208 protein-coding genes, 8 tRNA genes and 3 pseudogenes (2 of these 219 only partly in view) are annotated in these 221,041 nt (G+C 66.8%); 117 read left to right on the top strand and 102 right to left on the bottom strand.

The window, feature by feature from the left end; genetic code table 11:
- The 3 genes from ACUZUJ_RS14020 to ACUZUJ_RS14010 form a co-directional block, all read left to right on the top strand.
- Positions 1–149, top strand: partial view of a hypothetical protein gene (locus ACUZUJ_RS14020; RefSeq protein WP_049443219.1) — the 3' end only. It extends 181 nt beyond the left edge of the window; only the last 149 of its 330 coding nucleotides appear in the window; its start codon lies beyond the left edge, outside the window; it ends in the stop codon at positions 147–149.
- Positions 150–317: 168 nt separating this feature from the next.
- Complete coding sequence (locus ACUZUJ_RS14015) at positions 318–2,780, top strand: S9 family peptidase (protein ID WP_458219920.1); 2,463 nt, start codon at positions 318–320, stop codon at positions 2,778–2,780.
- A 215-nt stretch (positions 2,781–2,995) separates the two neighbouring features.
- Positions 2,996–3,316 carry a hypothetical protein gene (locus tag ACUZUJ_RS14010; RefSeq protein WP_458219919.1) on the top strand — a complete coding sequence of 107 codons (321 nt, stop codon included), beginning with the start codon at positions 2,996–2,998 and terminating at the stop codon, positions 3,314–3,316.
- A 10-nt stretch (positions 3,317–3,326) separates the two neighbouring features.
- On the opposite strand, the gene ACUZUJ_RS14005 is transcribed toward ACUZUJ_RS14010, so the two are convergent.
- Complete coding sequence (locus tag ACUZUJ_RS14005) at positions 3,327–4,310, bottom strand: hypothetical protein (protein WP_049443317.1); 984 nt, start codon at positions 4,308–4,310, stop codon at positions 3,327–3,329.
- A 138-nt stretch (positions 4,311–4,448) separates the two neighbouring features.
- Here ACUZUJ_RS14005 and ACUZUJ_RS14000 point away from each other — a divergent pair, with 138 nt between their 5' ends.
- Together ACUZUJ_RS14000 and ACUZUJ_RS13995 are read left to right on the top strand one after the other, a co-directional pair.
- Positions 4,449–5,414, top strand: a complete 966-nt coding sequence (locus ACUZUJ_RS14000) for a DUF2268 domain-containing putative Zn-dependent protease (RefSeq protein ID WP_458219918.1) — start codon at positions 4,449–4,451, stop codon at positions 5,412–5,414.
- Between the two features lie 49 nt (positions 5,415–5,463).
- The gene (locus tag ACUZUJ_RS13995; RefSeq protein ID WP_101765747.1) at positions 5,464–6,246 is read left to right on the top strand and encodes an SGNH/GDSL hydrolase family protein; all 783 of its coding nucleotides are present in this window, start codon (positions 5,464–5,466) and stop codon (positions 6,244–6,246) included.
- Here the strand turns inward: ACUZUJ_RS13995 and ACUZUJ_RS13990 are convergent.
- Positions 6,221–7,105: a LysR family transcriptional regulator gene (locus ACUZUJ_RS13990; protein ID WP_101765746.1), complete on the bottom strand. Its 885-nt coding sequence runs from the start codon at positions 7,103–7,105 to the stop codon at positions 6,221–6,223. The two genes, ACUZUJ_RS13995 and ACUZUJ_RS13990, sit on opposite strands and share 26 nt — an antisense overlap.
- A gap of 104 nt (positions 7,106–7,209) precedes the next feature.
- Here ACUZUJ_RS13990 and ACUZUJ_RS13985 point away from each other — a divergent pair, with 104 nt between their 5' ends.
- Together ACUZUJ_RS13985 and ACUZUJ_RS13980 are read left to right on the top strand one after the other, a co-directional pair.
- On the top strand, positions 7,210–8,340 hold the full coding sequence (locus ACUZUJ_RS13985; protein WP_458219917.1) for an agmatine deiminase family protein: 1,131 nt from the start codon (positions 7,210–7,212) through the stop codon (positions 8,338–8,340).
- 67 nt (positions 8,341–8,407) lie between these two features.
- Positions 8,408–9,130 carry a hypothetical protein gene (locus ACUZUJ_RS13980; RefSeq protein WP_458219916.1) on the top strand — a complete coding sequence of 241 codons (723 nt, stop codon included), beginning with the start codon at positions 8,408–8,410 and terminating at the stop codon, positions 9,128–9,130.
- A 3-nt stretch (positions 9,131–9,133) separates the two neighbouring features.
- On the opposite strand, the gene ACUZUJ_RS13975 is transcribed toward ACUZUJ_RS13980, so the two are convergent.
- Positions 9,134–9,679, bottom strand: a complete 546-nt coding sequence (locus ACUZUJ_RS13975) for a thioesterase family protein (protein ID WP_012511531.1) — start codon at positions 9,677–9,679, stop codon at positions 9,134–9,136.
- A 69-nt stretch (positions 9,680–9,748) separates the two neighbouring features.
- On the opposite strand from ACUZUJ_RS13975, the gene ACUZUJ_RS13970 reads away from it, so the two are divergent.
- The 4 genes from ACUZUJ_RS13970 (at position 9,749) to ACUZUJ_RS13955 (ending at position 12,407) form a co-directional block, all read left to right on the top strand.
- Positions 9,749–10,324: a TetR/AcrR family transcriptional regulator gene (locus ACUZUJ_RS13970; RefSeq protein ID WP_458219915.1), complete on the top strand. Its 576-nt coding sequence runs from the start codon at positions 9,749–9,751 to the stop codon at positions 10,322–10,324.
- Between the two features lie 53 nt (positions 10,325–10,377).
- A complete protein-coding gene (locus ACUZUJ_RS13965; protein WP_458219914.1) occupies positions 10,378–10,761 on the top strand; it encodes a nuclear transport factor 2 family protein in 384 nt (127 codons plus the stop codon).
- A gap of 153 nt (positions 10,762–10,914) precedes the next feature.
- A complete protein-coding gene (locus tag ACUZUJ_RS13960) occupies positions 10,915–11,694 on the top strand; it encodes a hypothetical protein (protein ID WP_458219913.1) in 780 nt (259 codons plus the stop codon).
- 194 nt (positions 11,695–11,888) lie between these two features.
- Positions 11,889–12,407, top strand: coding sequence for a hypothetical protein (locus ACUZUJ_RS13955; RefSeq protein WP_135966995.1), 519 nt, complete (start codon positions 11,889–11,891; stop codon positions 12,405–12,407).
- A 46-nt stretch (positions 12,408–12,453) separates the two neighbouring features.
- Here ACUZUJ_RS13955 and ACUZUJ_RS13950 read toward each other — a convergent pair whose 3' ends face one another.
- From ACUZUJ_RS13950 to hutI, 8 genes are all read right to left on the bottom strand, one after another.
- The gene (locus tag ACUZUJ_RS13950) at positions 12,454–14,562 is read right to left on the bottom strand and encodes a TonB-dependent receptor family protein (RefSeq protein WP_458219912.1); all 2,109 of its coding nucleotides are present in this window, start codon (positions 14,560–14,562) and stop codon (positions 12,454–12,456) included.
- 133 nt (positions 14,563–14,695) lie between these two features.
- Complete coding sequence (locus ACUZUJ_RS13945; RefSeq protein ID WP_458219911.1) at positions 14,696–16,132, bottom strand: serine hydrolase; 1,437 nt, start codon at positions 16,130–16,132, stop codon at positions 14,696–14,698.
- Positions 16,133–16,405: 273 nt separating this feature from the next.
- Complete coding sequence (locus ACUZUJ_RS13940) at positions 16,406–17,062, bottom strand: hypothetical protein (protein WP_049443230.1); 657 nt, start codon at positions 17,060–17,062, stop codon at positions 16,406–16,408.
- Between the two features lie 93 nt (positions 17,063–17,155).
- Positions 17,156–17,377, bottom strand: a complete 222-nt coding sequence (locus ACUZUJ_RS13935) for a hypothetical protein (protein WP_049443231.1) — start codon at positions 17,375–17,377, stop codon at positions 17,156–17,158.
- 252 nt (positions 17,378–17,629) lie between these two features.
- Positions 17,630–19,297, bottom strand: a complete 1,668-nt coding sequence (gene hutU / locus ACUZUJ_RS13930; protein WP_458219910.1) for a urocanate hydratase — start codon at positions 19,295–19,297, stop codon at positions 17,630–17,632.
- Entirely contained in the window at positions 19,294–20,148 is an 855-nt protein-coding gene (gene hutG / locus ACUZUJ_RS13925) for an N-formylglutamate deformylase (protein ID WP_458219909.1), read from the bottom strand. The genes hutU and hutG overlap by 4 nt, the downstream gene beginning before the upstream one ends.
- Complete coding sequence (gene hutH, locus ACUZUJ_RS13920; RefSeq protein ID WP_458219908.1) at positions 20,145–21,686, bottom strand: histidine ammonia-lyase; 1,542 nt, start codon at positions 21,684–21,686, stop codon at positions 20,145–20,147. The genes hutG and hutH overlap by 4 nt, the downstream gene beginning before the upstream one ends.
- Complete coding sequence (hutI, locus tag ACUZUJ_RS13915; RefSeq protein WP_458219907.1) at positions 21,683–22,906, bottom strand: imidazolonepropionase; 1,224 nt, start codon at positions 22,904–22,906, stop codon at positions 21,683–21,685. Before hutI ends, hutH begins: the two co-directional genes overlap by 4 nt.
- Before the next feature lie 67 nt (positions 22,907–22,973).
- Here hutI and ACUZUJ_RS13910 point away from each other — a divergent pair, with 67 nt between their 5' ends.
- Both ACUZUJ_RS13910 and hutC read left to right on the top strand, forming a co-directional pair.
- Positions 22,974–24,344, top strand: coding sequence for a formimidoylglutamate deiminase (locus ACUZUJ_RS13910; protein ID WP_458219906.1), 1,371 nt, complete (start codon positions 22,974–22,976; stop codon positions 24,342–24,344).
- 28 nt (positions 24,345–24,372) lie between these two features.
- A complete protein-coding gene (gene hutC / locus ACUZUJ_RS13905; protein ID WP_458219905.1) occupies positions 24,373–25,101 on the top strand; it encodes a histidine utilization transcriptional repressor HutC in 729 nt (242 codons plus the stop codon).
- A gap of 35 nt (positions 25,102–25,136) precedes the next feature.
- On the opposite strand, the gene ACUZUJ_RS13900 is transcribed toward hutC, so the two are convergent.
- From ACUZUJ_RS13900 to ACUZUJ_RS13890, 3 genes are all read right to left on the bottom strand, one after another.
- Entirely contained in the window at positions 25,137–26,141 is a 1,005-nt protein-coding gene (locus tag ACUZUJ_RS13900; RefSeq protein WP_049443238.1) for a restriction endonuclease, read from the bottom strand.
- Positions 26,142–26,377: 236 nt separating this feature from the next.
- A complete protein-coding gene (locus ACUZUJ_RS13895; protein ID WP_014037692.1) occupies positions 26,378–26,869 on the bottom strand; it encodes a phasin family protein in 492 nt (163 codons plus the stop codon).
- Positions 26,870–26,949: 80 nt separating this feature from the next.
- Positions 26,950–27,225: a polyhydroxyalkanoic acid system family protein gene (locus ACUZUJ_RS13890; protein WP_005417302.1), complete on the bottom strand. Its 276-nt coding sequence runs from the start codon at positions 27,223–27,225 to the stop codon at positions 26,950–26,952.
- Positions 27,226–27,350: 125 nt separating this feature from the next.
- Here ACUZUJ_RS13890 and ACUZUJ_RS13885 point away from each other — a divergent pair, with 125 nt between their 5' ends.
- The 4 genes from ACUZUJ_RS13885 to aroA all read left to right on the top strand — a co-directional run bounded on the left by ACUZUJ_RS13885 (position 27,351) and on the right by aroA (position 32,072).
- The gene (locus tag ACUZUJ_RS13885; protein ID WP_049443239.1) at positions 27,351–28,157 is read left to right on the top strand and encodes an FHA domain-containing protein; all 807 of its coding nucleotides are present in this window, start codon (positions 27,351–27,353) and stop codon (positions 28,155–28,157) included.
- 194 nt (positions 28,158–28,351) lie between these two features.
- Entirely contained in the window at positions 28,352–29,437 is a 1,086-nt protein-coding gene (gene serC / locus ACUZUJ_RS13880; protein ID WP_049443240.1) for a 3-phosphoserine/phosphohydroxythreonine transaminase, read from the top strand.
- 51 nt (positions 29,438–29,488) lie between these two features.
- On the top strand, positions 29,489–30,688 hold the full coding sequence (gene pheA, locus ACUZUJ_RS13875) for a prephenate dehydratase (RefSeq protein WP_014037689.1): 1,200 nt from the start codon (positions 29,489–29,491) through the stop codon (positions 30,686–30,688).
- Between the two features lie 76 nt (positions 30,689–30,764).
- The gene (aroA, locus tag ACUZUJ_RS13870) at positions 30,765–32,072 is read left to right on the top strand and encodes a 3-phosphoshikimate 1-carboxyvinyltransferase (RefSeq protein ID WP_049443242.1); all 1,308 of its coding nucleotides are present in this window, start codon (positions 30,765–30,767) and stop codon (positions 32,070–32,072) included.
- A 120-nt stretch (positions 32,073–32,192) separates the two neighbouring features.
- Here the strand turns inward: aroA and ACUZUJ_RS13865 are convergent, their stop codons facing one another.
- Positions 32,193–32,765, bottom strand: coding sequence for an energy transducer TonB (locus ACUZUJ_RS13865; RefSeq protein WP_049443243.1), 573 nt, complete (start codon positions 32,763–32,765; stop codon positions 32,193–32,195).
- Positions 32,766–32,884: 119 nt separating this feature from the next.
- A complete protein-coding gene (locus tag ACUZUJ_RS13860; RefSeq protein ID WP_042359252.1) occupies positions 32,885–33,523 on the bottom strand; it encodes an energy transducer TonB in 639 nt (212 codons plus the stop codon).
- A 113-nt stretch (positions 33,524–33,636) separates the two neighbouring features.
- Between ACUZUJ_RS13860 and serS the strand changes: the two genes are divergently transcribed.
- Positions 33,637–34,917, top strand: a complete 1,281-nt coding sequence (gene serS, locus ACUZUJ_RS13855) for a serine--tRNA ligase (RefSeq protein ID WP_049443244.1) — start codon at positions 33,637–33,639, stop codon at positions 34,915–34,917.
- Positions 34,918–35,126: 209 nt separating this feature from the next.
- Here serS and ACUZUJ_RS13850 read toward each other — a convergent pair whose 3' ends face one another.
- A complete protein-coding gene (locus ACUZUJ_RS13850; protein WP_458219904.1) occupies positions 35,127–35,477 on the bottom strand; it encodes an SH3 domain-containing protein in 351 nt (116 codons plus the stop codon).
- A gap of 136 nt (positions 35,478–35,613) precedes the next feature.
- Complete coding sequence (locus tag ACUZUJ_RS13845; RefSeq protein WP_458219903.1) at positions 35,614–36,201, bottom strand: FMN-dependent NADH-azoreductase; 588 nt, start codon at positions 36,199–36,201, stop codon at positions 35,614–35,616.
- A gap of 126 nt (positions 36,202–36,327) precedes the next feature.
- Between ACUZUJ_RS13845 and ACUZUJ_RS13840 the strand changes: the two genes are divergently transcribed.
- Positions 36,328–37,320, top strand: coding sequence for a LysR family transcriptional regulator (locus tag ACUZUJ_RS13840; protein WP_005410175.1), 993 nt, complete (start codon positions 36,328–36,330; stop codon positions 37,318–37,320).
- Positions 37,321–37,375: 55 nt separating this feature from the next.
- On the opposite strand, the gene ACUZUJ_RS13835 is transcribed toward ACUZUJ_RS13840, so the two are convergent.
- Positions 37,376–38,449, bottom strand: a complete 1,074-nt coding sequence (locus tag ACUZUJ_RS13835; protein WP_458219962.1) for a DUF4241 domain-containing protein — start codon at positions 38,447–38,449, stop codon at positions 37,376–37,378.
- 124 nt (positions 38,450–38,573) lie between these two features.
- On the opposite strand from ACUZUJ_RS13835, the gene ACUZUJ_RS13830 reads away from it, so the two are divergent.
- Positions 38,574–38,663 (top strand) — tRNA-Ser (locus ACUZUJ_RS13830).
- A gap of 137 nt (positions 38,664–38,800) precedes the next feature.
- Here ACUZUJ_RS13830 and ACUZUJ_RS13825 read toward each other — a convergent pair.
- Positions 38,801–39,231, bottom strand: a pseudogene (locus ACUZUJ_RS13825) (IS3 family transposase); the annotation flags it as partial.
- Between the two features lie 194 nt (positions 39,232–39,425).
- Between ACUZUJ_RS13825 and ACUZUJ_RS13820 the strand changes: the two are divergent.
- On the top strand, positions 39,426–40,136 hold the full coding sequence (locus ACUZUJ_RS13820; protein ID WP_101765733.1) for a hypothetical protein: 711 nt from the start codon (positions 39,426–39,428) through the stop codon (positions 40,134–40,136).
- An 81-nt stretch (positions 40,137–40,217) separates the two neighbouring features.
- On the opposite strand, the pseudogene ACUZUJ_RS13815 reads toward ACUZUJ_RS13820, so the two are convergent.
- Together ACUZUJ_RS13815 and ACUZUJ_RS13810 are read right to left on the bottom strand one after the other, a co-directional pair.
- Positions 40,218–40,397, bottom strand: a pseudogene (locus tag ACUZUJ_RS13815) (integrase core domain-containing protein); the annotation flags it as partial.
- Positions 40,398–40,423: 26 nt separating this feature from the next.
- The gene (locus ACUZUJ_RS13810) at positions 40,424–43,174 is read right to left on the bottom strand and encodes a UvrD-helicase domain-containing protein (protein ID WP_458219961.1); all 2,751 of its coding nucleotides are present in this window, start codon (positions 43,172–43,174) and stop codon (positions 40,424–40,426) included.
- Positions 43,175–43,362: 188 nt separating this feature from the next.
- On the opposite strand from ACUZUJ_RS13810, the gene ACUZUJ_RS13805 reads away from it, so the two are divergent.
- Positions 43,363–43,572 (top strand): hypothetical protein, encoded by a 210-nt coding sequence (locus ACUZUJ_RS13805; protein ID WP_101766421.1) that lies wholly within the window; start codon positions 43,363–43,365, stop codon positions 43,570–43,572.
- A gap of 53 nt (positions 43,573–43,625) precedes the next feature.
- Here the strand turns inward: ACUZUJ_RS13805 and ACUZUJ_RS13800 are convergent, their stop codons facing one another.
- Positions 43,626–43,940 carry a hypothetical protein gene (locus tag ACUZUJ_RS13800; protein WP_246864215.1) on the bottom strand — a complete coding sequence of 105 codons (315 nt, stop codon included), beginning with the start codon at positions 43,938–43,940 and terminating at the stop codon, positions 43,626–43,628.
- Positions 43,941–44,114: 174 nt separating this feature from the next.
- Positions 44,115–45,104 (bottom strand): acrylyl-CoA reductase (NADPH), encoded by a 990-nt coding sequence (gene acuI / locus ACUZUJ_RS13795; protein ID WP_458219902.1) that lies wholly within the window; start codon positions 45,102–45,104, stop codon positions 44,115–44,117.
- Positions 45,105–45,205: 101 nt separating this feature from the next.
- On the opposite strand from acuI, the gene ACUZUJ_RS13790 reads away from it, so the two are divergent.
- From ACUZUJ_RS13790 to ACUZUJ_RS13770, 5 genes are all read left to right on the top strand, one after another.
- Entirely contained in the window at positions 45,206–45,553 is a 348-nt protein-coding gene (locus ACUZUJ_RS13790; protein ID WP_458219901.1) for a winged helix-turn-helix transcriptional regulator, read from the top strand.
- 485 nt (positions 45,554–46,038) lie between these two features.
- Complete coding sequence (locus ACUZUJ_RS13785; protein WP_430345987.1) at positions 46,039–46,446, top strand: hypothetical protein; 408 nt, start codon at positions 46,039–46,041, stop codon at positions 46,444–46,446.
- 76 nt (positions 46,447–46,522) lie between these two features.
- On the top strand, positions 46,523–47,386 hold the full coding sequence (locus tag ACUZUJ_RS13780) for a Smlt3025 familytype IV secretion system inhibitor (RefSeq protein ID WP_080347500.1): 864 nt from the start codon (positions 46,523–46,525) through the stop codon (positions 47,384–47,386).
- A 24-nt stretch (positions 47,387–47,410) separates the two neighbouring features.
- Positions 47,411–48,736 carry a Smlt3024 family type IV secretion system effector gene (locus ACUZUJ_RS13775; RefSeq protein WP_049444340.1) on the top strand — a complete coding sequence of 442 codons (1,326 nt, stop codon included), beginning with the start codon at positions 47,411–47,413 and terminating at the stop codon, positions 48,734–48,736.
- Positions 48,737–48,832: 96 nt separating this feature from the next.
- Positions 48,833–49,288 carry a hypothetical protein gene (locus ACUZUJ_RS13770; protein WP_458219900.1) on the top strand — a complete coding sequence of 152 codons (456 nt, stop codon included), beginning with the start codon at positions 48,833–48,835 and terminating at the stop codon, positions 49,286–49,288.
- 128 nt (positions 49,289–49,416) lie between these two features.
- Here the strand turns inward: ACUZUJ_RS13770 and ACUZUJ_RS13765 are convergent, their stop codons facing one another.
- The 7 genes from ACUZUJ_RS13765 to ACUZUJ_RS13735 form a co-directional block, all read right to left on the bottom strand.
- Positions 49,417–49,794, bottom strand: a complete 378-nt coding sequence (locus ACUZUJ_RS13765; RefSeq protein WP_430345984.1) for an EF-hand domain-containing protein — start codon at positions 49,792–49,794, stop codon at positions 49,417–49,419.
- A 30-nt stretch (positions 49,795–49,824) separates the two neighbouring features.
- On the bottom strand, positions 49,825–50,211 hold the full coding sequence (locus ACUZUJ_RS13760) for a hypothetical protein (RefSeq protein WP_458219899.1): 387 nt from the start codon (positions 50,209–50,211) through the stop codon (positions 49,825–49,827).
- A gap of 91 nt (positions 50,212–50,302) precedes the next feature.
- Positions 50,303–52,273: a MacB family efflux pump subunit gene (locus ACUZUJ_RS13755; RefSeq protein WP_458219898.1), complete on the bottom strand. Its 1,971-nt coding sequence runs from the start codon at positions 52,271–52,273 to the stop codon at positions 50,303–50,305.
- Positions 52,270–53,460 (bottom strand): efflux RND transporter periplasmic adaptor subunit, encoded by a 1,191-nt coding sequence (locus tag ACUZUJ_RS13750; RefSeq protein ID WP_458219897.1) that lies wholly within the window; start codon positions 53,458–53,460, stop codon positions 52,270–52,272. Before ACUZUJ_RS13750 ends, ACUZUJ_RS13755 begins: the two co-directional genes overlap by 4 nt.
- A gap of 135 nt (positions 53,461–53,595) precedes the next feature.
- On the bottom strand, positions 53,596–54,018 hold the full coding sequence (locus ACUZUJ_RS13745) for a hypothetical protein (protein ID WP_458219896.1): 423 nt from the start codon (positions 54,016–54,018) through the stop codon (positions 53,596–53,598).
- 319 nt (positions 54,019–54,337) lie between these two features.
- Entirely contained in the window at positions 54,338–55,687 is a 1,350-nt protein-coding gene (locus tag ACUZUJ_RS13740) for a sensor histidine kinase (RefSeq protein ID WP_458219895.1), read from the bottom strand.
- The gene (locus ACUZUJ_RS13735) at positions 55,687–56,361 is read right to left on the bottom strand and encodes a response regulator transcription factor (protein WP_458219894.1); all 675 of its coding nucleotides are present in this window, start codon (positions 56,359–56,361) and stop codon (positions 55,687–55,689) included. Before ACUZUJ_RS13735 ends, ACUZUJ_RS13740 begins: the two co-directional genes overlap by 1 nt.
- 210 nt (positions 56,362–56,571) lie before the next feature.
- Here ACUZUJ_RS13735 and ACUZUJ_RS13730 point away from each other — a divergent pair, with 210 nt between their 5' ends.
- A complete protein-coding gene (locus ACUZUJ_RS13730; RefSeq protein ID WP_049444324.1) occupies positions 56,572–56,853 on the top strand; it encodes a hypothetical protein in 282 nt (93 codons plus the stop codon).
- 54 nt (positions 56,854–56,907) lie between these two features.
- Here the strand turns inward: ACUZUJ_RS13730 and ACUZUJ_RS13725 are convergent, their stop codons facing one another.
- Positions 56,908–59,049 (bottom strand): TonB-dependent siderophore receptor, encoded by a 2,142-nt coding sequence (locus ACUZUJ_RS13725; protein WP_458219893.1) that lies wholly within the window; start codon positions 59,047–59,049, stop codon positions 56,908–56,910.
- A gap of 72 nt (positions 59,050–59,121) precedes the next feature.
- Entirely contained in the window at positions 59,122–59,766 is a 645-nt protein-coding gene (locus ACUZUJ_RS13720) for a TetR/AcrR family transcriptional regulator (RefSeq protein ID WP_458219892.1), read from the bottom strand.
- 82 nt (positions 59,767–59,848) lie between these two features.
- Between ACUZUJ_RS13720 and ACUZUJ_RS13715 the strand changes: the two genes are divergently transcribed.
- Positions 59,849–61,378: an FAD-dependent monooxygenase gene (locus ACUZUJ_RS13715; protein WP_458219891.1), complete on the top strand. Its 1,530-nt coding sequence runs from the start codon at positions 59,849–59,851 to the stop codon at positions 61,376–61,378.
- Positions 61,379–61,423: 45 nt separating this feature from the next.
- Here the strand turns inward: ACUZUJ_RS13715 and ACUZUJ_RS13710 are convergent, their stop codons facing one another.
- From ACUZUJ_RS13710 to ACUZUJ_RS13695, 4 genes are all read right to left on the bottom strand, one after another.
- A complete protein-coding gene (locus tag ACUZUJ_RS13710; RefSeq protein ID WP_119006462.1) occupies positions 61,424–61,669 on the bottom strand; it encodes a hypothetical protein in 246 nt (81 codons plus the stop codon).
- A gap of 124 nt (positions 61,670–61,793) precedes the next feature.
- The gene (locus tag ACUZUJ_RS13705; RefSeq protein WP_014037661.1) at positions 61,794–62,063 is read right to left on the bottom strand and encodes a hypothetical protein; all 270 of its coding nucleotides are present in this window, start codon (positions 62,061–62,063) and stop codon (positions 61,794–61,796) included.
- A 103-nt stretch (positions 62,064–62,166) separates the two neighbouring features.
- Entirely contained in the window at positions 62,167–62,643 is a 477-nt protein-coding gene (locus tag ACUZUJ_RS13700; RefSeq protein ID WP_049444314.1) for a hypothetical protein, read from the bottom strand.
- A gap of 92 nt (positions 62,644–62,735) precedes the next feature.
- A complete protein-coding gene (locus ACUZUJ_RS13695; protein WP_101765727.1) occupies positions 62,736–63,974 on the bottom strand; it encodes an NADH:flavin oxidoreductase/NADH oxidase family protein in 1,239 nt (412 codons plus the stop codon).
- An 89-nt stretch (positions 63,975–64,063) separates the two neighbouring features.
- Here ACUZUJ_RS13695 and ACUZUJ_RS13690 point away from each other — a divergent pair, with 89 nt between their 5' ends.
- Entirely contained in the window at positions 64,064–64,543 is a 480-nt protein-coding gene (locus ACUZUJ_RS13690; RefSeq protein ID WP_049444310.1) for a MerR family transcriptional regulator, read from the top strand.
- Positions 64,544–64,561: 18 nt separating this feature from the next.
- Here ACUZUJ_RS13690 and ACUZUJ_RS13685 read toward each other — a convergent pair whose 3' ends face one another.
- A complete protein-coding gene (locus ACUZUJ_RS13685; RefSeq protein WP_049444308.1) occupies positions 64,562–65,773 on the bottom strand; it encodes an MFS transporter in 1,212 nt (403 codons plus the stop codon).
- Between the two features lie 221 nt (positions 65,774–65,994).
- Here ACUZUJ_RS13685 and ACUZUJ_RS13680 point away from each other — a divergent pair, with 221 nt between their 5' ends.
- The 18 genes from ACUZUJ_RS13680 (at position 65,995) to ACUZUJ_RS13595 (ending at position 83,898) form a co-directional block, all read left to right on the top strand.
- Positions 65,995–66,252, top strand: a complete 258-nt coding sequence (locus ACUZUJ_RS13680) for a hypothetical protein (protein ID WP_049444463.1) — start codon at positions 65,995–65,997, stop codon at positions 66,250–66,252.
- A gap of 35 nt (positions 66,253–66,287) precedes the next feature.
- The gene (locus ACUZUJ_RS13675; RefSeq protein ID WP_049444307.1) at positions 66,288–67,967 is read left to right on the top strand and encodes a type IV secretory system conjugative DNA transfer family protein; all 1,680 of its coding nucleotides are present in this window, start codon (positions 66,288–66,290) and stop codon (positions 67,965–67,967) included.
- 431 nt (positions 67,968–68,398) lie between these two features.
- Positions 68,399–68,845 carry a hypothetical protein gene (locus tag ACUZUJ_RS13670; protein ID WP_049444305.1) on the top strand — a complete coding sequence of 149 codons (447 nt, stop codon included), beginning with the start codon at positions 68,399–68,401 and terminating at the stop codon, positions 68,843–68,845.
- A gap of 89 nt (positions 68,846–68,934) precedes the next feature.
- Positions 68,935–70,005 carry a VirB8 family type IV secretion system protein gene (locus ACUZUJ_RS13665; protein WP_014037653.1) on the top strand — a complete coding sequence of 357 codons (1,071 nt, stop codon included), beginning with the start codon at positions 68,935–68,937 and terminating at the stop codon, positions 70,003–70,005.
- The gene (locus tag ACUZUJ_RS13660) at positions 70,002–70,781 is read left to right on the top strand and encodes a TrbG/VirB9 family P-type conjugative transfer protein (RefSeq protein ID WP_014037652.1); all 780 of its coding nucleotides are present in this window, start codon (positions 70,002–70,004) and stop codon (positions 70,779–70,781) included. The genes ACUZUJ_RS13665 and ACUZUJ_RS13660 overlap by 4 nt, the downstream gene beginning before the upstream one ends.
- Positions 70,778–72,031, top strand: a complete 1,254-nt coding sequence (locus ACUZUJ_RS13655; RefSeq protein ID WP_101765723.1) for a TrbI/VirB10 family protein — start codon at positions 70,778–70,780, stop codon at positions 72,029–72,031. The genes ACUZUJ_RS13660 and ACUZUJ_RS13655 overlap by 4 nt, the downstream gene beginning before the upstream one ends.
- Positions 72,032–72,045: 14 nt before the next feature.
- Positions 72,046–73,089, top strand: coding sequence for a P-type DNA transfer ATPase VirB11 (gene virB11 / locus ACUZUJ_RS13650; protein ID WP_049444303.1), 1,044 nt, complete (start codon positions 72,046–72,048; stop codon positions 73,087–73,089).
- Between the two features lie 3 nt (positions 73,090–73,092).
- The gene (locus ACUZUJ_RS13645; RefSeq protein ID WP_101765722.1) at positions 73,093–74,076 is read left to right on the top strand and encodes a lytic transglycosylase domain-containing protein; all 984 of its coding nucleotides are present in this window, start codon (positions 73,093–73,095) and stop codon (positions 74,074–74,076) included.
- 73 nt (positions 74,077–74,149) lie between these two features.
- Entirely contained in the window at positions 74,150–74,557 is a 408-nt protein-coding gene (locus ACUZUJ_RS13640) for a TrbC/VirB2 family protein (protein ID WP_049444299.1), read from the top strand.
- Positions 74,550–74,858: a VirB3 family type IV secretion system protein gene (locus ACUZUJ_RS13635; RefSeq protein ID WP_080347493.1), complete on the top strand. Its 309-nt coding sequence runs from the start codon at positions 74,550–74,552 to the stop codon at positions 74,856–74,858. The genes ACUZUJ_RS13640 and ACUZUJ_RS13635 overlap by 8 nt, the downstream gene beginning before the upstream one ends.
- Positions 74,859–74,939: 81 nt before the next feature.
- Positions 74,940–77,387: a VirB4 family type IV secretion/conjugal transfer ATPase gene (locus ACUZUJ_RS13630; RefSeq protein WP_101765721.1), complete on the top strand. Its 2,448-nt coding sequence runs from the start codon at positions 74,940–74,942 to the stop codon at positions 77,385–77,387.
- Positions 77,384–78,235, top strand: a complete 852-nt coding sequence (locus tag ACUZUJ_RS13625; RefSeq protein ID WP_101765720.1) for a hypothetical protein — start codon at positions 77,384–77,386, stop codon at positions 78,233–78,235. Before ACUZUJ_RS13630 ends, ACUZUJ_RS13625 begins: the two co-directional genes overlap by 4 nt.
- Before the next feature lie 61 nt (positions 78,236–78,296).
- Positions 78,297–79,445: a TrbL/VirB6 family protein gene (locus tag ACUZUJ_RS13620; protein ID WP_101765719.1), complete on the top strand. Its 1,149-nt coding sequence runs from the start codon at positions 78,297–78,299 to the stop codon at positions 79,443–79,445.
- Positions 79,446–79,484: 39 nt separating this feature from the next.
- Complete coding sequence (locus ACUZUJ_RS13615; protein WP_101765718.1) at positions 79,485–80,027, top strand: DUF4189 domain-containing protein; 543 nt, start codon at positions 79,485–79,487, stop codon at positions 80,025–80,027.
- Between the two features lie 218 nt (positions 80,028–80,245).
- Positions 80,246–80,569 (top strand): DUF4189 domain-containing protein, encoded by a 324-nt coding sequence (locus ACUZUJ_RS13610; RefSeq protein WP_101765717.1) that lies wholly within the window; start codon positions 80,246–80,248, stop codon positions 80,567–80,569.
- A gap of 360 nt (positions 80,570–80,929) precedes the next feature.
- The gene (locus ACUZUJ_RS13605; protein WP_101765716.1) at positions 80,930–81,466 is read left to right on the top strand and encodes a hypothetical protein; all 537 of its coding nucleotides are present in this window, start codon (positions 80,930–80,932) and stop codon (positions 81,464–81,466) included.
- A 57-nt stretch (positions 81,467–81,523) separates the two neighbouring features.
- Complete coding sequence (locus ACUZUJ_RS13600; RefSeq protein WP_101765715.1) at positions 81,524–82,531, top strand: XVIPCD domain-containing protein; 1,008 nt, start codon at positions 81,524–81,526, stop codon at positions 82,529–82,531.
- 98 nt (positions 82,532–82,629) lie between these two features.
- Positions 82,630–83,898, top strand: coding sequence for a hypothetical protein (locus tag ACUZUJ_RS13595; RefSeq protein ID WP_458219890.1), 1,269 nt, complete (start codon positions 82,630–82,632; stop codon positions 83,896–83,898).
- Between the two features lie 54 nt (positions 83,899–83,952).
- On the opposite strand, the gene ACUZUJ_RS13590 is transcribed toward ACUZUJ_RS13595, so the two are convergent.
- Genes ACUZUJ_RS13590 through ACUZUJ_RS13580 form a run of 3 tightly spaced genes read right to left on the bottom strand, consistent with a single transcriptional unit; the run spans position 83,953 to position 86,625 of the window.
- Positions 83,953–85,278, bottom strand: coding sequence for an XVIPCD domain-containing protein (locus ACUZUJ_RS13590; RefSeq protein WP_458219889.1), 1,326 nt, complete (start codon positions 85,276–85,278; stop codon positions 83,953–83,955).
- A complete protein-coding gene (locus tag ACUZUJ_RS13585; protein ID WP_014037634.1) occupies positions 85,275–85,928 on the bottom strand; it encodes a hypothetical protein in 654 nt (217 codons plus the stop codon). The genes ACUZUJ_RS13590 and ACUZUJ_RS13585 overlap by 4 nt, the downstream gene beginning before the upstream one ends.
- A gap of 40 nt (positions 85,929–85,968) precedes the next feature.
- Entirely contained in the window at positions 85,969–86,625 is a 657-nt protein-coding gene (locus tag ACUZUJ_RS13580) for a hypothetical protein (protein WP_458219888.1), read from the bottom strand.
- A 261-nt stretch (positions 86,626–86,886) separates the two neighbouring features.
- Here ACUZUJ_RS13580 and ACUZUJ_RS13575 point away from each other — a divergent pair, with 261 nt between their 5' ends.
- A complete protein-coding gene (locus ACUZUJ_RS13575) occupies positions 86,887–87,393 on the top strand; it encodes a GNAT family N-acetyltransferase (protein WP_458219960.1) in 507 nt (168 codons plus the stop codon).
- A gap of 12 nt (positions 87,394–87,405) precedes the next feature.
- Here ACUZUJ_RS13575 and ACUZUJ_RS13570 read toward each other — a convergent pair whose 3' ends face one another.
- The 3 genes from ACUZUJ_RS13570 to ACUZUJ_RS13560 form a co-directional block, all read right to left on the bottom strand.
- Positions 87,406–87,612, bottom strand: a complete 207-nt coding sequence (locus ACUZUJ_RS13570; protein WP_049444278.1) for a hypothetical protein — start codon at positions 87,610–87,612, stop codon at positions 87,406–87,408.
- A gap of 57 nt (positions 87,613–87,669) precedes the next feature.
- On the bottom strand, positions 87,670–88,107 hold the full coding sequence (locus ACUZUJ_RS13565; protein WP_049444276.1) for an acetyltransferase: 438 nt from the start codon (positions 88,105–88,107) through the stop codon (positions 87,670–87,672).
- A gap of 68 nt (positions 88,108–88,175) precedes the next feature.
- Positions 88,176–88,943 (bottom strand): NAD(P)H-dependent oxidoreductase, encoded by a 768-nt coding sequence (locus tag ACUZUJ_RS13560; RefSeq protein ID WP_458219887.1) that lies wholly within the window; start codon positions 88,941–88,943, stop codon positions 88,176–88,178.
- A 78-nt stretch (positions 88,944–89,021) separates the two neighbouring features.
- Here ACUZUJ_RS13560 and ACUZUJ_RS13555 point away from each other — a divergent pair, with 78 nt between their 5' ends.
- The 5 genes from ACUZUJ_RS13555 to ACUZUJ_RS13535 all read left to right on the top strand — a co-directional run bounded on the left by ACUZUJ_RS13555 (position 89,022) and on the right by ACUZUJ_RS13535 (position 92,986).
- Positions 89,022–89,381 carry a winged helix-turn-helix transcriptional regulator gene (locus ACUZUJ_RS13555; RefSeq protein ID WP_014037629.1) on the top strand — a complete coding sequence of 120 codons (360 nt, stop codon included), beginning with the start codon at positions 89,022–89,024 and terminating at the stop codon, positions 89,379–89,381.
- 75 nt (positions 89,382–89,456) lie between these two features.
- On the top strand, positions 89,457–89,981 hold the full coding sequence (gene tadA, locus ACUZUJ_RS13550) for a tRNA adenosine(34) deaminase TadA (protein ID WP_135967047.1): 525 nt from the start codon (positions 89,457–89,459) through the stop codon (positions 89,979–89,981).
- Positions 89,982–90,055: 74 nt separating this feature from the next.
- Positions 90,056–90,628, top strand: a complete 573-nt coding sequence (orn, locus tag ACUZUJ_RS13545) for an oligoribonuclease (RefSeq protein WP_049444269.1) — start codon at positions 90,056–90,058, stop codon at positions 90,626–90,628.
- A 161-nt stretch (positions 90,629–90,789) separates the two neighbouring features.
- Entirely contained in the window at positions 90,790–91,662 is an 873-nt protein-coding gene (locus ACUZUJ_RS13540) for an EcsC family protein (protein WP_049444267.1), read from the top strand.
- Positions 91,663–91,870: 208 nt separating this feature from the next.
- Positions 91,871–92,986, top strand: a complete 1,116-nt coding sequence (locus tag ACUZUJ_RS13535) for an alkene reductase (protein ID WP_458219886.1) — start codon at positions 91,871–91,873, stop codon at positions 92,984–92,986.
- A gap of 87 nt (positions 92,987–93,073) precedes the next feature.
- Here the strand turns inward: ACUZUJ_RS13535 and ACUZUJ_RS13530 are convergent, their stop codons facing one another.
- The gene (locus tag ACUZUJ_RS13530; RefSeq protein WP_014037624.1) at positions 93,074–93,967 is read right to left on the bottom strand and encodes a mechanosensitive ion channel family protein; all 894 of its coding nucleotides are present in this window, start codon (positions 93,965–93,967) and stop codon (positions 93,074–93,076) included.
- Between the two features lie 144 nt (positions 93,968–94,111).
- Positions 94,112–96,490 carry a phosphoenolpyruvate synthase gene (gene ppsA, locus ACUZUJ_RS13525; protein WP_014037623.1) on the bottom strand — a complete coding sequence of 793 codons (2,379 nt, stop codon included), beginning with the start codon at positions 96,488–96,490 and terminating at the stop codon, positions 94,112–94,114.
- 144 nt (positions 96,491–96,634) lie between these two features.
- Between ppsA and ppsR the strand changes: the two genes are divergently transcribed.
- From ppsR to ACUZUJ_RS13500, 5 genes are all read left to right on the top strand, one after another.
- The gene (ppsR, locus tag ACUZUJ_RS13520; protein ID WP_014037622.1) at positions 96,635–97,456 is read left to right on the top strand and encodes a posphoenolpyruvate synthetase regulatory kinase/phosphorylase PpsR; all 822 of its coding nucleotides are present in this window, start codon (positions 96,635–96,637) and stop codon (positions 97,454–97,456) included.
- Positions 97,457–97,604: 148 nt separating this feature from the next.
- Complete coding sequence (locus tag ACUZUJ_RS13515; protein WP_032956108.1) at positions 97,605–98,114, top strand: DUF1249 domain-containing protein; 510 nt, start codon at positions 97,605–97,607, stop codon at positions 98,112–98,114.
- Between the two features lie 42 nt (positions 98,115–98,156).
- Positions 98,157–98,645: an NUDIX hydrolase gene (locus ACUZUJ_RS13510; RefSeq protein ID WP_101765708.1), complete on the top strand. Its 489-nt coding sequence runs from the start codon at positions 98,157–98,159 to the stop codon at positions 98,643–98,645.
- A 162-nt stretch (positions 98,646–98,807) separates the two neighbouring features.
- A complete protein-coding gene (locus tag ACUZUJ_RS13505; RefSeq protein WP_458219885.1) occupies positions 98,808–99,425 on the top strand; it encodes a DUF2239 family protein in 618 nt (205 codons plus the stop codon).
- Between the two features lie 118 nt (positions 99,426–99,543).
- On the top strand, positions 99,544–100,905 hold the full coding sequence (locus ACUZUJ_RS13500) for an MATE family efflux transporter (RefSeq protein WP_101765706.1): 1,362 nt from the start codon (positions 99,544–99,546) through the stop codon (positions 100,903–100,905).
- Between the two features lie 64 nt (positions 100,906–100,969).
- Here the strand turns inward: ACUZUJ_RS13500 and ACUZUJ_RS13495 are convergent, their stop codons facing one another.
- The gene (locus tag ACUZUJ_RS13495) at positions 100,970–101,620 is read right to left on the bottom strand and encodes a class I SAM-dependent methyltransferase (protein ID WP_458219884.1); all 651 of its coding nucleotides are present in this window, start codon (positions 101,618–101,620) and stop codon (positions 100,970–100,972) included.
- A gap of 347 nt (positions 101,621–101,967) precedes the next feature.
- On the opposite strand from ACUZUJ_RS13495, the gene ACUZUJ_RS13490 reads away from it, so the two are divergent.
- The 17 genes from ACUZUJ_RS13490 (at position 101,968) to ACUZUJ_RS13410 (ending at position 122,366) form a co-directional block, all read left to right on the top strand.
- A complete protein-coding gene (locus ACUZUJ_RS13490) occupies positions 101,968–102,582 on the top strand; it encodes a CDP-alcohol phosphatidyltransferase family protein (RefSeq protein ID WP_014037616.1) in 615 nt (204 codons plus the stop codon).
- A gap of 22 nt (positions 102,583–102,604) precedes the next feature.
- The gene (gene phaE / locus ACUZUJ_RS13485; RefSeq protein WP_458219883.1) at positions 102,605–103,669 is read left to right on the top strand and encodes a class III poly(R)-hydroxyalkanoic acid synthase subunit PhaE; all 1,065 of its coding nucleotides are present in this window, start codon (positions 102,605–102,607) and stop codon (positions 103,667–103,669) included.
- Positions 103,666–104,733 (top strand): class III poly(R)-hydroxyalkanoic acid synthase subunit PhaC, encoded by a 1,068-nt coding sequence (locus ACUZUJ_RS13480; protein ID WP_049444248.1) that lies wholly within the window; start codon positions 103,666–103,668, stop codon positions 104,731–104,733. The genes phaE and ACUZUJ_RS13480 overlap by 4 nt, the downstream gene beginning before the upstream one ends.
- A 55-nt stretch (positions 104,734–104,788) precedes the next feature.
- Positions 104,789–105,160 (top strand): YfeK family protein, encoded by a 372-nt coding sequence (locus tag ACUZUJ_RS13475; RefSeq protein WP_049444460.1) that lies wholly within the window; start codon positions 104,789–104,791, stop codon positions 105,158–105,160.
- Between the two features lie 67 nt (positions 105,161–105,227).
- Positions 105,228–105,431 carry a PspC domain-containing protein gene (locus ACUZUJ_RS13470; RefSeq protein ID WP_014037612.1) on the top strand — a complete coding sequence of 68 codons (204 nt, stop codon included), beginning with the start codon at positions 105,228–105,230 and terminating at the stop codon, positions 105,429–105,431.
- A complete protein-coding gene (locus tag ACUZUJ_RS13465) occupies positions 105,428–105,880 on the top strand; it encodes a hypothetical protein (protein ID WP_101765702.1) in 453 nt (150 codons plus the stop codon). Before ACUZUJ_RS13470 ends, ACUZUJ_RS13465 begins: the two co-directional genes overlap by 4 nt.
- A gap of 216 nt (positions 105,881–106,096) precedes the next feature.
- On the top strand, positions 106,097–107,332 hold the full coding sequence (locus ACUZUJ_RS13460) for a chymotrypsin family serine protease (protein WP_458219882.1): 1,236 nt from the start codon (positions 106,097–106,099) through the stop codon (positions 107,330–107,332).
- Positions 107,333–107,465: 133 nt separating this feature from the next.
- Positions 107,466–107,921, top strand: coding sequence for a hypothetical protein (locus ACUZUJ_RS13455; RefSeq protein ID WP_458219881.1), 456 nt, complete (start codon positions 107,466–107,468; stop codon positions 107,919–107,921).
- Between the two features lie 403 nt (positions 107,922–108,324).
- The gene (locus ACUZUJ_RS13450; protein WP_006452005.1) at positions 108,325–108,540 is read left to right on the top strand and encodes a hypothetical protein; all 216 of its coding nucleotides are present in this window, start codon (positions 108,325–108,327) and stop codon (positions 108,538–108,540) included.
- A 207-nt stretch (positions 108,541–108,747) separates the two neighbouring features.
- Entirely contained in the window at positions 108,748–111,135 is a 2,388-nt protein-coding gene (locus ACUZUJ_RS13445; RefSeq protein WP_101765700.1) for a Tex family protein, read from the top strand.
- 207 nt (positions 111,136–111,342) lie between these two features.
- A complete protein-coding gene (locus ACUZUJ_RS13440; protein WP_458219880.1) occupies positions 111,343–113,526 on the top strand; it encodes a PAS domain S-box protein in 2,184 nt (727 codons plus the stop codon).
- Between the two features lie 95 nt (positions 113,527–113,621).
- Positions 113,622–114,305 (top strand): response regulator transcription factor, encoded by a 684-nt coding sequence (locus tag ACUZUJ_RS13435; RefSeq protein ID WP_014037608.1) that lies wholly within the window; start codon positions 113,622–113,624, stop codon positions 114,303–114,305.
- On the top strand, positions 114,283–115,662 hold the full coding sequence (locus ACUZUJ_RS13430) for a sensor histidine kinase (protein ID WP_458219879.1): 1,380 nt from the start codon (positions 114,283–114,285) through the stop codon (positions 115,660–115,662). The genes ACUZUJ_RS13435 and ACUZUJ_RS13430 overlap by 23 nt, the downstream gene beginning before the upstream one ends.
- A 631-nt stretch (positions 115,663–116,293) precedes the next feature.
- Positions 116,294–119,512: an efflux RND transporter permease subunit gene (locus ACUZUJ_RS13425; protein WP_458219878.1), complete on the top strand. Its 3,219-nt coding sequence runs from the start codon at positions 116,294–116,296 to the stop codon at positions 119,510–119,512.
- Entirely contained in the window at positions 119,505–120,668 is a 1,164-nt protein-coding gene (locus tag ACUZUJ_RS13420) for an efflux RND transporter periplasmic adaptor subunit (RefSeq protein WP_458219877.1), read from the top strand. Before ACUZUJ_RS13425 ends, ACUZUJ_RS13420 begins: the two co-directional genes overlap by 8 nt.
- Positions 120,655–122,049, top strand: coding sequence for an efflux transporter outer membrane subunit (locus tag ACUZUJ_RS13415; RefSeq protein WP_458219876.1), 1,395 nt, complete (start codon positions 120,655–120,657; stop codon positions 122,047–122,049). The genes ACUZUJ_RS13420 and ACUZUJ_RS13415 overlap by 14 nt, the downstream gene beginning before the upstream one ends.
- Before the next feature lie 77 nt (positions 122,050–122,126).
- Entirely contained in the window at positions 122,127–122,366 is a 240-nt protein-coding gene (locus tag ACUZUJ_RS13410; protein WP_432592169.1) for a hypothetical protein, read from the top strand.
- A gap of 1 nt (position 122,367) precedes the next feature.
- Here the strand turns inward: ACUZUJ_RS13410 and ACUZUJ_RS13405 are convergent, their stop codons facing one another.
- Together ACUZUJ_RS13405 and ACUZUJ_RS13400 are read right to left on the bottom strand one after the other, a co-directional pair.
- Positions 122,368–122,658: a putative quinol monooxygenase gene (locus ACUZUJ_RS13405; protein ID WP_135967278.1), complete on the bottom strand. Its 291-nt coding sequence runs from the start codon at positions 122,656–122,658 to the stop codon at positions 122,368–122,370.
- Between the two features lie 62 nt (positions 122,659–122,720).
- On the bottom strand, positions 122,721–123,809 hold the full coding sequence (locus tag ACUZUJ_RS13400) for a DUF5694 domain-containing protein (RefSeq protein ID WP_101765697.1): 1,089 nt from the start codon (positions 123,807–123,809) through the stop codon (positions 122,721–122,723).
- Between the two features lie 154 nt (positions 123,810–123,963).
- On the opposite strand from ACUZUJ_RS13400, the gene ACUZUJ_RS13395 reads away from it, so the two are divergent.
- Complete coding sequence (locus tag ACUZUJ_RS13395; RefSeq protein WP_049443169.1) at positions 123,964–124,509, top strand: GNAT family N-acetyltransferase; 546 nt, start codon at positions 123,964–123,966, stop codon at positions 124,507–124,509.
- Between the two features lie 254 nt (positions 124,510–124,763).
- Positions 124,764–126,590 carry a methyl-accepting chemotaxis protein gene (locus ACUZUJ_RS13390; protein WP_458219875.1) on the top strand — a complete coding sequence of 609 codons (1,827 nt, stop codon included), beginning with the start codon at positions 124,764–124,766 and terminating at the stop codon, positions 126,588–126,590.
- Here ACUZUJ_RS13390 and ACUZUJ_RS13385 read toward each other — a convergent pair.
- The 3 genes from ACUZUJ_RS13385 to ACUZUJ_RS13375 all read right to left on the bottom strand — a co-directional run bounded on the left by ACUZUJ_RS13385 (position 126,587) and on the right by ACUZUJ_RS13375 (position 128,840).
- Positions 126,587–128,026 carry a GGDEF domain-containing protein gene (locus ACUZUJ_RS13385; protein ID WP_458219874.1) on the bottom strand — a complete coding sequence of 480 codons (1,440 nt, stop codon included), beginning with the start codon at positions 128,024–128,026 and terminating at the stop codon, positions 126,587–126,589. The genes ACUZUJ_RS13390 and ACUZUJ_RS13385 overlap by 4 nt on opposite strands.
- Positions 128,027–128,141: 115 nt before the next feature.
- A complete protein-coding gene (locus ACUZUJ_RS13380) occupies positions 128,142–128,684 on the bottom strand; it encodes a GNAT family N-acetyltransferase (protein ID WP_119006441.1) in 543 nt (180 codons plus the stop codon).
- A gap of 70 nt (positions 128,685–128,754) precedes the next feature.
- Positions 128,755–128,840 (bottom strand) — tRNA-Leu (locus ACUZUJ_RS13375).
- Positions 128,841–128,972: 132 nt separating this feature from the next.
- Here ACUZUJ_RS13375 and ACUZUJ_RS13370 point away from each other — a divergent pair.
- Positions 128,973–129,353: a response regulator gene (locus ACUZUJ_RS13370; protein WP_014037597.1), complete on the top strand. Its 381-nt coding sequence runs from the start codon at positions 128,973–128,975 to the stop codon at positions 129,351–129,353.
- Between the two features lie 124 nt (positions 129,354–129,477).
- Here the strand turns inward: ACUZUJ_RS13370 and ACUZUJ_RS13365 are convergent, their stop codons facing one another.
- The gene (locus ACUZUJ_RS13365) at positions 129,478–130,434 is read right to left on the bottom strand and encodes an SOS response-associated peptidase family protein (protein WP_458219873.1); all 957 of its coding nucleotides are present in this window, start codon (positions 130,432–130,434) and stop codon (positions 129,478–129,480) included.
- 76 nt (positions 130,435–130,510) lie between these two features.
- Between ACUZUJ_RS13365 and ACUZUJ_RS13360 the strand changes: the two genes are divergently transcribed.
- Complete coding sequence (locus tag ACUZUJ_RS13360) at positions 130,511–130,924, top strand: GNAT family N-acetyltransferase (RefSeq protein ID WP_014037595.1); 414 nt, start codon at positions 130,511–130,513, stop codon at positions 130,922–130,924.
- A gap of 140 nt (positions 130,925–131,064) precedes the next feature.
- On the opposite strand, the gene ACUZUJ_RS13355 is transcribed toward ACUZUJ_RS13360, so the two are convergent.
- The 7 genes from ACUZUJ_RS13355 to ACUZUJ_RS13325 form a co-directional block, all read right to left on the bottom strand.
- Positions 131,065–131,140 (bottom strand) — tRNA-Glu (locus ACUZUJ_RS13355).
- A 47-nt stretch (positions 131,141–131,187) separates the two neighbouring features.
- Positions 131,188–131,263 (bottom strand) — tRNA-Ala (locus ACUZUJ_RS13350).
- A 45-nt stretch (positions 131,264–131,308) separates the two neighbouring features.
- A tRNA-Glu gene (locus tag ACUZUJ_RS13345) sits at positions 131,309–131,384 on the bottom strand.
- Between the two features lie 49 nt (positions 131,385–131,433).
- Positions 131,434–131,509, bottom strand: a tRNA-Ala gene (locus ACUZUJ_RS13340).
- Between the two features lie 184 nt (positions 131,510–131,693).
- Positions 131,694–131,769 (bottom strand) — tRNA-Glu (locus ACUZUJ_RS13335).
- Between the two features lie 54 nt (positions 131,770–131,823).
- Positions 131,824–131,899 (bottom strand) — tRNA-Ala (locus ACUZUJ_RS13330).
- 103 nt (positions 131,900–132,002) lie between these two features.
- Positions 132,003–132,401: a heavy metal-responsive transcriptional regulator gene (locus tag ACUZUJ_RS13325; protein ID WP_049444459.1), complete on the bottom strand. Its 399-nt coding sequence runs from the start codon at positions 132,399–132,401 to the stop codon at positions 132,003–132,005.
- 186 nt (positions 132,402–132,587) lie between these two features.
- On the opposite strand from ACUZUJ_RS13325, the gene ACUZUJ_RS13320 reads away from it, so the two are divergent.
- The 8 genes from ACUZUJ_RS13320 to ACUZUJ_RS13285 all read left to right on the top strand — a co-directional run bounded on the left by ACUZUJ_RS13320 (position 132,588) and on the right by ACUZUJ_RS13285 (position 142,554).
- Positions 132,588–133,655 carry a GlxA family transcriptional regulator gene (locus tag ACUZUJ_RS13320; protein ID WP_458219872.1) on the top strand — a complete coding sequence of 356 codons (1,068 nt, stop codon included), beginning with the start codon at positions 132,588–132,590 and terminating at the stop codon, positions 133,653–133,655.
- A gap of 81 nt (positions 133,656–133,736) precedes the next feature.
- The gene (locus ACUZUJ_RS13315; RefSeq protein WP_458219871.1) at positions 133,737–134,540 is read left to right on the top strand and encodes a redoxin family protein; all 804 of its coding nucleotides are present in this window, start codon (positions 133,737–133,739) and stop codon (positions 134,538–134,540) included.
- Positions 134,541–134,570: 30 nt separating this feature from the next.
- Positions 134,571–135,413 (top strand): thiol:disulfide interchange protein DsbG, encoded by an 843-nt coding sequence (gene dsbG / locus ACUZUJ_RS13310; RefSeq protein ID WP_049444457.1) that lies wholly within the window; start codon positions 134,571–134,573, stop codon positions 135,411–135,413.
- A 506-nt stretch (positions 135,414–135,919) separates the two neighbouring features.
- Entirely contained in the window at positions 135,920–137,350 is a 1,431-nt protein-coding gene (locus ACUZUJ_RS13305) for a DcaP family trimeric outer membrane transporter (protein ID WP_458219870.1), read from the top strand.
- A gap of 77 nt (positions 137,351–137,427) precedes the next feature.
- Entirely contained in the window at positions 137,428–138,780 is a 1,353-nt protein-coding gene (gene adiC / locus ACUZUJ_RS13300; RefSeq protein ID WP_014037589.1) for an arginine/agmatine antiporter, read from the top strand.
- Positions 138,781–138,800: 20 nt separating this feature from the next.
- Positions 138,801–141,089, top strand: coding sequence for an Orn/Lys/Arg family decarboxylase (locus ACUZUJ_RS13295; protein ID WP_101765690.1), 2,289 nt, complete (start codon positions 138,801–138,803; stop codon positions 141,087–141,089).
- A 28-nt stretch (positions 141,090–141,117) separates the two neighbouring features.
- Positions 141,118–142,020, top strand: a complete 903-nt coding sequence (locus ACUZUJ_RS13290; protein ID WP_458219869.1) for a cation diffusion facilitator family transporter — start codon at positions 141,118–141,120, stop codon at positions 142,018–142,020.
- A 99-nt stretch (positions 142,021–142,119) separates the two neighbouring features.
- Positions 142,120–142,554, top strand: a complete 435-nt coding sequence (locus tag ACUZUJ_RS13285) for a RidA family protein (RefSeq protein ID WP_014037586.1) — start codon at positions 142,120–142,122, stop codon at positions 142,552–142,554.
- Here the strand turns inward: ACUZUJ_RS13285 and ACUZUJ_RS13280 are convergent.
- The 9 genes from ACUZUJ_RS13280 to ACUZUJ_RS13240 all read right to left on the bottom strand — a co-directional run bounded on the left by ACUZUJ_RS13280 (position 142,551) and on the right by ACUZUJ_RS13240 (position 150,442).
- Entirely contained in the window at positions 142,551–143,264 is a 714-nt protein-coding gene (locus ACUZUJ_RS13280; RefSeq protein WP_458219868.1) for an energy transducer TonB family protein, read from the bottom strand. The genes ACUZUJ_RS13285 and ACUZUJ_RS13280 overlap by 4 nt on opposite strands.
- The gene (locus ACUZUJ_RS13275) at positions 143,257–144,057 is read right to left on the bottom strand and encodes a ChaN family lipoprotein (RefSeq protein ID WP_458219867.1); all 801 of its coding nucleotides are present in this window, start codon (positions 144,055–144,057) and stop codon (positions 143,257–143,259) included. The genes ACUZUJ_RS13280 and ACUZUJ_RS13275 overlap by 8 nt, the downstream gene beginning before the upstream one ends.
- Positions 144,044–146,515, bottom strand: a complete 2,472-nt coding sequence (locus ACUZUJ_RS13270; RefSeq protein ID WP_458219866.1) for a TonB-dependent receptor — start codon at positions 146,513–146,515, stop codon at positions 144,044–144,046. The genes ACUZUJ_RS13275 and ACUZUJ_RS13270 overlap by 14 nt, the downstream gene beginning before the upstream one ends.
- Before the next feature lie 64 nt (positions 146,516–146,579).
- Positions 146,580–147,506 carry a FecR family protein gene (locus ACUZUJ_RS13265; RefSeq protein ID WP_458219865.1) on the bottom strand — a complete coding sequence of 309 codons (927 nt, stop codon included), beginning with the start codon at positions 147,504–147,506 and terminating at the stop codon, positions 146,580–146,582.
- A complete protein-coding gene (locus ACUZUJ_RS13260; RefSeq protein WP_049444443.1) occupies positions 147,503–148,012 on the bottom strand; it encodes an RNA polymerase sigma factor in 510 nt (169 codons plus the stop codon). Before ACUZUJ_RS13260 ends, ACUZUJ_RS13265 begins: the two co-directional genes overlap by 4 nt.
- Before the next feature lie 122 nt (positions 148,013–148,134).
- The gene (locus ACUZUJ_RS13255) at positions 148,135–148,641 is read right to left on the bottom strand and encodes a hypothetical protein (protein WP_458219864.1); all 507 of its coding nucleotides are present in this window, start codon (positions 148,639–148,641) and stop codon (positions 148,135–148,137) included.
- A gap of 108 nt (positions 148,642–148,749) precedes the next feature.
- Entirely contained in the window at positions 148,750–148,974 is a 225-nt protein-coding gene (locus ACUZUJ_RS13250; RefSeq protein WP_458219863.1) for a hypothetical protein, read from the bottom strand.
- A complete protein-coding gene (locus ACUZUJ_RS13245) occupies positions 148,971–149,672 on the bottom strand; it encodes a glutamine amidotransferase (protein WP_458219862.1) in 702 nt (233 codons plus the stop codon). The genes ACUZUJ_RS13250 and ACUZUJ_RS13245 overlap by 4 nt, the downstream gene beginning before the upstream one ends.
- Positions 149,669–150,442, bottom strand: coding sequence for a YggS family pyridoxal phosphate-dependent enzyme (locus ACUZUJ_RS13240; protein ID WP_014037577.1), 774 nt, complete (start codon positions 150,440–150,442; stop codon positions 149,669–149,671). Before ACUZUJ_RS13240 ends, ACUZUJ_RS13245 begins: the two co-directional genes overlap by 4 nt.
- A 76-nt stretch (positions 150,443–150,518) precedes the next feature.
- Here ACUZUJ_RS13240 and ptsJ point away from each other — a divergent pair, with 76 nt between their 5' ends.
- The gene (gene ptsJ, locus ACUZUJ_RS13235; protein ID WP_458219861.1) at positions 150,519–151,805 is read left to right on the top strand and encodes a MocR-like B6 salvage transcription factor PtsJ; all 1,287 of its coding nucleotides are present in this window, start codon (positions 150,519–150,521) and stop codon (positions 151,803–151,805) included.
- A 102-nt stretch (positions 151,806–151,907) separates the two neighbouring features.
- Here the strand turns inward: ptsJ and ACUZUJ_RS13230 are convergent, their stop codons facing one another.
- From ACUZUJ_RS13230 to ACUZUJ_RS13200, 7 genes are all read right to left on the bottom strand, one after another.
- Positions 151,908–152,414, bottom strand: a complete 507-nt coding sequence (locus ACUZUJ_RS13230) for a hypothetical protein (protein ID WP_049443333.1) — start codon at positions 152,412–152,414, stop codon at positions 151,908–151,910.
- A gap of 81 nt (positions 152,415–152,495) precedes the next feature.
- Entirely contained in the window at positions 152,496–155,606 is a 3,111-nt protein-coding gene (locus ACUZUJ_RS13225; RefSeq protein ID WP_458219860.1) for an error-prone DNA polymerase, read from the bottom strand.
- Between the two features lie 6 nt (positions 155,607–155,612).
- Positions 155,613–157,022: a Y-family DNA polymerase gene (locus ACUZUJ_RS13220; RefSeq protein ID WP_458219859.1), complete on the bottom strand. Its 1,410-nt coding sequence runs from the start codon at positions 157,020–157,022 to the stop codon at positions 155,613–155,615.
- A 9-nt stretch (positions 157,023–157,031) separates the two neighbouring features.
- Complete coding sequence (imuA, locus tag ACUZUJ_RS13215) at positions 157,032–157,646, bottom strand: translesion DNA synthesis-associated protein ImuA (RefSeq protein ID WP_014037572.1); 615 nt, start codon at positions 157,644–157,646, stop codon at positions 157,032–157,034.
- Between the two features lie 287 nt (positions 157,647–157,933).
- Positions 157,934–158,941: a cyclase family protein gene (locus ACUZUJ_RS13210; protein WP_008266828.1), complete on the bottom strand. Its 1,008-nt coding sequence runs from the start codon at positions 158,939–158,941 to the stop codon at positions 157,934–157,936.
- A gap of 35 nt (positions 158,942–158,976) precedes the next feature.
- Complete coding sequence (locus ACUZUJ_RS13205) at positions 158,977–159,627, bottom strand: DsbA family oxidoreductase (RefSeq protein WP_049443336.1); 651 nt, start codon at positions 159,625–159,627, stop codon at positions 158,977–158,979.
- Between the two features lie 92 nt (positions 159,628–159,719).
- Positions 159,720–160,670, bottom strand: coding sequence for a LysR family transcriptional regulator (locus tag ACUZUJ_RS13200; protein WP_182474386.1), 951 nt, complete (start codon positions 160,668–160,670; stop codon positions 159,720–159,722).
- A gap of 131 nt (positions 160,671–160,801) precedes the next feature.
- Between ACUZUJ_RS13200 and ACUZUJ_RS13195 the strand changes: the two genes are divergently transcribed.
- Positions 160,802–161,692 (top strand): sterol desaturase family protein, encoded by an 891-nt coding sequence (locus tag ACUZUJ_RS13195; protein ID WP_458219858.1) that lies wholly within the window; start codon positions 160,802–160,804, stop codon positions 161,690–161,692.
- Between the two features lie 9 nt (positions 161,693–161,701).
- Here ACUZUJ_RS13195 and ACUZUJ_RS13190 read toward each other — a convergent pair whose 3' ends face one another.
- A complete protein-coding gene (locus ACUZUJ_RS13190; RefSeq protein ID WP_049443338.1) occupies positions 161,702–162,406 on the bottom strand; it encodes an AraC family transcriptional regulator in 705 nt (234 codons plus the stop codon).
- A gap of 293 nt (positions 162,407–162,699) precedes the next feature.
- Entirely contained in the window at positions 162,700–163,134 is a 435-nt protein-coding gene (locus tag ACUZUJ_RS13185) for a VOC family protein (RefSeq protein WP_014037567.1), read from the bottom strand.
- Between the two features lie 338 nt (positions 163,135–163,472).
- Between ACUZUJ_RS13185 and ACUZUJ_RS13180 the strand changes: the two genes are divergently transcribed.
- Positions 163,473–166,268, top strand: a complete 2,796-nt coding sequence (locus ACUZUJ_RS13180; RefSeq protein WP_080347461.1) for a beta-glucosidase — start codon at positions 163,473–163,475, stop codon at positions 166,266–166,268.
- 100 nt (positions 166,269–166,368) lie between these two features.
- Here ACUZUJ_RS13180 and ACUZUJ_RS13175 read toward each other — a convergent pair whose 3' ends face one another.
- Entirely contained in the window at positions 166,369–167,265 is an 897-nt protein-coding gene (locus tag ACUZUJ_RS13175; protein ID WP_049443339.1) for a LysR family transcriptional regulator, read from the bottom strand.
- A gap of 105 nt (positions 167,266–167,370) precedes the next feature.
- On the opposite strand from ACUZUJ_RS13175, the gene ACUZUJ_RS13170 reads away from it, so the two are divergent.
- The 3 genes from ACUZUJ_RS13170 (at position 167,371) to ACUZUJ_RS13160 (ending at position 171,178) form a co-directional block, all read left to right on the top strand.
- On the top strand, positions 167,371–168,729 hold the full coding sequence (locus tag ACUZUJ_RS13170) for an MFS transporter (RefSeq protein ID WP_049443340.1): 1,359 nt from the start codon (positions 167,371–167,373) through the stop codon (positions 168,727–168,729).
- Positions 168,729–169,115 (top strand): DUF4440 domain-containing protein, encoded by a 387-nt coding sequence (locus tag ACUZUJ_RS13165; RefSeq protein ID WP_049443341.1) that lies wholly within the window; start codon positions 168,729–168,731, stop codon positions 169,113–169,115. The genes ACUZUJ_RS13170 and ACUZUJ_RS13165 overlap by 1 nt, the downstream gene beginning before the upstream one ends.
- A gap of 152 nt (positions 169,116–169,267) precedes the next feature.
- The gene (locus tag ACUZUJ_RS13160) at positions 169,268–171,178 is read left to right on the top strand and encodes a CocE/NonD family hydrolase (protein ID WP_101765678.1); all 1,911 of its coding nucleotides are present in this window, start codon (positions 169,268–169,270) and stop codon (positions 171,176–171,178) included.
- Between the two features lie 122 nt (positions 171,179–171,300).
- Here ACUZUJ_RS13160 and ACUZUJ_RS13155 read toward each other — a convergent pair whose 3' ends face one another.
- Complete coding sequence (locus ACUZUJ_RS13155; protein ID WP_049443343.1) at positions 171,301–172,254, bottom strand: helix-turn-helix transcriptional regulator; 954 nt, start codon at positions 172,252–172,254, stop codon at positions 171,301–171,303.
- Positions 172,255–172,650: 396 nt separating this feature from the next.
- Between ACUZUJ_RS13155 and ACUZUJ_RS13150 the strand changes: the two genes are divergently transcribed.
- The 7 genes from ACUZUJ_RS13150 to ACUZUJ_RS13120 all read left to right on the top strand — a co-directional run bounded on the left by ACUZUJ_RS13150 (position 172,651) and on the right by ACUZUJ_RS13120 (position 180,584).
- Positions 172,651–173,409, top strand: a complete 759-nt coding sequence (locus tag ACUZUJ_RS13150; protein WP_049443374.1) for an SDR family NAD(P)-dependent oxidoreductase — start codon at positions 172,651–172,653, stop codon at positions 173,407–173,409.
- Between the two features lie 129 nt (positions 173,410–173,538).
- Positions 173,539–173,991, top strand: coding sequence for an MgtC/SapB family protein (locus ACUZUJ_RS13145; RefSeq protein ID WP_005410036.1), 453 nt, complete (start codon positions 173,539–173,541; stop codon positions 173,989–173,991).
- A gap of 223 nt (positions 173,992–174,214) precedes the next feature.
- The gene (lldP, locus tag ACUZUJ_RS13140; protein WP_049443344.1) at positions 174,215–175,873 is read left to right on the top strand and encodes an L-lactate permease; all 1,659 of its coding nucleotides are present in this window, start codon (positions 174,215–174,217) and stop codon (positions 175,871–175,873) included.
- Positions 175,874–175,926: 53 nt separating this feature from the next.
- Complete coding sequence (gene lldR, locus ACUZUJ_RS13135) at positions 175,927–176,691, top strand: transcriptional regulator LldR (RefSeq protein WP_012480578.1); 765 nt, start codon at positions 175,927–175,929, stop codon at positions 176,689–176,691.
- Between the two features lie 4 nt (positions 176,692–176,695).
- Entirely contained in the window at positions 176,696–177,835 is a 1,140-nt protein-coding gene (gene lldD, locus ACUZUJ_RS13130) for an FMN-dependent L-lactate dehydrogenase LldD (RefSeq protein WP_010485059.1), read from the top strand.
- Positions 177,832–179,538 carry a D-lactate dehydrogenase gene (dld, locus tag ACUZUJ_RS13125; protein ID WP_049443345.1) on the top strand — a complete coding sequence of 569 codons (1,707 nt, stop codon included), beginning with the start codon at positions 177,832–177,834 and terminating at the stop codon, positions 179,536–179,538. Before lldD ends, dld begins: the two co-directional genes overlap by 4 nt.
- Before the next feature lie 161 nt (positions 179,539–179,699).
- The gene (locus ACUZUJ_RS13120) at positions 179,700–180,584 is read left to right on the top strand and encodes a hypothetical protein (RefSeq protein WP_049443346.1); all 885 of its coding nucleotides are present in this window, start codon (positions 179,700–179,702) and stop codon (positions 180,582–180,584) included.
- Positions 180,585–180,630: 46 nt separating this feature from the next.
- On the opposite strand, the gene ACUZUJ_RS13115 is transcribed toward ACUZUJ_RS13120, so the two are convergent.
- Complete coding sequence (locus ACUZUJ_RS13115) at positions 180,631–180,927, bottom strand: hypothetical protein (RefSeq protein ID WP_014037553.1); 297 nt, start codon at positions 180,925–180,927, stop codon at positions 180,631–180,633.
- 171 nt (positions 180,928–181,098) lie between these two features.
- Between ACUZUJ_RS13115 and ACUZUJ_RS13110 the strand changes: the two genes are divergently transcribed.
- Both ACUZUJ_RS13110 and ACUZUJ_RS13105 read left to right on the top strand, forming a co-directional pair.
- Positions 181,099–181,758, top strand: coding sequence for a hypothetical protein (locus ACUZUJ_RS13110; protein ID WP_049443347.1), 660 nt, complete (start codon positions 181,099–181,101; stop codon positions 181,756–181,758).
- Between the two features lie 68 nt (positions 181,759–181,826).
- The gene (locus ACUZUJ_RS13105; RefSeq protein ID WP_049443348.1) at positions 181,827–182,606 is read left to right on the top strand and encodes a CDP-diacylglycerol diphosphatase; all 780 of its coding nucleotides are present in this window, start codon (positions 181,827–181,829) and stop codon (positions 182,604–182,606) included.
- Here the strand turns inward: ACUZUJ_RS13105 and ACUZUJ_RS13100 are convergent.
- A complete protein-coding gene (locus ACUZUJ_RS13100) occupies positions 182,603–183,202 on the bottom strand; it encodes a GNAT family N-acetyltransferase (protein WP_049443375.1) in 600 nt (199 codons plus the stop codon). The two genes, ACUZUJ_RS13105 and ACUZUJ_RS13100, sit on opposite strands and share 4 nt — an antisense overlap.
- Before the next feature lie 216 nt (positions 183,203–183,418).
- On the opposite strand from ACUZUJ_RS13100, the gene ACUZUJ_RS13095 reads away from it, so the two are divergent.
- A complete protein-coding gene (locus ACUZUJ_RS13095) occupies positions 183,419–186,145 on the top strand; it encodes a TonB-dependent receptor plug domain-containing protein (RefSeq protein ID WP_458219857.1) in 2,727 nt (908 codons plus the stop codon).
- A 78-nt stretch (positions 186,146–186,223) separates the two neighbouring features.
- Here ACUZUJ_RS13095 and ACUZUJ_RS13090 read toward each other — a convergent pair whose 3' ends face one another.
- Entirely contained in the window at positions 186,224–186,865 is a 642-nt protein-coding gene (locus ACUZUJ_RS13090) for a hypothetical protein (RefSeq protein ID WP_014037548.1), read from the bottom strand.
- 185 nt (positions 186,866–187,050) lie between these two features.
- On the opposite strand from ACUZUJ_RS13090, the gene ACUZUJ_RS13085 reads away from it, so the two are divergent.
- Positions 187,051–188,211 carry an amidohydrolase family protein gene (locus tag ACUZUJ_RS13085; protein ID WP_049443376.1) on the top strand — a complete coding sequence of 387 codons (1,161 nt, stop codon included), beginning with the start codon at positions 187,051–187,053 and terminating at the stop codon, positions 188,209–188,211.
- A 115-nt stretch (positions 188,212–188,326) separates the two neighbouring features.
- On the opposite strand, the gene ACUZUJ_RS13080 is transcribed toward ACUZUJ_RS13085, so the two are convergent.
- Both ACUZUJ_RS13080 and ACUZUJ_RS13075 read right to left on the bottom strand, forming a co-directional pair.
- On the bottom strand, positions 188,327–188,764 hold the full coding sequence (locus ACUZUJ_RS13080; RefSeq protein WP_458219856.1) for a DUF3806 domain-containing protein: 438 nt from the start codon (positions 188,762–188,764) through the stop codon (positions 188,327–188,329).
- 137 nt (positions 188,765–188,901) lie between these two features.
- On the bottom strand, positions 188,902–189,783 hold the full coding sequence (locus ACUZUJ_RS13075; RefSeq protein ID WP_458219855.1) for a LysR substrate-binding domain-containing protein: 882 nt from the start codon (positions 189,781–189,783) through the stop codon (positions 188,902–188,904).
- 122 nt (positions 189,784–189,905) lie between these two features.
- Between ACUZUJ_RS13075 and ACUZUJ_RS13070 the strand changes: the two genes are divergently transcribed.
- Both ACUZUJ_RS13070 and ACUZUJ_RS13065 read left to right on the top strand, forming a co-directional pair.
- Positions 189,906–190,607, top strand: a complete 702-nt coding sequence (locus ACUZUJ_RS13070; RefSeq protein ID WP_049443350.1) for an ankyrin repeat domain-containing protein — start codon at positions 189,906–189,908, stop codon at positions 190,605–190,607.
- Positions 190,608–190,658: 51 nt separating this feature from the next.
- Positions 190,659–192,116, top strand: a pseudogene (locus tag ACUZUJ_RS13065) (amidohydrolase family protein).
- Between the two features lie 93 nt (positions 192,117–192,209).
- On the opposite strand, the gene ACUZUJ_RS13060 reads toward ACUZUJ_RS13065, so the two are convergent.
- The gene (locus ACUZUJ_RS13060) at positions 192,210–193,139 is read right to left on the bottom strand and encodes a LysR family transcriptional regulator (RefSeq protein WP_458219854.1); all 930 of its coding nucleotides are present in this window, start codon (positions 193,137–193,139) and stop codon (positions 192,210–192,212) included.
- A 94-nt stretch (positions 193,140–193,233) separates the two neighbouring features.
- Between ACUZUJ_RS13060 and ACUZUJ_RS13055 the strand changes: the two genes are divergently transcribed.
- Positions 193,234–194,427, top strand: a complete 1,194-nt coding sequence (locus ACUZUJ_RS13055; protein WP_458219853.1) for an MFS transporter — start codon at positions 193,234–193,236, stop codon at positions 194,425–194,427.
- A gap of 612 nt (positions 194,428–195,039) precedes the next feature.
- Here ACUZUJ_RS13055 and ACUZUJ_RS13050 read toward each other — a convergent pair.
- Entirely contained in the window at positions 195,040–195,693 is a 654-nt protein-coding gene (locus ACUZUJ_RS13050) for a response regulator (protein ID WP_049443353.1), read from the bottom strand.
- Positions 195,686–198,715 (bottom strand): sensor histidine kinase, encoded by a 3,030-nt coding sequence (locus tag ACUZUJ_RS13045; RefSeq protein WP_458220536.1) that lies wholly within the window; start codon positions 198,713–198,715, stop codon positions 195,686–195,688. The genes ACUZUJ_RS13050 and ACUZUJ_RS13045 overlap by 8 nt, the downstream gene beginning before the upstream one ends.
- Positions 198,716–198,811: 96 nt before the next feature.
- Between ACUZUJ_RS13045 and ACUZUJ_RS13040 the strand changes: the two genes are divergently transcribed.
- The 7 genes from ACUZUJ_RS13040 to ACUZUJ_RS13010 all read left to right on the top strand — a co-directional run bounded on the left by ACUZUJ_RS13040 (position 198,812) and on the right by ACUZUJ_RS13010 (position 205,591).
- Positions 198,812–199,144: a hypothetical protein gene (locus ACUZUJ_RS13040; protein WP_049443355.1), complete on the top strand. Its 333-nt coding sequence runs from the start codon at positions 198,812–198,814 to the stop codon at positions 199,142–199,144.
- Positions 199,145–199,221: 77 nt separating this feature from the next.
- Entirely contained in the window at positions 199,222–199,638 is a 417-nt protein-coding gene (locus ACUZUJ_RS13035; protein WP_049443356.1) for a helix-turn-helix domain-containing protein, read from the top strand.
- Complete coding sequence (locus ACUZUJ_RS13030; protein ID WP_014037536.1) at positions 199,635–200,291, top strand: hydrolase; 657 nt, start codon at positions 199,635–199,637, stop codon at positions 200,289–200,291. Before ACUZUJ_RS13035 ends, ACUZUJ_RS13030 begins: the two co-directional genes overlap by 4 nt.
- Before the next feature lie 2 nt (positions 200,292–200,293).
- Entirely contained in the window at positions 200,294–200,719 is a 426-nt protein-coding gene (locus ACUZUJ_RS13025) for a DoxX family protein (protein ID WP_049443357.1), read from the top strand.
- 119 nt (positions 200,720–200,838) lie between these two features.
- Complete coding sequence (locus ACUZUJ_RS13020) at positions 200,839–202,686, top strand: amidohydrolase (protein WP_201370063.1); 1,848 nt, start codon at positions 200,839–200,841, stop codon at positions 202,684–202,686.
- The gene (locus tag ACUZUJ_RS13015; RefSeq protein ID WP_049443359.1) at positions 202,665–203,948 is read left to right on the top strand and encodes an alginate export family protein; all 1,284 of its coding nucleotides are present in this window, start codon (positions 202,665–202,667) and stop codon (positions 203,946–203,948) included. Before ACUZUJ_RS13020 ends, ACUZUJ_RS13015 begins: the two co-directional genes overlap by 22 nt.
- Positions 203,942–205,591, top strand: coding sequence for an MFS transporter (locus ACUZUJ_RS13010; RefSeq protein ID WP_049443360.1), 1,650 nt, complete (start codon positions 203,942–203,944; stop codon positions 205,589–205,591). Before ACUZUJ_RS13015 ends, ACUZUJ_RS13010 begins: the two co-directional genes overlap by 7 nt.
- 103 nt (positions 205,592–205,694) lie before the next feature.
- On the opposite strand, the gene ACUZUJ_RS13005 is transcribed toward ACUZUJ_RS13010, so the two are convergent.
- Complete coding sequence (locus ACUZUJ_RS13005; RefSeq protein WP_049443361.1) at positions 205,695–206,519, bottom strand: alpha/beta fold hydrolase; 825 nt, start codon at positions 206,517–206,519, stop codon at positions 205,695–205,697.
- 186 nt (positions 206,520–206,705) lie between these two features.
- Between ACUZUJ_RS13005 and ACUZUJ_RS13000 the strand changes: the two genes are divergently transcribed.
- Complete coding sequence (locus tag ACUZUJ_RS13000; protein ID WP_049443362.1) at positions 206,706–207,092, top strand: hypothetical protein; 387 nt, start codon at positions 206,706–206,708, stop codon at positions 207,090–207,092.
- 75 nt (positions 207,093–207,167) lie between these two features.
- Here the strand turns inward: ACUZUJ_RS13000 and ACUZUJ_RS12995 are convergent, their stop codons facing one another.
- From ACUZUJ_RS12995 to ACUZUJ_RS12935, 13 genes are all read right to left on the bottom strand, one after another.
- On the bottom strand, positions 207,168–207,872 hold the full coding sequence (locus tag ACUZUJ_RS12995) for a DUF2968 domain-containing protein (protein ID WP_049443363.1): 705 nt from the start codon (positions 207,870–207,872) through the stop codon (positions 207,168–207,170).
- Positions 207,873–207,977: 105 nt separating this feature from the next.
- On the bottom strand, positions 207,978–210,131 hold the full coding sequence (locus ACUZUJ_RS12990) for a TadG family pilus assembly protein (RefSeq protein ID WP_458220537.1): 2,154 nt from the start codon (positions 210,129–210,131) through the stop codon (positions 207,978–207,980).
- A gap of 8 nt (positions 210,132–210,139) precedes the next feature.
- The gene (locus ACUZUJ_RS12985; protein ID WP_049443365.1) at positions 210,140–210,601 is read right to left on the bottom strand and encodes a DUF3613 domain-containing protein; all 462 of its coding nucleotides are present in this window, start codon (positions 210,599–210,601) and stop codon (positions 210,140–210,142) included.
- Positions 210,598–211,488 carry a tetratricopeptide repeat protein gene (locus ACUZUJ_RS12980; protein ID WP_049443366.1) on the bottom strand — a complete coding sequence of 297 codons (891 nt, stop codon included), beginning with the start codon at positions 211,486–211,488 and terminating at the stop codon, positions 210,598–210,600. The genes ACUZUJ_RS12985 and ACUZUJ_RS12980 overlap by 4 nt, the downstream gene beginning before the upstream one ends.
- Positions 211,488–212,423 carry a type II secretion system F family protein gene (locus ACUZUJ_RS12975; RefSeq protein WP_075677882.1) on the bottom strand — a complete coding sequence of 312 codons (936 nt, stop codon included), beginning with the start codon at positions 212,421–212,423 and terminating at the stop codon, positions 211,488–211,490. The genes ACUZUJ_RS12980 and ACUZUJ_RS12975 overlap by 1 nt, the downstream gene beginning before the upstream one ends.
- Positions 212,424–212,451: 28 nt before the next feature.
- Positions 212,452–213,408, bottom strand: a complete 957-nt coding sequence (locus tag ACUZUJ_RS12970) for a type II secretion system F family protein (RefSeq protein WP_049443368.1) — start codon at positions 213,406–213,408, stop codon at positions 212,452–212,454.
- 2 nt (positions 213,409–213,410) lie between these two features.
- On the bottom strand, positions 213,411–214,760 hold the full coding sequence (locus ACUZUJ_RS12965; RefSeq protein WP_049443369.1) for a TadA family conjugal transfer-associated ATPase: 1,350 nt from the start codon (positions 214,758–214,760) through the stop codon (positions 213,411–213,413).
- Positions 214,745–216,001 (bottom strand): CpaE/TadZ family protein, encoded by a 1,257-nt coding sequence (locus tag ACUZUJ_RS12960; protein ID WP_049443370.1) that lies wholly within the window; start codon positions 215,999–216,001, stop codon positions 214,745–214,747. Before ACUZUJ_RS12960 ends, ACUZUJ_RS12965 begins: the two co-directional genes overlap by 16 nt.
- A 27-nt stretch (positions 216,002–216,028) precedes the next feature.
- On the bottom strand, positions 216,029–217,387 hold the full coding sequence (locus tag ACUZUJ_RS12955) for a type II and III secretion system protein family protein (RefSeq protein ID WP_049443371.1): 1,359 nt from the start codon (positions 217,385–217,387) through the stop codon (positions 216,029–216,031).
- Positions 217,388–217,405: 18 nt separating this feature from the next.
- Positions 217,406–218,440, bottom strand: a complete 1,035-nt coding sequence (gene cpaB, locus ACUZUJ_RS12950; RefSeq protein ID WP_135967332.1) for a Flp pilus assembly protein CpaB — start codon at positions 218,438–218,440, stop codon at positions 217,406–217,408.
- A 25-nt stretch (positions 218,441–218,465) separates the two neighbouring features.
- Positions 218,466–218,942 carry a TadE/TadG family type IV pilus assembly protein gene (locus tag ACUZUJ_RS12945; RefSeq protein WP_135967333.1) on the bottom strand — a complete coding sequence of 159 codons (477 nt, stop codon included), beginning with the start codon at positions 218,940–218,942 and terminating at the stop codon, positions 218,466–218,468.
- Positions 218,939–219,484 (bottom strand): A24 family peptidase, encoded by a 546-nt coding sequence (locus ACUZUJ_RS12940; protein WP_164116709.1) that lies wholly within the window; start codon positions 219,482–219,484, stop codon positions 218,939–218,941. Before ACUZUJ_RS12940 ends, ACUZUJ_RS12945 begins: the two co-directional genes overlap by 4 nt.
- An 89-nt stretch (positions 219,485–219,573) precedes the next feature.
- Entirely contained in the window at positions 219,574–219,762 is a 189-nt protein-coding gene (locus ACUZUJ_RS12935) for a Flp family type IVb pilin (RefSeq protein ID WP_014037517.1), read from the bottom strand.
- Between the two features lie 692 nt (positions 219,763–220,454).
- Between ACUZUJ_RS12935 and ACUZUJ_RS12930 the strand changes: the two genes are divergently transcribed.
- A protein-coding gene (locus tag ACUZUJ_RS12930; RefSeq protein WP_101765650.1) for an AraC family transcriptional regulator crosses the window boundary here: on the top strand, positions 220,455–221,041 show its 5' portion. 394 nt of this gene lie beyond the right edge of the window; only the first 587 of its 981 coding nucleotides appear in the window; the start codon lies at positions 220,455–220,457; its stop codon lies off the right edge, out of view.

The raw sequence follows: 221,041 nt of genomic DNA, 5'->3' as shown, positions 1-221,041 counted from the left end.
ACGAAGACGATGGCCACGAGCGCTACCTGCCGCCCATGCTCGACCAGTACCAGCGGGCCGAGCCAGGCGAATACCGCATGCGGAACAGTGGCATGATCGTGGTCGACCCCGATTACCTGACGGCCTGGGACCTGCACGCCCAGCAGTGATGACAGACCACGCCTGGCAGATGCCGGCCCATCGCCGGCCTCTCCGGGCGTGTCCCACTTTGCCCCATCCGGCCACTAGCCCTTCCGGCCCATTCACCCCAACCCCTGCGGTGCTAGATTCGGGTCCATGCCCGATTCCGGGTACCCATTCACACCCAGGGGATAAGGATGCTGATCCGTCGAACCTCTCTGGCGGCGGCTGTTGCCGTTGCCACCGTCGGCCTGCTGGCCGCTGGCCCGGCCTTCGCTGATTACGCGAAGCCGCCGGAACACCTGCTCAAGGTGCTGAAGGCACCGCCGCCGCCGGCACCGAACGTGGCACCGGGTGGCCAGCGCCTGCTGCTGACCACCGCGCAGACCTATCCGTCGATCAGCCGCGTGGCCCAGCCCTACCTGAAGCTGGCCGGCGTGCGCCTGGAACCGAAGAACCGCAGTCGCCATGACACCCCCGGTGGCTACGGCATTCCGGCCTGCGTGGCCGACTTCACCCTGGTTGATATCGGCAGTGGCAAGGAAACCAAGGTGAACCTGCCGCAGGGCTGCGCCACCGGCGCGCTGTGGTCGGCCGATGGCAGCCACTTTGCCTTCCAGAACGCGGTCGATACCAGCGTGCAGCTGTGGGTGGGCGATGCCGCCACCGGCCAGGTGAAGCAGGTGCCGAACGTGCAGCTGAACCCGATCTTCGGCAACACCGTGCAGTGGCTGGGTGGCAGCCAGAACCTGCTGGTGAAGCTGGTGCCGGCCAACCAGGGCCCGGCGCCGTCCAATGGTGGTGTGCCGAACGGTCCGGACGCGCAGGAGTCGCTGGGCAGCAGCGGCGAAAGCAGCACCTACGAGGCCCGCGACACGCTGACCAGCGTGCATGACGAAAAGCTGTTCGCTTACTACGGTGCCTCGCAGCTGGCCGTGGTCGATACCGCCGCGGGCAGCGTGCGCCCGGTCGGGCAGCCGGCGCTGTTCAACGAGGTCAGCGCCGCGCCCGATGGCGTGCATGTGCTGACCGAATCGATCAAGGCACCGTACTCGCATGCGGTGACCTACCAGCGCTTCGCCAATGATGTGGCAGTGCTGGATATCAGCAACGGCCGCAGCACGTCGATCGCCAGTCTGCCGCTGGCCGACCGCGTGCCGGTGCACGGCGTGCCGGAAGGCCCGCGCGGTTTCGACTGGCGTGCCACCGATCCGGCTACCCTGGTCTACGCCGAAGCGCTGGACAAGGGTGACTGGAAGGTCAACGTGCCGCATCGCGATCGCGTGCTGATGCTGAAGGCCCCGTTCAACGGCAAGCCGACCGAAATCACCCGCACCGCGCAGCGCTTTGAAGGCTTCGCGTGGACCGCCGATCCGGCCGTGGCCTTCCAGTACGAGAACGACGAGAACCGTCACTGGATGCAGACCCGCATCGTCGACGTGGACCAGCCGAAGAAGGAAGGTCGCCTGCTGTGGGACATGTCCAGCGATGAGCTGTACGGCAATCCCGGCAACCTCGTGTTCACCCGCCTGCCGAATGGCGCGCAGGTCGTGCGCCGTGAGGGCAACCACGTGTTCCTCAGCGGCCGTGGCGCCTCGCCGCAGGGCGATCGTCCGTTCCTCGACCGCCTGGACCTGGGCACGCTGAAGAGCGAGCGCCTGTTCCGTAGCAGTGCCGACGCCTACGAACAGTTCCTCGGCTTCAGCAACACGCCGGGCCGCTACCTGACCTGGCACCAGTCGGTGATCGATCCGCCGAACGCCTTCATCCGCCAGCAGGGTGAGGCAGTGGCCGATGCGAAGGCCGGCGAGGCGCAGTTCGCCTCCACCACGACCGCGCTGACCAAACTGGTCGACCCGACCCCGGAAGTGCGCCAGATCAAGAAGCAGCTGGTGACCTACAAGCGTGCCGACGGCGTGGACCTGTCGTTCACCCTGTACACGCCGCCGGGCTACAAGGAAGGCCAGCGCGTGCCGGCGATCCTGTATGCCTACCCGGCCGACTTCGCCAACGCCGCGCAGGCGGGGCAGGTGTCCGGTTCGCAGCAGACCTTCACCCGCCTGCAGCCCTACCGCCTGATGCTGCTGGCCGGCTACGCGATCATCGACAATGCCTCGTTCCCGATCGTGGGTGACCCGAAGAACGCTTACGACACCTACCTGGAGCAGTTGGAAGCCGACGCCAAGGCGGCGGTGGACAAGGCCGTGGACATGGGCGTGGTCGACCGCAACCGCATCGGCGTGACCGGTCACAGCCACGGCGGCCTGATGACCGCCAACCTGATCGCGCACACCAACCTGTTCAAGGCCGGTGTGGCGACCAGCGGTTCGTACAACAAGACCTTTACCCCGTTCGGCTTCCAGAACGAGCGTCGCTCGGTATGGCAGGCGCAGGACGTGTACCTGAAGGCCTCGCCGTTCTTCTATGCCGACAAGATCAAGCTGCCGCTGCTGCTGGTCCACGGCGAGGACGACGCCAACCCGGGCACCGAACCGTTCCAGTCGCGCAAGCTGTACCAGGCGATCCGCGGCAACGGTGGTACCACGCGTCTGGTGATGCTGCCGAACGAGCCGCACTGGTACACCGCGCTGGAATCGAACGAGCAGCTGGTGTCGGAGATGCTGAACTGGTTCGACACCTACGTGAAGAACGCCAAGTAGCGTCGAGCGTGCTCGACTGCTTTGCACGAGGCCGCCTTCGGGCGGCCTTCCTGCATCCTGTAGAGCCGCGCCATGCTCGGCTGCTGTTCGCATGTAAACAGATGCACGTGCTCTGCAATCAACTGTGGAGACTCGGTAACGACGTGTTACCGGCACATTCGCATGCCACGCAAATGGTCTAGGCTGAACCTGATCGCTCGTTCCAGGTCGGTGCAATGAAAGCCATTCTCCTTGCTGCAACGTTGTCGTTGGCCCTGGTTTCAACGGCATATGCTCAGTCGTTTCCTGCTGAGCTGACGCAATTGGGCATTGTCGCCGGCATGCCTTACGCCAAGGCCAAGCGCCTGCTGGATGCTGCAGGCTGGCAGGCGAAACCTGCGCAGGGCGCGCCGGAGTCGCTGGAGGGCTTTCCGGAAGTCGGATGCCAGAAGGGCGGAAAGCAGTGCGCAACGACCTTCGAGAAGGTCGGGCAGCAGATCGCGGTGCGGCTGGGCACTACCCTGGCAGGGCAGCCGTTCGTGCAGGGCGCTGACTGAGCATCCGCCCTCACGCCAGCGGTAGGCGGTCCTGCGCGTGCGACAGGCGATCGTGCAGTTCGCGCACATGCTCCGCCTTGGCATGCACCCGGGAAGTGTCGCCGAAGCTGCGCAGATAGGCACAGGCCGCGAAGCCGGCACTCTTCTTTTCATACTCGGCAATCCAGGCCAGTCGATCCGGATTGTTGGCCTGTTCGGCTGACCACGCGGCCACCGGCGGCCGGATGCGGTACTTCAGGCCAACGCGCCACGGCTTCGGTGTCAGTCGCGCACGGAAGCAATGCTGCAGCCGGCACATGCGCGCGTACAGGGTGTCGGTGCCCAGTGCCTTGAAGAATGCCTGCAGCTGCTCGTCCTCAGGTGAGAACGTGGCATGCATCGCCAGCACGCGCAGCCCCGCCGGTGTGCGGTAGGCCCGCAGGTGCCAATCGGGATGCTGTTCGCTGAAGGCGTCCACGCGCTTCAGCGCAAGCCCTTCAGCACCACCGGCAGCTGCCAGGCGCTGCTTCCGCCGCATCAGCAGTGCCGCGTTGACCAGCAGCACTGCCGCCACGCCCAGTACCAGGCCCACCAGCCAATGCCAGAGCACGGTGCCGATGATGGCGCCGGCAAGCAGCACGGCCGCAGCGACGATGGCCGGTATCACGCATCCGGCCGGCGGCTGCGCATGGTCGATGTCGGCAAACAGCACGTCGGGGCTGTTGAGGCACAGCGCGCCATAGCTGTTGCGGGTGATGATGACATCGCCGTCGCGCTGCACGATCTGCTCGCGGATCGGTACGCCCTCCACACCGTAGTTGCTGCGCACTTCGCGACGCGGCAGCACCTGCCCGGCGATGATGGCGTTGAGGGCTTCATGGGCACGTGCGTCGGCGTGGGCCTGGGCTTGGGCAGGTCCCTCGTCGGACCAGCCGAAGCGGCGCACGACCACCGGCCGGCCACGGAAACGGGCCTGCAGGCGGGCTTCGGCCCAGTACGCGGGAACGATCATCATCGTGCGGTGCTCCATCATCCATGGCAGGTGCCTGAGTGAGTCTGGCACAGCCCCGAAGGGCCTGCATGTACCCGCTGCGGTGGCCGGGGCGGAGTGGTAGATTGCGCGCTTCGCATGCACTCCACCAAGGACGGAGCGATGTCCAGTTTCCTGCGTTGCCTGCTTGCCCTGGCCTGTGCCGGGGCGGTCGGCGTGGCGTCGGCGGGTACCCCGCCGGGGCCGCAGATCCTCACCACCGATGCCAGCCGCTTCTACGCGCTCTACGACAGTACCGGCGGCAAGCCCAGCGTCGCCCAGTTGGCCGGTTACCTGGCCGAAGGCAGTACGGGCCTGGGTGAATTGGCGAAGGCGCGACGGGTCACGCCCGAGCGTATTGCCGAGGCCATTGCCAGCCAGCCCGAAGTGTATGCGCAGGGCCGCGCTTGCCTTGCGGAGCTGCCGGCGGTGAAGCAGCGCCTGGTGCAGGTGTTCGCCAATCTGCAGGCGATCTACCCGCAGGCCACGTTTCCGCCGGTGACCATCGCGGTCGGCCGTGGCCGGCCGGTCGGGCTGACCTCGAAGAGCGGCGTGATCATCGGCCTGGAAGCGCTGTGCGCAGCCGATTTCATGAATCCCAATGTGCAGGACCGCTTCGTGCACGTGATCGCGCACGAGTACGTGCACATCCAGCAGACCGGCCTGACCGATTTCGAGCCGGGCGACCCGCATGCGACGGTGCTGCGTGTTTCGCTGGGCGAAGGCATTGCCGAGTTCATCGCCGAACTGATTTCCGGCAACGTCGGCAACGGCCGGCACGCCGCCTGGACCCGTGGCCGGGAGGTGCATATCGAAAGCGCCTTCGCGTTGGATGTGGACAGCACCGATCTGTCGCCGTGGCTGTACAACTACAAGCCGGGCTCGCAGGAGCCTTACGACCTGGGCTACTGGGTGGGCTACCGCATCGCCAAGGCCTATTACCTGCAGGCCAGGGACAAGCGCGATGCGGTACGTGCGCTGATCCAGCAGGACAATCCGAAGGTGATCCTCGCCGCCAGCGGCTGGACGCCAGGCATGTGGATGCCGGCAAAGGTGACCGGTGTGGCGGCACGGTCGGCGGCACGCTAGGCGCGGGGCCGCGCGCTAGACTGGCCCCGACATTCCAGGGAGAGACCCCATGCGTTCCTTGTCCGGCGGCGTGGCCGCGGTTGCCCTCGGTATCGCGCTGAGTGCCCATGGCGTGGCGGCCGATGTGCCCGCCATCAACCCGTTGCTGGTGGAACCTGTCGAGCGCCTGCGCCAGGACGAGGTGCGCTTCATGCAGCAGCGCCTGGCCGATTGGCCGGAACTGCAGCGTTACCGCGACGCCAACGCACGTCTGCCTGCCGCCGTACCTGGGCAACCGCGCGTGGTGTTCTTCGGTGACTCGATCACCGAAGGCTGGGGCAGGGAGGGCAGTGCGGCGTTCTTTCCCGGCAAGGGCTGGCTCAACCGCGGTATCAGTGGCCAGACCACGGCGCAGATGCTGGTGCGCTTCCCGCAGGACGTGCTGGCACTGAAGCCGCAGGTGGTGGTGATCCTGGCCGGCACCAACGACATCGCCGGCAACACCGGCCCGTCCACCCAGGCAATGATCGAAGACAACCTGCACGCGATGGTGGACCTGGCCCGCGCACACGGCATCCGTGTGGTGCTGGCATCGGTGCTGCCGGTCAGCGATTACCCGTGGCTGCCGGGCACGGCACCTGCGCCCAGGGTGCGTGCATTGAACACGGCGTTGAAGCGCTACGCCGATGCGCAGCAGCTGGTCTATCTGGACTACTACACGCCGATGGCCAATGCGGCTGGTGGGCTCGACCCGCAGTTGGCCGACGACGGCGTGCATCCCACGGCGAAGGGCTATGCGGTGATGGCGCCGCTGGCCGAGGCGGCGGTCAAGCGCGCGCTGCGGCAGAAGTAGCTCGGGCGGGCAGGTTCGCCAACAGCCACTCGCAGAAACTGATCACCAGCGGATCTGCCGCGCTGTCCTCATGCACCAGCCAGCTCCAGCGCGGGCCGCGCACGCGTGCATCATCCAGCGGTTGCAGCAGGCCTTGATCGCACGCACGCGCGCTCAGCAGTTCGCTGACCAGCGCGATGCCCAGCCCTTGGCACGCGGCATCCAGCAGCTGCCCGGGCTCGGAGAAGTTCATGCCCTCGCGGCGCTGGCCGACATCGGCGCCGCCCTGCACCTGCCATTGGCTCCAGTCCATTTCGCGCTCGCCATGCAGGGTCAGTCGTTCGTGCATCGGTGTGGCGAGCAGGGCCGGATGGCAGGCCGGAAAGAGGCGGTCCTGCAGCAGCACGCGGTGCTGGCACTGCGCCTGTGAGTCGAGGTCATCGCGTACCGCCACGTCCAGCGTCTGCGTGGTCATGTCCGGCGCTTCCTCGCTGGTCAGCAGCCACAGATCGGCGTCGGGATGCAGCCGGTGGAAGCTGGCCAGGCGTGGCACCAGCCAGTGTCGGGCGAAGGCCGGGCTGGTGTTGACGATCAGTTGATTCGGCTTGCGGTACTGATCGAGCCGGCGGATGCCGCTGGCCAGCTGGCGCAGCAGTGACTGGGTGGTTTCCAGCAGGTCGATGCCGGCGTCGGTGAGGGTGACGCTGCGGCCTTGCCGGAAGAACAGTGGTTGTTGCAGCGACGCCTCCAGCCCGCGGATCTGCTGGCTGATGGCCGACTGGGTCAGGTGCAGTTCCTCGGCCGCCCGGTGGAAGCTGCCCAGGCGGGCGGCGGCCTCGAAACCACGCAGCGCGTTCAGCGGGGGCCAATGCTTGAGCATTCTGATAAGAAAAACTGTTCAGTTGATGGCTGAATCTATCGTTTGTTCTTATGGATGGGCAAGCGCAGCATAGCGCCCATCCCACACCGGCCATGGAGCCTGTCATGACCAACCGTCGTCACTTCCTCACCCAACTGGCGGGCGCCGCCGGCCTTGGCTGCTTGGCCGCGCTCGGCCTGGCCGGGCTGCCGGGTCGCGTATCCGCAGCAGGGCCAGGTGCGGGGACTTGGCGCATGCCGGACGAGCACGGCCCGCAGGAGCGCGTGTTTCTGGCCTTCGCCGCGCAGCCGCGGGTGTGGGGCGCGCAGGCCGATGCGGTGAACGCCGCCGTGGCGCGGCTGGCGCGTACCATCGCCCGCCACCAGCCGGTCAGCGTGCTGTGCCGCCCGGCGCAGTTGAAGCAGGCGCAGGACCGCTGCGGCCGCGACAACATCGAGTTCCTCGAGGTGCCGCTGGATGACATCTGGGTGCGCGACTACGGCGGGTGCTTCGTCACCGATGGCCAGGGCGGGCTGGGCCTGGTCGACTTCAACTTCAATGGCTGGGGCGGCAAGCAGAGCGCGCGCAACGATGGCGCGGTGGCACCGTGGCTGGCGCAGGTGACCGGTGCCACGCTGCTGGAAAGCGATCTGGTCGGCGAGGGCGGCGGTATCGAAGTCGACGGCCATGGCACGGCCATCCTTACCGAAAGCTGCTGGGTCAACCGCAATCGCAATCCGGACTGGTCGCGTGCCGATATCGAGGCCGAGCTGAAACACCACCTCGGCCTGCGCAAGGTGATCTGGCTGCCCGGTATCGCCGGCAGGGACATCACCGATGCGCACGTGGACTTCTATGCCCGTTTCGTGCGGCCGGGCGTGGTGATCGCCAACCTGGACAACGATCCGGAGTCCTACGACTACGATCTGACCCGCGAACACCTGCAGATCCTGCGCGGGGCCACCGATGCCGATGGCCGTCGCCTGCAGGTGCACACCCTGCCGCCACCCCTGGACGGGCGCGACAACGTGCATACCCGCGACAACGACGATCTGGCCATGGGCTACATCAACTACCTGCCGATCAACGGCGCCGTGGTCGCGCCGCAGTTCGGTGACGATGCAGCCGACGGCTTCTGCCGTGAACTGCTGGAAGACATGTATCCGGGCCGCGTGATCGAACAGGTGGATATCGATGCGATTGCCGGCGGCGGTGGCGGCATCCATTGCGTGACCAAGAACATGCCGAAGGTCTAGTCCGTCACGGTACAGTGGCGCGGAAGCCGGCCACGCAGGGTGGCCGCCAGGGACGATGGAGTGGGTGATGCGGAAGGGAATCCAGGGCTGGCTGCGCCGCGGCGGCGCAACGATGGCAGTGCTGCTGGCCGCCGTGCCGGCGTTCAGTGCGGACACGGCGGCGCCTTCGCCGCTGACGCGTGAACCGGTGGGCGGCGTTTCGTTGGCCGAATGGACCGCCCGGTGGTGGCGGTGGGCCGATGGCCAGGGCGGCGCGCCCTATCTCGACCCGGATGGCCGCGTATGCGATGTGGGCCAGGAAGGCCCGGTCTGGAACCTGGCCGGCACCAACGGCCGTTTCCGGCCACATCGCGAATGCGTGGTGCCGGCTGGCAAATACCTGTTGCTGCCGATCATCAACATGGCGCACTTCCAAGTGGATGAGCGTGTGACCTGCAAGGAGCTGCAGGCCGGGGCAGCGGTCAACAACGATTACCTGATCAGTGCGGTGGTGCTGCTGGACGGCCAGCCACTGGGCGACATGCGCAGGCATCGGGTCCGCAGCGAAGGCTGCTTCCGCATGGATGCCGACGACAAGCACTCACGGCTGGCCGCCGCTGATGGCTACTGGGTGATGCTCAAGCCGTTGCCGCCGGGCCGGCATACCCTCAGCGTGGGCGCCAACTACGGCGTACCGGATGGTGGCGCGTACAGCCGCATGCGGCAGTCCTTCGAATACGTGCTGCACGTGGGAGGGCGTACCCAGGTCGTATCGCGCGGACAGCCCACGATGCCGATGGCGGCTCCCTGACGCTCAGGCGTCGTCCTGCTTCAACGCCGCATCGGCGGCCAGCAGCGCTTCGGCGGCCGCACTGAGCGGCGGCGACGGCGGGGCGACCACGCCGATCGCTTCCATCATCTTCGGCATGCCGAGGAACTGCCGCGCGCGGCGGTCGTAGATGCCGGTGACCAGCAGCGCGCGCGTGGCGATCTTCTGCTCGGCACCGATCAGCACCCGCTGCTCCATGATGCCGCGGGAGCCGACCCAGCCAACCAGCCGCGTCTCCAGGGTGAAGCGCTGGAACGGTTTGAGCTCGCGACGGAACTGGATGGTGCCGGCACCAACGATCGGTGCCCACTTCTCGCGCAGCGCCACCCGGCCCAGGCCCATGCGCAGTATCAGGTCCAGCCGGCCCAGGTCGAAGATGTTCCAGTAGCGGCCGTTGGTCATGTGCAGGTTGCTGTCCAGGTCATTGGGCAGTACCCGGAACTGCAGCCGCGAGACCCCGAACGGGGCCTCCAGCTTCGGCCGGAACAGGCTGCACAGCAGCAGATGGAGCAGGCGGAACCAGAGATTCATGGCTATGACGACTGTTATAGAACGGCCGGTACGCTAATCTATGACGACTGTCTTAGCAAGGAGCCTGCCGTGAGTCCGCGACCCTCTGATGCGCCTCAACGCGTGATGGATGCTGCGGCACAGATGCTGGCGCGCGTGGGCCTCAATGCCACCAGCATCCGTGAAGTGACGAAGCTGGCCGAGGCGCCGCTGGGCTCCACTTACCATCACTTTCCCGGCGGCAAGCAGGAGCTGCTGGCGCGCGCCACCCACATGGCCGGCGACAAGGTGGAGGTGCTGCTGGTGGAGCTGCTGAAGGGTGGGGCGGTACAGGGCCTGCAGCAGTTCCTGGCGCTGTGGCGCGAGCGCCTGCTGCGCACTGGTTTCCGCGCCGGCTGCCCGGTGCTGGCCGCTGCCGTGGAGGAACCGGTGGAGGCGACGCCCAGCCAAGCCCGCGCGGCGGCTGCCGAGGTGTTCGCGCGCTGGCAGGGCCACCTTGCAACGGCGTTCGTCGCCGAAGGGCATGCCCCGGCGGCGGCGGATGAACTGGCCAGCCTGGTGATCGCCAGCGTGGAAGGTGCGGTGGCGATGTGCCGCGCGCTGCAGGACATCGCCCCGTTCGATCAGGTGGCCGCGCAGCTGCTGAAGGCTGCCGCGCGGCCTTGATCGGCCGGTGCTGGCAGGCGAGACTCGCCAGCAGCCCACGACTGGATGCCGCCATGGACGAACCGCACCGCCGTCAGTTGATCGAGCACTACCTGCAGGCCTACAACCGCTTCGACATCGACGCCATGCTGGCGGTGCTGGCGCACAACGTGCGCTTCGAGAACCACAGTAATGGCCAGCTGACGATGGTCACCGAAGGCATCGATGCCTTTGGCGAACTGGCACGGCAGTCTGCGCGCCTGTTCCGGGAACGCGAACAGCGCTTGCTGGCGCTGGTGTTCGATGGTGATCGGGCGACGGCGACGATTGGCTGGCGCGGCGTGTTCGCGCAGGAAATTCCCGATGGACCGCATGCGGGCACCGAGCTGGAACTGCAGGGCCAGAGCGAGTTCGTGTTCGCTGGTGGCCGCATCGAACGGATCACCGACCGCAGCTGAGGATCGGCCGCTTGGAACCGCCGTCTGGACAGCGGACCTGCCCGCGGTAGAATCCGCCCATCACCGCTTACGCGTGCCCGGCAAGGATGTCCGCATGCAGTATCAGGTTCCCGACGTTCCCGGCCGCCATGCCTCCCGCCCGCTGGCGGCTGCATGAAGCGCTCGCGCCACTTTTCACGCAGCCCGCTGAAATTGCCCGTGAACCGCGGCGGCGAAGTCGTGCGTGCGCGCCGGCACCTGCAGCAGCGTGGTTGGCCACGCCTGCAGATGGCGCTGATCGTCGCCCTGACCGGTGCGGCCGGTTTTCTTGCCTCGCATCTGCTGCGCCTGGCCGGCATCGACGCGATGCTGCTTCGCTATCCGATGGCCGTGCTGCTGGCCTATGGCGTGTTCCTGCTGCTGATGTGGGTCTGGATCCGCTGGCGTTGGGACAACGTCCTGGATGGGCTGTCGCCGGATGTAGGCGGTAGTGGCGCATCGCCGCGCGGTAGTGCCATGGAATCCCCGTGGAGCGGCGCCGGCGGGCGTTCCGGCGGTGGTGGTGCATCGGCGTCGTGGAACGAGTCGGTGCCGGCCGGTGGCGGCGATGCCGGAGAGCTGCCGTTGACCGGGCTGGCCGAAGATGAAGCGGGCCTGCCGTTGCTGGCCATCCTCGGCCTCGTCGCGCTGGTGGCGACCGTCCTGCTGGCCAGCGTGTGGGTGGTGTGGTCGGCGCCGGTGCTGATGGCTGAACTGCTGGTGGACGCGGCCATCGCCGGAGGCCTGTACCGGCGCATGCAGGGCATGCAGCAGCAAGGGTGGTGGCGGGTATGCGTGTCGCATACGATCTGGCCGCTGCTCGGGCTGCTGCTGTTCTTCGCGATGCTGGGCTGGTTCGCGCAGGAACTCGCGCCAGGTGCGAGCCATCTGCTGCAGGCCATCCAGGCGCTGTAGTTGGGGGGCGTACTTCATATGGCCAGCCCCGGCCCGTTTTCAGCGGCAATGGACAGTGGGCTATGATCGCGGTCGCCCAGGATTCGTATCCGGGTGGTTTCACCTATCGGGAGCTTGTCGCACTGCATCTGGAACAGGGGCGCTGGATATCCGAACACCCGCTGGGACACACAACCACTGACGAGGAAGAGCGCATGGATGTCGCTGCACGCAGGAACAGGACGTTGTTTCGTTGGATCATGGTGACGCTGCTGGCGGTGTTGTTGCCGTTTGCAGCACTGGCGCAGCCCGCAGCTGGGCAGGCCGAGGGCGCCGAAGCCGCCACCGCCGCGGAAGAGGCGCAATGCCGCGCCTGTACCTATGAGCGCATTGGACCGAAGGTCGATATCGGCCTGGTGGCGCTGGTGTCGCTGCTGGTGGTCGGCCTGCTGATCGCCGCGTCGCGGGAATGGGGCACCACCTCGCAGCGCTGGACCTGCCGCACGCTGGCCCTGCTGCTGGTGGGCATCGGCGCAGCGTTGCTGTGGTGGGCCGGCAGCATCCTCTACCTGGGTTACAACCCCTGGCAGGAGCAGCTCGTACCCAGCGACGGCTCGCTCGGTTCCACGCTGCTGAGTACGTCGCCGAAGTGGCTGGCGGCACTGGTGCTGATCGGCTTCGCGCCTTCCATCTGGAAGCGCAGCGAGCGCCTGCCAGCGTGGCGTATCGGCTGACCCAGGAACGGCGGCGCCGGATCACGCCCGGCGCCGCCTGCGGCCATCAATCGAAGCGCCAGCGCACACCTGCGTAGACGCCACGACCTTCGCCCGGCGTCGAGCGGGCGACATCCCTGCTGGCATCGTCGTAGCCCGGCGTGACCGTGGCGGCGTAGTGGCGGTTGCCGATGTTGCGCATCTCCGCCCAGGCCTGCAAGCGACCGCCGGGTGCGTCGTAGCCGATGCGGCTGCCGAAGATGACATGGCTGTCGGCCCAGTAGCTGTTGGCGTAGTCGACGGCGATGCGCGAGGCGTATTCGGTATTCAGCGCAGCGTACAGGCCGGACGCATGATCGAAGCGCAGCTCGGCCTGGTAGGCGTGGCGCGGCAGGCCGGGCAGGCGGTTGCTGCCGAAACGCGCATCGCGGCGATAACGGAAGTCGCTGAAGGTGTACGCCTGGCGCAGCGAAAGGCGGCCCGGCGCTGCCTGCCACAGCGTGCTGTCCAATCCTGCTTCGATGCCGCGGTGCACGGTGGGGCTGGCGTTGTTCTCGGCGATGAACAGGTTCGGCACCGGTTGCAGCTCGACGCTCAGCAGTTCGTGGTTCACGTGTGCGTAGTAGCCGGTCAGTTCCCAGCGACCCAGCGCCGCGTCACCGCGCGCACCCAGTTCCAGCGTGGTGGCCGTCTGGTTCTGCATCGGCACCGGCGCGCGCTGGCGGCCGCTGGACGGGCCATTGCCCGGCCCGAAGTACTGGTTCGAGCCCCAGATCATCGACCACGGGTGCGGCGCCTCCACCGAACGGCTGAGGTTGCCGAACCACTGGGTCTGCGCGCTGTGCTGCCAGGTGAAGCCCAGTCGCGGCGCGTAGTCCCGGTCGTGGTCGCGCAGGCGGCCGCCGCTGCTCGGCCAGGTCACCTGGACATCGCGACGGGTGTTGATCAGTGCCAGCCCGGTCTGCATGCGCAGGCGGTCATTGAAGGCGAGGGTATTGCTGACGTGCAGCGTGCTGTCGGTGCCGTGGTGGCGGAAGTCACGTGTGCGCGTGCCGGCGGCATAGCCGTTGCTGGCAAAACGCAGCGACTCGCGCACATCGGCATCCAGGTCATGGGTGACGCGCAGGCCGACCGCGGTTTCGCTGTCCAGGCCGAACAGGCGGTGCCGGTGGCGGTAGTCCAGCGTGGCGTTGAGGTTGGCGTAGTCCAGCTGCTGGCGGTACAGGCTCTCGTTCAAGTCCATCGGGTACTTGTGATAGACCAGTCCCGCCTGCAGCGAGGAATCCTCATCGATCTGCAGCGTGGTGACGTTGCCCACCCACGTGCTGCCGGGCTGCGGGCGACGTGCATCGATGGCCAGGTTGGCCGGGTTGGCCGCATGCGGGTCGTTGCGGATCTGGTCGCGGGTCAGGCGACCGGGTGTTTCGTGATTGGTTTCGCGGTAACGCACGAAGAAGCGCGTCTGCAGGTCGGGCGTGATCTGCCAGCCGATGTTGGCCATTGCGCCCTTGCCGTCGCCGCGCGCATGGCGCTGATAGCCATCGAACTCGGTATCGGTGTAGGCCAGGAAGTAATCGACATCGCCACTGACGCCGCCCCAGCTGATGCCGCGCTTCTGGTAGCCACGGCTGCCGGCTTCGTAGTGCAGCTGCACGCCCGCCGAATCACGGCCGCTGCGGCTGACGTAGTCGATGGCACCGCCCAGCGCCAGCGCGCCACGCTCGAAACCGTTGGCGCCGCGCAGTACTTCCACGCGCGACAGCCACAGCGGTTCCAGCAGCTCGTAGGGCGTGCCGCCCGGGCCGGTCAGTGGCAGGCCGTCGATCGACACCGCAATACCCGAGGCATGCGCGCCGGGGCCCCGGTTGATGCCCGAGCCACGGATCGAAATCTTGGTGCCCTCATTACCCGGCGACTGCGCGCTGATGCCCGGTTGGTAGGCCAGCACATCGGCACTGCTGGACAAGCGGCCGTCGGCCTTGGCCACGTCGATGACGTTGCTGGCGCCGGGTACGCGCTTCAGCGCCTCGCGCGCCTGGGCGCTGGCATCGGCGGCAGTGACCCGCACCGCATCGAGGGTGGTGGCCTGCGGCGCAGCAGCGGCGGTGGTGGAGAGGCCAAGGGAAACGGCCAGGAACAACAGCGACGGGGTGGGGCGGTACGACGAGAGCGACATGCGGAAATGCTGTAAACCATGAAATTGGCGCGCAAGTTAACAGGTCGGCGGCCCCGCGTCACCCGCCGCCCGCGTATGGGCTGCCCGCAACATCCATGTAGCGCCGAGCCCATGCTTGGCTCTACAGCAATATCTATGGCGAGGGCTTCGCCAGCGCCTTGGCCTTCGCATACAGCCGATCAGCTGCTTCCTTCTCACCCAGTGCTGCATGGCATTCGGCCAGGCTGTCCCACGCGTTGGCCGAATCCGGATACAGCTCGGTGTTGAGCGCGAACACCTTCACTGCCTTGCGTGCGCCGAGACTTTCGCGGATCGCGTAACCATCGGCATTGATCGCGCGTTCCAGTTCACTGGCAGCAACCCTGTTGCTGTCGCGCAGCCAGCGATGCACTGCTTCGGCCGCGCCAGCGCTGTCATCCAGCGCATAGGCGATCAGCCGCTCGGACAGCACCGCATGCGGAAACTCCTGCGGCGCGGCGACCGCCATCGTGCTCTCCACCAGCGTGCTCGACCACACATTGCGGGCGCTGCCGTTGGTCAGGTACACGAACACCCAGTAGCCGCTGGCCAGGGTGCCCTTGTACGCCAGCCGCGCACGTACACGGGTGCCACCATCGTGGCCGACCTGGGTGTAGCCGTCGCTGCGGGTGGTGTCCCAGCCCGTGGAGAAGAAATTGCTGCCGCCGCCGGCCAGTTTCTGCGGCTGCCAGAGTTTTTCCAGGGTCGCCGTGCGCAGCAGCTTGCCGGTCGCCAGCGCCTGCAGGAAACGGTTCATGTCACCCACGGTGGTCTGCAGGTCGGCGTGGCCCCAGCCGTAGTCCGGCCAGGGGTCTTCATTGGCCGGCTGCAGCTGGCCGTCCTTGCCGATGTAAGGCACCGCTGCGCGCTGCGACGGCACGCTGGCTGCGCCCCATGAGGTGCTGGTCATCTTCAGCGGTTGCAGAATGCGTTCGCGCGCGATGGCCGGGTAGGGCTTGCGGTAGTGCGCTTGCAGCAACGCCGTCAGCACCAGGTAGTTGGCCTGCGTGTACATCACGCGGCTGCCGGTGGCGAACTGCGTCGGCGCCGCCGCAGCCACCTTCAGCGCAGCTGCAAGGTCGGGCGCCACACCGGTGTAGCCCTTGCTCATCCAGCGATTGTCCACCCGGTTGTAGTACTCGCCGATACCCGAGCTGTGGTTGAGGAAATCGCGTACGTGGATCGCCTGCCAAGCAGCCGGAAGGTCCGGAACATAACGGCTGGCCGGCGCGTCAAGATCCACCTTGCCCTGGTCCACCAATTGCATCACCAGCGTGCTGGTCAGCAGCTTGGCCATCGATTGCGCGGCGAAAATGGAATCGACGGTGGCCGGTGCATGGGTGGCCGGATCGCGCTCACCGCTGGCGCCCTGGTAGAGCACCTGGCCATTGTGCGCGACCAGCACCGCCTGGCCGGCGATGCCGTAGCGCTCGCGGTTGGCCTGCAGTTGGGTGTCGAGCTGATTGGAAAGATCGCCGGGGGACTCACGCGCCGAAGCGATCGGAACGGCGAAGAGGGCGCAGAGCAATGCGGCAGCAAGGGTGCGGTACATCGCGGTGATCCATCAGCGGTGATGGCGCATGTTGGTCACGGCTGCAGGTGGGGTCAAGCGGGCCCTGTTCGATGGACCACGCATGCATGAGCAGATGGGCCTCGTGCCGCACGGGATCATGCGGGTATACCCGGATGGAGGGTGTGGCGGCAGTCGAGTGTTGCATGCAGGTCCGCAGCGGCCATGAAAGGCGTGCTGTGCGTGGTTTCCTGTATTTCCTGATGGCGGTGATGCCGGTCGGTGGCCGGCACCCTATCGATGGTGGCGTAGGGCTTACCTGGGGTTCTTGTCCATGAGCCAGCCACGGCCATAGCAGTTACGCATGAACCCGCGGGTCGGACAGCGCTCCTCCAGGGTGTTGCTCAGCAGCTCGATGAGGCGCGGCAACGGGGTCGGGCCAATGAAGTTCATATCGCCGAGCTTGGTAACGGTCCACATCTGGTCCTTGCTGAGCTCTATCGTGCCAAGCAGCGGGCGTTCGCCGTCGCCTGGTCCGGACAGATTCATCACCAGGTAGCTTTGTTTTCTCTCGTCCACCAGTCCGTGGTAAGTCAGCACGTACCGATCGGGGTACTTTTCAATTACGCCTTGCTTCCACTCAGCGAACGCGGCGTAATACTCCTTGTAGCCGATGGGCGCATCAGGCGTGAAGGATTCCATTTTCGCGTCGAAGCCGCGGGTAATGAGTGATGCGAACAGGGCTTGTGCAAGGATGCTGCAACGCTGCCTGAGATCAGGGAAGTAGGGAGTGCGGCGACGCCCATCCGGCGAGGGCAGTGCGCAGGAACCCTCATTGTTCGCATCCAGAATAACGAGCGGGCTGATCCGGGTCTCGTTTGGGATCTTTGTGCTGATCTGGTTTGCTGCGCTCGCAGGCCCGGCGACCGCAATGCAGGCGGCGACAAGTAGCAGACGTTGAAGAACGCTCATTGGAGAGAACATCTCGATGGTGCAGAACGGGATTCAGACGAAGTCCTGGCACTGAGACTCCGTCGCAGGGCGAAGTGGCAATCCGCGATCGATCTACTTGATCTTCACATCCTTGCCCTGGTCCTGCATCAGCTCGGCGAACCTGGCCCAGCTCAGCCGCTTCTTGTTCACCGAATTGCCTGCGGGCACCCATTCGATGTTGCCTTTGCTGATCAGGGCGGTACCGAGCAGCTTTCCATCTTTCCTGACAGCAAGTTCGACGTCCTTGTGCAGGACGAACTTGGTGGCAAGATCCATGGTGATTTCGTGAGCCATACAGTGGATTCCTTTCAGCAGAAGAGTTCATCAGAAAGGAATGAGCCCATATGGGCACTGGCCCGAGTAAACAGGCCGGAGGGCAACATTCCTTGTTGACCTCCGGTATCGGCAGGGCAGCGCGCAACTTTAGGTGTGATGCCACCGAAGCTGGCGTAAGCCTCTCTCATGGCATGCGCGCCGGTGAATCGGGGACACTACCGCGCATTGCCCTGATGGCACCGGAATATGTGCGCGCTGGTCGCTGACCTGTCAGCCCAGGATTCCCGGTAGATCCAGCCCCTTTTCCTTCGCGCAATCAATCGCGATCTCATAGCCTGCATCGGCATGGCGCATCACGCCGGTGGCCGGGTCGTTCCACAGCACGCGGCCAATCCGCTTCGCCGCTGCCTCGGTGCCATCGCACACGATCACCATGCCGGCGTGCTGCGAGAAGCCCATGCCGACGCCGCCGCCGTGGTGCAGCGACACCCAGGTCGCGCCGCTGGCGGTGTTGAGCAGGGCGTTCAGCAGCGGCCAGTCGGACACGGCATCGGAACCATCGGCCATTGCCTCGGTCTCGCGGTTCGGCGACGCCACGCTGCCGCTGTCCAGGTGGTCACGGCCGATCACCACCGGTGCCTTCAGTTCACCGTTCGCCACCATTTCATTGAAGGCCAGGCCCAGGCGATCGCGGTCGCCCAGACCGACCCAACAGATGCGTGCCGGCAGGCCCTGGAACTTGATCTTCTCGGCGGCCATGTCCAGCCAGCGGTGCAGGTGCGGGTTGTCCGGAATCAGTTCCTTCACCTTGGCATCGGTCTTGGCGATGTCTTCCGGGTCGCCGCTCAGTGCGGCCCAGCGGAACGGGCCGATGCCGCGGCAGAACAGCGGGCGGATGTAGGCCGGTACGAAACCGGGGAAGTCGAACGCGTTCTCCACGCCTTCTTCCAGTGCCATCTGCCGCAGGTTGTTGCCGTAGTCCACGGTCGGCACGCCCAGCGCGTGGAAGCCGAGCATGGCGCGGATATGGTTGGCCATCGACGCGCGCGCGGCTTTCTCCACTTCCTTGGGCGCGGAGACACGTTTCTCATCCCACTGTTCGACCGTCCAGCCCTGCGGCAGGTAGCCGTTCACCGGATCGTGCGCGGAGGTCTGGTCGGTCAGCAGGTCCGGCTTCACGCCGCGCTTGAGCAGTTCAGCCAACACATCGGCAACGTTGCCGAGCAGGCCCACCGACTTCGGCGTGCCCGCTTTGCACGACTCGTCGATCAGGCGCAGCGCTTCGTCCAGGTTGTCGGTCCAGGTATCCAGGTAGCCGGTGCGCAGGCGCATGTCGATGCTGCTCTTGCGGCACTCGACGGCCAGGCAGGAGGCGCCGGCCATCACGGCGGCCAGCGGCTGCGCGCCGCCCATGCCGCCGAGGCCGCCGGTGAACAGCCACTTCCCGGTCAGGTCGCCACCGAAGTGCTGGCGTCCCATTTCCACGAAGGTCTCGTAGGTGCCCTGCACGATGCCCTGCGCACCGATGTAGATCCAGCTGCCGGCGGTCATCTGGCCATACATGGCCAGGCCCTTCTTATCCAGCTCGTTGAAGTGGTCCCAGTTGGCCCAGCGCGGCACCAGGTTGGAATTGGCGATCAGCACGCGCGGCGCATCGGCATGGGTGCGGAACACGCCCACTGGCTTGCCCGACTGCACCAGCAGGGTCTGGTCGTCGTCCAGGCGCTTGAGCGTCTCGACGATGGCATCGAAGCTCTCCCAGTCGCGCGCGGCGCGGCCGATGCCGCCGTACACCACCAGTTCCTGCGGCCGTTCGGCCACGTCCGGGTGCAGGTTGTTCATCAGCATGCGCAGCGGCGCTTCGGTCAGCCAGCTCTTGGCGTTGAGCGTGGTGCCGGTCGGCGCGGCAATGATGCGGGACGGGTCGTTGCGGGTCATGCGGCGCTCCGGTTCGTAGCGAATTCAAGGCAGGCGTTGAGCACCTGCGCCAGGGTGTGGCGCAGCGGTGCGGCGTGGTCGGGGTCGAGCGGGGTGGGCCAGCTGTGTTCGTCCACCTGGTCCGGCAGGGGTTCGTGCATGTAGCCGCGGCAGGCCAGTTCCATCTGCAGGCTGTGCACGCCACCGGCGATGTTGCTGTAGTGGCGGGTGATCCAGCCGCCCTTGAAGCGGCCGTTGCGTACCTGGCTCATGCCGCTGATCTTCAGCAGGTTCTCCACCACATCGCTCAACGCGTTGTCGCAGGAGGTATCCGGCGCACCGGAGGGACCGGCGGTACCCAGGTTGAACTGCGGCAGCTCGCCGTCGAACAGGTGCGGGATATGCGAGCGGATCGAATGCGCGTCATACACCACGACAGTGCCGAACTTAGCACGCAGGCGCGTGATCTGTGCGGCCAGCGCATCGTGGTAGGGAAGGAAATACGTGTCGCGGCGACGGGCGATTTCCGCGTCATCCGGCTCGCGCCCGGCGTGGTACAGCGGCTGGTTGTCGAAGGTGGTCAGCGGACACAGGCCGGTGGTGTTCTGGCCCGGGTACAGCGACACGCCGCTGGGATCGCGGTTGAGGTCGATCACCGAGCGCGAGATCGCCGAGCGCACCGTGGTCGCGCCCATGCCGCGCACGAAATCGTACAGTTCGTGCACCCACCAGTCGGCGTCGCGACGGGCCAGCCATGGCGAGTGGTAGTCGCCGATCAGGTCGTGTGGCAGCTCGCTGCCCGTATGCGGGAAGCTGACGATCAACGGGGCATCGCCTTCGTGCACCGTCAGCCATTCGGGATGGGTCTTCATGCCTGTGGTTCCACAGTCGGCAACAGATCGGCAAGGCCCTGCGCCAGCGCGCCACTGCGCACCAGGTTCGTGGCGGTCACCATGTCCGGATGGAAGTAGCGGTCTTCTTCCAGCGTCGGCACCTGCGCACGCAGGGTGGCGCGCACGGCTTCCAGCGCGGTGCTGGAGCGCAGCGGGGCGTGGAAGTCGCAGCCCTGCGCGGCGGCCAGCAGTTCGATGCCGATCACGTTGGCGGCGTTCTCGGCCATCTGCATCAGGCGGCGCGCACCGTGCGCGGCCATCGACACATGGTCTTCCTGGTTGGCCGAGGTCGGAATCGAATCGACACTGGCCGGGTAGGCGCGCTGCTTGTTTTCCGAGACCAGCGCGGCCGCCGTCACCTGCGGGATCATGAAGCCGGAATTCAGGCCCGGGCGCGGGGTCAGGAACGCCGGCAGGCCGGACAGCGCCGGGTCCACCAGCATCGCCAGGCGTCGCTCGCTGATCGAACCGATCTCGCACACTGCCATCGCCAGCATGTCGGCGGCGAAGGCCACCGGTTCGGCGTGGAAGTTGCCGCCGGACAGTGCTTCGCCGGTATCGGTGAACACCAGCGGATTGTCGGACACGCCATTGGCTTCGATTTCCAGCGTGGTCGCGGCCTGGCGCAGGATGTCCAGCGCTGCGCCCATCACCTGCGGCTGGCAGCGCAGGCAGTACGGGTCCTGCACGCGCACGTCGTTGTCACGATGCGATTCGCGGATGTCCGAGCCCTGCATCAACGTGCGCAGCGTGGCCGCAGTGGCGATCTGCCCGCGCTGGCCGCGGATGGCATGGATGCGCGGGTCGAACGGGGTATCCGAGCCCTTGGCCGCTTCCACCGACAGCGCACCGGTGACCAGCGCGGCCTGGAACACGGTCTCGATCTCGAACAGGCCCGCCAGCGCATAGGCGGTGGAGAACTGGGTGCCGTTGAGCAGTGCCAGGCCTTCCTTCGCGCCCAGCTCGATCGGTTGCAGGCCGGCACGTGCCAGCGCATCGACCGCCGGCAGGCGCTCGTCACCGATGAAGGCTTCACCCACGCCCAGCATCACGCTGGCCAGGTGCGAGAGCGGCGCCAGGTCACCCGAGGCACCCACCGAGCCCTGTGCGGGCACCACCGGCAGCACGCCCTTGACCAGCATCGCTTCCAGCAGCAGCAGGGTTTCCTCGCGGATGCCCGAAGCACCCTGCGCCAGGCTGACCAGCTTCAGCGCCATCATCAGGCGCACCACGCTGGCCGGCATCGGCTCGCCCACGCCGGCGGCATGCGAGAGCACGATGTTCCGCTGCAGGGTGGCCAGGTCTTCGCGCTCGATGCGCACGCTGGCCAGCTTGCCGAAGCCGGTGTTGATGCCATACACCGGCGCGCCCTTGGCGACGATGGCGGCGACGGCCGCCGCACTGGCGCGCACCACCGGCAGCGCGGCCGGGTCCAGTGCAAGCGGCGCACCGCGATAGACCTGCCGCCACTGGGCGAGAGTGACATGGCCGGGGCGAAGAACCAGGGTGTTGCTCATGTGTTGCTCCAGGAGGCAGGCAGGTCGGGCTGTCCGCGCACCACGCGCGCGTGCAGCGGGTTGAATCCAATGCGATAGACCAGGTCGGCGGGGGTGTCGATGTCCCAGATCGCCAGGTCGCAGTCCAGGCCCACGGCCAGGCGGCCGATGCGCTGGCCATGGCCCAGCGCGCGCGCCGCTTCACGGGTGAAGCCGGCGATGCACTCGTCCACGGTCAGGCGGAACAGGGTGGCGCCCATGTTCATCGCCAGCAGCGGGCTGGTCAGTGGTGAGGTGCCGGGGTTGCTGTCGGTGGCCAGCGCCAGTGGCACGCCGGCCGCGCGCAGCGCCGCAATCGGCGGCAGGGTGGTATCGCGGGTGAAATAGAAGGCACCGGGCAGCAGCACGGCGACGGTGCCGGCCGCCGCCATCGCGGCAATGCCGGCATCGTCCAGATGTTCGATATGGTCGGCCGACAGTGCACCGAAGCTGGCGGCCAGTTCGGCGCCATGCTGGTTGCTCAGCTGCTCGGCGTGGATCTTCACCGCCAGCCCGTTGGCGCGTGCCGCTTCGAAGACCTGCCGCGCCTGCGCCGGCGAGAAGGCGATGTTCTCGCAGAACACATCCACCGCTTCGGCCAGGCCTTCGGCGGCGATGGCCGGAATCATCACGTTACACACCTCGTCGGTGTATTCCTGTGCTTCGCGGCCCGGCAAAATCGCGTGTGCGCCGAGGAAGGTGGTCACCACATTGACCCGGCATTCCTCGCCCAGCGCACGCGCCACCTGCAGTTGCTTGCGCTCGTCCGGCAGGGTCAGGCCGTAGCCGGACTTGATCTCGAGGGTGGTCACGCCCTCGGCGCGCATCGCCAGCAGGCGTGGCCGGCTTTCGCGGGCCAGCTGTTCCGGTGTGGCGGCGCGGGTGGCGCGCACGGTGGAGACGATGCCGCCGCCGGCACGGGCGATCTCGGCATAGCTGACGCCCTGCAGGCGCTGCTCGAACTCGTTGGCGCGGTTGCCGGCGTAGACCAGATGGGTATGGCAATCGATCAGGCCCGGCGAGATCCAGCGGCCTTCGCCGTCGATGCGGGTGGTCGGCTGCAGGTGGGCATCGCTGCCGGCTGGGCCGACATGGACGATGCGGCCCTCGGCGCAGGCCAGTACGCCATCGCGGATGACACCCAGGTCCTCGCCATCGAGGGTGATCAGGTGAACGTTGGACCACAGGGTTTCGACGTGCATGGCATCCACAACGCGGCTGTGCTTATATGTCTATACAATATAGGCGTCCATTTCGGGTTGTCCAGCCATGTCCGATTCGCGTTCCCCGCACCGTTTCCATGCCGCCCACGCCCTGCTGGCCGGGGGCTGGGCCCGCGACGTCCGCCTGCAGGTGCAGGACGGTCGCATCACGTCGATCAGCACGGGGCAGGGCGCCCAGCACGGCGACACACGGGTCGGCATCCTGGTGCCGGGCCTGCCCAACCTGCACAGCCACGCCTTCCAGCGCGGCATGGCCGGGCTGACCGAGATCGGCGGCGGCGACGGTGACAGCTTCTGGAGCTGGCGCGAGCTGATGTATCGCTTCCTGGCCCATCTGCGCCCGGACGCGGTGCAGGCCATCGCCGCCCAGGCCTACATGGAAATGCTGGAAAGCGGCTTCACCCGCGTCGGCGAATTCCATTACCTGCACCACGACGCCGATGGACGCGCCTATGCCAACCGCGCCGAGATGAGTGCACGGATTGCCGCCGCCGCCGACCAGACCGGCATCGGCCTGACCCTGCTGCCGGTGTTCTATGCGCATGCCGACTTTGGCGGAGCGGCGCCGAATCCCGCGCAGCGTCGCTTGATCCACGATGTGGACGGCTTCGCACAACTGTTGGATGCCGCCAAGCCGGCCTTGGCCGCGCTGCCCGATGCGGTGCTCGGCATCGCACCACACAGCCTGCGTGCGGTCACCGGCGAGGAGCTGAGTGCGTTGCTGCCGCTGACCGACGGCCCGGTGCACATCCACATCGCCGAACAGGTGCGCGAAGTGGAGGCCTGCCTGGCCTGGAGCGGCCAGCGCCCGGTGCAGTGGCTGTACGACCATGCGCCGGTGGATGCGCGCTGGTGCCTGGTGCATGCCACCCATATCACCGATGACGAGCGCGCGGCCATCGTGGCCAGCCAGGCCGTGGCCGGCCTGTGCCCGATCACCGAGGCCAACCTGGGCGACGGCCTGTTCCCGATGCAGGCGTTCGCGCGCGAAGGCGGTCGCTTCGGTGTCGGTTCCGATTCCAATGTGCTGATCGATGCGGCCGAAGAACTACGCCTGCTTGAGTACGGCCAACGCCTGACCCTGCGCGGGCGCAATGTGCTGGCCCCGGATGCCACCCGCAGCACCGGCCGCTTCCTGTTCGAGGGTGCACTGCAGGGCGGTGCACAGGCCCTGGGCGTGGCCGCCGGCCTGCAGGTCGGCGCCAGTGCCGACCTGGTTGAACTGGATGCTTCGCACCCGGCGTTGCAGGCGCGACAGGACGACGCATGGCTTGACAGCTGGGTGTTCGCCGCACGTAATGGCGCGCTGCGATCGGTCTGGCGCCATGGCCGCCAGTGCGTGGCCGACGGCCGCCACCTGCAGCGCGAGGCGATCACCAGCGCCTTCGCTGCCGCCCTGCGCGGCGTGCTGGGCTGATCGCCTCCCGCCACCGAGACCCCATTACGTGAAGGCCAGCAAGTCCGCCACGCTCAACCAGCGTATCCGCAGCGATCTGGAAAGCCGCATCCTCAGCGGAGAGTGGGCGCCGGGGTTCCGTATTCCGTACGAGCACGAGCTGATGGAACAGTACGGCTGCTCGCGGATGACCGTGAACAAGGTGCTGACCGCACTGGCCGAGAGCGGCATGATCGAGCGCCGCCGTCGCGCCGGCTCGTTCGTGGCGCGGCAGCCCCCGCACCTGGAGCAGGTGGCGCTGGAGATTCCCGATATCGCGATGGAAGTCGGCTCACGCGGTCATCAGTACGCGTATCGCCTGCTGCAGCGCGACCTGCGGCTGGCCGATGCCGGCAATGCTGGCGAAGTCGAGCTGGCCGGCAGCGAAATGCTGCTGGCGATGCGCTGCCTGCACCTGGCCGACGGTCGCCCGCTGGCACTGGAGCATCGCCTGATCAGCCCGGTGGGCGTGCCCGAGGTGCTGGAGGTCGATTTCAGTACCACCGCGCCGGGCAGCTGGCTGCTGCAGAATGTCTCGTGGACCCGTGCCCAGCACCGCATCAGTGCCTGGGGTGCTGACACCGCCACCGCCAAACTGCTGGACGTGAAGCCCGGCACCGCCTGCCTGGTGATCGAGCGCCTGACCTGGCGCGGTGAGCAGCCCATCACCCGCGTGCGCCAGGTGTTCCTTGGCGACGCCTGGGACCTGTTCGCGCGCTTCGCGCCGGGCGCGCGGTAAGCGCCGTATCCACGCCATGCGTGGATGCCGCCTGATCAATACGTAGCGCACTGTCGCCAGCGTACGGGCTCATCCACGCCGGGGCGGGCGTTGAGCTGGATGCGCACGTTGCGCAGGGCGGGGTAGTGCAGCACTTCCTCGCAGACCCGCGGCCACACCGCTTCCAGTTCGCCGGTGCGGTTGATCGCCAGGGTCTGGCGGGTCAGCCAGACGCCGCTGGCGATGCCGGGCTTGCCGGCCAGTGCGCGGGCCAGATCGGCCTGGAAGCGCTCCAGCGTGGCGGCATCCGGGTTGGGATTGCTGCGCGCGTCGGCCGCCGGGGCGACGGCAGTTTCGGGAGCAGGGGCGGCCGCAGGGACGGCTTCGATCGGGGCAGGTTCGGCGGCTGGCGCGGCCGAAGGTGCTGCCACCACCGGCGCCGCAGCAACCGGCGCGGCCTCTTCCACATGCAAGCCCTGCAGGCCCAGGCCGACCAGCAGCCCCAGCGTGACCGAACCCAGTGCGGCGATGGCAATGCGGCGCAGCGCCTCATGCCGGGCGCTGGCACGCACGCGCGCTTCGATATCGCCGGGCAGGTAGGGCTGCAGCAGCGGCCACAGGCGGGGGCCGTCCAGCACCTCAACGGCCTGCTTCTCGGCGGCGCCACGGCCGTCGCGCTCGATCCGGCCTTCGGTCAGCAGCACGCCGCCCTTGGCGCCGGCCAGGCGCGCGGCCGCACCCAGCTCGTTCACTGCGGCGGTGCCGATGCGGTAGGCCAGGCCGTGCTTGCACGACACCAGCCATTGATTGGGGCCATCGCTGAGCAGGAAGTCGCTGCTCGGCTCGCGGGCATCTTCGGTCGGATCGATCAACTCACGCAGGCCGCGTTGTTCGCGCAGCATGCGCTTGACCAGTACCGAGAATTCGCGCCAATGCATGCCGGCCAGAGCCTGCAGGCCGAGTTGCATCTCCTTCTGCCGCCGCTTGATCCACCACAGATAGACAACGGCCAGGGAACAGGTAAGCAGGGCCGACAGCAGGGCCAGGATCCAAGGGAGCATGCAGGAGTAGGGCGGAAGGGGCGAAAGCGGAGAACGACAGTGTAAAGGTCGCGGTGCCCGGCTGGGTCAGGATGTTCCTGACAGGAAGCGTGATGGAGCGCGCAGATCGGCGCACGGCGGGCACGAAAAACCCGCCAATCCTGAAGCCGTGAGGGGAGGGAACAAACGGCAGCCGAAGCGATTGGCGGGTTGCTCGCGATTGTCAATCAATTTTTATTGCATTGCAACAATTGCGCTCAGGGCACGCTGTCCGGCGATTGATGGCTGCCCGGCGCAGGGGCGTCGGTGCCGGACGCGGCGCGGGTTTCCAGCTTGGCCAGGCGCGCGTGCAGGGCATCGATGCGGGCTTCCAGCGCGGTCACTTCGTCAGCGGTGGGGACATGCAGGCGCTTGAGCACGCCCTGCACCTGGTCATCAAAGGCCTTCTCGACCTTGTTCCAGGTGCCGGAGGCCTTCTCGCGGGCCTCGTCCAGCGACGTTTCGACGTTGTCACGCCAGCCCGGGCCCTGTTCGCCATTGCGCTCACGGCGGCGCGCTTCCCAGGCTTCGCCTTCCTTCACCAGGCCGTCGAAGAAGCGGCTGCCCTCGGCCTGCGCGCGGCCCAGAGCGCCCAGCCCGGCCAGCCAGACCTGCTGTGCCGAATCGCTGAGCTTGCGCGAGAAGCGCTCGGCCTGGTCACCGAAAGAGGCGTCGTCGTTGCGGCGGTCGTCGTTCTCGTAGTGGTTCATCGCACTTCCCGTGGGAGTTGGGCCTGCCCCGAGAGTAGCGCGCGTTGGCGTTGCACGGCCGTGACGGCCGCCGCCGGGGTTCAGCCCAGCTTTTCCTTCAGCACGCGCTGGATCTCGCCTTCGACCATGCCCTTCATCGCCGACAGCAGGAACCCCAGCTTGGCGGTCACGCGCACGGCGCCCGGCTGCAGTTCGATCGCACCGTCCACGCCGCTGCCGGAGAAGTTCAGGACGTCGGCGGTCCAGGACGACTTCAGGCCGAAGCGCTCGGACAGCTTGGCAGCGACCTGTTCGATCGCGGCGCGCGCCTGTGCGTCGGGCAGGGCGTGGGCGTGGCGGACATCGATGGTGGACATGCAGGCTCCTGGCGCAGGGCGGGGATGATCAAAGAGGGCGAGCATTGTGCGCATCGCGGGCCGCCGCGCCAAGCACTCATCGCAGGTTCTTCTTCGTTGGCGGCCAACCTGCTAGGCTGCGCCGCGTGCAGAACCTGCTTGTTCACTTCAGTCAACAACAACAGCCCGACCAGCCCCTGCGGCCCGGGGTGCAGCGCATCGTGCGCCAGGCCAACGGCAGCGTGCGGCTCGGCGATGCCGGCAACGGCGCCCTGTTGCTGGCCCAGTTCTGCATGGACGATCGCGGCCTCTGGCTGCAGGTCGGCAATGGCATCCGCGGCATCCACGTCAACGGTCGCCCCGTGCGCCGGATGGCCCTGCTGCGCGCGGGCGACGCGGTGTACGTGGATGGCGTGGAGATGGTGCTGCAGGGCGAAGTCGAGAGCCTGCTGCAGGCGCCTGCGCCGAAGAACGAGGATGGCAGCGACGAGCAGCAACGACTGCTGCGCGGCGTCGGCGGCCTGCACCATGGCCGTAGCTTCACCCTGTCGCGGGCCCGCCTGATCGGCCGCGGCAACGAGGCCGACATCGCCATCGATGACCCGGCCTTCGCCGAACAGCACGCCCGCGTGGAAGTGCACGGCGAGCGCGTGCTGCTGCGCGACCTGGGCAGTGCCGACGGTACCCGGGTCAACGGCGTGGCCGTGCGCCACTGCTGGCTGCAGGCCGGCGACCAGGTGGTGTTCGATGGTCAGCACCGGTTCGTGCTGGAAGTGCCGCATGATCCGCGCCGGCGGCCGCTGCCCGCCGAGGACGACGCCAGCCACGAGGCCGAGCAGGCGCCGGTGCTGCCGACCGCGCCCCGCAGGGTCCGGCGCTGGCCGTGGCTGCTGGTCAGCGCACTGCTGCTGGCCGCGCTGCTCAGCCTGCTGCTCTGGTTCGGCGCGCGCTGACGGCCGCGCGGTGATGGTAGTGCCGGCCGCTGGCCGGCAGCCGCTGCCCTGTATCGCTGAGGTTGCCGGCCAGCGGCCGGCACTCCCCCGTCGTGTCGCCGATGGATTCCAATGAAACCAAATTTCCCTTGCCGCACTAGGCCGCAAGGCTGGTGCACTGCGGCATACTAGGGGTCTTGCCCCACAGGTGTGACATGACGCGCGCGTTCAACTTCAGTGCCGGCCCTGCGACCTTGCCGGAATCGGTCCTGCGCCAGGCGCAGGCGGAAATGCTGGACTGGCACGGTACCGGCGCCTCGATCGTGGAAATGAGCCATCGCGGTGCGGAATTCATGTCCGTGGCCGCCGAGGCCGAGGCCGACCTGCGTCGCCTCCTCGACATCCCCGAAGACTATGCGGTGCTGTTCCTGTCCGGTGGTGCCACCACCCAGCAGGCGCTGATCCCGCTCAACTTCGCCGCCCCCGGCCAGCGCGCCGACTATGTGGTCAGTGGCCACTGGGGCAAGACCGCGGTCAAGCAGGCCGGTGTCTACGTGGACGTCAACATTGCCGCCAGCAGCGAAGCCAATGGCTACCGCGAGCTGCCGGCACGTGCCGACTGGCAGCTGTCACCCGATGCCGCCTACGTGCACATCACCGCCAACGAGACCATCCACGGCGTCGAGTTCCGTGATGTGCCCGACACCGGCAACGTCCCGCTGATCGCCGACTTCAGCTCGTCCATCGCCAGCGAGCCGCTGGACGTGCGCCGCTACGGTGTGATCTATGCCGGCGCGCAGAAGAACCTGGGCCCGGTCGGCATCGCGGTGATGATCATCCGCCGCGACCTGCTCGAGCGTAGTGGCCAGCCACGCGCGGACATCTTCGATTACCGCTCGCACGTCGCCCGCGATTCGATGCTCAACACCCCGCCGACCTGGAACTGGTACCTGGCCGGCCTGGTGTTCAAGTGGATGCTGGCCGAAGGCGGCGTGGCCGAATTCGCCAGGCGCAATGCCGCCAAGGCCGCGCTGGTATACGGCGCCATCGATGGTTCCGGCGGCTTCTACCGCAACGAGGTCGCACACGCGGCCCGTTCGCGGATGAACATCCCGTTCTTCCTGCCCGATGCCGAGCTTGATGCCCGCTTCGTCGCCGAAGCCAAGGCCGCCGGCCTGCTGGCGCTGAAGGGGCACAAGGTGGTCGGGGGCATCCGTGCCTCGCTGTACAACGCCATGCCGCTGGCCGGGGCCGAGGCGCTGGTCGCCTTCATGGCCGATTTCCAGCAGCGTCACGGTTGAGCAATGAACGGCGCGCACCGTCGGGTGCGGGCCCCGCAACAAGGAGTTCCGATGGCAAGCAGCAAATCCAGCAAGAAGGCGCCGAAGAAGGCCGAACCGGCCAAGGACAGCGCGCCCACCAAGGCGAAGGGCAAGGCCAAGGCCGCCTCGAACCCGGCACCCACCCTGGCGCCGCTGGCGCTGGCCGATGTGCGCTCGAAGATCGACCAGATCGACCGTGATATCCAGAGCCTGATCGCCGAGCGCGCGCGCTTCGCCCACCAGGTCGGCAAGGCCAAGGGCAAGCTCGCCGCCGCCGTCGACTATTACCGCCCCGAGCGCGAAGCGCAGGTGCTGCGCATGGTGGTGGACCGCAACGAAGGCCCGCTCAGTGATGAGCTGCTGGTGCACGTCTACCGCGAGATCATGTCGGCCTGCCTGGCCCAGCAGGAGCCGCTGAAGATCGGTTACCTCGGCCCGGAAGGCACCTTCAGCCAGCAGGCCGTGCTCAAGCATTTCGGCCGTTCGGCGCTGGGGCTGCCGATGGCCAGCATCGAGGAAGTGTTCCAGGAAGTGGAAGCGGGCAACGCCGATTTCGGCGTGGTGCCGGTGGAGAATTCGGGGCAGGGCACCATCCAGATCACCCTGGACATGTTCCTGACCTCCAACCTGAAGATCTGTGGCGAAGTGGAACTGCGCGTGCAGCAGTACCTGATGTCGCGCAGCGGCCGCATCGAGGACATCGAGCGCATCTACGCGCATCCGCAGTCGTTCATGCAGACCTCGGCGTGGCTGCGCGCCAACCTGCCGAAGGCCGAGAAGATTCCGGTCTCGAGCAATGCCGAGGGTGCACGTCGTGCGCGCAACGCCGATGACGCAGCGGCCATCGGCGGCGAGAGCGCCGGCCATGTGTACGGCCTGAAGAAGGTGGTCACCAAGCCGATCCAGAACGATGCCGACAACACCACCCGCTTCCTGGTGGTGGGCCGCAACATCTTCCCGACTTCCGGCCACGACCGCACCTCGGTGCTGGTGTTCATCCATGACAAGCCCGGTGCGCTGTTCGACGTGCTCAGCCCGTTCGCCCGCCACGGCATCAGCATGAACCGCATCGAGTCGCGGCCGTCGCACCACGGCAAGTGGGAATACGGCTTCTTCATCGATCTGGCCGGCCACATCGACGACGCGCCGATGCAGGCCGCGCTGGCAGAACTCGAAGCGCACTCGGCGCAGATCAAGGTGCTGGGCTCCTATCCGGTGGCCGTGCCCTGAGTGCTGCTGTGGCGGCCATGGCCGCCGCTCCCTGATGCATCGCCGGCGCTGCCGGCGTTTACGGAACGATCGAACGATGAGCAACGCGCAACACTGGATCGCCCGCAAGGGCCAGCCGCTGCAGGGCAGCCTGACCATTCCCGGCGACAAGTCGGTCTCTCACCGCTCGGTGATGTTCGCCGCGCTGGCCGATGGCACCTCGCATATCGAAGGCTTCCTGGAAGGCGAAGACACTCGTGCCACCGCGCGCATCTTCAGCCAGTTGGGCGTGCGCATCGAGACCCCCAGCCCGTCGCAGCGCATCGTGCATGGTGTGGGTATCGACGGCCTGAAAGCACCGGATGCACCGCTGGACTGCGGCAATGCCGGTACCGGCATGCGTCTGCTGGCCGGGTTGCTGGCGGGCCAGGCGTTCGACTGCACGCTGATCGGCGACGAGTCGCTGTCCGGCCGCCCGATGCGCCGCGTGACCGGCCCGCTGTCGCAGATGGGCGCGAAGATCGATACGGAGAGCGATGGCACGCCGCCGCTGCACGTGCATGGCGGGCAATCGTTGCACGGCATCGACTTCGCCTCGCCGGTGGCCAGCGCGCAGATCAAGTCGGCGGTGCTGCTGGCCGGCCTGTATGCGCAGGGCGAAACCAGCGTGCTGGAACCGCACCCGACCCGCGATTACACCGAACGCATGTTGTCGGCGTTCGGCGTGGACATCGAATTCTCGCCGGGCAAGGCCCGCCTGCGTGGCGGCCAGCGCCTGCGCGCCACGGATATCGTGGTGCCGGCCGACTTCTCCTCGGCTGCGTTCTACCTGGTGGCCGCCAGCATCATTCCCGGCTCCGAGCTGCGCCTGAAGCAGGTCGGCCTGAATCCGCGTCGCACCGGCCTGCTGCACGCGCTGCGCCTGATGGGGGCGGACATCACCGAAGAGAATCCGGCCGAACAGGGCGGTGAGCCGGTGGCCGACCTGGTGGTGCGCTACGCACCGCTGAAGGGCGCGCGCATTCCGGAAGCACTGGTGCCGGACATGATCGACGAGTTCCCGGCGCTGTTCGTGGCCGCCGCCGCCGCCGAAGGCCAGACCGTGGTGAGCGGTGCCGCCGAACTGCGGGTGAAGGAATCCGACCGCCTTGCGGCGATGGCCACCGGCCTGCGCGCGCTGGGCATGCAGGTGGACGAAACCGAAGACGGCGCCACCCTGCACGGCGGCGTGCGCCTGGGCAGCGGCACCATCGAAAGCCACGGTGACCATCGCATCGCCATGGCATTCGCCATCGCCGGCCAGATCAGTGACGGCGAAGTGCGCATCAACGACATCGCCAACGTCGCCACGTCCTTCCCGGACTTCGATGGCCTCGCCCGAAGCGCAGGATTCAACCTGGCCTGAAAGGCCACGCCCGGCGGATGACGCAACTCGGTAGGTGCCAACCTTGGTTGGCACGCGTCTCCGCATAAAAGGACGGAGGCCGAAGCCTCCGTCTAAACATCACGAACCCCTCGTCCGCGATCAACGCTGTTCGGTACGGAAATCCACCGGAACCCGCACCACACTGGCCACTGCACGGCCTTCATGCATCGCCGGCTGGAACTTCCAGTTCTGCACGGCGCTCAGCACCGCACGATCCAGGTCACGGCTGCGCTCGCCGCTGCGCGAAACAATCGCGGCATTGGTCACCTGGCCACGGGTATCGACATTGAGGCTGGCGATCACGCTGCCCTGCACGCCGTTGCGCAGCGCGGCAGCGGGGTAGGTCGGCTTGCTGTTGCCTGCCAGCGGGCGCGCCTCGCGATTGCGTACCGCAGGGGCGGCTTTGTGCTGGCTGCCGGCCGGTGCGGCCTGGCGGGCAGCGGGCGCCTGCACGTCGGCGACCGGCGCCTGCTCGGGGGCGGGCAGCATGCGCTCGCCGACCGGTGCCGGCGCCACGTCTTCCTGGTTGGAATGACGCAGCCAGAGCAGGGCGGCGGCAAACATCGCCACGATCAGCGCGATCCACATCCAGGGCGACGTGGGCTTGTGCTGTTCGCTGGCTTCCTGCTGCAGCTGCGGCGAATGAAGGTCTTCGTGGGTGGTGGCGGTCATCGCAAACTCCTTCCGTCAATGGACGACGGGGAGAGTGTTGCGCGGGCCAGTGGCGGGAAGTGTCAGCGTTGCGTCAACGCGACCGGCAGGGTTCAGTTTGCCTGCCGGGAAACGTTCAGTTACTGGGTCTTGAAGTCGAACGGCACTTCAATGCTGCCCGGTACGGCCTGGCCGTTGCTCTGTGCCGGGGTGAAGCGCCAGCGGCGCACGGCGTCGGTGGCGGCACGGTCGAGCTCGCGTGAGCCGCTGCGCTGGATCACGGTGGCATTGTTCGGGTAGCCGGTGGCATCCACGTCCACGCGCACCACCACGCTGCCGGTCTCGCCGGCGCGCAGCGCGGCGGCCGGGTAAGCCGGCGGCGGCGACTGGCCGGCAATCGGCATCGGCTGGCTGTTGCCGGTGGCGGCCGGTGCAGGGGTCGGCGCGGCCGGGGCCGGTTCAGCGATGGGCGCGGGCGGTGGCGGGGCGGTTTCGACCAGCTTCGGGGCGTCGTCCTCTACCGGGGCCGGCTTGGCGTCGGGCATGTCGCTGGAGCCTGCGGCTGCGGCCAGCGGTTCCGGCAGCGGTTCCACCTGCGCGGTCTCCTGCGGGGTCTGCGCGGCCGGGTCGGCACGGAAGAACTCCTTGTCGCGGCCGGTCAACCAGACCAGCACGAACAGCAGCACGCCCACGCCGAAGGCGATGCCGGCGATCTTCAGGGCGTTGCGCGGGATATGCACAGTGAACGACTTGGCGGACGACGAGCGGGGTGCAGACATGGACCGGACCAGTACGGAATAGCCCGATTCTGCCACGCCAGGAATGAACCGGGCGGCAGAAATCCGTATAACAAGCGATAATCCCATCCCTGATACCCACCACGACACCTGCCATGCTTGATCCAGCCCTGCTCCGCCACCAGCCCGCCGACCTCGCCGAACGCCTGCGCACCAGCCGCGGCTTCGAGCTCGACGTGTCTGCCCTGGAGTCCCTGGAGGCTGATCGCAAGCGCATCCAGGTGCGGACCCAGGAGCTGCAGAGCCTGCGCAACAGCCGTTCCAAGGCCATCGGCCAGGCCAAGGCCAAGGGCGAGGACGTTTCGGCCATCATGGCCGAGGTCGCTGCCTTCGCCGACGAGCTGAAGGCTTCGGAAGTGGCGCTGGACGAGCTGCGCGAGAAGATCGAAGCGATCTCGATGGGCATTCCGAACCTGCCGGCCGAAGACGTGCCGGCCGGTGCCGACGAGAACGACAACGTCGAGCAGGCGCGCTGGGGAACCCCGCGCCAGTTCGATTTCAAGGTGCTCGACCACGTTGAACTGGGCGCCCGCAACGGCTGGCTGGACGGCGAGACCGCGGCCAAGCTGTCCGGTTCGCGCTTCACCGTGCTGCGCGGCCCGATCGCGCGCCTGCACCGCGCCCTGGCCCAGTTCATGGTCGACCTGCACACCGGCGAGCACGGCTACGAGGAAACCAACGTGCCGCTGCTGGTCAACGCAGACTCGCTGCGCGGTACCAGCCAGCTGCCGAAGTTCGAGGACGACCTGTTCAAGACCGCCGTGGGTGATTCCACGCGTTACCTGATCCCGACCTCGGAAGTGCCGCTGACCAACATCGTGCGCGACGAGATCGTTGACGCCGAGCGCCTGCCGCTGCGCATGACCGCCCACTCGATGTGCTTCCGCGCCGAGGCCGGCAGCGGTGGCCGCGACGTGCGCGGCATGATCCGCCAACACCAGTTCGAGAAGGTCGAGCTGGTCTCGATCAGCCGCCCGGAAGACAGCGATGCCGAACACCAGCGCATGACCCGCTGCGCCGAAGTGGTGCTGGAAAAGCTGGGCCTGCCGTACCGCAAGGTGCTGCTGTGCACCGGCGACATGGGCTTCTCGGCCATCAAGACCTACGACCTGGAAGTCTGGCTGCCGTCGCAGGAGACCTACCGCGAGATCTCCTCGTGCTCGAACTGTGGTGACTTCCAGGCCCGCCGCATGCAGGCCCGCTGGCGCAACCCGGCCACCGGCAAGCCGGAGCTGGCGCACACGCTGAACGGCTCGGGCGTGGCCGTTGGCCGCGCGATGATCGCGGTGATGGAGAACTACCAGAACGCCGACGGCAGCATCACCGTGCCGGAGGCCCTGCGCCCGTACATGGGTGGCCTGGAAACCATCGCCTGATTCCCTGATCGGGTGGGTGCCATGCCCGCATGGCACCGCATCCACGCATGGCGTGGATCTACTGGAGGATGTTGCACGCGCCCGGCATGAATTCACCGAAGGGTGTTGCACGGGCCCGGCATGAATTCACCGAAGGGTGTTGCACGGGCCCGGCATGAATTCACCGATGACCCGGTAGATCCACGCCATGCGTGGATGAACCACCGCGATCACTCCACAGCCCGTAGCTTCTCCAACGGCACCCATCCCGGTTCGCCGGTTCCCGGCAAGCACCACGCCCAGCCATTGAGCGTGCGCACCCCGCGCACCACCTGCCCAGGATCCACATCCAGCTCCCGCGCGCAGTAATCCTCCGTGGCAAACGCGCCACCCTGCGCATCGCGGCCGATCACCGGCGCTGGCACGAAACCGGGCTGCTGCCCTTCGGCCTCGCACAGAAACCAGTCGTCCCAGCCCTCCGGGCCTTCATAACGTTCGCCCACCACCAGCGCCTGGCCGCGGCGCAGGGTGATCGGGTGTGGAAATTCGCTGCGGTGCGCAGCTGTCACGATGTAGTCCATGGCCCCAGCGTAGCGCGCCCACAAAAAAACGGCCCCGCAGAGCGGGGCCGCCAGGGTGGACCGGGATGGGGGAGGGGATCCCGGCCCGCGTTCAGCGCCCAGACGAGGAGAGAGGGGCGCCGAACGTTGGAACGCGTTACGCCGCGACGGCTTCGGCCACTTCGTGCGACGGGAGTGCCGCAAGCGCGCCGGCAATGGCGTCTTCACGGTGCTGCGGCGAGTAGGCGATGCCTTCGGCGCGCACGAACTCGACTTCGTTGACGCCCATGAAGGCGAACACCTGGCGCAGGAACGGCTCCTGGAAGTCGGCCGGCGAGTCGGTGTAGATGCCGCCGCGGCTGCTGGCGATGATCACCCGCTTGCCACCGGCCAGGCCCACCGGGCCGTTCTCGGTGTACTTGAAGGTGCGGCCGGCCACGGCCACGCGGTCGATCCAGGCCTTCAGCGTGGAAGGGATGCTGAAGTTGTACATCGGTGCGCCGATCACCACGATGTCGGCCTCCAGGAACTGCTGCATCACCTGTTCAGCATCGGTCGCCTCGGCAGCATCGGTCTTGGCCAGCGAGCTGCTGCGCAGATGCGGTACCGGATTGGCGTCAAGATCGCGATAATCGACCTGCAGGCCGTCGATCTGGCCGGTGAAGCGGGCGACCACGGCGGCCGACAGCTGGCGGGACACGGAGTTGTCGCCAAGCACGCTGGCGTCGAGATGCAGAAGCTTCATGGCAGTCACCTATGTTCTGGGAGGAAGGGGCGGGGTGCCCCGCCGACGGAGAGAACGATAGGTTGTTGCAAAGGCGGGATAAAGGTGGTTGAATGCCACGTATTGTTCTAGATATGGAACTCGGGCATGCATGACCTGAATGATCTGTACTACTTCGCGATGGTGGTCGACCACGGCGGATTCGCCGCCGCCGAGCGCGCCTTGGGCATCCCCAAGTCGCGACTGAGCCGCCGCATCAGCCAGCTGGAAACCGACCTGGGCGTGCGCCTGCTGCAGCGCTCCACGCGCCGTTTCGCGGTCACCGATGTCGGCACCAGCGTGCACCGCCATGCGCAGACGATGCTGGCCGAGGCCCAGGCCGCACGCGAAGTGGTGGACCGCCTCAGCGCCGAACCGCGCGGTGTGGTGCGCGCCAGCGTGCCGGTGTCGCTGGCACAGATGCAGCTGCCCAAGCTGCTGCCCAAGTTCCTCGAGCAGTATCCGAAGGTGCGGCTACAGCTGAACATCAGCAACCGCCGCGTGGACATCATCAATGAAGGCTACGACGTGGCCCTGCGCGTGCGTTCGCGCCTGGACGACGACGGCAGCCTGGTGATGCGCAGCTTCGGCCAGGTGCAGGAACTGCTGGTGGCCAGCCCGAAGTACCTGGATCGCGCTGGCCGCCCCAAGGACCCGGAAGAGCTGACCCAGCACGTCACCCTCAGCATCAGCGAAGACGAAGCGCGCCAGCGCTGGGAGCTGCATGGCCCGGAAGGCGAAGTGCGCCGGGTCGACCTGCAGCCGCGCGTGGCCGGCTTCGACTTCCCGCTGCTGCAGAGCATGGTGAAGGACGGCTTCGGCATCACCATGCTGCCGGAAACCGTCTGCGCCGACGCCGTGCGCAACGGCGAGCTGGAAGTGGTGCTGCCGGACTGGTCGCTGCCGCAGGGCGTGTGCCATGCCGTGTTCGCCTCGCGCCGCGGCCTGCTGCCGGCGGTACGCGTGTTCATCGACTTCCTGGCCGAGCACCTGCCGCCGCAGCTGGAGGCCTCGCGCCTGGATTGCGGTGGCGCCTGTGAAAAAGCCAAGGAGCGGATCAAGGCCAGCGCGCTGGGTGCGCTGGCCGTGGATGCCGGCTGAGAGCGCTGAAGGGCAACGCCGGGCCATGCCCGGCGTTGCTGTATTCCGGCGCCGATCAGTTCCGGCCGAACAGCCGGTCCCAGAAACTACGGCGTCGCGGCGCGGCCGGTGGCTGTTCGGCTGCAACGACGGGCACTTCCAGCACCGCCATCAGCTCCGCGCTGCGTGGCTTCTTCAGGAAGCGCGCATAGTCCAGATAGCTGGTCACCTTGCTCATGTGCAGGCGCTCGGGCATCGCCGGCAATGCGCCGCCCTGCAACAGCACACGCAATGCCTGCGGACGGTCCAGGCGGATCGCCTCGAACAGCGCGGTGCCGCCACAGTCCGGTTCGATCTGGTTGGCGCGCTGCGGCGCATCCACCAGCAGGGCTCGCAGCGCCTCCGCGTCATCGCGCTCCACGGCGGCCACCAGCCGCGCCAGCGCCTCGGCTTCCGCAGCCGGCAGGTTGTCGCGATAGGCCTGGTCGGCAATCTCGCGCTCGTCGCGCCCATCACCGCCCTCGATGCACAGGAAATCGGTGACCAGGGCGACTGGAATGCCGGACGTATCCAGCGCCCAATAGCTGGGATAGACACCGTCGCCCCAGCCGCTGGTGAATACCACCAGGCCGTGCGGCGAGTCCTCGCCCCAGGGGCGGTACTCGGCGCCTTCATCCAGGCCATCGTGGTCGATCAGTGCATCCGACCATTCACTCTCTTCGTCGCCATCAGCCTGTTCGATCAGGGCCAGCAGCGCCTGCTGGGTGTCGGTGTCCATGAAGCAACCGATACCGGCGTCGACCGGATAGCCGATGAAGCTGTCCTCGTCCAGGCCGGTCAGGTCCTGCGTGGTCCAGCGCGCCATCTGCCAGTGCAGCGCGGACGCGGTGAGCAACTGGCGCGGCTTGAACCAGACCACGGCCAGCGCCGGGCGGCCGCTATGCACGATGATCTCGACCGGGTGCCGGCCCAGCGGGGCGGTGTAGTCGGCCAGCGCGGGCGCCTCGGCCTGGACCAGCGGATCGCAGACCACCAGCTGCCCACTGCTGACCGGCAGGTGCCCGGCGAAGGTGCGGTGCAGGGCCACTGCGGCCAGCTGGGTGTCGTCCAGCAGGCAGGTGCGCAGGTTGGCCAGATCGAGATGGGCCATGGCGGCTCCGAGTGCGGTGAAGGCCCCCACCGTGCCGGATGCGGAGGGCAGGAGCAAGGTGGTCTTGGGCAAATGCCCTTCACGTGCGAGAATACGCCGCTGCCCGGGCGACCGGGACCCGATTGGAGAGATGGCCGAGCGGTTTAAGGCACCGGTCTTGAAAACCGGCGAAGGGTTAAACCTTCCGTGGGTTCGAATCCCACTCTCTCCGCCAAGACAATGTCTAAGACGCTGTTTGCAGCGGGTTTTTTGTTCCACGTTGCTCGTTCCATGTTTTCGCCCGCATTCTGTGGATTCGTTGTTTCGGCGCTGAAGCGGTCTATGTCCGCTTTCAGCCATGCCGCACGCGGTCCACTTGGTTGCCGGCTCCGGTGCGAGAACATTGCGCTCAATCAGATCACTCACGCCTGGCGGCGTCACGGCCGCACCTGCACGCCTCCCGCGACGCGGGTGCGAGGCCAGCCGTGCAGGCCGTTGGCTGTCATCAGGCGCGCCATTCGTTGGAGGCTGGCAGTCTAGCCCTCTTCAGCCAGGTCTTCGCACATGCGGCCAGCCCCCAACGTGCCGCGGCTGCCTTCGTGTAGTTCGCGTATCCGTACGAGCGGCGCTCATTGTCGACTTGCCGGGCGCTCGCAGGGTGCTTTACCCCACTCGTAGTAGCGGCTGGCCGATACCCTCACGCAGCGGCCCATCAGTCGAATCGGAAACCCATCGCGGCGTCGTTCGATTACCCGATTGCTCAGGATGCCTCCGTTGCAAAGAACGTTGCCACATCTCGAAAAAATCGCGTTCCGTTTGCTTGCGACACGAATTGATGTCTGGACGGATCTGATCTGGCAAGGAGCTGGAAAAGCCATGGAACTCAAGGACGCGGTATCAAGTTCGCTGCGACCAGGCCGACTACTGCATTTCTGGGTAGAAGTGCGATTGCTTCTCCACTTCGGTAAATAGAGCTGTCATCAGCGAGGAGTTGGGTTTGAATCTGGATCTTTCGAAGTGGTCGCTTCTGGAAAAGTTGAGCGACTTCCCATTTGTGCTCAGGATGAGCGCGTTCGCCTTGGCTTCGGACTTCGCGTCAGCGATGATTTGGCACAAGAGCATTGTTGAGCTTTCACTGCGCGAGCTGACGGAGCGCCCCGGTCTTGCCCTCGTTTTGATTGTGGTCTTCGGGCTTGCATTATCTGTCGGTGCAGTGATGGTGCAGATAGTGGTCCAGTTCGGCCTCATTCCTATCGCTCTTGCGATCCAAGAGCGGCTTCCGGTCGACGAGCGGGATGATTCGTCGCCGCCCATGGGATACGTCACGCAATTTCAGGCAATGAAGCACCTCATGGTACATCCGGACCATCAATGGTTAGCCAGACTTGAGGCCTGCTTGGCAAAGCACCGGGAGGAAGAGCGAGCTTGGTTGGTGACGGTGCGAAATAGCATTGCATGCATGGCACTGAGTGCTGCGAGTTGGTGTTGGGCGGACCAATCACTACTCTCAGTGTGGGCTGACCGTTGGATTTGGACTTATCTGGTTGTCCTCTTGCTCCTGGGGACGCCCCTGATGCTATTCATCTGGAGGGGCTTTGACAGCGAGCCACTCATGTACTGGCCTGATCTCTATGACGTCTTGCGAGCGAAGCGAGAGGAAAACACAAGAAAGCCGGCTTTTGTGAGTCGTGCTTCATCACGAAGATAGACCCCGCTCCCAACATCCGACGTTCCCCGCTTTCAGTAGCGGGGTCCTTTGGAGTCCAGATTTCTTCGTAGTGGCTTTGGCCGCCAACTGTTGGGCATAGGCCGCCGGTGTCAGGTCGCCCATGAGCTTCGCCGGTCGCTCCTCGTTGTATTTCCCTCGCCAGATCTCGAGCTCGACGTGGGCATGCAGCAGTTTGGGAAAACTGCGCTCGTTGAGGCATTCGACGTAAGGGCGGCCGCTGAACCTCACGACGTAGACGTTCGCCCTCCGGGACGAATCCGGACAAACTAACGACGCCCACCCTTCGGCTTGTTATGGCACAACGGGTAGCTCGAGCACGACCGGAAAGCCCCGTGCGGCCCATTCCGGTCCACGAACACGCCCACCTTGCACACCGGGCAGCGCTCTTCGTGGATGGCCGTGCCTGAAATCGCGGTCACTTCCACTGCCCCGTCCTTCACCAGCTCATCCAGGAACGGCGAGTGCTTGCCCTGCAGGGTGAACATCGCCACCGACCGTCGCGCACGCGTCAGCGCGACATAGAACAACCGCCGTTCTTCGCTCAGCGGATAGGTATCCCCATCCGGCATGGCCAGCGAAAGCGCCGGGTCATCCGCGCGCAGGCTCGGGAAGCTGCGGTTGATCATGCCCGGCAGGATCACGTAGTCCGCCTCGCGCCCCTTCGATCGATGTGCGGTCAGGAACTCGACGTCCATCGTGCTGCCGAAGGCCGTCTTCCAATCAGAAGGCACTGCACCGCGATCCGCGCGATACCGCCCCAGAATGAACACAGTCACGCGCCCGTTGCGGCCCTGTGGAACGGCTCCGGACAGCAGCTGCTGATGCAGCTTGGCGAGGTACTGGCGAACACCATCCTGCACCTCCTCACGCCGGTTCATCTGGAACGCCTGCAGTACTGGGCCCATTGTCGGTGCAGCAGAGCGAACTGCTTTGGCGATCTGCGCGGGGTTGCGGCTGATGAAGCGGCTGGACACATCGCACAGTGCCTGCGGGCAACGGAACGTCTGCTCCAGTTTCAGCACCTGGCCATGGCCCATCCACTCGCGGAATCCGGTCATCACCGAAACGTCGGCACCGGCGAAGCGATTGATCGATTGCCAGTCATCGCCCACCGCGAACAGATGGCGGCCCGGTTGGCTGACCAATGCACGGCAGAGGCGCGCACGGGCGCGCGATGCGTCCTGGAACTCGTCGGCCATCACCAGTTCGTAGGGTGATTCATAGTGGCCCTGTTCCAGCAGCCCGGCCGCCATGTTGAGCATGTCCTCGAAGTCGATGCTGCGCTCGTCAGCCAGCGCGCTGTCCCAGGCCTGGAAAACCGGCCCGGCGATTTCCAGGAAGCGCCGGTAGCGTTCCTTGAACTGATCCTCGGGCATCTGCCGTAGGCGCGCCGCCATATCGTCCAGCGTCAGGCAGTTGCTCTTGGCATGGGCAATGAAGGTGCGCATCAGGCCGATCAGGTCCGCATCCGGCATCGGCTTGGCGCCCTGATCAGGCAGTTCGCGGTCCGGGTTCGGGTCCAGCTCGACATCAGACGCGCCAAGCCGCTCCGCAAGGTCCTGCAGGGCATGTCCACTGCGCAGGCCAAACGACGTCGTCTCGACCAGGGCGGTGCCACGCGCCACATGCTGCTGGCGCTTCCAGTGCATGCCTTCGCTGTAGTTGGCAAAGTGCTTCGGCGGCTGGCCATCGGCATCCAGCGCAAAGTGCTCGTGATACAGCTGGGCGTCTGGATAGTAGAAGTCCGGACGATACTGGCGGTGGGTATCTGTCGCGGTATCGAACTCGTAGCGTCGTTCGTAGTCGTACGCCACGCCGTTGTAGAACAGCCAGTCGGCGATGACGCACTCTTCCAGGCTCTTCACCCGCTCACCCTGCAGGGTACGCATGTAGGGCGTGCCATCGCGGTCGTAGCCATCGGCCATCATGTCGGCACCGAACGGCGGAAGGTCGCGCCCGAACACCAGGCGGAACATGTCCCACTGGGTGCGGAAGTGGGTCGAGCGGTCCTTCAGGTCGTCCACCAGTTCGGCCAGCTTGTTGAAGCCCAGCGTCGCGTCGACCGCCCATTCCGGGATATCGGGCTTGCGCCCTGTGGCTTTGGCGATGATGGACAGGCCGAGGGCGTGGAAAGTCCGGGCCTCAACCACGGTATCGCCCATGCCGAGCCGGTCGAAGCATCGCTGTGCGCGCGCTTCCAGCTCCTTGGCGGCGTCCTTGTTGAAGGCGAGCATCACGATCCGTTCGGGTTCGACAAAGCCACGATCGATGGCATAAGCGGCCTTGGCGACCATCGTGGAGGTCTTGCCAGAGCCGGCCGCGGCCACGACCTGCACCCGGTTGTCGAAGCAGATGACGGCACGGGCCTGTTCCTCGGTCAGCGGTTTGCTCTCGACCCGGTCCAGGAAGTCCTTGGCCAGCACCCGCTCACGCGTTGCCATGGTCGCGTTGGCCTCGGCCCAGGTGGCGGGCCAGTCCAACTGCCAGTCGTGCAGGGCATCCAGCGCAGCACGATGGCTGTGCGAATGCAGGTCGCCATGCATGCTTTCATCAAGGAACAGTTGCTCCAGCTCCGCCGGCTGCAGCGGCAGGGAGGAACGTTCGGCCAGCAGCGCCTGCTGCTGTTCGTGGGTGATCCAGCGGCGGCCGGCACGGCCGCGATCGATGAGGGCGTCCGCGGCGCTCAACCACGCCTGGATCTGCGCCAGGATCGTGTCAAACAGAGCCTTGCGCCCGCGTGTGGTGCGCGCAAAGCGCACCTGCTGCAGCGCCGCCGCAAGCCGGGACGCCTGCGCGTTGGCAAGCCCGTCCACCGACAGCCTCAGTGCGCCTTCTGTCTTCAGCTCGACCCGCGACCAGAAAAGCCCTGGAATGACCTGCACGCTGTGATCGTCATCCAAGCGTTGCCGGTATTGCTGACCGGCGACGTTCAGCTCGATGCTTTCGCCATCCAGCCGCAGCCACCAGTGTGGCGAACGAGTCACACGTTGGCCCCAGATCGAGGGGCGCCATTCCATAGACATCCAGGTACTGCCTTGCAAGCGTCAACCGGGCATGTAGAGCCCCTAAGCCCGCATGATAAGGGGCCTTGACGTTGCATGTGGCCTTTCACACGCGGGCGGGGTGAGTGCGGGAGCCGTCCATTGCTGCCCGCTCAATTGCCTGGCGCATGGCATCATGGAGCGTCTGGATCCAGGAGCTGGCCATGGATATCGACTGGGACCGCGTGGGAACCTTGAAGCACATCGGTGGTGGCTACGATATCCGGACGGATCCATTGAGGATCCTGGTGACCACCGCGAAGCAAGGGCACGAGGGCGAAGTTTCCGACATGCTGATCGTGATGGATGATGGCACCGTCATTCCGCCGGATGGGATCCTGCGTTTGGCACGGGCGCCGGGCCGGATCCCTTAGGCGTTCGGAAACCGGCAGCGCCAGCGGCAGTTGCTGAATCAGCAGTTGCTGAATCACTCGTAGGCACGATCCCGCTTTGCAGGGGGGACTTCAACCGCGTCGCCACGCCGGATCAGCTCATCCAGATCCACCGCCGATGCCGCCAGTGCATCCTGTGCGTCGAAATCCCACCTGTTCCTGTAGTCCCGCGCCAGCAGGTCGCAGACCGCTTTTGCGCGCTGGTAGGCATCGTCTTTTCCCTCGGCCTGCTGCAACTCATCGCGATGGATCTGGCACAGCATGAGCTGGTGCGCGTCCTCGGCGCGCTGGCGCTCCCAGTCGATGTCGGGCAGGCCCGAAAGTGCGGCGGCAAGCGCGAATGCGGTCATTGGCATGTCGGGAGTCCAGCGGCGGTGGGAGCCTGAGCGTATGCGACCGGCGATGGCCGAAGACCACTGCCGCGCCGCATGTTTCACGGCAGGTTCACCATTCGCTGCAGCATGGAAGGCGCGTTGCAGCCCTCCATCTACACCCATCCATCGAGCCCCGTTGCGGTCATCCGCTCAGGCATTTACATCCACAACGATGCGGCCGCGCACCTGACCGGGGATGATCTTCTCGTACACGTCCAGCACGTCCGCAAGCCCGATCAATTGCACCGTGCTTTCCAGCTTCTGCGGGTCCAGGTCGGTAGCGAGGCGATCCCATGCGCGCTGGCGAACGTCCTGCGGTGCATTCACCGAATCCACGCCCGCAAGTGTCACGTTGCGCAGGATGAAAGGCAGCACCGAGCCGTGCAGCGCGTCGCTCTGCGCCAGGCCGCACGCGGCCACGGCACCGCGGTACTTGGTCTCGGCGATGGCGTTGACGAGGGTAGGGCCGCCGGCCACATCCACCACGCCGGCCCAGCGTTCGGCGCTCACCGGCCGGTCGCGCGGTTCCGAAAGCTGCGCGCGGTCGATGATTTCGCTCGCACCCAGGTTGTGCAGATACTCAGCATGCTCCGGGCGCCCGGTAGCGGCCACCACGCGATAGCCCAGCTTTGAAAGGATCGCCACTGCGATCGAGCCGACACCACCGTTGGCGCCGGTCACCAGCACATCGCCCTTGTCGGGCGTCACGCCAGCATGTTCCAGGGCCAGTACGCACAGCATGGCGGTATAGCCAGCGGTGCCGATGGCCATGGCGTCGCGGGTGCTCAGGTTGCCGGGAATCCGGTTGAGCCATTCGCCGCGTACGCGGGCGCGCTGTGCCAGGCCGCCGTGGTGGCCCATGCTCAGGTCCCAGCCATTGAGCACAACGCGGTCGCCTGGCTTGAAGTCGGCCCTGCTGGATTCCAGCACTACGCCTGCCAGATCGATGCCGGGAATGAGCGGGAACGTCCGGATGACCGGACTCTTGCCGGTGAGGGCAAGCGCATCCTTGTAGTTGAGCGTGGAGTACTCGACCTGCACCAGGACGTCACCGTCCATCAGGTTGGCTTCATCGAAATCGACCAGTTCGGTCGAAACCTGGTTGTTCGTCTTGCGGGCGAGCAGTGCTTTGAACGTCATGGAGGGGCTCACATTCACCGGATGAGGCCATGCTAGGCTCGCGCCTCTATCGCAACAAGAACGATGATTTCCCGTAGGTACTATGGTTTTCCGGAGTATGCATGCGTAGCAAGCGTTGGGATGGCAAGAGCGGTTGTGCCGTGGAAGTCACGCTGTCGGTGATCGGCGGCGTGTGGAAGCCGATCATTCTTTTTCACCTGATGACGGGCAAGCGGCGTTTCATGGAACTGACGCGGCGGGTGCCCAACGCCACCCAGTCCATGCTGACCAGCCAGCTGCGTGAACTGGAAGCCGACGGCGTGGTGATCCGCCACGTGTACGCGGAAGTACCACCGAAGGTGGAATACGAGCTGTCCGAGTTCGGGCGCACGCTGGTGCCGGTGCTGCTGGCCATGCGCGAGTGGGGTGAAACCTACCGCGGCTATCAGAGTACCCAGGGCGATAGCTGAAGGCTGAGCGGCGTTGCACATGCCGCATGCCGGATTCGCTAACGCTCACTTCCACCGATGGGTCTTTGGCGGCGGCGTGCATGTCGTATACGGCAGGATAGGGCGCCCGGGCAGTGCACGCTGGCGGGGTTCATCTGCTGGCGAAGCGCGTCAGCCGATGGACAACTCGACATCCGCTGACGCAACCAACGTAACAGCGCGATCGCTCGGGATTTTCCTGCTTTTCATCGCCGGTTCGGGGCGGTAACCATGGCCGCGCCAAGGCATTCGCCGTGGCCGGGATTGGCGTCCCGAACGTACATGATGCGCGGCGTCACGGTTGCAGCCAGAGTTGCAACCGTGACAATGCATCGCCTGCCAGTTCATGGCGGACGGTGCGTGGGGATTTCTTGATCCGCCGGCTTCTTGCATCATGTATCCGGCACGCCAACCCGCACCGTCCGCCACCTTGCATCTGCAGGTGGCCACATCGTGAGGTTGCCGTCATGCCCGAACGTCTGCCCGATCATCCCCGCCTGCATGCGCTGCTGGGCGCCGCCGTGCGCGATCTTCCCGCTGCCTTGGCCGAAACGCTGGAGGACGCGCTCCGCGAATCCGCCGAGCCCGTCACGCCATCGGCATTCTTTGCACACCTGAAAGGCCATGGCCGGAACCTGCGCGCTGATGGCGAGGCCTGGAGTGAAATGTGCCTGAGCCCCGGCCGCGCCTTCGACATGGCCCTGGCGACCCGCAGCGCGTCGGGCATCACGGCGCTGACCGCGGTGCTGCACGCCGCGCATGTGGCACGGGAGAATGACGATCCTGCCTGCTGCCCCTCCGCAGCCGTGGTCGAGGGCCTGTTCAACGCCTGCCAGGTGCTGTCGCTGCAGGTGGAACGCTGCCTGGTGCCGTGAAGGGCTGCGATGCGGTTCCTGTTCCGTTGACGCCCAGTTGCCTATAGTGGCGCCGGAACCCTGCAATGGAATGCCCATGCGCGTGATGTCCCCCGGCCGTTGCCTGACGCTCGCACTTGCCGTTGCAGTGAGTGCCGGCGCGTGCGCACGGCCACCGTCCACCGAACACGAAAGGAATCCCGCCATGTCCGGCGCAACCCAGACCGGCCGCACGATCAACGGTCACACCTATACCGATGCCCCCGTGGACGTGAAGCTGGGGCCGAACACCTTCCGCATCCCGGCCAACTATCTGGACAGCCAGATCGCACCGTGGCCCGGTGAGGGCGTGACGCTGGTCATCGAGTGGCCGGACATGACGCCGACGGCCCCGGGTGCCCGGGCGAATCCGCGTACGAATGATTTCCGCAAGGAGATTGCTGTCCGTATCAACTACATCGATCGCATTCCAATTGAGACTTCGCTTTCAAGGCTTTCCTCAAATGAAGCCATCACGGAGGAGGGCTCTGTGGAAAGGGAGGATCCCAGGGACCGTCTCGATCAACGCGTCGCACAGCCGGAGACCTTGGGCCTGACGCCCTATGCAATCGATGAAGGGAAGATGGTGGTGTACGCGAAGAAGTATGAGGCCCGGTATGGGAAGCCGCCTGTCCGCAATCCGGCATTCGAGCGCGACTGGTATGTTGCACGGGACGGTGCCGGGGGGCTGACAAGCTTCATCAAGTGCGATAGCGCAACGTTCCTGGGGGACGGAGTGCGCCTGACGCATGATGAGGTCATTGATCTGGACGATCCTGTGGCTGCCGGATGCGTTCACTACTTTGTCGATATCTCTGACAGCCTATCCATCTCCCTGCATTACAAGAGAGCTTTCTTGAAGGACTGGAAGCGCATGGAAGATGCTGTTCGCGATGTTCTTGCTGCAGCACGGACACGCTAAACGACGAGGCTCAAGGAGAAAGCAATGAGCGGCCTGACCCAGAAGGACATCAGAATCCTCATCGATTATGCGGATGCCGGTAATCGTGAGCTGTACTGGAACTACCTGTCGCAACTGCCGGGTTCGGACGGCTACGGTACGCTGGCACTAGGTGTGGTACGTAATGACAGTTTGCCTGGACGCGTGGCCAATGCCTACGCGCAAAGCCATGCCAGATCTCAGAATGACGAAGGTTCGCGCTTTCCAAATGCTGAGCTGAGCGAGCGCCAGTGGGAGGCATTCGGCCGGACACTGCTGCGGGAAGATCTGGAGCTTCGACAGGCGTGGATGGGAAACGGACGTGCGGATCTCGCGCTGAATCTGCCTGGTGCTGACGTCATGCTCGCTCATGACCGCGCTTTCGAGCAGCACAGACTGGACCCCAATTGCTGGACTCCTCGAGTGCTCCTGCAAGCCGCCTCGGACAAGAGCGGCCCCGAGAAGCTGGAGCAGATCTGGACCAACATGCTCAACAATGACTACGCCGGGGGCCCGCGCGTAGGCAACACCAGCGTCGATGCCATCAGCCAGATGGGATGGGCGAAGGGCGGGCAGTACCTGACCCGGTTGAGCGTGCTGGAAGCCACCCAGGCACTGGAGGGCCGCTCGGCGGTCGATCCGAACGTCATCGGTGGCAACAGCTACTACGCGATGTACTTCGAAGCGGACAGGAAGTGGGTCAGCGTCAGTGCAGGCGGCGGCCACATGTCGCTGCGCGAGATCACCGATCCCGCCCGTATCGCCGAACTCAACGACGCCCGCGAGGTTCGTCTGGAGCGGCAGGAGAAGCGGACCCAGTTCCACCCGGACGACCCGTACCGGACCATTACCCGCAGCCCGCTTACCGCAGCGGTGGACGCCGTGCCGGATCCCGCACAGGCACCGATCCGTCTGGCCGACATTGGTCCCGGCCATCGTGAGTACGCATTGATGCAGCAGGTGCGCGAAGGCGTGGCCGCGATCGATGCGAGTGCTGGGCGAACCCATGATGAGAACAGCGAGCGCCTCGTGGCGAGCGTCATGGCATTGGCGCGCCGCAACCAGCTCGAACGTGCCGACCATGTGCTGCTGAGTGCGCAGACCGCCGATCACCCGGCCGGCCGCAACGTGTTCGTGGTGCAGGGCGAGTTGAATGATCCGGCGCATCTGCGGGCCTCCATGCCCACGGACCGGGCAGTGCAGACACCAGTCGAGCAGTCACTGCAGGCGCTGCAGGCCGTCGGTGCGGATCGTGAACAGGCACATGCACAGCGCCATCAGCAGGAAATCGATGTGCAGGCACGCGACACCCCGGCCATGCGCATGGGCTAGGGTCCCGGCCCGCAGTAGCCCCTGCCTCACGCGGTCTTTGCAACTCTGTGCGTGGGCATTGCTAAGTTCGCTTGGCATCCCTCACAGGAACCTGCAATGACCCGGACGTCCCCGCTTGTCCTGCTGGGCCTCTGCCTGGCCCCGGCCCTGGCCTTCGCCCAATCCGACCGGCAGGTGGCCGAAGACATGGTCACCCGCGCCGCCAACGTCTGCCCTGGACACAGCACTGAGCGCACGGCGCCAACGGTGAAAAAGGTACCGGTGGGCGCGCTGCGCGTCATGCTCGACCGCGGCCTGGTGATGTGCCCGGACCGCCGCCTGGATGCCTCTGCACCCGCGGTGTTCTACGGCCGCTTGGGCGTATTTGGCTGGAATCCGGAGGTGCCCGCTGCTGCGACGGTGGTTGTCGCCAAGATCGACCAGATGACCCGCAAGGATGAGTACCCGGTGGAAACGCTGGTGTGGGATGCCAAGGGCACGGCCCTCACCCAGCAGACGGTTCCGGCGTTCGAGCCGCGCCCGGGTGCGGCGGTGCTGTACAAGGTGCGCTGAGCCCCGCGCGCTGGCGGGTACATGCCCACCTTGGTGGGCATCCTGGCCCTCGCGCGCGCTGACGGAGCCGTGCCCACCAGGGTGGGCACCTGCCAAAGCGATGCGACGTGGCATCCAGTACCGGGGTGCTACTTCGCCGGGGCATCCGCAGTCTGCGCGGCCACCATGGCCTGCTGCATCTCCTTCAGCGACAGATAGCCATCGCCATCAGTATCCAGCCCCGCGAAATACTTCGCGATTTCCGGCACCACCGCGGCTTCCTTCCTGCTGATCTTCCCGTCTTTGTCGGCATCCATTTCCTTGAACGCGGCGTCGATGGAATCGGCCTGCCTGCTGAAGCGTGCCTGCTGGTACTTCGCGTACTCGGCCTTGTCGATGTGGCCATCGCCGTTGCTGTCCATGACGGCGAAGCTGGAGTCGATATAGGCCTGCTTCGGGTCGCCGCTGGCGGCGTGGCCGATCAGCGGTGCGGCGCACAGCGCGATGATGAGCAGCGTCTTGTTCATGCGGTTGGTTCCTTTGGAATGCAGGGCAGGTCAGCGGCAGGGATGGCTGTAGCCATCCGAACCGCGGTAGGTGTCGTTGCGGCGGTCGTAGTTGCCGTAGCGGTTCATGCAGTAGTCGGCGCGCTCGCGGGTCTCGCGCTCGCGCTTGGCCGCGGCGGCGATCACGCCAGCCACCACCGCTGCGCCGACCACGCCCACCACCACGCGCTTGGCCTTGGCATCGTCGCGCCGGTCGCGCTCACGTTCGCGTTCGCGGCGCTCCCATTCGTCACGCTGGCGGTCCTGGTAGCCCTGGTCCCAGCCGGAGCGGTACCCATCGCGGTACTGTGCGTGAGCCTTGTCCGCGTAGGGCAGCAGCACCAGCAGTTGCAGTGCGGCGCCCAGCAGCAACGCTGTACGTCCTGTCTTCTGAAACATCGTTCCGCTCCTGTGCGGCTGTGTCGGTCGTGCCAGTACAGCGTGCGGACATTGCGCGAACCTGTAGTCGTCTGCGCTGGCCGCCTCTCGTTCAGCGCACCAGCGCCTCCACCGGGTCCAGCTGCGCTGCACGGCGCGCCGGCAGGAAACCAAAGGCGATGCCGATCAGGCTGCTGCAGGCGAACGCGGCCAGGATCGAGGTTGTCGAGAACACCAGCGAGAAGCCGATGTCGGCCAGTGCCAGCACTGCCCCCAGCGCCAGCGCCACGCCGATGCCGAGCACGCCACCGAGCAGGCAGACCAGTACCGACTCGATCAGGAACTGCTGCAGGATGTCGCTGCGGCGCGCGCCGACGGCCATGCGCACGCCGATCTCGCGGGTGCGCTCGGTCACCGACACCAGCATGATGTTCATCACCCCGATGCCGCCCACCACCAGCGCGATGGCGGCAATGGAACTGATCATCAGCGTCAGGATGCGGGTGGTCTGCTCGATCGACGTGCGGATCTGCGCGTTGTTGCTCATGTAGAAGTCGCGCCGCCCATGCCGGCGCTCCAGCAGCCGGTCGATGGCGGCCTCCGCGGCCTGCATGCCCACGGTGTCGGACACCCGCACGGTGATGCTGGACACATGGCTCTGCCCCAGCATGCGCGCCATGGCGGTGGTGTAGGGCACCCAGACCTGCAGCAGCGAGGCATCGCCCACGGCGCCGGCTTCCTTCTTCACCACGCCCACCACCCGCACCGGGACATTGCCCAGCAGCAGGGTCTGGCCGATCGGGTCTTCCTGCGCGGCGAAGAACCGTGCACGCGTGTTGGCATCGATCACCACCACCTGCTGGTAGCCAGCGACGGCGGGCTGGCCAAAGAAGCGGCCTTGCCCAAGCTTCAGGCCATGCACGCGGAAGTACTGCTCACTCACGCCCTGCATCTGCACGTTGGCCGAGCGGTTGCCACGCTGCGCAGTGCCGCTGCTGGCGACGCCGGGCGTGGCGCTGTCCACGAACGGTTGCCCGGCCAGCGCCGCGCTGTCGCCGGGCGTCAAGGTCTCGACTTGTGCAGCGTGCACATCGCCGAAGCCGGAGCCCGGATAGACCTCGATGGTGGTGGTGCCCAGCGAAGCGATGTTGGACAGGATGGCCTGGCGCGCGCCGGTACCCAGTGCGACCACCGAGACCACCGACGCAATGCCGATGATGATGCCGAGCATGGTCAGGAAGGTGCGCATGCGGTGCGCGTTCATCGCGCGCAGGGCCATGCGGAAGGCTTCGCCGAAGCGGTCACGCAGGGCCTGCCAGCCGGTGCCTTCGCTGCGCGGCTGCAGGGTGGCTGCGGTGAGGCCAGCGGCCGCTGTCGCCGCAGCGGTAGGGCGATCATCCACGATGCGCCCATCGCGGATCTCGATGATGCGCTGCGCGTGTTCGGCCACGGCCATGTCATGGGTGACCAGCACCACCGTATGGCCCTCCGCGTGCAGTTCGCCCAGGATCTTCATCACCTCCTTGCCGGACTGGGTGTCCAGCGCGCCGGTGGGTTCATCGGCGAAGATCACCGCACCGCCGTTCATCAGCGCGCGCGCGATCGAAACGCGCTGCTGTTGCCCACCGGACAGCTCGCCGGGCAGATGCAGCATGCGTTCGCCCAGGCCCAATCGCTGAAGCAGGGCCTGGGCGCGGGCATGGCGTTCGGCGCTGGGTTGGCCGGCGTAGATGGCCGGCACTTCCACGTTGCCCAGCGCGGTCAGGTCGGTCAGCAGGTGGTAGCGCTGGAAGATGAACCCGAAGTGCTCGCGGCGCAGCTCGGCCAGCTCGTCCGGCGACATCTGCGCGGTCTCGCGACCGGCGATCTGATACGCGCCGGACGAGGGCCGGTCCAGGCAGCCCAGAATGTTCATCAGGGTGGATTTGCCCGAGCCGGACTGGCCGACGATGGCCACCAGCTCACCGGCGCGGATATCCAGGTCGATGCCATCGAGCACGACCAGAGTCTGTTCGCCGGCTGCGAACTCGCGACGGATGCCGCGCACGCGCAGCAGCGGCGTGTCCTTCTCTGTGTCCATCATGGCTGTGCGGCGGCTGCGGCGGCAGCATCGCCGGTCTGGGCCAGTACCACCTGCTCGCCTTCCTGCAGGCCACTGCGTACTTCCACGTTGATCTGGTCGTCCAGCCCGGTGGTGATGCGTCGCGGGGCAGGGTGGCCATCCGCGCCGCGCACCTGCACGCTGTAGCTGCCGTCGGCGGCACGCGCACCCAGCGCGGCCGAGGGAATGGTCAGCACGCCCCTGGCACGCCCCAGCACGATGCGTACCTGCGCCGTCATGTAGCTGCGCAGGCGGCCATCGGCGTTGTCCACGTCGAACTGGCCGTTGTAGTACATGGCCGTACGGCTGGCGCCCGCCGAAGCGCTGCCGGGCGCGAAGCCGGAGGTGTCTTCGTTGGTGATCGACTCGGGTGCCGGTGCGATGTCGCGCAGCGTGCTGCTGTAACGTCGGTCACTGTCACCCAGGATGGTGAAGAACGCCTCCTGTCCCAGTGCGGTGTGGACCACGTCGGCCTCGGAGATCTCGGCGTAGACGGTCATCACGTCCTGGTTGCCGAGCATTACGATGGTCGGTGCGCTCTGTACCGCGTTGACGGTCTGGCCCTGGCGCGCGACCACGGCCAGCACGGTGCCGTCGGTGGGCGCGGTGATGCGGGTGTAGCCCAGGTTGGTCTGCGCCACATCCACATCGGTCTGCCGCTGCACCACCTCGCCATCGAGCGCGGCGATCTGTTCACGGGTGGCATCGACCTTGGCCTTGGCCGCATCGTAGTCTGCGCGCGCGACCAGTTGCCTTGAAACCAGCGCCTGCTGGCGTTGCAGGGTCAGCTGATACTGGCGCAGGTCGGTGGCCAGCGCGTCGCGGTTGGCGCGCGCGGTGCGTTGTGCCGCCTGCGCACTCAACAACGCGTTGCGCTGGGTGCGCGAATCGATATCGGCAATCGGATCGCCCGCCTTTACCTTGTCACCCAGCTTCACATGCAGGGTTTCGACGCGGCCGGAGACCTGCGCGCCCACGCTCACCAGCCGCGAGGGCTTCAGTGTTCCGGTGGCTTCCACGACCTGTTCGATGTTGCCGCGGGTGACCGGTGCCAACTGCAGTTGCGGTGGCGGTGCGGGCCGGAGCCACGCGAAGAGCGCCAACAGGGTGCAGAGGGCTGCGGCAGCAATGATCAGCACGCGGCGGCGATGGCGCGGTGCGACGCTCATCGGCACAGCATCCAGGAAAGACAGGGCATCGTGAGTCCTCGCGACAGATGGGATTGCACGCCGGCAGGGCAGGCGTGGATGGCCGTCGAGTCTCAGTGCGCCAGATTGCGTGAACCTTGCGGAGGTGCGGGCGTGTCAGTAGGCGGCGCCCTGCGTGAGCAGTGCCATCGCGATGAACTGGAGCATGCTGCCGAGCGCCAACAGCACGTGGCGGAGGCGTTGCGCCGGCGTGGGCAGCGTCGAAAGCTGGCACAACGCGCCGACCAGCAGCACGGCGCAGACCGCAACCGGCAGCGTTGCAGTGGCGGCGATGATCGCGATGATCATCAACGTGGCAGCAAGCATCACGGCGGCTGCATGCGTATCCAGGATCCGCAGCAGCGGGGGAACGGGGCGTGGTGCAGCCCCCCGCCACACTGCCAGCATGTGCAGTGCGGCATGCACGGCGACGAACACCACCACGGCGGTGGCCGTTGCGTGCGCGTGCCGATACGCGGAAGCCACCAGCGCAAGGCCTGGGAGCAGCAGGAACAGCGCGGCGAACAGGCGGATCAGCACGCTTGCCCGCTCGCGTTCGGGAATCATCCGCAGCCAGTGCGGCCAGTGTTGCAGCCCACGCGCGCGGCCTGCATGCGCGCGGCAGTTCCACGCTGCGGCGGTCAGGCTGGGCGCATTCCGAGGAGGCGGGGTGGGCGTGGAAGAGGGCGGTGGCGAAGCTCCCTGTGTCACATGCAGGCTTCCTGTCAGATCCGGACGCAGCACCTTCAGCGGTGCTGCTCACCTGGATGCTGGGCAGCGAACATTGCCGCAACCTTGCGCATCAATCGCGGTCGTTGCGCGTGGACAGCCGGTAGTCATCCACGGGGAAGGGAGGCGCTTATTTCGCCGGCACCGACGTGCTGGTGACGCCGGGATGCAGGGGGAACTCGACGCGGATCAGGGCGCCGCCACCAGGTGCATCCAGAATCGTGACGTGGCCGCCGTGGCGGTCGATCACCTGCCGCACCAGGTTCAAGCCCAATCCGGCGCCGGTCTGCCGGGGGCGCAGGCGCTGGAAGGGTTCGAACACGCGTTCGCGCTGGTCGACCGGAATGCCGGGGCCATCGTCTTCCACCTCAAGGCAGCTGCCCTGTACGCGCACGATGATGTGGCGTCCACCGTGCTCGGCGGCATTCAGCACCAGGTTGGACAGCACCCGTTCGATGGCGCCGGACTCGCCCAGCACCGGGAAGTTCGGTTCCACCACCACGGCGACCGTCTTGTCGGACTGGATCAGCAGGGGGGCCAGATCGGCGACGACCCGCTTGGCCACGCGCGCCAGGTTGAGGGAGTCCTTGGGCCCATCGGCTTCCATGCGATGCAGGTCCAGCAGCTGCTCGGCCAGCGTTGCCAGCCGAGCGACTTCCACGGCCAAGCTGCGCGAGGTGGAATCGTCGGTGGCATCGATCTTCACCCGCAGGATGGCGATGGGCGTACGCAACTCGTGGGCGGCGGCGGCAATGAAGCGGCGCTGCCGTTCGTGCCCTTCGTCCAGGCGGTCCAGCGCTTCGTTCACCGCGGTCACCAGGGGGGCGATCTCTACCGGTACGGCGGTCTCTGTCAGGCGGATGCCGCGACGGCTGGCGGAGATGTTGCGGGCTTCCTGTGCGATGCGTTCGACGCCGGCCAGGGCGCGACGCACGATGATCGGGGTCAGGATGATGGTGGCCAGGCCCAGCAGCAGGAAGATCGGCAGGGTGATGATGTGTGCGGCCAGCGCCATCTGCCAGGTCAGCGAATCGGTTTCGCCATGCGCCATGATGGTCAGCTTGCCGGCCGGGCCGCTGTGCTGGCGTATCACCACGGCCAGGCCATCGTTGCGGCCGCGTCCGCGCAGGTCGCCATAGGGAATGCCGTCGAGGGCGCCGACCAGCGATGCGTAGGCGGGCGGAACGTGGCCGAACGTCACATGGTGGCCCTGCTCATCTTCGGCGATGAACCACGCGTCGGGGACGATCTTCAGCAGCTCGGCCAGCTCGGGTGTGTGTTGCACATACAGCTCGCCCTTGCTGTCGCGGTGAACGGCCTCTGCCGCCACCGGAGCGAAGGTCTGGATGGTGTAATAGCCGCCGCTGTCGACACGCACCAGCACCATCAGCAATGCGAAGAACGCCACCAGCAGTGCGAGCAGCTGGTAGATCAGCGTTTTGACGATCAGCGGGCGCTTCAGTGAGGGACGACGCGCCATTACTTCGTTTCCCGCATCAGATAGCCGACACCCCGGATGGCATGGATTTCCACCCCCGCATCGGCGTCGGAGAGCTTGCGCCGCAGGCGTGAGACATGCGAGTCCAGCGTATTGGAATGGATGCCGTCGTCGAAGCCGTACACCGCCATTTCAATGGACTCGCGCAGCACGGTGCGGCCCAGCCGGCGCGCGAGGGCGGCCAGCACGCGGATCTCGCGGCGCGGAAGCTCCAGCCGCTGTCCACCCACGCTGGCCTCGCCCGAGGTGGGGTCGAACAGCAGCCGGCCGATGCTCACCGGCTCCACCTGCATGCCACCCGGCCGGCGCCCGGCTGCACGGATCCGCGCGAACAGTTCCTCCAACGCGAAGGGCTTGGCCAGGTAGTCGTCGGCGCCCTCATCCAGGCCGGCAATGCGGTCCGGCAACTGGCCCAGCGCGCTGAGCACGATGATCGGAACCCCCGGATTGCGCCCGCGAAGCACGGGAATCAGGCCCAGCCCGTCACCATCGGGCAGGGTGCGGTCCAGCAGCACCAGATCGTGCGATCCGGAGAGCGCAGCCTCGCGGGCCTGGGCCAGGGAGCTGGCAACGTCCACCACGTAGCGCTCGCGCTGCAGGGCAGACTTCAGGGTGGCAGCCAGTTCGGCTTCGTCTTCGATCAGCAGGATGTGCATCGGCGGGAATCGGGCGGGAAGGGAACTCAGGGGGCGTCTGAACGCGCCGGCACCGTATTACAGGAACATTGCGTGAACATGGCGTGCCTTCGAGCCCTGCCGGTGACGCCGCAACACCGCTGCGGCGCGGACCACCCGGCGCAAGGTTCGCGCAATCCGGGCACTCCAGCCTTGGCGCTCGTCCGCTTATCCCCAACCCCTGGAGTGCCCATGAAGTTGTTCGTCCCGCTGTTGTTCGTTGCCGCGCTGAGTGGCTGCACCACCGCCAAGATGACCGTCACCCCCGATGGACGCCGTGGCGTTTCCATCGACTGCAGCGGCTCCAGCTCCTGGAGTGGCTGCTACGAGAAGGCCGGGCAGATGTGCCCAAGCGGCTATGTGGTCTTCAGCAAGGATGGCGACGACGGCAATGCCATCGCCGTGGGCAACAAAAACGGGTTCACCTCCACCCAGATGGCCACCCGCTCGATGCTGGTGTCCTGCTCACACTGACGCGGGCAGGGGAGGTGGGTTGCACCTCCCCTTGGCGCGCTCTGCCGCGCAGCGTCAGAAGCTGTAGGCTGCCTGCACATACACCCGCCGCGGCTCACCCGGGAAATGCCCGTTGCGTTCGATGAAGCCGCTGGCCGCATATACCTTGTCGAGCAGGTTCTTGACGTTGGCCTGGAACTGCCACTGCTTCCACGTGGTTTTCCAGCTTATGTCGAACACGGTATAGGCCTTCACCGCCTGCCCATCCAGGCTGACACGCTCGCCGACATGATCGGCGCCGAAGCCGATGGCCGAGTTGATCGAAGGCAGGTCGTAGCGCGTCCACAATCCCAGCTTGTTGCGCGGCGCATTGGCGAATCGGTCGCCGGAGGCATTGGTGATGCCATTCGGTCCAGCATCCTTCACCCGTGCGTCGTTGTAGGCGTAGGTCAGATTCACCACCCAGCGCTCGGTCACGTCGGCCAGCAGGTCCAGTTCCATGCCCGTGCTGCGCACCAGGCCCAGTGCAGCGAGTTGGTTTACCCCGCCGATCACCTCGCCGGTGGCTTGCACGATGTTGCTGCGGTCGATGCGGTAGGCCGCCATGTTCAAGGTCACGCGGTCGGCCAGCAGGGATTTCATGCCGACTTCCCACTGCCTGCTGCGCTCGGCATCGAACGGTCCGCCGGCCGCGGGGTTCTGGTTGGCGGCACTCTGCGGCACGAAACCGCTGGCGACGTTGGCATACAGGTTCAGGCCGTCCCGCACGGTAAAGGTGCTGCCCAGGCGCCAGCTGAGATCGTTGCCATCCACACTGCTGCCACCCATGCGGTCCTTATCCTTGAAGCCGTCCCAGCGCAGCCCGGCCAGCACGTGCCAGCGCGTGCCCAGTGCCAGCTCATCCTGCAGATAGCCGCCGTAGCGCTTGCTGCGGGTGGAGGTGCTGCGCCAGGGCAGCGCCGCCAGGTTGTAGTCGTGCCACGTGCTTGCGCCATAGACCGGATTGAACAGGTCGATGCCGCGCACCGGGCCGGCGCCGCGTGCCAGGTCGGCGCTGTTGGCGGTCTGCGCGGTGAAGTCGGCGTCGAGCTGATACACGTCGGCACCGAACAGCACCTTGTGTTCGATACGGCCGGTGTTGATCCGCCATACGGCATTGCCGCTGGCGGTGAAGGCCTCGTTGTCACGGATCTGGTTGCGCAGCTGGCGCGTCATCCACTCGGCCACGCCATCGCGGTCACGATCAATCAGCCCCATCGGCTCGTGGTACATCTGGTGCTCGTTGTTGCTGAACCAGCGCGCGGCAAGGTCCACGTCCAGGTTGTCGCGCGGTGCGAAGCGGTACTGCGCCAGCGCCACCCTGGCGCGCATGTCGAGGAAGTCACTGGCCTCGTTGTGGTTCCAGCGGCGGTCGGCCAGGAAGCTGCCGGTGTCGTTCACCGGCACGCCGCGCAGGCGGTTGCCGCCCAGGTTCTGGGTGATGTCGGTGAACTGCAGCACCAGCTGGCCGGTCTGGCCAACGTCGAAGGCCAGCGATGCATCGCCGATCACGCTTTCGCTGTCGGCATTCCAGCGCAGGCCCTGCTCGCCGTCGGCATACAGGCCGGCGCGATAGCGAATGCTGCCGGTGGCATTCAAGGGGCCGGTGCCTTCGATCGATCCGGCGCGGAAGTCCTTGTCGCCTGCCTGCAGCTCGATGCGGCGTTCGGCGCGCGCCTTGGGCTTGCGCGTCACGTAGTTGATGACCCCGCCCGCATCACCACCGCCGTACAGCGCACCGGCCGGCCCCTTCAGCACTTCCACGCGTTCGATGTTGAACAGTTGCGGCACCGAGAAGCCTGCATAGGGGTCGCCTCGCAGGCCGTCGTAGAGCACGTTCTCCTGGCGGAAACCGCGCAGGGTGACGCCGGCATAGCTGAAGAAGCTGATGCCGCTGATGCTGCGGTACAGATCGGTGACCTGGCGCGCAGCCTGGTCGTCGATCAGTTCGCGCGGCACGACCTGGATCGACTGCGGTACCAGTTCCAGCGGGGTATCGGTGCGGGTGCCGACCCCCGCATCGTTGGCGCGGTACAGGGTCTGCGCGCGGCCGCGGACTTCGACTTTGTCCAGGTCCTTCGGGGCGTCATCGGGGGCCGCGGAGGCCAGTGCAGGCGTAGCCAGGGAAAGGGGCAGCGCCAGGCAGAGCGCGCGCTTCAGCGGGTTTGGAAGGGGCATGGGAGGTCGGGGTCGGCTGCAAATGAGAAAGATTAGCATTTGCAATACTTCGAAACCTATCCCCCGAATGCGCTATGGACGCAGGCCCGGATCGGTATACGGGGTACCGGCCAAGGCCACCAGCACGCCGGTACCGCCGCGCACGATCAGCTGCAGCATCGCCTGGCGCGGATCCTCGCCAGCCTGCTGGCTGGCCATTCCTTTCTGATAGGCCGCCACCATCGACGCCAGCAGCATCGCCGCGCCCAGGCGTGCCTCGGCGTCATCCGCCGGCCGGCCGGCGGCGTCGGCCATCAGCTGCGCCAGGTCGTCTGCCAGCAGTGCCTGCAGCCGTCGCGCGTGCGCCACCAGCACCGGGCTGTCGGCCACCGTTGACCAGAAGGCCGCCGCACCGGCATTGATCCGCAGCAGGGGATGGCCGCTGCCGAGCAGCTCCCGCACCAGCGATTGAAACGCGGCCAGCGGAGTCATGCCGCGGCGCGCCGTCATGCCCTCGCGGAGCAGGGTGCGGGCCTCCTCATCGCGGTCGAACACCAGGTCTTCCTTGCTGGCGAAGTAATTGAAGACCGTCTTGCGCGAGACCCCGGCCGCATCGGCGATCTCGGACATGGACACCGATTCGAAGCCATGACGGATGATCAACTCGGTGGCGGCGTCCGAAATGGTCTGTCGGGTCTCGGTCTTGCGCTGCTCGCGGCGGCCCGGCGGCGGGGTCATGGGCGGTTCACTTGTGGAAACGTACACCGAGTGTAACATTGGCGCCGCCAGAGCGCCGGCCCGGCGCTCACAGGGAAATCCCATGTTGTACGACGTCGTCATCGCCGGGGCCGGCCCGGTCGGCCTGTTCCTGTCCTGCGAGCTGGCCCAGGCCGGCTGTTCGGTCATGCTGCTGGAGCAGGCAGGGTCACCCGAGACACCCTTGAAGCGGCTGCCCTTTGGTCTGCGCGGCTTGAACGCGCCCACCCTGGAGGCACTGGATCGACGCGGCCTGCTGGACGCGGTGGCCTCGCTCCAGGTGCTGAAGCCGGACAAGGGCGCACCGCCGCCGGGCACCGCCCATTGGCTGGCGCAACCGCGACCGCTGGGCGGTCACTTCGCCGGCATTCCTTTCGCCCTGGACAACGTGGACAGTGCACGCTGGCGCCATCGCCTGCCGACGCCGGTGCCCATCCAGATGGCGGTGGAACTGCAGGCGCTGGAAGCCGTGTTGGTCGAGCGTGCGATCGCACTGGGTGTGCGCATCGAGCGCGGCTGTGCGGTACAGGCGGTCCACCCCGGTGAAATGGAGGTGGCCGTCGAGACTGCGGGAGCAACGGTTCGAGGACGCTGGCTGGTGGGCTGCGACGGCGGCCGCAGCACCGTGCGCAAGCAGTGCGGTTTCAGCTTCGTCGGCACTGCCCCTGAATTCACCGGGCACTCGTTGTTGGTCGAGCTGGACGATCCGACGATGCTGACGCCAGGTCGGCAATACACCGATCAAGGCATGTGCAATTTCAATCCACCGGGCGTGGTGGCACTGGCCGACTTCGACGGTGGCGCGGGCCATCGCACGCCACTCGACCAGGAGGCCGCACAGGCGCTGTTGCGGCGCGTCTCTGGTCGCGACGTAGCGATCACCGCGCTGCAGCTGTCGAGCACCTGGACCGATGGCGCGCGTCAGGCGGAGACCTATCGCATCGGCCGCGTGATGCTGGCCGGGGATGCGGCGCATGTGCACTCGCCGCTGGGCGGCCAGGGACTCAATCTTGGCATCGGCGATGCGATGAATCTTGGCTGGAAACTGGCGGCGGTGGTGCGCGGTACCGCCGATGATGGACTGCTTGACAGCTACACGGCCGAGCGGCACCCGATCGGTGCGAAAGTGCTGGACTGGTCGCGTGCACAGGTTGCGTTGATGCGGCCGGGCGCCGGCTCGCGCGCATTGGCGGCGGTGATCGCCGAACTGGCCGACACCCCTGACGGTGCCACGTATCTGGCCGAGCGGGTCTGGGGCGTTGTGCAGCAGGTGGACCTGGGCGGTGTCCATCCACTGGTCGGGCGCAGCACGCCCGAGGTCCGGCTGGCCGATGGTCGTCGCGTGGGTGAAGCACTGCGGACGGGGCAGGGCGTGTTGCTGCAGTTCGGCCTGGCCGCTTCCTTGGGGGCCGTCACCGAAGGCTGGCGACGATGCGTTGCCAGCGTAATGGCGGCCGAGGACAATCCGTTGGGCCTGGGCGCAGTGCTGGTGCGCCCGGATGGCATCGTTGCCTGGGCCTGCAATGCCGGTGACACCGAGGCTGGGCTGCGTGAGGCCCTGCAGCGATGGTTCGGTCCGGCGGCCGCGGCTTGACCCGTGTGACAGCGGCGCAGCCGACGCTGGCTGCGCCGATCCCGGTTACAGATCCTTCTTCTTGCCGCTCAGGTCGATCGGCTTGTCACTGCCCTTGCGCTCGCTCGACCACACTTCCATGCCCTTGTTGCAGCGGCTCTCGCGGGCAGCGACCTCGCGTGGCAGGTCCTTCAGCTGGGGCGACTCCTGGCAGGCCTGATGCATGTTGCTGTCGTCATAGGTGGCGCAGGCGCTGAGCGACGCCAGGGAGATGGCAATGAGAGTGGCGCGGAGTGGGAGCTGCAGGTCCATGGGGTGGTCTCGGGTGATGCCGGGATGGCCATGGAATTCAAATCCGCGACACCGGGCACGCACAATCGGACCAACTGCACTTGTTATTTTGTAACAGTTACGCGATAGTCCGGCCCTTGCCAGATCAGGCAATGCAGATCATCAGTACCGTGCACAGCACCAACATCAGCACGAACACGCGTCGGCTCAGTGCCAGGCAGGCCAGATAGGCTGCGAGCGCCCACGCCGCCAGCAGCGCGCAGGCTGCCATCCATAGCCCGATGCCCATCATCGAACCGGCTGCCAACGCAGACAATGCGATGGCCTTGAACAACGCCACGCCCAACACGCTGCCCAGCATGCCGGCCTGCAGGGCGATGGCATCATGGCGGGCAGGTGCGTGGTGGTGGTGCATTGCGGGTCCGGTGCGGGCCGAGAGCGCGGCGTCGGCTGCACTGTGCCGAAATGCACATCCACGAAATGTGTTCATCGCGCGCGAAGACCGCGATGAAGCCCGTTCAGTCGAACTCACCCTCGGCCGATTCCAGACGCTGCCGGTACGCTGCGCGATGCTGGTACAGGCGCTGGCATTCGGCCGACCTGTGGATGCGGCTGCCGGGTTCGTTGGCCACCGAGTCGCACATCCGCGCGATGTGGTTGTTCTCCGCCAGTTCGGTGACGAAGAACACGGCGGTGATGCCGGTGCCAAGCAGCACGACATACAGCAGGCGGCTGAGCCAGCGCGACAGTTTCCGCTCGAAGTGCTGCTGGATGGTCAGGTCGAAGCGGATGATGCTGAGCACGATCCAGACGATGGCGACCAGGAAGCAGAGCGTGGGCAGCAGGCCGCGCCACATTCCTGCTTCGTATACCGACTCGCTGTAATGGACCGCGGCCCCGGCGCCTGCGATGGCGATGGCCAGCGCCCAGTTGCGGCCCAGCGAAAGCAGGTCATCGAGCAGCTTTTCGCGGTTCCTGGTTGGTCCTGCTGCCACGAGGGTTCCTTCTGCCTGTTGCGACCGGCGACGGGCTGCCGCCAATCATGCAGATGGTGGAGCATCGCTTCAGCGATGAGAAGCCTGCCCGCTCAGTATCCGCCTGCGCGTGCACCGATCCAGCGCCGGTAGCGGCGGGTCCGGCATTTGCCAGCAGCCTGTGCCAACAGCAGCGCCCACACCGGTGAGACACCCGGCGCGGTGGGGCGGCGCCGGCTCAGCCGCCCCAGCTGGTACTTCACCGCTGCCATGTGTGCGCTGGCGGCCAACGGCTTGCTGCGCCAGTCGATGGTGCGCAGTGTCGGCACCGGATCGCGTCCCTGCTGCCAGTGTTGCGGCAGATCCGGCTCGATCGCCAGCGCGGTGGCGATGCCGACCATGGCCACACCGCTGTCCCGTACCTGCTCGGCCACGGCGCGACGGCGGATACCGCCGGTGACCATCAGCGGCATCGTCGCCACCGTGGCGATCTCACGCGCGAACTCCAGGAAGTAGGCCTCGCGGGCCAGGCTGCGTTGGTCACGCGCGGCACCGGTCATGGCCGGCGCTTCGTAGCTTCCACCGGACAGCTCGACCAGGTCCACGCCGAGGGGCGCCAGCATTTCCACCACTTCGCGCGCATCCTCGGGCGAGAAGCCGCCGCGCTGGAAGTCGGCGGAGTTGAGCTTCACGGCCACCGCAAACGTGGGTGACACGGTGGCGCGCACGCCCTGCACGATCTCCCGCAGCAGGCGCGCACGGTTGTGCAGGCTGCCACCCCAGCGGTCGTCGCGGCGGTTCGACAGGGGCGACAGGAACTGGCTGAGCAGGTAGCCGTGTGCGGCATGGATCTCCACGCCACTGAAGCCGGCGCGCTCGGCCAGCTCGGCGCTGCGGATGAAGCGGGCGATCACCTCTTCGATGTCCGCCTCGGTCATCGCCCGCGGCGGTGCGAACTGTCTGGACAGCGCGCCCATCTCCAGGGCGACGGCTGACGGCGCGAGTGCGGGTTGGCCGAGCGCGGCCGGCATCTGCCGCCCGGGATGGTTGATCTGCATCCACATCTGCGCGCCCCGCGAGCGCACCGTTTCTGCCCAGGCGATGAAACGGTCGAGGTGGCGATCATCTTCCAGCACCACGCCGCCGGGCCCGGTCATGGCACGGCCATCCACCATCACGTTGCCGGTGATGATCAGCCCTGCGCCGCCATCGGCCCAACGCTGGGACAGCTGCAGCAGCGCAGCGGAAGGCGCGTGGTCGGCGTCGGCCATGTTTTCCTCCATCGCCGCCTTGGCGATGCGGTTGCGGATGACGGCACCGGAGGGCAGTGCCAGGGGCGAGAACAGCGACATCGGACAGCTCCAGGACAGGGGAATGGCGCTACGCTAACCTTCAAGTTTGATTGAAGGTCAACAGGCTCCGATGTCGAAGATTCATACAGATGAAGATCGGTGAGCTGGCCCGCCTCACGGGCCTCGCGGCGTCGCGCATCCGCTTCTATGAAGACGCGGGGCTGCTGGTGGTGCAGCGCCAGGCCAATGGCTACCGTGACTACCCGGAACAGGCGGTGCTGCTGCTGGAGCTGATCACGGGCGCGCAGCGTGCAGGCTTCAGCCTGGAAGAGATCCGCGCCCTGCTGCCGCCGGACATGGGCCAGTGGCAGCACGATGCGTTGATCACGATGCTGCAGCAGAAGGTGGCCGACATCGAGGCATTGCAGCTGCGGTTGGCAGAGAGCCGGGCGCACCTGCTGGCCCTGATCGAGGACATCCAGGCACGGCCGGACGGCATCGACTGTGCAGCCAATTCGCGGCGGGTGCTGGACCGCGTGAAGCGCGGCGAGCTGGCGCGGCCGACCCTGGCGGCCGGCGATACCGCGTTGCTGCGTCCGGATCGCCGCCGCCGCTTGGGCAGCGGCTGACGACCCGGCGCGGTTTCTTCAGTGGCTGCCGGCGACGGCAGTCTTGCGCTTCTTGTCCAGCGTCACTGCCACGCACCACAGCAGCAGGCCGCCGATCGCGGTGGCTGCGCCGACATAGCCGGTACTGGCCGGGCTGAAGCCGGCGCTGATCGCCATGCCGCCCAGCCACGGGCCGAGCGCATTGGCGGTATTGAACGCGGCGTGGTTGGAGGCCGCTGCCAGCGTCTGCGCTTCACCGGCCACGTCCATCAGGCGGGTCTGCAGCACCGCCGCCAGCGCGCCCATGGTGCCGACGGTGATGATCATCGGGCCGATGGTCCACACCGACTGCGCGGCCAGCGGATACAGCAGCAACATCACGATCGACCACAGCAGCACCACGGCGGCGGCCTTGAAGTGGAACTTGTCCACCAGCCAGCCACCGGCGATGTTGCCGATGATCGCGCCGATGCCGAACACGCCCACCGCCAGCGGCATCCACGATTCGGCCACGCCGGTGACCTGCACCAGGGTCGGTGCCAGGTAGGTGAACACACAGAACATGCCGGCGAAACCGACCGCACCGATCGCCAGCGCCAGCCACACCTGGGTGGTGTTGAAGGCGCGCAGCTCGCGCATCGGCGAGGTACGCACTTCATCCGGGTCCGGCAGCAGGAAGCGCGCGATCATCGCCACGGTGGCGATGGCCAGCACGCTGACCAGGGCAAAGGCGGTGCGCCAGCTCAGCTGCTGGCCCAGCCAGGTGGTCAGCGGGTTGCCGACCAGGATCGCGATCGACAGGCCCAGCAGCACGCGCGACATCGCCTGGCCGCGCTGGCCGGCGGGACTGATCGCCGCGGCCACCAGCATCGCCACGCCGAAGTAGGCGCCATGCGGCAGGCCGGCAACGAAGCGCGCCACCAGCATCGTGCCGTAGTTCGGTGCCAGCGCGCTGGCCAGGTTGCCAATGGCATAGAAGCCCATCAGCGCCAGCAGCAGCTTGCGGCGTGGGAAGCTGGCGCCGACGAAGGCGAGGATCGGGGCGCCGACCACCACGCCGATGGCGTAGGCGCTGATCAGATGGCCGACCTGGGTTTCGGAGATCGACAGGCCACGGCTGATCTCCAGCATCAGGCCCATGCTGGCGAACTCGCTGGTACCGATGGCGAAGCCACCCAGCGACAGGGCGAGGATGATCAGGGTGCGCTGACGGGGCGTCAGCCGCGCAGCCAGGGAAGAGTTGGGGCTCATGCGGGGGCGCGATGGGGGCGGGGAGCCAGACATTGTACTGCTGCACCGCAGCAGGAGCAGCCGCGCTGGGGGTAAATCAGTGTTTGATCGGTGGCGCTGCAGCCTCCGCTGCGGGAGGGGCCGCCGATCCCTGCCGCCGATGTGCATGTGCAGACGACATGCCAGCGGGCATGATGGCGGTGCAGGGGACTGTGGCGTTGCTCAAACAAGGAGGCGGATCGATGCAGGAGTTCAGGCACGTGCTGGAGTCGCGCGGGCGCTATCAGCTGGTAGCGGTGTCCTACGCGCCGGTGTACGCTCCGGGCGATGTGGTCGGCCATGCGGTCGTCGCCGACGATGGGGATCGTCTGACCGACCTGATATCACTGGCCGAAGCGCGCCAACGCTTGTTGCAACTGGTGCGTGAGGAGGGCGAGGAGCCCGGGCTGGAGAACGAGAACCACCTGCGGAAGAAGGCGTCGCGCTGGCGCCACCGCTAGGCCGTCGCGCCGCGTGCGCATCATGGAGGATTCGGGTGTTGCCCAGTAAGAAGTATCTGCTCATCGCCATCATCACGCTGGCGACCCTGCTGCTTGGTTTCGTGTTTTCCGGTTACCTGACCCTGCTGTTCCTGGGGCTGGACACCCAGCTGTTCACCTGGAACACCTACTACCAGTACGTCCACGCCATCGGCCAACCGCAGGTTGCGCCCTTCGTGGGCAAGATCAAATGGGCCGGCTACGTGGGCTTCGGCCTGCCCCTGCTGGTGCTGCTGGTGACCGGCCTGGTGCTGCTGCTGAAGAAGGACAAGCGCTCGCTGCACGGCGACGCGCGCTTCGCCACCGGTGCCGACCTGGCCAAGCACGGCATGTTCAAGAAGACCGGCCAGAGCATCGTGGTCGGCAGCCATGGCGGCAAGCTGGTGCGCCTCGATGGCCAGCAGTTCGTGATCCTGGCCGCGCCGACCCGCTCGGGCAAGGGCGTGGGCGTGGTCATCCCGAACCTGCTGGAGTACGGCGAATCACTGGTGGTGCTGGACATCAAGCAGGAGAACTTCGACCTGACCAGCGGCTGGCGCGCCAGCCAGGGCCAGGAGATCTACCTGTTCAATCCCTTCGCCGAGGATCGGCGCACGCACCGCTGGAACCCGCTCAGCTACGTCTCCGACGATCCGGCCTTCCGCGTCTCGGACCTGATGAGCATCGCTGCGATGCTGTATCCGGACGGGGCCGAGGACCAGAAATTCTGGGTCAGCCAGGCACGCAACGCGTTCATGGCCTTCACCCTGTACCTGTTCGAGAACTGGGACGACGAGCGCAGCAGTGGCTTCCCGGGCGGCTCGGGCACGCCCACGCTGGGCGCGGTGTACCGGTTGTCCTCTGGTGACGGCACCGAACTGAAGAAGTACCTCAAGACCCTGTCGGAGCGATCGTTCCTCAGTGCCAACGCACGTTCGGCGTTCGCCAACATGCTGTCGCAGGCCGATGAGACCTTCGCCTCGATCCTGGGCACCTTCAAGGAGCCGCTGAACCCCTGGATCAATCCGGTGCTGGACAAGGCCACCAGCTGCAACGACTTCCTGCTGACCGACGTCCGCAAGAAGAAGATGACCATCTATATCGGCATCCAGCCGAACAAGCTGGCCGAGAGCCGGCTGATCATCAACCTGTTCTTCAGCCAGCTGATCAACCTCAACACCAAGGAACTGCCCAAGTCCAACCCGGACCTGAAGTACCAGTGCCTGCTGCTGATGGACGAATTCACCTCGATCGGCAAAGTGGAGATCATCGCCTCGGCGGTGTCCTACATGGCGGGCTATAACATCCGCCTGCTGCCGATCATCCAGAGCATGTCGCAGCTCGATGCCACCTACGGCCGGGAAGTCTCGCGCACGATCATCACCAACCACGCCCTGCAGATCCTGTACGCGCCGCGCGAACAGCAGGATGCCAACGACTACTCGGACATGCTGGGCTACACCACGGTGCGCAAGAAGAACGTCACCCATGCCCGCGAGAAGACCCACAACTTCACCGAGGAACGGCGCGCGCTGATGCTGCCGCAGGAGCTGAAGGCGATGGGGCCGGACATGGAGGTGTTCCTGTACGAGGGCATACCGCATCCGGTGAAGTGCGACAAGATCCGGTACTACAAGGACCGTTACTTCACTTCGAGACTGCTGCCGAAGGTGGACGTTCCGATGCTCAAAGTCTGAATTCACAGATGTAAAAATGTGAACTTCATTCGTATTCAGTAACGTGAATTGGTGAGCTTCGTCAAAAAAATAGCACGGAGAGATAGATTTTCAGGTTTTCCTGACATGGAATTGACGCGTGGTTGTGCGACCCTATGTTTGAGGTCCGGAAATATGTGCCGGGTGTCAAAGTTTCAGCAGTAGGGTGGCCAGGAGTTTGTGCCATGGAAACAAGGATGGTTTCGACGTTGGTAAGGGTGTGCAGGTGCGTGGCGGCTGAAGTCCGTCGCTCGGCCTGCAACCTGGTTGGCAGCCGCAAGGCTGCAGGGGAGCCGGGGCAGGTGTGCTGCAATCCAGCGCGTCTCCCCGTTTCCGGCGTGCGCCATGCAGCGCCGGACGACCAGGGATCCAACGCTCGGAACTGCTTTTTCGTACGTCAAAGTGAAGCCCGTATGAATCAGGCGTTTATCGCAAAAATGTCCATCGCCGCAGTGGCGGCGCTGATGGTGGCAGGTTGTGCCACCAAGTCCGCTCCCGATTTCGGAGGCCGTTGGAAGCCGGTCAACCGCTTTGCTGCGGCAACGACCGAAATCCCGCTGTACTCCAGCTACGTCTACCAGGCCTCGCCGATGGATGGCACGCTCAAAGCCATGCTCGAGCGCTGGGCCAAGGATTCCGGACGCACGCTGGACTACCGCCTCAGCTCGGACTTCACCCTGTTCGGCGCGGTCTCGAACATCGACACCACCAATGCACAGCAGGCCGTGATCGATCTGACCGCAGCCTATGCGGCGCAGGGCATCTCCGTCTCCATCGTTGGCAACCAGATCGTTGTGCAGAGCGCAGGCTCGACGCCGACCGCGTCGGCGCAGGGCTCTGAGTCCAGCAGCGGCACCTGAGTCCACCTCGAAATCATCGAACGTGCCGCTCCCCGCGCCTGTCGCAGGGGTGCCATGCCCATTGATGTTTCAGCAGTACGGAAGAATCCATGTTCCGCAAGAAGGATCCCGGCAATAGTCCCAAGGTCGAGCAGTCGGTCGCCAAGGCGGTCAGCTACGAGATCACCGTGGCCGACATGGCACGCCGCAGCGAGCGACGTGCGTGGTGGGTTGCCACAGGCTCATTGCTGATGTCGCTCGCCCTCGCGGGCGGCTACTACTACATGCTGCCGCTGAAGGAGAAGGTGCCGTTCCTGGTGATGGCCGATGCCTACACCGGCACCGCGACGGTCGCGCGCCTGAGTGGCACCTTCCAGGGCGAGACGATCACCACCAACGAAGCGATCAATCGCAGCAACGTCGCCCAGTACGTGCTCGCGCGCGAATCGTACGACTCGGCGGTGATGGGTCTGCGCGACTGGGAACTGGTGTTCGTGATGTCCACCGATCCGGTGGCGCAGTCCATGCGCGTGCGCTATGCCGGCAACAATCCGCAGAACCCGTTCGTGATGTATGGCCGCGAGCGCGCCATCCGGGTCAAGATCCTCAGCATCACGCCGCTGGGCGCCGAGCCGAACGGCAGCTTCCGCGGCGCTTCGGTGCGCATCCAGCGCAGCCTGCTGGACAAGCGCACTGGCGTCGCCACCTACCTGGACAACCAGCTGGTGACGATGCGCTTCGGTTACAACCAGAACCTGGCGCTGTCCGAACAGGATCGCATCCTCAACCCGCTGGCGTTCCAGGTCACCGAATACCGTGTCGACAACGACTACTCGCGTGGCGTGCCGGTACCGGATGACGGTGCCATGCAGGCGCAGGCGCAGCAGGCCGCGCAGGCCGCGCAGCAGGCGCAGGGTGTCTACGATCCCAACAATCCGGCCGCGGCCACGATGATCGATCCGGCTACCGGCCAGCCGGTCGCGGTTCCGGCCAACGGCCAGGTGCCGGGCCAGTCTGTACAGGGCCAACCCATGCCGGGCCAGCCTGTACAGGGTCAACCCATGCCGGGCCAGCCGGTGCAGGGGCAAGCAATGCCGGGGCAGGCCATGCCCGGACAGCCGGCCATGAGGCCGGCGCAGAACAATTCCACCGGAACTGCTGATGGAGCAAGCAACCGATGAGTAGTCGAAATATCAGGGGAAGCGCGCTGGCGCTGCTGTCGATGTTGTCGTTGCTGTTCTCAGCAGCGGCGATGGCGCAGGCGGTTGACCACTACGAGTACGAGAAGGACCGCATCTATCCGGTTCGCACCGGCCTGGGCCTGACCACCCAGATCGAGTTGAGCCCGAACGAGAAGATCCTCGACTACAGCACCGGCTTCAGCAGCGGCTGGGAACTGACCCGTCGCGAGAACGTGTTCTATCTCAAGCCGAAGAACGTCGACGTCGACACCAACATGATGGTACGCACCGAGACCCATTCCTACATCTTCGAGCTGAAGGTGGTGGCCACCGACTGGCGCCAGCTGGAACAGGCCCGTCGCGCAGGCGTGCAGTACAAGATCGCCTTCGTCTATCCGAACGACACCGTGTTCGGCGTCGCCCAGGAGGCGGTCGAGGAAGAGGCCAAGCCGTTGTTGAGCTCTGAACTGGCCAAGGACCGCCAGTACAACTTCAACTACTCCTATTCGACCAGCAAGGCGAAGAAGATGGGGTGGCTGATCCCGGTCAACGCCTATGACGATGGTCGTTTCACCTACCTGAAACTGCCGAATTCGCCGGAGTACAAGACCGGCATCTTCCCGGCGGTGTTCGGTCGCGAAACGGAATACGGTGAAGACTTCGTGGTCAACACCACGGTTGAAGGCAATACGCTGATCGTGCACGGGACGCACCCGTACCTGGTCATCCGCCACGGCGACTTCGTCGTCGGCCTGCGAAGGAACGTGAAGAAATGAGCCAGCAGAACACTCCCGGAAACGACCCGAACAACGGACGCGACGAGAGCCAGAGCCCGTACGGCGCACAAGGTGCCCCGGACGCGCAGTCGAACCCGTACTTCGGCACGACCCAGGCCGAGCCTGCGCCGGATCTGGATGCGGCCGCACCGCAGCTGCGCTCGGCCGAAGAGCAGCGGCTGAACCGCAAGGCGCTGATGTTCCTCGGTGGCATCGTGCTGCTGCTGGTGGCCATGGGCTTCCTGCTGTTCCGCAAGGGCCAGGAGGGCGATGACGCCGCGCAGAAGGTGCCGGATGTCGCACGTGCCAGCACGCCGACACTGCCGGACGTTGCGCCGCCTCCGCAGGCGCCGCCGACTGCCGCCGAACCGATTCCGATGCTTCCGCCGATGTCGCAGGACGAAGGTCCGAAGCTGGTGCCCATCGCGTCCCGGCCGGAAGCCATGGAACCCCGTGGGCCGACGCTGGTCGAGCGCCGGATGGCCGGCGTGGATGATGCCGCGCTTGCGGCAGGCAATCGCGCGCAACCGCAGCGCAGTGCGATCGACGAGCAGACCCGCCAGGCGCTGCTTGCGAACATGATGCCCAACCAGCAGGGGCAGCAGAAGATCCGCCGTGGGCCGGACGTGGAAGACGTCTCCAGTGCCACCTACATCCAGAGCCCCGATGCGCTGCTGGTGCGTGGCACCTACCTGCGTTGCGTGCTGGAAACCCGCATCATCACCGATCTCGCCGGCTATACCTCGTGCCTGCTGACCGAGCCGGTGTACTCGATCAATGGTCGCAACCTGCTGCTGCCGAAGGGCTCCAAGATCTATGGCGCTTACGGCGGCGGTCCGATGGGCAAGCGCGTGGAAGTGATCTGGGATCGCATCACCACTCCCAATGGCATCGACGTTGCGATGTCCAGCCCGGGCGTGGATCAGCTGGGTGGCGCCGGTCATCCGGGCCAGTACAGCGCGCACTGGGGCAGTCGTATCGCCTCGGCGCTGATGATCAGCCTGATTTCCGATGCCTTCAAGTACGCAGCCGCCGAACACGGTCCGGAGACGACCACCATCGCCAACAACGGCATGACGGTGCAGTCGCCCTATGAGAGTGCTACCGCACGCACGATGGAGCGCCTGGCCAACGAGGCACTCAGCAGCAACCGCCGTCCGCCGACCGTCACCATCAACCAGGGCACGATCGTGAACGTCTACGTTGCCAAGGACGTCGACTTCACCAACGTGCTCCACCCCCGCCGGTAACCCAACGAACGATCATGGACGCCGAAGTGTCACCCCTCGCCCTCGTCTCCAGCGATTTCCTGCGCTATCAGTACGAAGTGCTGGGCATCGCCGAGTACATGACGTCCCCGGAAGTGACGGAAATCTGCATCAATCGTCCCGGTGAGCTGTACCTGGAAACCCGGGCGGGGTGGCAGCGGGTAGACGTGCCGAGCCTGACCTTCGAGCGGGCCCGGCAGTTCTGCACGGCGGTGGTGAACGAGAGCAACACCGGCCAGCGCATCACCGATGCCGATCCGGTCGTGTCGCTCACGTTCCCCACCGGCCAGCGTGCGCAGTTCGTGATTCCGCCCGCATGTGACGCTGGCAAGGTGTCGATCACCATCCGTCTGCCGTCCAAGCACACCAAGTCGCTCAGCCAGTATCACGAAGACGGCTTCTTCAATCAGATCCTGGAAAGCGATGGCAGCATCAGCGAGCAGGATCGCGAACTGCTGGAGCTGCGCCATTCGCGCGAGTACGCCGAGTTCTTCCGGCGTGCGGTGATGTACCGCAAGAACATCGTGGTATCCGGTGCGACCGGTAGCGGCAAGACCACCTTCATGAAAGCGCTGGTCAATCATATCCCGGACAGCGAGCGCCTGGTCACGATCGAGGACGCGCGCGAACTGTTTCTGACCCAACCCAATGTCGTGCACCTGCTGTATTCCAAGGGTGGACAAAGCACCAGCAATGTCAGCGCCAAGAGCTGCATGGAAGCGTGCCTGCGCATGAAGCCCGAACGCATCATCCTGGCAGAGCTGCGAGGTGATGAAGCGTTCTACTTCATCCGCAACTGCGCATCGGGCCACCCGGGTTCGATCACCAGTTGCCACGCGGGCAGCCCGGAGCAGACCTGGGACCAGCTGGCATTGATGGTGAAGGCCTCGACCGAAGGTTCGGGCCTCGAATTCAACGTGATCAAGCGACTGTTGATGATGACCATCGACATCGTCGTGCATATCAAGGCGCATGCCGGTTCGCGCTACATCACCGGCATCGACTTCAATCCTGGGCGTGCCCAGGGGCAGGAGGGCTGAAGGATGCTGCCAGGACTGGAAATGATGGCGTGCCCGGAGATGGCCGTCTCGATGGATGTGATGCAGCACGTCATCAACGTCGAATCGTCGCGCAATCCCTACGCCATCGGCGTGGTCGGCGGCGCACTGGTGCGCCAGCCCAAGGCCTTGGATGAAGCGCTGGCGACGGTGCGCATGCTGGAAGAGAAGGGCTACAACTTCTCCATCGGGCTGGCCCAGGTCAATCGCTACAACCTCGGCAAGTACGGCCTGGATTCCTACGAGAAGGCCTTCCAGCAGTGCCCGAACCTGCAGGCGGGTTCGCGCATTCTCGCCGAGTGCTACAAGCGCTCCGGCGGTGACTGGGGCAAGTCGTTCAGCTGCTACTACTCGGGTAATTTCGAGACCGGCTTCCGTCACGGCTACGTGCAGAAAGTCTATGACTCGATGCGCCGCGGGCAGCAGCTTGCCAGCAATGGTGTTGCGCCGATCGACGTGGTGAGTCGCGGTGAACGCCGCAGCATGAAGGTCGAGCATCATCCGCAGTTGGCATCTCCGGCGCAGGCCCGCATCGTTGCGCAGTCCAATGGTCCGGTGTACGTGCCGTCGGAAGACCCGGCACGCGCGTATGTCGTGTATCCCTCCACCGGTGCGATGGCGCGGGGCAGCCTGCTGAACATCGCCGACCAGGCACTGTCCAAGGTAGTGCTGGGTTCGGTGGACCGGATGATGCAGCCGCAGGCGCAGCCCACCCAAGGGGCCGCCTATCCGCAGCAACAGGCCAGTGGCATGCCGCAGCAACTGCCTCAGCAGGGTGCTGCGCAGGCGATGGCCATGCCGCAGCAGTTGCCAGGCGCTGCCGGCGCCGGCAATGAGGGGCCCGTGATGCTGCGGCCCTGGAGCGAGCGCAACCAGCCTGTCGCCGGTGGCGACAATTCATTCAACGCACCGGTGCAGGCTGCGCCGGCGCAGCAGATTCCCGCAGGGGATGCGGCCTTCGTGTTCTGACGAAGTCGTGGTGCGGCCAGTCCCCCGGCTGGTCGATTCAGTTGTGTTAGTCCATCAACAAGGAAATCAATCCATGAAGCGATCCAATCTCGACCTCGTCCAGGCCCAGCGCACGCTGAAGACCCTGCTGATGGCCACGATCTTCGTTGGCGCACTGTTCGCCCCGCAGGTGTTCGCCACCGGCACCGACTTCGGCGGCACCGACAAGAAGGTCTGCGGTTTCTTCTCCAACATCAACGGCCTGCTGAACATGGCCTCGATCGCCGTGGTGACCATCGCGGTGATCTTCGCCGGCTACCAGATCGCCTTCGCGCACAAGCGCATCGGTGACGTCGCGCCGATCCTGATCGGTGGCGTGCTGATCGGTGCCGCTGGCCAGATCGCGCGCATGCTGCTGGGCGAGGGCAGCGACGGCAAGTGCACCGGCGGCAGCACGACGTACTACCTGATCAACAACGCGATCCAGTACTACAGTGCATAAGAACGTCCTGTTCCGCGGTTGCACGCGTCCAGCGATGTTCCTGGGCGTGCCCTACCTGCCATTTTTCATGGTGGCGGGCGGGCTGTTGCTCCTCAGCGTGTACACGAACTTCTGGTTCCTGCTCACCATTCCGGTGGCGATCTTCATCATGCGGCACATGGCCAAGCGTGACGAAATGATCTTCCGGTTGCTGGGCCTGCGCCTGATGTTCAAGCTGAAGGTGCGCAACGTGCCGGAACACGATGGCATGTGGGTGTTCAACCCCAATCACTACCGCAACAAGCCGGCCCGAATGGATTGAGGTCCGGATCCGGCCTGGCGGGCGTTCTCGCCCGCCAAGTCTCTTGAAACTCCTTGGCAGTACCTCTTTGGAAGCAGTCGTATGTTCAGCCCTGACACCTCCATCAGTGAGTTCATCCCGTTGTCGTCGCATGTCGCTCCGAACGTGGTCAAGACCACGGGCGGCGACTACCTGATGACCTGGCATCTGGAAGGACTGCCGTTCGTCGGCCGTGAGGAGTGGGAGCTCGAGCATCGCCACAACACGTTCAACCGCCTGCTGCAGACCCTGCGCGCACCGGACTTCGTCAACGTCGCTTTCTGGGTGCACGACATCCGTCGCCGCCGCACGCTGAAGGGCAAGAGCAGCTACAAGCAGCGCTTCAACCAGGACGTGTCCGACCAGTACATGGGCATGTTGTCCTCGCAGCGCATCATGCAGAACGAGCTGTACCTGACCATGATCTACCGCCCGGTGGTGGCCGGTAAGCGCTTTGTCGAAAAGTCGGCGAACGTAGACAAGCTGCGCGCCGAGCAGGAACAGGCGGTCGAGAAGCTGATGGAACTGGCCGGCAACGTCGAGGCCGTGATCCGCGACTACGCGCCGTATCGCCTGGGCATGTACGAAGCCAAGAACGGTGTGGTGTTCTCGGAAACGCTGGAGCTGTTCGGCTACCTGATCAATCGCATCGATGAGCCGGTGCCGGTGCTGTCGGCGCCGATCAAGGATTACCTGCCTGTCAGCCGCCACATGTTCTCGGCCAAGACCGGCGATTTTGCGATCAACACCCCCAATGGCGCCAACCATTTTGGCGCCATCCTGAACATCAAGGAGTATGCCGAGGGGACCTACCCGGGCATCCTCAACGGCCTGAAGTACCTGGATTACGAGTACGTCATCACCCATTCGTTCAGCCCGATGGGGCGTCAGGATGCGCTGAAGGTGCTCGACCGCACCAAGGGCATGATGATCTCCTCCGGCGACAAGGCGGTCAGCCAGATCGTCGAGCTGGACCAGGCCATGGATCAGCTGTCGTCGGGCAACTTCGTGCTGGGTGAATACCACTTCATCATGGCGGTCTACGGCGACACGCAGGCCAAGCTTTCGCAGAACGTCGCCTCGACCCGTGCCGAGCTGTCCAACGCCGGTTTTGTGTCGACCAAGGAAGACCTGGCGGTTACCTCGTCCTTCTATTCGCAGCTGCCGGGTAACTGGCGCTACCGCACTCGCCTGGCCAATGTCAGTTCGCTGAACTTCCTGGGCCTGTCGCCGCTGCACAACTTCGCCACCGGCAAGCAGCACAACAATCCGTGGGGCGACTGCGTCACCACGTTGCAGACCACCAACGGCCAGCCGTACTACTTCAATTTCCACGCGACCCATCCGTCGGAAAACTCGCTGGGCGAGAAGGCGATCGCCAACACCATGGTGATCGGCAAGTCCGGTACCGGTAAGACCGCGCTGATCAACTTCCTGCTCAGCCAGGTGCAGAAGTACGAGCCGTCGCCGACCATCTTCTTCTTCGACAAGGATCGCGGCGCGGAGATCTTCGTGCGTGCCTGCGGAGGCAACTACCTGGCCCTGGAGAACGGCGCGCCGACCGGCTTCAACCCGTTCCAGTGCGAGAACAACGAAGCCAACGTGCAGTTCTTGGCCGACCTGATCAAGGTCTTGGCCGGCAAGCGCGAGTACAGCGCCCGCGAGGAAGAAGACATCTATCGCGCGGTGGAAAGCATGCTCGATACGCCGATGCACCTGCGCAGCATGACCAACTTCCAGAAGAGCCTGCCCAACATGGGTGACGATGGCCTCTACGCGCGCATGCGCCGCTGGACCTCGGGCAATTCGCTGGGCTGGGTATTCGATAATCCGATCGATACCGTTGACCTGAGCAAGGCCAACATCATCGGTTTCGACTACACCGACATCATCGACAACCCAGAAGTCCGCGTGCCGGTCATCAACTACCTGCTGCACCGCCTGGAGTCGCTGATCGACGGCCGTCCGCTGATCTACGTGATGGACGAATTCTGGAAGATCCTGGACGGCGAAGGTGGCTTGAAGGAGTTCGCTAAGAACAAGCAGAAGACCATCCGTAAGCAGAATGGTCTGGGCATCTTCGCTACGCAGAGCCCGGAGGATGCGCTGAAGAGCGATATCTCCGCCGCCCTGATCGAACAGACCGCCACGCTGATCCTGCTGCCGAACCCGAACGCCAGCAAGAGCGACTACATGGATGGCCTGAAGCTGACCGAGGCCGAGTTCAATGTGGTTACCGCCTTGGACGAGCGCTCGCGTTGCTTCCTGGTCAAGCAGGGTCATGCGTCCAGTGTCTGCCAGCTCAACCTGCGCGGCATGGACGACATCCTGTCGGTGATCTCGGCGTCGACCGACAACATCGACATCATGCATCGTGTCCTGCAGACCGCCGCCGTGCGTGCACGTGTGACGGTGGATGAGCTGACGCCGGAACAGTGGCTGGAAGATTTCTACAAGAACCGCAAGGGCTCCGGAAAGCCCGCATCCAACAGCAAGGAGGTTGCAGCATGACTGTCGCAACAGACGTGAACGCAGCAAGCCCTTTGAATTCGATGGAGAAGAACATGGAAACCACTGCCCGTACTGCCAAGACGCCGAGTGCAGTCTCCCGGCTCCGTTCCACCGCCATGGCGATTTCCGTCGCCGCATTGCTCAGCTTCCCCGTGAAGGGATACACCATCCCGGTGGTTGAGGTTGGCTTGAATACCTTCAACAGCACGCTGACTGAGGTCCATACGCTTGCCGCTCAGGGGGAAGCCTTGCTCGAGTACAGTACCCAGGCGCAACGGTTTCTGGAAACAACTCAGAACTGGGCGCAGAAGCTGGCGAAGTTCAATCAGATCATCGCCTCGCCACTGATGCCTCAAGGCGTGAAGCTGGAGCCGGTTCCGCTTGAGTGGAATGTCGCCGAGCGCTGCGGCGCCGGCAATATCATGAGCCTGAGCGGTATCCTCACTGCGTTGGACTTGAGCCCGGGTGGGGACATCGTGGCCCAGCAGCGCAACATCTGCGCTGCAATCCAGGTCATGGAGAATCAGAAGTACAACGAGACCGTGGAAGTTGTGCAGAAGACGATGCCCGACATGCGCAGGGTGCTGGACAGGATCAAGGATATCCGTGATCTGTGGAGCGGCGAGGGTGCGATGGCAGAGGCCTCCGCGAATGCAGTCGTTTCTGATGCCTATATGCAGGCAGATTTTGCGACCTGGGAAAAGAAGACTGAAGGGTATGACAAGCAGATTCAGGCGCTGACCAAGATGCAGCAGATTCTTGCGCAGCGCGCATTGAAGGGTACCGGCCAGTCACCTCTCGGTACCGTAGTGAAGGCCGCGGCACTGAAGGCAGCGCTCTCCAACTGATTAGACGCTGCTCCGGTCGAGCTGCAATCACATTCTAGGTGAAGTTATGGATCTTGGGCTGATGGATGGCATCTTGGGGCAAGGCCCCCTGCACATGCTGCAGAATCTGCACGCGTCATCCTCAATTGGGGACTTTGTGTTCTTCCGGCTTATCCTCGATTACCTGCATAAGGAAATCGCGGAGTACGGCGTCAAGCTGCTTGGACGCATGATGGCGTGGGTCGGTGGCATTGCACTGACTCTCATGACGCTCTGGGTGCTGATTCAGGGTTTCCGGATCGCCACCGGTCGCAGCCGCGATTCGATGATGGTGCTCGTGACCAACATGGCCAAGGCTGCGCTGATCGTGTCGGTTGCCACGACCATGGGTATGTTCGGTCGCGAGATGCATGGCTTTCTCATCAATGACGTGAAGAACGAGATCACTTACGTCGTGACCGGGAAGAAGGACTCACCGGAGGATCTGATCGATGAGAACCTGGGGTACATGCAGCTGGCGCTATCCAGCGTTGACGCGCTGGACGTGATGAGTGACGTGACGCTGGACAACGCGAAGACCCGTGCCATGTGGTTCATTGGTATGGGCACGGGTGGTCCGGCAGTCACGGCTGGCTCAATGCTTCTGCTGTACGAGGTCGCGCTGGCGTTGTTCATCGGCCTGGGGCCACTGTTCATCCTGTGCTTGCTGTTTGACCAGACCAAGCAGCTGTTCCAGAAGTGGCTGCTCTACGGCATAGGCACGATGTTCTCCATGGCGGTTCTGGCAGCCATGACCGGCATTGCGATGAAAATGGTGTCCAAGGTTGCGTTCGCCTTTTGGGGAAGCACGTTGACGGGTACGCTGATGGGTGAGAATTTCAGCGAAGGTATGTCGAGCATGGCGCTGCAGCAAGGCGGCATGGGCCTGATCCTGACCACGCTGATTCTGACTGCGCCCCCAATGGCGGCGATGTTCTTCCAGGGAACATTGGGCAGCTTCATGGCATATTCGCAGATAGGCGGCAGCGCAGTACCGGCATCGCCGGGCCCGAATGGTCAGCCGCCGGGTTCGACGGGAGGTGGTCAGAGTTACAAGCCAGAGGCACCTTCCTCAGCTGCGGGATCTCAGTTGGGCGGGGGACAGGCGGTAATGCCAAGATTGCAAGGTGGGCATGAGCCTCAGCATCCATCTTCTGGCCTCAGAGGGAACGCCAATTCAGGAATTGCCTAGTTTGTTCGCTTGGCTGGAGACGGTGGAGGGACGCTCGCTATGAAGTTGATTGCACATTGGGTGCTGCTTGCCTCGTGTCTGTTGCTGTTGGGTGGTGTTGATCGTGCGTGGGCAGAAGGAAACTGCCCGCCCGGGTATTACCCTATTGGCGGTCAGGGCGCGCGCGGATGTGCGCCGATTCCGGGAGGTGCCGCTGGAAGCGCTGCCCCCTCTGAGATCCGTCTCGCAACTCCGACTGGCAAATGGACCAAGACCTGGGGGGCAATTGCGGAGTCGAAGAGCACTCAGGATGCCGGGGTTTCAACAGGGTTGCGATCCAAGAATGAGGCTGAGCGCGAAGCAGTTTCAAAGTGTGGGGCTTCAGGTGCCCGAGACTGCACAGTCAGCATGAGCTATTTCAATCAGTGTATTTCCTGGGTCATTCCAAGTGGGCGATCCGGTGCCGGGCGTGCGGGACTTGGGACAGGGGCTACCCCCGAGTTGGCGCATGCCGCGTCGGAAGCAATGTGCCGCAATGATCGCGCAGGACGATGTGAAGTGTTCTATTCGAACTGTACCAAGCCATTGTTTGATGAATTTTGACCAAGGGCGTGCGGCAAGGAATATCAGAGCAATGGCATACCAGGAGACGCGCGCGCCGGTCGAGTCAATGCGTTGCCTGAGTGCCCCAAGCGGTCAGCCGAGCACGAATCTCCCGAGCATGGCAGCGGTCCTGCATCGGCAGTCGCCAGACAGGCTGCGCGCCTGATTGCACGAGTGGCCTCAGCCAGACGCCGCACCGTAAAGAAAAGAACAGTCGCATGGTGGCCAATATCGCCCACTCTTGGAGCGCGATCGCCGCTGGCAGTGCGCCGAAGGGCTCCGCGATCCATTTGGGGTTGAACGAGCGTGATGCACGTGACACCGCGGTCAGTCAGTGCGGAGCAGGTGACTGCAAAGTGGTGGCTGCTGTCACGCTTGGCCAGTGCGCCGCAGTGGTCCGTGCCCGCAGTAGTGGCAGTGACGTTGAGCAGACCTATTCTGCAGTGGCCGGGACACTGCCCGAGGCGGAGGAAAAGGCAGTGGGAGAATGTATCGATGCCGATGCGAAAGCCTGTTCTCTGCTACTCAACAACTGCACGTGAGACTACGGGCGATTTGGGGGCGTTGCGCCGCCTTCGACCGTCTTGCTTCGTGGACGCAGCCCCGAATTTTGTGACTGGTAGCGCCATTTCAAGCTTTCGATCTTCGACGCAAGCGACCTCCTCGCGCTAAGCTCTCTTGGCGTCAGAAAAATGACGCTTCGGCGCTACCGATTGCAGGAGCTTTCCCGTCCATGAGGACCCTGTCCCCCCGCTCAATGGGTGACGCTTGTCACCGTCGCTGCCACGGTGCTCCCGGAGCTATCATCCGCATCTGCAGGGTGACTGGCGCGACTGGGCAACGCCACTATGCCTGCCTACGACGCGAGCATCGGCGAGACGATATTGAAGGAGTGGGAGGGGATGGAAGACAGGGCTGGCGCACACATGGACGATGCCCTGGCATTTGTTCCGTCCGGTGCGAACCTGCTGGAAGCCGTCAGGGGCGAGCTCAACGGCGATGGCATCGAGTATCAGCTGCTGGTCATCGATCAGCCGACGCCGGAAGGGCTGGTGCCTGGCCAGCACGGACCCAACCGGGTGCTGCTGTTGCTGCGCGGTGACGGGCGCGGGCGCTGGCAGCTGGCTGCGCGCAACGACAAGCTGGTGCCGTGTTCCACCCGAGGTGGCCTGGCCGGCGATCCTTTTGCGTATGCAATGGTCGAGGAAGGCACCTTCAGCGTGATCACCAACGGCGGTAGCCGCGAGCGCTGGAGCAGCACCTACCGGTTCCGCTATGCGCCCGCGGACAAGGCCTGCTGGGTGGACGGGGTGAGATGCAAGGTCGTGGATATCGAGACCGAAGCGACCAATGTCCGTGATTACTCGGTGGCGGAGCTGGGCAGGGTGCGGTTCGAGGACTTCGACCCGTCCAGTGTCGCCGAGGTGTCGCTTCCATGAGCAAAGCTCCAACCGGCGGAAGGGAATCCGCGCTGATGAAGATTCAGGAGTTGCACCGTGTCGCAGGATAGAGAGTCGCAGCTGTTGCGGCAGGCCACGGAGGCCGGCATGACCTCGTCCCGGGAACTGGCCAACTTCATGGCGCAGGCCGGGCACGAGTCCCGTGGCCTGAGCCGGCTCAATGAAAGTTTCAACTTCACCCGGGGTATCTCGCAGATCCCGGTGGAAGCGGCGTGGCGCAATGGCAATGGCGCGCTTGAGAGCGCCCGCCAGGAGGCGCTGCGTGGGCGGCCGGAGAACCTGGCCGAACTGATGTATGGCGGGCGCATGGGCAATGACGCGCCCGGTGACGCACTGAAGTATCACGGACGTGGCTATCTGCCGCTGGTCGGCAAGGAGAATTACGAGCGTGCCGGCAAGGCGCTGGATCTGGACCTGGTGAATCAGCCGGAACTGGCTGCGCAGCCCGAGCACGCAGGCCGTATTGCGGTCTGGCAGTGGCAGACGCGGGTACCCGAGGCGGCGCGCGAGGATGTGCGCGAAGCGACGCGTGCGATCAACGGCGGCCTGAACGGTATCGAGGCCCGCCAGCAGAGATTCGATGTGTGGCAGCAGAAGCTGACGCCTGATGTGATGGCGCGGCTGGAGCGGGGCGAAGTCGGGGCGCCGGCCCAGCAGGCCACCGTGCGCGACATGTCGCAGCCGGGCGAGCCGGGACACGGCCTGTTCCAGGGGGCGCGCCAGCACCTGCAGCAGATGGGACCGCAGAGCGGATTGCGCAGTGGGCAGGAGCTTGACAATGCCGCCGGCGCACTGGCGCTGAGCGCGCAGAAGGCCGGGATGTTGCGCATCGATCACCTCCTGGCCGGCAATGATGGCCGCACGCTGTTTGCGGTGCAGGGCGCGCTGGGCGATCCGGCCATGTTGCGCGCATCGGTCGATCGCGAACAGGCGGCGCAGCAGCCGCTGGCGCAGAGCAGCCAGCAGTTGGCCGCCAGCGTTGCGCAGCAGGACCCGGCGGCTGCGCTTGCCCGCGAGCACGAGCAGCGTTCGCGATCCCTGTAACACCTGACGCCGGCGGGCGGGGTGCCCGCTGGCGATCTACGTACGACGCGTGGCGCCCCCGTGGCGCCGACATGGAAACCCACTTGTAAGGACACCACATGCGAATCGTTCCCTCGAATGCCCGGCACGCCGCTGCCCGCTGCAATGCATCCATGCGCCGCCTGCCGCCGCTCTGGCTGCTGTCACTTGGACTTGCCGCAGCGTCGGCACAGGCTCAGGAGGCGGCGGCACCCGCCGTGGAGACGCCCCTCGCTGCAGAGGCAACCGTTGACGCGCCTGCAGGGGCGGCGCCCGTTGCAGCACCCATGGCGGCCGAAGCTGTGGTCGTGGCACCGGCTCCCGAAGTACCGGTTGCCGTGACACCTCCTGCGACACCTGTGGTGGACGCGCAACCGGCGCCGACTGCGGAACCGGCGCCTGCGCCCGTTCCGCCCGCAGCGGCGGCGCCTGTGGCTGCATCGCCTGCCGTCGTCGAACCAACGGTCCCGGCGGTAGCGCCGGCACCGCCTGCATTGGCCATCGTGCCGTTGCCGCCCGAGCAGGCGACCGAGCGTGCGCTTGGTGCCCGCTGCCCGGTGGATCTGGCCGGGCGCCTGGCGACCCAGGGCGACCTGCTGATCGGCGCCTGCCAGGGCACGATGCCGGCGCATCTGGCTGCGATGCTGGTCGCGCTGCCCCAGCAGGACATCCACCTGCCGCGCAGCTGGCGCGAGCGAGAGGTACAGCAGAAGGCCTGGTTCAAGGCCGTGCCGGGCTACGGCCAGCGCCCGGACTTCATCGTGCGGATGGGTGACATCTGGGTGCGTTCGCTGGAAGGGCGCGACGCCGACAGCACGTTCTATCTGGTGTCAGCGCCGTTCACCTGCAGCGACCGGGTCGCCAACCCCGATGAGTACGGCGCGGAGCCGGTACGTGTGCCAGCGGGTGACTGCCGCGAGGCCTATATGGCCCAGCGCGTGTACCAGGTGCGTGGGGACGCCGCGCCGAGGGATGTGACCGCCGATGCCATGCCGGCCATGCCCCAGGTGACGGAGGCTGAACGTGCGCGCCAGCTGTCGCGCGAGGGCCGGATCAGCCTGGACCACAGCAAGTTGCAGTACGGTCCGGCCATGCGCTGGTTCGTGCAGTACCCCGAGTCGGCGCAGAAGGGCAGTCCGCGTGCCTACAGCGACTGGAACCGCGAGCACATCGCGTTCGTGGTCTGGACCGGTGATCGCTTCGAGCTGCGAGAGAAGGTGGCGCGTGCGCAATGGCCCTGCGATCCGGTAGCACCGGGCGATCGCGCCTGTGGTGGATTCCCGGATTCCGGGCCGGATCTGTTCGTGACGGCCAATGGGTCTGGAGCAGTCGCGGCCTCCAGCCCCTGAGGCGCGGTGTTGAGCTGAAGCGGGAGCCGGAATGACCGGCTCCCGTGCTGTCCGTCAGGCCTGCAGGCTGCGGGTCTGATTCTGCTGCTGCTCCAGCTGTTGGTCGCGCTCCAGTGCAAGGCGCTGGCCTGCGGCCTGCTGGTCGATGCGCTGGCTGCTCTGCTCCAGCGGTGTATTCATCGCCACGGCGGTATCCACCGACACGCGAAGGTGGGCGGGGTCACCGCCCTGGCCCTGCACCGCGAAACTGCGCGAGGCATCGGCATTCATCACCACATCGTCGATGCGCTTGCCGCCTGCCGCATGCATTTCGGCAGCCAGGCTGCCTGCCAGCTGCGTGCTCATCACGTCCGGCACGCGTCCGACGCGCACGTCCTGCGCGTGCACGCCGCGGATCGCATCGTTGAACAAGGGATTGCCAAGATGGTTGGCATCGTCCATGCGCAGCATGCTGGTGTGATGGCCGTTCTTCTCTGCTTCGCGGCGTGCCGGCTCACCGGGCTGCAGCGGGCCGCGGATATGGTCGTACAGATCGACGGCGCCGCCCGGAATGCCGCGTGCCGCGCGGGTGACACCACGACGCAGTGATTCGACGTCGTCGCGATATTCCTCGATCATCTTGGCGTTGTCTTTTGCCAGCTTCTGCGTTTCCGGGTGTTGCAGCACCGAGCCGTCGCCGAGGAAGTTGCCCAGCTTGTGCGCGCCGAACGAGCTGCCTGCTGCGACGAGCGGGCTGTCCGGGATCAGGGCGCGCATCGGGTGATTGCTGAAGCCGTTTGCGGCGAGTGTCTTGATCTCATCCGGCTTGGCATAGATGCGAACCTGGCCGAAGTGCGGCGAGGCCGAGCTGACCGGATCGGAGGCCATGACGTGGTTGATCATGGTGTTGCCGCCTTCCGGGATGCGGTAGCTGAGGCTGACCGCGCCATAGGCGTTGAAGGTCTCGCCCTTGACGTTGAAGTGGTGCGAGGTGATCTGGGCCAGGGCGCCGCCGAGGGAGTGGCCGGTGACGGTGACTTCGGGTGCACGGCCTCCAAATGCAGCTTCCTGCTTCGCGTAGTCCAGCGCGCTCTTGGTCAAAGCGATGGCATCGGGGGCCTGCACGTTGGTGCGGGCGACGACCATGCCGCCGTCGGTCAGGATGGCATCACGAGCTATCTGCTCGGTGCCGCGATGAGCGACCACGATCTCGTTGGTGTCGGCTCGCTGATAAACCGTGCCTTGGTAACCATTGAGCCGGTTACTGACGTGATCGAGAATCTTGTAGTCATGCCCATTGATCGTGACGAGCTCTTCTTCCCCCGGACGCCTCCGACCGACAGCGCGATCCTTGTAGGCATCGTCGGAAAGCGCGGCATAATCCTGCGTGCTGATGGTCATTGGGTGACCTCGCTGGCGCTGAGACTCATCGTGAACAACTTGCCCTGAAGTTCAGCAACGTAGTCAGCCGGATCTGCCTTGCCGGTGGCTGGGTAGTTGGCAGCAAGCGGTGCCCGCGGATAGGCCGCGTCTGGATAGTAAAGCGTGTGGGTCTTGCCTTCGGTCAGCGGATCGGCTTTGACGAAGGTCAGGAAGCGGGTCTCTTCTTCTGCCCCCGTCGCTTTCAGCATCGCGCCGGCACCGGTGAACTCCCACTTGCAGACACCGCGACCGTAGTAGTCCTCGTCCAGCATGCGGTCCACATACAGCGTGCCGCGGTATTCGCCATCAGCGACCTTGCGCAGCTCGACCGGTTCCTGGCTGGTGATGCGAGCAGCCGTGCCGGTGGCCGGCTCGATGTGGCCGCACTGGTCTTCGTTGGTGACGTCGTACTGCGCGACGCCTTCGACCACCGCGAAATCGCCGGGGGCATCCTTCAGGCGTAGCACCAGTTCATAGGCCTTGCGCGGGCTGGGGTTGAGCTTTGCGAGCCCGCGCCCACCCTGGGCGACATCGGCTTCAGCAGCGGCACGTTCCTGATTCATGGCGGTCTCCGGGTGGCAGGCGGTCAACAGAAGCAGAGCAAGGCACGGAATCATCTTGTGGCGCAATGTCGGCCTCCTTGGGGGTAGGGGGTGTGGAACTGGCAGCTCATGGCATGAGCTTCTGCACAGTGGTGGTGGTTGAGAACAGCGCGTCGCGCAGATCGGCGCGGTAGCTGGAAGGATCTTCCTTGCCGCTTGCCCCGTATCCGGTGATCTCTTCGATCCGCGGGTAGTCGGCGCGTGGGTAGTACCGCGTCAATTGGCTCCCCGTGTCCATGCGCTTCTTGTCGACGAACGTCAGGAATCGCGTATCCGCCTCGCCGGTCGTGGCGCGCAACATCGCACCGACACCCGTCAGCGTCCAATGGCAGGCGCCGCGCCCGTAGTAGTCCTCATCCAGCATGCGGTCCAGGTAAAACGTACCGCGGTACTCGTTCTCGCCGATCTTGCGCAGCGTGAAGGACTCTTGGCTGGTGATGCGGCCCGCAGTGCCTGTCGCGGGTAAGATCCGCCCGCAATCTGCGTAGTTGCTGGCGTCATACTGGGCCACGCCCTCAACAATCGCGAACGGGCCCGGCGCGTCCTTGAGCGTCAGCACCAGCTCATAGGCCTGCTTCGGGGCGGGGTTGAGCTTGGCCAGGCCGCGTCCACCCGCGTCGACGTCACGCTCGGCATCGGCGTACGGCGAGCACGCCGCCAGCGGGAGGAGGGCGAGCAATGCCAGCAACGGCCTTCCCCTGTGTGCGCGGTGTGCTACACCCATGGCCCGATCCTGCATCGTGCGTCCATGTCCATATATCCTTCCTGGGTGGCAGGTTTCTCGATTATGGAACGTGCCGGGAGCCCTGTGCCACCCCTTGAGACGGATTTTTGACGCGCCCAGGGCGCGCCGCGTCGGCAGATCGCTTGCCGCACAGGGCATCCCATCGTCGCGTTGGCTCTGCTGCCGGACGCAGGTTCGTAGCTGAATCCGTGACGGAAACCGATCATTCACATGTCCATCACTTCATCAAAGGCGTTCTCCTTGAACTGCACGATCCGCCCCGAAACCCGCGAAGACCACGCGGTCATTCACGCACTCACCGAGGCGGCCTTCCGCGAAGCCCCGCACAGCAGCCACACCGAGCAGTTCATCGTCGACGCGCTGCGTGCACGCGGTGAGCTGAGCATTTCGCTGGTCGCCGAGCGGCAAGGGAAGGTGGTCGGCCACATCGCCCTGTCGCCGGTGACGGTCAGCGATGGCAGTACGGGCTGGTTCGGTCTCGGCCCCATCTCGGTGCTGCCCGGATGGCAGGGGCAGGGCATTGGCGCGGCGCTGATGCACGCGGCGCTCGACGCATTGCGTGAGCAGGGTGCGCAGGGCTGTGTCTTGCTGGGGGAGCCCGCGTATTACGGACGGTTCGGGTTCCGCGCCGAGCCGGGCCTGGTGCTGCCGGGTGTTCCGCCAGAGTACTTCCAGGCGCTGTGCCTGCGGCCGCCGATGGCGCAGGGCGAGGTGAGCTATTCCACGGCCTTTGAAGCCACCGCCTGAGCATGCGGGAGGTCAGGGCGCACGCCAGACGGTGGGCTCGGGTTGCGGCTTGGGAATGCGGTAGCCGCCGATGTGTTCAAGCAGTTCATTGGTGCGACGCTGCTCGGCCAACAGCTCGCGCAGCAGATTGCGCACCGCGAAGATCGCGAACGGCACCAGGATCCATACCAGACTGATTCCCAGCGCGAACAGGGTCAGCAGGGCTCTGCCACCGTCCATGCACGGCACTCCTCTCCGAAAGCAGCCACGCTAGCACGTGGCTGCTGCCGATGGATGTCAGGCGTTGTACCGGAGATGGATCAGGGGATACGGACGGCCCTGCGAATCGAGCGGTGAGCGGCCGGTTTCGACGAAGCCCATGCGGACGTAGAAGCCAACGGCCTGCGCGTTCTGTTCGTTGACGTCGGTACTCAGCTGCGGATGCAGGGCGAGTGCGTGCTGCAACAGCTGCCGACCGATACCAGTGCCGCGCACGTCGGGATCGATGAACAGCGCTTCCATGTGTGTGCCGTCGATCAGCATGAAGCCCAAGGGCCGATCCTGCGCATCGACGGCAACGGTCATCGGCGCCTGTGGCAGGAAGGCAGCCACTTCGGCATCGATGGCCTGACGGTCTTCGGCGCTGAGGAAATCGTGGGTGGCGTCGACGGCGCGGCGCCAGAGGTCGACGAGGGCGGTGCCGTCGTCGGCGCGCGAGGGGCGCAGGGTGGTCATGGGTTCACCAAGGTGCTTGACAGGAATGCGCAGTATGAAGTTTTCCGGCGGCGCCTGCAGAAGTGGATTCACCCGGTGTGGCGATGGCGGATGAAGGGGCTGTAGGCTGTGGCCTCTGCGCGCAGCACCACGCCGTCCTCGAAATCTCCGCTGTCGTTGAAAGGCACGGTGGGCCACTGCGGCCATTGCGCGAGTCGTTCGCAGTAGCAATCGGCGGCCGCAGCCAATGCCTCGTCGTGCGCCTGCACGCGCTCCGGTGCCAGCCCGGAACGCACACCATGCACCACATGCGGTTCCATCACGTCGAAGCCGACGTAGCGCAGGCTGTACATCAACGGCCACAGCAACAACCGGGTATCACCCTCGCGGCCGTCGACGGCGCAGGCCCGTGCCGATGAGCCGGTGGTGATGCTCAGCAACGCGCGCTTGCCGCGCATCACGCCGTGCTCGTGGCGCTGGCGGCTGTTGTACATCGGCCCGTAGACCAGCACGCGGTCCAGCCAGCCCTTGAGGATGGCCGGTGCCGCGAACCACCACAGCGGGAACTGCAGGATCAGCAGGTCAGTGGCCTGCAGCAGCTGCAGGTGGCGGCGCACGTCGGTGGGCAGAAGATCATGCTCGGCGCTGTGGCGTTGTTCGCGCTGGGCATCGAAGCGTTCGCGCTGCAGGCGCTGAGGATGGTGGTATGCGGCTTCCAATGGATCGAAGCCTTCCGCATACAGATCGATTGCCTCCACCTGCACACCGTCACGCCGCAGCTGCTTGGCGGCCTGCGCGGCCAGATGGGCGTTGAACGAGCGGGGTTCGGGATGGGCAAGCAGGATCAGGGCGCGCATGGGGCGAGGTGTTGGTGGAGTGTGCGACCATCCTCGCGATGCCGGAGTGCCCCGGCAATTACGCACCTTGAGGTAACCATGGCCTATCCGGGCGATGTCTATGCCGCCGATTGCTCGGCACGCGATGCGCTGGCGCTGATCTCCGGCAAGTGGGTGATGCTGCTGTTGCCAGCGTTGGCGCAGGGCCCGCAACGCAACGGCGCACTGCTGCGGAAGATCGAAGGCATCTCGCAGAAGGTGCTGACGCAGACCCTGCGGCAGCTGGAGCGCAACGGCCTGGTGGAGCGCTGCGATCTGGGGAGCAAGCCGCTGCATGTCGAATACCGGTTGACCGAGGTTGCGCGCAGCCTGGTAGACACCCTGACCGCGCTGGACCGTTGGGCAGAGCACAATTTCCCGGCGCTGGACGCCGCCCGCGAGCGCTTCGACGCGCGTTAGCGGCGCCTGCACGGCCCCGGGCGTACAATGCGGCCCCGGCGGCCATCCTGGCCCTGTAGACACGCGAGAACCGCCATGACCGATGCCCTGGGTGTACCGGTGCACGACGCCGATGAACGCTGGATGCGCCATGCGCTGGCGCTGGCCGAGCGTGCGCAGCGCGAGTTCGACGAGATCCCGGTCGGTGCGGTACTGGTGAGCGCCGATGGCCAGCTGCTGGGCGAGGGCTGGAACCTCAACATCGCCTCGCACGACCCCAGTGCGCATGCCGAGATCGTGGCCATGCGCGCCGGTGGCAGGTTGCTGGCCAACCACCGGTTGCTTGGCAGCACCCTGTACGTGACCCTGGAACCGTGCGCGATGTGCGCGATGGCGATCGTGCATGCACGCGTTGCCCGTCTGGTCTACGGCGCCAGCGACCCCAAGACCGGGGCCTGCGGCAGCGTGTTCGACCTGCTCGGCGATACCCGCCACAACCACCGCGTCGAGATCCACGGCGGGGTGCTGGCCAAGGAGGCCAGCATGCGCCTGACCAACTATTTCCGTGCCAAGCGTGGCAAGCCGCCGCTGCTGCTGGAAGACCATGCCGGCGAGGCCTGAGGGGCGAACGGGTATGATGGGCGCCTCTTTCCATCACCGGTAGGCCGCGCGCCTGCCCAGCAACGAGGCGACACATGGCGGACAACGGCGCGGCCAACGAACGACTGATCTGGATCGACCTGGAAATGACCGGGTTGGATACCGACAACGATTCGATCATCGAGATCGCCACCGTGGTCACCGATGCCCAGCTGAACGTATTGGCCGAAGGTCCGGAGTTCGCCATCCATCACCCGCTTGAAACCCTGGAAGCGATGGATGAGTGGAACCGCAACCAGCATCGCCGTTCAGGCCTGTGGCAGCGCGTGGTGGACAGCACCACCACCCTCGGGCAGGCCGAGGCACAGACGGTGAACTTCCTGGCGCAGTGGATTCCGGCCGGCCTGTCGCCGATGTGCGGCAACTCCATCTGCCAGGACCGCCGCTTCCTGCACCGCCAGATGCCGCGCCTGGAGAAGTATTTCCACTACCGCAACCTGGACGTGTCCACGGTGAAGGAACTGGCCAAGCGCTGGGCTCCGAACGTGGCCGCTGGCGTGGGCAAGAACAGCAACCACACCGCGCTGAGCGACGTGCACGATTCGATCGCCGAGCTGCGCCACTACCGCCAGTTCATGGGCGCGCTGTCGGGCCTGCCGGCTGCCTGAACAACGACGCCGGGCATGGCCCGGCGCTACTACCGGGTGGCATGCGAACTGGTAGTGCCGGCCGCTGGCCGGCAATCCCACGGGGTCGGACCCCTTTCCAGCGGAAAGGGCCCTGGCCCCCGCGACGAACCGTTCAACCATCCGGCGCTAAGATCAGCGCCATGAACGAGCCCATCCTGCTTCCCCGCGACATTGCCCACGACGCCCGCGACTGGTCTGACCTGCAGCGGGCGGTGACCCTGCTGGAAGCCCCGACCCTGACCGCGCGCATGGCCAACCTGGTCGGCACGCCGCTGGAGTTCGCGGTGAAGGCGCTGCCCAAGGCGGTCTCCGGCCGCATCCACGGGGCGGTGCAGGCGGCGCTGTCCAAGTCGGCGCAGGCGGCGCTGTGGAGCATGGACAACACGCCCGGCAAGGGGGCGTCGACCCGCTGGCACAAGGTGGCCGCCGCGACCTCGGGCGCGGTGGGCGGGGCCTTCGGCTTCGCGGCCTTGTTCATCGAGCTGCCGGTGTCGACCACCATCATGATGCGCGCGGTGGCGGACGTGGCCCGCAGCGAGGGTTTCGACCTGTCCGAATTCAGCACCCGCCAGGCCTGCCTGGAGGTGTTCGCGCTGGGCGGCAACTCGCCGCGCGATGATGCCAGCGAGACCGGCTACTACCTGGCCCGCGGCTTCACCACCGACGTGATGCGCCATCTGTCGGCCGAACTGGCCGGGCGCGTGGTGACCGGCCGCGACCTGACCCTGGGCGTGGCGCCGAAGGAAGCCGGCAAGCTGCTGGCGAAGATGGTGGAAAAGGTAGCGGCGCGCTTCGGCGTGGTGGTTACCGAGAAATTCGCCGCGCAGGCAGTGCCGATCGTCGGTGCGGCCGCGGGTGCAACACTGAATACCATGTTCACCGATTACTACCAGGACATGGCGCGCGGCCACTTCATCGTGCGTCGGCTGGAGCTCAAGTACGGGGAAGATGTGGTGCGCAGCTGCTATGACCGCGTGGCACACGGCGCGGTCAAGATTGAGCCGACGCTGTAGCCGGCTTCGGGGTCAGAGCCCTTTGCGTTGCAAAGGGATCCGACCCCGGTTGCGCGCGGGGTCGGATCCCGTTCCGCAGGAAGGGGCACTGACCCCTGGGCTTGCCATCCTTGCCTCGGGGGAACAATTGTTTTGCCAGCGCATGCCTGTTGCGTGGCAGCCGGCATCCCCATCCTTTGCGGCACTCCCCCCGCAAGAGATTGCCGCCATGATGTTCACACCCCACCGCCTGGGCGCCTTGACCCTGCCCAACCGCATCGTGATGCCGCCGATGACCCGCTCGCGCGCGGCAGGCGGCAATGTTGCCACTGCCGAGATGGCTGCCTATTACGCGCAGCGGGCCAGCGCTGGCCTGATCGTCAGTGAAGGCACCCAGATCAGCCCGGAGGGCCAGGGTTATGCCTGGACCCCGGGCATCCACAGCCCGGAACAGGTGCAGGGCTGGCGCCGGGTGACCGATGCGGTGCACGCCGCTGGCGGCCGCATCTATGCCCAGCTGTGGCATGTGGGCCGGGTCTCGCACGTGGCCCTGCAGCCCGGTGGTGCCGCGCCGGTGTCGTCGTCGGCGCTGCTGGCCGAAGGCGTGAAGGTGTTTGTCGACCCTGCCGGCGCTGGCCCGGAAGCGGGCGTGGGCGAGATGATCCAGCACTCGATGCCGCGCGCGCTGGCCGAGGACGAGATTCCGGGCATCATCGCCGACTATGCCCAGGCCGCCCGCAATGCCCTGGCCGCCGGCTTCGATGGCGTCGAGCTGCACGGGGCCAATGGCTACCTGATCAACCAGTTCATCGACTCGCAGGCCAATCAGCGCAGCGACGGCTATGGCGGCTCGCTGCAGAACCGGCTGCGTTTCCTGCGCGAGGTCGTGGAGGCGGTGACCGCGGTGACGGGCGGTGATCGTGTGGGCGTGCGCCTGGCGCCGCTGACGACGCTGCAGGGCGCGGTGGACGATACGCCGCAGGCTACCTACCTGGCCGCGGCGCACCTGCTGGGTGCGCTGGGCGTGGGCTACCTGCACATCGCCGAAGCCGACTGGGACGATGCACCGCCGATGCCGGTGGCCTTCAAGCAGGCGCTGCGCATGGTCTACCCGGGCACCCTGATCTACGCCGGCAAGTACACCGCCGAGCGCGCCGAGCAGGCACTGGCGGAAGGCTGGGCCGACCTGATCGGCTTCGGTCGCCCGTTCATCGCCAACCCGGACCTGCCGGAGCGCCTGCGTCTGGGTGCGGAATTGAATCCGCCGGATCGGGCGACGTTCTTCGGCGGTGGTGCGGTCGGGTTCACCGATTACGCGACGCTGGAAGAGAGCGTCGCGGCCTGATCCTGGAGGCTGCCGGCCAGCGGCCGGCACTACCGGGGCGCGCGGGGCAGGGTAGTGCCGGCCGCTGGCCGGCATTTCTGTGTCGGATCAGGGCTTGTCGCGCACCAGCGCGTCGGCCTCGACCACGCCGCCATCCTTGCCATGCAGGTACAGGTGCATGTCCTGCTGCGGATACGGGATGTTGATGCCGGCCTTGTCGAAGCCCAGCTTGAGCTGTTCCAGCAGCGTGACCTTGGTACCGAACCAGTCGGCCGACTTCACGTAGCAGCGGATGCCAAGATTGATCGCGTGCGCGCCCAGCTCGTACACCACCACGTCCGGTGCCGGCGTCTGCAACACGCGCGGGTCGGCCTTCATCAGCGCCAGCGCGGTGTCGCGCGCCAGCTGGATGTTGTCTTCATAGCCGATGCCCACCACCAGTTCGACGCGGCGGGTCGGCTCGGCGGTCAGGTTGATGATCGGCGCGGCGGTGATCAACGTGTTCGGAATGGTGGTGTGCTGGTTGTCGGCACCGGTGATGACGGTCTGGAAGATGCGCACTTCGCGCACCGTGCCGGTTTGTCCGGCCACCGTCACCACATCACCGACGCGGAACGGGCGCAGCGTCACCAGCATCACGCCCGAGGCGATGTTGGACAGCGAATCCTTCAGCGCCAGGCCTACCGCCAGGCCGGCGGTGCCAAGTACGGCCAGCAGCGGGGTGATCTGCACGCCCAGCGTGCCGATCGCCAGCACCACCACGATCACCAGCGACGCGGCGTACACCACGTTGCGCAGGAAATTGCCCAGCATCGGGTCCACGCCCATGCGCGCGGTGGCGCGTGGCATCGCGTTGGACAGGCGTCGTGCCACCCACATGCCGACCAGCAGCACCACGATCGCGGCCAGCAATGGCACGCCGTAGGTCTCCAGCAGGCGTTCCCAATCGAGCGAGTGGAACCAGGGCGTTGCGGCGGGAGCGGGTGCGGCGGCGACGATCATGCGGAAATCCTTTGCTGCGGGGGAAGTCTGCGCGGGGCAGGGCGTACGTGGACGCCAGAAACACGAAGCCCCGCAGAGGCGGGGCTTGCGTGCAGCAGCAGTATGGGCGGACGCCGATGAACACGACGTCAGCCCATCATGGCATCAGCCGTTGGCCTTCAGCTTGGCCAGGCGCAGCCAGGTATCGACCACGGTGTCCGGGTTCAGCGACACCGACTCGATGCCTTCCTGCATCAGCCATTCGGCCAGATCCGGATGATCGGACGGGCCCTGGCCGCAGATGCCAACGTACTTGCCCTTGGCACGTGCCGACTTGATCGCCATCGACAGCAGCTTCTTCACTGCCGGGTTACGTTCGTCGAACAGGTGCGCGACGATCGACGAGTCACGGTCCAGGCCCAGGCTGAGCTGGGTCAGGTCGTTGGAGCCGATCGAGAAGCCGTCGAAGATTTCCAGGAACTCATCGGCGAGCAGTGCGTTGGACGGCACTTCGCACATCATGATGATCTTCAGGCCGTTCTCGCCCTGCTTCAGGCCGTTCTGTTCCAGCACCTCGATGACCTTGCGGCCTTCTTCCAGGGTGCGCACGAACGGAATCATGACCCACAGGTTGTCCAGGCCCATTTCGTTGCGCACGCGCAGCACGGCCTTGCACTCCAGCGCGAAGGCGGCCGAGAAGCTCGGGTCGACGTAACGGCTGGCGCCGCGGAAGCCGATCATCGGGTTCTCTTCGTGCGGCTCGTAGTTGCTGCCGCCGATCAGGTTGGCGTACTCGTTGGACTTGAAGTCCGACAGGCGCACGATCACGGCGTTCGGGGCGACCGAGGCGGTGAGGGTGGCGATGCCTTCGGCCAGACGGTCCACGTAGAAGCTGACCGGATCACCATAGCCGGCGATCTTCTCGTCGATCTTCTTCTTCGTCGCTGCGTCCTGGCGGTCGTATTCCAGCAGCGCGTTCGGGTGGATGCCGATGTGGCTGGCGATGATCATTTCCAGGCGGGCCAGGCCGATGCCGGCGTTCGGCAGCTGGCCGAAGTCGAAGGCACGTTCCGGGTTGGCCACGTTCATCATGATCTTCAGCGGTGCCGGCGGCATGTTGCCCAGATCGGTGGTGGTGCGCTCGAAGCCGAGCTTGCCTTCGTAGATGAAGCCGGTATCGCCTTCAGCGCAGCTGACGGTGACCAGCTGGCCATCTTCGATCACCTTGGTGGCGTTGCCCGAACCGACCACGGCCGGCACGCCCAGCTCGCGCGCGATGATCGCGGCGTGGCAGGTGCGGCCGCCACGGTTGGTGACGATGGCCGAAGCGCGCTTCATCACCGGCTCCCAGTCCGGGTCGGTCATGTCGGCAATCAGCACGTCGCCCGGCTGCACGCGGTTCATGTCATCCAGCGTCTTCACCACGCGGGCCACGCCCGAGCCGATCTTGGCACCGACGGCACGACCTTCGGCCAGCACGTTGCCGCCCTTTTCGGTCAGCGCGAAGCGCTCGATCTGGGTGGCATGGCTGCGCGACTTCACCGTTTCCGGGCGGGCCTGCACGATGAACAGCTTGCCGCTGACACCGTCCTTGGCCCACTCGATGTCCATCGGGCGGCCGTAGTGCTTTTCGATGACCAGCGCCTGCTTGGACAGTTCCTGCACGTCCTCGTCGCTGATCGAGAAGGTGTTGCGCAGTTCGACCGGGGTGTCCTCGATCCTGACGCGCTCACCCGGGACATCCGAGTACACCATGCGGATCGCCTTGCTGCCGAGCGAACGGCGCAGGATCGCCGGCTTGCCGGCCTGCAGGGTGGGCTTGTAGACGTAGTACTCGTCCGGGTTGACCGCGCCCTGCACAACCATTTCGCCCAGGCCGAAGGACGAGGTGACGAACACCACGTCGCGGAAGCCGGACTCGGTGTCCAGAGTGAACAGCACGCCGGAGGAACCGACGCCCGAACGCACCATCAGCTGCACGCCGGCGGACAGGAACACGTCCTCATGCTTGAAGCCGTGGTGCACGCGGTAGGCGATGGCGCGGTCGTTGTACAGCGAGGCGAACACTTCCTTGACCTTGTGCACGACGTCGTCGGCACCGGTGACGTTGAGGAAGGTTTCCTGCTGGCCGGCGAAGGAGGCATCCGGCAGATCCTCGGCGGTGGCCGAGGAACGCACGGCCACGGCCACGTCGCCGCCGCCATTGTCGGCGCTCAGCTGGGCGTAGGCGGTGCGGATGTCCTGGTCCAGCTGCGGCTGCAGCGGAGCGTCGATCACCCAGGTGCGGATTTCCTTGCCGGCGGCGGTCAGCGCGTTGACGTCCTCGACGTCCAGCGTGGCCAGCTTGTCGAAGATGCGCTTGGACAGATCGTTGTGCGCGATGAAGTCCTTGAAGGCTTCAGCGGTGGTGGCATAACCGCCCGGCACCGAAACGCCCAGACCGGCGAGGTTGCCGATCATCTCGCCCAGCGACGAATTCTTGCCGCCTACGCGGGCCAGATCGGCCAGACGCAGTTCGTGCAACCACAGGATGTTCTCGTTCAAGCGCGATGCTCCGTTTGGCCATCGCCCGAGGCGGGCTGAGTGGCCGCGTCCGTAGGAAGAAGCCGATATGATGCCGGGCAGAGCACCGTCGGCACAAGCTTGTGCTGGCGGCCTTTTTAAGCTTCGTAGGGGGTAAAAGCGCGCATGTCGACCATCCGTCCGGTGTTCTACGTTTCCGATGGAACCGGTATCACCGCTGAAACCATTGGGCATAGCCTGCTTACCCAGTTCTCCGGGTTCAGCTTCATTACCGACCGCATGTCGTTTGTCGACGACCCCGAAAAGGCGCGTGAAGCCTGTGCCCGGATCCAGGCGGCGGGGGAGCGGTACCAGGTCCGGCCGATCGTGGTGAACTCCTGCGTGGACCAGAGCCTGAGCCTGATCCTGGCCGACAGCGGGGCGCTGATGCTGGATGTGTTCGCGCCGTTCATCGAGCCGCTGGAGCGTGAACTGGCCAGCCCGCGCCTGGCCCGGGTCGGCCAGGCCCACGGCATGGTCGATTTCGACACCTACCACCGCCGCATCAACGCGATGAACTTCGCCCTGACCCATGACGATGGGATCGCGGTGAACTACGACGATGCCGACGTGATCCTGGTGGCGGTGTCGCGCGCCGGCAAGACGCCCACCTGCATCTACCTGGCCCTGCATTACGGGGTGCGCGCGGCCAACTACCCGCTGACCGACGAAGACCTGGAAAGTGACCGCCTGCCCCCGCGGCTGCGTGCCTACCGGCGCAAGCTGTTCGGCCTGACCATCGACCCGGATCGTCTGCAGCAGATCCGCCAGGAGCGCCGCCCGAACTCGCGCTACGCCAACCTGGACACCTGCAAGCGCGAGGTGGCCGCGGCCGAGACCATGTTCCGCATGGAGCGGATCCCGACCCTGAGCACCACGCATACCTCGATCGAGGAGATTTCCAGCAAGGTGCTGGCCACGCTGGGTCTGCAGCGCGAGCTGTATTGATCCTCACCTGGTAGAGCCGGCCGCTGGCCGGCTGGCCGATGAACCCTCGGCTGCGATGCAGGGCTGCCGGCCTGCGGCCGGCACTACCCAGGGGTTGGCTTGCACGTGTGCGCCCCCACGTTGAAGCACCAACGTGTAGGATCGACCCATGGCCCAAGCCTCGCCCCGCACCGAACGCATTCCCCGCCTGAGCCGGCTCAGCTGGCTCATGGGCCTGTACGCGGAAAACTACCGCCACCTGGTGCGCCTGTTCGAACCGGCCGGACTGGTGGCGGGCAGCTACATTTCCTCGATCGGCGACGGCCTGGATGTCCGCCTGGACGTGATCGAGTGCCACCGCTACACGGTGGAACTGCGCCTGACCTACGACCTGGCCGACCCGGTCACCGGTGAGCCGGATCCCTCGGCATATGTGCGCCTTTACCGTGACGCGCGCCAGGCCGAGACCACCCACTGCTACGTCGGTCGTCGCTGGCAGGACACCATGGGCCTGTACCCGCCGCCGGCGGAGCTGATCAGCCACCGCATGCGGATGAACACCTTCCTCGGCAAGTGGCTGGAATACCTGGCCGAGCGTGGCCACGGTGTCGCCACCCTGCGCCGCGATCCCGACGGCGCCGGCACGCCCGCCGAGCGCCGCCTGTCGCTGGTGCGCTGATCGGCCATAATCCACGGCTGACCTGCCGCTGGATGCTGCCCCATGCCGTATACCCCGATCGTCGCCACCCTGGGCTATGTGCTGTCGCCCGATCGTCGCCAGGTGTTGATGATCCACCGCAACACCCGTCCCGGTGACCACCACCTGGGCAAGTACAACGGGCTGGGCGGCAAGATCGAAGCGGACGAGGATGTGGCGGCCAGCATGCGCCGCGAGATCGCCGAGGAAGCCGGCATCCTCTGCACCGACATGCACCTGCGCGGCACCATCAGCTGGCCGGGCTTCGGCAAGCACGGCGAGGACTGGCTGGGCTTCGTGTTCGTCATCGATGGATTCGAGGGCACCCCGCACGGCGGCAACCACGAGGGCACGCTGGAGTGGGTGGACCTGGACAAGCTGGATACGCTGCCGATGTGGGAGGGCGACCGCAACTTCCTGCCGCTGGTGTTCGACGCCGACCCGCGCCCGTTCCATGGGGTGATGCCGTACAAGGACGGCCGCATGGTCAGCTGGTCCTACAGTCGTCTGTGACCCGAAGAATCGGGTGGGCGCCAACCTTTCGGGTGGGCGCCAACCTTTCGGGTGGGTGCCAACCTTGGTTGGCACGCTCCCCTGGTTAATTAATACCCGGGCAATATTGACTCCCGTAAATTACCCGGGCAATATTGGCGCGTCACCTCTGATGCCATTGCCATGCCTGCGTCCCGACTTCCTCCCTTCAGCTGTTTCGACGGCCATCGCCTGGTCGCTTCCGGTACCCCGGAAGTGGCTGCGCTGGCGTTGAAGCAGCTGCGTGCCGACAACGCCGCCGGTCCGCTGCTGGTATTCGACAACGCCAGCGGCCGAAGCCGCGATTTCGACACGCGCGGCAGCGACGCAGAACTGCTGGCGCGGGTGACCGAAGCGTTTCCCGCCGGCATGGAGGCGGAAGCCGATGCCACTGCCGAAGATGCACCCGCAACCCCGCGTGGCCGTGGCCGCCCCAAGCTGGGCGTGGTCGCCCGCGAAGTGACGCTGTTGCCGCGCCATTGGGCGTGGCTGGCCGAACAGCCGGGTGGGGCCTCCGTGGTACTGCGCAGGCTGGTGGAAGCGGCCAGCCGTGCCGGTGCCGACAAGGACCGGCAGCGCCGCCACAGCGAGCGTGCCTATCACTTCCTGCAGGCCATCGCCGGTGACCTGCCGGGCTTCGAGGAGGCCATCCGCGTGCTGTTCGCGCACGACCGCGCGGGCCTGGAAGCGGCGCTGCATTCCTGGCCCCAGGACGTGCGTGACCACGCCCTGCGCCTGGCCTTCGAAGACGCTGACGGCTGAGCCATCGCGCCGTTGCTGAGCGACGGCGTCATCTGATCGCGGGCCGCGGCCCGCTTCCCCTGTGCTTGCTTTGCTGGCGGAAACGCCGGGCAGGGCGACGCCTTGCCCAGAGAACCCCATGAGCACCCCTGTACATCCGATACCTCCGGCAGCACCCCCGCTTTGGCGCACCTACCTGACGCTGCTGCTGCCGATGTTGCTGACCAATGCGCTGCAGCTGGCCGCAGGCACGCTGGACAACATCTATCTCGGCCACCTGCTTGGCACACAGGCGGTGGCTGCGGCCGCCGCGTTCTTCCCGGTCTTCTTCCTGTTGCTGGCCCTGGTGATGGGCCTGGCCACGGGCGCAATGGTGTTGATCGGCCAGGCCTGGGGAGCGGGGCGCCCGCAGCAGGCACGCGCGGTGGCTGGCAGCGCGGTGGCGCTGATCCTGCTGTTGTCGGTGCTGGTGATGGTCCTGGGCGGCGGTTTCGCGCCACAGCTGCTGGTGGCGCTGGGTACGCCGGCAGCGGTCCTCAGTGAGTCCATCGTCTATGCACGCGTGCTGCTGCTGGCGGCCCCGGCGTTCTTCCTGCTGTGGCTGGCCACCGCCGTGAGCCGTGCAGTGGGTGATGCGACGTCGCCGTTGCATGCGCTGCTGCTGGCCACGGCGGTCGGTCTGCTGTGCACGCCGCTGCTGATCCTAGGCGGGGCAGGCCTGCCGCAGCTGGGTTCGGCCAGTGCGGCCGTATCCGCGGCGTTCGCGTCGCTGCTGGCCCTGGCCTGGTTGCTGTGGCGCTGGCATCGGGTGCGGCATCCGCTGGCGCCGGGCCGTGACCTGCTGCGCGCCATCCGTTTCGACGGCGCGATCATCCGCGAGATGCTGCGCATCGGCGTGCCGTCTTCGTTGCAGATGCTCAGCCTGGCCATTGCCGAGATCGTGTTGCTGGGCTGGATCAACCGCTACGGCTACACGGCCACGGCCGCCTATGGTGCGGTCAACCAGTTGATGAGCTGGGTGCAGCTGCCGGCGATGTCACTGGGCATTACCGCCACCATCCTCGCGGCGCATGCGATGGGCGCGGGGCGTACGGCGCGGCTGCCCGCCATCGCCCGCGCCGGCGTGCTGCTTGGACTGGCGATGCTGAGCGCGGTGGTGCTGCTGGTGATGGTGCTGGCGCCCTGGCTGACTGGGCTGATCCTGGTGACGACCGAAGCGCGCGAACTGGCCACGCTGCAGTTGCGCACAGTAGCGTGGGGCGTGCTGGCGATGGGAGGCAGCACTGTGCTGGTCGGGGTGATGCGCGGCAGCGGAACGGTTTTGCTGCCCGCGTTGCTGGGCATGGCGGCGGTACTGCTGCTGGAGCTGCCGCTGGCGATGTGGTTGCAGGCGCGGCATGGGCTGGCCGGCGTGTGGTGGGCGTGGCCGCTGGGGTTGCTGGCGATGCTGGTGATGCAGGTGTTCTGTTTCGCGCGTTGGCGTCGGGTGCAGGCTGGGTAGTGCCGGCCTCTGGCCGGCAACCCGGAACGGTCGGGGCAGCCGGCCAGCGGCCGGCTCTACCACTTCAGCACCGCTGTGCCAGCAGCAGGTGGAAGTGCTTTTCGCGGGTCTGGCCGTCATTGCCGCTTGCGGTTTCGCGGTGGCTGCGCCAGGCCGAGACGCGGAAGCCGGATACCCGCAGGGCCAGCTCCACCGCGTCCAGTTCATGCAGCTGGAAATCGGCGGCGAACGGCAGGCTGCGCATGAAGGCGGCATCGCCAAAGGCCAGGCACAGGCGGCCGCCCCGGCGCAGCACCCGTGCCAGCTCGTCCAGCACCGGGGCCAGGTTTGGCCAGAAGTACAGGGTATTGACCGCCAGCGCCGCATCCATCGAGGCATCGCTGACTGGCAGGGCATGGGCGTCGCCGAGGCGCATCGTGGCACGGTCGCTCAGCCCGGCGGCGTCCAGGCGCTGATTGCCGGCCTCGACCATGGCAGGGGACAGCTCGATCCCCAGGTACTGGCTGTCGGCGGCGTGCAGAAGCGCGGGCGCGAAGGCGGCGTTGCCGGGACCGATCTCCAGGATGCGTTCGCCTGCCGACACCGCCAGCAGGCCGATCGCCGCGCGGTTGAGCGCGCCGTTGCTGCGATTCATTGAATCGGCCACCGCCAGTGCGGCGTCGCCGTGGGGCTGCCGCAGCTGCGCGGCCAGGGAGGAGGCATCCAGCATCGTCATCGTCGTCCGTCGGAGGGTTTCGGACGTGGCGGCGGCGGGCCCGCCGATGACCATAGCGCCGACTCTGCGGCTTGGGAAGTAGGGAAACCCCGCGGAAGGGTGATGAGGAAATGTCCACCGTCGCAGTCGGTGAGATCTGGTTGTCCACAGGGGGTGTGGATTACGCGTGGGCAACTTTGTGGATAAGCCGCGACAGGCGCCACCCCCCTAGGCTGTCAAGATGGGTGGCGAAAAATTCACCGCCGGTGACGACGGGTGAGGGAGCGGTGAAGGATCGGCCCCGCCAGCGCTGTCGCCAGCGGCGGCGCTCGCGGTAACCTGTGGGCCTTGATGCTCCGTGAGACCCCATGAAACGTCACTTCTCGATGCTGCGCGAATTCCAGCTGGCCGACTGGTTCACCCTGGCCAATGCTTTCTGCGGCACCGGTGCGGTGTTTGCCGCGATGCGCTTCCTGCAGGACGGCGAGCGCGGCTACCTGCTGTTCGGCATGGCGCTGATCCCGCTGGCCTTCATCTTCGACGCCCTCGACGGGCGCATCGCGCGCTGGCGCAAGTCCAGCTCCACCCTCGGCCGCGAACTGGATTCGCTGTCCGACGTGATCTCCTTCGGCGTGGCACCGGCAGCGCTGGCGTATGCGTGCGGCATGCAGGGCGGCTGGGACTGGCTGGTGCTGAGCTACTTCGTCTGCTGTGGCGTCAGCCGCCTGGCACGCTACAACGTCACCGCCGAGGCGCTGGCCGGCGACGAGGGCAAGGTCGCGTATTTCGAGGGCACCCCGATCCCGACGAGCCTGCTGCTGGTGATCGTGCTGGCGATCGCCGCCGGTACCGATGCCATCGGCCAGAACATCTGGTTCGGCCAGTGGCAGATCGGCCCGTGGCAGCTGCACCCGATGGTGCTGTTGTTCGCCCTGTCCGGGTCGCTGATGATCAGCAAGACCCTGCGTATCCCCAAGCCATGAGCCAGCCCTGCGGAGGCCTGCGATGACCAGCTCGGCCCACGACGCCGGCAGCAGTGATTTCGAAACCCTGGCCCGGCAGTACTTCGGCGCCTGGGGAGATGCCCTGCGCCATGCGAGCACGCCCGGCGCACCGGCCGGTGACGATCCCGGCAGCTGGCAGCGGTTGTTCGACTGGTGGGGCCAGCTGTTGCCCGAACAGGCGCAGGGTGCGCCGGAAGACGCCATGCGTCGGTTCCGCGAACAGGCGGGCAGCTGGTACGGCACCATGCAGGAAGTCGCCGCCCGGTTTGCCGGCCGCGACGCCAGCAGTGCCGACGTCGCCCAGGCCTGGCGCGAGGCGGTGCAGGGGCAGGGCGACGGCATGCTGCAATGGATGCTGCAGGGCGCGCGTGGCAGCACCCACGCCGGTGCTACCGTGCCCGAATTCGCCGCATGGCTGCAGCAGTTCCAGCTGCAGGCTGGCCCGTGGCTGCAGAGCCCGGCATTCGGCCCCGGCCGCGAGCATCAGGCGCGCTGGCAGGCCCTGCTGCGTGCGCAGGAGGAATACCAGCAGCATTCGCGCGCCTATGTCGATCAGATCAAGCAGGCACTGGACGAGGCCTTCGCGCTGTTCGAGCAGCGTCTGGCCGAGCACGAGCAGCCCGGCAGTCAGCTGACCAGCGCCCGCGCGATGTTCGACCTGTGGATCGAAGTGGCCGAGGAGGCCTACGCCAAGGTCGCCATGTCCGAGCCGTTCCAGCAGGTATACGCCGCGCTGGGCAACGCGCAGATGCGGCTGCGCGCCGGCCTGCAGCGCGAGGTGGAACAGATGAGTGAACGGATCGGCCTTCCGACCCGCAGCGAGATGGACGCCGCGCACCGCCGCATCGCCGAGCTGGAGCGCAGCCTGCGCCGCCTGCAGGCTCAGGTGGTGGCCATGGCCGGTACGGGCGAGGTCGATCCGGTGGCACAGCCGGCGCCGGCGAAGGTGAAGCCGGTCGCGCGCAAGGCCGCGAAGAAGGCCGCGCCGGCAAAGAGGGCGACAGAAAAAAAGGCGCCCGCGAAAAAGGCTGCACCTCGCACTTCCACGCGGACGCGTGACCGATGAAGGGACCGCTGGGCTTCAACGCCGATGACCTGATGCAGGAAACCCTGGCCATGCAGCGCAAGCTGATGGAAGGGCTGAAGCTGCTGCCGCAGGTGGAAGACGTGGACTATGGCGTGACCGCCCGCGAGGAAGTCTGGCGCGACGGCAAAGTGGTGCTGTACCGCTTCGTCGGCGAGCAGGCACCGACCCGGCGCACGCCGCTGCTGATCGTCTACGCGCTGGTCAACCGGCCGTACATGGTCGACCTGCAGGCCGACCGTTCGCTGGTGCAGAAGCTGCTGGCGCTGGGCCAGGATGTCTACGTGCTGGACTGGGGCTACCCGGACCGTTCCGAACGCTTCCAGACCCTGGAGGACTACCTGCTGCGCTACATCGATGGCGCGGTGGATGCGCTGCGCGCGCGCAGTGGTGGCCCGGTCGACCTGCTCGGCATCTGCCAGGGCGGCGTGTTCGCGCTGTGCTACGCCGCACTGCGGCGGCAGAAGCTGGGCAAGCTGATCACCATGGTCACCCCGGTCGATTTCCAGACTGCCGATAACATGCTCTCGCACTGGGCGCGGCAGGTGGACGTGGACCTGCTGGTCGACACGCTGGGCAACATCCCGGCCGACCTGATGAATGCCAGTTACCTGATGCTCAAGCCGTTCCGCCTGAACGTGCAGAAGTACGTCGGTCTGCTCGACATCCTCGACGACAAGGCGGCGCTGGAGGATTTCCTGCGCATGGAGAAGTGGATCTTCGATTCACCGGACCTGGCGGGCGAGGCGTTCCGCGACTTCATCAAGCAGTTCTACCAGGGCAACGGGCTGGTGAACGGCACGGTGCGGATCGGCGAGGAAGCGGTGGATCTGTCGCAGGTGACCCTGCCGGTGCTGAACATCTATGCCGAGCAGGACCATCTGGTGCCGCCGGATGCCTCGCGCGCAATGCGTGGACGCCTGGGTACGGACGACTACACCGAATCCAGTTTCCGCGGCGGCCATATCGGCATCTACGTGTCCGGCCGCGCACAGCGCGAAGTGCCGGCCACGATCGATGGCTGGTTGAAGGCGCGCGACGCGTAAAGGCTGCTTCGGTTTTTGTAGCGTCGAGCCATGCTCGACTGCATGGAGAATGATGATGTCGCAAAGGATTTCGCAGCTGCTTGCCACGCTGCTGCTGGCAGCGCCCCTTGCCCAGGCCGCCCCCAGCGCGGATGCGCGAAGAGAAATCGCCCAGCTGATCTCCAGCCTGGACGGCTCCCAATGCCGGTTCCAGCGCAATGGCAGCTGGTACGACGGCAGCGATGCGCGCGCGCACCTGCAGCGCAAGTACGACTACCTGCTGAAGAAGGACATGGTGGACAGCGCCGAGCAGTTCATCGAGCGCGCCGCCAGCCAGAGCAGCATGAGCGGCAAGCCCTATCGCATCCAGTGCCCGGGGCAGCCTGAACAGACGGCAGCGGCCTGGTTCGGTGCACGCCTGCAGGCATTGCGTCACCGCACGCCGTAGACACGGCCGGGGTGTAGAGTCGAGCCATGCTCGACTGGTTCTGCCCGCAAGCCGAGGAGACGCCGCCATGAACACCACGCCCAAGACGCTGTCGCGCTCGCTGAACGACCGCATGATTGCCGGCGTGATGGGCGGAATCGCCCACCGCTTTGGCTGGAACCCCACGCTGGTGCGGATCGTGTTCGTGCTGGTCTCGATCGGCTCGGCGGCTTTCCCCGGCATCCTGGTCTACCTGATCCTGTGGCTGCTGATGCCGAACGAGGCCGATTGAAGACTGCTCCGGAGCCCTGGCCGGTCTGGCTGCGCGCGCTGCAGGTGCTGGGCGCGGCGTGGGCGTCCCCCAATTCCCTGCTCGGCCTGATCGGTGGCCTGGCCGGCATGCTCGGCGGCGCGACGCTGCGTTGGAGCGGGCGGGACTGCGCCCTGGTGTTCGACCGCTGGCCGTGGGGGCCGGGCGGGGCGATCACGCTGGGCAATGTGATCCTGCATACCGGCCATGACCTGGGCATTTCCTGCCGCACCTATGCGCACCAGGCGGGGTGGGGCGTGGAGCCGCTGATCCGGCTGGACGACCACGAGCGCGCGCACGTGTACCAGTACATGGTGCTGGGGCCGCTGTACCTGCCGGTGTACCTGCTGTGCGGCGGGGTGAGCGCGCGCAACCCGTTCGAGCGGGCGGCCGATCATTTCGCCCGGTTCGGGTACGGTTGGTGGCCGTAGTTTCATATCGCTCGTGGGCGGCTGGTCGACCTATTCATCAACGGTTGGTTGAAGGGTAGATGAGTGCACTTTCAGATTTCCCCTATTCTTCTGGTTGCAAGTGTCGTGGATAGTCAACGCTTGCGGCTGTTGACATGGGATGGCACCGATCCAGCGGTGGCTTTCCCAGTCAGTTCTTTGCCTTGGTAATCCGGATAGAACTGCAAGGAGTGCAGAATGAGAAGATCGGCATTTGGGGCTATCGTCCTGGTCGGGCTAGTTGCGCAGTGCGCAACAAATGCATCGGCCGCAGCACGTGCGCTTGTCGAAGGTCCCGCGGAACGTCACTTTGCAGCGATAAATGGTATTACGGCCGATGAATCGTCTCGGCGCCTGAGTCTTCGCATGGAAGCGGCACGGCTGACTGGTCAGATTGTGTCGGAGATGAAAGGGCGCTATGCGGGGCATGACTTCTCGGAAGAGCCTATGCGCGTCACAGTGAGGCTTACGGGGATATCCCACGAGCCGAGGCGGCGATTTCAAACGCCTTATGGAGTAGTTGAAGTCCTCTTCGAGGGAGGTCATCTTCACTCTATCGAGCAGTTGCGATCAGTTTTACGGTCGGGCAAGCCGAGGCAGTTGGTGCCAGACGCGGACGGTGTCGGTGTCGATGTAAGAAGGGGGGTGCTGTATATCACGGTTCCCAACGATGGAGCCCTAAGGGCTGCGAGCGCGGAGCGCCTGGAAATAGAGCGCTTTCTGGGCGTTCCCACTGAGCTGCGCGCGACCTCTTCGAGAGACCGCCCACTGGCGGCGTTGCCCATTCGTTCCGGTGGCCGTGCAGTGAACAACAGTGCTTTTTGCACGTTTGGATTTCGCGCGTACAGCCCTTCCGGCGAGGCAGGCATCATCACCGCCGCTCATTGCCCAGATCTACTGCGATACGAGTCAATTCCCGGGAATTCTGACAATGTCGTTCTCGATCTTCAGGTTGATCCATCAAGAATTCGATGGGATGCCGCAAATGACGTCCAATGGCACCCGATGCCCAATAGTGCGAATGCGACGTGGTCCATATTCATGAACTACTTCGGATCAGAAACAGTTGCGTCACTCGCTGAGCCGCTCACTGACCTTGTGGACGGCTGGCAGGGATTCCTGATTCTCTGCCACAGGGGAACTCGCACAGGCTGGAGCTGTGGCGTTCTGGATGACCTGCATTATCAGCCAGGTAGCAGTGTGTGCAACAACCAGGAATGCACCGACAACTGGATGAAGTTCAGTTCTTCGCCGCCGCAAGAGCTCCTGTGTGACGGTGGAGACAGTGGAGGACCGGTCGTCACCAACGGGCTAATGCCTGTTGCAATTGTCAGCGGTGCTGACAGCGAGGGGCCGCTCCCGGGTCAATGCAACTACGTGATTGCTATGCCGCTCGGACGCGTGCAGGATGCCATCGGGGTCAAGGTAAATTGATAATCGCTAGGCGTCTGGAGGGTAGAGGGAGATGAATGCCAGGGCAGTCGCGCGCATAGTGCTGGTTGTTTCAATGACTTCGTGCGCAGCCGAGCCAGCCTCGCCGCCCCTGAACTCCGCAGCAGGGCGCGTCATGGCGTCAGACATCGCTGGCGAGAGCGATGTTGAGCGGCTGAGCGCTGAAAGAACGGCGCTGGCACCGTTGAACTCTGCCATGGTCCAGGAGTTCGGCGATCGCTACGCAGGGCGCGTGATCGAGCAGCATCCACTGAAAATGAAGGTGCGCCTGAAAGGGGCCGAACCAGTGCCCAGTCGGGTGGTGTCGACGGCAGTGGGATCCGTGAGGGTGACCTTTGAGCCCGGGGCGGAGCATTCAATTGCGGACCTCCAGAAGATCGTAGCGTCAAATCGACTTCGGACTTTTTTTCCTCGAGCAGAGGGCATCGGAGTGAATGCCGCCGAAGGGCGCATTGATATCGGCGTTGTGGATCTCGACGTGCTGGAAGCGTATCGCGCACGGCAGAGAGAGGTGGAAAGGAGGATGAACATCCGGATTCACTTCGAGCGCACGGCAGGCGTGCGGCTTTAGATCTACAGGTCAGGAGGCCTGCCGAACGCTGCGCCCGTTCACACTTTTTCTGCGGAATCACTTCTGAGCAGCAGCTCTGGCATCGGGCCGGGCTCGTTACCGGTCAGTGGTGGCGCGCGACTCATTCCTTTTCGCGCCGCAGTGCTCGTCCCGGCGCCCTTCGCCTGCTTCAGTCGACCATGCGAGAGCGCCTTCGCGATTGCCTGAAGGTGCGGATTCGTTAGCCGGAAGTTAAAGATCCGTAAGCATTCTGCTGCGATCCCGCAGTCATCTGCATGCAACCGATCGTCATTAGCCTTCGTGACGTTCCAGTCAGGTTCGACGCGGTAAGCTCTCCCTCGATGAGCTCGCAGCATCGCTCATCGAGTGCAGTACGCAGTAGTAATTTGGAGGAATACATCACATGGCAATCGTTCTTTATGTCGGTGGTAGCAAGGATGGCGAGAAGGGCGTGGTGCCCTACGGCTTCAGCAAATCCCGCGCCGACACCGCGCTGGGGCCGGAGTTCTACACGGAGCGGTTCATGGAACTGCAGGGTGTCGGCAAGGTCCGCCTGATGGCCCTGGAAAGCATGCGTGACGACATCGTCATGCAGCGCGCCGCCCGCCACTACCGCTGACCTTCGCAACACGCGGCAGGGCGCGCCCACCATCGTGCGCCCGCGCCGGCATCCCAGCCCAGGGCCAGTCCGAGCCCTCTCTTCGCCAGGATGCCGGCGTCCACTCCGGCCTAGCCGCTGAACCTCGCCCCCTGTCAATGCCTTGTCCGGCTCCGTCGTGGATTGCCAGAATGGGGTCTTCCCGAAACGCGGCACAGACCTGAAGCAATGCACGACGCCAAGAACGCCCAGAGCGCGCTCGCCCAGCAGATCGCCCAGACCATCGCCGACGAGATCGGTGCCCAGTCCGCCCAGGTACGTGCCGCCGTCGGCCTGCTCGACGAGGGCGCCAGCGTTCCGTTCATCGCGCGCTACCGCAAGGAAGTGACCGGGGGCCTGGACGACACCCAGCTGCGCAACCTGGAAGTGCGCCTCACCTACCTGCGCGAGCTGGAAGACCGTCGCGCGGCGGTGCTGGCCAGCATCGGCGAACAGGGCAAGCTCAGCGACGAACTGCGCAACGACATCCTGGCCGCCGATACCAAGAGCCGGCTGGAAGACCTGTACCTGCCGTACAAGCCCAAGCGCCGTACCCGCGCCCAGATCGCCCGCGAGGCCGGTCTGGAGCCGCTGGCCGATGGCCTGCTGGCCGACCCGACGCAGGACCCGCAGGTCTTCGCGGCCACCTTCGTCGACACCGACAAGGGCGTGGCCGACACCAAGGCCGCGCTGGAAGGCGCCCGCGCAATCCTGATGGAGCGCTGGGGCGAAGATGCCGCGCTGGTTGGCGAGCTGCGCACCTGGCTGGGCGAGACCGGCGTGATCCGTGCCCGCGTGGCCGAGGGCAAGGAAACCGAAGGCGCCAAGTACCGCGACTATTTCGAGCATGCCGAGGCGCTGGCGAAGATTCCATCGCACCGCTTGCTGGCACTGTTCCGTGCGCGCCGCGAGGAGATCCTGTTCCTGGAACTGGACCCGGGCAGCGACGCCGAGGCTGGCCATCAGTACGCCGAGGGACGCGTGGCGCGCAAGGCCGGCATCGCCGACCAGGGCCGTGCCGCCGACCGCTGGCTGCTGGATGCCTGCCGCCTGACCTGGCGCGCCAAACTGCACACCCATCTGCTGCTGGACCTGTTCAACCAGGCCCGCGAAAAGGCCGAAGCCGAGGCCATCGCGGTGTTCGGCGACAACCTGAAGGACCTGCTGCTGGCCGCACCCGCCGGCCCTAAGACCGTACTCGGGCTGGATCCGGGCATCCGCACCGGCTGCAAGATTGCCGTGGTCGATGCCACCGGCAAGCTGGTCGCCACCGACACCATCTACCCGCATGAGCCGCGTCGCCAGTGGGAGCAGTCGCTGCAGACGATCAAGCAGCTGTGCGCCAAGCACAACGTGGAACTGATCGCGATCGGCAACGGCACCGCCAGCCGCGAAACTGACAAGCTGGCCGGCGAAGCGATCAAGGCTGTCGCCAACCCGAAGCTGCAGAAGGTGGTGGTCAGCGAGGCGGGGGCGTCGGTGTACTCGGCGTCCGAGTTCGCGGCCAAGGAATTCCCGGGGCTGGACGTGTCGCTGCGTGGCGCGGTGTCGATCGCGCGCCGCCTGCAGGATCCACTGGCCGAACTGGTGAAGATCGAACCCAAGGCGATCGGCGTTGGCCAGTACCAGCACGACGTGGACCAGTACCGCCTGGCACGGGCGCTGGATGCGCGCGTGGAGGACTGCGTGAACGCGGTCGGCGTGTACGTGAACACCGCCTCGGCCGCGCTGCTGTCACGGGTGTCCGGTCTGTCGGCCACCGTGGCCGAGAACATCGTGCGCCATCGCGACGACAACGGCCCGTTCAAGCGTCGCAAGGACCTGCTCAAGGTCGCGCGCCTGGGCGAGAAGACCTTTGAGCAGTGCGCCGGCTTCCTGCGCATCGCCGATGGTGACCAGCCGCTGGACGCCTCGGCGGTACACCCCGAAGCCTATCCGGTGGTTGAGCGCATCGTGGCCAGCACCGCGCGCCCGATCAAGGCGCTGATCGGCGATGGCGGCTTCCTGCGTGGCCTGAAGGCCGAGCAGTTCACCGATGCCACCTTCGGCGTGCCGACCGTGCGCGACATCCTGAAGGAGCTGGAAAAGCCGGGCCGTGACCCGCGCCCGGAGTTCAAGGCGGCGCGCTTCGCCGAGGGCGTCGAGGACATCAAGGACCTGCGCGAGGGCATGGTGCTGGAGGGCGTGGTCAGCAACGTGGCCGCCTTCGGAGCCTTCGTCGATATCGGCGTGCACCAGGACGGCCTGATCCACATCTCGGCGCTCTCCGATACCTTCGTGAAGGACCCGCGCGACGTGGTCAAGGCCGGTGACATCGTCAAGGTGAAGGTGCTGGAGGTGGATGTGGCGCGCAAGCGCATCGCCCTGACCCGGCGCCTGGACGATACCCCGGGCCAGGCCACCAGCCGCCCGGGCCAGCGCGATGAGCGCGGCCAGGGCCAGGGGCCGCGCCGTGACGCTGGCGGCCAGAACCGTGGACCGAACCGCGGCCAGGGCTCTGGTGGCCGTCCTGCCCAGTCTGCGCCGCCGGCCAACAATGCCCTGGCCGAGGCCTTTGCCCGGGCCAAGCGCAGCTGAGGATCGTGCCCCCCGTCACGGTTGATCCGGGGCGGGGGACTTGTCGGTTTTCCCCGTGATTGCGCACACTTGCGCCTGAGGGGGGCGTTTGGCCTCCCCGCTGTCGCTGGGGAGGGCCATGACGCCAGCACGACCCGCCGTCTTCGTTGCAGGCCGCAGCGTTCCGCTGCGGTCGGCGCCTGCCCGTGCCGGCAGGGGACCGGAGTGATGCCGGGCCAGGGCACCCACGACAATGGACTGCTGGAGCGCCGCCTGCAGGAGTTGGCGGAAGAGCGTCGCCGGCTGGCGATGATCATCGACGGTACCGCTGCGGGAACCTGGGAATGGAACGTGCAGACCGGCGAGATGCGGGTCAATGCGCGCTGGGCCGAGATTGTCGGTTACCGCCTGGATGAGCTGGAACCGATCTGCCAGAAGACGTTCCTGAAGCTGGTCCATCCCGATGACATCGCGCTGTCCGATGCGGCGCTGGATGAGCATTTCGAAGGCCGCACCGACAACTACGCCTGCCTGCTGCGCATGCGCCACAAGAACGGGCAGTGGATCTGGATCCAGGACCGTGGGCGGGTGTTCGAATGGGACGGGCAGGGCAAGCCGTTGTGGATGGCCGGCGCGCATGCCGACGTCACCGAGCTGCAGCAGGCGAGGCAGGACGCGGCCGAGACCCGGCAACGCCTGCAGGCCGTGGTCGATGCGTCCGATGAGGTGGCGGTGATCGCCACCGATACCGATGGCACCATCACCCTGTTCAACACGGGGGCGGAGCACCTGCTGGGCTACAGCGCGGCGGAGGTGGTCGGCCAGCGCCGGCTTGATGCCTTCCACGATCCGGATGAGCTGAAGGCCTGGATGCGACCGCTGGCCGATGCTGATGGCAATCTTCCCGGCGTGTTCGAGGCGCTGAGCGCGCGTGCCGACGGGCAGACCTACTCGCGGCAGTGGACGCTGCTGCGCAAGGATGGCCAGTCACGCCAGGTGCGCCTGTCGATCAGCCGCATGGAGAGTGCCGAGGGCGCGCGCATCGGCTACGTCGGCATGGCCATCGACATCACCGAGATCCTGCAGGCGCGCGCCGAAGCACGACTGTCGGCGGAGAAGTTCGCTGGCGCGTTCACCTCCGCCGCGCTGGGCATGGCCCTGGTCTCGCTGGAGGGGCGCTGGCTGGACGTCAACGACGCGCTGTGCCGGATCCTGGGCTACCCGCGCGAAGAGTTGCTGCAGGTCGATTTCCAGCGGCTGACCCATCCCGATGACCTGCAGACCGACCTGGCCCTGGTGCAGGACCTGCTGGCCGGGCGACGCAGCCACTACCACCTGGAAAAGCGCTATCTCGACCGCGACGGCCGCATCATCTGGGCGCGGCTGTCGGTGTCGCTGGTGCGCAACGAGCACGGCGAACCACTGCATTTCGTGTCGCAGATCCAGGACATCACCGCCCAGCGCAGCAGCGAGCAGCGCCTGTTCGAGAGTGAACAACGCAGCCGCATCACGCTGGATGCGGTGGCCGACCTAGTGCTCAGCGTCAGCCTTGATGGCCGCATCGACTACGCCAACGCGGCCGCGGTGCGCACCCTGGCCGGGGATGGCGCGTTGTCGCTGGCCGGGCACAAGGTGCAGGACGTGCTGGCGCTGACCACCGAGTACGCGCCCGGCTCGGTACTGGATGTGTCGGTGCTGCTGGACCCGGAGAGCAATGCGGTGGACCTGCACGCCGACCTGCTGCTGCGGCTGGGCACGGCAACGGTGCCGGTGGACCTGACCCGCGCCTGGCTGCGCGATGACGAAGGCCATGTGCGCGGCGCGGTCTGGGTGCTGCGCGACGACACCCAGCAACGTGCGCGCCAGCGCGAGGCCCGCCACCTGGCCGAGATCGACCCGTTGACCGAGCTGAGCAACCGCCGCGGCTTCGAGGTGCACCTGCAGCAGGCGATCACCCGCGTCGAGCGCACCGGCCAGGCCGCCTCGCTGATGTACATCGATCTGGACCGCTTCAAGCCGGTCAACGACACCTGGGGCCATCTGGCCGGCGATGCCGTGCTGTGGGCGGTGGCCAGCGTGCTGCGCCATGGCGTGCGCGATTCGGATGTGGTGGCGCGGCTGGGCGGTGACGAATTCGCGGTGATCCTGTCCGGTTGTACGCCACGTCGTGCGGCCCGCATCGGCGGTGAACTGCTGCATACGCTGGCCTCCCTGTCCATTCCCTGGGACCAGGACCGGCTGCGGATCGGTGCCAGCATCGGTATCGCGCCGCTGGCCGGCGGCATGAGCGTGGACCAGGCGGTGGCTGCGGCCGATGCCCAGTGCTACCGGGCCAAGGCGATGGGCCGCAACAACGTGCAGGTGCAGGGCGAGCTGTCCGAGCTTCCGGGTGACGACGGCGAACCGGGCTGAACCGGCCCGCACCACGGGGATGGATGAAGGATGTTTCATTTGCCCGCGCCGGCTGATTTGGCGAGCATGGGCCAGTCTGAACTTCAGCGGTGCCCATGTCGCGCGTATTGACCATCGAGGATGACGCCATCACGGCCCAGGAAATCGTGGCGGAGCTGGGCAGCCATGGCCTGCAGGTGGACTGGGTGGCCGACGGCCGCGAAGGCCTGGTGCGCGCGGCCAGTGGCGACTACGACGCAATCACGCTGGACCGCATGTTGCCCGGGCTGGATGGCCTAGCCATCGTCACCACCCTGCGCCGGATCGGCATCGATACGCCGGTGCTGATGCTCAGTGCGCTGTCGGATGTCGATGAGCGGGTGCGCGGCCTGCGTGCCGGCGGCGATGACTACCTGACCAAGCCGTTCGCCTCCGACGAGATGGCCGCGCGGGTGGAGGTGCTGCTGCGTCGCCGCCAGCGCCCGGCCGGCAACGAGACCCTGCTGTGCGTGGGGGATCTGCAGCTGGACCTGCTGGCGCGTACCGCCCACCGTGGCGGGCGCAGCCTGAGCCTGCTGCCGACCGAATTCAAGCTGCTGGAATACCTGATGCGCAACGCCGGCCAGGTACTGACCCGGATGATGCTGTTCGAGGAAGTGTGGGGCTATCACTTCGACCCGGGCACCAACCTGATCGACGTGCACATCGGCCGCCTGCGGCGCAAGCTGGACCAGGCCGACGCGCCGTCGCTGATCCGTACCGTGCGTGGCAGCGGCTATGTCCTCAGCGAAACTGTCTGACGGCTGGCGCTCGTCCAGCAGTCGCCTGCTGGGCCTGTACAGCCTGCTGTTCGTGGCCTGGTCGTGCGTGCTGCTGGGGGTGCTGTACTGGAGGGTGTCGCTGTACCTGGACGAGTTGGCACAGTCGGCGGTGCTGCAACGTGCGCATCTGTTCGAGCACTTCACCGGTGATGGCCTGACCGCAGCGCTGCGCGAAAACCGCCGCTATGACCTGCATGGCATCGATGCCTACGGGTTGTTCACCCCCGACGGGCAGCCGATTGCCGGCATGCTGAAGTCGCTGCCGGCGCAGCTGCCGCTCGATGGCAGCGCGCATCCGGTGTCGGGCCTGCCGATTGCCGATGTGAACGCACGCGGCAAGCGCGGCTTCGGCCTGGCGATGCCGACCCGCGACGGCCGCATCCTGGTGCTGGTGCGCTACAGCGGGCCATTGAACGAGGTCAATCACCTAATCCTCGACGCCCTGCTGTGGGGTGTGTCGTTGACCCTGCTGCCGGGGCTGCTTGGCTGGCACCTGCTGCGGCGGCGGCCGCTGCGCCGCATCCAGGCCATCGAGCAGGCCACTGCGCGGATCGTTGCAGGCGACCTGGGCCAGCGCCTGCCGTTGGCCAACCGCCGCGACGAACTGGACATGCTGGCGTCCATCGTCAACGCCATGCTCGACCGCATCGAGCAGTTGATGACCGAGGTCAAAGGGGTATGCGACAACATCGCCCACGATCTGCGCACGCCACTGACGCGCGTGCGTGCGCAGCTGTACCGCATGCGGCAGCAGGTACAGGACGGTGATCCGCAGGCGCTGCCACTGGAGCAGGTGCTGGAAGAAACCGACACACTGATGGTGCGTTTCCGCGCGCTGCTGCGGATCTCCGAGCTGGAGGACCACCAGCGCCGCTCCGGGTTCGACACGCTGGCGCCGGAAGCGTTGCTGCAGGAGATCCACGCGTTCTACGCGCCGCTGGCGGAGGAGAAGGGCCAGTGGCTGCAGCTGGAACTGGCCGCTGGCCTGTCGGGCGTGGTGGGCGACCGCGGCCTGCTGTTCGAGGCGATCGGCAACCTGCTCGACAACGCGATCCGGTTCGCACCGGAGGGCGGCCGCGTACAGCTGTCGGCACAGGTGGAGGAGGGAGCTACCAGCATCGTGGTGGAGGATTCGGGCCCGGGCATACCGCACGCCGAACGCAGCCTGGTGTTCCAGCGTTTCCATCGCGCGGAGGCCAGCAAGGGCGGAGGATTCGGCCTGGGCCTGTCGATCGTGGCAGCCATCGCCGGCCTGCACGGGTTCCGCCTGCAGGTGGCGCAGTCCACGCTGGGCGGCGCCCGCTTCAGCCTGCTGTGCCGACCGCAGCTGCTGTAGAGAGTGTTCTTTTTTTGCAGGGCTTGCAGCCCTGCACCTGCTGCAATCAACGTCAACGTCAAAGGCAGAAGCTGGCATTCCGTGGGGGGGGCGGGGTGGGCCCGGCTGCGGGGGACGCCGTAAATACGTCCTTGTAGGCTCGGTCGCCGCATCCATGCGGCTCACGCCCCCGCAACCGGACCCACCCCGCCTTCGACAGTTTTCTGCGATCTGTTGGAACAGCTCGTGGGGTCAGATCCGTTTTCCGGAGGAAAACGGATCTGACCCCGGAATTTCATTCGATATCTGACAGATGTGTCGACCAAGGTCGACTCCTACCAACAGCCGCCGGAATCTGTCGAAGGCGGGGAACTGTGGGTTTGCGGGGTGTGAGCGGCATGGATGCCGCGACCAAGCCCCCATGGACGGGTTTACGGCGTCCCCGCAAACCCACAGTGCCCCGCAATCCCACGGAATGCCGCTCTGGCATTTGACGTTGCTCTGGTTTGAAGCAGGTGCAGGGCGCAGCCCTGCAACAAAACCCCTTCATGAAATATGTTTCATCTGCGGCACAGCTTTGTTTTAGCTGGCAGCGCTGATACTTGCCGACCTGCGCTGCCCGCGGTGGGCAGTGGCACCGTTGGAGAGCCGCATGCTCGGGTTGGTCAGGACCGTGCTCAACAAGCCTTACACCTTCGTGGTGATGGCCATTTTCATCTGCATCATCGGTCCGCTCAGCGCGCTGCGCACCCCCACTGACGTGTTTCCCGATATCGGCATCCCGGTTGTCGCCGTGGTCTGGCAGTACACCGGCCTGTCGCCCGATGCGATGGCCGGGCGGGTGATCTCGCCATACGAGCGTGCGCTCAGCACCACCGTCAACGACATCGCGCACATCGAATCGCAGTCGCTGGCCGGCATGGGCGTGGTGAAGGTGTTCTTCCAGCCCGGCGTGGACATCCGCACCGCCAATGCGCAGATCACCGCGATCTCGCAGACCATGGTCAAGCAGATGCCGGCCGGCATGACGCCGCCTCTGATCCTCAACTACAGCGCCTCCACCGTGCCGGTGCTGCAGATGGCGTTCTCCAGCCCGACGCTGGGTGAGTCGCAGATCCGCGATCTTGCGCAGAACACGGTGCGCCCGCCATTGACCTCGATTCCGGGCCTGGCCATTCCCGCCCCCTACGGCGGCAAGCAGCGCCAGATCACCCTCGACCTGGACCCGCAGGCGATGGCCGCCAAGGGCTTGTCGGCCCAGGACGTGGGCAACGCCCTGGCGGCGCAGAACCAGATCACCCCGGTCGGCACCGCCAAGCTGGGCAGCAACGAATTCACCGTGCTGCTCAACAACAGCCCCAACGAGATCGAAGCGCTCAATGACCTGCCGATCCGCACCGTCAATGGTGCGGTGGTCACCATCGGCCAGGTCGCCCACGTGCGCGACGGCTCGCCGCCGCAGACCAACATCGTGCGGGTCAACGGCGGCCATTCGGTGCTGATGGCCGCGTTGAAGAATGGTGATGCATCCACGCTCACGCTCGTCAGCCGCATCCGCGCGATGCTGCCGCAGATCGGGGAGTCGCTGCCGCCGTCGCTGAAGATCTCGTTGCTGGGCGATGCGTCCACCTTCGTGCGCGAATCGATCAGCAGCGTCGCCCGCGAGGGCATCATCGCCGCGCTGCTGACCAGTGTGATGATCCTGGTGTTCCTTGGCAGCTGGCGTTCGACCGTCATCATTGCCGCCTCGATCCCGCTGGCGGTGCTGTCGGCCATCGCGCTGCTGTCGGCCGCCGGGCAGACCCTCAACGTGATGACGCTGGGCGGCCTGGCGCTGGCCGTGGGCATCCTGGTCGACGATGCCACGGTCACCATCGAGAACGTCAACTGGCACCTGGAGCAGGGCAAGGGCGTGCGCGAGTCGATCCTCGATGGCGCCGCGCAGATCGTCGGCCCGGCATTCGTATCGCTGCTGTGCATCTGCATCGTGTTCGTGCCGATGTTCCTGCTTGATGGCATCGCCGGTTACCTGTTCCGGCCGATGGCGCTGGCGGTCATCTTCGCCATGGGCAGCTCCTTCGTGCTCTCGCGCACCCTGGTGCCGACCATGGCGCTGTACCTGCTGCGGCCGCACCGGGTAGAGGGCGGGGTCGGGCACCATCCCGAGGACGCGTTCCTCAACCATCACGAGGGTGATCATCCGCGGCCGCGCCGTGCACGCCTGACGGCCACGCTGGTGCGCTGGCAGCAGCGTTTCGAGGCCGGCTTCTCCGCCACCCGTGACCGCTACCACGCACTGCTCGGTCTGGCGCTGGCACATCGCGGCCGTTTCCTGATCGGCTTCATGGCCTGCGTGCTGGTGTCCTTCGCGCTGCTGCCGGCACTGGGCCAGGACTTCTTCCCGGCCACCGAAGCCAGCGCGTTGTCGCTGCACGTACGCCTGCCGCTGGGCACCCGCATCGAGGAAACCGCAGCGGCGTTCGATCGCATCGAATCGCGCATCCGCCAGGAAGTGCCGGCGCATGAGATCGACGCCATCGTCGACAACCTGGGCCTGCCAATGACCGGCATCAACATGGCCTACAGCGCCAGCGGCACCATCGGCCCGCAGGATGGCGACATCCAGGTGTCACTGAAGCCGGGCCACGGCGATGCGGCCGAGTACGCGCGGCGCCTGCGGGAGGTGTTGCCGGCCGCCTTCCCGGGCGTCAGCTTTGCGTTCCTGCCCGCCGATACCAGCAGCCAGATCCTCAACTTCGGTTCGCCGGCGCCGCTGGACGTACGCATTGCCGGGCCGGATGCCGCCGGCAACCGTGCCTATGCCCAGGAGCTGCAGCGTCGCCTGCGCCACGTGCCGGGCCTGGTCGACCTGCGCCTGCAGCAGCCTGATGGCTATCCGACCCTGAAGGTGGATGTTGACCGCCTGCGCGCCAATGGCCTGGGCATCACGGAACGCGATGTCACCAACAGCATGGTGGCGTCGCTGGCCGGCAGCGGCCAGGTTGCTCCGACGTTCTGGCTGAGCCCGAAGAATGGCATTTCCTACAGCGTGGTGGCGGCGACGCCGCAGTACCGCATGGACAGCCTGGCCGCGCTGCAGGCGCTGCCGGTGACCGGCAGCAGCGGCACGCCGCAGGTGCTGGGCGGCCTGGCTGACATCCAGCGCGGCTCGAGTTCGGCGGTGGTCACCCACTACAACGTGCAGCCCACGCTGGATCTGTACGCCAGCGTGCAGGATCGGGACCTCGGCGCGGTGGCGGCCGACGTGCAGAAGGTCATCGATGGCATGGCCGGCCGGCGCCCCCGGGGTACCGAGGTCGGCCTGCATGGGCAGATCGATGCGCTGCATGTGGCGTTCACCGGCCTCGGTTACGGCCTGCTGGCGGCGATCGTGCTGATCTACCTGCTGATCGTCATCAATTTCCAGTCCTGGACCGATCCGTTCGTCATCATCACCGCATTGCCGGCGGGCCTGGCCGGCGTAGTCTGGATGCTGTTCCTGACCCACACCACGTTGTCGGTACCCGCGTTGACCGGCGCCATCCTGTGCATGGGCGTGGCCACGGCCAATTCGATCCTGGTGGTCAGCTTCTGCCGCGAGCGCCTGGCCGAGCATGGTGACGCGGCCAAGGCCGCGCTTGAAGCAGGATTCACCCGGTTCCGCCCAGTCTGCATGACAGCGCTGGCGATGATCCTGGGCATGCTGCCGACCGCACTGTCCACTGAACAGAACGCGCCACTCGGCCGCGCAGTGATCGGTGGCCTGCTGCTGGCGACCTGCGCCACGTTGTTGTTCGTTCCGGTGGTGTTCGCATTGGCCCACTCCCGCAAAACCCGTACTGCTCCTGCCGGAGAACCCCTGCATGTCTGAGTCTTCGCTGCCGCAGCGTTCGCTGCGCCGTCCCTTGCTCCTGGCCGCGGCTGTTGCGCTCGTCCTGGTGGCCGGTGGTCTTGCCCTGCGCGCGCAGCAGGCACACGCCGTGGTCGAGTGGACCGAGCGCCAGGCGGTCCCGTCCGTGCAGGTGGTGATCGCTGGCGGGCAGGGCGCTGCAGGAACCATGACCCTGCCGGCACACCTGAGTGCCTGGACCGAGGCGCCGATCCATGCCCGCGTGGGCGGCTACCTGAAATCGTGGAGTGCCGACATCGGCCAGGCGGTCAAGGCCGGCCAGGTGCTGGCGGTGATCGACAGCCCGGAACTGGACCAGCAGATCGCCCAGGCCCACGCCCACCTGCTGCAGGTACAGGCAGACGCAGCGTTGGCCAAGGTCAGCGCCGAGCGCTGGCAGGGCATGCTCGGCAGCCATTCGGTGTCGCGCCAGGAAGCCGACGAGAAGCAGGCCAATGCGGTGGCCGCACAGGCCAGCGCGGAAGCGGCCCAGGCCGACTATGCGCGGTTGCAGGAGCTTGGTCGCTACCGCACCTTGCGTGCGCCGTTCGATGGCACCGTCACCTCGCGCCAGACCGACGTCGGCCAGCTGATCCGTGCCGACGACAGCGGTCGCGAGCTGTTCAACATCGCCGACACCCGCCGCTTGCGCCTGATGGTGCCGGTGCCGCAGAACAGCGCGGCCAGCATCCGCTCCGGGCTGCAGGCCACGCTGCAGGTGCCAGGTCAGGAAGGGCGCCATTTCACCGCCATACTGCAGGGGGATTCCAGTGCGATCGATCGCAGCTCGGGCACCCTGCTGGCGCAGTTCGTGGTCGACAACGCCGATGGCGCACTGCTGCCCGGCAGCTACGCGGAAGTGACCCTGCCGCTGCAGGACGGCGGTACCGGCGTGAGCGTGCCGGCCGAGGTGCTGATCTTCCGTGCCAAGGGTACGCAGGTGGCAGTGGTCGACGCCAAGGACATCGTGCATCTGCGCGACATCCATATCGTCAGTGATCTGGGCAGCACGTTGCGCATCGACCGCGGCTTGAAGGCGGGCGACCGGGTCATTCCCAATCCGCCCGATGCGTTGCGCGAAGGTGACCATGTGCGTGTGGTGGCCGGTGAGCAGGAGCCCGCGCATGCCCGCGGCTGAGCGTGTCGCTGCGCTTGCGCTGGCGACGCTGCTGCTGGGCGGCTGTTCGCTGGCGCCGGCCTACCAGGTGCCGTCGGTGGCGATGCCGGCGACCTACGAGCAGGTCGAGGCGGCGGTGGCCACTGCACCGATGGCACCGGCGTGGTGGCAGGCCTTCGATGACCCGGTGCTGGACCAGCTGCAACAACAGCTGGGCCAGGCCAATCCGACGCTGGCGCAGGCGGTGGCGCACTACGATGCCGCACGCGCCGCTGCGGGCGAAGTGGCATCGACGCGCGTACCGCAGATCGGCTTCAGCACGGGTCCGGTGCGCCAGCGCCAGTCCGATGACAAGCCGCTGCGCAGCGCGACCCAACCGGCCATCTATGACAGCAATAGCGCCACGTTTTCGCTGTCGTTCGATCTTGACCTGTGGGGGCGGCTGCGCAACGCGGCGGCCGCCGGCAGGGCGCGCGCCGATGCGAGTGGCGATGACCTGGCCGCCGCGCGGCTGAGCCTGTCGCAGCAGCTGGCCGGGCTCTACCTGCAGCTGAGGGGCGCCGAGGCACAGCAGCTGATCCTGCGCGGGAGCATCGAGGACTACCAGCAGGCGCTGGCGCTGACCGAAGACCGATTCCGTGGCGAGATCGCTTCGGAGCTGGATGTGTCCCGTGCACGGCATCAGCTGGCGAGCGCACAGGCCGATCTGGATGCGCTCGGTGCGCGCCACGACCTGCTGCGGCATGCCATTGCCGAGCTGGTCGGTGCCCCCGCCACAGGCTTCGTCGTCGCCACTGCAGGCCTGCCGGCATTGCCGACGGTGCCGGCCGATCTGCCCAGCAACCTGCTGCAGCGACGGCCGGACATCGCTGCCGCCGAGCGGCGGGTATTCGCCGCCAATGCCGGCATCGGTGTGGCGCGCGCCGCGTGGTTCCCGCAGCTCAGCCTGACCGGGTTGCTGGGTGGCCAGACCTCGGGTGGCAGCGCCCTGCTGGATACGGGCAACCGTTATTGGGCACTCGGCCCGTTGGCTGCACTGCCGGTGTTCGATGGCGGCCGCCGCAAGGCTGCCAAGGCCGGGGCCGAGGCCGAATTCGATGCTGCGTCGGCGCAGTACCGGGCCACCGTGCTGGCGGCGATCCGCCAGGTGGAGGACCAGCTGACCCTGCTGCGCCAGCTCGATGCCCAGCGCGGCCACGAACAGGAAGCGGTGCAGGCCGCGCGACGTGCGGAGCAGATCGCGCACGACCGCTACACCGGCGGTGCGGTGAGCTATCTGGACGTGGTCAGCGCGCAGACCGATGCCCGCCAGGCGCAACTCGGCCTGCAGGACATCCAGAGCCGGCAGCTGCAGGCCAGTGCGGCGCTGATGGCGGCACTGGGCGGTGGCTGGTCGCGGTAGCGGCGGGAGGCGGTCTCAGCCTGTGAGAGGGCGGGGCGGAACAATCGCCACTCCCCCGGACAACAGAGCTGACGATGATGACCTGGAATCGAAACGTCGTGGCCGCCTATGCGCCGGCCATGGTCGGCTGGTGCCTGGCGCTGGCCAGCTGGTTGCGCCTGGAACAACTGCGCGACGACCTGCATGCGAAGGCGTTGCTGCCGATGCTGCACGGCGGCGTGGTGGCGTCGCTGGTGCTGACGCTGGCCTGCACGTTGGCAGCAAGCGCGGTGCTGTGGCGTGCCCGCCGGCCACCGCGCCGGACCCCCGCCGGATGATCTACAGCGCAGCGGCCTTCATCAGCACGAACCGGCAGGGTGCGCGTTGGTAGGCATTGATCTGCGGCACCAGACGCTGGAAGTGCTCGCTGGCGCAGTGGGCGTCGAGTGCGGCGTGGTCGGGCCATAGCTCGATGAAGACGAGGTGCCCGGGATCCTTCTCGTCGACGAACAGTTCGTAGCTGATGCACAGTGGCTCGCGCTGCGTGCAGGCGACCAGCTCCCGGTACAGCGGAAGGACGGTGGCCAGGGCCTCCGGGCGAATGAAGTCTTCGGCGATCACCTTCAGCATGTCGGCACCTGCAAAGCGGGCCCCGTAGGATAGTGCCGGCGTCGGGCCGGCACTATCCACCGTCAACGCAATACTTCGTCCGCCGAGACCAGCTGCACATCGTGCATCTGGTTGAGGTAGGCCTCGTAGTAGCCCTTGTGCGAGGCACCGACGATGGTCAGCATGCGGCTGCCGGGGTGCTGGCCCAGCACGTCGCGCATGTTGGCGACCATGCGCAGGTTGCGGGTTTCCCAGTAGCCGACATACATCCGGCCGAAGGCCTTGGAGGATGGCTCGACGAGCGTCGCGCCGAAGTCGCTCTGGTACGCGGCCATCGGTGCCGCCGGACTGTTGTAGTCCCGATACAGCGCGATGACGCCGCCGGGCTTGTCCAGGTCGGCCACGAGCCGTTCGTCGGCCTCCCGGCGCGCGCGCGAATGCGCATTGTTCCAGGCACCGGTGATGGCCGCGCTGGCCGCCGCTTCATCCTCAGCGGGCGTGGGGGAATCGGCTGTATGGTCGTCCACCGCCCACAGCCGTTCATGCCCTAGGCGGGCGGCGACTTCGGCGGCGATCAGGTTGGTTTCATTGCGGCGAACCATGCCTTTGTCGAGGATCTCGACCAGGGCGGGGGTCAATCCATCACCGTCTTTGCGCTCGGACGCAGGCAGGCGCAGCCACTGCACCTGCGCCGAGCCGCGTTCGCCCGCTGCCAGGAACAATGCAGCGAGCCGACGACGCTGGGCGGGCGCCGGATCCTTCGGCCAGGTTGCAAGCAGGCGCTCGACCTGGGTGTTCGCGGTGGGTACGTCCAGTCCGGTCGCAGCCTGCGCAGCGGTGGTATCGAAGCAGTAGGTGGCCACGCTCTCTGCATAGCGTGCCGGGTAGCGACGCATGAAATCGCACTGCAGGCCTGACAGGTCTTCGGTGGCGATCAGTTCGGGCTTCCAGGCGACCAGTCGCTGCAGCAACGGTTCAAGCAAGGCGGGCTTGAAGGACTTGGGCAGGCCGGACAAGTGGGTGGTGCCCAGTACCAGCACTTCGTTCGGGCGCCCGGCAGGCGGGCCCTTCAGCTGGTCGGGGTGGAAGCTGGGGCGATAGGTGGCATCGGCAGCGAGGGCGCCGCCGCTGCACAGGCCCAGGATCAGGAAACTGGCCAAGCGTGGGAACATGCGATCTCCGTGTCAGTGAGCGTCCTGCGGTTCGCTGCATGCTGGCCATTTTCATCTGCCACGGGATCTCCCGTTGGTCATGCAAACCTTTTCGGCTTGAACTGCATCGGCGTCCCGGACGAGGCTATGCCCAATGACAGCAACGACGCGCGACATGTCCCCCGACGACTGGACCATCGACAGCCGGCGGCTGCAGCTCCGGCCCTTCACGCCGGAGGACGCCGGCGAGGCGTTTGCCGCGATCACGCCGGGGCTGACCCGCTACATGGCGTTTGATCCCCCTGCGTCGGAGCAGGCTTTCGCCGCTGTCTGGTCGACGTGGTTGCCCACCATCGCCGATGGCACCGACCTTACGTTCGTGATCCGCCGACACGCGGATGGTGCGTTCCTCGGCCTGGCCGGCCTGCATCGCACCGCCGATGCGGAACCCGAACTCGGCATCTGGATCGCCGAGGCGATGCACGGGCATGGCTATGGCCGTGAAGCCGTGGCGGCGGTGCGTGCGCTCGCATCCCGGCGGCTGGACCGGGCCGCATTCTGCTACCCGGTGGCCGAGCAGAACCTGCCCAGCCGGCGCCTGGCGGAATCGCTCGGCGGCATCCCCGTCGCGCGTGAGCAGAATGTGAAGTACACCGCGATTGTCTACCGCATCCCTGCAGCAGCATCTGAAGTTGCGACGGGCGTCGCGGAATCCGGCTAAAGCCACCGATCGCATCGCCGATATTCCCTCTGGATCCCGCTCCAGTCGCCCGCTGCAGGACCCCAGGCTGCCCCCGACGGGCGGCCCGCGCTGTGTGTTCCGCCGCTCCCTATGCCGATCGCACCCGCACCAGACGTTCTTGCCAGCCGCTCGAGGGGTGCCTGCCGGTACCTGTAGTCCCAAGCAACTGAAGTTGCCGCCGGGCATCCCGCCCGTCGGGTCGCAACCGCTTACCGGACACCGAGGATCAGACAATGCTCATTCCAGGCTTCACGGCAGGCGCGCAGGCGCCGGCCGAGCTGCATACCCGTTGGTCGCCGTGGCGTGCCCTGCTGGGCGCGCTGGCACCCCAGCACCGCACCGGCGTCGAAGCGGCGGCCGATGGCCGTACCGAACTCGAGGCGCAGGTCGCTGCGCTGCACCGGGTCCAGGCGGTCATCGAGTTCGCCCTCGACGGCACCATCCTGCAGGCCAACGACAACTTCCTGCAGGCGATGGGCTACCGGCTGGAGGAGATCCAGGGAAAGCACCATTCCCTGTTCGTCGATCCCGAGCAGGCGCGCAGCGCCGAATACCGTGACTTCTGGGCGCGGCTGGGACGTGGCGAATATGACGCTGGCCAGTACCGGCGTTTCGGCAAGGGCCAGCGCGAGATCTGGATCCAGGCCTCGTACAACCCGGTGCTGGACCGGCAGGGGCGTCCGTACAAGGTGGTCAAGTTCGCCACCGACATCACCGCGCAGAAGCTGCAGGCGGCCGACTCGGCCGGGCAGCTGGCGGCGATCGACAAGTCGCAGGCGGTGATCGAGTTCAGCATGGATGGCCGCATCCTGTCGGCCAACGACAACTTCCTGGCTGCCACCGGCTACAGCCTGGATGACGTGCGCGGCCAGCACCATTCGCTGTTCGTCGAACCCGAGCATCGCGGCAGTGCCGAGTATCGGCAGTTCTGGGAGAAGCTGGGTCGTGGCGAATACGATGCCGGCCAGTACCGGCGCCTCGGCAAGGGCGGGCGCGAGGTCTGGATCCAGGCGTCCTACAACCCGATCCTGGACCTCAATGGCAAGCCGTTCAAGGTCGTCAAGTACGCCACCGACATCACCGCGCAGGTGCACGAGAACCAGGCCATGCAGCGCGCCGTGGCGCAGACCCGCGAGGTGGTGGCGGCCGCCAAGGAGGGCGACCTGACCCGGCGCGTGGCCACCGCCGACAAGAACGGGCCGATCGCCGAACTGTGCGAAGGCGTGAATTCGCTGGTCGAGGCGATGGCCGCGATCATCGGCCAGATCAAGTTCGCCGCGGACACCATCGCAGTCGGCGCGACCGAAATCGCACAGGGCAACAGCGACCTCTCGCAGCGTACCGAGCAGCAGGCGGCCTCGCTGGAGGAAACCGCTGTGTCGATGAAAGGCCTGGCCGAGACCGTGCAGCGCACGGCCACCAACGCGCGCCAGGCCAGCCAGCTGGCCGGCGGAGCGGCCGACGTCGCTGCACGAGGCGGCACTGTGGTGCATGAGGTGGTCGAGACGATGGCGGTGATCAATGCCTCGTCGCGGCGCATCGTCGACATCATCGGAGTGATCGACGGCATCGCCTTCCAGACCAACATTCTCGCGCTGAACGCAGCGGTGGAGGCTGCGCGTGCCGGTGAACATGGCCGCGGCTTTGCCGTGGTTGCCACTGAGATCCGCGAGCTGTCGCAGCGTTCGGCCAGCGCAGCCAAGGAGATCAAGCACCTGATCGATGAGTCGGTTGCCAATGTGGGCGCCGGCACGGCGCAGGTTGAGAGCGCGGGCCGTACCATGGATGAAATCGTGACCAACGTGCGCCGGGTCAGTGACCTGATGACTGAAATCAGCACGGCCTCGCAGCAGCAGAGCGACGATATCCAGCAGATGAATCATGCGGTCGACCTGATCGATCAGGGCACCCAGCAGAACGCGGCCCTGGTCGAGGAGGCGTCGGCGGCGGCGCGCAGCATGGAAGAGCAGTCAGCGCAGCTGCTGCAGACCGTGGCCAGCTTCCGTGTGCAGGGTGGGGTGGGGCACCTGCATGGCGCGACGGTGCTGCGCGCGGTCTAGGCCCGGCGGTCGGAGTGGTGCTCCCCGGCCTCGATGGCCGGGGCAGCATGCACGCAGTTGCGGCCGGCATGCTTGGCCCGGTACAGGGCCTGGTCGGCCCGATCGACCAGGCCTCGTGGGTCGGCCTGCTCATGCGCGGCCTGCCAGGCCACGCCGATGCTGATGGTCACGTGGGCCTCGGCGGCGGGCAGGGCGGCGGCTTCCACGGCGGCGCGCAGGCGCTCGCCCAGGCCCAGGGCGTGGGCGGCGTCGGGCGCGGGCAGGGCGGCGATGAACTCCTCGCCGCCGTAGCGGGCCAGTAGGTCATCACCGCGTTGCAGGCAGCCGTCGAGGATCGCGGCGACCGCCTGCAGGCGGCGATCGCCTTCCGGATGCCCGTAGGTGTCGTTGAGTCGCTTGAAGTGGTCGATGTCGATCATCAGCACCGCCAGCCCCAGGCCCTGGCGACGGGCGCGGCCGTGCGCGCTGCCGAGTGATTCATCGAAGTTGCGCCGGTTGCCCAGCCCGGTCAGCGGATCGCGCCGGGCCAGCAGCGCCAGTTCGTCGCGCTCGCGCTGGATCTGCACCTGGGTCAGCACGCTGCGCAGGGCATAGCCGAGCATGGCGCCGATGAACCCCACGGTGGCCAGGGTCGGCTGCAGGCGTGCCACCAGAAGCGCCACCATCATCAGCAGCAACGGCAGCATCAGCGGCACGCCGGCATCGACGATGCGGCGGAGGTTGCGCGGCACAGCCACCGCCGGTGGGCGATACGTGCTGCCGGCCAGCACCGCCAGCAGCACGAACAGCCCGCTGATCAGCAGGTCGCCCCAGCCACCATCGGGTACCTGCGGCTGCCAGGTATTGATGTAGAACGCCAGCAGGAAGTAGCCCAGCGCGTAGAGGGTCAACGTGCGGAAGAAGTCGCGGCGGTCGGCATTGTCCTCGGCCAGGAAGCGGATCAGCGCGAAGCAGAACACCAGGCTGTTCTGCACGTTGCTCATGGTGTGCAGGCATTGCGTCCACAATGCGGTGTTGAGGTGTGCCATCGCCCGCGTATGCACGAAGTACAGCAACCACAGCAGCGCGATGACCGCCAGGTCCACCGCACGGATGCAGCGGTTGCCACCTCCCGGGCTGGCGGCGACGTAGGTCAGCGGAATCCGGTAGAACACGTACAGGATCAGCGACGAGGCGGTCATCTGCGCAGGGCTGAGGCCGGCCACATTGCGATACAGCAGGGCCAGCAGGGCAAGCGAGAACAGGCCAACGGCAGCGCCCAGCGTTCGCCATTTGCAGGCCGCCTGGCTGTCGCGCGCGCGTCGCACGCAGGCCAGTGCCGCCAGAAGGGGGGCGGTGATCAGCATCAGGTAGGAGCCAACCGGGTCCTGCGGTCCGATCAAGGCAATGACGAGCGTGTGCGTGACCATGAAAAACAGTGCCGCACGCAACGTCATGCATTCCCCCGCCCCCAGATCCGGCTGGGATCACGATAGGCAGAAGTACGTGAGGCTGGCAAGAAAAGTGTGAGCCAGTTCTATTCGCAACCTTGTTGGTTGTCACATTTGCGTTTCAGCGGGGTGGAACGACGCCGTTGATGTGGGCGTACATCCAGAAGTCGCGGGGCTGTCCCCGCACGTGGCGATAGGCGCGCAGCCGCCCCTCGCGCTGCATGCCGAGGCGTTCCAGCAGGGCGATCGAACGGGCATTGCTGTCCAGAACGGTGGCCTGGATGCGGACCAGCCCACAGGTGCCATGTGCCCAGTCAAGCACGGCTCGCGCTGCATGCGTGGCCAGGCCCTGTCCCTGCCAGCGCGGATCGAGGTCATAGGCGAGTTCGCCGCGGCCATGCCACGGGTCGACGCCGTTCAGGCCAACAGTGCCGATCAGCTGGTCGTCGGCGTCCACCATCGCCCAGCGCTGATCGGATGCATCAGCCAGATAGCGGGTGATCTGCTGCGCCAGCGCCCGTTCGGAAACGTCGCCCCAGCTGGTGTGCTCGATTACGCCTGGCAGCGAGAGGTAGTGGGACCAGGCGGCGGCATCGGACGCCCGCAGAGGGCGCAACCGCGCGGGCAGGGTGTCGGCAAGCGTGGGAGGAGCATGCTCGGGCATCGTCGCCAGTGTCGGTGCACAGGCCCGGGAAATGCAAAAGGCCAGGTCATGGACCTGGCCTTTGATGCAGTGGTGCCGGTGAAAGGACTCGAACCTTCATGGGGTCACCCCCGGCTGATTTTGAGTCAGCTGCGTATACCATTCCGCCACACCGGCAGGCAGCGTGCGAGTGTAACCGAGGTCGGCGGGAGATGCATAGTAGGAGGGCCTATCAGGGCGGTTCCTGTCGGCATTGGCTCCTTGGTAGCTATACTCCCAGCGTGCAATTGCCTCCAGGAGCGGTAGCTGATGACAGTGTTGCAGGACCTGAGGGTACTGGTGGTCGAGAACGACGAAATGAGTGCGGCCCTGCTGCAGATGCAGCTGGTGCATGCCGGTGCGACCGTGGTCGGGCTCGCAGCGAGCGTGTCCGAGGCCCTGCAGCTGCTGGAAAAGAGCGCCCCGGACGTGGCCCTGCTGGATTACCGGCTGGCCCGCAACGAGACCAGTGAGCCGGTGGCCGCAGCGCTTTCGGCACGTGGCATTCCGTTCGTGCTGGCCACCGGGATGCTGGCCGAGCAGCTGCCGGCACCGATGTTGGCCGGTCTGCTGCTGGTCAAGCCGTACCTGTCGGCGGATCTGTCGCGGGCGCTGGCGCGTGCGGTCGGCCGCTCCAGCGCCAAGGCCTGAGCCGTCCACTGCGGACCGGCAGGGGTATGCTGCCGGGGCCTGAATGCTCACGTCTACGATGTGCGGCGGCAACCCCGGATCCAGGAACCCCGCCCAGGCGGGGTTTTTCCATTGCACGTAGCGCTCAGCCTGCTTCCTGGTACACGTAACGGATCTCCTCGCGGTCATCGAGGATGCGGTACTGGCGCGCCAGGTCATCCGGATCGGGATTGAGCCAGGCATCGAGGTGTTCCATGCGGATCGGTACCACGCCGCGGTCATGCCCGGCAGCGGGGACGTCGCTGGGAGGGGCGTCGGTGATCGTGGCAAACGACAGCAGGCGGCCTTCCGGTCCTTCCCATTCCGCCCAGAGGCAGGCCAGCAGCAGGTCGCGGGGCGGATCGGGACGGAATTCGAGCACCACGTCCTGTTCCTTTTCATCGTCACCGAGGGTGCGGCCGGCGATGGCGTGGCGTGGCACGTGCTCGTAGAACGCCTGCACCACCACCATGCCGTGGCGCAGTCCGAACGCACCCCGCCAATAGCCTTCCAGGCTGTCACGCCGCGCATTGTAGGTACCGGGGTACAGCACGTCGTTGCGCGCCGGCGTGTCCGGCAGCCGGCACTGGTAGCGCATCGGCTTGATCACGCGCTGGCCGTTCTCGCTGACCATCACCGGTGCGTAGGTGCCGGGAAAAATGCGGTTGTCGCGCGGCAGCAGCTGTACCCGATGCAGGTCTTCCAATCGGGCGTGCGCTCGCTCGATGCGGTTGCCGGCCACGCGCAGGTCATTGCGTGCCTTCTGCGTGGGCCGGGTGGCCAGCGTGGCATGGGCGATATCGCGTCTTTCGCGCTGCCGGGCCAGTTCGGCCTCCAGTGCCTGCTGCTCCTGCGCATGCCATTGCTGGATCTTCGCCACGATGTCGCGGCCCTGTTCGGTCCGTGCACCGGCGAATCCGTCATCCATCGCCTTCGGGGTCTTCGGCCGCTTCTTGCCCGGATCGTGTGCGTACAGGTCGGCGAACTCCTCCAGCGACAGGATGGCGCCGAACTCGCGTATCAGCTTGGCGTAGTCGGCGCGGATCAGGGCGGAATAGCACATGGGACTCTGGGGACCTGGGTCGCAACGGCTGCGACGTAGATGCGGCAGGATAGCCCGACCCATCAGGAGATGCCGCATGAATGATTCCACCTGCCAGTTCCGTGAAGCCGTGCCGACGGTCGAGGACTACTGCCGGTTGCGTGTGCTCGCAGGCCTCAGTGCCAAGAGCCCGGAAGCGGCCATGCGCGCGCTGCCCAACACCCTGTTCGGCGTGTGCGCCTACCAAGGCGCTGAACTGGTGGCGATGGGGCGTATCGTCGGCGATGGCGGCTGCCACCTGCAGGTCTGTGACATCGCGGTGCTGCCGCGGCTGCAGGGACAGGGGCTGGGCAAGGAGGTGATGCGGCGCCTGGATGGCTGGATGCAGGCCAACCTGCCGCCATCGGCGTATGTCAGCCTGCTGGCCGATGGCGAGGCGCATCGGTTGTACGCACAGTTTGGTTTCGCACCCACCGCACCGGCATCGATCGGGATGTATCGGCGGTTCTGAGTCGTAATCGGGGTGAAGCCATCCACGCGTGGCGTGGATCTACCCGGGCCCTGCAGTAGATCCACGCCATGCGTGGATAGTGCCTTCCCAGGAATCGCAGGCAAAGAAAAACCCCGGCCGAAGCCGGGGTCTTCAAGAATTGGCGTCCCCACGGGGATTCGAACCCCGGTCGCCACCGTGAAAGGGTGATGTCCTAGGCCTCTAGACGATGGGGACGCACGAAAACTTCAAGTTGTAGATCCTTCGACGGCCTAATGTCGAAGTGGTGGAGCCAAGCGGGATCGAACCGCTGACCTCCTGCATGCCATGCAGGCGCTCTCCCAGCTGAGCTATGGCCCCATGAAACTCCGGATGATCTGCCGGGAGCAGAGTCCGTTTTGAAACTGGCGTCCCCACGGGGATTCGAACCCCGGTCGCCACCGTGAAAGGGTGATGTCCTAGGCCTCTAGACGATGGGGACGCACGAAAAACTTCGAGTTGTAAAACCTTCGACGGCCTAATGTCGAAAGTGGTGGAGCCAAGCGGGATCGAACCGCTGACCTCCTGCATGCCATGCAGGCGCTCTCCCAGCTGAGCTATGGCCCCGTGTTACCGAGCCGCCTATCATACCTGCGTGTTCACGTTTGTGGAAGTCTTTTTTGAACTTTTTTCGTTCCGGTTCAACCGCAGCCACGAGGGCAGGGGAACCGCAACGCCACAACCTGAATGCCGGTAGGCGGTGAACAAAAAAGACCCGGTTATCGGCCGGGTCCTCGTTGTTCGTGATGAGTGGCGTCCCCACGGGGATTCGAACCCCGGTCGCCACCGTGAAAGGGTGATGTCCTAGGCCTCTAGACGATGGGGACGCAATTCTCATCAATGTTCTTTAGCGACCTTTCGACGGCCTAATGCCGAAAGATTGGTGGAGCCAAGCGGGATCGAACCGCTGACCTCCTGCATGCCATGCAGGCGCTCTCCCAGCTGAGCTATGGCCCCACGTCGCTGAGGAGCGAAATAATAGCCTTGCCCCAGGGGGTTGGCAAGCATTTGTTGCACTTTTCTTCACGCGCGTTGCGAGGTGAATGTCAGTCGCCCGGACTCACGGTGTGTCATCAGTCAGCGCCGCCAGGATCGGGCATTGATCCAGTGTGCCGTGGCCGGGGCAGGCGTCGACCAGCTGCGAAAGCGCGGTGTGCATGCGCTGCAGTTCGGCCATGCGCTGCGCGATGTCGTGCAGTCGGGCCTGCGCCGTATCGCGCACGCTGCCCATGTCCTGCGAGTGGCGGTCACTGAGTGCCAGCAGTTCGGCGATTTCTTCCAGGCTGAAGCCCAGCGTCTTGGCGCGGCGGATGAAGCGCAGCCTGCGCAGGTCCTGCTCGCCGAAGATGCGGTAACCCCCGGCCGAGCGTGCCGCCGTGGGCAGCAGCTGCTGGCGCTCGTAGTAGCGCACCGTATCGATCGGCACGCCGGCCTGGCGTGCCAGTTGACCAATGTTCATGGCGGATTCCTGCGGATGCTGCCGCTCATTGTGATGCCTTGAGTCTGGTCCAGGGTCAAGGTCCCGTCGCTGACAGCGCATTCAGCGCACTTTGCAACTTTCTTCATAGCCCCGCCGTCGTGGCAGTTCCTACCCTGCGCCTGAACCGGCCGCTGGATGGCCTGCAACGAACCGAGGAGATGGTCTGTGGAAGGATTCAGAAACGAAGGATTCGTCGAGGTCGCGGTGGTCGAGTACCCGGGAGGCGACCCGTCGGCCGCCTCCGTGCTGACTGAGATGGCACATGTCGCCAACCGGCTTGCCCAGCAGCAGCGCCGTCCGTTCAAGCGGGTCCTGGTGACCCGCTGGATCGTGCCGGCCAGCCAGACCGGCGTGCATCGCATTGCCGGCGCGGAGATGCTCGAGGCGGACATTCCCGCCGTAATCGCCGTGCCTGGCCAGATCAGCCAGGGCGTCTGCCTGCGCGCCGATGAGGTGCTGCTGGATTGGCTGCGCGCGCACTACGACGGCGGCAGTCTGCTGGCGGCGGCCAGCGATGGTGTCAGCATGCTGGCGCGCGCCGGCCTGCTGGCCGGGCGCACGGTCAGTGGCCCGGACCTCGGGCGCCACCCGGGCCTGCAGGGGCAGTCGGCCAGCTGGGTGCCCAGTGAGCGCGCGCTGGTTGATGATGGCGACCTGCTGACGGTGGCCGGTTCCCAGGCCTGGCGCTTCCTCGCCCTGCGCCTGCTGTACCGGCTGCACGGCCAGGGCGTGGCGAGTTCCGTTGCGCAGCAGCTGGGGATCACGGTGCCGGCGGCGATCCAGCAGGATCTCGAGCGCTTCAGTGCCAACTTCGCCCATGGCGATCGCGACGTACTGAAGGCGCAACGCTGGCTGCATACCACCGCTGCGCGCGGCGCCACGCTCGGTGCGATCTGTGAGATTTCCGGGCTGGAGCCGCGGACCCTGCAGCGGCGCTTCCTGAAGGCCACCGGCCTGCGCCCGATCGAGTATTGCCAGCGGTTGCGTATCGCGAAGGCGCAGACGCTGCTGCAGCAGGGCGCGGGTATCGATGAAGTGGCCTGGGGCGTGGGTTACGCCGATCAGAGTGCTTTCCGCCGCCTGTTCCTGCGCATTGTCGGAATGACGCCGGCCAACTATCGCCGGCTGGTCAACAACAAGCGACGCGAGCGGCCGCTGTTGTCATCGGTGGCGGGCAGCCTGCGCGGGCTGCAACCGGTGCCTGGCACGCAGATGCCGCGCAGCGCTGCCTGATGCCTGCGGTGGGCGTCGCGCTTGCAACCTGGGCGCGACGCTTCGACCATGCAGGCAACGGATGATGGGACAGGTGGGCTGATGTCGAGTGTTGGGCCGGTGCCGATGCCGGTGGTGTTGATCCTGATGTGCGTGCTGCTGGCCATGGCCGTGGCACACCTGTGGCCGCGTCGGAAGGACGGGATGGCAGTGCCTTCCGCGGCAAGCATGGTCCTGGACATGTTGCTGATCGGCCTGCTGTGCGGGCGCATCAGCTTCGTGGCCTTGAACTTCGCGCTCTATCGTGAGGCCCCCTGGAGCATCCTGCAGATCGCCGATGGTGGGTATCACCTCTCGGTCGTGCTGGCTACAGGCCTGGCCTGGGGTGTTTGGCGGCTGAGGCTATGGCGCGCCTTGCGTGCGCCGGTGCTGGCGGGGGCGCTGATGGGCGTGGTGCTGTGGGCGGCGGGCAGCCATCTGCTGGCAGCATGGCAGGAGCAGCGCATGCCGCTGCCGGCGGTGCAGGTGACCGATCTGCAGGGGCGCGTGATCGACCTGCAGCAGTTCCGGGGCAAACCGCTGGTGCTGAATCTCTGGGCCAGCTGGTGTGGCCCCTGCCGGCGCGAGATGCCGGTGCTGGCATCCGCACAGCAGACCCATACTGACGTGCAGTTCGTGTTCCTCAACCAGGGGGAAACGCTGGGCGAAGTAGAAGGTTTCATCGCGTCCGAGCGGCTTCGGCTGGGCAATGTGCTGCTGGACGATACCGCCTCCGCGTCAACCGCACTGGGTGTGCAGGCCTATCCGTCGACGCTGTTTTTCGACGCCGAAGGGCGCCTGCGTGAACTGCACCTTGGCGAACTGACTGTGGCGGGCCTTGAACACAAACTGCGTCGGCTGCGGTAGCCTGCGCGGGCATCTCACTACGGAGTTCCCATGTTGTCGACTTCCCTGCGCATCGCTCCGGCGGTGCTGTTGCTGCCGGTCATGCTGGCATTGGCCGCCTGCAGCCAGGCCCAGACCCCGCCGGGCAAGACGGCCGCAGCACCGGCGGCCAGCGCTCCGGCCACTGCGGCCAAGGGTGACCGCCCCGCAGTGCTGAAAGGCATCGAGAAGCACGGCTTCGAAGTCGTTGCCGAGTTCGATGCACCGGGTGGTCTGCGCGGCTTCGCTGGCGTGGTGGGCGGGCAGCAGCCGGCTGCGGCCTACGTCACCGCCGACGGCAAGCACGTGCTGGTAGGCAGCCTGTTCGACGCCGAAGGCAACGATGTGGCCGCCGAGGCGGTGGAGAAGCTGGTCGCTGCACCGATGTCGGCCAAGATGTGGACCAAGCTGGAAGCCAGTGCCTGGGTGCGTGACGGCAAGGCCGATGCGCCGCGCGTGGTCTACACCTTCAGTGATGCCAACTGCCCGTACTGCCACAAGTTCTGGGAAGCGGCCCGCCCGTGGGTCGACGCGGGCAAGGTCCAGCTGCGCCACATCATGGTTGGCGTGATCCGCGAGGACAGCCCGGCCAAGGCCGCCGCCATCCTGTCCGCGCGTGACCCGAGTGCGGCATTGCTGGAAAACGAACACCAGTTCGACCGTGGTGGCATCAAGGCCCTGCCGAGCATCAGCCGCGAGATCGCCGGCAAGCTCGACGCCAACCAGGTGCTGATGATCGAGATGGGGTTCCAGGGCACGCCGGGCATCCTGTTCCAGGATGCACAGGGTCAGGTGCAGCGTCGCGCGGGCCTGCCGCAGGGCGCCGACCTGCAGACGGTGTTGGGCCCACGCTGATCGCCGCCAACGTCGTGATGTAACCCACAGGCCCGCATGGCAGCATGCGGGCCTGTTGCTTTTCGTCGTTCCTGCAGGGGCTGCGCAGCAGTTGCTCGTCGTCACGTCTGAATCGTGACTGACATCAAGCATCGCGCCTTGATTCCAATCAAGGTCAAAAACGACAGGCGGATTAGCCTGTGACGCATGGAATACAGCGTCAACGCGCCATGGATGCCGCGCCAGACATGCCCTGAACCGGGGCGGTCGGCACAGCCATTCACGACACTCTCACCCCCCGATTGTTACCCAGACCGCTGCGGTCGCCACCTCTCTGGCAGCGCGGCCTTGATGGGCTCGACACCGGTGCGGGCAGGGCAGTGTCATCGTCCTGTTGCCTGCCGGATGCAGGCTGGCCGGTGTCGTCAACGCAGTATCCGCATTTCCAGCAACGGCAACGCGAGGCCAGGGCGCTGTGCGCCTGTGTCCGGCCAGCGCGTTGCGAGTGTTTGTCCAGGGAGGATGCAATGCGCTTGGCGGTACTGAGTCTGGCCTGTCTGACCGCGCTGGCGATCACGCCAGCGTATGCGCAGCAGGATGGCCAGGAAGATGCGCAGGCGTTGCGCCAGGAAATCGCTGCCATGCGCCAGGCGCTGGAAGGCATGCAGCAGCGCCTGGATCGGCTTGAGCAGCGAGAGGGAGCTGAAGCGGCCACGCCGCAGGTGCCGGCGCCGATGGTCGCCACCGCCAGCGGCGCCAACCTGCTGCATGCCACCCAGGTGCCGGGCGTGGCGCAGCCGGTGCTGCCGCAGCGCGAATCCGTGGCCGACCCCTCAACGGCGGCCTCGCGTCCTGACAGCGCCGCTGGGCCGACCGACCCGGATCTGAAGGGCTTCTTTGCCATTCCCGGCACCGATACGGTGATCCGCATCGGCGGCTACGCCAAGCTTGATGCGATTGCCGATTCGCGTGCGGCCGGTGACGAGGATCAGTTCATTCCCTCGTCGATGCCGGTGGGTGGCAGTCATCGCGATGTCTCCAACTTCAACATCCACGCCAAGCAGACCCGCTTCAGTTTCGAGGCGCGGCGCCCGACCACGCACGGCAACCTGCGCTTCTACCTGGAGAATGATTTCTTCGGCAGCAGCGATGGCTACGAGTTCCGCCTGCGCCATGCCTATGGCCAGCTCGGCAATACGTATGCCGGCTACGGCTATTCCAGCTTCATGGATCCGGACAGCCTGCCCGACACGTTGGACTTCGCCGGCCCTGGTGGCGCCGGTTACCTGCTGGTGGCCGGCATCCATCACAGCTTTGCGATGGGCAAGGGCAACACCCTCACCGTCGCCGCCGAAGATCCGAAGACTGAACTTGCTGGCGCCAGCGACACGCGAGCGGCAGTGAACCGCCTGCCCGACGTGACCGTGACCGCGCGCATGGAGCGCGACTGGGGTCACCTGCAGCTGGGGGCAGTGGCACGCAGCCTGGCCTATGACGGCGATGGCGAGCGCGACCGGCGCACGGCCGGCGGCCTGCAGATGAGCGGCTCGGCCTCAGTGGGCGAGCGCGACCTGCTGCTGTTCGGCGTACTCGGCGGGCGCGGCCTCAGTCGCTACACCGCCGACCTGACCGGCTCCGGGCTGGATGCGGTGGTCGGTGCCGATGGCCGCCTCGACGCGCTGGACCTGCACGGCGGTTTTGTTGGCTACACCCATTACTGGTCCGAGCTGTGGCGTTCGAACCTGATCTTCGGCCAGCTGACCCTGGAGCGGAATGCCGCACTGGCGGCCGACGCATTCCGGCAGAGCCGCTACGGCGTGTTCAACCTGATCTGGAGCCCGGCGCCTTCGTGGACGATGGGCATGGAGCTGCTGTACGGCCGCCTGGAACAGCAGGGCGGCGCGCGCGGCGACACGGTCCGGGTGCAGGGCAGCCTGCAATACAACTTCATCAAATAGGCGCCAGCGGTCGTATGCCAGCGTAACCCGTCCCCACGCCCGGCTGCACCGGGCTCATGCCAGTACAGGAGATTGTCATGGCAGAAGCAAAGAAAATCGGGGTGGTCGGAGCCACCTTCCTCGTCGCCGGCAACATGATGGGCTCAGGCGTGTTCCTGTTGCCGTCCAGCCTGGCCAAGATCGGTACCGCCTCGATCTGGGGCTGGCTGATCACCACCGCCGGTGCGCTGCTGCTGGCCTTCGTGTTCGCCAAGCTGGGCAAGCTGGCACCCAAGGCGGGCGGTCCCTATGCCTACGCGCGTGACTGGTTCGGGCCGTATATGGGCTTCCAGACCAACACCATCTACTGGTTCGCCAACTGGATCGGCAACGTCGCCATCCCGATCGCGGCGGTGGGCTACTTCAGCTACTTCTTCCCGATCCTGTCCGAGCCGCTGGTGCGCTGCATCGCGGTGCTGGTGCTGGTGTGGGCGCTGAGCTTCGCCAACATGATCGGTCCGGCCTTCGTCAGCCGCGTGCAGACGGTCACCACCAGCTTCGCGCTGGTGCCGATCCTGGGCATCGCGATCTTCGGCTGGTTCTTCTTCGATGCCGACATCTTCAAGGGCGCCTACAACGTGTCGGGTGAATCCAACTTCGGCGCGATTTCCAGCGCTGCGGCGCTCACCCTGTGGGCCTTCATCGGCGTGGAGTCGGCTTCGGTGACCGCCGGCGTGGTGGAGAACCCGGAAAAGAACGTGGCCCGCGCCACGCTGGCCGGTGTGTTCCTGGCCGCCATCGCCTACATCGCCAGCTCCTCGGTGATCATGGGCATGGTGCCGAACTCGGAACTGCAGGTGTCCGATGCGCCGTTCGCACTGGCCGCGGCCAAGGCGGTGGGGGGCTGGGGCGGTGCGCTGGTCAGCCTGTGCGCCTTCATCGGTGCGGCCGGTTCGCTGGGCGGCTGGATCCTGCTGACCGCACAGAGCGCCAAGGCGGCTTCCGATGATGGCCTGTTCCCGAGCATCTTCAGCAAGACCAACAAGGACGATGTGCCGGTCAAGGGCGTGCTGATCGTGGCGGTGCTGATGACCCTGGCGGTGCTGGTCACCTCCACCTCGGAGACCGCGTCGGCCCAGTTCGACGTGATCACGTCGGCGGCGGTGGTGCTGACCCTGCTGCCCTACATCTACTCGTGCGTGGCCTGCTACTTCGTGGTCGAGCGCTCGCACACCCTGGTCCACACCGGTGCGTTCTGGACCCTGACCAGCCTGACCGTCGTGTACTGCCTGTGGGCGATCTACGGCTCGTCGGGAACCATCGTGCAGTACGCCTTCCTGTTCGTGCTGTTCATCACCGTGTTCTATCCCTTCTTCAGCGAGGAGCGCCGCCAGCAGCGGCAGCGCGCCCGCGAGGCATCGGCCATCAGCGCCGGCGCCCAGCGTTCCTGAGTTCGACAAGGAGAATCAACGTGTACTTCAAGTCCCTGGACTATCCGGTCATTGTCATCGACAACGACTACGAGTCGCCGCGCATCGGCGGCATCCTGATCCGCGCCCTGGTGGAAGAACTGCGCAGCAACGACCAGCGCGTGCTGTGCGGCCTGAACCTGGATGATGCCCGCGCCGGTGCCCGCACCTATGTGGCGGCCTCGGCGGTGCTGATCTCGATCGACGGCAGCGAAGAGGTGGATGGCGAGTTCCAGCGCCTGACTGCCTTCCTGCGCGAGCAGAGCGCGCGCCGCGCCAACCTGCCGGTGTTCCTGTACGGCGAGCGCCGCACCATCGAGAAGGTGCCGAGCAAGCTGCTCAAGTACATCCACGGCTTCATCTTCCTGTTTGAAGACACCAAGAGCTTCATCTCGCGGCAGGTGATGCGCGCGGCCGAAGACTACATGAAGAATCTGCTGCCGCCGTTCTTCAAGGCACTGATCCATCATGCGGCCGAGTCGAACTATTCCTGGCACACGCCGGGCCACGCCGGCGGCGTGGCGTTCACCAAGTCGCCGGTCGGCCGTGCATTCCACCAGTTCTACGGCGAGAACACGCTGCGCAGCGATCTGTCGATCTCGGTGCCGGAGCTGGGCTCGCTGCTCGACCACACCGGCCCGATCAAGGATGCCGAGAACGAGGCGGCGCGCAACTTCGGTGCCGACCATACCTTCTTCGTCACAAATGGCACTTCCACCGCCAACAAGATCGTGTGGCATGGCACGGTGGCGCGCGGCGACGTGGTGTTCGTCGATCGCAACTGCCACAAGTCGCTGCTGCACGCGCTGATCATGACCGGTGCAGTGCCGGTGTACTTCACGCCCAGCCGCAACGCGCACGGCATCATCGGCCCGATCAGCCTGGACCAGTTCACGCCGGAGTCGCTGCAGCAGCGCATCGCCGCCAATCCGCTGGCCAGCCAGGCCTACAAGGCAGGCTCCAAGCCGCGCATCGCGGTGGTCACCAACTCGACCTACGACGGCCTGTGCTACAACGCCGAGAAGATCGCTGACGAGATCGGCAGTGCGGTCGATTTCCTGCATTTCGACGAAGCCTGGTACGCCTACGCCGCGTTCCACCCGTTCTACGAGAACCACTACGGCATGGCCAAGGGCAAGCCGCGTGAGCAGGATGCGATCATCTTCACCACGCATTCCACCCACAAGCTGCTGGCCGCGTTCTCGCAGGCGTCGATGATCCACGTACGCAACTCGGCGCAGCGCAACCTGGATGCCGAGCGCTTCAACGAGTCGTTCATGATGCATACCTCGACCAGCCCGCACTACGGGGTGATCGCGGCCTGCGACGTGGCCTCGAAGATGATGGAAGGCGATGCCGGCCGTTCGCTGGTGCAGGAAATGCATGACGAGGCCATCGCCTTCCGCCGCGCGATGCTGCATGTCCGCGATGATCTCGGTCGCGATGACTGGTGGTTCAGCGTGTGGCAGCCGACCCAGGTCGAGCGCAGCCTGGACAAGGGCGATACGCCGGCGCCGCTGGTGGCCAAGCGCGAGGAGTGGTACCTGCAGCCGGATGCGCACTGGCACGGTTTCGAGAACCTGGTCGACGACTATGTGCTGATCGACCCGATCAAGGTGACCCTGCTGACGCCGGGCCTGGCGATGGACGGCAGCATGGGCAAGCTGGGCATCCCGGCGGCGGTGCTGAGCAAGTTCCTATGGGGCCGCGGCATCACCGTGGAGAAGACCAACCTGTACTCGGTGCTGTTCCTGTTCTCGATGGGCATCACCAAGGGCAAGTGGAGCACCTTGGTGACCGAGCTGATGGCGTTCAAGGAGCTGTACGACCGCAATGCGCCGCTGAGCCAGGCACTGCCGACCCTGGCTGCCGATTATCCGAATGCCTACGCCGGTTGGGGCCTGCGTGACCTGTGCGACGCGCTGCATGCGTTCAACCAGGAATTCGCCGTGGCCAAGGTGATGCGCGAGATGTACGTGGATCTGCCGACGCCGGTGATGACCCCGGCCGATGCCTACAACCACCTGGTCAAGGGCGAGATCGAGCGGGTCGACATCGAGCAGATCAGTGGCCGCATTGCGGCGACCATGCTGGTGCCGTACCCGCCGGGCATCCCGACCATCATGCCCGGCGAGCGCTTCGGCGACAGCGACGAGCCGATCATCCAGTCGCTGCGCATCGCCCGCGAGCAGAACGCCCGTTTCCCTGGCTTCGAGTCGGACGTGCACGGGCTCATCATCGAGCAGGAGGGGGATGTGGTTTCGTACAAGGTGGAGGTGCTGAAGGCCTGACCCGCAACGGTCGGCCCTTCGGCGAACGATGGATACCGCGCGCGAGCAACGCATCCTGAAGTTCTCGATCGGGGTCACCCTGGCGGTGAGCGCGGTCGGTTTCAGTGGTGGCCTGCTGGTGGGATCGCAGGCCATCCTGTTCGACGGCGTGTACAGCCTGGTCGACGTCGCCCTGACCCTGGTGTCGTTGTCGGTGCTGCGGCTGGTGGCGCGGGAGCAGAGCCCGCGCTTCCAGTACGGCTACTGGCACCTGGAGCCGATGGTCGAGGCGCTGGGCGGTGTGATCCTGTCGCTGGCCTGCGTGTATGCGCTGGCCAACGCCGTGATCGGATTGACCACGGGCGGGCACGAGGTGAAGTTCGGGCCCGCGCTGTGGTGGGCGGCACTGCTGAGTGCCAGCAATCTGGCGATGGCGGCATTCGTCGCACAGCGTGCGCGGCACCTGCGCTCCGCCCTGTTGTGGCTGGACGTGCGCGGCTGGCTGCTGGGCGGATTGATGAGCCTGGCGGTGGTGCTGGCCTTCGTGCTGGCGCTGGTCCTGCACGGCGGTGAGTGGCACCACTGGGTGCCGTACCTGGATTCGATCGTGCTGGCGTTGATCAGCCTGGCGGTGCTGCCGGTGCCGGCGCGCAGCGCGTGGAAGGCCATGCGCGAAGTGCTGCAGGTGGCACCGGATGATCTGGACCGGCGCGTACAACAGGTGATGCAGGCGTTCGTGGCCGAGCGTGGCTATGCCGGTTTCACCAGCCACGTGGCGAAGATGGGGCGGATGCGCTTCATCGAGATCCATGTGCTGGCTGATCCGACCACGCCGCTGGGGTCGGTGGGCGAAGTCGACGCGATGCGCGATGAGATCGCGGTGCGGCTGGATGCCCGGGCCAGTACTTTCTGGTTGACCATCGATTTCACGGCGGATCCGGCGTGGACGTGATCGTTGCGCGTGGCGAATCGATCTGTTGCACGGGCGTTGTTTGACCTCAACTCATGTTCAGGTTGCAGACTCACTCGCATCCCCAACGAGGCATGCGGCATGAACCTGCTGACTACCCCCGACCTCGGCCACGGCCTGCTGGAACTGTTCAATCCTGCGGGGCTTTACGACCCTTCGGCCAATGGCTACTCGCACGTGGCCGTGGTGCGCCTTCCCGCCCGGGTGATCCATATCGCCGGGCAGGGCGGTGAGGATGCCGATGGCCATCTCTCCCCCGGTTTCGAGGAACAGGTCGAGCAGGCACTGGACAACCTGCAGATTGCATTGGGTTCGGCGCAGGCCAGCCTGGCCGATGTCGCACGGTTGCGCATCCTGGTGGTCGACCACGACGAGGACCGGCTGGGCATCATCGCCCGTCAGGTGCGGCGGCGTTGGCCGAACCGCGCGGCGCCGACCTGCACCCTGATTCCCGTGCCGCGGCTGGCGCTGGACGGCATGCTGTTCGAGATCGAGGCGGAGGCCTACGCCGCCTAGCGCAGGTAGTACTCCACCGGCACCACCAGTTCCTGCGGTGCCTTCATTTCCACGGGAATGGGCGGCAGCGGCTGCGCGCGGCGGAACGTCTGCAGCGCGGCGTCGTCGAGCATCGGTTGGCCACTGGACTGCTCCAACCGCAGCGCGAGCAGGCGTCCCTCGCGATCGATGCTGGCCCTGACCCAGGCCGTCCCCTGCTGCCGGCGCGAGCGCGCGGCGGCGGGGTAGTAGCGGTAACGCTCCAGCCGCGCCATCAGGCGGGCTTCCCACTGGTCGCTGGCGGCGCCGGCCTGGAAGTCCGCCGGTGGTGCGTCGGGAGCGGGCGGCGCGGCCGTGATCGATGCCGGTGCGGGACTTGCATCGGTCACGGCCGCAGGCGGGGCGACCGGCAGGGCGCGCCGGCCAGGGCCACCGCGTTCGCTGGCGGCCACCTCGCCCTGGCGTGCGGCGGTGGGCTTCGGTGGCGGGGGCGACTTCGTTGGTTGGGATGCGCGCGCCTGCTGCGCCTGGCTCGGGGTGTCGGCCTGGCGCTCTTCCACTGGCTGGGGCGGTGTCGCCGGCGCCAGCAGGCGCAGGCTGATGCGCACGTCCTGCTCAGGCGGCGGCAGCAACGGCGGCGTGGCCACCCAGTGCACCAACAGCAGCAGGGGCAACAGGTGCAGGCCGATGCTGATGGCGATCGCCTGCCAGTGTTGGCCGCGCTCACTCATCGTCCAGCACCCATAGCAGGTCAGCGTCGGCCGCCTCGATGGTTTCACCCGGCGAGGCGAGTGCGATCACCAGCGCTGGTGTGTCCGCTGGCAGGTAGCCCGGCACGCCGGTACCGCGCAGTACATGCCAGCGACCGGCTACCAGCAGCGCGGGTGCAGGTGCCTCGGTCATTACCTGTGCCATGCGCGTGTCGCGGGCCTGTTGCACGGCCAGCATCCCTTCCAGCATCGGTGCTGCGTCCGCGTGCTGGGCCAGCACCACGGCCGACAGGCGTTGCCGGGCAGCGGCCACCGGGAACCGCACTGCATCCGCGGACGCCAGGCGCGCGTTGACCTCGGCGCGCGCGAGATTGCCGCCGAACAAGGGGACGCCGGCAGCGGTGGCGTCCTGCACCAGCCCGCCGTAGGCGGTCCACGGCCATCGTGTATCCCAGCCCAGCAGCTCCTGCAGGCGCGCACCGTCGGCATGGTTGCCCTTGGCCAGCCAGCGCTGCACCCGCTGCAGGCGCGGCTGGCGTTCGCTGGCAATCATCTCCAGCACCAGCGCGCCTTGTGGACGCTGCTGCTGCAGCACGTGCAGCAGCCAGCGCTGGGCGGCGTGGTCTCCGGCCAGGTCGTGGCGTTCGCCCAGCAGCAGTCGCGGGGCGTTCGCTGCGCGCTTCACGAACGCAGCTTCGTCCAGGGTCTGGCCGCTGGCGAGGTCGAGCACCGTGCCGGGCATCGGCTGCGCGTTGGCCATTGCGGCCAGCGCAAGCAGGCACAGCGGCAGCCAGTGACGGCTAGAACGCCACATTGACGCCCATCGAGACGGTGCGGCCACGGCCGTTGCCGCGGTCCAGGATCGGGCTGAAGATGCTGTCGATCGAGGCATTGTTGTCATAGGCCTTGTTCTGCAGGTTTTCGATGTTCAGCCACAGCGTGGTGTTGGGCTGGGGCTTGAAGCTGGCGTAGAAGTCGAGCAGTACACCGGTACCGCCGGTCTTGCGAGTCTGGAAGAAGTCGTAGCCTTCTTCGGTGGGCCCGGAGTATTCGGCGCGCAGGCCGGCCTGCACGCGCTGCTGCCACCAGCGGCCGCCCACGTCCAGCGTCCAGTAGCGGTCGGGCAGGGCGGTGATGTCTTCCAGGTTGACGAATTCGATGGCGGGCGCGCTGGTGTGTGAACGTGTCCAGCTCAGCGTGGCGTGGTAGTGCTCGCTGGCGTAGTGCGCTTCCAGCTCGATACCGCGCATGCGCACCACGCCCGGGTGGTTCATCCAGCGCGTGGTGGTGCTGAAATCGTCCACGTCCAGCGAATCGGTCCAGGCAGTGAGCTGCGGATCGCTGTCGATCGGTACCACGAAGGGCTCCACTTCCGGCGGATGCACGATCAGCAGGTATTGCGGCTTGATGTAGTCGCGGATGCGGTTGTCGAAGCGGGTGACGCGCAGCTGGGCCAGGTCGCCGTCAACCAGCAGCGAGTCGGTGCTGAGGTTGGCGCCGAACTGCAGGTTGCGCGAGCGCTCACGGCGCAGGAACGGGTTGGCGCCCACGCCGTCGGCATCGCTCATGCCTTCCAGTGGGATTTTCTCGAAGAACATCTCCTGCACGCGCGGCGGGCGCGATGTGCGCGAGGCTTCGGCGAACAGCTTTAGCCAGTCGGTGGCCTGCCACGAAACCGCCAGGCTGGGGCTGAGCGCGTGCTGGGTGCGGCGCACGTCGATGCCGCCGCCGTTGATCTCCGCGCACTGGCCGGGGACATCCGAGCACACCGGGACGTGGCCACGGACGCCATAGCGATCCTGGCGCAGGCCTGCGGTCAGCGCGTAGACGTCGTACTGCAGTTCCAGCGTGCTGAACACACTGTCCAGCTGGCTGCGACCCTGGGGGTTGGCGCCGCGCAGGGTCGGGGTGTCGGCCACGTAGATGTCCGACTGGTGCTTGATGCCGGTGTTCCAGCGCGCCTGCAGTGCGCCGATGTCGAAGCGGCTGGTGTTGTCGAGTGTCCAGCTGCTCAGGCTGCTGTGGGTGCGGCGGCCGATGTAGCTGGAGTCCTCCACCGGCGGATAGAACAGCCGGGTCTTGTTGCTGGCGAAGGTCGCACGCAGGTCGATCCACGGCGTGTAGGGCGTGTAGTGGTAGCTGGCACGCTGGTTGCGCGCGGAAATCTGCCACGGGTAGTTGTGGTAGAAGTCGTTTTCGTAACGCATGTGGCTCAGATCCAGCCGATGCTGGTCACTGGGCTGCAGGCGTGCTTTCAACAGCCAGCTGCTGGGTTGCTGGCTGCCGGGGTCGGCATTGTTCTTCTGCCCGCGTGCCGTGGCGTACTCGCTGCTGCGACTGCTGCTGGCGGCGGCCAGCAGGCCGAACTGGCGGTCACCACCGTCTTCGCTGTGGCGCCACGCGCCGGCGAAGGTGCGGCCGCTGCCATAGCCGTTGTTGCCATGGCGATAGCCCGCACGCAGGCCCCAGTCACGGCCTTCGCCGAGCAGGTCGTCGATGTCCAGTGTGCGGAAGTTGGCACTGCCGGCCAGCGTGCCGGCGCCATCACCGCCGGCCACCGCACCGCGCTGCACGTCCACGCCGGCCAGCAGGAACGGGTCGACATAGGCGAACGGGCCACCCGAGCCATGCCCGGCGTTGTTGCGGAAGGTCTGGGTGACACCATCGATCATGGTGTTGACCCGGCCGGCGCCGGTCATGCCGCGGATGTTGACCTGCAGCCCAGGCTGGCTGCGCGAATGGAAACTGTGGGTGCCGGGCATCGAACGCAGCAGGCTGTTGCCGTCCTGGCGTTCGGCCATCGCCACGCGCTCGCTGCCGACCGCCGGCGCGAAGCCATCGCGCGTGGCCGGCACATACTGGCTGGCGCCTGCACCGGGAGAATGACCATGCGCGGTATCGCCCTGCACGCGCAGCGGGCCGGTTCGACGGCTGCCATCGGCGGGTTCGGCCGGCGCCGGTTCCAGGGTGGCGCGGCGTGCGTCGATGAAGCGGGGGCGCAGGCCGCTGCCGGCCAGCAGGCGCGACAGGGCCTGAGCGTCGTCGAACTGTCCGCGCAGCGCTGGCGCCGTCTGGCCGCCCGGCAGTGCCGCACCGATCACCAGGTCGACACCGGTCAACCGGCTGTAGGCGTCCAGTGCGCTGGCCAGCGGTTGTGCAGGAAGATCGAAGTGGCGGGTAGCGGCCTGCGCGTGTGCGCTGGCAGGCAACAACGGAAGCGGACTGGCGCAGGCCAGTGACAGGGCGAGGACAAGGGGGCGGTGAAACAGCATCGGGGGCTCCAGGGGCTGACGCAGCGCGTCGTCATCCTGGGTAGACGCAGCGGCAGGGCCGATGTCAGGGTGCATCGCGATGTCCCCTGCGTGGCGGCAGCCACACCTGCACGCCCGCGCCCAGGCGGAGCACGCGCACATGCAGCTGCGTGGCCAGCTGGTCACGGCTGCGCGCAGCACCGTCGGCGCTGCCGAGCAGGGTGACCGGCTGCTGGCGCAGGTGTGCGCCGATGATCCAGGTATGGCCGCCATGCCAGCGATCCAGGTCCTGGGTGACTTCGGCCAGGGGCGTGGAGATCCAATGCAGGCGACGTTCGCGCCAGGCCAGCGCACTGTGGCTGGCAGCCTGGCTGACGGTCGCTGCCTGTCCATCGAAGCGCAGCTGCTGTCCTTCGATGGCCAGCTCACTGCGGCTGCCGCTATCCACGCGGACGCGATGCTCGGTGACGGTGACCACGCTGTCGTTGTCCTGCACGGCAAGGTCGAAGGCCGTGCCGAGCGCGGTGACCGTGCCGTGCGTCGTATGCACCTGGAATGGATGCTGCGCATCGGCGGCTACCTTGAACCAGGCCTGGCCGTGCTGCAGCTGCAGCTGCCGGCGCTGTGCATCGATGCGGACATGGACTTCGCTGCCTGGCGAGAGCAGCACGTGCGAGCCATCCGGCAGGACTTCTTCGCGGATCTCGCCCGCCGCCGTGCGCATTACCTGGGCGGCGGGTGGCGCGGCCTGGCGGGTATACAGGCCCAAGGCACAGAGCAGCAGCACGGCAGTGCCGGCGTCGCGCAGGTGCCGGCGCTGCCGCTTGCGCTGGTGCCGCTGCAGGCTGGGCGTCGCGTCACCGGCCTGCCAGAGCGCCTGCAGGTGCTGGTACTGCGCGGCGTGGCGGCAATCGGCGTGGTACCACTGGTTGAAGGCGCGCTCGTCGCGGCCGCCGTCGTGGCCGTCCAGCCACCAACGCGCGGCCTCGCGCGCGATCGCATCCCGGCTCATGCGCCGGGTACCTGCTGCAGCGCCACCAGCGCACGCAGCAGATGGCCGTGCGCGGTCTGCCGGCTGATGCCGAGCTGGCGGCCGATCTCGGCCAGTGCCATCTGCTCCACCCGGGCCAGCAGGAATACCTGGCGCGAGCGCGGTGGCAGCGCGGCGATGATCGCATCGAGATGGCGCAGCTGTTCGGCGTCCAGCAGGTGCTGCTCCGGCAGCGGTGCAGGATCGGCGAGGGCGTGCAGTTGCGCGTCATCCAGCGCTTCCTCACGACGGCGCTGGCGTTGCCGGTAGTGATCAGCGATCAGATTGTGGGCGACGCGGTACAGGTAGGCGCGGCCGTTGCTCAGCAGGCCGCTGGCGGCGACCTTGACGACGCGCAGCCAGGTTTCCTGGACTACGTCATCGGCGTCGCAGCGTTGCGGGAGTTTGCGGCGGACATGGGCGTGCAGCGGCCGGTAATGGGCCGCGCACAGCTGCGCGACATCCGTCGGTTCGACAGGCGTGGACACGGGGCGGGCGACAACTGGGAAAGGGAACAGCCCGCGGCGGCAAGGGCAGCGGCTGCACCTTACAGCAAAAGAGAATCATTTGCATCTATAGATGGGCATGGCACACCTGCCCGGACGCGGGATCAGCGCGGGCGATAGTCGCAGTGGATCTGCAGGGCTTCGGTGGGGTTGTGGTGCAGCTCGAAGCCGCAGTGCTGCAGGCTGTGCTTCACCCGCGCGACCGTTTCTGCATGGCGGGCGACGCGACGATCCTGCCAGCGCGGCGGAGTGAATACGCCCAGCGGCAGTAGCCGCAGCCGCTTGCCGCGCAGTACCAGTGAGACGTCGATATGACGGCCATCGATATCGTGGCCGTTGGCGCCGAAGATGGCATCGACGTCATCGTGCCGCTGCGGATAGCAGGCCCGGAACACCGCGATGCCGAGCCAACGCACGCCACGACGGAAGCTGCCAAGGCGGCTGTGGCTGGGTTCGAAGCCGCGCGTGACCAGCAGGCGGAGCCCGGCAGGCAGCAGTGCTTGTGCGTCGCACAGGCGTTGCAGTACCTCTTCTTCCAGTTGGATGCGGGTCGAGGGCCAGCGCGGTGCGATGAGCAGTCCGTGGTGGCTGCCGCGTTGCAGCGTCAACATGGGTGAAGCTTCGCATGCGGGCGAACAGCCGGGGTAGTGCCGGCCGCTGGCCGGCAAACCTGTTCTCCGTCGGGTGCCGGCCAGCGGCCGGCACTACCGTGGCGATCGTCAGATGTCGCGGTACTGGATCTGCGAAGCGAGTACGCGCAGGCCATCGGCATTGCTGGACAGGATGCGTTCTTCGCCAACCCCCTTCTGTCGCGTCAACTGGAAGCCCTGGTCGGCAGGCAGCTGCGCGGCGATGGCATCCATGCGCTGCAGCGCATCGGGGCCGCTGCAGTCGAAGTGGCCCCAGCAGGCGCCATTGCGGTGGATCTGCAATCGGTAGTTCATCGCGGCATCTCCGGCAGGCCCTGCAGCCAGTGGTCGAACATCGCGGTGGCCGCCGCCGCCAGCGGTGCACCGTAACGACGTGCCTGGGCGCGAAGATCGTTCGGATCGATGCCGGCCTGCGCCAGCTCCAGGGTGTGGCCGATCAGCCAGCGTTCGAACTGGCGGGCGTCCAGCTCCGGATGGCATTGCAAGGCCAGCGCATGGTGGCCGATGGCGAAGGCCTGGTGGCGGCAGGCCGGCGTACTGGCCAGGCGTTTGGCACCGGTTGGAAGTTCGAATGCCTCGCCATGCCAATGCAGCACGGGAATGCCCTGCAGGGCCTGCAGCGGTGAACCCTGGCCTTCATCGGTCAGCAGCAACGGTGCGAAGCCGATCTCCTTGCCACCACTGGCGGCGACGTCGGCGCCGAGCGCACGGGCCATCAGCTGCGCGCCGAGGCAGATGCCCAGGGTCGGCTGTTGCTGCTGCAGCCGGCGCTGCAGCAGGGCGATGCTGTCGGTGACGAAGGGATAAGTCTCTGTGTCATTGACGCTGATCGGACCGCCCAGCACCACCAGCAGGTCGGCGGTTTCGGCAGAGTCGAGCGCGTCGATACCGGCCTGCAGCACCTGCAGCTGCCAGCCCTGCGCCAGCAGCAACGGTTGCAGGGTGCCGAGGTCTTCAAAGGCGACGTGTTGCAGAACGACCGCGCGCTTCATGCCGGGGCTCCGCTGTTCGGCCAGTAGAAGCTGTCCGGGGTGGCACGGGCACCGAAGATGGCCTGGCCGACGCGGACCACGGTGGCGCCTTCCTCGATGGCCACTTCGAAGTCGCCGGACATGCCCATCGACAGCTGCGACAGGTCGATGCCCGATGGGGCGGTGCGTTGCAACTGGTCGCGCAGCTCGCGCAGGCGCACGAAGCAGGCGCGCACGCGCTCGACCTCCGGGGTGAAGATGGCCAGTGTCATCAGGCCGCGCACGCGCAGCCGGTCGAATGCGGGAAGCTGCTGCACGAAGGCTTCGACGGCTTCCGGTTCCAGCCCGTACTTGCTGGGCTCAGCCGAGGTGTTGACCTGCACGAACACATCCAGCGTGCGATCTTCCAGTTGCAGGCGCTGCTGCAGGGCCTCGGCCACGCGCAGGCTGTCCAGCGCCTGGAACTCGCTGGCGAAGCGCGCCACGTAGCGCGCCTTGTTGGTCTGCAGGTGACCGATCACCGACCAGTGCACGCCCAGATCGGCCATCGTCTCGGCCTTGCGTTGCGCCTCCTGCACTTTGTTCTCGCCCAGCTCGTGGCAACCGGCGGCCACCGCCATGCGGATGCGAGCGTCATCGACGGTCTTGCTGACCGGCAGCAGGCGCACGCTGGCCGGGTCACGGCCGGCACGGGCGCAGGCCGCGGCGATGCGTTGGCGCACCGTGACCAGGTTGGCGGCGATCTGTTCAACGGACTGGGCGACGGGCCAGTCGGCAGCGGCAAGGGGCATGCAGGCACCTCCAATGCAGGGTGGCCAGGGTGGGATACACTGGCACAGGACAAGAGATATTTTGGCATAGGACAAAATGAAAATCACCGGGCATAGCGCCGAGTCGATCTTCGACAGCATCCGCGAGGGCATCGGCAAGGGCCGTCTGCCGGCCGGCAGCGTGCTGCCGCCAGTGCGTGAGCTGGCCGAGCAGCTGGGAGTGAACCGCAATACGGTGGCCGCTGCCTACAAGCGATTGGATGCGGCGGGCCTGGCCAGCACGGCGGGCCGTCGTGGCACGGTGGTGCGCGGATTGCCGCCGACGCTGGCGCGCGAGGGCAGCACGCCGGGGCTGGCGCTGCAGGACCTGGCCGGTGGCAACCCGGATCCGCGCCTGCTGCCGAACCTGCGCCTGGCCCCGGCGGCACCGCGGTTGTATGGCGTAGGCACGGTCGACCCGAGGTTGCAGGCGCTGGCACGCGCCTCGCTGGATGCGGACTGCCCCGAGGGGTACGCGCTGGAGCTGACCCATGGCGCGGTCGATGGCATCGAGCGCCTGTTGGCGGCATGGCTGCTGCCGGGTGATCGCATCGCGGTGGAGGATCCATGCTTCCTCGGCAGCCTCAATGTGCTCAATGCCGTGGGCCACGCGCCATTGCCGGTGACGGTGGATGCACATGGCATGCAGGTCGAATCGCTGCGGCAGGCGCTGGAGGCCGGTGCACGTGCGGTGTTGCTGACCCCGCGTGCGCACAACCCCACCGGGGCCAGCCTGGATGCGAAGCGGGCACGGGCGTTGCGGCAGTTGCTGGGGGGCTACCCGCAGGTGGTGGTGCTGATCGACGATCACTACGCGCTGCTTTCGCAGCAGGCCTACCACTCGGTACTGCCGCTGGATGGCCGGCGCTGGGCGCTGCTGCGTTCGCTGTCCAAGCCGCTCGGCCCGGATCTGCGGCTGGCCTGGCTGGCCTGTGATGACGAGACCGCGTCGCGGTTGCGGCTGCGGTTGGCGTCCGGCACGGGCTGGGTCAGTCACCTGCTGCAGGATGCAGCGACCTCGGTGCTGGGGTCGGCAACGCAGCGGGCGAAGATCGCCTCGGCGGGCGAGCGTTACCAGCAGCGGCTGCAGTCGTTGCAGGAACTGCTGCGCGCGCGTGGCCTGCCGACGCCGTTGCCGATGGAGGGGCTGAACCTGTGGCTGCCGTTGCCGGGCGACAGTCATCCGCAGGTGCTGGCGCTGGCCGCGCGCGGATGGCATGTGCGCGCTGGCGAGGTGTTCGCGGTGGCGGCGCCGGGGCATGGCCTGCGCATCACCTGCGCGGCGCTGGGCGCGGCGCAGCTGCGGCAGCTGGCCGATGACCTGGCGGCGGTGTGCGGTCTGTAGCGTCGAGCCATGCTTGACTTTGCTTCGCGTTTGTAGAGCCGAGCCATGCTCGGCTGCTGTTGGTAGAAGCAGTCGAGCACGGCTCGACGCTACAGAAGCAGATCAGGGCGCGGCGTTGGCGCCCGGGCGAACGTAGTAGGACTGGCCGCTGTCATCGACGAACATCAGTTCCGGCTTGCCCTGCCAGGAGGTGAGCATGGCGCCGGTGTTGTTCTGGTGCTTGACCATCAGGCTGGCGCCGCGGTCCGGGTTGGCCACCACCTTGAATACTTCCGTGGTGCCATTGGCATCATCCAGGGTCAGCACGGCTTCACCGCCGCGATCGCTGGTGCCATAGCCCCCGCGTTCGGAGCCATCCGGGCCGAGCAGGATCAGGCCGGACAGGGCGGTGGCGCGCGGCCCCTGGGTACGGCCCCGGCTGAGTGGATCGGGCACCGGCGCGCCGAGGATCACCCGGGGTTGGCCAGTGCCGTCGTGGATGATCAGCCCGCGCGCTTCGATGATGCGCTGTGGCGATTGGCTGCGATGCAGGCTCCAGGCGGTCCAGCCGGAAACCAGCAGGGCGAGTATGGAGACCACCAGCGTGGTCAGCAGCAGTGCGCGGGGCATCGTATCGTCCTTCCCTGGATGCAGCGACGATAGCGGATGCGGGGGACTGATGACCAGTTCGTTGTGTGACGGCGTGTATCGTCAATGGAAATCGCGGCTGTGGCTGCGCAGCCCCTGCAGCAGTTCATCCAGGCAGTGCATGCGTTGCACGATGACATGCTGCACGCCATCGACGCGTTCCAGGCGGCCGTCGATCTGCATCAGCTGGGTGTCGACCAGTACCCGGTGCTGACGATCGGCCAGGTGCCGCCAGACCACGGCGTTGACCATGCCGGTCTCATCTTCGAGGGTGAGGAAGGTGACACCGCTGGCGGTCTGCGGGCGCTGGCGCATGCGTACCAGGCCGGCGATGCGCACGCGACGGCCATGGCCGTGGGCCGCCAGCTGCGCGGCATCCAGGCAGCCACGGCTGCGCAGCTGCGTGCGCAGGAACGAGACCGGATGCCGGCCGAGGGTGGTGCCGGTGCTGCGGTAGTCGGCCTGCATGTCTTCCCAGGCGCTGGGCAGGGGCAGTGGCACGCGGGCTTCGGCGGTGGCGCGGGCCTGGTCGAACAGCGGCAGCCGGTTCTCCACGCCGGAGATATCCCAGCGTGCACGATGGCGATGGCCGCTGAGTCCACGCAGTGCACCGGCATCGGCCAGCAGTCCCTGCTGGCGGCGGTCCAGTGCGGTGCGCTGGCACAGGTCGCCGACATCGTCGAACGGGCGGCGCGCACGTTCGCGCATGATGGCCTGTACCGCCGCTTCGTTGCAGCCTTCGACCAGGCGCAGGCCGAGCCGGATCGCCGCCGGCCCCTTGCCGAAATCCAGCGTGCAATCCCAGTCGCTGTGGCGCACGTCCACCGGCAGCACGCCGATGCCATGCCGGCGCGCGTCCTGCAGCAGCTGGTCGGGGCTGTAGAAGCCCAGCGGCTGGCTGTTGATCAGGCTGGCAGTGAACGCGGCGGGATGATGGCACTTCAGCCAGCAGCTGGCATAGGTCAGCAGGGCGAAGCTGGCGGCATGGCTTTCCGGGAAACCGTAATCGCCGAATCCCTTGATCTGCTCGAACAGGTGCTCGCCGTACTCGCGGCTGAAGCCATTCTTCAGCATGCCGGACAGCAGCTTCTCGCGATGCGGCTCCAGGCCGCCACGGCGTTTCCACGCGGCCATCGAGCGGCGCAGGGCATCGGCCTCGCCCGGGGTGTAGCCGGCCGCATCCACCGCCAGCTGCATCACCTGCTCCTGGAACAGCGGCACGCCCAGGGTACGTGCGAACACGCGTTCCAGCTGCGGCGGATACAGCGGTTCTTCGAGACTGTCCAGCGCCTGCGGCCCCTGTTCGCGCAGCAGCCGGCGCCGCTCCAGGTAGGGGTGCACCATGTCGCCCTGGATCGGGCCGGGACGCACGATCGCCACTTCGATCACCAGGTCGTAGAAGTTGCGCGGCTGCATGCGTGGCAGCATCGCCATCTGTGCGCGCGACTCGATCTGGAACACGCCGATGGTGTCGGCGGCGCTGATCATGTCGTAGGTAGGGGTGTCCTCGTCGGGGATCGCATCCATGCGCCCGCTGTGCAGGCCATGCTGCTGCAGCATCGCCAGGCACTTGCGGATGGCGGTGAGCATGCCCAGCGCCAGGCAGTCGACCTTCATCAGGCCGGTGGCATCCAGATCGTCCTTGTCCCACTGGATGACGGTGCGGTCGGCCATCGCCGCGTTCTCCACCGGCACCAGGGTCGACAGGGGATGCTCTGAAATCACGAAACCGCCCGGGTGCTGCGACAGGTGGCGGGGGAAGTCGATCAGCTCGGCGGTCAGCGCCAGCAGCCGCTGCATCAAGGGCGTGTCCGGATCGAAACCGCGCTCGCGCAGGGTCTCGGGCAGCGGCACGTGGCCACCCCAATGGTCCATCGCCGCGCCCAGTTCGTTGACCTGGTCCATCGGCAGCCCCAGTGCGCGGGCCACGTCGCGGATCGCGCTGCGGCCACGGTAGCTGATCGCCACCGCAGTCAGCGCGGCGCGTTCGCGGCCATAGCGCTTGAATACATACTGCAGCACTTCCTCGCGGCGCTCGTGCTCGAAGTCGATGTCGATATCCGGTGGCTCGTCGCGCTCGGCGGAGATGAAGCGCTCGAACAGCAGGTTGCTGCGCGCCGGGTCGATCTCGGTCACGCCCAGCACGAAGCACACCGCCGAGTTGGCCGCCGAGCCACGGCCCTGGCAGAGGATGTCCTGGCTGCGTGCGAAGGCCACGATGTCCTGCACGGTGAGGAAGTAGGAGGCGTAGTTCTTCTGCCTGATCAATGCCAGTTCGTGCTCGATCTGTTTGCGTTGTGCCGGTTCGATGCCGCCTTTCCAGCGCCAGGGGATGCCACGCTCGACCAGCACGCGCAGCCAGCTGTCCGGGTCGTGGCCTTCGGGCACCAGCTCGCGCGGGTAGGTGTACTGCAGCTGCTCCAGGGTGAAGTGGCAGCGCTCGGCGATGCGCAGGGTCTCGGCCAGCAATGCGGGCGGATACAGCTGGGCCAGCGCGGTGCGCGGGCGCAGGTGGCGCTCGCCGTTGGGGAACAGGCGCCAGCCAGCCTCGGCCACGCTGCAGCGGTGACGGATCGCGGTCAGGGTGTCCTGCAGGGCGCGGCGGCGGCGCACGTGCATGTGCACATCGCCGCTGGCCACCAGCGGCAGGCAGTGGCGTTCGCCGAAGGCCTGCAGCTGCTGCAGGCGGCGCGCGTCATCGTGCTCGTGGTGCAGCTCCACCGCCAGCCACAGCCGATCAGCGAAGCCGGTGCGTAGCAGTTCCAGATCGGTGGCGGCCGGTTGCCGGTCCAGCCACAGGCACAGCAGGCCGTCGGGCAGGCCGAGCAGGTCCTCGCGCAGGCAGCGGTATTCGCCCTTGGCGGCCCGTCGCCGGCAGGTGGTGATCAACTGGCACAAGCCGGCGTAGGCGACCTGGTCGGTGCACAGCAGGGCCAGCTTCGGCCCGTCCTCGACCTGGAATTCGGCGCCGACGATCAGCGCCACGCCATGCGTCTTCGCCGCCTGCCAGGCGCGCACGATGCCGGCCAGCGAGCATTCGTCGGTGATCGCCAACGCGCGGTAGCCCTGGCCGGCGGCGCGCGCGAACAGTTCTTCGGCGATCGAGGCGCCACGCTGGAAACTGAAGGCCGACAGGCAGTGCAGTTCGGCGTAGCCGGGCAGTTCGCTGTGCATGACGGCTCAGCCGAACCAGCCGTGCAGCATCCACGGCGCATGCGGGTCATTGCGCTCACGGAAGGCCCAGCCGCGCTGGCCGTGTGCGGTTTCCACCACGTAGTAGTCGCGGCGCGCGTCGGCCTGGTCCCACCAGCCTGATTCGATCCGCTCCGGCCCGGCGACGATGCGCAGGCGCGGGTCACGCAGCGGTTGCGGGGTGTCCAGCAGCCAACCGGGGCGCAGTGGCCAGTATGCCGGTGGCTTGGCCGCAGGCTGGGTGCCGCTGGCACGCTCGGGGCGGTGGTCGGCCTGCACGGCCAGCGGCTGCACGGCGTCATCGCCGAGCCGCGCCCGCAGGCGCTCGCGCAGCTGGTTCCAGGGCATCGCCTGCGCCGGCCGGGTGTCGAACAGGTCGCGCGCGGCGGGCACGAACGGTGGCAGCTGTTCGGCCTGCAGGCGCAGTGCGCGGCTGCCAGCGGGCAGGGCGAACGCTTCCATGCGGTTGCGTGCGATCTCGAACAGCAGCGCAGGATCGCGCTCGGGTGCCAGCAGGCCGATGGTCAGCACGCTGGCCGGCAGCAGGTCATGCTCGAAATGCAGGTCGAAGCGCTGCACGCCGCCATCGCGCGAACACAGGAAGGCCGCCAGGTCCAGCAGCAGGCGGCGCAGCGGGAACAGCAGGGCCTGGCTGGATTCGATCTCGTATTCGAATTCGATGCGCGCATCGAAACGGTCCGGTGGCTGGTAGTAGCGCAGCGGTGCGGTGGGCAGGCCGCGCAATGCGTCCAGCTGTTGCAGCACGTCGGGCGCGAAGCGCCGGGCCAGGCTGTCGCGCGGCAGCTCGAGTACCGCACCCAGCGTGCGCAGCCCGGAGCGGCCGAGCACGGTCACTGCGTCGCTGGGCAGGCCGCAGCGCGGCAACGGCAGCTGCGCCAGCGCCGCCGGCAGCTGCTGCGCATCGATGCCAAGGCCATCGTGGACGTTGGCCAGAACGCGCGCGGCATGCGCCGTGGGCGCGGCCACCAGGCGGTGGCGGAACCCGAGTTCATGCAGTTCGTTGCGCAGGCGCTTTTCGATCGTCAGCCAGTCACCGAACAGGGCACGGCTGGCGCCGATTTCCAGCACCAGTGCATGCGGGAAATCGAGGCTGACCTGCGAGCTGTAGGCGTAGGCCCAGCTGGCCAGCAGCTGGCGGGTGTGCTGTTCGGCGTTCGGGTCGTAGTCGTGCAGGTGCATGTCCTGCACCAGCACCTGCGCGGCCGACAGCAGCATGCCCGGGCGCAGCCCCGCTGCGCGGGCGGCCGGGCTGACCGCACGCAGCACGCGGCGCTGTGCCGGCCCCTGCAGCAGCACCAGTGGCCGCTGCGGGTCCGGTTGCAGGCGCAGTACGCTGTCCAGCGCCAGCTGCGGCAACAACAGGCAGGCCCAGTGCATGGCGCGGCCTCAGTGGGCGATGGCCAGCGGCAACGGCTGCGCGGGTGGCAGGCCGCCACGGCACTTCAGCACCCGTACCTGGCCGTGGTCGAGCTGCAGGCGCAGGCTGGCCGGGGAGGGGTTGCGCGCTGCCTGCGCCTCGCGGAACACGAAGCCCAGGCACTGGCCGCTGTCGGCGGCGACCTGCAGCCGGCGCAGGGCGCGATCATCGGCCTGGTGCGGCCAGCACAGCACCGCCGCGCAGGCCGCAGAGCGCAGGCATTGTTCGGTGGCCCACAGCGCCTGTTTCGGCGCGGCGTGGATGATCTGCAGCTGGGCCAGGTCCAGCCCGGCGGCGGCCCAGGCCGGGGCGTGCGGGCGGTAGGGCGGGGCGACCAGCACGATCGGGCGGTCGCGCTGGCTCAGCTTTGCCAGCGCCGGCCAGACCAGGGCCAGCTCGCCCACGCCGGGCGCTGCCTGCAGCACCTCGCACAGCCCGCTGGCCGGCCAGCCACCGCCGGGCAGGCGTGCATCCAGTGCCGGGTGGCCGCTGGCCAGGTGGTCGCTGGCCGGTCCCTGGCGGGCCGGGCCACGCCACAGCTGGCGGCCGTCCAGCAGCCGGTCGAGGGCGACGACGGCGCCCATCAGCCGGTCCTCCAAGGGAGGCGCCAGGCGGGCTGGAAGCGGCAGGAATGGGCGGAAACGACAGGCATGGCGCGAGTATCGACGGGCCGGTATCAGGGGCTGAGACCGGACATGCTACTCGCCTTGTGAGTAGAATTACTAATGAAATTGGCGGGCCGGGTTTCAGGTTGCTGAAGGGGTAAAGCATCCACGCATGGCGTGGATCTACTGGACAGAGCCCCGGTAGATCCACGCCAGGCATGGATGGGAGAACGGTGCCGACCAGGGCCGGCACCCACAGGCCCCGGTTACGGGCGGACCGGCAGCGCGACCGGGCGCAGCGGCGCGGCATCGCCACCGCGGATCTTCAGCGGGCCGCCAATGAAAGCGAACTCGTAGACCTTGTCGCGGGCCAGTTCGTCCAGCGCCACCAGCTCGATGATCGGCGCACCCTGCTGCGCCAGCAGGTAGGTGTGCAGCGGCACGTAGTCGTCGGACACTTCCGAGGGGAAGGTCTCGAAGCTCAGGTTGTCGGCGCCGACGATCATCGCGCCGCTGTCCTCAACCAGGAAGCGCGCCGCGTCCAGGCCCATGCCTGGCGGATTGGCCATGTAGGCCCTGGGCTGCTCGAACAGGCGCATGCGGCCGGTGCGGATCAGCACGATGTCACCCTGCTGCAGCTTCACCTGCTGGCGTGCCAGCGCATCCTTCAGGTCCTGGCGGGTGACGCGGTAGCTGTCCGGCAGCATGTCCACGCCCTTGGCGCCGGCCACGTCGATCAGTACGCCACGCGCGATCAGCGGTGGGAATTTCTCGATGCCGGTGACGTTCCAGCCACGGTCGCCGAGGTGCTTGTCGGCCTCGAAGCCGTTCCAGATCTTTCCGTGGATGCCGAAGTGGTTCAGCGCATCGATGTGGGTGCCGGTGTGGCTGTACATCGAGAACGCGGTGCCGGTGTAGCTGCGGGTGAGGTTCATGGTTTCACCCACGCCCATCGGGTCGTCCATCACCGTGCCGCGCGGGGTGTGGGTCATCCAGAACTGGTAGTGCGGGTCGCCGGCATCCTGCCAGCTGGGCATGCCGACGTAGTACTCGGTGGCCAGGTCATAGGCCTTGCCGCCGCTGACCCGCGACAGGATCGCCGCGCGCGAGGCCTCGGTGATCAGGTTGAGGCGGCCGATCTCGTCCTTCGGCCCCCAGGGGCTGGTGCCGACCTGCTGGCCGGAAGGAACGCGTTCATGCGCCGACACGGTGGTGGAAGCGGCGGTGCCGGCCAGCAGCAGGGCCAGCGCGGTGGCCAGGGTACGTGGGGTCATGGGGAATCTCCTTGCAGGGTGGGGGACGGTGCGGCTCAGGCCGCGACCAGGGGCGCCAGGGCCTGGCGCAGTTGCGGCAGCGGCAGGGTCTGCAGGCGCAGGCCGTTGCCGCCGATCACGGTGGGAATGGAGCGGATGCCGAGGGCAGCGGCTTCGGCACGATCGGCCTGCACGCGCTGGCGGACTGAGTCGCTGCGCATGTGGTCAGCGAAGGCGCCACGTGGATGGCCCAGCGATTCGGCGATATCCAGCAGGACTTCGGCATCGCCGATGTTGCGGTGCTGGTGCAGGTGCGCCCATTGCACCGCGTCGAACATCGCGCCATGGGCGTCATTGCCGCCGATCAGCCCTGCGGTCTGGCAGGCCAGTGCGCCGAGCCAGCCGGACGGATACTCGAAGTCCTGTGCGCGCATGCCTTCGATATCGATGCGCGCGGTGTCTTCATGCGTGGCGCAGTCGGTCCAGTGGCGCAGGATGATCGCCTTGGCGCGCTCCATCGAGCCGAACACCTCGACCATCTGCGCGCGCGAGTCCTGCAGCACGAAGCTGCGGTGGCGCACCTGGATGCCGAGTTCGGCGGAGACCTGCTGCAGGCGCGGGGCCAGTACGAAGCACCAGCCACAGACCACGTCGTGGAAGAAATCGACCACCGGCGCAGCGGTGGCGGGGGAAGGAACGGAAGACATCTGCCTGCCATCGGTGAGAGGGGAGGCGGCAGGTTAGGCAGCGCGACGTGGCCGAAACAGCACGCCGCGGGCAGCTCAGTTTTCGCTGGCGGTTACGAATCCAGGCCGGCGCAGCCGGGCAGCTCGGCGTGCAGGAAATCGATGAAGGCACGCACCTTGGGCTGCAGGTGGCGTGATGTGGGATAGACCGCATGCACGAAGCGCGGCGGATAGCGGTGGTCGGGCAGCACCTGCTGCAGTTCGCCACGGGCCAGCGCCGGTGCCGCCAGGAACGAGGGCAGGGCACCGATGCCCATGCCGGCCACCAGCAGGTCGCGCAGCAGCAGGCTGTTGTTGACGGTGACACGCGCCGGCAGGGTGATCGTTACCTGGCCATCGGGGCCGAGCAGCGGCCAGCTGCCGGGCGAGTCGGACAGGCTGTAGGCCAGCACGCTGTGCGCCTGCAGCTCGTCCACCGCTTGCGGTGCCGGATGCTGCCGCAGGTAGGACGGGGCCGCGCACAGCACCTGCTGCAGCGAGGCCAGCCGGCGCGCCACCAGTCGCGAGTCATCCAGCTCTGCACGCAGCCGCAACGACACGTCGAAACCCTCACCGACCGCATCAAGCAGGCGGTCTTCCATCACCAGGTCCAGCGACAGCTGCGGATGCTGCTGCAGGAAGCGCGGCAGCAGCGGCGACAGCGTGCTCAGCGCGAACGATTGCGGTGCATTCACGCGCAGGCGCCCGGCCACCTCGCCACGCTGCTCGGCGATGCCACGTTCCAATGCGTCCAGCTCGTCGAGCAGGCGGCAGCATTCGCGGTAATAGGCGTGGCCGGTCTCGGTCAGGCTCATGCGCCGCGTGGTCCGCTGCAGCAGCACCACGCCCAGGTGTGTTTCCAGCGTGCGCAACTGCTTGCTCAACCCGGCCGGCGACATGCCCAGGTCTTCGGCGGCGCGGGCCAGCCCGCCGCGTTCGACGATGCGGCGGAAGGCGCGCATCAGGTTGAAGGAATCCATGCCGGCCTCGGGCGCGATGAGGGCGCCATTGTAGATCCACGCCATGCGCGGATGCGGGAAACGCGGTGCCGACCACGATGGACATCCACCAGAGGCGGGCCGTGTTGCGCCGTTTGTTCAAGCCCGCAACCATCGCGCCACGCCAGCATGCAGGCCCCTCACGTTTCGGGTTGCCCATGAAGCACTGGATCCTCCGCCTGCATGCCCCGTTGTTCCTGCTGGGTTTCGTTGTCGCTGCCGTCGTCTGGATCGGCCACTGCCACGGTGACCCGCTATGGTTGCTGGCCTTGCTGGCGATCGCCATCGCGGTCTCGTTCGCCGCCGAGCGCGCGTGGCCCTACGACCCTGTGTTCAACCACGACCACGGCGACAGCCTGCGTGACGCCCTGCATGCACTGGTGAACGAAAGCCTGAACCTGCTGTCGATCGCGGCGGTGCCGCTGCTGGCGGCAATCATTCCATGGCAGGCCTGGCCGCTGCAGTGGCCATTCGCGCTGCAGGTGCTGCTGGCCATCGTCTGCGCCGACCTGGGTATCACTCTGGTGCACTACGCCAGCCATCGCATCGGCTGGCTGTGGCGGCTGCATGCGGTGCATCACAGCGTCACCCGCATGTACGGTTTCAACGGTCTGATGAAACACCCGCTGCACCAGGCGGCCGAAGCCGTCGGTGGCGTGCTGCCGCTGCTGGTGCTGGGCCTGCCGATGCCGGTGGCCGCGGTGCTGGCGTTCGCCATTGCCATCCAGCTGCTGCTGCAGCATTCCAACGTGGACATGCGCCCGGGTGTGCTGGGCCGGGTGATGGCCTGGGCGCCGCTGCACCGCTTCCACCACATGCGTTACGGCACCGCCGGCGACGTCAACTTCGGCCTGTTCCTGACTGTCTGGGATCACCTGCTGGGGACCGCCTTCGATGCGCCCGGCTATCGGCTGCAGCAACGCGACCTCGGCATCGGCAGCCAACCGGACTATCCGCGCGATTATCCGGGGCAGCTGCTGGCGCCGTTCCGCGAACTGCCGCATGGCGAGGTGCCGGCGCTGCCGGAAGGGTTGCGCAGGCGCGGATGATCGGCGGTGTCAGGCCGCATGCAGCTGCAGGCCGTGCAGCTGTGCGGCACCGATGCCGAACATGCGGCGCAGGCTGCGTGACAGATGGGCGAGGTCGGCGAATCCGGCCGCGTGCGCGCTGTCGGTCAGGCTGTACCCGCGCAGATGATGTGTGAGCGCGCTGCGCAGCCGTTGCCACAGCACCCAGCCGCGCAGGGTCACCGCCAGATCGGACTGGAAGCGCCGATGCAGTTGGCTGGTCGATAGATGCGCCGCCTCGGCGATATCGGCGGCCGGCACCGGGCCGGGCAGGTGCTGGGCGATACGGGACAGCGCCGCCTGTACGCGGCGGTCCAGCGGTTGCGGCCGGCTCAGCCGTGGCAACCAGTCGTGCAGCGCCAGCGCGTTGCCCGGCAGCGCGTGCAGGTGCTGCTGGATCTGGGTGGGATCGGCATGGGCCGGTTCAAGGAACACCGTGCAACCTGTGTGCGGCGCCGACAGGATTGCGTGCGGCTGGAATGACGGCAGCCACAGCCGCTGGCCCTGCTGCTGCACGCCATCGATCTCGACCTGCCAGGGCGCGCCGTCGCTCAGCAGCAGTTGATGGGCGTAGTGCGCGTGCGTATCGCTGTCACCGGCGTGGCCCTGCAGCACGGCTACGTGGGCATCCAGCAGCAGCGTGCCATTCCAGGGCAGGGCGGGGGAGGACATGGAGGGATTGTAGATCCACGCCATGCGTGGATGAATCTAGATCGAAATCGATTAATTCGACGATTGATCGAAGAGCATCCGCGCATGGCGTGGATCCACTGCAGATTGCGGCGAATTGTCGAAGGCGGGGTGGGTCCGGTTGCGGGGGCGTGAGCCGCATGGATGCGGCGACCGAGGCTACATGGACGTACTTGCGCCGTCCCCCGCAACCGGACCCACCCCGCCTACCTGCAGGAACCCAGCTTTTGCTGTTGCTCTGGCTGTTGACGTTGATGTTGCCTCGGCGGGTGCCGGGCGCAGCCCGGCCGTGCGTACCCTCACCGCCCGTGCGGGTCGGGCCGGTGATGTACGTACTCGACCACGGTGCCATCGGGATGCACCGCATTGAACGCCGCCCCGGTCGGGACCACCTGCAGCGGGAAGATGATCTCGGCGCCTGCGGCGACCAGTTTGTCGTGATAGGGCCGAACGTCATCGACCAGCAGCGTCCCCGTGGTCGAGGTGAACGGCGCCAGCGCTTCATCGCACCCTTCGATCAGCAGGAATGCACCGACCATCGCCAGGCGCAGGCCGGCATCGGGAAACGGAAAACCCGCATCGGCCACCACGCCCTGCAGCTGCTCGTAGAAGGCCACGCTGCGCTCCAGTTCGCCAGGCGCAACAAATACCCGGATCAGCACACGTGGGCTGCGTTGGCTCGAGGTATCACAGCGGTCGCGCCAGAGATGATCGAAGTCGCGGTGAATGTTCATGGGCGGGGTTCAGGGCCGGTGACGCCCCATTATCGGCAGCCCCGTGCGGCCCGCTGATGACTGCCGGTGATGGCCTGATAACCGGCGGCCAGGTTGCCCCTGTGACTTAGGTCCTGTTGACAGGTGTGAACGCCCTCGCACAATCTTCACATGATTGGGTCGCCCTGCGCGGCCCGGGCAGGCAGGTTGTCACGCCGGGAGGAGGGTCCCGCGCGCAGACCGGTCCGTCCTTCGGCCTGCGGGACGTTGCCTGGCAACCCCTGCGCGGCATGAACGCTGCACCCTTCGGCGGCACTTTCCCTGGACCGATTGCCTTGGCAACGGAATTACGCCTGCCGATGAAAACGTTTACAAAGCCGCTTGCACTGTCCCTGGCCCTGTCTGCCGCACTCGCCGCCCCGGCCTGGGCCGATCCTGCGGCGTTCACCGTGTTGACCCTGGAACAGGCGCCGACCGCCGAGGCGATGCCGGCCCTGGCCGCCCAGCTGAAGAGCCTGAAGGTGGACGCGGTGAGCGTGCGCCAGGTGCAGCGCGGCATCGGCCAGGTCGATCCGCTGCAGGTGCTGGCCGATGGCCTGGGCTACGAGTACCGCTTCATTGCGGCGGGCAAGGACGATGGCCAGACCCAGCGCGGCCAGGCTGTGCTGACCCGGTTGCCGATCGCTGCCGAATCCGGTCCGGACCAGCCGGGCCTGAACTACCTGCGCCTGGACGATGGCCGCCACACCGTGGCGGTCTACACCGATGCCGGCGCAGGTGCCGCACAGCTGCCGGCGCTGGTCACGCGCTCGCGGTTGGGCGCACCGGCGGTGCTGCTTGGCGCGGTGGCCGGTGAATCGGCCAAGGCTGCAGGCTTCGACCCGGCGCGTGTGGCGCTGGAAGCGGATGCCAGCTATTTCAGCGACGGCTTCCAGGCCGCCAGCAGTGCACCGTTCAAGGTGGAAGGCAGCACGCTGCGTGCCACGCTGCTGACCCTGGCCTACGCCGCCGACAAGCACGGCGACACGCCGTGGATGGACACCACCCTCAACGCCGATGCGCGCGCTGCGCTGCTGCTGAAGGCGATGACCGAGGATGAGAAGTTCCAGATGCTGCACAGCTACTTCGGGCTGGGCAAGGATGGTGGCCCGCTGCCGGAAGGCGCGGTCGGCTCGGCCGGTTTCGTGCCGGGCGTGGCGCGCCTGGGCATTCCGTCGCAGCAGTCGGCCGATGCCGGCGTCGGCGTGACCAATCCGGGTGGCATCCGTCCGGGCGACTTCGCCACGGCGATGCCGTCGGGCCCGTCCACCGCATCGAGCTGGAACCCGCAGGTTGCCTTTGCCGGTGGCGCGACCATGGGCCGCGAGGCCTGGCAGCAGCGCTTCAACATCCTGCTGTCGGGCAGCGTCAACCTGCAGCGCGACCCGCGCAACGGACGCAATTTCGAATACGCCGGCGAAGACCCGCTGCTGGCCGGTTCGATGGTCGGCGCGCTGATCCAGGGCGTGCAGAGCCAGCACGTGATCTCCTCGATGAAGCACTTCGCGCTGAACGACATGGAGACCCGCCGCAACTTCCACGACGTGCGCATCGGCGAACAGGCCATGCACGAGTCCGACCTGCTGGCCTTCGAGATCGCGCTGGACGCCGGCCGCCCGGGCGTGGCGATGTGCTCGTACAACAAGATCAACGGTACCTACGGCTGCGAGAACGGCTACCTGATGAACCAGGTGCTGAAGCAGGAATGGAAGTTCCCCGGTTTCGTGATGTCCGATTGGGGCGGCGTGCACAGTGGCTCGAAGGCGGCGCTGGCCGGCCTGGACCAGCAGTCGGCCGGTGAAGTGTTCGACGCGGCGGTGTTCTTCGACGAACCGCTGCGCCTGGCCGTGCATGGCGGCGTGGTGCCGCAGGCGCGCCTGAACGACATGGTGGCGCGCATCCTGCGCACGATGTTCCTGCACGGCAACTTCGACAACCCGCCGCAGCACCAGAAGGTCGACGCCGAGGCCGGTTTCGCCGTCGCCCAGCGCACGGTGGAAGAAGGCAGCGTGCTGCTGCGCAATGAAGGCAACCTGCTGCCGTTGGCCGACAGCGTGAAGCGCATCGTCATCATCGGTGGCCATGCCGACAAGGGCGTGATCGGCGGTGGTGGTTCATCGATGGTGGGCGTGACCGCCAAGGGCACCAACGCAGTGCCGGGCGTGCTGCCGACCACTTGGCCGGGCCCGGTGATCTTCCACCCGTCCTCGCCGCTGGAATCGCTGCGTACGGCGCGTCCGGATGCAACCTTCGAGTATGTGGACGGCAGCAATGCCGCCGCTGCGGCCAAGGCAGCCGCGCAGGCCGACGTGGCCATCGTGTTCGCCACCCAGTGGGCGGCCGAATCGGTGGACCTGCCGGACATGCAGCTGCCGGACAACCAGGACGCCCTGATCTCGGCGGTGGCCAAGGCCAACCCGAAGACCGTGCTGGTACTGGAAACCAACGGCCCGGTGCGTACGCCGTGGCTGGCGCAGGTGCCGGCGATGCTGCAGGCCTGGTACCCGGGCATCCGCGGTGGCGAAGGCATTGCCGCGCTGCTGACCGGCCAGGTCAATCCGTCCGGCCGCCTGCCGGTGACCTGGGTGGTGGACGAATCGCAGCTGCCGCGCCCGCACATCGACGGCCTCGGCTTCAAGCCGGCCAAGCCGTTCGGTGATGTGTTCGATTTCGATATCGAAGGCGCCAACGTCGGCTACAAGTGGATGGCGGCCAAGGGCCTGACCCCGACCTTCGCGTTCGGCCATGGCCTGTCCTATACCTCCTTCGCCTATGAAAACCTGAAGGTGAGCGTGGAAGGCTCGCGCCTGGTCGCCAGCGTCGACATCCGCAACACCGGCAAGCGCGCCGGTGCCGACGTCGCCCAGCTGTACCTGAAGTTGCCGGCCGGCAGCACCACGCCGATCCGCCTGATCGGCTATGACAAGGTGAACCTGCAGCCGGGCGAACAGCGCCGCATCCGCATCGAAGCCGAGCCGAAGACCCTGGCCCACTACGATGCGCAGGCCCGCCAGTGGAAGATCGACGGCGGCACCTACCAGGTGCAACTGTCGCGCAACGCCGCCGAACCGCTGCAGACGGTGGATGTGCCGCTGGTGGAGCAGGTGCTGCGCTGATGCCTGAAGACACGGCCCGCACAGGGCCGTGTCTGAAAAAGGGGACGGAGGGGATTAAGTCGTTTATGCATAAACGACTTAATCCCCTCCGTCCCCTTTTTCATGTGGCGAACCGGTCGCGCAGGAAATCAATCAGCTGCCGCACCTTCGGTGAGGGCTGCGTGCTATGCGGGTAGACCGCGTACACGCTCTGCTGCGGGAAGCGGTGCTGGCGCAGCACCGGGCGCAGCCGGTCCTGGGCCAGGTCGTCCTCGATCAGCCAGCGTGGCAGCACGGTGACCCCGGCGCCGGCCAAGGCGAACGCGCGCAGGCTGCTGGCACCATCCACGCGCACCACCGCGTTGCCCGGGTTGGTGGCAAACAGGGCGTCGCTGCCATCCGGTGCCACCACCGGAACATCGGCCAGGCGCGGGTAGCCCAGGCGGGGCAGGGTTCCCAGCAGTACAGGATCATCGGCTGCCTCGGCAGAGGGCAGGCGCGCCAGCAGGGACGGAGCCGCCACCGCGCACAGTGGGTGGCGCTCCAGTTCATTGGCGTGCAGGCCCGAGTCCGGCAGGCGGCCGAGGCGGATCGCCAGGTCGAAGCGTTCGGGAATCAGGTCGGCCGGTGCCGGTGAGGTCGACAGGTGCAGCTGCAAGGCCGGATGCCGGGCACGGAACGCCTCCAGCGCCGTGATCAGGCGCAGCTGTGCGTACTCCGGTGTGGTCGTCAGGCGCAGCACGCCCTGCAGCTGGTGCTGGTCGCGGCGCGCGGCATCGATCGCTGCCTGTGCGGCATCCAGCGCCTGCACGCAGTGCTGCAGGAACTGCTCGCCGGCCTCGGTCAGGGCCAGGTGGCGGGTGCTGCGCAGCAGCAGGGTCACGCCCAGCTCCTGCTCCAGCCGCTTCAGGTTGAAGCTGACCACCGCACGGCTCAGGCCCAGACGATCGGCGGCGGCGGTCAGGCTGCCGGCCTCGACCACGGCGCGGAAGATATCGAAGCGATCAAGGCTGACCATAGCGGTCCATTGTCAAAACGGGTTTGACAGTGTTGCAGCTGTCGTCGTGTTTTTCCAACAAGGCCCGGGCGGCATGCTGGCCGCTTCCCCGCTGGAGCGCCGCCGATGCCATCCCCCCGCCTGCGCCATGAGGCGATCTTCCTGCTGGTGTTCGCCCTGGATCTGGTCAACATGTTCATTGCCACGGTGGCCTATCCGGCATTGGCGGCGGAACTGCATGCCGACGTCGCTACCCTGGCCTGGGTCGGCACCGCCTACATGCTGGGCCTGAGCGTGGTGATTCCGCTGGCGCCCTGGCTGGCCGCGCGCTGTGGTGAGCGTCGCCTGCTGCTGGTGGCGTTGCTGCTGTTCGCGGTTGCCGCTGCGCTGGCCGGCGCCGCACCGGATATCGGCTGGCTGCTGGGCTGGCGCCTGCTACAGGGGTTGGCTGGCGGCCTGCTGATTCCCGTGGCACAGGCTGCGGCGTACCGGCAATGCACGCCCGACCAGCGTGGCGCGCTGACCCGCCGCATCCTGCTGGTGGCCCTGCTGGTGCCGGCACTGGCGCCGGCGCTGGGCGGGCTGTTGGTGCAGTGGTTGTCCTGGCGCGGCGTGCTCTGGGCCAGCCTGCCGTTGGCGGTGATGGCAATCGGCCTGGTGCTGGCCTGGATGCCGGCCGATGGCGCGCGCAGTACGCCGCGCCTGCAGGCCTATGCGCTGTCTACCGCGATGCTGGCGCTGGGCGCGTTGCTGTTGGCGCTGACCTGGCTGGGCGAGTCTGGACATCGCGGTGCCGGTGCCGTGTTGCTGCTGGTCGCGCTGCTGCTGGCGGCGGCCCACCTGCGGCATGCACGTCGGCAGGTGCAGCCACTGCTGCGCTGGTCGCTCCTGTCCCACCGTGGGCTGAGGCTGGCAATGCTGGTGTATCTGGCCGTGCCGGGCGTATTCATCGGCAGTCAGTTGGTCAGTACCCTGCAGCTGCACCAGGCCGGTTACAGCGCTGCACGCATCGGCGCGTTGATGCTGCCGTGGGCGCTGGCCTCGGCCATTGCGATCACGGCCAGCAAGCGCCTGCTGGCCCGCTTCGGCCCGGCCACGGTACTGCGTACGGGCATGCTTCTGCAGGCCAGCGGCCTGCTGCTGATGGCGCTGCTGCCGCAGCCGCACGTCGCGTTGGCCGGACTGCTGTTCGCGCTGATGGGCGCCGGCGGCAGCCTGTGCAGCAGCACCGCGCAGACGCTGGCCTTCCATGGGGTCGAGGGCGAAGCATTGGGCGATGCCAGCGCACTCTGGAACCTCAACCGCCAGCTCAGCTTCTGCCTGGGCACCGCGGCCATCGCGCTGCTGTTGGCATTGGCCATGCAATGGCTGCCGGCCCACGCCACCCGCGTAGCGCTGGGGCTGGCCGCCGTACTGACCCTGCTGCCTCTGGCGCTGCTGCGTCGGCCGCAACAGCTTTCCTTTCCGCAACCCGAGAATGCCTGATGGATACCACCGCAGAACATGAAATCCACCACCTGCACGACAAACTGCAGGCCTGGTTCCGTGCCGACGTCAGCACCGACGCGCTGCAGGACCTGATGGCGCATTTCTGCGCGGACTTCAGCATGGTCGGCATCGCCGGGCGCCGGTTGGATCGGCAGGCTGTGCAGGTGCTGTTCGAGGGCGGCCATGGCGCGCGTCCGGGCCTGATGATTTCCATCGAGGCCGTGCAGGCGGTGGCGGCGCCGTTGCCGCTGGCGGTGCTGCGCTATCGCGAAGGGCATTCGGTGGGCGAAGGGACGGTTGCCTGGCGGGAATCGTTGGCCGTGCTGCGGCAGGAAGAGGGCCGTTGGCGCTGGCTGGCGCTGCATGAAGTAGCGGCAGCCTGATCGGTCGTGCCGGTCGCCGGCGAGCGCAGCGGCACCGCAGGCACATGTGCCATCAGTCCTGCCTGCACCCACCGCAGAATGCAAAGCCTGCACACACTTCACGGCTCGGGGCAGGAGTAGGCTTGAGGCTTTCCTGCCGGGAGGGGTTGTCCATGCGTGTGCGTGCCGTTGCTGTTGCCATCGCCCTTTGCCTGTCCAGCACCGTGCTGGCCGCCGATACCCCGCCGATGACCCCGGACATCAGCGGCAAACCCTTCGTTGCCCCCGATGTCGGTCGTGACTACGACAAGCGCGTGGTGATGGTGCCGATGCGTGATGGCACCAAGCTGTATACGGTGATCGTGGTGCCCAAGGGCGCCCGCAACGCCCCGATCCTGCTGACCCGCACCCCTTACGATGCCGCCGGCCGCGCCAGCCGCAGTGATTCACCGCGCATGCGCGACCTGCTGCCGCAGGGCGATGAGGTGTTCGTCGACGGCGGTTACATCCGCGTGTTCCAGGATATCCGTGGCAAGTACGGCTCCGAAGGCGATTACGTGATGACCCGGCCGCTGCGCGGGCCATTGAACAATACCAAGGTGGATCACTCTACCGACGCCTGGGACACCATCGACTGGCTGGTGAAGAACGTTCCGGAGAGCAATGGCAAGGTCGGCATGCTCGGTTCGTCGTACGAGGGCTTCACCGTGGTGATGGCGCTGACCGACCCGCACCCGGCGCTGAAGGTGGCTGCGCCGCAGAGCCCGATGGTTGATGGCTGGATGGGTGATGACTGGCTCAACTACGGTGCGTTCCGCCAGGTCAATTTCAACTATTTCGCGATGCAGACCGAGAAGCGCGGCAAGGGCACGCCGCTGCCCAGCCTCGGCTACGACGACTACAGCACCTTCCTGCGCATCGGTTCGGCCGGCGACTACGCGCGTTTCACCGGCGTGGACCAACTGACCTGGTGGAAGAAGCTGGTCGAGCACCCGGCCTATGATGGCTTCTGGCAGGGCCAGGCGCTGGATGCGGTGATGGCAAAGACACCGCTGAAGGTGCCGACCATGTGGCTGCAGGGCCTGTGGGACCAGGAAGACATGTGGGGGGCCAACCACGCCTACCAGGCGATGGAAGGGCGCGACAGCGGCAACAACCGCAACTACCTGGTGATGGGCCCGTGGCGGCACAGCCAGGTGAACTACAGCGGCAGCGAGCTGGGTGCGCTGAAGTTCGATGGCGATACCGCGCTGCAGTTCCGTCGCGATGTGCTCAAGCCGTTCTTCGACCAGTACCTGGTGGACGGTGCGCCGAAGGCGGACACGCCGCCGGTGCTGATCTACAACACCGGTGAAAACCACTGGGATCGCCTCAAGGGCTGGCCGCGCAGCTGCGACAAGGGCTGTGCCGCCAGCAGCAAGCCGCTGTACCTGCGTGCCGGCGGCAAGCTGGCGTTCCAGGCGCCGGCGGCGGGCGAGGGTGACTTCGAGGAATACGTGTCCGACCCGGCCAAGCCGGTGCCGTTCGTGCCGCGCCCGGTCCGCTTCGGTGACCGCGACATGTGGACCACCTGGCTGGTCAAGGACCAGCGTTTCGTTGATGGCCGCCCGGACGTGCTGACCTTCATCACCGAACCGCTGGCCGCGCCGCTGCGCATCGGCGGCGCACCGGTGGTGCATCTGCAGGCGTCGACCAGTGGCACCGACAGCGACTGGGTGGTGAAGCTGATCGACGTGTATCCGGACCAGGAAGCGTCGACGCCGGAGATGGGCGGTTACGAGCTGCCGGTGTCGCTGGCGATCTTCCGCGGCCGCTATCGCGAGAGCTTCAGCGATCCGAAGCCGCTGGCCGCCAACGAAGTGCTGCCGTACCGCTTCGACCTGCCCAATGCCAACCACACCTTCCAGAAGGGGCACCGGGTGATGGTGCAGGTGCAGTCCAGCCTGTTCCCGTTGTACGACCGCAACCCGCAGACCTACGTGCCGAATATCTACCTGGCCAAGCCGGGCGATTACCAGAAGGCCACGCAGCGGGTCTGGCACAGTGCGGCGCAGGCCAGCTACATCGATCTGCCGGTGTATTGAGTTTGATGAGGTACGCCGGGTGCGCGATACCCGGCGGCTGCGGTAGTGCCGGCCGCTGGCCGGCAACCGCAATGGCGTGAAAGCGTGTCGACCAAGGTCGACATCTACCAGGGCAGGAGCTGCTACCCCACCTTTGACGGGCCGGTGCGCCAGCGGCTGGGCACCAGGCCGAAGCGTTTACGGAACGCGGCGGCGAAGTTGCTGGGATGGCGGTAGCCACTGGCAGCGGCGGCCTGCTCAACCGTCCATCCGTCTTCGCGCAGGCCCTGTTCGGCATGGCGCATGCGCTGCTCGTGCAGGTAGTCGAATACCGAGCTTCCATACTGCTGGGCAAAGTGGCGGCGCAATGAGCTGGGGCTCATGCAGGCCAGCCGGGCCAGCTCGACCAGGCTGTGTGCATGGCTGGGGTCGTCATGCAGGTAGCTGCGCACCCGTTCCAGGCGCTCACGCTGGCCGGCGCGCAGCGTGCGCACCTGATCGGTCTGCAGATCCTCGGCCTGCAGGCCGAGGGCCAGCAGCTGCAGTGCCACGCCTTCGCGCCACAAGGCGTCGATGCCGTCCTGCCACGGGCTGTCGAACAACTGGCCCAGCACCGGCAGCATGGTGTGGGGAATGGCCCAGTGGCGGCATTCCAGGTGCGTGCCAAGCGCCTTTTCCAGCTGTGGCATCTGGAAGACATCCGCGTCGATGCCACCCGGCACGATCACGCTGACCCCACGCAGGCGCGTTTCGCCGGGGTGTGCGCCGGTCATCTCGATCTGGTCGCGATGGTGGGCGGTCATCGCGGTGCCGGCACGCAGGGTGAAACTTCCGCGTCGCGGGATACGCACGTCGACCTGGCCCTGCAGCATCACGCGGATGGCGAGCCCGGGGCGCTGCTGCGCGGTAGCCACATAGGGGAACCGGTTATGCACGTCGGAGGCGATCAGGCTCATGCCACCGCGCATGAACTGTTCGTTGACTTCGCCGCGGCCGGCCCACTGGTCTTCGCGCAGGTGTTCCGGATCAGCGCGGTAATCGAAGCCATGGCGTTGGCCGAAGCGGCGGTAATCGGCAAAGGTGAAGTATCGGGACATCGCTCGGCACGTACAGGAGGGGGGAGGCGCTGGCGGCCATGGGCCCCTGTGCTGCCGCGTAGCGGGCAGCCTGGAAGGCCGGCAAACGCCAGGTTGGAGGGAATGTGTCGAAGAAACTGGAAACGTTTCCCATTGTCGCTGCGAATCATTCGCAGGGGATTTGAATACGGTCAAACCGATTGGTCATTACGGCCAAGTTGAACGGGGCGTCGAACATACGCCAGCGTTTTGGCGCTATATCCGTACTTGATTCCCTACATGAACCTCGGTTGAGGTTTCATTGCTGGAACGATCATCCGCGGACAGGCAGTTGGTCTGCTCGTCACAGCGGCCGGCGTAGGGTGATGGATTGGCGGCCGCGCGCCGCATCGCTACCCCCACCGATGGAGAATGCAGATGATTGATTACCAGTTGACCGGCAAGACCGCGATCGTGACCGGCGGCGTGTCGGGCATCGGCTTGGCCGTGACGCAGACGCTGGCCGCATCCGGTGCCCGTATTTCGGTCTGGGACCTGAAGCAGGATGCGGTGGATGCCACCGTGGCGCAGTTGCGCAGCACCGGTGCACAGGCCATCGGCATCGCGCTGGACGTCACCGACGACGCTGCGGTGGAGGCAGCCGTGCAGCGCACGATCAAGGAACTCGACGGCCTGCATGTGGCGGTCAACAACGCCGGTATCGGCGGGCCGGCGGCCAGCAGCGGTGACTATCCGATCGATGGCTGGCAGCGGGTAATCGATGTCAACCTCACCAGCGTGTTCCTGTGCCAGCGTGCGCAGATCCAGGCGATGCGCGCGGCCGGAACCGGCGGCAGCATCATCAACATGGCCTCGATCCTGGGCCAGGTCGGCTATGCCGGTTCCACTGCGTACGTCGCGGCCAAGCACGGCGTGGTCGGGCTGACCCAGACCGCCGCCTGGGAGCATGCGGGCGATGGTATCCGTGTCAATGCAGTCGGCCCGGGTTTCATCAGCACGCCGCTGCTGGAGAAGATGGACCCGAAGGTGCGTGCCACGCTGGAAGGGCGGCACGCGCTGAAGCGGCTGGGTACGGCGGAGGAAGTGGCGGCACTGGTGGCCTGGCTGGCCAGTGACGATGCCTCGTTCGCGACCGGCGCGTACTACGCCATCGATGGTGGCTACCTCGCGCAGTGATGCGTTGAACGCAGGGTGCGGTGACGCCGGGCATGGCCCGGCGCTACCAGGTGAACGGACTGTGGCGTGGCCTTCACCTCTGTGCCACGGGTGCCACGCGACGCTCCGGGAAACTCCCGGAGCCTGCCCATGGAACTCACCCAGGATGTCTCGATCCTGCTGCGCGTGGCCGCAGCGATGCTGTTCGGTGGCGTGCTCGGCGTCGAGCGCGAGATGGGCAAGCACGCTGCGGGCCTGCGCACGCACATGCTGATTGCCGGCGCTGCAGCGCTGATCGTCGGCCTCGGCGACTCGGTGGCCGAGCATTTCCAGCAGGAGCGTTACCGCGACCTGCTGCAGGTTGACCCGGTACGTCTTATCGAAGCGGTGGTGGCCTGCGTGGGATTCGTGGCCGCCGGCACCATCCTGCGCGGCTCACGCGAGGACCAGGTCAGCGGATTGACCACCGCAAGCTCGCTGATCATGGCGGCGGCCATCGGCATCGCCGTGGGCATCGGCAAGTACGTGATTGCGATCGGGGTGAGCGTGCTGTGCGTGCTTGTGCTGGCAGTGATGCGGCGGTTGGAGAAGCGGATTTCGTAGGGAATCTCGAGTTGCCGGCAAGCAGCCGGCACTACCATAGGGATCTATTTGGTCGGACCAATATGGCGCCTAGCCCTATGGTCTAATAGGCGCTTCGCCGGAGTGGCGGTTAAATCCGCTCCACGTGGTTCGATGATTCCGCTTATTGGTAGGACCAATAAATATCGATCACGGCGACCCACCGCCCGCGGTGGAGCACATCCCGCCCCAGTCGAGAGCCTTCATGCAGCCCTGGCAACATCTGTACGACCCCGCCGGCAACCTGTGGTTGTCCAGCCTGATCGCGCTGCTGCCGATCGCGTTCTTCTTCGTCGCCCTGGCCGTGCTGCGCATGAAGGGCTGGCTGGCCGGCACGATCACCGTGGCCATCGCACTCGGCGTGGCCCTGCTGTTCTACCGCATGCCGTTGACCCAGGCGCTGGGCGCGGCCGGGTTCGGCTTCGTCTACGGGCTGTGGCCGATCGCCTGGATCATCATCGGCGCGGTGTTCCTCTACAAAGTCTCGGTCAAGACCGGGCAGTTCGACATCATCCGCGCCTCGATCCTGTCGGTGACCGAAGACCAGCGCCTGCAGATGCTGATGGTCGGTTTCGCCTTCGGTGCCTTCCTGGAAGGCGCGGCCGGCTTCGGTGCGCCGGTGGCGATCACCGCCGCGCTGCTGGTCGGGCTGGGCTTCAAGCCACTGTATGCGGCGGGCCTGTGCCTGATCGTCAACACCGCGCCGGTGGCCTTCGGGGCGATGGGCATTCCGATCATCGTGGCCGGGCAGGTCACCGGCCTGGACGCGTTCGAGATCGGCCAGATGGCCGGCCGCCAGCTGCCGTTCCTGACCCTCATCGTGCTGTTCTGGATCATGGCGATCATGGATGGCTGGCGCGGCATCAAGGAAACCTGGCCGGCGGTGCTGGTGGCAGGTGGTTCGTTCGCCATCGCCCAGTACCTGACCTCCAATTTCATCGGCCCGGAACTGCCGGACATCACCGCGTCGCTGGCATCGCTGGTCTGCCTGACTTTGTTCCTGCGCCGCTGGAAGCCGGTACGGATCTTCCGCTTCGACACCGAAACCAGCGCCGAGGCGGCTGCACAGGCACTGGAAGCGCCGCGCTACAGCGTCGGCCAGATCGCCAAGGCGTGGTCGCCGTTCCTGATCCTCACCGCGATGGTCACGCTGTGGAGCATCAAGCCGTTCAAGTCGCTGTTCGCGGCGGGCGGCCCGCTGGAAAGCTGGGTGCTGAAGCTCCCGGTGCCGGGCCTGGACCAGATGGTGCAGAAGATGCCACCGATCGTGGACGCGCCGCTCAGCTATGAGGCGGTCTATAAATTCGACTGGTTCTCGGCCACCGGTACCTCGATCATCCTCGCCGCCGTGATCGCGATCATTGCGCTGCGCATGCCGGCCCGGTCGGCGTTGCAGACCTTCGGTGAGACGGTGCGTGAGCTGCGCATGCCGATCTATTCGATCGGCATGGTGCTGGCCTTCGCCTTCATCGCCAACTACTCGGGCCTGTCGGCGACGCTGGCGCTGGCACTGGCGCATACCGGTGATGCGTTCCCGTTCTTCTCGCCGTTCCTGGGCTGGCTGGGCGTGTTCCTGACCGGCTCGGACACCTCGTCCAACGCGCTGTTCTCGGCGCTGCAGGCCACCACCGCGCAGCAGATCGGCGTGTCCGACGTGCTGCTGGTGGCGGCCAACACCACCGGTGGCGTTACCGGCAAGATGATCTCGCCGCAGTCGATTGCCATTGCCTGCGCCGCGGTCGGCCTGGCCGGCAAGGAATCGGACCTGTTCCGTTTCACGGTCAAGCACAGCCTGATCTTCACCACGATGGTCGGCCTGATCACCCTGGCGCAGGCCTACTGGCTGACCTGGATGATTCCCTGAGCCATGCACGGTCAGCCGACCACCCGCTGCGCGCTTCGGGCCACAATGGCACCATGAGCACGCAACGTATTTCGGACAAGGTGGCCGCGCAGCTGCGCGGCCTGGTGCAGGAACAGCGGCTGCAACCGGGCGATCGGCTGCCGGCCGAGCGCACCCTGGCGGTGCAGCTGGGGGTCTCGCGCACCGCGCTGCGCGAGGCCATCGCGCAGCTGGCCAGCCAGGGCCTGCTGACCGCACGGGTGGGTGGCGGCACCTACGTGGCCGAACCCGCGGCGCGCGCGCGGCAGGCGCTGGATGAACCGCTGGCGCCGTACCTGCCGCTGTTCCAGGGCGACCCGGAGTACCGCTTCGACGTGCTGGAGATCCGCCACGCGCTGGAAGGTGCCACCGCCTGGCATGCGGCGCTGCGTGCCACCGACGAGGACCGCACGCGCATCGCCCAGGCCTTCCAGACCATGATGGACGCGCACGGCAAGGACGACCCCACCGGCGAAGCCGAGGCCGACGCCGCCTTCCACCTGTCCATCGCCGAGGCCTCGCACAACCTGGTGCTGCTGCAGGTGATGCGCGGCCTGTTCGAACTGCTGCAGACCAACATCTCGCAGAGCCGCGAGAAGCTCTATACCTCGGCGAGGACCTTCTCGCCGCTGTCCGACCAGCACCGCGAGATGATGGACGCGGTGCTGGCCGGCGACCCCGAACGCGCGCGCGCCGCCGCGCATGCCCACCTCGAGTTCGTGCACACCACGCTGCGCACCCTCGATGACAACGAAGCCCGGCGTGCGCGGGCCTCGCGTCTACCTTCCCCACACGGTTGACCCCATGATCATCTCCGCCTCCACCGATTACCGTGCCGCAGCGCAACGCCGGCTGCCGCCGTTCCTGTTCCACTACATCGATGGCGGCGCGTATGCCGAGCACACGCTGAAGCGCAACGTTTCCGACCTGTCCGACATCGCGCTGCGCCAGCGCATCCTGCGCAACATGTCGGACCTGAGCCTGGAAACCGAGCTGTTCGGCGAAAAACTGGCGATGCCGGTGGCGCTGGCGCCGGTCGGCCTGACCGGCATGTATGCCCGGCGCGGTGAAGTGCAGGCGGCGCGCGCGGCCGACAGCCGTGGTATCCCGTTCACCCTGTCCACGGTATCGGTGTGCCCGATCGAGGAAGTGGCCCCGGCGATCCAGCGGCCGATGTGGTTCCAGCTGTACGTGCTGCGCGATCGGGGCTTCATGCGCAATGCATTGGAGCGCGCACAGGCTGCGGGCGTGACCACGCTGGTGTTCACCGTGGACATGCCGGTGCCGGGCGCGCGCTACCGTGACGCGCACTCGGGCATGAGCGGTCCGAACGCCTCGCTGCGCCGCATCGGCCAGGCCATCACCCATCCGCACTGGGCGTGGGACGTGGGCCTGTTCGGCCGCCCGCATGACCTCGGCAACATCTCCACCTATCGTGGCAACCCGACCGGGCTGGAGGATTACATCGGTTGGTTGGGCAGCAACTTCGATCCGTCCATTTCGTGGAAGGACCTGGAATGGATCCGCGAGTTCTGGAAGGGCCCGATGGTGATCAAGGGCATCCTCGACCCGGATGACGCGCGCGACGCGGTCAAGTTCGGCGCTGATGGCATCGTGGTCTCCAACCACGGTGGTCGCCAGCTGGATGGCGTGCTGTCCACCGCGCGTGCATTGCCGGCGATTGCCGATGCGGTGCAGGGCGACCTGAAGATCCTCGCCGATTCCGGCATCCGCACCGGCCTGGACGTGGTGCGCATGCTGGCGCTGGGGGCCGATACCGTGCTGCTGGGCCGTGCCTTCGTCTATGCGCTGGCCGCACAGGGCGAGGCCGGCGTGGCCAACCTGCTGGACCTGATCGCCAAGGAGATGCGCGTGGCGATGACACTGACCGGCGCGCGCCGCATCGCCGACATCGGTCGCGATTCGCTGGTCAGCCTGCCATGAGTGGCCACGATGCCGTGCTGGCGCAGTTGCGCGACGCAGTCGGCAGTCGCCACGTACTGACCGGCGACAAGGCCACCCGCCGTTTCCGCCGTGGCTACCGCTTCGGTGAGGGCCCGGTGCTGGCGGTGGTGCGCCCGGGCACGCTGCTGGAGCTGTGGCGTGTGCTGCAGGCGGCGGTGCAGGGCGGCGCGGCTATCATCCTGCAGGCAGCCAACACCGGCCTGACCGGTGGCTCGACCCCGGATGGGAACGACTATGGGCGTCCGATCGTGCTGGTCAGCACGCTGCGCCTGACCGGCATCCAGCTGTTGAACGAAGGTCGGCAGGTGCTGTGCCTGCCCGGCGCGACACTGGACCGGCTGGAACAGACGCTGGCGCCACTGGGCCGTGAACCGCATTCGGTGATCGGCTCGTCCTGCATCGGCGCCTCGGTGCTGGGCGGCATCTGCAACAACTCCGGCGGCGCGCTGGTGCGTCGCGGCCCGGCCTACACCGAGCTGGCACTGTATGCGCAGGTCGATGCGCAGGGCCAGCTGCAGCTGGTCAACCATCTGGGCATCGCGCTGGGCGATACGCCCGAGCAGATCCTGCAGCGCCTGCAGGCGGGTGATTACCGTGCTGCCGACGTGGGTGACGGTGACGGCCGTGCCGCCTCCGATCCGCGCTACGCCGAGGAAGTGCGCCGGGTCGATGCCGATACGCCGGCACGCTTCAACGCCGACCCCAGCCGCCACTTCGAGGCAGCGGGATCTGCCGGCAAGCTGGCAGTGTTCGCGGTGCGCCTGGACACCTTCGAGAAGGAGGCGGCCGAGGTCTTCTATATCGGCAGCAACCGTACCGACAGCCTCACCGCGATCCGGCGCCAGCTGCTGACCGGCTTCGAACGCCTGCCGATTGCCGGCGAATACATCCACCGCGATGCCTATGACATCGGCGAGCGCTACGGCAAGGACAGTTTCCTGCTGATCGATCGCCTCGGCACCGCGCGTGTGCCGGCCGCGTTCGCATTGAAGAGCCGGGTTGACGGCTGGTTCGAGCGGCTGGGCCTGCGCGGGGTGACCGACCGGGTGATGCAGGTGCTGACCGGCCTGCTGCCCTCGCACCTGCCCAAGCGCATGGGCGAGTTCCGCCAGCGCTACGAGCATCATCTGCTGCTGAAGGTCTCCGCGCAGGACGCAGCGGAAACCGAGGCCTGGCTGCGCGGCTTCTTCGCCGACCACGAGGGCGGTTACTTCCACTGCACGGCCGATGAGGGGCGCAAGGCCTTCCTGCATCGCTTCGCCGTGGCCGGTGCGGCGGTGCGCTACCGTGAGGTGCATCGCGACCAGGTGCAGGACATCGTGGCGTTGGACATCGCCCTGCGCCGTGATGACGCCGACTGGTTCGAGCAGCTGCCGGCCGATATCGACGGCCGCCTGCTGCACAAGCTGTATTACGGCCACTTCCTGTGCCATGTGTTCCACCAGGACTACATCGCGCGCAAGGGCGAAGACCCGATGGCGATCGAGCATGCGATGTGGGCGCTGCTGGACCAGCGTGGCGCCGAGTATCCGGCCGAGCACAACGTCGGCCACCTGTACCCGGCCAAGCCGGCGCTGGCGGGGTTCTACAAGCAGCTGGACCCGAGCAACACGTTCAACCCCGGTATCGGCCAGACGTCGAAGGCGAAGGGGTGGGGCAGCTGCGATTGCAGTGGGCATTGACGGATACAACGCGGCTTTGCTGTAGAGCCGAGCCTATGCTCGGCTGCTCTTCCCGACAGACAGCAGTCGAGCATGGCTCGACTCTACAAAGGTGAAGTCGAGCGAGCTCGACTCTACCGGGGCAGCGGTTACCATCGAAAGCCCAACCGCAGGAGCCGCCCATGCCCACCCTCGTTGCCCGCACGACCCTGTGCGCTGCATTGCTGGCGACCCCTTTGCTGGTGCTGGCGGAGCCCTCGATCCTGCCGCAGCAGCGTGACGCCGCCGGCAACGTGATGGAGCCATTGGGGCAGGTGCTGGAACCGAGCGGGCAGGGCGAGGCACGCATGCAGTACTGCACCCTCGATCGTGCCTGGTGCGTGCGGGTGCAGCCGGTGGCCGAGGACGGTGACCGTCCAACCTCGCTTGAGGTCTCTGAGAAGGTGGCCGGCGAAAGCAAACCGCATGTCTACCACGTCAGCATCGACGTGCCGCAGGAAAGCGAGCTGTCGCTGTGGCCGTGGATCGTGCGGTTGGCGCCGGGCGTGGGCAGCGATGAAGCAGTCACCGATCCGCAGCAGCGCGCCCGCCAGAACGTGCTGGTGGGCGGTGTCGTCAAATTCAGCGCGATGTACTCGGGCGGTGGTGCCGACGCATCCACGCTGCAGCTGGCGCGCGTGCGACATCTGCAGGAAGACATTCAGGTGGACGACGACGTGCTGACCCTGCCATGGCTGGGCAACGCGATGATCCGCGCCTGTTTCAGCGAGCAGGACATGAAGCAGCGCGCAGGCGCCTGCCACGACGAGTACGGGTTCTCGGCAAGGCTGGCGCTGGATACGGCCGCAGAGGGCATGCCGGTGCTGCGCTACCAGACGGTTGCGACCCGGTTCCCGGCGGGTGTTTCGCGCTTCGAGGATTCGCTGGCCAAGGGCCCGCTGAAGAAGAAGGACCTGCGCACCGAACAGGACCCGGCGTGCAGCTATACGCGACTGTTCCGCTTCAGCGATGGGGTATTCCACCCCGACCAGGCGTTGCCGGACTGCGCCGGCTATACCGAGCCCTGAACTGTAGCGTCGAGCCATGCTCGACCCTACAGAACCTCTGCCGCGCTTATTCGCAGCGGGTGGCGGTGATGATGTTGTCCTTGTCCACGTACACGCGCAGGCGGTCGTGGCGGATGTCCTTGGTTGTGATGGTGTTGGGGCCGATCGGGTTGACCAGGCCGGCACCGCTCTCGCTGGACAGGCGGCGGATGTTGGGTTCATTGGCCGGCTGGCCGATCGCCCAGCCGAGCTGGCTGGCGTCGCAGTGGCCGGTGCCCTTGACCTGCGGGCCCGGGGTGCTGACACAGGCCGACAGCAGCAGGGCAGAGGCCGGCAGCAACAGGGACAGACGGAATGCAGACATGCGAGCGCTCCTGCGCAGGGGAAGATGGCGGGAACGATAGCACCCGGCGCGCGAAAGGCGTCAGCGTCCCGGTCATTGCCGGCACAGCATGGTCATTGCATAGTGGGAGGGATGACTGGCAGCACGCCAGCGGGCAGGCCGGGCCATTCCGGTGCAGGTGCTGGATACGGTATGACGGCAGGCAGTTTCCGCGACAAGCGCAGGGCGATGATGGTACTTGCAGTGTCGGTGCTGGGCGTGGCATTTGCCGCCACCGCGGCCGAGCCAGTGCCGGCCGCAGCCGCGGAAGCGCCGGTGTTCGGTGCCTGGCGCAACCTGCAGACCGAGGCCGGCTACGCGCCGGCCCAGCGCAATCTGGCCTTCGCGATGCTGCCGCAGGCCGCGACCCGTGGCGATCGATTCGCTGTTGTGGACCGTGAGGGCAAGCGCGCGGTGTGCTGCCTGCAGGTGGCCAGCCCGTCGCTGGGCGTGGCCGCGCTGCGCGAGCAGTACCACCTGCCGCAGGCCTGGGTGACCGACCTGAGCAATGGCCGCAGTCCGGCGCGTCCTTACCTGCCGCATGTCTATGCGATGCAGCGGGTAGACGAACTGGCCGACTATGGCTTCGCCGATGTTCCGGGGGCCTACAGCGACCTGGGAGGGCTGCTGATTCCCGAAGGTGCCGCCCTGGAGGCTGATGGCAGCGCCGTGCGCCTGGGCGATGACCGTTACCCCCTGCATTTCCAGCGCCAGCCGCATGCCGATGACGATGGCGCGCTGGACCGCTACACCCTGCAGGTGGGCGAGGGCGTGGCGCCGATCGTGGTTGAAGTGCCGTTCGGCACCTACTGATTGCAGCACTGTACTGGCTAGAATGCAGCGCGGCGCCGTCTGCCGTGCCTGTTCCGTGAGTCGCCGCCGTGTCCCTGCGCCCCCTGCTGCTGTCGCCCCTGCTGCTGTTGTCCGCCTGTGCGAGCGCGCCGCCTCCGCCGCCGGCCCATTCCGATGCGCTGTGGCGCCTGATCGAGCGTGACTGCCAGTCGGCGGAAGGCCCGCGTGGCAGCTGCCTGCGGGTGGAGACCGCGGCCGACCGCCGCGACGTGCTGGTCAAGGATGCGCACGGTGACTACCAGTTCCTGCTGATGCCGCTGGACAAGGTCAGTGGCATCGAGAGCCACGGCCTGTACCAGCGTGGGGCACCCAACTATTTTGCGGCCGCCTGGCAGGCGCGCGGTCGTACCGAACAGGCCCTGGGCCAGCCGTTGCCGCGCAGCGTGGCCAGCCTGGCGCTGAATTCCCCGCACGGCCGCTCGCAGCACCAGCTGCATATCCATGTCGACTGCCTGCGCGCGGATGTGCTGCAGGCCCTGGATGCACATGCCGGTGCGCTCGGTCCGCGCTGGTCACCGTTGCCGGTGCCGCTGCGCGGGCATCAGTACCAGGCCTATCTGCTGCCCGGTGCGGAACTGACCGCCAATCCGCTCAACCTGCTGGCCTATGGCCTAAGCGGCGTGGGCGATGTGGGCCAGTGGAGCCTGGTGGTGGCCGGACGCGATGACGTGCAGGGCGGCCCCGGCTTCATCCTGCTGGCCACCCGCGTGGACGCCGCCAGCGGCAACGATGCCAGCGGCGAGGAGCTGCAGGACCATGCCTGCACGGTCTTGACCGGTGCCGGTACGGCACTGGAGCGGGTGCGCTAGCCGACCCGCTGCTGGCAGCTGCGCCAGGCCGGCGCGGTCAGCGCCAGCAGCTGGCGGTCATGCCATCCCTCCGCATCCAGATGGTGGTCGCGCAGGATGCCTTCGCGGGTGAAACCGTGCGCCTGCAGTGCTTTGGCGAACGGAGTGGTGCAGCCCGGCGGCAGCAGCACGTAGATGCGGTGCAGGCCGACATCGTCGAACAGGAAGGGACACAACGCCTGCAGGGCAGCCTGCGGGTGAACATGCTGGTGCTGCAGTGACCGCAGCTCGGCACAGCGCGAATGCAGGGACTGCAGGCGGATGTGCAACTGGTCCAGCAGGGCGCCCTGGGTATCGTCGAATACACCGAGCACCAGCTGGTCGTTGTCCTCCTGCAGGCGCGAGCGATGAATACTGGCGAGGAACCGCGCCTCCTCATCGACGCCGGGGGGATGCCGCTGGCCGCGTTGGCGGCGATCGTCGAAGGCGCGCCAGCGCGGCAGGTCGGTGCGCTGGAACGAGCGGAGGGTGACCGGCGCGGCCTGCAGTTGCAGCAGGTGGCGGCGCAGGACTGGTCGCAACGGGGTGAGGTGGGTGTCGTGGGTACGGATGATCATCCCGGCACGATGGAAGCGCCGGCCGCGCCAGGCCATGCAATTCATTGCAAAAGTGCGGCCATGCTCTGGACCCGTCTGATTCGGTTCAGGCATAAGCCCATCAGGGCTGGTCATTTCCGTTGAAACCACCCATTCAGGACACTTTCGTTACGGGATCGTTATGTGTCGCACAGGCCACGGCTCCCCGTACCACCCGCCCACTCCCCCAGGAAGCCCATGTCCGCCTCCCACAAGGCGTTGCGCCCGCGTCCGCTGGTGCTCGCGCTGTCGTCCCTGATGCTGGTCTCGCTGCCGGCCTTCGCGCAGGAAAGCGCACCCACCACACTGCAGGAAGTGAAGGTCACCGGCTCGCGCATTCCACGTGCCAGTGTCGAGGGACCCTCGCCGGTGACGGTGATCAGCCGTGAGCAGATCGACGCGCAGGGTTACCGCAACGCCTTCGACGCGCTGAGTGCACTGACCGAGAACACCGGCAACGTGCAGGGCGAGGACTTCGGCAATACGTTCACGCCGGCCGCCAACACCATCAACCTGCGTGGCCTGGGCCCGAACCGCACGCTGGTGCTGGTCAACGGCCGCCGCCAGGCCGACTACCCGCTGGCCTACGAAGGCTCGGTGAACGTGGTCAACCTGGCCAATATTCCCAGCGCCCTGATCGAGCGCATCGAAGTGCTGGCTGCCGGTGCGTCAGCGGTGTACGGCTCCGACGCCATTGCCGGTGTGGTCAACATCATCCTCAAGGACCGCTTCGAGGGCGTGGACGTGAACGTGCGCGCCGGTGGCACCCAGCAGGGCGGCGGTGACAACCAGCGCGTGCAGGTGGTCGGCGGCACGTCCGGCGAGCGCTGGGACGGCCTGTTTGGTTTCGAGTTCGATGTGCGCAAGGCGATCCACGCGCGCCAGCGCGACTTCATGGATTCGCTGGACGATGACCCGGCCGGCAAGGCACCGCAGGCAACGGCGATCGCCTATCGGCGCAACGCGGCCACCGGTCGCAACATCGATCCGGGCGTCACTGGCTGCGACGCAGCGTCGGGCATCTATGGCGGCAGCGTGTTCCGCGCCAACAACCCGCGCCTGGGCGCGTACTGCGGCAGCAACGAGGCGGCCGCCAGCTACTGGACCGTGCAGACCGAGAAGCGCAACCTCAATGGCTACGGCCTGCTGACCTTCCATCTGGACGAGCACACCGACCTGTTCGCCGACCTGGCGGTGGGCAGCGCACGCATCAGCAACAACACCCGCGCCCCGACCTGGACGTCGTCGCGCAACTACTTCTACAACCAGAACACCGGCAACCTGGAGAGCTGGTACCGCCGGTTCGCGCCGGAAGAGATCGGGGGCCTGCCGCGCAACGCCAACCGGTTCCTGGAGAACTCGTGGTCGTTCAACGTGGGCGCGCGCGGCCAGATCGGCGACAGCGGCTGGGACTATGAAGCGGTCTACAGCCGGTCGCGCTACGAGAACCGCACCCGCCGCCCGGTGCTGCTGGCCGGCATCAACGAGTACCTGCTCGGCCCGCAACGGGGCGTGCGCAACGGCGTGGAGGTCTATGCGCCGGATCCGTCGCGCCTGTTCCAGCCGCTGACGCCGAACGAATACGAGGGCCTGTCCGGCTACCAGGAAAGCCGCAACGCGGCGTGGCTGCAGACCTTCAGCGCCAGCGTCAACGGTCGCCTGTTCGCGCTGCCGGGCGGCGATGCTGCGCTGGCAGCGGTGGTCGAGGCCGGCAGCCAGGGCTACCGCAACCGCCCGGACCCGCGCCTGGGCACCGGCGAGTTCTGGAACACAAGCGCCGGTATCGGTGCCGGCGGTGATCGTGACCGCTATGCGTCCGGCGTGGAGCTGCAGTTGCCGTTGTTGAAATCGCTGACCACCACGCTGGCCGGCCGCTACGACCAGTACCGCGCAGGCGGCGAGCACATCGGCAAGGCGACGTGGAGCTTCGGCGTCGAGTTCCGCCCGATCGAGAGCCTGTTGATCCGTGGCTCGGCTGCGACCAGCTTCCGGGCGCCGGACATGAACTACGTGTTCGCCACCGAGACCCGCGGCTACAACCCGGGCATGACCGACTACTGGCGCTGCCGCACCGCAGGCCAGTCGTATGACAACTGCGACTACAACGGCCTGTCGATCGACTACGGCAACCGTGCCAACGCGCAGCTGCAGCCGGAAACCGCCAAGTCCTATGGTTTCGGCGTGGTCTGGTCGCCGCTGTCCGGACTGGATTTCACTGCCGACTACTACGACATCCGCATCGACAACGAGGTGACCAGCCTCGATACCAGCCGCATCCTGCGCGACGAGGCCGATTGCCGCCTGGGCCGCACGCTGGGCGGCGAGACGCGTGATATCGGCTCGCCGTTGTGCCAGGACGCGCTGTCGCGGGTGATCCGCAATCCGTCCAACGCCACGGTGCAGCCGGACCAGGTAACCCGCGTGCTGATCAACCCGATCAACGCGGCCTCCGAGTCGGTGCGCGGCCTGGACCTGAAGGGCAACTGGCGCTTCGATGCCGGCCGCTACGGGCGCTTCACCACGCGCCTGGCCTACACTGTGGTGCTGGAGCACACGTACCGGCAGTTCTCCGATGACCCGGAGCGTGACATCCGCAACTCGCTGGATGACTACCAGTGGCGCAGCAAGGCCAACGGCAGCATCACCTGGAACCAGGGTGACTGGACCACCACGCTGTATGGCAACCGCTTCGGTTCGCTGCCGAAGACCGATGGCAGTGGCCGCATCGCACCGTACATGACTTACAACGCCAGCGTGTTCCGCCAGTTCGGCGAGAACCTGTCGGTCGGCGTGATCGTCAACAACCTGCGTGACAGCCGCCCGCCGGCGGACAGGAACGGAGGCGGCTGGCCGTTCTATCCGGTCGGCAACTACGACCCGTATGGCCGCCAGTACTGGCTGCAGCTGGACTACCGGTTCCGCTGATCCGGTTGGCAAACAGAAGGCCCGGGAATGCCGGGCCTTGTGTTGTGTCGATATCCGCTGCGATGGCGCGCTGGTCGCCTAGGGCAGCGCCTGCTGCAGGTACGACTCGATGACGTAGCTGAAGGGCTGCTGCTGGCGGTCGCGCAGCAGGGCCCGCACTTCCAGGATCACGCCGTGGTCGCCTTCACCGCGCGGTGGCCAGAACGTCTGGTCGGCCAATGTCTGGCGCTGGAAGCCGAGCGGGCCGACCACGCGGCCGAAGGGTTCGTCGCTGCTGTCCAGCACCTGGTTCATGGCCGGGCTGAGATGGCCGGGCAGGTACCAGTTGTCGGCCTCGGAGAGCACGCGGCTGCCACAGACCAGCTGCACGCGGCGATAGCGCAGCTCGGTGCCGGGTTTCGCGCCCAGTGCCTGCAGCACGTCGGCCGGTGCCGTCTTGTCCTGGCCGTGCACGCGCACCGCGCGCACCCGTGCCTGTTCGGCCAGGCCGTGCTCGGCGCACCAGTGTTCCAGGGTGGCGGTCGCGCTCTGCCCGGACAGCACGCGCTGGTGCAGGCGCTCGACCAACGCCGCCGGGGCGATGCGCTGTTGGCCAGGCGGCGCCTGCAGCGGCGCGGTGGCGGCCGCATCAGTGGCGGACAGGCTGGCGATCGGGGCAGCAGCCAGCAGGGACGCGGCCTGCCAGCGGCGGAGGCGATCGTGGCGGTCGGACGGGCCCATGCGGCATCACAACGGAAACAGGCGCCCATGTTACCCGTTCAGGGGTGTGCACGGCGTGGCTGCGACCGGTTGTCGCAGGGGGAATCATCGTTTTGATGAATGTGTGGCATCCAGATATTTCGTTGGCCGATGGCGGTGCCGGCGCGCAGGATGGCGGCCATGACTTGGCTTTCCGGGAGTTTCCGATGACGCTTCAGTTCGTCCATGGCGCGGTTGATCGCGACGGCGCGCCGCTGCATTTCCATATCCGTGAGGGGCGCATCCACGGCCTCAATGGCGCTGCGGTGCCGGCCGAAGGGGCGGAAAGCGTCGACTTGCAGGGCTATGCCGTCCTCCCGGGCCTGGTTGACGGCCACATTCATCTGGACAAGAGCTTTGTCGGCGACCGCTGGCATCCGCACCAGCCGGTGAACAGCCTGCGCGAGCGGCTGGCGGTGGAAAAGGCCGCCGTGGCGGCCGCCGCGCCGATGGCGGACCGCGCCGAGGCCTTGATCCGCCAATGCAGTGGCTTCGGCACCGTGGCGATGCGCTGTCACGTCGATATCGACGGCAGCACTGGCCTGCGCCACCTCGAGGCCGTACGCGAGGCGGCGCTGCGCTGCGCCGACATCATGCGCATCCAGCTGGTGGCGTTCCCGCAGGCCGGGGTGATGTCCTGCCCGGGCACCGCCGCCGTACTGGAGCAGGCGCTTTCCGCGGGCGTGGAAGTGCTCGGTGGCATCGACCCGACCACGCTCGATGGTGATGCCGAAGGCCAACTGGCGCTGCTGTTCGGTCTGGCAGAACGTTATGGCGTGCAGCTGGACATCCATCTGCACGAGCCCGGTGAGACCGGCCTGGCCCAGCTGCTGCGCATCGCCGCGCGGACGCGGGCCGCCGGGCTGCAGGGGCGCGTTGCGGTCAGCCATGCCTATGCGCTGGGTGAAGTGCCGCTGGCACGCGCGCTGCAGGTGGCCGAGGCGCTGGCGACGGCGGGCGTGGCGATCATGAGCAATGCCCCGGGCGACCATCCGTTCCCGCCGCTGCGCGCACTGCATGATGCCGGCGTGCGCGTGTTCGCCGGCAACGACAACATCCGCGACTGCTGGTGGCCGTACGGCAACGGCGACCTGCTGCAGCGGGCGATGCTGCTGGGCTACCGCTCGGGCTTCTACACCGATGCCGATCTGATGCTGGCGCTGGACATGGTCACCACCCATGCCGCGCAGGTGATCGGGCTGCCGCAGCACGGCATTGCCGAAGGCCGGCCGGCGACGTTCGTGGCGGTGCGTGGCGACCACGGTCCGGCGGCCGTGGCTGCAGTGCCGGTGGAACGACGCGTGGTAGTTGATGGCCGTTGGCTGTAGATCCACGCTGTGCGTGGATGACTGTGGCCGCGCGGTGGTTCCATCCATGCATGGCGTGGATCCACCCATCACGCCACGCCAGTTCCGGTTGCGCCGAGCCATGCTCGGCGGCTTCTCAGGCGTAATCGTCGGCGCGGGTAGCGACGAACTCTTCCAGCCACGCCAGCAGATGGGCGATGTCGATGACCTCACCCTGTTCGACGCGCTTGAGCAGCAGTGTGCTGGCGCCGATCTGCAGGCTGCTGTCGGCGTAGCGCAGCACCGCGTCGATGCCCCAGGCATCGGTGACCTGCATCCAGGCCAGGCCGGGCACGCGTTGGGCCAGGGTATCGCTGAACGCCACGCCCAGTGCTTCCCAGCCGTCGCAGTCGTCACGATCAATCAGCTCAGCATCGACCACGCGCTGCAGCGTGGTGGCCGCCAGTGGCCATTGCACCGGCAGCGTCGGGAAGCCGGCGGCCACGCGCGCGGCGATCAGCGAGCGCTGGTGCTGCAGGTGCGTCTGCAGGGCGGCGGGCAGGGGGTCGAAGCGGGCGGGGGTTTCGTCGGACATCACAAAGCGCCGTGGAGCACGGAAACAGCGCGCACTATAGGGGGCGACGCGTGATTTCCGTGCGACAGGCGTGATCAGATGTCGATGATCAATGCGCGGATTTCATCCGTATGTGGCGTGGATCTGCAGTGCAGTGCTCAATCCGGTTCGCGCTGTACCTGCCGCCACAGCTCGCTGGCCAGCGCACGCACCGCATCATCGGCATCGGCGCGATGCAGCAGGCCGATCTCGTAGTTGTCGATCACCGGCAGGTCGCGCTCACCATCGATGATGCGGTGATCGCGGGCAACCGCACGGCGCGGCAGCAGGCTGATGCCGATGCCGTCGGCGACCGCCCCCTGGATGCCGCTGAGCGAGGAACTGGTGAAGGCAATGCGCCAACGCAGGCCCAGCGCCTCCACGGCGTGGATCATCTCGTCGCGGTACAGCCCGCGGGGTGGGAACGTGACCAGTGGCAGCGGGTCCTGCAGCAGGCAACTGCTGCGCAGGCTGTCGATCCAGTGCATCGGCTCGCGGCGGCAGTGCACCGCCTGGCGGCTGTTGCGCCGCTGCTTGACCAGCACGAGATCCAGTTCGCCGTGGTCGAAGCCGTGCGCCAGGTCGCGGCTGAGGCCGCTGCTGATTTCCAGTTTCACCTGTGGGTGGCGGCGGCTGAAAGCGGCCAGCATGCGTGTGGTCTGCGCGTTGACGAAGTCCTCGGGGACACCGATGCGCACCGCGGTTTCCACGGTGGCGCCCGCCAGCGCCTGTGCCATTTCCTCGTTCAGGTCGAGCATGCGCCGCGCGTAGCCGAGCAGGGTGTGGCCGGCGTCGGTGGGGTGCACATCGCGGTGCCCGCGCTCGAGCAGGCGATGCCCGGCCAGTTCTTCCAGCCGGCGCACCTTCTGGCTGACCGTGGACTGGGTCGAATGCAGGCGCGTGGCCGCCGTGGTGAAGCTGCCGCAGTCGGCCACCATCACCAGCGCCCGCAGCAGGTCCAGTTCGAACAGGGTTCTATTCGATTTGCCACTGTCTTGCATTTGAACATTTCACTTCTGGATACCGAGGCCGACTTCTACCATGCAGGACAGGGGCCGGCAATGCCCGGCTGTTGCTACCGTCGCCCGGCGTTCCGAGGCGACGGACAGGAGGAAACACCGTCATGCGCTTCCATTGTTCCCCCGCCTGGCCTGCGCAGTTCACGCGCGTGCTGTTGCTGTGCCTGCTGGCCATGGTGACCCCTGCCTGCACGGCCACGTCCAGGGCTGACGCGGATGCGCGCCTGCGGGACGCCGCCAGCCGGGGCGACGCCGATGCGGTGCGGCAGGCGATCGAAGATGGCGCCACGCTGGAGGCGCGCGATGGTCAGGGCCGCACCGCGTTGCTGCTGGCCACGCATGGCAACAAGGTGGATGCCGCGCGCGAGCTGATCGAAGCCGGTGCCGACGTCAATGCCAAGGACGCGCTGCAGGACAGCGCTTATCTGTACGCCGGCGCGCGTGGCCTGGACGAGATCCTGGCGCTGACCCTGGCGCACGGCGCCGATCTGCGCAGCACCAACCGCTATGGCGGCACCGCGCTGATTCCGGCCGCCGAACGCGGCCATGTCGCCACCGTACGTACGCTGCTGCGCGCGGGCGTGGCGGTCGATCATGTCAACCGCCTGCACTGGACCGCGCTGCTGGAAGCGATCCTGCTCGGCGATGGCGGCGCGCGCCACGTGCAGATCGTGCAGCTGCTGCTGGATGCCGGTGCCGACCCGGAGCTGGCCGATGGCGATGGCGTAACGCCGTTGGCCCATGCGCGCCAGCGCGGCTATACCGGAATTGAAACCCTGCTGCGCCAGCACGGCGCGGTGCGCTGAACCCCAACCCCTTCCACCCGCACGCGGGTCGTGCCTACCAGGATGCCGTCCATGTTCCGTTCCCGTCCGCTGTCCCTTGCCATCCTTCTTGCGGTGGCGCCGTTGTCGGCCTCCGCCGCCGAGCGCGCCGACCTGCTGATCCGCAATGCCACCGTGGTCGATGTCGAGCACGCCAGCACGCTGGCCGGGCAGAGCGTGGTGATCCGTGGCGAGGACATCGTCGCCGTCGGTCCGGATGCACAGCTGCGCAGCCAGTGGAGCGCGGCCCGCCAGATCGATGCCAAGGGCAAATACCTGATCCCGGGCCTGTGGGACATGCATGTGCACTTCGGTGGCGGCCCGGCGCTGATCGAAGAGAACAAGGCGCTGTTGCCGCTGTACATCGCGCACGGCATCACCACGGTGCGCGATTGCTCCGGTGATCTTCCCGAACAGGTGCTGCAGTGGCGTGGCGAGATCGCCAAGGGCACGCTGTTTGGCCCGCGCCTGCTCAGCTCGGGCGCGAAGATTGAAGGCATCAAGCCGGTCTGGAAGGGCACGATCGAAGTGGGCAGCGAGGCCGACGTCGACAAGGCGATCACCCGCCTGCAGCACGACAAGGTCGATTTCGTGAAGATCACCGACAGCACGTTGAAGCCGGAACTGTTCCTGTACTCGGCCAGTGCCGCACGCAAGGCCGGATTCAAGGCCTCGGGCCACATCCCGATGGCGCTGACCGTGGAGCAGGCGGTCGATGCCGGCCTGGCCTCGATCGAGCATCTGGACTAGGCATTCAAGGCCGGCAGCAAGGACGAAGCGCAGATCGCCGCCGACTTCGGTGCCGGCCGCATCGACCGCGCCGAAGCCAACCGGCGCCTCGACGCCAGCTTCGACCGCGACACTGCGATGCACGCGTACCGCGATTTCGCAAAGCGCGGCGTATTCGTGACCCCGACCCTCAACGGCGGCCGCATCCTCGACTACCTCGACCAGGATGACCACGCCAACGATCCGTACCTGGCCTACATCGGCCCGGGCCTGCGCGCGACCTACCAGTGGCGCGTCGACCGTGCCGCCAAGGCAACGCCGGCGCAGATCGAAGCGCGCCACGCGCAGTACCACCAGGTGGCGGCGGTGCTGCCGATGCTGCAGGAAGCCGGCGTGACGATCATCGCCGGCACCGATGCGGGCTTCCTCAACTCGTTCAATTTCCCGGGCATTGCCCTGCACCAGGAGCTGCAGCTGTTCGTGAAGGAAGGCCTGAGCGCTCCGCAGGCGCTGTCCGCCGCGACCCGTTCCGGCCCGGCCTGGTTCGGCCAGATGAACCGTTATGGTGGTGTCGCGCAGGGCAAGGCCGCCGATCTGGTGCTGCTGACCGCCAACCCGCTGCAGGACATTGCCGCCACCGAAAAGATCGACAGCGTGATCCTGCGTGGCAACGTGTATGACCGCGCCGCGCTGGACAAGATGCTTGCAGATACCAAGGCCAAGGTCGCGGCGTGGAATGCAGAGGCTGCGAAGGCGCAATGATGGACAGGGTCAGAGCCCTTCCCGGTGGGAAGGGATCCGACCCTGGGGCCTCGAACGGAATCCACGCATGGCGTGGATGATGCGACCGGTGGCCTAGCGCGGTGCCGGCCGCATTCCGTGCAGCTGCGGCAATGCGGCCTTCATCGCTTCGATGAAGGCGCGCAGCCGCGGCGGCTGCTGGCGCGCGGCCGGAAACACAACGTGCACCGGCAGTGCCGGCGCCTGCCAGTCCGGCAGCAACTGCACCAGCCGCCCGTGTGCGAGGTCGTCGGCCACCAGCCAGGCCGAGACCACGGCGGCGCCCAACCCAGCACGCGCAGCCTGCTGTACCACGAACAGGTTGTCGCTGAGCAGGCGCGGGCTGATCGAAAGGGTATGCGCGCGGCCCTGTGCGTCATGCAGCAGCAGGCGTTCGCGGTAGTAGGTGACCAGTGAGATCCATGGCAGTGCCTGCGCCTGTTCCGGTGTGCTGATCGCGGTGGCCTGCACCAGTGAGGGCGCTGCCACGACGATGCGCGGCACTTCGGCGAGCGGCAGTGCGACCACGCGCGGTTCGTCGACCGGTCCCACCCGCACCGCGCAGTCGATGCCTTCTGCGATGAAGTCCGGGCGACGATCTTCAAGGATCCACTCCAGGCTCAGCTGTGGGTGCTGGGCGAGGAACGCGAGCATGGTCGGCAGCAGCTGCGCCTGGCCGAAGGCGTGCGGCACCATCACCCGCAGGCGTCCGCGCAGCGTTTCCGGTTCGCCGTGCAGTTCGGCCTGCAGTGACTCCCATTCGTCGACCACGCGTTGCGCATGGCGCTGGCAGCGGAGGCCATCCTCGGTCAGCTGCAGTCCATGGGTGGAGCGCTGCAGCAGACGCAGGCCGAGCTGTCGCTCCAGGGCCTGAAGGCGACGGCTGACTGTCGGCTGGGTAGTGCCCAGCTGCACGGCCGCGGCAGACAGGCTGCCGGCGTCGACGATGCGCAGGAAGGTGCGCAGCAGATCCAGGCGATCCGCACCGGTAGCAAGGTCATTCATGCGTGCGACGTATGGAGAGTATGCAATGAAGCCTACTACAGACGTCATGCGAATACCGGCAGGATACGCCCACTTCCTCCACCGGACTCCCCCCATGTCTACCCCCTCGCTGTCCGTCGCTGCAGCACCCGCGACCGCACCCTCCACCCCGCTGGTGCTGGCGATGGCGGCCGGTGCCGGCTTCTCGGTTGCCTCGCTGTACTACAGCCAGCCGATGCTGGGCCTGATTGCCCAGGACCTCGGCGCAGGTGAGCGCGCCGCCGGCCTGGTACCGACCCTGACCCAGCTCGGCTATGCGCTGGGTATCCTGCTGCTGGCGCCCTTGGGCGACCGCATCGACCGCCGCAACCTCATTCTGTTGAAGTCCGCATTGCTGGCGCTGGCATTGGGCGGTGCAGCGATGGCCGGGCACCTGCCGGGCCTGCTGATGGCCAGCCTGCTGGTCGGGCTGATGGCTACGCTGGCGCAGGACATCGTGCCGGCCGCTGCGGTGCTGGCGCCGGATGCACAACGCGGACAGATCGTCGGCCGGGTGATGACCGGCCTGCTGCTCGGCATCCTGCTGTCGCGCGTGGTCAGTGGCGTGGTGGCTGAGGCATGGGGTTGGCGCACGCAGTTCGTACTGGCCGCGGTATCGGTGGCGGCGATGGATGCGGTGATGGCGCGTGCGCTGCCGCGTTTCGCACCGACCAGCACGCTGCGCTATCCGGCGTTGTTGGGTTCGTTGCTGGCGCTGTGGCGCGAGCAGCCGCAGCTGCGCCGTGCGGTGGCCAGCCAGTCGCTGCTGGCGGTGGGTTTCAGTGCGTTCTGGTCGACCCTGGCGCTGATGCTGCATGCCCGCCTGGGACTGGGTAGCGCGGCAGCGGGTGCGTTCGGTATTGCGGGTGCGGCCGGCGCGCTGGCCGCACCATTCGCCGGCCGTTTCGCCGATCGTCTGGGGTGCCATGCGGTGGCACGGCTGGCGATCGCGGTGGCGCTTTTGGGCTTCGGCCTGCTGCTGGCCGAAGCCTGGTTGCCGGCTGCTGCGCTGCTGCCGCTGCTGGTGGTGAGTGCGCTGCTGTTCGACTTCGGTTTCCAGTCGGCCCTGGTGGCGCACCAGACGCTGGTCTATGGCCTGGTGCCGCCGGCACGCAGCCGCCTCAATGCGTTGCTGTTCACGGGCATGTTCATCGGCATGGCGGCCGGTGGTGCGCTGGGCAGCCTGGCGCTGGCGCAGTGGGGGTGGCACGGCGTGGCCTGGTTGGCGGTGGTATGCGCGGGCGGCAGCCTGCTGCTGCGTTTGAAGTAAGGGGGGGCGGCAGGGCTTGTAGCCCTGCACCTGCGGTAGTGCCGCCCGCTGGCCGGCGACAGCACAAACAGCGGGTTTCCTGTAGGTAGGCGGGGGGGGGGGCGGTTGCGGGGGACGCCGTGAATCCGTCCATGGAGGCTCGGTCGCGCCTTGCTCGTGTGCACTGTCCTGCGCACACGGCAAGACCGGGGTTGGGCGTCCTGCCCAACCCGCCCGAGGCATGCCTCGGGCCCATGGCGCTCACGCCCCCGCAACCCGACCCACCCCGCCTTCGACAGCTTCCTGCGGTGTGTTGGAACGGCTCTGACCCCAGATGTATTTCGAGATCTGACAGCTTTCATCCACGCATGGCGCGGATCTACCGTGTCGACCAAGGTCGACACCTACCAACCGCCATCGGAATCTGTCAGAGGTGGGGCGGTGTCGGAGTGCGGGGTGTCCGCGGCATGGATGCCGCGGCCAAGCCCCCAAGGATGGGTTTACGGCGTCCCCGCAGTCCGACACCGCCCCGCCATCCCACGGAATGCACGCTTCTGCTGTTGCTGTTGAGGTTGCCGGCCAGCGGCCGGCACTACCGCGGGTGCAGGGCTGCAAGCCCTGCCGAACAAGCCCCTAATCGTGACCGCTGTCGTCCAGGCTGATGATCCCGCGCCGTAGCGCCTGGGTGACTGCATGCGTGCGGTCACCCACCCCGAGCTTGTCCATCAGGCTCTTCATGTGCGCCTTCACCGTCTGCTCGGAAATCTGCATGCGCTCGCCGATGCGCTTGTTCGACAGCCCGCTGGCTACATGCCGCAGCACTTCGGTCTCGCGGGGCGACAACCGGTCCTCCACCACGTGTGCAGCGATGCTCGCAGCGACTGCCGGGGGTATCGGTGCGCGCCGGCCACCGGCCACCATGCGGATGGTATCGACCAGCTCATGGCGCAGCATGTCCTTCAGCAGGTAGGCGCTGGCGCCGGCCTGCAGCGCCCGCACCGCGCGTACGTCACCGCGGTAGGTGGTCAGCACGATGATGCGTGCACGCGGATCCATCGCGCGGATCCGCACGATGGCCTCGACGCCATCCAGGCGTGGCATCTGCAGGTCCATCAGCACGACGTCCGGTTGCAGCTGCTGGTAGCGCGCGATGGCTTCCTCGCCATCGGCGGCCTCGCCGAGCAGGCGGAGGTCGGAATGGGCGCCCAGCAGCGCCGCCAGGCCGTCGCGCAGCAGCGGATGGTCGTCGACCACCAGCACGCCGATCGGGGCAGGGGACTCAGTCATGGTGGGTTCTACTCCAGGGCCAGCGCCAACGTGATGGACGGCGGTGATACAGGCGCCGGGCAGGAACCGCCAGCGCGACTTCGGTGCCCAGGCCGGGCCGGGTCCACAGCTGCAGTTCGGCGCCGAGGCGCTGCGCACGCTCACGCATGCCCTGCAGGCCCCAATGGCCATGGCCGGCATTTTCGTCGTCGATGCCGACGCCATCGTCGCGCACGTGCAGCAGGAAACACCGCGTGCCGTAGGACAGCTCCACTTCGATGGCGTTGGCATGGGCATGACGCAACGCGTTGCGGATGGCTTCGCGTCCGATCAGGAACACTTCCTCGGCGGCATCGGCCTGCAGCGCTGGTGTTGCGCCTTCCACGGTCAGGCGCAGCGGATTGGTGCCGTGCCCGGCGTATTCGGCGTGAACATCGGCCAGCGCCGAAGCGAGGTCGCGGCCCGCGAAAGGACCGTCGCGCAGTGCGTTGACCCGCTCGCGACCCTCGGCCAGGTTGCGTTCGGCCAGCTGCATCGCCGATTCCAGCTGGCTGCGCACCATGTCCGGGGTCTGCGGCGACTGGCTGATCGCGTGCAGGCGCAGGATCAGGCCCTGGCTGCCCTGCAGCAGGGTGTCATGCAGGTCGCGGGCAATGCGTTCGCGTTCGCCATGGCGTTCCTGCAGGCGCGCGCGGAACAACGCCGCCAGCTGCCCGCTGCGGATGCGCACCGCCATCGCCAGCAGCGCGAGGATCGCGGCCGCGCACAGCAGCTTGAACCACACGGTCTGCATGAAGGTGGGCGCGATGCGGAAGCTGCGGCTGGCCGGCGCGGTGCTCCAGATGCCGTCCTCATTGGCGGCTTCCACCTCGAACCGGTAATTGCCCGGTGCGAGGTTGGTGTAATACGCGCGGGTGCTGCTGCCGGCATCCTGCCAGCCGTCGTCGACGCTGGACAGGCGATAGCGGTAGCGGTTGCGCTCCGGGCGCGCCAGCGACAGCGCCACGTAATCGATCTGCAATTGGCTGGTGCCGGCCGGAAGGCGCAGGCCATCGCGCAGTGGCTCGTGCTCACTGCCATACAGCACTTCGCCGATGCGCACGCTGGGCGCCATGGTGTTGACGTGCGAGCGGGTGGTGTCCAGCCAGGCCAGGCCCTGGTTGGTGGCCAGCCACAACAGGCCATCGTTGGCCAGTGCGGTGGTGGCGATCGGTCCGCTCTGCAGGGCGATGCCCGGCATGCCATCCACTGCATCGAACAGGCGCGGCGTCACCGGCTGCCCGCTGCGCAGGGCGCGCCGCAGCTGATCGCTCCCCAGCCGGACCAGGCCACGACTGCCATTGAGCCAGAGGTAGCCCTTTGCATCGGCGACCATGCCGGTGATGCCTTCCATGACGCCGGCCATGTCGGTGCTCACCTGGACGAACCGACCATTGCCCAGGCGCACGGCCAACCCGGCCTCGCCAGCAACCAGCAGCAGGTCCTGATGATCGAGTATCGCCGTGATCGGCCCGACCGACAGGCCGTGGTTGGCGTCGAAGGTTTCGATGCGCGTCGCCCCGATGCGGCGCAGCCGGCCGTCTGCATAGCCGAGCAGCAGCTGGCCATGGGCGTCCAGCGCCAGTGACGAGCAGGCCTGCTCGGGCAGGCGGCGTTCGCGTTGCCACTGGTCGTGCTGGTAGTGCAGCACCCCCCGTTCGCCGGTGCAGACCCAGGCCTGCTCGTCGTCGGGGAACGCCAGGGCATGCAGTGGTTGCCCGGTGAAGGGCGCAGGCAGCGGAATCTGCGTGGTGCGGCCGGCCACGGTGCGTGCAAGGTTGATCCAGTCGAACTGCCAGATCGGGGTGGGTGCCTGGCGCGCGGCGGCCTGCAGCTGCGTGGCACTGCCATCGAGCAGGGTGCGTCTGAGGTCGTAAGGCTTGAGGTCTTCGCCATAGCCATACACATGCCCATCGCTGGCCCGCACCAGTGAGCGGTAGGGATCACTGGGACCTGCCGCCAGCGTGTGCACGCTGCGCGCGCGGAAGCGGTTGAGGCCGAGATTGGTGCCGACCCAGAGATTGCCTTCGCGATCGACGATGATCGGCACGGCCGAGGTGGCGGTCAGCCCGTGTGGCGAATCGAAGCGCTCCATGCGCACGGCGCGGTCACCATCGAAGGTGACGCGGGCGACACCGCCATGCGGGCTCATCGTTGCCCACAGCGCGCCATCGGCAGTGAACTGCAGGCGCGCAGCCACCAGCTCCGGCAACCGCCGCGCCTCGCGCTCGCTGTCCGGCAGCAGGCCCTGCGCGTTGGCCAGCGGCGAAGTACCGCGCACGCGGTCGGCCAGCCACACTTCACCCTGCGGACTTTCGGCCAGCGTCGCCATCTGCGAGACGGCGATGCCGGTGTCTTCGAACGCGGTCTGGCCTGCCGCGCGCATCCAGACCTTCAGGTCGGCCAGGACCCAGAACGTGTCCCGGCTGTCGTGCAGCAGCCATTGCACGCGGTGTTCCGGCACCCCCATGCCAGTGGGCAGCGGCTGCCAGCGCTGGCCATTGAACTCGCGTAGTCCACCATTGATCGCGGCCCACAGCCGGCCGTCACGGTCCTGGCTGAAGTGCGGGACCACACCCACCGGCACGCCCTGGTCGCGGCCGTAGTTGTGCAGCTGGCCGCGCGCGAACTGGCTGATGCCGGCCTGGAAGTAGCCGATCCACAGTGCATCGTCGCGATCCAGCGCAAGGGTGACCATGTTGGTGGACGGGAAATGGCTGCCCGCGGGAGGTGCCTGGCGTTCAAAACGACGACCGTCGAAGCGGTACAGCCCCGAGCCGGTGGCCAGCCACAACAGGCCGTCCCGGTCCTGGGTGATGTCCCAGATATCGCCGGGCGCGCCCTGGCCGACGCGCCAGGCCGTGTGCTCGTAATCGGGCAACCCGCCGCTCACCGGTGGGCGCTGCACGGCAAGGGCGGGCAGGGCGGTCAACAGCAGCAGGCAGGTCAGCAGCGTCCGCAGGCGACGTTGCAACGGGAAGGGGCGGCCACGCATGGCGCGCATTCTGGCAGGTGTGGGGCAGCCCGGGGTGACCCGAACGGGGTAGGCGGCGGGCGCCGCCGTCGGCTATCACGCCGGCATGTCCTCTGGAGCCCGGCCATGCAGCGCCTGTTCGTGATGTTCCCCGACCGCGGTCCGGGCATCGGCCTGCTGTGGCTGCGGCTGTGCCTGGCCGCCGCATTGTGCACGCCGGGTACGCATGCAGGCTGGCTGTCGGCGCTGTGCCTGCTGGCGGTGGCGATGCTCGCGCTGGGCGTATTGACGCCGCTGGCGGTAGTGCCGGCAACACTGGGCCTGTATGCACAGGCACTGCCGTGGCCACTGGTGGTGTTGCCGCTGGCCTTGCTGGCGCTGGGCCCGGGTGCCTATTCACTGGATGCGCGGCTGTTCGGTCGTCGCCGGCTCGGCCATCGACCTCCCCCATTCGGGTAGGTGCCGGCCTCGACCGACGGGGGTAGGGCATCGCCCGGCGCACACGCACCATGGGCCACCCCTTCGCGGCGCCCCACATGGCCACTGTTTCCCCGCCGGCTTCGCCCGCTGCATCGCTGGCCCCGCACCAGGCGGCGGCATTGCAGCGCGCCCTGCGCTACGTCGACGAGCATCTGTCACAACCGTTGCGGGTGACCGAACTGGCGCAGGCCGCCTGTGTCAGCCGCTTCCACCTGGTGCGCCTGTTCCGCACCGGTACCGGCGCCAGCCCATTGCGTTATGTGCGTCGTCGCCGCATCGAGCGCGCGCGGCAACTGCTGCCCGGCGCGCAGCTGCCGATGGCGTGCCTGGCGCAACAGCTGGGCTTCTTCGACCAGAGCCATTTCGTCCGCAGCTTCCGCGCCGAGACCGGCTGCAGCCCCGGCCAGTACCTGGCCGGTGATGCCGCCCTGTTGCTTCCCCCTGATCATGTTTCCAACGGAGTCCATCCATGAGCCTTGCCACCGCCACGCCCGCCCCGGCCCTGCTGTCGCCCACCGACCATGCCCTGGTGCTGATCGACTTCCAGTCGCAGATGGCGTTCGCCACCCACACGATCGACATCTCCGCGCTGCGCAACAACGTGTCGCTGATCAGCAAGGGCGCCAAGGGCTTCAACGTACCGGTGCTGCTGACCACGGTGGCCGAAGCGTCGTTCTCCGGCCCGATGTTCCCGGAACTGCCGGAGATCTTCCCGGGCCAGACGGTGTTCGACCGCACCTCGATGAACACCTGGGAAGACCAGGCGGTGATCGATGAGATCAACCGCATCGGCAAGCGTCGCCTGGTTGTTGCCGGGCTGTGGACCAGCGTCTGCATCGTGGGTCCCGCGCTGTCGGCGCTGGCGCAGGGCTTCGAGGTCTACGTGATCACTGATGCCTGCGGCGATGTCAGCGAAGAGGCCCACGAGCGTGCGATCACCCGCATGGTGCAGGCCGGTGCGGTGCCGATGACCAGCGTGCAGTACCTGCTTGAGCTGCAGCGCGACTGGGCACGGGGTGAGACCTACGAGCTGACCACCGGCATTGCCCGCGACCACGCCGGTGGCTATGGCATCGGCATCCAGTACGCCAAGCGCATGTTCGGCGCGCAGGAAGGCGGGCACTGAGCATGCTGGCTGGCCATGGCCTCGACCTGGCCCTGCTGATGCTGCGCGTGGCGGCAGGAGGCTTCCTGCTGCCGCACGCGCTGGGCAAGCTGTTCGGCTGGTTCGGTGGACCGGGGCTGGCCGGCTTCGCCACCGAGCTGCGTGGCTTCGGCCTGCCAGCGGTGGCTCCGCTGCCGCTGCTGCTGGCCCTGCTGCAGGTGCTGTCCGGGCTGGCCGTGCTGCTGGGCTGGCAGACCCGTGTCGCCGCGCTTGCGGCGGCCGCCTTCATCGGCTTCACCGTACTGTTGGCCCTGCCCAGGGGCTGGTTCTGGATGCGCGGTGGCAGCGAGTACCCGTTGATGTGGACCACGGTACTGCTGGCCCTCGCGCTGACCGGGCCCGGCGCCTGGGCACTGGACGGCCAACGCCTTCCAGGAGACCTCGCATGAGTCACGATCCACTCGATCAGGGCCGCCGCAACGTGGTGCTGGCTGGCAGCGCCGCTGTTGCGCTGGGCCTGGCCGGTCGTGCCGGTGCCGCACTCGATTCCACTTCCAAGGAGCGTCGCATGAGCACGCTGGTCATCCGCAATGCCCGCATCACCACCCTCGACCCTCAGCAGCCGCATGCACAGGCGCTGGCCGTGCAGGACGGGCGCATCGTTGCCGTTGGCAGCGACGAGGAGATCATGCGCGGCTGGGGCAACGAAGCGACCCTGGTCGACGCGCAGGGCCGGCGCCTGCTGCCCGGGCTCAACGACAGCCATACCCATCTGATCCGCGGTGGCCTGAATTACAACCTGGAGCTGCGCTGGGACGGCCTGCGTTCGCTGGCCGACGCGATGGCGATGCTCAAGGCGCAGGTCGACCGTACCCCGGCGCCGCAGTGGGTGCGCGTGGTCGGTGGCTTCACCGCCGCGCAGTTCAACGAGAAGCGCCTGCCCACGCTGCAGGAGCTCAACGACATCGCGCCGGACACGCCGGTGTTCCTGCTGCACCTGTATGACCGGGCGCTGCTCAATCGTGCCGCGTTGCGCGCCTGTGGCTACACCAAGGACACGCCGGATCCACCGGGTGGGCAGATCGTGCGTGACTCGCTCGGCAACCCGACCGGGCTGCTGCTGGCCAAGCCCAATGCGCTGATCCTGTACGCGACGCTGGCCAAGGGCCCACGCCTGCCGATCGAGTACCAGGCCAACTCGACCCGCCATTTCATGCGCGAACTGAACCGGCTCGGCATCACGTCGGTGATCGATGCCGGCGGTGGTTTCCAGAACTATCCCGAGGACTACCAGGTCATCGAGCAGCTGCATCGCGATGACCAGCTGACGGTGCGCATCGCCTACAACCTGTTCACCCAGAACAAGGGCAAGGAAGTGGACGATTTCCGCGGCTGGAGCGAGATGCTGCAGCCGCGACAGGGCGATGACCTGCTGCGCCACAACGGTGCCGGCGAGATGCTGGTGTTCTCCGCGGCCGACTTCGAGCTGTTCAACGAGCCGCGGCCGGAACTGCCGCCGGAGCTGGAGCCGGAACTGCACGACGTGGTGAAGCTGCTGGTCGAGAAGCGTTGGCCGTTCCGCATCCATGCGACCTACGACGAGAGCATCACCCGCATCCTTGATGTGTACGAACAGGTCAACCGCGAGGTGCCCTTCGATGGCCTGCACTGGTTCATCGACCACGCCGAGACCATCACCCCGCGCAACATCGAACGCATCCGCGCGCTGGGTGGCGGCATCGCCGTGCAGCATCGCATGGCCTACCAGGGCGAGGCCTTTGTCGAGCGCTACGGCGTGCAGGCGGCGCGGCATACGCCGCCGGTCAAGCGCATGCTGGCCGAAGGCGTGCCGGTCGGTGCCGGAACCGATGCCACCCGTGTGGCCAGCTACAACCCGTGGGTGGCGTTGTCCTGGCTGGTGACCGGACGCACCGTGGGCGGGCTGGCCCTGTATGGCGATGAGAACCTGCTCGAACGTGAGCAGGCGCTGCGCCTGTGGACCCAGGGCAGCGCCTGGTTCTCCGGCGACGAAGCGGTGAAGGGCACGCTGAAGGCCGGCCAGCTCGCCGACTTCATCCTGCTTTCGGCCGACTTCTTCCGCGTGGATGATGCGCAGATCGCCGACATCACCAGCGTGTTGACCGTGGTTGGCGGCCGCATCGTGCATGCCGACGCCGACTATGCAGGGCTTGCGCCACAGCTGCCGCCGGCGATGCCCAACTGGTCGCCGGTCAACAGGTTTGGTGGCTACCATGTCGGCGGTACCGCCACCGGGTTGGCCGCCGCGCATCACCACCATCACGGTGTGGCCTGCAGCACCCACGGCGCGCACGGCCATGCGGCCCGGCATGCTGCACCCACCGACGACCTGACCGCGTTCTGGGGCGCGATGGGATGCTCGTGTTTCGCGTTCTGAGCCTGGCGCTGCTGGCCGTGCCCTCGCTGGCGCTGGCCTGCGACGGCGGTCACTGCAGTGACGCGGGCGACGGCGAACTGCAATGGGACGCGTCGCTGCGCGTGCGTGGCCTGTACTACGACCCGAGCCGGTTCGGCGTTGGCGGTGGCGAGGATGGCTATGGCCTGCTGCGCGCGCTGGCCTCGGCCACCTATGTGGAAGAGACCTGGCAGGCAAAGCTGCAGCTGGGCGTGCATGCTGAGAATGGCAAAGCCGGCGGCCCGGGCCGCACCGACCGCAGCGCGCTTGATGTGCAGCAGGCGTACTGGCGCTGGCAGCACGGTGGCCTTCATCTGCAGCTGGGCCGGCAGGAAGCCGGCTACGGCAGCTCACGGCTGCTGTCGGTGCGCGATGGACCGAACATCCGCCTGGCGTTCGACGGTGCACGTGCAGGCTGGAAAGGTCGCCTGGGCACGCTTGATCTGATGGCGCTGCGTCCGGTGGAGAACCGGCCGGGCGCCTTCGATGATCGCGGCGAACACGGCGCCCATCTGTGGGGTGCCTATGCCACCACGGCGCGTGGACAGGGCGCGGGACAGTGGGATCTGTACCTGCTGGACTACCGCCGCGACGGCGCGCGCTTCGCCGCAGGCAGCGGTGCCGAACGTCGGCAGACCCTGGGCACGCGCTGGTTCGGCCAGGCCGGTGCACTGGACTGGAACAGCGAGCTGGTGGCGCAGGGCGGTGAACTGCGGACGACCGCCGGCACGCTCGATATCCGCGCCTGGACGCTGGCTACCGATACGGGCTGGCGCTGGACGAACCTGCCGCTGCAGCCGCGGCTGGGGCTGAAGGCGGACATCGCCAGTGGCGATGGAAATCTGCAGGATGGCCGCCTGGGAACCTTCAACGCCCTGTTCCCGAAGTCGGCCTATTTCAGCGAGGCCAGCCTGCTGGCCCCGGCCAACCTGATGGACGTCCAGCCGACCCTGACCCTGCGCCTGCACGACGCGGTGACGACGGAACTGGGCGTACAGATGGCCTGGAAGCATCGTCGCGCGGATGCGGTCTACACCACGCCCGCACCGCTGGTGGCGTTGCCGGGCAGCGCCGGCGGCGCGCGCCGCATCGGTACTCAGTACAAATCCGAAACCCGCTGGCAGGCCAGCGAACACTGGCAATGGCAGCTGCAGCTGGCCTGGGTCGATGCCGGGCCTGCACTGAGGCAGGCCGGTGGCCAGGACACGTTGTTCGCCTCGATCGTTGGAGCATGGCAATGGTGAACGCAACCGCGTCGCAACCCCCCGCACAGGCCGCAGGCGCCTGGTCCCCGCTGAAGATCCAGATGTTCCGCTCGATCTGGCTGGCGATCCTGGCCAGCAACATCGGCACCTGGGTCAATGACGTGGCCGCTGCCTGGGTGATGGCCGAGCGTACCGGCTCACCGTTGATGGTGGCCCTGGTGCAGTCGGCCACCACCGTGCCGATCGTGCTGCTGGCACTGGCCGCCGGAACCCTGGCCGACATCGTCGATCGCCGCAGGTACCTGCTGGCCACCCAGGGCTGGATGCTGCTGGTCGCGGCGGTGATGGCGGCACTGACCGCGATGGACATGCTGACCCCCCAACTGCTGGTGCTGCTGACCTTCTGCATGGGCTGCGGGGCGGCGATGGCGATGCCAGCGCAGGCCGCGATCGTGTCCGAACTGGTGCCGCAGCCGATGCTGGCTTCGGCGGTGGCGCTGAACTCGATCGGCATCAACATCGCACGCTCGATCGGCCCGGCCATCGGCGGCGTGATCGTCGCCCAGCTGGGCGCGGTCTGGGCGTTCGGCTTCAACGCCATCACTTTCGCCGCGATGCTGTTCGTGGTGTGGGGCTGGAAGCGCGACCCGAAGCAGTCCAGCCTGCCGCCGGAAGGGTTCGGTGCTGGCCTGAAGGCGGGCCTGCGTTATGCGAGCCGCGCCGGGCGGTTGCAGGCAGTGTTGATCAAGTCGGTCGGCTTCTTCTTCTTTGCCGCAGCGATGAATGCACTGCTGCCGGTGGTGGTACGCGGGCAGATGCATGGCGGGGCGGGGCAGTACGGCATGCTGCTCGGCTGCATCGGCATCGGTGCGGTGGGTGGTGCGTTGCTGCTGCCGAAGCTGCGCGCACAGATGGATCGTGACCTGCTGGTGCTGCTGGCCACCCTGTCGCTGGCCCTGAGCCTGGTCGGCCTGGCGCTGACCCGCAGCTGGTACGTGCTGCCGCTGGTGATGCTGATCAATGGCTTTGCCTGGATCACCGTGCTGTCGTCGCTGCAGATCGCCGCGCAGACCGCGGTGCCGGCGTGGGTGCGTGCGCGTGCATTGGCGTTGTACATCATGGTGTTCTCTGCCGGCATGGCTGCCGGCGGGCTGAGCTGGGGCGCGCTGGCACAGCGCACCTCGCCGGAACTGGCCTTGCTGGTGGCTGCCGCGGGTGCGGTGATCGGCGGATTGCTGGTGTGGCGCGTGCGCATCGCTGGTACCGAAGACCTGAACCTGCGCCCGGCGGGGCATTGGCCGGCCCCAGAACTGTCGGTACCGGTATCCAACGATCGCGGCCCGGTGCTGGTGACCATCGAGTACCGCATCGATGACGCTGATCGCGCCGCGTTCCAGGCGCAGATGCGCGCACTGGGCACGATCCGTCGCCGCGATGGCGCCGTGGTCTGGGGCGTGGTCGAGGATGTGGCCACCCCGGGCATCCACCTGGAATACTTCGTGACCCCGTCGTGGCTGGAGCACCTGCGCCAGCACGAACGCATCACCGCCGACGACAAGGCGATCCAGGAAGTGCTGCGCGGTCTGCATCGCGGCGAACGTGCACCGGTGGTGCGTCACTTCGTAGGCGGGCACGACCCGCTGCCGAAGACCGGCGTGCCACACCACCACAGCGATATCTGACCGAAAAAGGGGACGGAGGGGATTAAGTCGTTTGTGCACAAACGACTTAATCCCCTCCGTCCCCTTTTTGTGCGGCGGCGCTGGGTGGCGCCGCCGCAGCACATCACCTGCGTGCGAATGCCAGCAGGTCGGCGTTGAACTGCTCGGCGTGGGTGACGGTCAGGCCGTGCGGGGCACCGGCGTATACCTTCAGTTCGGCATCCTTGATGATCTGCGAGGAGAGCTTGGCCGAGGCATCGAACGGGACGATCTGGTCGTCGTCGCCGTGCACGACCAGTGCCGGCACGTCGATCTTCTTCAGGTCTTCGGTGTAGTCCACTTCCGAGAATTCGTGCACGCAGTCGTACTGGCCCTTGACGCCACCGAGCATGCCCTGCAGCCAGAACGAATCACGCATGCCCTGGGTGACGGTGTTGCCATCGCGGTTGGCACCGAAGAACGGGGTGGTCAGATCCTTGAAGAACTGCGAGCGGTCGCCGCCGGTACCCTTGCGGATGCCGTCAAAGACATCCAGCGGGGTACCGGCCGGATTGCCTGCGGTCTTCAGCATCAGCGGCGGTACGGCACCGACCAGCACCACCTTGGCCACGCGTGTGCTGCCATGGCGGCCGATGTAGTGGGCCACTTCGCCGCCGCCGGTGGAATGGCCGACCAGGATCGCGTCCTTCAGGTCCAGCGCCTCGATCACCGCAGCCAGGTCGTCGGCGTAGGTGTCCATGTTGTTGCCGTCCCAGGTCTGGCTGGAACGGCCGTGGCTGCGGCGGTCGTGGGCGATCACGCGGTAGCCGTTCTGGCCCATGAACAGCATCTGCGGGTCCCAGGCATCGGAAGACAGCGGCCAGCCGTGGGCGAACACGATCGGCTGGCCGGTGCCCCAGTCCTTGTAGAAGATGCGGGCGCCGTCGGCGACGGTGACGAAGTTGCTCATTGCAGGTTCCTTGGCGGAAGGGAGGGAAGGCATCGGCAGGCTGCCGGTGCCTCCGGCAGTACAGCGCAGGTGCCGGCGACGGACTTGCACCGCTGTGCTGGATTGCAAAGGATGTGACGCATATCGCTCTGGCGGGACCGGAGTCGCTCGCCGAGGATGTCCGCAGCCTGCCTGTGGAATGCCCGGATGCCCGCCACGCGATGGTCCCTGATGGTGTGCCTGCTGTTGCCGATAGCCGCGCCGGCGCAGACCAACGTCTACAAATGCGTGGATGGACCGCATCCGGTCTACCAGCAGACACCCTGCCAGGGCCGTGCGGCGTGGCGCTGGGAGGTCCCGGCGGAGCAGTCATTGTCCCGCGGTGCGGTGGTTCCCGCAGTCACGCCACCGAAGCCGTCGCGTCGCCTGCGGCGTGCCGCCCGGGCGCAGGGGGCGTTGATCACGATCAGCACGGATGCGGCGGCCTGCGAGCGTGTACGCCGCCAACGCGAGCAGGCGCTGCTCAAGCGCCGACGGCTGGATTTCGTGCAGCGCCGGCAGCTGGATGACGCGGTCCATGGCGCCTGCCAGTGACGTGGGGTGCTGAAGTGCCGAAAACGACAACGGCGCCCTGGGGCGCCGTTGCGCGGAATGCCGTCGGTGCAGGTCTCAGCGACCGTCGCTGGCCGCGGCCGGTGCGGGCACGCTGTCCGGCTTGGGCAGGCTCAACTCCGGGTTGCCCTGTTCGGCCTGCAGGATCTGGATGCGGCGCTGCAGGGCATCCAGCTGGCTGTTGGTGCTCTGCACATCGGTGCTGAGGCTGACGGCCTGCTGCTGGGCCTGCTGCAGGGCGGCGCTGACCTGCGCCGACTGCGCCTGCTGCTGTTCCATTTCCTGCTGCAGGGTACGCAGGCGTTCTTCGTTGTAGGCCACCAGGCGCTCGGTGTAGCGCTTGCCGGCTTCCAGGCGGGTGGTGTCGATGTAGACCTGGGCCAGTTGCTCGGACTGCTGCGCGAAGGTGCGGTAGACACGTTCGGCGTTGTCCACCGCATCGGTCTTGATCACCCGCCAGAAGTTCTTCTCCTGGAACAGGGCGACGTAGTAGGTCAGGGTGTTGGCATTGAACAGCAGGCTGGCGCCGTAGTTGCCGTTGTAGGTGGTGCGCAGCTCGGTCAGCTGGCGCGAATCCATCAACTGCTTGAGCTCGTCCACGGTGTTGCGCACCACCGGCGCGCTGCGCGCCGGTTCGGCTGCAGGCTCACGGTCGCCACGTGCGGCCATCGCCGCCGGTGCCACCAGCATCATGGCCACGGCCAGCACTGCCGCGCTGCGCGCGTGCCGGGCGAAGACCGCGCCCCCTGAAGTTTCTCGCATGTCTAGACCATCCACGGATGAGTGTGGGTTGAGATGAAGGTGGTTCCCCGCCGGGAGTCTAGCATGGGCGCGGGCGCCGCCAAGGGCGCCCGTCACGGCTCGATTTCAATAGACCAGCTGTGCGGCGCTGCACTGGATCGACTGCACGTTGACGTCGGTCCGGCCCAGCTCCAGGCCCAGCACGCTGGCCAGCAGGTTGGTCAGCAGGGTGCCGACACTGTTGAGCACCGGCCGCAGTGCGGCCAGGATCGGCTTCAGCAGCGTACACAGCAGGCCGCTGCAGCTGACGCTGCCGTCGGGGTTGGCGACGCCGCTGCCACCGGCACCATCGAGGAAACCCGCCGGTGCGGTCTGGATGTAGGACGCCAGGTTGTTGCGCACGCAGCCGTTGTAGTCGATCAGGTTGCCGAGCAGGCTGTCGCAACGGTTGATCAGCAGGCCGCCGACCAGCGAGCCGAGCAGACCGTCGAGGACGCCCAGGCCCTGGCCGGTGACCGTGACTCTGAGGGCATCCCAGACCGGGCCATCCTTGTGGCAGGTGGTGAGGTTGAGCAGCCCGCACGCGTAAGGCAGGCCACCCGGTACGGTCCAGCTGTTGAGCGGTGCCAGCTGCCGGCTGGGATCGCCATCGCGCAGCAAGGGAATCAGCTTGTCGACGTCATAGCGGGTGTTGGGCGGAAACGCCGCCTGCAGGTAGCGGTCGGCCAGTGCCTTGGCCGTGTCGTTGGCGCTCATGCCCTGCTTGGGCGAGCTGAGCATGCCCGACAGCACCCGCAGCAGTTCGTTGACCAGGCTCGACACCGCGTCACCGATCGCGAGCGGATTGATCCGGGTCGAGCCGGTCTCGCCGGCAGCCAGGGTCAGGTTCTGCGAGCTGGTCAGCGCGGGCAGGGTGATCTTGTCGTTGATCAGCGGCTGGCCCAGCAGCTTCAACAGCTGCTCGTTCTGCAGCGTGGCGTCGCAGACATTGGCCTTGGAGAAGCGCTGTGCGGGGTCGACGTTGCCGACGCAGGCACGCAGCACCGATGAATCGACCTGGATGGTGGCCTTGGGGGGGTTGCCACCGCACTGGATGCCGGTCAGCGTGCCCATGCCGTTGGCCACGTCGACGTGCAGCGGCAGGTGCAGGCGCGTGCCGAGCAGGTTCAGCAGCGGCCCCAGCGCGAACAGGTTGTTGCTGTCCACGTCCACCATCAACCGCACCTGCGCATTGTAGGCACGGGTGCCGACGCCGCCGATGGCGATCGATGGCGGTTCGACCACGCCGCCCTGGATGTTGATGCCCAGCAGGTCCAGCCCCTTGATCGTCACGCCGTTGCCATCGTTGGCGATGGAGATGGCGGTGTTGATCAGGTTGAGCACGTTGATCTTCGATTCCAGCGCGCTGCCGACGGTGCCGTCGGGTGAGACAACTTCCGCGAACAGGCCACCGCCGCCGGCCTGGCTGCCGAGCACGATGTTGAGCTTGTTGATGTCCAGCTGGGTGGCGACCAGGTCGGACAGGGCGCGCAGCTGCACGCCCACCGTCGAGTCACGGCCGACGACGGTGGCGGTGGCATCGACCAGCTGCGCCAGCGAGATCTTGTTGACCGACAGCAGGCGGTTGAAATCGGCCACGCTGAGGTTGGCGCTCACCGGGATGTTGAGTGCCTTCAGCAGGCCGGATGGCGTGACGTTGGCCTGGGCAAGGCCGTCATAGGACAGCACCGTGGCATTGGTGACGTCCAGGCCGACCAGGCGCAGGGTCGACAGCAGTACGGAATTGCCATTGGTACGCAGCAGCTGCGAGCCCACCGCGAACACCGCCGTGGGCTCCGAGCGGCGGGCTACCGCCTGCACGCTGACGGTCGGCAGGCTGGTGTTCTGGCCGAAGAAGGGCAGCACGCTGCGCTCGGCGATCACCTGCACGGCATTGCGCGGGTTGCTGGCATCAACGCTGGTGACGAAACGGTTGCTGGTGCCGCGGCTGGCACTCCAGTTGCCGCAGCGGATCTGCAGGGTACCTGCGAACCTGTTCTGGGCCAGCGCGCTTTGCCGGGCAGCGCTGTTGTCGCTGTTGTCCGCACTGCACAGCTCCAGCCGCTGTGCGCCGGCCAGCGCGGCCAGGTCGGCCACCTTCTGCGCATCACGCTTGGCCCAGAACAGATAGCCGATCTCGATCAGGCCCAGCATGGCCAGCAGCGCCAGCATGACCAGCATCATCGTGACCGACATGCCGCCGCGTGGGCGACTGAAACTGAACTGGCGTGGGCGTTTCATGGCCGACCTCAGCGTCCGGAGGAGGAGGCGTCCTTGGACCGGGCAACATCGGTCTCAAAGAAGTCCGGGATCTCGTGTTCAAAGCTCTTCAGGTAACGCGCATAGCTCAGCGTGGCCTGGTCACCCAGGATCGGCAGGCGCTGGCCGGCCCGCTGCCCCGACGCCTGCAGGCGGAACAGGTTGCGGGTGGCTTCGCCGCTCTGCAGGCGCGCACGCGGTGTTACCGGTGGTGCAACGTCGGTTGCGGGGATTGCCGGCGGTGCCGCAGCCACCGCTGCGGATGCGGCGGGTGAGGACAGCTCCACGGTGGGAAGCGGCTCGGCCTGCATCGGCGCTGCGGCCGGTGCCGACGGCAAGGGGCCACCGAGCATCTGTCCGGTCAATGGCTGTTGCTGTGCCTGCGCGGCACCGGCAGCAAGCAGGCAGGACAGCACGGGCAACAGGCGTCGGGTCAGGCGCATCGCGGTCATGGGGTGCTTCCGGTCGGGTGATCGGTGGTGCTGAAGCGTTCCAGCATCGACGGTGGCAGGCGCTGCGGATCGCGCTCGTCACGTGCTTCGCGGCGTGGTTCGGCTGCCAGCCGGGTGCTGCCCGATGCACGGGCGCCGCGTTCGCTGCTGGCCGTGAGCGCAGGCGCCGGGGCGTTGACGGTGGCCGCAGCCTGCCGCTGCTGCAGGCGCGTGCGGATCTGCTGGGCCTGTTGCTGGATGCTGCGGCGCGTTTCCTCGTTGAGGTTGGCCTGTTCCGACAGGCGCTCTGCCGTGGCCTGATCGCCGCGCAGTACCGCCCACAGTGCGAGATTGGCCGTGGCCTTGGCGTTGCCTGGCGAAAGCTCCAGGGCCTTGGCCAGCGGCTCGCGCGCCTGGTCGAACTGGCCGGCGCGCAGCCGCGCATAGCCCAGGTCGCCCAGGTAGTCGGTGTTCAAGGGCTGCAACTGCGTGGCGCGCGCCAGCGCCTGTTCGCTGCCGGCATCGTCGTCGCGGCGTGCGGCGATCAGGCCCAGGCCATGGGCGGCAGCGGCGGCCTGCGGACCGCTGGACAGCTCGCGATACAGCGCGACCGCTGCGTCGGTCTGGCCGGTCTCGCGCAGTGCGTCGGCCTGCAGCAGGCGCAGGGCGGGGCGATCACCATAGCGTTGGCGGAAGGCCTCCACGTGGGCAAGCGAGGCATACCAGGCACCCTGCTGCTGCATGCGTTCGATCAGTTCCAGATAGGCGTTGCGGCTGTCCTGCGGATCGGGTTCCGGCGGCGCAAGGCTGGGCGCCCGCACATACTTCGGCGTGGTCGAGGCGCAGCCACTGGCCAGGGCGGCGAGGGCGGCGGCAAGCAGCAGGCAGGAAGTGCGCAGGGCAGGCATCAGGGCGATCCCATCTTGGACATGGTGGTGGCCAGCGCGACCAGCGCTGGACCGGCAAGCACCAGCATCAGTGCCGGCAACAGGGTCAGCATCATCACCACGGTCATCTTCACCGAGAGCTTGCCGACCTTTTCCTTCAACGTGTTGCGGCGCTGTTCGCGCAGGCGGATGCTGAACTGGCGCAGCGGTTCCTGCACCGCGCCACCGTGTGCATGCACCTGCAGGATCAGCTGCATCAGGCTGGTCAGGTCGTCATCGGCGTAGACCTCGCTCAACCGACGCAGTGACTGTGCGCGGGTGCGGCCGTGGGTGTAGGCCACGTTCGCTTCCTGCAGTTCGCCGCCCAGTACCGGCAGCGCATCGCGCAGCTTGTCGCCCAGCGTCTGCAGGCTCTGGTCCATGCTGAAGCCCACGCCCTGCAGCAGGCGCAGCAGGTCGATCAGCAGGGGCAGCTCGTTCTCGACCGCGCGGCGGCGGCGCTTGACCCACGACGACAGCACGAACTTGGGCAGCAGCAGCCCGGCTGCCAGCGCACCGATCACCACCATCACCTTGGCCAGCCCGTGCGCGCTGCTGAACGCCAGCGCCAGGGCCAGCACCAGCAGCGCAAGCAGCAGGCGCAGGCCCAGGTAGATGGCCGTGCCCCGGCGCGTATTCCAGCCGGCCAGGTCCAGCAGCAGCTTGTCCTCGTTGGCCAGTAGCGCGGCCTCCAGGCGGCCACCACTGAGCGAGCGGCCGAAGCGCTCGAGCCAGCCCAGCGAGTCGCGGCGGGTGGCCTCGCTGTCGCGGGCTTCGTCGCGCGGTTGCAGGGCGGTCTTCAGCGTGGCCGAGGTGCGGTGCTCGCGATGGCTGCGAACCCAGCCGGCAATGCCGAGCAGGGCGACACCCGCCGCCAACACCAGCAGTGAGAGAGCGAACCAGGCGGTGGCGCTCATCGGGTACCTCCGTGGCGGCGGCGGGCGGTCATAGCGACTTGGCCAGGCGGTACAGCAGGAACGCTCCGAGCAGTTCCAGGCCCAGTGCGATCAGCAGGATCCGGTGGCCGAGCGGGTCATGCAGCACCGGCTGGAAGAACGCCGGGCTGGAGATCGCCATCAGCACCGCACTGGCCGGTGGCAGCAGCCCCAGCACCCAGGCCGACATGCGCGTTTCCGAGGTGGTGGCGGCCAGCTCCTGCTGGGCCTGCTCCAGGTCGCGCATGAAGTCGCCCATGCGCTGCAGGATCTGGTCGGCGCGGCCGCCGATGCGCACGCTCACCCCGATCACCACCGCCAGCACCTTCAGCACGTCCATGCGATATGGCTGCGCGGCCAGGCTCAACGCGCGATCCAGGTCCATGCCGCTGCGCGCATAGCGCACGGTGGTGTCGAGCAGGCCACGCAGTGGTGCGCTGGTCTGCATCGAAGAGACCTGGAACGCGGCCTGCAGGCTGTTGCCCAGCGCGGTGAGGCGGACCAGGTTGTCGAGGAAGTCCGGCATCTGGTGCAGCAGCTGCGCACGCAGTTTCGTGATCCGGCGCATCACCCACAGCCAGCAGCCCAGCAGGTACAGCAGCAGGGTCAGCGGAAACATCCAGGCCGTGCCCAGCCGCATCGCCGCGACGACCGCAAGCACAACGCCGGGCACCAGCAGCATCAGTGGCAGCTTCCAGCCCGGCTGCAGGCCGGCGCGCTGCAGCACGCCGTCCCAGGGCAGTACACGGCTCCCACTGCTGGCGGGGCGGGCGGAATCGTTGGCTGCGGCAACGGCGGGCCCGGCCGGTACCGCACCGGCGGCGCTGCCGCGCGCCAGCTGCTGCTCGGCATGCTGCAACGAGGCCTGGCGCTGTTCGCGGCTGCTGGCGGTGCCCCACAGCCAGACGGCCAGCGCCAGCAGCACCGAGATGATGCTCAACACGCCCAGCAGCAGGCCGGTACCCATGCTCAGAAATCCCCGTAGAGTGATTCGCGCAGCTCTTGGCGGAACGGCTCCAGCTTGTGCGAATGCGGATGGAAGCCCAGGCCGATCCAGCGGTCGGTCTCGCGGCCGCTGCCGTCGATCTGCACCTCGTGCCGGAACATCTCCTGGGTGGTGATCAGGTTGTCGCTGACCCCGGTGATTTCGGTGATCGAGACCAGCACCCGGCGCCCGCTGCCCAGCCGGGAGATCTGCACGATGAAATCGATGGCGCTGGCGATCTGGCGGCGCAGGCTGTCCTCGCTGCCCTGGAAGCCGGCAAAGCCGGCCAGCATCTCGATGCGGTACAGGCAGTCGCGGGGTGTATTGGCGTGGATGGTGGCCATCGATCCGTCATGGCCGGTGTTCATCGCCTGCAGCATTTCCAGCACTTCGGCGCCACGCACTTCGCCGACCACGATGCGGTCCGGGCGCATGCGCAGGCTGTTGCGCACCAGGTCGCGGATGCTGACCGCGCCCTGGCCCTCGGCGCCGCCGATGCGGCTCTCCAGGCGCACCACGTGCGGATGGTTCAGCGAAAGCTCGGCGGTGTCTTCCACGGTGATGACGCGCTCGTTGGCAGGCACGTAGCTGGCCAGGGCATTGAGCAGCGAGGTCTTGCCCGAGCTGGTGCCGCCGGAGACCAGGATGTTGCAGCGGCCCAGCACCATCGCCTTCAGCAGGGCCTGCATCGGCGCATCGAAGGTGCCCTTGGCGAGCAGCTCGTCGGGGGTGAACGGGTCCTTGCGGAACTTGCGGATGGACACCATCGGTCCGTCCACCGCCAGCGGCGAGATGATCGCGTTGAGGCGGCCGCCGTTGGGCAGCCGCGCGTCGACCATCGGGTTGGAATCATCCAGCCGGCGGCCGAGCGGCGCGAGGATGCGACGCAGGATGCGCAGCAGGTGGGTGTCATCGGTGAAGCGCTGGGTGGCGCGCTTGAGCTGGCCGCCCTGCGAAACGTGCACGTCCTTGAAGCCGTTGATCAGGATGTCTTCGATGGAGGGGTCGTGGAGCAGGTCGTCGAGCGGGCCGAAACCGGTCAGCTCCTTGACCAGGCCCTCGGCGACCACCTGCATCTCTTCCTCGTTGATCGGGATGCGCCATTCCTGGATGAAGCCCACGGTCTGCACCTGCACCCAGCGGGCGATGGTGTCCGGGGCCCAGGAATCGATGTCGATGCGCTCGTCCTCGATGCTGTTGAGCAGGTGCTCATGCGCGGCCGACAGCACCTTCTGGTACTGCTCGGTCTGCGCGAACGGCAGGTGGCCCGGGGTAGTTTCGGGCAGCACCGGGCGGGCAACGGCATGCGGGAACGGGGTTACCTTGTCTTCCATTGCGATCCACCCAGGGCAAGGGAGAGTCTTTCCCGCAGGCCATGCGGCTGGACCGGGCAGGCGGCCGGATCCAGGCGTGACACGAGCGGGGCGAGGGCACGCAGATAGGGGTCGCGCGGCGCATCCTGCAGCAGCAGGTGGCCCTGGCTGGCGGCCAGGCGCACGCGCGGTCGTTCGGGCAGCGTCGCCAGCAGCGGTACTTCGAAGCGGCGCGCGATCTGTTCCGGGCTCATGCCGCTGCTGTCGTCGTGGCGGTTGATCACCAGCTGCAGGCGCTTCTCGCGCTCGCGCTGGCCCGCCAGGTGCTTCAGCGCCTGGTCCAACGAGACCAGCGTGGCGATCGATGCATCGGTGACCAGCCAGATCTCGTCAGCCTGGTCCAGCAGCAGGGGCGGAAGCTGCCGCAGCGGGCAGCCGCCGGCGTCGCACAGCACGCTGGCAAACACGCCGCGCAGGCGTTGCAGCAGCGCGCCAGGATCGGAGGGCGGAACGGCATCGCCGCCACTGGCACGATCCAGCAGCACCAGTCCGGAGTCATGGCGCGCCATGGCCGTGCGGGCGAGGGTGGCATCGATGCGGCTGGCGTTGCGCAGCGCGTCTTCGTAATGGAATCGGCTGTCGAGATTGAGGTACAGCGCGAGGTCACCGGAGGGTTGCGCCAGCTCCATCAGCAGGCCGTCCTGCTGCAGGGCTTCGCCCTGGGCCAGGGCGCGCGCCTGCTGCGCCAGCACCGAAAGATGTGCGGCCAGGGTGCTGGTGCCGACGCCGGCGCGCACGCCCAGCAGCACGATCAGGCGTGCCTTGTGCGCGTGCTGGGCAACCGCTGCCGGGCGCGGAGACAGGGCGCGCCGCAGGGCCGCCTCGATGCCTGCGTCGTCACTGTCCAGGTCCAGTACATCGCGCAGGCCAGCGCGCAGTGCGATCACCACGCCTTCGACCTGGCCGGCGCTGGTGGCCCCCACTGCCACCAGGGGCAGGTCGGGTTGGGTCTGCTGCAGCTGCTGTGCCAGCACGCTTGAGGCAGCCGCATGCTCGGGCCGGAAGTCGAGCAGCACCAGGCTCTGCGGGCCGCGTTGCAGGTCCTGCGCGGAGGTGGGCGCGTTGCTGTCCTGCCAATGCAGGGCGGTGCTCGGCGGCAGCTTGGCGGCCAGCCGGGGCAGCAGTTCGCGATCCATGCCATACAGGACCAGGTTCATCGGGGGTCCTTGCGGATGCAGCGGCTGGGCAGTGGCGTAGGGCATGGGCGTGGTATCGCAGGCATCAGGGAGTCAGCGCGAGAAACCGGGCACCGGGTCCTGGCTGACCGGACCCAGCAGCCAGGAACCCCACTCGGGGAGATGCGGCTTGGCTTCGCGCTCGCCGGGCAGCGGCAGTTCGGTGTTGCGCGCCAGGGGTTGCACCAGGCGCGGGGTGACGATGATCACCAGCTCCTTGTCCTGGCGCTTGTAATCGAAGTTGCGGAAGAACGAACCGATGATCGGCAGGTCGCCCAGCAGCGGAATCTTGCTGACGTTGGAGACGATGTTGGAGCTGACCAGGCCGCCGATGACGAAACTCTCGCCATCGCCCAGCTCGACCGTGGTGTCGGCGCGGCGGGTGGTGATCGAGGGGATCTGCACGTTGTTGAGCATGATGGAATTGCTGTAGTCCAGGTCGCTCGCTTCGGGCGCCACCTTCAGCGCGATGCGGTTCGCCGCCAGCACGGTCGGGGTCACGGTCAGGCCGATGCCGAACGGCTTGTAGGTGATGGTGGTGGTGCCAAGCCCCTGCGGTTCCAGGATCGGCAGCTCGCCGCCGGCCAGGAAACTGGCGCTTTGGCCGGACAGCGCCACCAGTGTCGGCTCGGCCAGCACGCGGGCCATGCCATTGCTCTGCAGCAGTTCGACGTCGGCGTTCCACAGGCCCTTGGTCGAGCCGAACACCAGCCGGAACGCAGAGGAGATCGGCGACACAGCCTCGTTGCTGCTGTTGCCTTCCTTCATGCCGGGCAGCAGGCCGGTGTTGCCCGGCAACCCGGTGCCGGGCCGCGCGAAGCCATAGGCGAAGCCGCCGTTGCGGTTCTGGAAGTTGATGCCGATCTGCTTCATCGCGGTCTTGTTGAACTCGACCACCTTGACCTCGACCTGGACCACCCCGCCGCTGCTGATGGTGGACGTATCGGCAAGCACACCGTCCTTGCCCAGTGCCATCGCCGCCGTGCGTTGTTCCTGCATGTGCGAGAGCACACTGTCGGTGCTTCCCTGCAACAGGCCCTGCTGGTCCTGCTGGGTGAACACCAGATCATTGCCGCCGGTGCTGGCAGCACCCTGTACGGCGCTCTGCACCCGTACCGTCACCCGTTGCGGCTCGGCCTGCTTGCGGTGCCACAGCAACAGGGTGGTGGTGCCGGGCATCTTGCCCACCAGCAGCGCCTGGCGCTGGCCACGCAGCATCACGATGTCGGCCACGCCGGGGTCGGCAATGGCCACCCGCTCCAGGTCGGCCGGAAGGTTCCAGGGACGCTGCTCACGGGCTTGCAGCACCAGGTCATCGGCGGCCACGCTCGTTGCCGGCGCCAGCAGCACCAGCAGCAGGGCCAGCCAGCGCTGGCGGGGGGAGATGCGTGGACGGCGGCGACGTTCGGTCATGGATGCGCTCGATGCAGGTCAAAGGGAGCCACGGGGGGCGGAACTGTCGCCACGGATGATCTCGATGCCCGACGCGCGCGGGGCGCTGCGGCGGGGCGCCGGCGCACGCGCGGGTGCATCCGCGTTGCTGCGTGGCGGGGCGCTGCTGCGGCCCGCCAGCGCGTCGCCGTCTATACCGGCGAAGGCGTGGTTCTCCGGGCGCTGCAGTGCCAGCTGCTGCTCCGCGTCGAGCCCACGCAGCGGATCGATCACGCCGCGCGACTGCGGGAACAGCGCCAGGTCGGGCAGACCGGTATCGGCGGGATTGCGCAGCGCCAGGAACAGCTTGCCCTGCTGTGCACCCAGCAGCAGCCGATTGGCGTCGGCCACCGGTACCGCCAGCACCGCGCTGCGCGCGGGTTGCGGGGCTTCATTGCTGCTGTGGCTGCCGCCACTGCCGGTGATGTCGGCCGCGCGCGGGTCGTTGCGGGTGTCGGCCCCGCTATTGGAGGTGGCCTCTGAGGCGACTGGCGCGATGTCCTGCTGGCCATAGCTCAGCACGCGCAGGCGCGACAGCAGCAGGCGCGTCTGCGCGGCTTCGGCGGGGCTGTTGATGCTGGGCTGGGCATTGCGCAGGTTGAGGAAGACGTCGACGAAGTCACCGGGAAGGATGCGGTTGCCGGCGCCGACCAGTTCGTCCACGGGCACGGCCAGTGCGCGCTCGCCCGGCCGCAGCTGCAGCGAGAAGCCCTGTGCCAATGCGCTGCTGCTGATCGGGCTGCCTTCGGCGATGTCCTGCACCGGCACCTTGCCGACCACGGCGGCGATGCTGGTGGCGGCACCGGCGACGGGTGAGGTGCGCTGCGCCAGGCGCAGGCCATTGGCGCTGATCGGCTCGCCCGCTGGCAGGCGTGCCACGGCTTCCACCACCGTGATGGCCTGCGCCTCGTTGTGCGCGATTGGCGCGACCGTGACCGGCGCGGCTGGTTTGCGCCCGATCATGAAGGCGATCAGCGCCAGCAGCACGGCCAGGCCGATCAGGGCGACGGCAGCGATGCGGGTCAACTTGAGCATGGAACCGTCTCCAATGTACCGATCATCAATTGCCGCTGCCGAGATCGAGCTGGGCGACCGCGACGCTGCGGATGGGAGCCTGCATCACCCACTTGTAGAGCGTGGCGGTGCCGGGCAGGAAGGGATAGCTGGCGTAGTCATAGCTGACCGTCACGGTCATGCACTGGGCCGTGGCCAGGCCGGCGCAGGGCGCCTGCGGCGACACCACGATGGCGTTGCTGCCCCCCGCGCTGCAGTCCACGTTCTGCTTGGAAAACTGCAGCAGCCATTGCATCGAGGTGCGTGCGGCGACGCAGGCGGCAGTGCGCCGCTCGCCCGCCGTGCCGTAACGCAGCGAGGCGCGCGCGCCTTCGGCCGAGGCGGTGGCCAGGGTCTGTTGCGCCGCCATGATCATCACCCCGGAGAAGGTGAACAGCAGCAGCGGCAACAGGCCGAGCATCAGCATCAGCGCGAACTCGATGCTGGCGACGCCGCGTTGCAGGCGTGGGCTGCGGATGTTCATGGTGCACCTCCGTAGATGCTGGCCAGCACCCAGCCGATGGCGGCGAGTGCCAGGTAGGCTGCATAGGGAATGCCACGTCGTCCCTGGCGGGCGGCCTGCATGTCGCGAAGGGCCGGATGCGTCTGCCATTGCGTGCTGGTGCGATTGACCTGCATCTGCAGGTGGCCGGGCAGCAACACGCCCAGGCGTCGGCCAGCCAGCACCAGCACGGCGTGCAGCCCGGCGGCGAGGCTGGCCACCAGCCAGACCGGCAGCAGCGCCTGCCAGCCCAGCATCAGCCCCAGCACGGCGAAGAACTTCACGTCGCCGGCGCCCATCCAGCGCAGGGCATAGAACGGCAGCAGCGCCACCAGGCCGAGCGCCGCGCCGGCAACGTGGGGCAGCCACGGCTGGCGCGGCGCGCTGAACTGGCCGGCGACGATCACCACGGTGGCGATCACGCATGCAGCGATCAGCCAGGCGTTGGGCACCCGACGGGCATACAGATCACTGATCGCGATCCGCAGGCACACGCCGATGGCCAACAATCCCAGCAGTGTCATCGCACACTCCATCGTCCGTCACTGGACGGTCTTCGCCTGGTTCCATGCGCCCCGCCGTCGCGGCCATGCCGGCCGCGCGCGGTCGCCGCTTAGGTCGTCGAGCCCGACGCCTTGGTGGCCAGTGCGGAGAGGTTCTTGAACAGCGTTTCGAAGAACCCCTTGATCTGGTCGTTGCCGACCGCGATCAGGATGCCGGCGATGACGGCAGCCAGCAGCCCGTACTCGAGCGCGGTGACGCCGTCTTCTTCCTTCAGGAATTTGCGGATCGATGCGTTCATGACCAATGTCTCCCTCTACCTGTCTGCGGATGCAGTACACCTGCGTTGGGCGGTGGCCCGGCTCCGCCGGGATCGTCCGTGGGCCTCCGCGCGTCCTGGCGGAGGAGGCACGGCGGGTTGCACCCGCTGTGCTCAAGCAGGGTGATCGTCTCCAGGCGGGACATTGGCCGCACGGTCGCGACCGCACGGCGCGGGGCCGGTGGTCGAGGCATCCAGTGATGCGTGCGTGGTCATGCTGTCCCCCTGGGTGCGGCCAGATCAGATGGCCGGATCACCGTGATATCGACTTTGCCTGAATGGCGGTTGGCTGCAACTGGAACCTATATGCAAATTCGGCAGAAACTCCGAAAACCTGAAAATTTAAGATTGCTTCTGTGACGAAAATCCGTTCTCAGGCAAAACGATTCATGGTCGTGTAGATAATGTGATTCGCTTTCCTGGTGCATGCGAAAACCGTGCCACTCGTTCCGACATTTTCTTCACCTGTGTATCTATTTTTATCATTTAAGTCTGCGGGTTTACCTTTGCGGATTATTGGGCATACTCGCATTCAAGCTATTGCATTTCCCTGGTCGGTCGCATCGAAGCGGTTGCGGCCGGCACGGCATCGGAAGTGGTTAATGGATCGATGCGCGCCCTGTCAGGCAGTGGGGGCCGCATCGCATGGCGGATCAACGGGGGACAACACTGTCATGGTCGATGGTGGGGTAGGAGACAGCGACGACAGCGGCCTGCGGTCGATAGACCTGGCCACGCTGAGCGGCGTGCTTCGTGTCTGTGATGTCGAACTGCTGCTGCTCGATGGCAATGGGCCACGTGCGGCATTCGCTTCGCGCGTGCACGAGGAAGCCCTGTTCTGCAGCATCAGTTGCGGTTTCCATTGCCGTGGCCGTTTCATGCTGCCACCGGACTGGGCGATGCTGGGATATCTGCACGCCACCGATGAGACGCTGAGCTGGTGCCATGGCGTACCGCTCACGCCGGGCATGGCGTTGACGATCATGCCGGAGGGCATCAGTGAGTTCACCCTGAGCCCGGGCACGCACATGACCCTGATGCTGGTGCCGGTGGCACGGGTGCAGCGCAAGCTGACCGAACTGAGCCTGCGCAGCACGCCTCCCGCTGGCCAGGCACTGTCGCTGTTCAACCTGGCCAGCGAAGCCGCGCCGCTGGCACGCCACTACCAGCAGCTGCATCTGCAGCTGGGGCAGGGTGCAGGCCTGCAGCCGGAAGAAACTGAAACCCTGTTGCACGAGCATGTGCAGGCCCTTCTGGGCGC

Source organism: Stenotrophomonas sp. S4, from assembly GCF_054187805.2.
The sequence above is the reverse complement of the archived record's forward strand: the minus strand, read 5'-3'. Positions and strand labels throughout refer to the sequence as shown.

Excerpts from the sequence above, each read along its gene's own strand:
- ACUZUJ_RS14015 (WP_458219920.1), top strand. The coding sequence starts at position 318 with ATGCTGATCCGTCGAACCTCTCTGGCGGCGGCTGTTGCCGTTGCCACC.
- ACUZUJ_RS14010 (WP_458219919.1), top strand. The coding sequence starts at position 2,996 with ATGAAAGCCATTCTCCTTGCTGCAACGTTGTCGTTGGCCCTGGTTTCA.
- ACUZUJ_RS14005 (WP_049443317.1), bottom strand. The coding sequence starts at position 4,310 with ATGATGATCGTTCCCGCGTACTGGGCCGAAGCCCGCCTGCAGGCCCGT.
- ACUZUJ_RS14000 (WP_458219918.1), top strand. The coding sequence starts at position 4,449 with ATGTCCAGTTTCCTGCGTTGCCTGCTTGCCCTGGCCTGTGCCGGGGCG.
- ACUZUJ_RS13995 (WP_101765747.1), top strand. The coding sequence starts at position 5,464 with ATGCGTTCCTTGTCCGGCGGCGTGGCCGCGGTTGCCCTCGGTATCGCG.
- ACUZUJ_RS13990 (WP_101765746.1), bottom strand. The coding sequence starts at position 7,105 with ATGCTCAAGCATTGGCCCCCGCTGAACGCGCTGCGTGGTTTCGAGGCC.
- ACUZUJ_RS13985 (WP_458219917.1), top strand. The coding sequence starts at position 7,210 with ATGACCAACCGTCGTCACTTCCTCACCCAACTGGCGGGCGCCGCCGGC.
- ACUZUJ_RS13980 (WP_458219916.1), top strand. The coding sequence starts at position 8,408 with ATGCGGAAGGGAATCCAGGGCTGGCTGCGCCGCGGCGGCGCAACGATG.
- ACUZUJ_RS13975 (WP_012511531.1), bottom strand. The coding sequence starts at position 9,679 with ATGAATCTCTGGTTCCGCCTGCTCCATCTGCTGCTGTGCAGCCTGTTC.
- ACUZUJ_RS13965 (WP_458219914.1), top strand. The coding sequence starts at position 10,378 with ATGGACGAACCGCACCGCCGTCAGTTGATCGAGCACTACCTGCAGGCC.
- ACUZUJ_RS13960 (WP_458219913.1), top strand. The coding sequence starts at position 10,915 with ATGAAGCGCTCGCGCCACTTTTCACGCAGCCCGCTGAAATTGCCCGTG.
- ACUZUJ_RS13955 (WP_135966995.1), top strand. The coding sequence starts at position 11,889 with ATGGATGTCGCTGCACGCAGGAACAGGACGTTGTTTCGTTGGATCATG.
- ACUZUJ_RS13950 (WP_458219912.1), bottom strand. The coding sequence starts at position 14,562 with ATGTCGCTCTCGTCGTACCGCCCCACCCCGTCGCTGTTGTTCCTGGCC.
- ACUZUJ_RS13945 (WP_458219911.1), bottom strand. The coding sequence starts at position 16,132 with ATGTACCGCACCCTTGCTGCCGCATTGCTCTGCGCCCTCTTCGCCGTT.
- ACUZUJ_RS13940 (WP_049443230.1), bottom strand. The coding sequence starts at position 17,062 with ATGAGCGTTCTTCAACGTCTGCTACTTGTCGCCGCCTGCATTGCGGTC.
- ACUZUJ_RS13935 (WP_049443231.1), bottom strand. The coding sequence starts at position 17,377 with ATGGCTCACGAAATCACCATGGATCTTGCCACCAAGTTCGTCCTGCAC.
- hutU (WP_458219910.1), bottom strand. The coding sequence starts at position 19,297 with ATGACCCGCAACGACCCGTCCCGCATCATTGCCGCGCCGACCGGCACC.
- hutG (WP_458219909.1), bottom strand. The coding sequence starts at position 20,148 with ATGAAGACCCATCCCGAATGGCTGACGGTGCACGAAGGCGATGCCCCG.
- hutH (WP_458219908.1), bottom strand. The coding sequence starts at position 21,686 with ATGAGCAACACCCTGGTTCTTCGCCCCGGCCATGTCACTCTCGCCCAG.
- hutI (WP_458219907.1), bottom strand. The coding sequence starts at position 22,906 with ATGCACGTCGAAACCCTGTGGTCCAACGTTCACCTGATCACCCTCGAT.
- ACUZUJ_RS13910 (WP_458219906.1), top strand. The coding sequence starts at position 22,974 with ATGTCCGATTCGCGTTCCCCGCACCGTTTCCATGCCGCCCACGCCCTG.
- ACUZUJ_RS13900 (WP_049443238.1), bottom strand. The coding sequence starts at position 26,141 with ATGCTCCCTTGGATCCTGGCCCTGCTGTCGGCCCTGCTTACCTGTTCC.
- ACUZUJ_RS13895 (WP_014037692.1), bottom strand. The coding sequence starts at position 26,869 with ATGAACCACTACGAGAACGACGACCGCCGCAACGACGACGCCTCTTTC.
- ACUZUJ_RS13890 (WP_005417302.1), bottom strand. The coding sequence starts at position 27,225 with ATGTCCACCATCGATGTCCGCCACGCCCACGCCCTGCCCGACGCACAG.
- serC (WP_049443240.1), top strand. The coding sequence starts at position 28,352 with ATGACGCGCGCGTTCAACTTCAGTGCCGGCCCTGCGACCTTGCCGGAA.
- pheA (WP_014037689.1), top strand. The coding sequence starts at position 29,489 with ATGGCAAGCAGCAAATCCAGCAAGAAGGCGCCGAAGAAGGCCGAACCG.
- aroA (WP_049443242.1), top strand. The coding sequence starts at position 30,765 with ATGAGCAACGCGCAACACTGGATCGCCCGCAAGGGCCAGCCGCTGCAG.
- ACUZUJ_RS13865 (WP_049443243.1), bottom strand. The coding sequence starts at position 32,765 with ATGACCGCCACCACCCACGAAGACCTTCATTCGCCGCAGCTGCAGCAG.
- ACUZUJ_RS13860 (WP_042359252.1), bottom strand. The coding sequence starts at position 33,523 with ATGTCTGCACCCCGCTCGTCGTCCGCCAAGTCGTTCACTGTGCATATC.
- serS (WP_049443244.1), top strand. The coding sequence starts at position 33,637 with ATGCTTGATCCAGCCCTGCTCCGCCACCAGCCCGCCGACCTCGCCGAA.
- ACUZUJ_RS13850 (WP_458219904.1), bottom strand. The coding sequence starts at position 35,477 with ATGGACTACATCGTGACAGCTGCGCACCGCAGCGAATTTCCACACCCG.
- ACUZUJ_RS13845 (WP_458219903.1), bottom strand. The coding sequence starts at position 36,201 with ATGAAGCTTCTGCATCTCGACGCCAGCGTGCTTGGCGACAACTCCGTG.
- ACUZUJ_RS13840 (WP_005410175.1), top strand. The coding sequence starts at position 36,328 with ATGCATGACCTGAATGATCTGTACTACTTCGCGATGGTGGTCGACCAC.
- ACUZUJ_RS13835 (WP_458219962.1), bottom strand. The coding sequence starts at position 38,449 with ATGGCCCATCTCGATCTGGCCAACCTGCGCACCTGCCTGCTGGACGAC.
- ACUZUJ_RS13810 (WP_458219961.1), bottom strand. The coding sequence starts at position 43,174 with ATGGAATGGCGCCCCTCGATCTGGGGCCAACGTGTGACTCGTTCGCCA.
- ACUZUJ_RS13805 (WP_101766421.1), top strand. The coding sequence starts at position 43,363 with ATGGATATCGACTGGGACCGCGTGGGAACCTTGAAGCACATCGGTGGT.
- ACUZUJ_RS13800 (WP_246864215.1), bottom strand. The coding sequence starts at position 43,940 with ATGACCGCATTCGCGCTTGCCGCCGCACTTTCGGGCCTGCCCGACATC.
- acuI (WP_458219902.1), bottom strand. The coding sequence starts at position 45,104 with ATGACGTTCAAAGCACTGCTCGCCCGCAAGACGAACAACCAGGTTTCG.
- ACUZUJ_RS13790 (WP_458219901.1), top strand. The coding sequence starts at position 45,206 with ATGCGTAGCAAGCGTTGGGATGGCAAGAGCGGTTGTGCCGTGGAAGTC.
- ACUZUJ_RS13785 (WP_430345987.1), top strand. The coding sequence starts at position 46,039 with ATGCCCGAACGTCTGCCCGATCATCCCCGCCTGCATGCGCTGCTGGGC.
- ACUZUJ_RS13780 (WP_080347500.1), top strand. The coding sequence starts at position 46,523 with ATGCGCGTGATGTCCCCCGGCCGTTGCCTGACGCTCGCACTTGCCGTT.
- ACUZUJ_RS13775 (WP_049444340.1), top strand. The coding sequence starts at position 47,411 with ATGAGCGGCCTGACCCAGAAGGACATCAGAATCCTCATCGATTATGCG.
- ACUZUJ_RS13770 (WP_458219900.1), top strand. The coding sequence starts at position 48,833 with ATGACCCGGACGTCCCCGCTTGTCCTGCTGGGCCTCTGCCTGGCCCCG.
- ACUZUJ_RS13765 (WP_430345984.1), bottom strand. The coding sequence starts at position 49,794 with ATGAACAAGACGCTGCTCATCATCGCGCTGTGCGCCGCACCGCTGATC.
- ACUZUJ_RS13760 (WP_458219899.1), bottom strand. The coding sequence starts at position 50,211 with ATGTTTCAGAAGACAGGACGTACAGCGTTGCTGCTGGGCGCCGCACTG.
- ACUZUJ_RS13755 (WP_458219898.1), bottom strand. The coding sequence starts at position 52,273 with ATGATGGACACAGAGAAGGACACGCCGCTGCTGCGCGTGCGCGGCATC.
- ACUZUJ_RS13750 (WP_458219897.1), bottom strand. The coding sequence starts at position 53,460 with ATGAGCGTCGCACCGCGCCATCGCCGCCGCGTGCTGATCATTGCTGCC.
- ACUZUJ_RS13740 (WP_458219895.1), bottom strand. The coding sequence starts at position 55,687 with ATGGCGCGTCGTCCCTCACTGAAGCGCCCGCTGATCGTCAAAACGCTG.
- ACUZUJ_RS13735 (WP_458219894.1), bottom strand. The coding sequence starts at position 56,361 with ATGCACATCCTGCTGATCGAAGACGAAGCCGAACTGGCTGCCACCCTG.
- ACUZUJ_RS13730 (WP_049444324.1), top strand. The coding sequence starts at position 56,572 with ATGAAGTTGTTCGTCCCGCTGTTGTTCGTTGCCGCGCTGAGTGGCTGC.
- ACUZUJ_RS13725 (WP_458219893.1), bottom strand. The coding sequence starts at position 59,049 with ATGCCCCTTCCAAACCCGCTGAAGCGCGCGCTCTGCCTGGCGCTGCCC.
- ACUZUJ_RS13720 (WP_458219892.1), bottom strand. The coding sequence starts at position 59,766 with ATGACCCCGCCGCCGGGCCGCCGCGAGCAGCGCAAGACCGAGACCCGA.
- ACUZUJ_RS13715 (WP_458219891.1), top strand. The coding sequence starts at position 59,849 with ATGTTGTACGACGTCGTCATCGCCGGGGCCGGCCCGGTCGGCCTGTTC.
- ACUZUJ_RS13710 (WP_119006462.1), bottom strand. The coding sequence starts at position 61,669 with ATGGACCTGCAGCTCCCACTCCGCGCCACTCTCATTGCCATCTCCCTG.
- ACUZUJ_RS13705 (WP_014037661.1), bottom strand. The coding sequence starts at position 62,063 with ATGCACCACCACCACGCACCTGCCCGCCATGATGCCATCGCCCTGCAG.
- ACUZUJ_RS13695 (WP_101765727.1), bottom strand. The coding sequence starts at position 63,974 with ATGTCGCTGTTCTCGCCCCTGGCACTGCCCTCCGGTGCCGTCATCCGC.
- ACUZUJ_RS13690 (WP_049444310.1), top strand. The coding sequence starts at position 64,064 with ATGAAGATCGGTGAGCTGGCCCGCCTCACGGGCCTCGCGGCGTCGCGC.
- ACUZUJ_RS13685 (WP_049444308.1), bottom strand. The coding sequence starts at position 65,773 with ATGAGCCCCAACTCTTCCCTGGCTGCGCGGCTGACGCCCCGTCAGCGC.
- ACUZUJ_RS13680 (WP_049444463.1), top strand. The coding sequence starts at position 65,995 with ATGCAGGAGTTCAGGCACGTGCTGGAGTCGCGCGGGCGCTATCAGCTG.
- ACUZUJ_RS13670 (WP_049444305.1), top strand. The coding sequence starts at position 68,399 with ATGAATCAGGCGTTTATCGCAAAAATGTCCATCGCCGCAGTGGCGGCG.
- ACUZUJ_RS13665 (WP_014037653.1), top strand. The coding sequence starts at position 68,935 with ATGTTCCGCAAGAAGGATCCCGGCAATAGTCCCAAGGTCGAGCAGTCG.
- ACUZUJ_RS13660 (WP_014037652.1), top strand. The coding sequence starts at position 70,002 with ATGAGTAGTCGAAATATCAGGGGAAGCGCGCTGGCGCTGCTGTCGATG.
- ACUZUJ_RS13655 (WP_101765723.1), top strand. The coding sequence starts at position 70,778 with ATGAGCCAGCAGAACACTCCCGGAAACGACCCGAACAACGGACGCGAC.
- virB11 (WP_049444303.1), top strand. The coding sequence starts at position 72,046 with ATGGACGCCGAAGTGTCACCCCTCGCCCTCGTCTCCAGCGATTTCCTG.
- ACUZUJ_RS13645 (WP_101765722.1), top strand. The coding sequence starts at position 73,093 with ATGCTGCCAGGACTGGAAATGATGGCGTGCCCGGAGATGGCCGTCTCG.
- ACUZUJ_RS13640 (WP_049444299.1), top strand. The coding sequence starts at position 74,150 with ATGAAGCGATCCAATCTCGACCTCGTCCAGGCCCAGCGCACGCTGAAG.
- ACUZUJ_RS13630 (WP_101765721.1), top strand. The coding sequence starts at position 74,940 with ATGTTCAGCCCTGACACCTCCATCAGTGAGTTCATCCCGTTGTCGTCG.
- ACUZUJ_RS13625 (WP_101765720.1), top strand. The coding sequence starts at position 77,384 with ATGACTGTCGCAACAGACGTGAACGCAGCAAGCCCTTTGAATTCGATG.
- ACUZUJ_RS13620 (WP_101765719.1), top strand. The coding sequence starts at position 78,297 with ATGGATGGCATCTTGGGGCAAGGCCCCCTGCACATGCTGCAGAATCTG.
- ACUZUJ_RS13615 (WP_101765718.1), top strand. The coding sequence starts at position 79,485 with ATGAAGTTGATTGCACATTGGGTGCTGCTTGCCTCGTGTCTGTTGCTG.
- ACUZUJ_RS13610 (WP_101765717.1), top strand. The coding sequence starts at position 80,246 with ATGGTGGCCAATATCGCCCACTCTTGGAGCGCGATCGCCGCTGGCAGT.
- ACUZUJ_RS13605 (WP_101765716.1), top strand. The coding sequence starts at position 80,930 with ATGGAAGACAGGGCTGGCGCACACATGGACGATGCCCTGGCATTTGTT.
- ACUZUJ_RS13595 (WP_458219890.1), top strand. The coding sequence starts at position 82,630 with ATGCGAATCGTTCCCTCGAATGCCCGGCACGCCGCTGCCCGCTGCAAT.
- ACUZUJ_RS13590 (WP_458219889.1), bottom strand. The coding sequence starts at position 85,278 with ATGACCATCAGCACGCAGGATTATGCCGCGCTTTCCGACGATGCCTAC.
- ACUZUJ_RS13580 (WP_458219888.1), bottom strand. The coding sequence starts at position 86,625 with ATGGGTGTAGCACACCGCGCACACAGGGGAAGGCCGTTGCTGGCATTG.
- ACUZUJ_RS13570 (WP_049444278.1), bottom strand. The coding sequence starts at position 87,612 with ATGGACGGTGGCAGAGCCCTGCTGACCCTGTTCGCGCTGGGAATCAGT.
- ACUZUJ_RS13565 (WP_049444276.1), bottom strand. The coding sequence starts at position 88,107 with ATGACCACCCTGCGCCCCTCGCGCGCCGACGACGGCACCGCCCTCGTC.
- ACUZUJ_RS13560 (WP_458219887.1), bottom strand. The coding sequence starts at position 88,943 with ATGCGCGCCCTGATCCTGCTTGCCCATCCCGAACCCCGCTCGTTCAAC.
- ACUZUJ_RS13555 (WP_014037629.1), top strand. The coding sequence starts at position 89,022 with ATGGCCTATCCGGGCGATGTCTATGCCGCCGATTGCTCGGCACGCGAT.
- tadA (WP_135967047.1), top strand. The coding sequence starts at position 89,457 with ATGACCGATGCCCTGGGTGTACCGGTGCACGACGCCGATGAACGCTGG.
- orn (WP_049444269.1), top strand. The coding sequence starts at position 90,056 with ATGGCGGACAACGGCGCGGCCAACGAACGACTGATCTGGATCGACCTG.
- ACUZUJ_RS13540 (WP_049444267.1), top strand. The coding sequence starts at position 90,790 with ATGAACGAGCCCATCCTGCTTCCCCGCGACATTGCCCACGACGCCCGC.
- ACUZUJ_RS13535 (WP_458219886.1), top strand. The coding sequence starts at position 91,871 with ATGATGTTCACACCCCACCGCCTGGGCGCCTTGACCCTGCCCAACCGC.
- ACUZUJ_RS13530 (WP_014037624.1), bottom strand. The coding sequence starts at position 93,967 with ATGATCGTCGCCGCCGCACCCGCTCCCGCCGCAACGCCCTGGTTCCAC.
- ppsR (WP_014037622.1), top strand. The coding sequence starts at position 96,635 with ATGTCGACCATCCGTCCGGTGTTCTACGTTTCCGATGGAACCGGTATC.
- ACUZUJ_RS13515 (WP_032956108.1), top strand. The coding sequence starts at position 97,605 with ATGGCCCAAGCCTCGCCCCGCACCGAACGCATTCCCCGCCTGAGCCGG.
- ACUZUJ_RS13510 (WP_101765708.1), top strand. The coding sequence starts at position 98,157 with ATGCCGTATACCCCGATCGTCGCCACCCTGGGCTATGTGCTGTCGCCC.
- ACUZUJ_RS13505 (WP_458219885.1), top strand. The coding sequence starts at position 98,808 with ATGCCTGCGTCCCGACTTCCTCCCTTCAGCTGTTTCGACGGCCATCGC.
- ACUZUJ_RS13500 (WP_101765706.1), top strand. The coding sequence starts at position 99,544 with ATGAGCACCCCTGTACATCCGATACCTCCGGCAGCACCCCCGCTTTGG.
- ACUZUJ_RS13495 (WP_458219884.1), bottom strand. The coding sequence starts at position 101,620 with ATGACGATGCTGGATGCCTCCTCCCTGGCCGCGCAGCTGCGGCAGCCC.
- ACUZUJ_RS13490 (WP_014037616.1), top strand. The coding sequence starts at position 101,968 with ATGAAACGTCACTTCTCGATGCTGCGCGAATTCCAGCTGGCCGACTGG.
- phaE (WP_458219883.1), top strand. The coding sequence starts at position 102,605 with ATGACCAGCTCGGCCCACGACGCCGGCAGCAGTGATTTCGAAACCCTG.
- ACUZUJ_RS13480 (WP_049444248.1), top strand. The coding sequence starts at position 103,666 with ATGAAGGGACCGCTGGGCTTCAACGCCGATGACCTGATGCAGGAAACC.
- ACUZUJ_RS13475 (WP_049444460.1), top strand. The coding sequence starts at position 104,789 with ATGTCGCAAAGGATTTCGCAGCTGCTTGCCACGCTGCTGCTGGCAGCG.
- ACUZUJ_RS13470 (WP_014037612.1), top strand. The coding sequence starts at position 105,228 with ATGAACACCACGCCCAAGACGCTGTCGCGCTCGCTGAACGACCGCATG.
- ACUZUJ_RS13460 (WP_458219882.1), top strand. The coding sequence starts at position 106,097 with ATGAGAAGATCGGCATTTGGGGCTATCGTCCTGGTCGGGCTAGTTGCG.
- ACUZUJ_RS13455 (WP_458219881.1), top strand. The coding sequence starts at position 107,466 with ATGGCGTCAGACATCGCTGGCGAGAGCGATGTTGAGCGGCTGAGCGCT.
- ACUZUJ_RS13450 (WP_006452005.1), top strand. The coding sequence starts at position 108,325 with ATGGCAATCGTTCTTTATGTCGGTGGTAGCAAGGATGGCGAGAAGGGC.
- ACUZUJ_RS13445 (WP_101765700.1), top strand. The coding sequence starts at position 108,748 with ATGCACGACGCCAAGAACGCCCAGAGCGCGCTCGCCCAGCAGATCGCC.
- ACUZUJ_RS13440 (WP_458219880.1), top strand. The coding sequence starts at position 111,343 with ATGCCGGGCCAGGGCACCCACGACAATGGACTGCTGGAGCGCCGCCTG.
- ACUZUJ_RS13435 (WP_014037608.1), top strand. The coding sequence starts at position 113,622 with ATGTCGCGCGTATTGACCATCGAGGATGACGCCATCACGGCCCAGGAA.
- ACUZUJ_RS13430 (WP_458219879.1), top strand. The coding sequence starts at position 114,283 with ATGTCCTCAGCGAAACTGTCTGACGGCTGGCGCTCGTCCAGCAGTCGC.
- ACUZUJ_RS13425 (WP_458219878.1), top strand. The coding sequence starts at position 116,294 with ATGCTCGGGTTGGTCAGGACCGTGCTCAACAAGCCTTACACCTTCGTG.
- ACUZUJ_RS13420 (WP_458219877.1), top strand. The coding sequence starts at position 119,505 with ATGTCTGAGTCTTCGCTGCCGCAGCGTTCGCTGCGCCGTCCCTTGCTC.
- ACUZUJ_RS13415 (WP_458219876.1), top strand. The coding sequence starts at position 120,655 with ATGCCCGCGGCTGAGCGTGTCGCTGCGCTTGCGCTGGCGACGCTGCTG.
- ACUZUJ_RS13410 (WP_432592169.1), top strand. The coding sequence starts at position 122,127 with ATGACCTGGAATCGAAACGTCGTGGCCGCCTATGCGCCGGCCATGGTC.
- ACUZUJ_RS13405 (WP_135967278.1), bottom strand. The coding sequence starts at position 122,658 with ATGCTGAAGGTGATCGCCGAAGACTTCATTCGCCCGGAGGCCCTGGCC.
- ACUZUJ_RS13400 (WP_101765697.1), bottom strand. The coding sequence starts at position 123,809 with ATGTTCCCACGCTTGGCCAGTTTCCTGATCCTGGGCCTGTGCAGCGGC.
- ACUZUJ_RS13395 (WP_049443169.1), top strand. The coding sequence starts at position 123,964 with ATGTCCCCCGACGACTGGACCATCGACAGCCGGCGGCTGCAGCTCCGG.
- ACUZUJ_RS13390 (WP_458219875.1), top strand. The coding sequence starts at position 124,764 with ATGCTCATTCCAGGCTTCACGGCAGGCGCGCAGGCGCCGGCCGAGCTG.
- ACUZUJ_RS13385 (WP_458219874.1), bottom strand. The coding sequence starts at position 128,026 with ATGACGTTGCGTGCGGCACTGTTTTTCATGGTCACGCACACGCTCGTC.
- ACUZUJ_RS13380 (WP_119006441.1), bottom strand. The coding sequence starts at position 128,684 with ATGCCCGAGCATGCTCCTCCCACGCTTGCCGACACCCTGCCCGCGCGG.
- ACUZUJ_RS13370 (WP_014037597.1), top strand. The coding sequence starts at position 128,973 with ATGACAGTGTTGCAGGACCTGAGGGTACTGGTGGTCGAGAACGACGAA.
- ACUZUJ_RS13365 (WP_458219873.1), bottom strand. The coding sequence starts at position 130,434 with ATGTGCTATTCCGCCCTGATCCGCGCCGACTACGCCAAGCTGATACGC.
- ACUZUJ_RS13360 (WP_014037595.1), top strand. The coding sequence starts at position 130,511 with ATGAATGATTCCACCTGCCAGTTCCGTGAAGCCGTGCCGACGGTCGAG.
- ACUZUJ_RS13325 (WP_049444459.1), bottom strand. The coding sequence starts at position 132,401 with ATGAACATTGGTCAACTGGCACGCCAGGCCGGCGTGCCGATCGATACG.
- ACUZUJ_RS13315 (WP_458219871.1), top strand. The coding sequence starts at position 133,737 with ATGTCGAGTGTTGGGCCGGTGCCGATGCCGGTGGTGTTGATCCTGATG.
- dsbG (WP_049444457.1), top strand. The coding sequence starts at position 134,571 with ATGTTGTCGACTTCCCTGCGCATCGCTCCGGCGGTGCTGTTGCTGCCG.
- ACUZUJ_RS13305 (WP_458219870.1), top strand. The coding sequence starts at position 135,920 with ATGCGCTTGGCGGTACTGAGTCTGGCCTGTCTGACCGCGCTGGCGATC.
- adiC (WP_014037589.1), top strand. The coding sequence starts at position 137,428 with ATGGCAGAAGCAAAGAAAATCGGGGTGGTCGGAGCCACCTTCCTCGTC.
- ACUZUJ_RS13290 (WP_458219869.1), top strand. The coding sequence starts at position 141,118 with ATGGATACCGCGCGCGAGCAACGCATCCTGAAGTTCTCGATCGGGGTC.
- ACUZUJ_RS13285 (WP_014037586.1), top strand. The coding sequence starts at position 142,120 with ATGAACCTGCTGACTACCCCCGACCTCGGCCACGGCCTGCTGGAACTG.
- ACUZUJ_RS13280 (WP_458219868.1), bottom strand. The coding sequence starts at position 143,264 with ATGAGTGAGCGCGGCCAACACTGGCAGGCGATCGCCATCAGCATCGGC.
- ACUZUJ_RS13275 (WP_458219867.1), bottom strand. The coding sequence starts at position 144,057 with ATGTGGCGTTCTAGCCGTCACTGGCTGCCGCTGTGCCTGCTTGCGCTG.
- ACUZUJ_RS13270 (WP_458219866.1), bottom strand. The coding sequence starts at position 146,515 with ATGCTGTTTCACCGCCCCCTTGTCCTCGCCCTGTCACTGGCCTGCGCC.
- ACUZUJ_RS13265 (WP_458219865.1), bottom strand. The coding sequence starts at position 147,506 with ATGAGCCGGGATGCGATCGCGCGCGAGGCCGCGCGTTGGTGGCTGGAC.
- ACUZUJ_RS13255 (WP_458219864.1), bottom strand. The coding sequence starts at position 148,641 with ATGTTGACGCTGCAACGCGGCAGCCACCACGGACTGCTCATCGCACCG.
- ACUZUJ_RS13250 (WP_458219863.1), bottom strand. The coding sequence starts at position 148,974 with ATGAACTACCGATTGCAGATCCACCGCAATGGCGCCTGCTGGGGCCAC.
- ACUZUJ_RS13245 (WP_458219862.1), bottom strand. The coding sequence starts at position 149,672 with ATGAAGCGCGCGGTCGTTCTGCAACACGTCGCCTTTGAAGACCTCGGC.
- ACUZUJ_RS13240 (WP_014037577.1), bottom strand. The coding sequence starts at position 150,442 with ATGCCCCTTGCCGCTGCCGACTGGCCCGTCGCCCAGTCCGTTGAACAG.
- ptsJ (WP_458219861.1), top strand. The coding sequence starts at position 150,519 with ATGAAAATCACCGGGCATAGCGCCGAGTCGATCTTCGACAGCATCCGC.
- ACUZUJ_RS13230 (WP_049443333.1), bottom strand. The coding sequence starts at position 152,414 with ATGCCCCGCGCACTGCTGCTGACCACGCTGGTGGTCTCCATACTCGCC.
- ACUZUJ_RS13225 (WP_458219860.1), bottom strand. The coding sequence starts at position 155,606 with ATGCACAGCGAACTGCCCGGCTACGCCGAACTGCACTGCCTGTCGGCC.
- ACUZUJ_RS13220 (WP_458219859.1), bottom strand. The coding sequence starts at position 157,022 with ATGCACTGGGCCTGCCTGTTGTTGCCGCAGCTGGCGCTGGACAGCGTA.
- imuA (WP_014037572.1), bottom strand. The coding sequence starts at position 157,646 with ATGGGCGCCGTCGTCGCCCTCGACCGGCTGCTGGACGGCCGCCAGCTG.
- ACUZUJ_RS13210 (WP_008266828.1), bottom strand. The coding sequence starts at position 158,941 with ATGACCCCACGTACCCTGGCCACCGCGCTGGCCCTGCTGCTGGCCGGC.
- ACUZUJ_RS13205 (WP_049443336.1), bottom strand. The coding sequence starts at position 159,627 with ATGTCTTCCGTTCCTTCCCCCGCCACCGCTGCGCCGGTGGTCGATTTC.
- ACUZUJ_RS13200 (WP_182474386.1), bottom strand. The coding sequence starts at position 160,670 with ATGGCGTGGATCTACAATGGCGCCCTCATCGCGCCCGAGGCCGGCATG.
- ACUZUJ_RS13195 (WP_458219858.1), top strand. The coding sequence starts at position 160,802 with ATGAAGCACTGGATCCTCCGCCTGCATGCCCCGTTGTTCCTGCTGGGT.
- ACUZUJ_RS13190 (WP_049443338.1), bottom strand. The coding sequence starts at position 162,406 with ATGGCGTGGATCTACAATCCCTCCATGTCCTCCCCCGCCCTGCCCTGG.
- ACUZUJ_RS13185 (WP_014037567.1), bottom strand. The coding sequence starts at position 163,134 with ATGAACATTCACCGCGACTTCGATCATCTCTGGCGCGACCGCTGTGAT.
- ACUZUJ_RS13180 (WP_080347461.1), top strand. The coding sequence starts at position 163,473 with ATGAAAACGTTTACAAAGCCGCTTGCACTGTCCCTGGCCCTGTCTGCC.
- ACUZUJ_RS13175 (WP_049443339.1), bottom strand. The coding sequence starts at position 167,265 with ATGGTCAGCCTTGATCGCTTCGATATCTTCCGCGCCGTGGTCGAGGCC.
- ACUZUJ_RS13170 (WP_049443340.1), top strand. The coding sequence starts at position 167,371 with ATGCCATCCCCCCGCCTGCGCCATGAGGCGATCTTCCTGCTGGTGTTC.
- ACUZUJ_RS13165 (WP_049443341.1), top strand. The coding sequence starts at position 168,729 with ATGGATACCACCGCAGAACATGAAATCCACCACCTGCACGACAAACTG.
- ACUZUJ_RS13160 (WP_101765678.1), top strand. The coding sequence starts at position 169,268 with ATGCGTGTGCGTGCCGTTGCTGTTGCCATCGCCCTTTGCCTGTCCAGC.
- ACUZUJ_RS13155 (WP_049443343.1), bottom strand. The coding sequence starts at position 172,254 with ATGTCCCGATACTTCACCTTTGCCGATTACCGCCGCTTCGGCCAACGC.
- ACUZUJ_RS13150 (WP_049443374.1), top strand. The coding sequence starts at position 172,651 with ATGATTGATTACCAGTTGACCGGCAAGACCGCGATCGTGACCGGCGGC.
- ACUZUJ_RS13145 (WP_005410036.1), top strand. The coding sequence starts at position 173,539 with ATGGAACTCACCCAGGATGTCTCGATCCTGCTGCGCGTGGCCGCAGCG.
- lldP (WP_049443344.1), top strand. The coding sequence starts at position 174,215 with ATGCAGCCCTGGCAACATCTGTACGACCCCGCCGGCAACCTGTGGTTG.
- lldR (WP_012480578.1), top strand. The coding sequence starts at position 175,927 with ATGAGCACGCAACGTATTTCGGACAAGGTGGCCGCGCAGCTGCGCGGC.
- lldD (WP_010485059.1), top strand. The coding sequence starts at position 176,696 with ATGATCATCTCCGCCTCCACCGATTACCGTGCCGCAGCGCAACGCCGG.
- dld (WP_049443345.1), top strand. The coding sequence starts at position 177,832 with ATGAGTGGCCACGATGCCGTGCTGGCGCAGTTGCGCGACGCAGTCGGC.
- ACUZUJ_RS13120 (WP_049443346.1), top strand. The coding sequence starts at position 179,700 with ATGCCCACCCTCGTTGCCCGCACGACCCTGTGCGCTGCATTGCTGGCG.
- ACUZUJ_RS13115 (WP_014037553.1), bottom strand. The coding sequence starts at position 180,927 with ATGTCTGCATTCCGTCTGTCCCTGTTGCTGCCGGCCTCTGCCCTGCTG.
- ACUZUJ_RS13110 (WP_049443347.1), top strand. The coding sequence starts at position 181,099 with ATGACGGCAGGCAGTTTCCGCGACAAGCGCAGGGCGATGATGGTACTT.
- ACUZUJ_RS13100 (WP_049443375.1), bottom strand. The coding sequence starts at position 183,202 with ATGATCATCCGTACCCACGACACCCACCTCACCCCGTTGCGACCAGTC.
- ACUZUJ_RS13095 (WP_458219857.1), top strand. The coding sequence starts at position 183,419 with ATGTCCGCCTCCCACAAGGCGTTGCGCCCGCGTCCGCTGGTGCTCGCG.
- ACUZUJ_RS13090 (WP_014037548.1), bottom strand. The coding sequence starts at position 186,865 with ATGGGCCCGTCCGACCGCCACGATCGCCTCCGCCGCTGGCAGGCCGCG.
- ACUZUJ_RS13085 (WP_049443376.1), top strand. The coding sequence starts at position 187,051 with ATGACGCTTCAGTTCGTCCATGGCGCGGTTGATCGCGACGGCGCGCCG.
- ACUZUJ_RS13080 (WP_458219856.1), bottom strand. The coding sequence starts at position 188,764 with ATGTCCGACGAAACCCCCGCCCGCTTCGACCCCCTGCCCGCCGCCCTG.
- ACUZUJ_RS13075 (WP_458219855.1), bottom strand. The coding sequence starts at position 189,783 with ATGCAAGACAGTGGCAAATCGAATAGAACCCTGTTCGAACTGGACCTG.
- ACUZUJ_RS13070 (WP_049443350.1), top strand. The coding sequence starts at position 189,906 with ATGCGCTTCCATTGTTCCCCCGCCTGGCCTGCGCAGTTCACGCGCGTG.
- ACUZUJ_RS13060 (WP_458219854.1), bottom strand. The coding sequence starts at position 193,139 with ATGAATGACCTTGCTACCGGTGCGGATCGCCTGGATCTGCTGCGCACC.
- ACUZUJ_RS13055 (WP_458219853.1), top strand. The coding sequence starts at position 193,234 with ATGTCTACCCCCTCGCTGTCCGTCGCTGCAGCACCCGCGACCGCACCC.
- ACUZUJ_RS13050 (WP_049443353.1), bottom strand. The coding sequence starts at position 195,693 with ATGACTGAGTCCCCTGCCCCGATCGGCGTGCTGGTGGTCGACGACCAT.
- ACUZUJ_RS13045 (WP_458220536.1), bottom strand. The coding sequence starts at position 198,715 with ATGCGCGCCATGCGTGGCCGCCCCTTCCCGTTGCAACGTCGCCTGCGG.
- ACUZUJ_RS13040 (WP_049443355.1), top strand. The coding sequence starts at position 198,812 with ATGCAGCGCCTGTTCGTGATGTTCCCCGACCGCGGTCCGGGCATCGGC.
- ACUZUJ_RS13035 (WP_049443356.1), top strand. The coding sequence starts at position 199,222 with ATGGCCACTGTTTCCCCGCCGGCTTCGCCCGCTGCATCGCTGGCCCCG.
- ACUZUJ_RS13030 (WP_014037536.1), top strand. The coding sequence starts at position 199,635 with ATGAGCCTTGCCACCGCCACGCCCGCCCCGGCCCTGCTGTCGCCCACC.
- ACUZUJ_RS13025 (WP_049443357.1), top strand. The coding sequence starts at position 200,294 with ATGCTGGCTGGCCATGGCCTCGACCTGGCCCTGCTGATGCTGCGCGTG.
- ACUZUJ_RS13020 (WP_201370063.1), top strand. The coding sequence starts at position 200,839 with ATGAGCACGCTGGTCATCCGCAATGCCCGCATCACCACCCTCGACCCT.
- ACUZUJ_RS13015 (WP_049443359.1), top strand. The coding sequence starts at position 202,665 with ATGCTCGTGTTTCGCGTTCTGAGCCTGGCGCTGCTGGCCGTGCCCTCG.
- ACUZUJ_RS13010 (WP_049443360.1), top strand. The coding sequence starts at position 203,942 with ATGGTGAACGCAACCGCGTCGCAACCCCCCGCACAGGCCGCAGGCGCC.
- ACUZUJ_RS13005 (WP_049443361.1), bottom strand. The coding sequence starts at position 206,519 with ATGAGCAACTTCGTCACCGTCGCCGACGGCGCCCGCATCTTCTACAAG.
- ACUZUJ_RS13000 (WP_049443362.1), top strand. The coding sequence starts at position 206,706 with ATGCCCGCCACGCGATGGTCCCTGATGGTGTGCCTGCTGTTGCCGATA.
- ACUZUJ_RS12995 (WP_049443363.1), bottom strand. The coding sequence starts at position 207,872 with ATGCGAGAAACTTCAGGGGGCGCGGTCTTCGCCCGGCACGCGCGCAGC.
- ACUZUJ_RS12990 (WP_458220537.1), bottom strand. The coding sequence starts at position 210,131 with ATGAAACGCCCACGCCAGTTCAGTTTCAGTCGCCCACGCGGCGGCATG.
- ACUZUJ_RS12985 (WP_049443365.1), bottom strand. The coding sequence starts at position 210,601 with ATGACCGCGATGCGCCTGACCCGACGCCTGTTGCCCGTGCTGTCCTGC.
- ACUZUJ_RS12980 (WP_049443366.1), bottom strand. The coding sequence starts at position 211,488 with ATGCCTGCCCTGCGCACTTCCTGCCTGCTGCTTGCCGCCGCCCTCGCC.
- ACUZUJ_RS12975 (WP_075677882.1), bottom strand. The coding sequence starts at position 212,423 with ATGAGCGCCACCGCCTGGTTCGCTCTCTCACTGCTGGTGTTGGCGGCG.
- ACUZUJ_RS12970 (WP_049443368.1), bottom strand. The coding sequence starts at position 213,408 with ATGGGTACCGGCCTGCTGCTGGGCGTGTTGAGCATCATCTCGGTGCTG.
- ACUZUJ_RS12965 (WP_049443369.1), bottom strand. The coding sequence starts at position 214,760 with ATGGAAGACAAGGTAACCCCGTTCCCGCATGCCGTTGCCCGCCCGGTG.
- ACUZUJ_RS12960 (WP_049443370.1), bottom strand. The coding sequence starts at position 216,001 with ATGCCCTACGCCACTGCCCAGCCGCTGCATCCGCAAGGACCCCCGATG.
- ACUZUJ_RS12955 (WP_049443371.1), bottom strand. The coding sequence starts at position 217,387 with ATGACCGAACGTCGCCGCCGTCCACGCATCTCCCCCCGCCAGCGCTGG.
- cpaB (WP_135967332.1), bottom strand. The coding sequence starts at position 218,440 with ATGCTCAAGTTGACCCGCATCGCTGCCGTCGCCCTGATCGGCCTGGCC.
- ACUZUJ_RS12945 (WP_135967333.1), bottom strand. The coding sequence starts at position 218,942 with ATGAACATCCGCAGCCCACGCCTGCAACGCGGCGTCGCCAGCATCGAG.
- ACUZUJ_RS12940 (WP_164116709.1), bottom strand. The coding sequence starts at position 219,484 with ATGACACTGCTGGGATTGTTGGCCATCGGCGTGTGCCTGCGGATCGCG.
- ACUZUJ_RS12935 (WP_014037517.1), bottom strand. The coding sequence starts at position 219,762 with ATGAACGCATCGATCCGCAAATTCCTGAAGGAAGAAGACGGCGTCACC.